This is a genomic window from Calditerrivibrio sp., from assembly GCF_049968475.1.
GTDB classification, from domain to species: Bacteria; Chrysiogenota; Deferribacteres; order Deferribacterales; family Calditerrivibrionaceae; genus Calditerrivibrio; species Calditerrivibrio nitroreducens_A.
In genome coordinates this window covers 1-230,686 of sequence record NZ_JBMFQS010000002.1, presented here as the reverse complement: position 1 = coordinate 230,686, position 230,686 = coordinate 1, and the positions used below count along the sequence as shown (strand labels likewise).

Sequence of the window (230,686 nt, the reverse complement as noted above, 5' to 3'; positions counted from 1 at the left end):
AAATTATGCTATAATACTTGTGAAAATGATTTCTTGAGGTTTTGAATGCTTATAGATCTCATATTAAAGTCTGGTAAAAGCGCCATTGATCTATGCCTTTATGTCCTGCTACCTGTTATGGTGGTGATGATGTCTTTTATGCATCTGATGGAGGAAAAGAGGGTCCTAAGTTTTATTTCAAGATTTTTTTATCCCATTTTAAAACTATTTGGTTTGCCTGGTCTTGGGATATTTGCAGCTTTGCAGATACTTCTTGTAAGTTTTGCTGCTCCTATTGCTACCCTTACTATAATGGAAAAGGAGAAGATATCCGAAAGGGAGATCGCTTCATCTCTTGCCATGATCTTTACCATGTCCCAAGCAAATGCTGTCTTTCCATTGATAGTTTATGGTTTGAACTTCAAGATTATCTTTATTACTTCTATCATCGGTGGCATTCTTGCATCATCCATTACCTTTTATATTTTTGGCAAACACCTCAGCTACGATAATATTCTACATAGAGAGGTTTTGGAGAAAAGATCTGATAAGTCTGTATTATCTATTTTGTTGGAAGGTGGGAATGAGGCGGTTAATCTGATTATTAGATCTATACCTCTTATACTGCTTGCTATATTTGTGGTGAATGTTTTAAAATCGATAAACTTTATCTTATTCTTGGAGGGTATATTTAAACCTTTCATAACAATTTTTGGGGTAAACCCTTCTGTTACTTTGCCTATTGTAACCAAATTTTTAGCTGGTGGTACAGCCATGATGGCGGTGACTATTGATCTAATCAAATCCGGGATTATGACTGCAAAGGATTTAAATCTAATAGCTGGTTTTATAATAAACCCTTTTGATATTGTGGGTGTTATGGTACTCTGTTCTGCAGGTGATACCACCAAAAAGGTTTTAAAGCAAGCTGCTTTGGGTGCTACGGTTGGGATTATATTTAAAGGTGTCCTTCATTATCTACTCTGTTCTTTGATATAGTGTTTAGATGGTATTAGGTTAAATAATATTTGACATTTTACCGAAATCTTGTTAAAGGATATTAAATTTTTTTAAGTGGGGTTGTGTTATGATATGGAACGAAGAATTCGAAACTCTTCCAAGGGAGGCTTTAGAAGCTCTTCAATTTAAAAGGCTAAAAACTACACTTGAAAGGGTATATGCTACAGTTCCTTTTTACAAGAAAAAATTTGATGAGGTGGGGTTTCATCCGGATAAATTAAAACAGCTGTCTGATTTAAAGTATGTTCCTTTTACCACTAAACAGGATCTCAGGGATAATTACCCTTTTGGTTTGTTTGCCGTTCCAAGGGATCAGGTGGTTAGGGTTCATGCTTCAAGTGGTACGACGGGAAAGCCAACCGTTGTTGGGTATACCAGAAGGGATATCACCACATGGGCGGAGCTTATGGCACGTACCTTTACTGCTGCAGGTGTTAAAAAAGGTGATATACTTCAAAATGCCTATGGATATGGACTATTTACCGGTGGTCTTGGAGCCCATTATGGTGCTGAGATGATTGGGGCTACAGTAATTCCTATATCTGGGGGTAATTCTAAGAGACAGGTAATGCTGATGAAAGATTTTGGATCGAATGCAATTTCGTGTACTCCCTCATATGCACTTAGTTTGTATGAAGCTGCTCTTGAAGAAGGAATAAATGTAAAGGAGCTTCCTTTGAGGGTTGGTATATTTGGTGCAGAGCCATGGACAAACGAAATGAGAAGGGAGATTGAGGAGAAATGGGGAATAGATGCCATAGATATTTATGGTTTGAGTGAAGTTATTGGGCCGGGTGTTTCGTTTGAGTGTATAGAAGCCAAATCTGGCTTGCATATAAATGAAGATCACTTTCTGGTGGAGGTTATAGATCCTGACACAGGTGAACCTTTACCCTATGGTGAAAAAGGGGAGATAGTTTTTACCAGTCTCACCAAAGAGGCTTTACCTGTCATTAGATATAGGACAAGAGATATATCAAGGATCATAAAGGAGCCATGTATCTGCGGTAGAACATTTGTCAGGATGGAAAAGGTTACCGGTAGAACAGATGACATGCTCATAATTAGAGGTGTAAACCTATTTCCATCCCAGATAGAATCTATCCTTATTGAAACCAAGGGGGTTTTGCCGCATTATCAAATTATTGTGGATAGAGTTAATAATCTTGATCAACTGGAGGTTTTAGTCGAGGTGAGTGAGGAGTTTTTCTCTGATGAAATAAAAGTACTCCAAAATCTTGAACAGACAATTGAGAAAAATATTAAAGACCTGATCGGCATTACCTGTAAGGTAAGACTCGTGGAGCCAAAAACTTTAGAAAGAAGCGAAGGGAAAGCTAAAAGAGTAATTGATAAAAGAAAACTATAATAGGGGGTATATATGAAGATTACTCAGATCTCTGTTTTTATCGAAAACAAATCGGGTAGGTTGTTTGAGATTTGTGATCTTTTGGGTAAAAATAATCTTAATATTAGAGCACTATCTTTGGCAGATACATCAGATTTTGGAATTTTAAGATTGATAGTGAATGATCCTGAAAAAGCTTTTACCCTTTTAAAACAGAATGGCTTTACGGTGGGGAAAACGGAGGTTATAGCCGTTGAAGTTCCTGATGTGCCTGGTGGCCTTGCTTCTGTATTGAATGTGTTGAGCGCCAATGATGTAAATGTTGAATATATGTACGCATTTGTGGAGAAAAGCTCAGATTTTGCTGTGATGATTTTTCGCTTTGATGAGGTTGATAGAGCTCTTGATGCTCTGGAGAAGAATGGAATTAAAACCATTGAGGGTGTTAGAATATATGGTATATAGAGGTGAATTATGAAAAAATTTTTTACAATCGCTTTTCTGCTTTGTGCTGGTTATCTTTTTGCTGAGATTAAGGTTGGTGCACTCCTAGCTTTGACAGGTCCGGCATCTATCCTTGGCCTGCCGGAGAAACAGACACTTGAGATGATGGTGGAAGAAATTAATAAAAATGGGGGGATAAATGGTCATAAGATCAACCTTATAGTCTATGATACCCAAAGTATTGATGATGAGGCAAGAAAGAAATTTATAAGGCTTGTTCAGAAGGATGAGGTGAAGATAGTTTTGGGACCGACCACGTCAGGGGAGAGTTTAGCCATAAAAGATCTTGCTTTGCAATATAAGATACCTGTCATTAGTATGGCCTCAAGTGATAGAATAGTTAACCCTATTAACAAGTATGTTTTTAAAGTAGCCCCTTCAGATGATCATGCGGTTCAGACTATTTATTCATATCTCTCAGCAAATAAAAAGGTGAAGGTGGCACTTTTAACGGTTCAAAATGGTTATGGTGATTCCGGAAGAGCATCTCTACTTAAAGAAGCTAAGAATTTTGGTATAGAGATTGTGGCTGATGAAAAATATCTTGATACAGATAAAGATATGACATCTCACCTTTCAAAAATAGCTGCCAAAAAGCCTGATGCTGTAATCTGCTGGGGGGTGGGACCTGCTCCTGCAATTATTGCAAAGAATTTCATGCAGCTAAAGATAAATGCTCAATTAGTAATGAGCCATGGTGTTGCATCAGCTAAGTTTATAGAATTGGCTAAGGATGCTGCAAACGGTATTATACTACCTGCCGGAAGGATGATCGTGGCGGATCAACTACCAGCAAACGATAAATATAAAGGAATTTTGTTGTCATATATCAAAGATTATGAAGGCAGATATAAAACCCCTGTTTCTACATTTGGGGGTCATGCTTATGATGCCATCCAGATAGTTCAACAATCTATAAAGATGGGGGGGGATGATTTAGCCTCAAATATCGAAAAGATAAGGGGTTATGTTGGGACTTATGGTACATTCAATTTTTCTGAAACAGATCATAATGGTCTTTCAAAGGATGCATTTGTTATGGTAAAAATTGACAATATGAAGTGGAAACTTTTAAAATAATTTTGTGATGGGGTAAATTGTGATGAGAAGGATGATCTTTAGCTTTTTAATGGTATTAATTTTTACAACAGTGGCATTGGCTGATATTAAACTTGGTGCTATTTTTTCAATTACTGGACCAGCCTCTTACCTTGGTTTGCCAGAAAAACAGACATTAGAAATGCTTGTGGAAGAGTTGAACAAGAAAAATGGTATAAATGGTGAGAAGATAGATCTTATTATCTATGATGATAAAGGGGAAGATGCCGAAGCAAGGAAAAAGTTTTTAAGATTGGTACAGAATGATAAAGTCATTGCTGTGATAGGTCCATCGAGGACCGGGACATCTCTGGCCATAAAAGAGCTTGCACAGGAAATGGGTATCCCTTTAATTTCTGTAGCTGCGAGCAAAACCATTGTATATCCTGTTCAAAAATATATCTTTAAAACTCCACAATCAGATGAACAGGCGGTGGAGAAGATATACGATTATCTGAAAAAAAATGGTAAGAAAAAGATTGCCATAATTACATCTCAGGATGGATTTGGAGATACCGGCAGAAATGCTCTTATTGCTGAAGCTAAAAATTATGAGCTTGAAGTAGTGGCGGACGAAAGATTTAAAGATACAGATAAAGATATGACCTCCCAACTTTCAAAAATTGCTGCCAAAAAACCTGATGCTGTAATCTGCTGGGGTGTGGGTCCTGCACCTGCGGTAATTGCTAAAAACTATAAACAGTTGAATATGAATATCCCACTTTTTATGTCTCATGGTGTTGCTTCCAAAAAATTTATAGAGCTTGCGGGTGCTGCTACCGATGGAATTTACCTACCAGCCGGCAGGTTAGTTGTGGTTGACAAATTGCCAGATAGTGATAAATATAAACCGATTTTAATGGCATATAAAAAGAGTTTTGAGGCTAAATTTAACTCTCCTGTTTCCCCTTTTGGAGGGTATGCTTATGATGCTTTTCATCTTTTCAAAATGGCAGTTGAAAAAGCAGGAAAAGATAAAGCTAAAATTGCTGATGCCCTTCAGAATATAAAAGGTTTTGTGGGGGTAACAGGTGTATTTAATATGTCAAAAGATGATCATAACGGTTTGGGTAAAGAGTCTTTTATGATGATTAGAATCAAAAATGGAGAATGGGAGATTGCTGAATAATGCAGTTTTTGTACTCAGGGATTACAAGTGGAAGTATATATGCACTTGTTGCCATAGGCTATAACATTATTTACAACACAACAGGTTTGATAAATTTTGCGCAGGGGGAATTTGTGGTTTTGGGTGGTATGCTTATGTATACCACCCTTACAATGTTTGGATTAAATATTTTTTCTGCCTTTTTGATAACATTTATTTTAATGTTTTTAGTAGGTATTCTTTTCGAAAGGGTTTTTTTAAGGTACGTTAGACTTAAAACGGAAATAAATCTTATCACTGTTACCATAGCCCTTGCCATTATATTAAGGGGTATAGCTATGGTGATCTGGGGTAGGGATTCCCTTGCAGTACCTTCATACGTAGAGGAAAAAACTGTTTTGCTTGTGGGGGGGAGTATCACCAGTCAGAGCTTAGTTGTTATTGTTGTATGTTTCTTTACCGCAATAGTATTATCAACATTTTTTAAATATACTAAATATGGTAAAGCTTTTAGAGCCTGCCATGATGATCAGGTTGCTTCCACTATATGTGGTATAGATGTAAATTTGATACGCATGTTGTCTTTTGCTATTGCAAGCTTTCTTGGGGCTCTGGCGGGTGCGATTGTTGCCCCCATTACATTTGTGACCTACACTGATGGAGTTATGTCAGGATTAAAAGGTTTTTCTGCAGCAATCCTTGGAGGATTGGGCAGTTTTTGGGGTGGTCTTTTTGGAGGTTTTTTGCTTGGTGTAATAGAGGGATTTTTTGCATTTATATTACCTTCAGGGTTTAAAGATGCCTTTGCTTTTATTATTCTACTATTAATTCTTTTTGTAAAACCATCTGGATTATTTGGTAAAAAGAAGGCTGTAAGAGTATGAAGAAATTAAATCTATTTTATTTAAGTTTTTTGGCTATTGTTATTGTTTTGTTTTATATTTTTGTGGATAATCAGTTTTATAAAAGTATTCTGATATATATAATGATAAATGCCATAAATGCATCGATGCTAAACATACTTTTTGGCTATACCGGCGTTATATCTTTAGGGCAGGCTGCTTTTTATGGAATAGGCGCCTATACCACAGGGATTTTAACGGTTCATTTCGGGTGTAACCCTATACTTACCATATTAATTGGTATTCTGATTGCTTCATTTGTTGCTTTTTTGGTTGGGTACCCCACTTTAAAACTTCATGGGCATTATCTGGCTATGGCTACACTCGGATTTGGAATGATTTTATACATATTTTTTAATGAGTTTAGTAACTATACCGGTGGCCCCTCAGGGCTTGTGGGGATCCCAAAATTGTCATTATTTGGTTTTAGTCTTGATAATGAGGATAAATTTTACGTTTTTATCTCTATCTATTTTTTCATTTTTTCTATCCTGCTTGAACTTTTTGATAAATCTTATATGTCTTATAAATTAAAGTTTATCAAAGAGTCTGAGTTTGCTTCCAAATCGTTTGGGGTAAATGTTTCAAGGGTTAAGCTTATTGTTTTTGTTTTGGTGGCGGCTGTTACCTCCCTTACGGGAAGTATCTTTGCTTTTTATTCAGGTTTTATCAGTCCTGTGTCGTTTAACCTTAAATATTCCATAGATATCTTTATAATGGCCACAGTGGGTGGTCTTGGAAGTATCGTTGGTGGTACACTTGGGGCAACTATGCTTACAGCTTTTCCGGAGCTTATAACAAATTTTGAAGATTATGAGATGATCATATACGGTACATTGTTACTGATTATCATAATGTTTTTTCCGCAGGGTATTGCGGGGATCTTTAAAAAATTCTGGGGAAGATATGTTAAGTCTTAGGGATATCTCCATAAGCTTTGGTGGTCTAAAAGCTCTTACTGATGTGACTTTTTCGATAGATGATGGAATAAATGCCCTTATAGGTCCCAATGGTGCTGGTAAAACTACACTTTTCAACGTTATATCAGGTTTTCTAAAGCCAGATAACGGTACAGTTGTGTTCAACAACAAAGACATTACATTTAGAGAGCCTTATGAAATTTTTAGTATGGGGATTTCGCGGACTTTTCAGAATCTAAATCTTATTAAAGATGCTACTTTGAGGGAAAATCTATATCTTGGTGTATTTGAGAAAGAGAAGCCATCATTTTTAAAAGATATTTTGCGATTGAACAAGAGATTATGGGAAAAGGTTAATAAAAAGATAGAAGATGTAATGGATCTTACGAATGTTTCTAAATGGCAGCATCTTAAGCCGGATTCTGCACCGTATGGTGTTTTGAAAAATTTTGAGCTTGCAAGGGCATTGATATCAAATCCCGATCTAATCTTATTGGATGAACCTGCTGCTGGGCTAAACAATGCCGAAAAGGAGAATTTAGGGTTAATTATAGACAAAATTGCAGGTATGGGTATAAGGATTCTAATGGTGGAGCATGACATGTCTTTTGTTTCAAGTCTCGCAAAGTATGTGGTCTGTCTAAACTTTGGTAAGGTAATTGCAATGGGTACCTATACCGAAATAAGGCAGAATAAAGAGGTAATAAAAGCTTATCTTGGTGATACAGATGCTTAAGGTGACTTCGCTTACGGTTAGATATGGTTCGATAGTGGCATTGAAAAATGTTTCTGTTCACATTAAAAAAGGTGAATTTGTGGCGCTTATCGGTTCAAATGGTGCCGGGAAAACTACATTGCTTAATGCCATATATGGTCTTGTCGTTTCTGAGGGGGACGTTGTTTTTAAAAATAATAATTTATCAAAAGTTGCTTCTCATAAGAGGATTGAAATGGGACTATCTCTCGTACCGGAGGGTAGAAGGGTATTTCCAAATATGACGGTATTTGAAAACCTCGAGTTGGGAGGCTTTAAGAAAGATAAGCAATTTATAAATAAAAAAATAGATGAGGTGGTCAATCTTTTTCCGGTTTTGAAGGAGCGGTTTAGGCAGCTTGCCGGAATGCTCTCCGGAGGAGAACAGCAGATGCTTGCCATCGCAAGAGCATTGATCTCTGATCCTGAACTTTTGCTGATGGATGAGCCCTCTATGGGTTTGGCACCTATGGTGATAAAAGAGGTGTATGAGAAACTTTCTATTTTGAAAAAGAATGGTCTTACAATCTTCCTCGTGGAGCAGAATGCCATGGCGGCATTAAAATATGCTGATAGAGGATATGTTTTGGAAAATGGTAAGATTGTATTACAGGGGAAAAGTAATGAGTTAATAAATGACAATGAGATAAAGCGTGCATATCTGGGTAAGGAATATAAAGAGAAATGGGAGAGGTAATATGAATTTCTGGCAAAAGGAAGAAGAAACGTTATCCGTGGACGAGATTAAGCAGATTCAATTGGAGCGACTTCAATCGGTTTTGAATCGAGTTTACGATAATGTAACTTTTTATAGGAAAAAATTTAAAGAAATGGGATTGGAGCCTGAATCGCTAAAATCTCTTGATGATATTGCAAAATTCCCCTTTACCTATAAAAGTGATTTAAGAGATAATTATCCTTATGGTATGTTTGCCGTTCCATTGAGGGATATTGTCAGAATTCATTCTTCTAGTGGTACCACCGGTAAGCCCACCGTTGTGGGATACACAAGAAATGATCTTGAAAATTGGAAAGATCTGGTGGCAAGAATTATGGTGGCAGGAGGGGTTACTGCAAATGACATTGTACATATAGCTTTTACTTATGGTCTTTTTACCGGTGGATTTGGTTTACATTATGCTGCAGAACATATCGGTGCCAGTGTTATTCCAGTATCCAGCGGAAATACAAAGAGACAGATCATGATCATGCAGGATTACCGAAGTTCTGTGCTTGTTTGCACACCTTCCTATGCGCTTCATATAGCAGAGACACTTGATAAATTGAATCTTACTAAAAATGACATACATCTTAAATATGCCCTTTTGGGGAGTGAACCATGGGGGGAAAAGATACGGGAAGAGGTGGAAAGAAGACTTGGTGTAATAGCAACAGATAATTACGGTCTTTCTGAAGTTATGGGGCCAGGTGTATCGGGAGAATGCCTATTTAAGAATGGCTTACATGTCAACGAAGATCATTTTTATGTGGAGATAATCGATCCTGAAACCTGTGAGCCACTACCTGAAGGTGAAAAAGGTGAACTCGTGATTACAACCCTCACAAGGGAAGCGATGCCACTTATAAGGTATAGAACGAGAGATATCACAAGGCTTTATAGAGATAAATGTCCCTGTGGAAGGACCCTCATCAAAATGGAAAAACCATCTGGTAGAACGGATGATATGATTATAGTAAACGGTGTGAATATATTCCCATCTCAGGTGGAAGAGGTGTTAAAAGAATTTGATCAGGCCACACCACATTATATGATATTTATAAAAAAGAAAGGGCGGCTTGACATGCTGGAAATAGATATAGAAATGACAGAAGCTTTATTTTTTGATGAGATGAAGAAGCAAAAGGCTATTCTGGAGCAGATTACAGAGAGAATGTTTAATGTTTTGGGAATCAAGCCAGCTATAAAGTTTGTGGAGCCTAAAACTATTGAGCGTTTTGAAGGGAAAGCCAAGAGGGTGATAGATCTAAGAAATGTTTGATTTAGAGAAGGTTGTTAATTTCTTTTTTGAAACTGGAAGCCTGCAAAAAATGCAGAGAAGTGGCAATATATTTTTAGGTACCGGCAATCAAACTGTGGCTTCCCATTCTTTTAGAGTTGCCATTATTGCATATGTACTTTCCAGGATATTGAAGGCTGATAGCTATAAGGTAGTTATTACAGCACTTTTTCATGATATTGAGGAAAGTAGAACCGGTGATTTAAACTATCTACAGCAGATGTATGTGAAATCAGAAGATGAAAAGGCACTAATAGATGTTATAAAGGATTTACCGGTTGAGGGGGAGATAAAGGATTTTATAAAGGAATATGAAGGGCTTAATACCTTGGAGTCTAAAATAGTAAAAGATGCCGATACACTTGAATTGATACTTTTTCTTAAAGAGGAATTGGATAAAGGGAATAATCAGGCAAAAAATTGGATAGATACAGCAAAGAGAAGATTGATAACTAATCTTGCCAAAGAGCTCTGTTTATATATAGAAAATGGACACTATTATGATTGGTGGTATAGTATAAGGAATGATTGGGAAAATGGAAGCAAAAAATGGTGAGGAGAGATACCCTGGGCTAATTGAGACATTTTTCTGTTGTTTGAGGCTTATCTTTTTTTCGGAAAAAGATCTCCTGAGAGTATATATTGATAAAAGATTGACCAATAATCTTATAACTATTTTTCTTTTAACTTTATTAATACCTTATAAATCTATTAATTCTGATAATTTATATGATTTAGGAAATACAGTTGGGGGAATCTTTTTTACTTTCTTTTTTATACTGTTTCTTTATCTGTTTATACCTAACAAAAATATTTCCTTTTTTTTGTTCTTGAAGCTCTTTTTACCACTTGAGTTGATAAATATATTTACACCAATAAGTTTTTTATTAAAAAGTGATCAGATATTATATTTTACAATAATTCTTATATCCTGGTATCTGTCACTTTCAGTATTTATTTACAGCCGTGTGACTGGAAGCAGTTACTTTAAAAGTACAGTGGTGGTTTTATTAAGCTTTGTAGTTAGTAATATAATGATATTATTAGAATAATTTTATTATATTCATATTTTAATTGACTAATATGTTTTAATTAGGTAAAATCTAATATATATATCTAAATTAAAGAAAAATTAAGTATTACTTAACATAAAAAGGAGGCAACATGAAAAGAAGGTTTGTTCAAATTGATGGCAACACCGCAGCGGCATATGTGGCTCACGCCACCAATGAAGTTATTGCTATATACCCTATTACTCCATCTTCTGTTATGGGGGAGATTGCTGATGAAAAGTCTGCCAAAGGGGAGAAAAATATCTGGGGTACTGTCCCAAAGGTTGTGGAGATGCAATCTGAGGGGGGGGCTGCTGGTGCAGTTCATGGTGCACTTGCATCCGGGGCATTGACTACGACTTTTACAGCCTCACAAGGGCTTTTATTGATGATACCTAACATGTTTAAAATAGCAGGGGAACTTACACCCACAGTATTTCATGTCAGCGCAAGGGCGGTTGCCACACATGCACTCTCGATTTTCGGTGATCATTCAGACGTTATGGCCTGCAGGCAAACAGGGTGGGCGATGTTGTGTTCCAGTAATCCCCAGGAAGTTATGGATTTTGCATTGATTGCTCAGGCAGCCACTCTTGAATCAAGGGTTCCTTTTCTGCATTTCTTTGACGGTTTTAGAACATCCCATGAGATCAGGACAACAGAAGAGCTTACGTTTGACGATATGAGGGCTATGCTGGATGATGAACTGATTGCTGCACATAAAAGAAGAGGGTTAAACCCTGAGCATCCTGTAGTGAAAGGTACAGCACAAAACCCTGATGTGTTTTTCCAGAGCCGGGAAGCCTGCAATAAATATTATGAGAAAGTACCTGCCATCACCAAAAAATATATGGACAAATTCTTTGACATCACCGGAAGAAGATACGATTTAGTCGAATATTTTGGAGATCCGCAGGCTGAAAAAGTCATCGTAATTATGGGTTCTGGGGCTGATGTGGTAAAAGAAACCGTTGAATATATGAATTCTAAAGGTGAAAAAGTTGGTGCTGTGGTTATCAAGTTGTATAGACCATTCCCATTGGATTCTTTCATCAATGCTTTACCAAAAACAGCTCTTAAGATAGCCGTCCTTGATAGGACGAAAGAGCCGGGTTCACTAGGGGAGCCTATGTATCTCGATGTCAGAACGGCAATTGGTGAGGCAATGCAGAAGAAGATGATCAGTTATCCTAAATACCCAACTATAGTTGGTGGTAGATATGGACTAGGTTCAAAAGATTTCACTCCAGCTATGGTAAAAGCAGTATTTGATAATCTTGATGCTGCAGAGCCTATCAATGGATTTTCTGTTGGTATAGAGGATGATGTTACATTTAAGAGTCTTAAATATGATAAAAATTGGTTAGTTCCTCAGGACGATGTGTTCAATGGAATGTTTTACGGACTCGGTTCTGATGGTACGGTTGGTGCTAATAAAAACTCTGCTAAGATCATCGGTGATCTTACAGGAAATAAGGTACAGGCTTACTTCGTTTACGATTCCAAGAAGTCTGGATCTATGACTATTTCCCACGTGAGATTTGGTAATAAGGATATAAAAAGTTCATATCTTATTCAGAAAGCAGATTTTATTGGTTGCCATAAATTCACTTTCCTTGAGCTCTATGATATATTAAAGCCTTTGAAAAAGGGTGGAGTATTCCTTTTGAATAGCCCATATGGTAAGGATGAAGTGTGGGATAAACTGCCAGTAGAAGTTCAGAAAGAACTCATAGAAAAAGAAGCCAAATTTTATGTGATCGATGCAGATAAGATTGCTGAAAAGATTGGGCTTGGTAATAGAACAAATACAATTCTTCAGACAGCTTTCTTTAAAATTTCTAATATTTTACCTTTTGATAAAGCTGTTGAAGCAATCAAATCAACAATCAAAAAGACTTACGGTAGATATGGCGATAAAGTGGTAAATATGAATATAGCTGCTGTAGATGCTGGAATTAATGAAGTATATGAAGTAAATTATCCAAAAACTGCCACAAGTAACATTAAGATGCATAAATACATTACCGACCCTACAGCTCCAGAAATTGTTAAGAATGCCATCAGCAAAATGGTTGCATTTGAAGGGGATGATGTGCCGGTGTCATGGCTTCCGGACGATGGGGTTTTCCCAACTGGTACAAGTAAATATGAAAAAAGAAATATAGCAAATTTTGTACCGGAGTGGGATCCAGAGATCTGTATTCAGTGTGGTATCTGTTCATTTGTTTGCCCACATGCCACAATAAGAATGAAAATTTATGAACCTGATGCACTAAAAAATGCTCCATCCACCTTCAAGTCTGCGGATGCAAAGGGGAAAGAGTTTGCCGGTATGAAATGTACCATTCAGGTTGCAGTTGAAGACTGTACCGGCTGTGGTGCCTGTGTGTATAACTGTCCAGCCAAGAGCAAGGCTGATCCCACTAGAAAAGCGATCAATATGGTTCCTCAGGTACCTTTGAGGGAGAAAGAGAGGGAGAATTTCAACTTCTTCTTATCCATACCAGAGCTTGATATTAAAAAGTATGATAAATCTACACTAAAGGGTAGCCAACTTGCTCCTCATATGTTTGAATTCTCTGGTGCATGTGCTGGTTGTGGTGAAACCCCATATATAAAACTTCTCTGCCAGCTTTTTGGGGATAGAACTATCATTGCAAATGCCACTGGTTGTTCTTCCATCTATGGTGGTAACTTACCCACTACCCCATATACCACAAGGTTTGACGGAAGGGGACCGGCCTGGGCAAATTCACTTTTTGAAGATAATGCAGAATTTGGTTTTGGAATGAGGCTTGCTGTGGATAAATTTAATCAGATGGCCACCGAGTATTTAAACGCACTAAAAGATAAAATAGGTGCCGGTCTTGTGGATGAGATACTCAATGCTTCCCAGAGAAATCAGATTGAAATTGAGGCCCAAAGGGAAAGAGTGGCTAAACTCAGGGAAATTTTAAAAGGTATCGAAAGTGTTGAGGCTAAAAAGCTTGATGAGATTGCTGATTACCTTGTTAAAAAGTCAATATGGATAGTTGGTGGCGATGGCTGGGCTTACGATATTGGCTATGGTGGGCTTGACCATGTAATTGCTCAATCTCAGGATGTTAATATTCTTATACTTGATACAGAAGTTTACTCAAATACAGGTGGTCAGGCTTCTAAATCAACCGCTACAGGTGCTTTTGCTAAGTTTGCCTTTGCAGGTAAAGAGGGTGACAAGAAAGATCTTGGTATGATTGCCATGACGTACGGAAATGTTTATGTTGCAAAAGTATCTCTTGCAAACCCTGCACAGTGTATAAAGGCTTTTGTGGAAGCTGAAGCTTACGATGGTCCTTCTATAATAATAGCATACTCCCATTGCATAGCTCATGGTATAGATATGTCAAAAGGTGTTGAGCAGCAGAAACTTGCAGTTCAGTCAGGTTACTGGAACCTCTACAGGTTTAACCCTATGCTTGCAAAAGAAGGGAAAAATCCTCTTATAATAGACAGCAAAGAGCCATCCGTTACAGTAGAGGAGTATATGAAAACAGAAACGAGATTTAAGACGATTATGCAGACATTCCCTGAAAGGGGTAAAGAATTGGCTGATCACGCAAATAGGGCTGCTAAAAGGAAATATAATATTTATAAACAAATTGCTGAAATCAAATGTAATGAGTAATATAATAGGGGGGGCTTAGCCCCCCTATTTTATTTTAAAGTAGATAACAAATCTGATTTAATTATAGATTTTATGATGATATAATGTACAGGGGATGGTTCATCCCCCTAAAACATTACTAAAGTTCGTATACTATTTTACCTGATTTTATTGTGATACAGTTTATACCTTTGAGTTTTTTACCAATAAATGGTGAATTTGATGATTTGGATCTGTTTAGATTTTCGTCGAAAATGTATTCTTTATCTTTATCTATAATGGCTAAATCTGCTATTTTACCTTCTGCCACCAAGCCTTTATCGGCCAATCCCAAAATTTTTGCGGGATTGTAAGAGGTATATTTTACAAAATCGTTTAGGGTTATAACTTCCTCTTCCACCAGTTTTAAAGTTAACGGGATGAGTGTTTGAAGTCCAATTATTCCGAATGCAGCAAGATCAAACTCCACAAATTTTTCATCCCTGTGGTGGGGTGCATGGTCAGTGGCAATACAATCAATTAGACCATCTTTAAATGCTTTTTTTATTGCATCTACATCCTCTTTTGTTCTAAGAGGAGGGTTCATTTTGTAGTTTGTGTCGTAGGATAAAAGCTCATCCTCTGTAAGGGAGAAATGATGTGGTGCCACTTCACATGTTACTCTATAACCTTTTTCTTTTGCAAATCTTATCAACTCGAGAGAACCTTTTGTACTGACATGGCAGAAATGGAAATGTGCCCCAGTAAGCTTTGATATGAGGATATCTCTGGCGATGATGATCTCTTCTGCTTCCGCCGGTATCCCTTTCAACCCTGTGATGGTGGAGATTTTTCCATCGTTTATGGCTCCTTTTGCAGCAAGGTTTATATCTTCAGAATGTGAGAGAACTATACCACCCACACCATTGATATACTCTGCAGCCCTTCTCATTACTTCAGAGTTCATTACAGGTTTACCATCATCGGAGAAGGCTATGGCTCCGGCAGCTTTCATCTCTCCTATTTCTGCAAGCTCTAAGCCTTCCAACCCCTTGGTAATGGCTCCTACAGGATAAAGATCTATTAGTCCTACTTTTTTTGCTTTATCTATCATATATGTTGTGATGTATGCGTTATCGTTTACAGGTTTTGTGTTGGCCATTGGAAGGGATGTGGTCACACCTCCAGCCACAGCAGCCCTACTTCCGGATTCTATATCCTCTTTGTATTCGAATCCTGGGTCTCTGAAATGGACATGCATATCAATAAGACCTGGTACTACTATTTTGCCTGTACAATCTATTGTTCTGTCAGCTTTTTCGGATATGGATCCTATCGATTTAATTCTATCATCTACAATGAGAATATCTGCTTTAATTGTTTTGTCAAAGTTTATTATTTCACAATTTTTTAATAGCAAAGACATATTATTCCCCCAATTTTGTATTTTGTTGCATTGCAAGAAGATACATAACTGCCATTCTCACGGCAACACCATTTTCCACCTGAGTAAGAATTACCGATCTGTCACAATCAGCCAGATAAGATGGAAGCTCCACACCTCTGTTTATTGGACCAGGGTGCATAATAATTGCATCTTTCTTGGTAAGTTCAAGTCTGTTTTTATTCAATCCAAATAATTTTGAATATTCTTTTAAAGATGGAAAAAGTGCTATCCCCTGCCTTTCTAATTGAATTCTGAGCATCATTACTACATCGCAATCTTCTAAGGCTTCCTCCATTGAATTACACACTTTACAGCCTAAAGGTAGGTAATCTCTTGGTATCATGGTTTTAGGTCCATAGAGTCTTAAATCTATTCCAAGTTTTTTCATCGCCCAAGCATTGGATCTTGCCACACGGCTATGCGTAATGTCTCCGATTATTGCCACTTTTAGCCCTTCCAAATTCCCTTTATGCTCTTTTATCGTATAAAGATCAAGAAGTGACTGGGTTGGATGTTCATTTGTACCATCACCGGCATTTATGACGTGTGCTTTAGTATTTTGGGCTATAAATCTTACCGATCCGGAGTAGTAGTGTCGCACCACAAACATATCCACACCCATAGATTCTATGTTTTTTACTGTATCGATAAGAGTTTCCCCTTTTGTGGTGCTACTTGCAGATGCAGTAAAGTTGATCACATCCGCCGATAATCTTTTGCCTGCAATTTCAAATGATGTTCTTGTTCTGGTGGATGGCTCAAAAAAGAGGTTTACTATGGTTTTCCCCTTCAATGCCGGGACCTTTTTAATCTCCCTTGAATTAATTTCTTTGAATTTTTCAGCTGTGTCAAGTATCTCAAGGATCTCTTCTTTTGTGACATCCACAAGCCCAGTAAGGTCTTTTCTATTCAACATATTACCCCCTTTTCTCTATGGTTACTGAATCCAAGCCGTCTATCTCATGCAGTTTTACGTTAATCTTTTCTTCAATATTCGTTGGAACATATTTTCCAACAAAGTCCGGCTGAATGGGTAGTTCCCTGTGTCCTCTATCTATCAGTGCTACAAAGATAATTTTTTTTGGTCTGCCGTAGTCGATAATCGCATCAAGAGCAGCCCGCACAGTTCTCCCGGTGAATATTACATCATCAATTAATATTATTGTTTTACCTTTCACATCAAAGTTTAGATCAGAGCCCAAAAGTTTTGGAAATTCTGAAATTTCTGTCAGGTCGTCCCGATAAAGGGTTATGTCTAAATACCCTATCATTGGTTTTAACGATTTAAATTTTTCAATTGTGGAGGCAATCCTATCCGCTAATATGGCTCCTCTTCGTTTAATCCCCACCAGGGCAAAATCGGCATCATCTTTGATCTTTTCGATAATCTGAAAGCTTAGTCTTACCAGTATGTTGTCAATTTCATGCTTGTTTAAAATCTCTTTTTCCACCATAAAACCTCCAAAAAAAAAGCCTCCCAGAAACTCTGGAAGGCATTAGTTTATTTTGATGAATTATTTTTTCCCATTTTTTACTCCTTTATAAAACTTCAATTTAATACCCCCTATTTTTTTCTATGTCAATAAAATTCTTGATAATTTTTAATTTGTGAATTAGAATACCAATTGTATGTAGATCTACAAGAAGGAGGACTATAATGAAAAAATATATTTTAGGTTTGTTCTTTTTAATGTTATCGGTTTTTAATATAACGGGATGTGTTCCTGTTGCTGTGGTGGCCGGGGCAGGTGTTACCTATAGTGTTACCGCGGATGCTGTTTCTGATTCCATAGATAGACCCAAAGAGATACTAATTGAGAAGTTTATCCAAACTATAAAAAAAGATGGTGCCCTTGTCATCTATTCCAGTATAGCTGAAGGTAGTGTGAGGGCGGAAAAAGGTTCTTACAAATACTATTTTGATGCTAAAGAGGTCAATGAGAAGATCACAAAATTTACAATAAGAGCCAGAAAGGGGTATAATACTATTCCTGACAAAGAAGAATCTATAAGAATTTATAATCTTTTTAAGAAGAGTTTATAGTGATTAGAAAGGCAAAAATCAGCGATGCTAAAAGAATTCAAGAGCTGGTAAATCATTTTGCTGATAAAGGTGAAATGCTGCACTTGAGTCTTGATCAAATATTTGAGAGGATTTTTGAATTTCTTGTGTATGAAGAAGATGGAAGAATTTTAGGCTGTTGTGCTCTTCATCCTACATTGGGTAACTTAGCAGAGATAAGATCCCTTGCGGTGGATGAATCTGCCCATGGTAAAGGAATTGGTAGGATCCTTGTGAATGAATGTTTGAAATTAGCAAAAGATATGGGATTTAAAGAGGTATTCGCCCTTACTTATAAACAGGAATTTTTTGAAAAGGTTGGGTTCAAAGTTGTGAAAAAGGAAAGCTTTCCGCGAAAGATCTGGTCAGATTGTCTGAAATGTCCAAAATTTCCGGATTGTGATGAAATTGGTATGATTATTACGTTGTAGAGGGGTTATGATTTTAGAAGAGATTTTACAGGAGTATGAAGATTTAAAAGAGAAACTTGTAAGATTTAAAAAAATAGTAAATGAAGAGCAGCTTAAGGAAAAATTATCCAATATAGAGAAACAAACTCATGATCCAGATTTCTGGAGCAATAAAGAATCTAAACATCTGCTCAAAGAGCAGTCGAATATCAAAAAATTTCTTGATGACTGGTATTATCTTGTGAGAAGGTTTGAGGATATGGATGTCTTACTCGAATTACAAGAAGAGGGAGAAAATGTTGCTTCAGAAATCGAAGAGAATTTTTCTGAACTAAAACAGATAGTAAACGATTTTGAATTAAAACTTATATTAAATGAGGAAAATGATATAAACAACGCAATTCTTACAATCCATTCTGGGGCTGGCGGTACAGAGGCAAACGACTGGGCTAATATGCTCTTGAGGATGTACATCAGGTGGGCGGAAAACAGAAAGTTTAAGTATGAGATGCTTGATTACCAGGCAGGTGATGAAGCAGGTATCAAATCTGCCACGCTCAACATAATTGGACCTTATGCCTATGGCTATCTGAAAGGGGAAACAGGTGTGCATAGACTTGTGAGGCTTTCACCTTTTGATGCAAACAATAAAAGACATACATCTTTTGCATCTGTGTTTGTGCTTCCAGAGATTGATGATGATGTGGATATAGTCATAAATGAATCGGATCTTAAAATAGATACTTTCAGGTCAGGTGGGGCTGGTGGTCAGCACGTAAATACAACAGACTCTGCAGTGAGAATTACTCATCTACCTACGGGTATTGTTGTTTCCTGTCAGAATGAGAGAAGTCAGCACAAAAACAAGGCGCATGCCCTTAAAATATTAAAATCGAAGCTTTACGAATTAGAGATGGAGAAGAAAAATAAAGAGAAGAATGAGCTTGAAAGTTCAAAAACTGAGATAAATTTTGGCAGTCAGATAAGATCCTATGTGTTGCATCCTTATAAAATGGTGAAGGATTTGAGAACCCGCCACGAAACTGGAAATCCTGATGCTGTGCTTGACGGTGACTTGGATGATTTTATAAGAAGTTATCTCTTTCACAAGGCGGGGATGCAGTCCCAGGGGGATAAAGAGTGAACAGAAATCTCAGAGGGACTTATGCGCTGGTGGATCTTAAAAGATATTTAAATAATCTAAATATTGCAAGAAAGCTTTCAAAATCGTATATTACTCCTGTTATTAAAGCAAATGGCTATGGACATGGTGCAATAGAGCTTGCAAGGTTTACCCTTGAGCATTCTGATATAAGAATATTCTGTGTTGCAACCTTTGAAGAAGGGGTTACATTAAGAGATGGTATAGGTGAAGCAGCGGAAATAATTGTCCTGGGATTTGTGGACGAGTATTTTTTCAATGAGTTGATTACGAATAATCTCCTGATAAATATATATGATGATGAGATTGCTTTTAGATTTAATAAATATCTCGAAAAAAAAGGGATGAAATATCCTGTAAGTATAAAAATAGATACAGGTATGAACAGGCTTGGTTTTGATGTTTCTATGAATTTCAGTGATTTTAATGAAAAATATCCAAATCTGATACCAAAGGTTTTGATGAGTCATCTTTCAAGTCCCGATAGCGATCTTGAGTATACATCCTGGCAGATAGATAGATTTTCATCAGTGGTGGAAAGGGCCAAAAAGATTTTTCCTCACATCAAAAGCTCATTATTTAATTCTTCAGCTTTGTTGTCTTTTGAAAACAGTTTTGATTATTCAAGGCCAGGAATTTTGACTTACGGTTTTGTTAAATCTGACTATGACATTGGTATAAAGCCGGTGATGAAGATATTTTCAAAGATAATACATGTAAAATATCTTGATAAAAATGAATCAGTTGGGTATAATAGAACTTACATTACAGGGAAAAAAACGATTCTTGGAGTTTTGCCTATTGGGTATGCTGATGGTTACAATAGACTATTATCAAACAAAGGGTTCGTTTATGTGGATGGGTATAAATGCCCCATAATAGGTAGGATCTGTATGGATATGACTATGATAGATATTAGCGATTTGCCGGAAGGGAAGTGGTATAAAGAGGTGGAGATTTTAGGGGATAATATCAGGGCAGACGAGATGGCAAAGATGTGTAACACCATATCTTATGAAATACTCACAAGTATTTCTTCAAGAATACCAAGAATTTACGAGGGAATAGATGAATAGGGTTTTATCCCTTATAGGTGCTCCAATATTGAATCTTGCCTTAGAATCCGGAAGGATCTTTTTGCTTTTAATAGATTCAATATTATGGATTTTTAGACCGCCTTTCAGATGGAAGCTTTTGATAAAACAGATGGAATTTATAGGTGCCAATTCCATTTCTGTAATAATTCTTACAGGGACTTTTACGGGGATGGTTTTTGCCTTCCAGAGCTATATAGGTTTTCACAAGTTTGGTGCTGAATATATGGTGGGTACTGTTGTGGGGCTGGGGATGGCAAGGGAGCTTGGACCTGTTTTAAGTGCCATCATGGTGGCTGCAAGGGCCGGTTCTGCCATTACCGCTGAAATTGGTACAATGAAAGTTACCGAGCAGATCGATGCATTGCATTCACTTGCGGTGGATCCTGTTCAGTATCTGGTGACCCCCAGGATATTGGCTGGACTTCTGGTTATGCCATTGTTAAACAGTATCGCCGTTTTTTGTGGAGTAGTGGGTGGGTATTTCGTGGGCGTTAAGATATTAGATATAAATAGAACACTCTATCTTCAATATATGTATCAGTATGTTGATTTAAGCGACCTTTACAATGGCATGATAAAGTCTGTAGTATTTGGGCTTATTTTAACATTGGTTGGTTGCTACAAAGGGATGGCGGTATCAGGTGGTGCTGAAGGTGTGGGTAGATCTACTACAGAATCTGTTGTGCTGTCATGTATTTTGATACTTGTTTTTGACTATATACTTACGGCGTTTATGTTTTGATGATATGGAAAATATAATCATAGAAATGAAAAATGTTCACAAAAGTTTTGGTAAACACCAGGTTCACAAAGGGATAAATATCAAAGTGCCACAGGGGGGGATTACGGTTATACTTGGTCCTTCTGGTACAGGTAAGTCTGTGTTGTTGAAAGAGATGATGGGGCTTTTGATGCCTGAAAAAGGTGAAGTAATCGTTGATGGTGTTGATATAACCAAAATATCCAAAGTGGAGCTGGTCAATATTAGAAAAAAATTTGGGATGCTTTTCCAGAATGCTGCTCTATTCGATTCAATGACAGTGTATGACAATGTTGCGTTCCCTTTGAGGGAACATACAAAGTTAAAAGAGAAGCAGATAAGAGAGATTGTTTTGGAAAAATTGAGACTGGTTGGTCTAAAGGATGTGGAAAATAAGATGCCTTCGGAGCTTTCTGGCGGGATGAGAAAAAGGGTGGGGCTTGCAAGAGCTATTGTGTTGGAGCCAAAGATCATTCTTTATGATGAGCCTACGACCGGTCTTGATCCCATTATGAGGGATGTGGTGGATGATCTCATATATAATACCCAGAAGCAGTTGAATATCACCTCTGTAGTTATATCCCACGATATAGACAGTGCCTTTAAAATAGCTGATTATATGGCAATGATTTACGATGGTGTAACTGTTTTGAATGATACAAAGGAGAATTTTAAAAATTCTGACAATCCTTATGTTAGGCAGTTTATAAATGGTTCGAAAGATGGACCTATAAAGATGTTTTAGGGGGATTTATGAAGTTAGGGCTCGAAGCAAAAGTCGGCTTTTTTGTTATCGTTTCGCTGATAGTTTTAGGGTATATGACCACAAAAGTGGGGGATTTTAACTTCGGGAAAGATAAAGGGTATTCCATAAAGGCTGTTTTAAATAATGCGTCTGGGCTCAATACAGATGCTCCGGTGAAGTTTAAGGGTGTGAATGTGGGTAAGGTTAAAAATATATCCCTTGAAGATGGTAAGGTCGTGGCAGAGATGTTAATTGAAGACAAATATAAGATTCCTGCAAAAGTGAGGGTAATTGTGAGATCCTCTGGCTTTTTGGGGGAGAAATACGCCGAACTTGAAGAACTACCAAATCAAACAGGAGAATATCTGGCTGCAGGATCTATTGTAAAGGATACAAAGGATGTAACAGATTTTGATCAATTGGGTAATAAATTGGGGGATATAGCAGACGATATAAAAGCTATTACAGCTTCCCTCAGGGATGTCCTTGCAACTAGTGAAGGGAAAGAGAATATGAAGGTCACCCTTGATAATATAAGACAGACCACAGATGTTTTGAAAAATATAATGGCATACAATGAAGCTCGAATTAATGCCGTTATCAAAAATATCGAAGCAATAACCGTGGTGGTAAAAAATATGGCTACCGATAATCAGGAGAATATTAATCAACTCCTTGCCAATTTAAAGGATGTTTCCCAGACGTTGAAAGAGCAAACACCACAGATAGCTGGAAAAGTAAACAGTATAACGGGTAATATAGACAACCTTGTGACGGGCTCTAAAGGTAATCTTGAGGATTCTATTAAAAATATAAAAACTGTTACCGCAAAGCTTGAAAAAACTGTTGATAATATCAATAGCATAACGGATAAAATCAATAAAGGTGAAGGGACAATAGGTAAACTTGTAAACGATAATCAGACGGTGGATAATATAAACGAAACGCTTAAAGGGGTTAGAAACCTATTTACTAAGATGGATGAATTTAAGTTTTATCTAAACTTTGAAGGGGAAAAATTGATGGATACAGGGGAGACAAAGGGGTATTTTAAACTAAAAATACAGCCAAAACCTGATAAGTACTATCTCCTGGGTCTTGCTTCAAATCCTGATGGGAAGTCCACCACTACCTATACTACATGGAGTGGTACATCACCATATGGATCCACAAGCAGTGGGGGTACTTATGTTGAAACAAAGAGAAAGGAAAATTCCATAACATTCATTGCCCAATATGCCAAAAGATTTATGGATATGGTGGACTTAAGGATAGGGCTTATGGAGTCTGAATTTGGGGTGGGTGCTGATTATTTCCCTTTTAACAAAGGAAAGAATGCTGAAAAATATAAGGATAAGTTTGTAGTGTCATTTGATGCTTATGATTTCAGTACTAAATCGTCCCCCAGGGATCCCCATCTAAAGGTAAAAGGGCAATACAATTTTACAAAAAATCTCTACGTTAATGCTGGTTATGATGATTTTCTTAATAAAGATACAAGATCAACCTTTGTGGGGGCGGGCCTAATATTTCTCGATGATGACCTTAAGTATCTATTGGGTAAGATACCGTCACTACCGGGTAATTAGATTATGATCAATATCGGAATCTCCCCTTGTCCAAACGATATATTCATCTTTGGCCCAATAATGCGGGGGATAATAAAAACCGATTTAAGCTTTGATTTTCGTCTTGATGACGTGGAAAATCTTAATAAATCTGCTATTGATGGTTTTTTTGATGTGGTAAAAGTATCCTATGGTGTTTTACCTCATATAATTTTTAAGTATAAAATTTTGACCTGTGGGGGGGCTTTGGGGCATAAGAATGGACCAATTGTAGTTTCAAAAAAATATGATTCCATTGAAGAATTAAAAGGTAAAAAAATAGCGGTTCCGGGGTTTAATACGACGGCTTTTCTGCTTTTTAAGACGTTTTTTGGTGAACTGTTCCATTTTGTTGAAATGAGATTTGATAAAATATTAGCTGCGATAGATTTAGGTATGGTGGATGCAGGTATTATAATACATGAGGGACGCTTCGTTTATCAAAATTTTGGTCTGACACTTCTTTCTGATCTTGGGGAATTGTGGGAAGAGAGATTTTCTTTGCCTATTCCTCTGGGGGCCATAGCAATAAAAAATGAAATTTTAGATTTATCTACCTGTATAAAGGGTTTAATTAAGGACTCCATCAAACATTCCTTTGAATACTTTGAGGATTCAAAAGAATTTTGTAAAAAATACTCACAGGAATTAGATGACAACGTTCTTGAAAATCACATCTCATACTTTGTGAATGAATATTCCATGGATATGTCAGATATAGCACCCACCATTGCCAGAGTTTTGAATCTTCCGGAGAATATTTTTATTTAGATGTATTATTGGCTTATTTGGTATACGATCTTTTATTGTGTAATCCATAGTATAATGGCAGAGCCTCAAATTTCAAAAAGGTATTATTGTAGATGGTGGTATCGTGGGTTTTATGTCTTGACTTCCATAATTCTTCTTTTTCCTTTATGGTATATTTATTTAAATATCAATGACATATATATCTTTAATCCGCCATTATGGGGTAAACTATTTCTTTATTTTATATCTGGTTTTGGAATTTTTTGGGGCTATCTAACTTCAAAAGAATATGATAATAAGACTTTTCTTGGGATAGAGCAGATTAAAAGATTTTTTAAAGAAAAAGCTTATATCTATACAGATAATGGTGTGTTAAAGACCGATGGTGTGCTTGGAATTATAAGACATCCATACTATTTTGCAGGTCTTTTGGTACTTTGGGGTAGAACTTTAAAGATAAAGGATTTAATTATAAATATAATCTTTACCTTTTATTTTATATTTGGAGCTCTTAATGAAGAAAGAAAGTTAATAGAATTGCATGGGGAAAAGTATATGGAATATAAAAGAAAAGTTCCAATGCTATTTCCTAATTTAAGATCTACTTTTAATAAGACTAAAAACAATTTATTTTAGTAGGGGCAGACCTATGTGTCTGTCTTTCTGATGCCCTAACACTATAAAAATGATAGATATTTGAATGCAAAAATCGAGTGATGGCAGTGAAAATATTTTCTTGCAAAAGATTGAAAAAGTGTGTAGAACTAACCTGCTATGTATAATAGCTAAAAATTTTAAGGATAAAACTATGATAACAAAAAATTCTGTAATTAAAATCTGCTACAGTGCGAGAAGTTTGGAAGGTGAGCTTCTGGATGCCACACCAGCTAATGAACCCCTCACATTTAACATCGGCAAGGGTGAGCTACCCGAAGAGATTGAAAAAAATCTTTTAGGGCTTAAAGAGGGAGACAAAAAAAAGGTCATTTTAACACCAGAAATGCTATTCGGTGATTGGATGGAGGAAAATGTTCTTACGATACCCAGGAGTCATATACCTGATGATGACGGACAGATACAGAAAAATAAGTTTATCGACCTAAGAGACAATGAAGGTAATATGTTTAGAGGGTTTGTGGTGGATATTACAGATGAAGGATATGTTATAGATTTTAATCACCCATTCGCGGGAAAAACTATAGAATACGATATCGAAATCATATCTGTAGAATGAAGAGAATAGATGTCAAAGTCCGATTAGAAAAAGATGCATCCCTTCCAGCATATGCCACAGATGGTGCGGCTGGAATGGATGTAAGGGCTATTGAGTCAGGTGTAATAAAGAAAAACGAAATCAAGCTTGTTAAAACAGGAATTTTTATGGAAATCCCCGAAGGGTACGAAGCCCAGGTCAGACCAAGAAGTGGTCTTGCTCTCAAACATGGAATCACAGTTTTGAATTCACCAGGCACCATTGATTCTGACTACAGGGGTGAAATCTGCCTTATACTTGCAAATTTTGGGAAAGAGGATTTTATTTTTCAGAAAGGTGATAGGCTTGCACAGATCGTTTTTTCCGAAGTTGTAAAGGCGGAATTTGTTCTGACAGATGAGCTTGGAAAGACTAAAAGAGATGAAGGGGGCTTTGGACACAGTGGAAGAAACTAAAGAGAAGATCTTTGTGTATGGGACGTTGAAAAAGGGAAAGCAGTTTAATTATCTATTGAGCAAAGCTAAATTTATTGGTGATGCTGAAACGGTAGAAAGGTACTCTTTATATTTTGACGGTATACCATATCTTGTAAAGTCTGATGAAGTTTCCTATGTGAAGGGTGAAGTTTACGATATTGATTCTGAAATGCTAAAAATGATAGATGCCTTTGAGGATCATCCAAATTACTATGTGAGGGAAAAGATTAAGGTAAAGCTAACAGGTGGGGATATTTTAAGCGTTTGGGCTTATTTTTTTCCGGAAAAGCGTGGAAAGCTCATAGAGACTGGTGAATATTGAATTGTTTTAAGTGTTTATAATTACGATAATCAAACATCAAACATATCATTGACATTATCATCTATTTTTAATACATTTCTTTTCATAAAATAAAGTTACCGGAGGTTGTTTTGGGTAGAATTTTTTCTATATCTATCAGTGAAAGAAAAGGGACTAAAAAAACAAATGTGGATAGTGCCTTTATTAGAGAAGATTTTGGAATAGAAGGGGATGCCCATGCAGGTTTTATCCATAGACAGATTAGTTTTCTTGCAAAAGAGAGCATCGAAAAGATGGTAAAACTTGGGTTGAATGTCAAAAGTGGTGACTTTGCAGAAAATATTACAACGGAAGGGATTGATCTCTGTAAGCTCAAGGTAGGTGATTCTATTTTAATAAATAATATAAATTTCGTTGTCTCCCAGATAGGTAAGATATGTCATCATCGTTGTGCTATCTATTATCAGGCAGGGGACTGTATAATGCCAAAAGAGGGGATATTTGCCGTAGTAAGAGGTAATGGTGAGGTCAAGGTGGGGGATCCCATTACTGTCAAGCCAAAAGAATTTCTGACTGTGGGTATTGTTACGTTAAGCGATAAAGGTAGTAGAGGGGAACGGGAAGATATTACCGGAAGAGAGATTGAAAAATATATCAAAACAAACTTTAAAACCTCTTTTATAAGAACTGAAATGATTCCGGATGAAAAAGATATTTTGGAAAACATACTGGTGGATTTCTGTGATTTGCAGAGATTCGACCTCATAATTACAAATGGTTCGACTGGGGTTTCACCAAGGGATATTGCCCCTGATGTAACTTTAAAGGTTATAGAAAAGAGATTACCTGGTTTTGAGGAAGCTATGCGGATGGAGAGTTTCAAAAAAACTCCAAGAGCACTTATTTCAAGAGCTATTTGTGGATTTAGAAGAGGTAGCTTGATAATTAATGTTCCGGGAAGTCCAAAGGGAGCAATTGAGAATCTTCAGGTAGTTTCTCCTGCAATAGAGCATACCATAGAGAAGATTCAGGGTAGTACCGTTGACTGTGCTGTGAACTAAGGTGTTTTCGATGAAACCTTTTTACGCTGCTATCGATGGGATAGATGGTTGTGGTAAAACTACTCAAATCAAAATGCTCTCAGATTACCTTGAGAGATTAAATATCCCTTTTTACGTTACCAAAGAGCCTGGCGGCACAGATATTGGTGGGATACTTCGGAAAATACTTATTTCAAAAGCTTATCATGTCGAGCCGGAGACGGAGCTTTTACTTTACTCAGCTGATAGGTTGGAGCATCAGAGGAAAGTGATCATACCCAATATGAAAAACGGTTACTCTGTTATTTCGGATAGATTTATATCTTCCACCTATGCTTATCAGGTGTTTGGAAGAGGCCTTGACCAAAGTTTGCTCGATTTTTTAAGGAATATATCGGTATCAATCTATCCGGATGTAACAATTATTATAGATATTGAACCGGCTGTGGCATTGGAAAGGGCTAAAAATAGGCTCAAAAAGCATGGTATGATGGAAAAGGAGGGGAAATTTGAGTCTCTTAACATCGATTTTTATGCAAAGGTCAGGGATGGTTTTCTGTGGTATGCTAATAATTTTAAGAATGTGGTTGTCCTGGATGGTAACAAAAGTATAGAAAGTCTCTTTGGTGATATAAAAAATAGAATAAACGAGTTTCTAAATGATATATGGGTTTGATAAATATATAAAGTATTTTGATGGAATCATTAAAAATAGGCGTTTTGCAAACGGATATATCTTTTATGGAGCCGAAGGGATAGGGAAAAAACTTTTTGCAAAAGAGGTTGCAAGGGTAGCTCTATGTAAAAAAGGTTCCTTTTTTAATGAAAATTGTGGCTGCGAATCCTGTATTTTAGTTAAAGCCAATAGCCATCCAGATTTGAATATCTACTCAAATGAGGGGGAGAGTAGCTTTGGTATTGATGAGATTCGTGAAATATCTGAAGGATCTTACATTTCTTCGTTTATGGGGGGGTATAAATTTTTTATATTAGACAATTTTCATCTATTGAAAAAAGAAGCGTGTAATGCTTTTTTAAAAACACTTGAAGAACCTGGTGAAAATACAGTTTTTTTCCTAATTACAAGTCAACTGGATAGAATAATACCAACTATTAAGTCAAGATGTATACATTTAAGATTTAATAGATTAGGCAATGATGATATAGTAAAGATCTTAAAAGAGTTGGGTTATAACGATGAAGTAATTGGTAACGTCCTTGATATATCTGATGGATCTGTATTGTTTGCTTTAAAACATATAAAATACCTATTCCCTGATGAATATGGTAGGGATAAAAAAGGTAAATTGAAGGGGATTAATGATAATTTCAACTGGGACGACATTATGGAACATGCATATAATCTTTTAAAAATGATTGAAAAGGATGATCTAAGATACTATATATTATTCCTGTTAGGAAGAGTAATAGAGATATATAAACAGAGGAAAGAGTATAAATACTTAATTCTTTTCGATAATCTTATGGAGATTTATAGAATGCTTGACTATAATGTAAACCTGCGTATACTAAGAGGGTATATTTTAACTAAAATTTATGGGGTTATAGGTGAAAAAATATAGAGCTACTGGTGTTGCTTTCAAAAAGGCTGGTAAAGTTTATGACTTTTTGACAAACGGTGTTGAATTAAAAGTGGGTGATTTTGCCATTGTTGAAACGGAAAAGGGGGAAGATATTGCAGTGGTGGTTTATCCTGATAGGGAGATAGAGGTTCCGGATGAACAGGTGATGAAAAATATACTGAGGAAGGCCACAGAGGAGGATTTAAAGAGGGCTTCGGACAACCGAAAGGATGAGCCGGAAGCTTTTAAAGAATGTAAAAAGCTCGTTAAAGAGCATGGGCTTCCTATGAAGTTGTTAAGGGCTGAATATACACTTGATAGAAAAAAGTTGACCTTTTATTTTACTGCAGATGGTAGAATAGATTTTAGACAGCTTGTGAAAGATCTGGCAAGGGTTTTCAAAACAAGAATCGAAATGAGACAGGTGGGTATCAGGGATGCCACTAAGATCCTGGGTGGTTTTGGAATATGTGGAAGAGACCTCTGCTGTGCGACTTTTTTGCGACATTTTGATAATATTTCAATAAAAATGGCAAAAGATCAGAATTTGTTGTTAAACCCTTCAAAAATCTCAGGTATCTGCGGGAGACTTATGTGTTGTCTTATGTATGAGAAGGATCTCTATGATGAGCAGGTGGCAGACGGAACAGAGTTTGTGGAGCTAAAAGATATTATAGATGATAATAGTGGAGGAAATATATGAATAAACCAACTTTTTACGTCACTACACCTATTTACTACGTAAATGACGTGCCTCATATCGGACATGCATATACCACAGTTGCCGCCGACGTAATCAGTAGATATAAGAGGCTATCTGGGTATGATGTTTTTTTCCTGACCGGTACTGATGAGCATGGCCAGAAGATAGAGATGGCGGCGGAAAAGCAAGGGATTACTCCAAAGCAGCTGGCGGATAAAGTGGTGGAAAGATTCAAAAATTTATGGATAAAACTGAATATTTCTTACGATAAATTCATAAGAACAACAGATGATTATCATAAAAAATCTGTGCAATACATTTTTAAAAAGATGATGGATAATGGGGATATCTATCAGGGGGAATATGAGGGATGGTACTGTACCCCCTGTGAAACCTATTGGACTGAAACGCAACTGCTTGATGGAAATTGCTGCCCTTCATGCCGAAGAGAGACGACGAAATTAAAAGAGCCGAGCTACTTTTTTAAAATGTCCAAATATCAGGATGCACTTTTAAAGCACATTGAGGAGAATCCGGAGTTTATAAAACCTGCATCCAGAAGAAATGAGATCATATCTTTTATAAAAGAGGGGCTACGGGATCTTTCCGTAAGTCGTGTTTCCTTTAAGTGGGGTATTCCGGTTCCCGATGATCCAAAACATGTGATATATGTATGGATCGATGCACTCACCAACTATATATCTGCCCTTGGGTATCCAAACGAAGACGATCTTTTTGGTAAATACTGGCCTGCAGATTTTCATATCGTGGGTAAAGATATATTACGTTTTCATACTGTTTACTGGCCCACCATGCTTATGAGTATTGGGGTACCTCTTCCAAAATCTGTTTTTGCACATGGGTGGTGGACTGTGGAAGGGCAGAAGATGTCAAAATCACTTGGTAATGCTATAGATCCTAGCTGGCTTGTGGATAAGTTTGGGGTTGATCAGATCAGATATTTTCTGATGAGGGAGGTGCCATTTGGTCTTGATGGTGATTTCTCTTTCAAGGCATTGATACACAGAATTAATGGGGATCTGTCAAACGATCTCGGCAATCTATTAAACCGCACACTTGGGATGCTGAATAGATATTTTGATGGAGTGGTTCAGCCGTATGTTGTGAGTGATACGGAGGATGATAGAATAGCAGATTTGATCGTCAGTGTTTTCAAAGATATGGATAGATATCTTCTGGATTTATCCTTTAATAAAGCTCTTGGATCTATTTGGGAACTTGTATCAGCACTAAATAAATATATCGATACTATGGCTCCCTGGAATCTTGCCAAAGATCCTTCCAAAAAAGATAGGCTTGGATCTGTGATTTATGTGGTACTGGATGGTATAAGAGCCCTCTCTCTTATGCTTTACCCATTTATGCCTGGTACTGCCCTTGAAATGAGAAGGCAGCTGAATACTAAAAGAGAGATTTTTAAATCAACCTTTGAAGAGCTGTGTAAGGTAAGAGTTTTAGAATCAGGACAAAAGATTGGGGAGGTGAAGCAGCTTTTCCCAAGAATTGATGAAGAAAATTTACAGCTTGAGATAAAAAAAGAGAATGAAGAAAGTAAACATTCGGAATTGGTGGACTACGATTATTTCTCAAAATTAGAACTCAGGGCTGGTAAGATATTGAATGCCGAGAAAGTGGAAAAATCTGAAAAACTTTTGAAATTGAAGGTGGATTTAGGAAGCGAACAGAGACAAATCATTGCAGGTATAGCAAAAAGTTATAATCCTAAAGATCTGGTTGGTAAGACCGTTGCCATTGTGGCTAATCTCAAACCCGCAAAGCTTATGGGGCTAACTTCGGAAGGGATGGTTCTGGCGGCCACCAGTGGTGATAGATATCACATATTAGAGTTGCCTGAAGATGTAAAGCCCGGGAGTGTTATTAAGTGATAATTGAAAAATTAGGCTCTGATAATTATAAACTTTTTCAGGATGAGCTAAAATTTATCAGAGAAAGTGGCCTCTTCTTCACGGACACTCATGCCCATCTTCATTTTGAAGAATTCAAAGATATAGATAGATTTGTGGAATCTGCACTGGAAAATGCTGTAAAACGAATAGTTACCATTGGTATAGATCTTGATGACTCTATCAAAGCAAAAGAAATTTCGGAAAAATACAAAAATATCTATTATACGTTGGGTTTTCATCCACATGATGCAAAAAAGTTTTCAAAAGATCTGCTTGTGGAGTTTCAAAAATATGTAACTGATAGAAAGATGCTGGCAGTGGGTGAGATAGGGCTTGATTTTTATCGGAATTTATCGGATATTGAGGTTCAGATCAAGGTTTTTGAGTATATGCTGGAATTTGCCAGGATAAACAGAAAACCTGTAATCATTCACAATAGAGATGCGTCAGATAAAGTTTCTGAAGTCATAGATTCTATCCTTGATGTGGATGAACGTATCGGTATTATACATTGCTTTAATGGTGATAAAAAATTTTTAAAATGGGCTTTAGATAAAGGCTTTTTTATATCCTATGCTGGTCCAATTACATTTAAAAAAGAGGATGAGCTAAGGGGTACTTTAAAATATGTTCCAATCGATAGGGTGTTTGTGGAGACCGATTGCCCTTACCTTACACCTTCACCTATGCGAGGAAAGATGAATGAACCTGCATATGTGGTTTTTAATGCTTATACTATTTCAAGAGTTAAAGATATCAGTTTATTTAAATTAGCAGAGGTGATAGAAAAAAGTTTTTTAAATCTTTTTGGTAAGGTGTATGAGTAAAATATTGCTTGTGGAAGATGACAAGTACAGCGCTGGTGGTATTATAGATCTTTTTACTTCTGAGGGATATGAGGTGGACCATGCTTTGAATGGCAAATCTGCATTTGAGCTTTTGAAAGACAATCAGTATAATCTTATCATTACTGATATAATGATGCCAGAGCTGGATGGAATAAAATTCTTGCACCGAATACGTTCTATCGGTATTGATACACCGGTTATAGTGATTACAGCATATGATACGACTGAAAACATAATGGCTGTCTATGATCTTGGTGCCGTTGAAATACTGGAAAAACCTTTTGATATAGACGATTTTTTGAAGTTGGTTCAGGATTTGCTAAAAGGTGAATGGAAAGAGTAATATTAATCTTTTGATGTTAATATGTTAATGAAGAATTTATTAATTTTTAATATATGTTTTAGATAAAATCTGCTTTTTTAGTTGTTTTTTGTTCGGATATTAATTACAATATAAAAAAAATGGGGGTTTATTATGATTGAGATTAAGAAAATTTTAGTTCCTACAGATTTTTCAGAAACATCAAGGTATGCTATGCAGTATGCCATTAATTTTGCAAAATCCTTCGGTGCTGAGCTTGAAATTGTACATGTTATTTTTGATGAAAGTCAGATTGTGGCGTTTTATTTACCTCAGGTTACCTTTCAGAATCTGGATCAGGAACTCGAAGAATCAGCAAAAAAACAGATGGAAGAGTTTATCGCTTCATTCCCTGAACTAAACGAGATCAGATATTCCACAAAAATGCTTAAAGGAACCGCATTTGTTGAGATAATAAGTGAAGCTAAGACATATGGTGCTGATATTATTATAATAGGTACCCACGGTAGAACAGGGATTGAACACGTATTGTTTGGTAGCACAGCCGAAAAGGTGGTGAGAAAGGCACCCTGTCCTGTATTCACAGTTAAACCTAAGAATTTTAATTTTAGATTGCCATAAGGAGTGATTATGCCACTTGTAAGAATAGAATTGTGGGCTGGAAAAAGTAAAGATCTAAAAGATGCCATTTCAAAAGATGTTACAGATGTTCTTGTGAAACATCTTGGATGTCCTTCAGAAGGTGTTACGATAGTTTTTGATGAGAGAGCAAAATCTGATTGGTATACGGCAGGTAAATCCCATGTTGAACTTCATCCGGATAAAAAATAGTTTTCAAGGGGGGGATTCCCCTCTTTTTTGTTGGAATAATATAAGATTTTTATGGATAAATTTTAAAAATTATAATATATATCATTAAGTAAGACACTAATAAAGAAATGTAAAGGGGTAGATGGCAAACGAAGGGATAATTATCCAGATAAGCAAGAGGCTTGATCTTTTTGTACCAGTTGCGGTCATCGGTATCATTTTAGTTATGATATTACCGGTGCATCCATTTTTGTTAGATATCTTTTTGACGTTGAGTATTAGTTTATCCGTGATGATTCTATTTGTATCTATATATGTTGAGGATACTCTTGATTTTTCTACATTTCCATCTGTTTTACTAATAGTGACATTATTCCGTCTTGCCCTGAATATAGCCACCACCAGAAGGATTCTGCTGTATGGTGCTGAAGGGGAGGATGCCGCAGGTTCTGTAATTATGGCATTTGGTCAGTTTGTGGTGGGTGGTGATTTTGTTGTGGGACTTATAATATTTATAATCCTGGTTATTATAAATTTTGTTGTTATTACAAAAGGTTCTGGTAGAGTAGCTGAAGTGGCTGCAAGGTTTACTCTGGATGCTATGCCAGGTAAACAGATGAGTATAGATGCCGACCTTAATGCGGGTATTATAGATGATAAAACCGCCAGGAGATTGAGGGAAGAGCTTCAGAAAAAAGCTGACTTTTATGGAGCAATGGATGGTGCCAGTAAATTTGTTAGAGGGGATGCTGTCGCTGGTCTTTTGATAACATTTATCAATATTATAGCAGGTCTTATCATAGGTGTTGTGAAATTTGGCATGCCTATTACTGAAGCATCAAAAAGGTTTACTATTCTTACAGTTGGGGATGGTCTTGTTAGCCAGATACCTGCTCTGATAGTTTCTACCGCTGCAGGTATAATTGTCACCAGATCGGGGGAGGATAAAGAGCTCAATTTGAATTTAGTTGACCAAATGTTCAAAAGTTATAAGGTACTTAGGCTTTCCGGTTATGTACTGCTATTTTTAGGGCTTATTCCGGGGTTGCCTAAGATCTCTTTTTTCATAATTGGTGGTTTGTTGATTGGAATAAGCTATACCGTAAAAAGTGCCAAAGTGGTGTCTGAAAAACAGGAAGAAAAAGCTGAAGATAAAGGTAAAGCTGAAGCCAATGAAGATGAAGATGTGAAAAGTTTGCTTGAAATGGATGTTATGGAGCTGGAGATCGGATTTAATCTCATATCCCTGGTGGATCCAGCCCAGGGGGGGACTTTGCTCAATAGAATAAAATCTGTAAGAAGACAGATAGCCCTTGAAATGGGTTTTATAGTTCCTCCCATCAGGATAAGGGATAATTTACAGCTTGAATCAAATAGTTATGTGATCTTAATAAAAGGTGTCAAGGTGGTCACCGGTAGTGTGATGATAGGGAAATATCTGGCTATGGCCGGGGATGGTGATTTGAACCAGATAAACGGTATCCCCACCAAAGAGCCTGCATTTGGTATAGATGCAAAATGGGTGGATGAAGAGGAGAAGGAGAGGGCTGTTCTGGAAGGTTTTACAGTAGTGGATCCTACCACGGTTATAGTTACTCATCTAACTGAAGTGATAAAATCAAATGCCCATGAGATTGTTGGTAGACAGGAGCTCATGGAGCTTCTGGATAAGGTAAAAGAGAAATCGGCAAAACTTGTGGATGATCTAATTCCTAATATACTTGATCTTGGCTCTGTACATAGGGTCATCCTGAATCTTTTAAAGGAAAGGGTTTCAATAAGGAACCTCCCTACAATTCTTGAAACACTTGCCACGTATGGTGTTCAGAATAAAGATGTGGATCTTTTGACGGAAAGGGTTAGATATGTTTTGAGAAGACAGATTACAGAGTCTATACTTGCTCCGGATGGTACGCTATATCTTTTTACTCTTAATTCTCAAATAGAGCAATTACTTGCCAAGAATATTCAGATGACTGAGGATGGTAGAGAGATCGTTTTAGATCCTAGTATTGCCCAGAAGATTTTAAGTGCCATTATAGGTAAAGTAGATGAGGTTACTTCTAAAGGGATTCCTGCAAATCTTGTCATCTCTCCACCGATTCGAATTGCATTTAGAAGGTTTGTGGAAAAATTTGTAAAAAATATAAATATTATATCTCATAATGAGATTGCTGATAATGTAAGGATTGAATCTTTGGGGTCGTTGGAGATTGAGCTATGAAGATAAAAAAGTATGAAGTTTACGATATGAAAGAGGCGTTGGCTCTCATAAAAAAGGAGTTGGGGCCTGATGCTGTTATTCTATCCACAAGAAAGATAAATAAGCCAAGCGGCTATGGGATCTTTTCTAAACCTATGATAGAGGTAACAGCTGCAGTTGATTACGATGCAAAGAAAGAATATAGGGCTCCTGTAAACAATAGATTTTCTGAGATAGAAAAAGAAAAATCTATAGATAATACTGATAAAATTGCAGAAATAATAAATAGCCTAGGGCTTAATAAATTTGAGTCCCTTGTTAATGATGTCCTTGATATAAAGAAACAGATTATGGAGATGAAATCGGTAATTTCGGAAAATGTGGTGGCGGATGTGGAGCCCCATTTAAAAGAGATATACCAGACTCTCACCAAAAATGGCGTAGATGAAATGATTGTTTATAAATTCCTAAAAAAGGTGGAAAATAGAGTCCCTGCCAATACAGGTAAGATGCAGACCAAGAATATCATAGTGCAACTTTTATCTGAGCTTATTCCGGTTGAGAAGGATTATTTTTCAAGTATCAGACAAAAGGTACTGGCTCTTGTGGGGCCAACAGGTGTGGGGAAAACCACCACTATTGCAAAAATTGCAGCAAATTTAGCATTAAAACTACAGAAAAAGGTCTGTTTGATTTCAGTGGATACCTTTAGAATAGGTGCTGTGGAGCAGCTTAAAACCTATTCAGAAATTATCGATGTTCCTCTTTATGTTGCTTCAAATCCTGCAGATCTTGAAGAGATTATTGCTGAAGTGAAGCATTACGATTACATACTACTGGACTCGATGGGTAGGAGCCAGTTTGATACAGAGCAGATTACAGATCTAAAAAAATTTATGGATGTTAGTCCATTGATCTCTGTTGCTTTAGTGATGTCTATGAGCAGCAACCATATTGAGCTTTATGATATATACGATAGATACTCTAAATTAATGCCAAATTTTGTGATTTTTACAAAGCTTGATGAAACGAGGTATTTTGGTCCACTTGTGAATATTCCTCTAATAAAAAAGATTCCGATTATGCTTCTTTCCACTGGGCAAAATGTTCCGGATGATATGGAGATACCAGATGGCAAAAAGATTGCTAAAATGGTATTAAACGAAATACCTATTCAGTGGAGAGATTAAATTATGGATCAGGCTCAAAATTTAAGGAAAATAGCATGGGGCGTTAAAAGAAGATCCACTTATATATCGATTTCCAGCGGGAAAGGTGGAGTTGGTAAAACGAACTTTGCAGTAAATATTTCCCATACACTTGCCAGGATGGGGAAAAAAGTGCTTCTTTTTGATGCGGATCTTGGTTTGGCCAATGTGGATATTTTACTTAATCTCAATGTGAAGACTAATATAAAGGATTTTTTAGAAGGAAATATTTCATCTGATAATCTCGTGGTGGATTCTGGTTATGGTTTTGATGTGGTACCTGCTTCCAGTGGGTTTGTAAACCTTACGAAACTCGATGAAGGGCAATACGATAAATTGATGGATCTTTTTGTAAAGTTTGATTCGAAATATGATTATATTATTTTTGACACAGGGGCTGGAATTGGGGAGAATGTTATAAAATTCTCTTCCGTATCCGATATGCTTGTGGTAATTACTCAGCCGGAGCCCACAGCCGTGACGGATGCATATGCATTCATAAAGGTCGTCAATAAAGAATTCAATATAACAAGGCCATATCTTGTGGTAAATAAGTCAAAAACAAAAGAGGATGGAATTAATATATATGAAAATTTAAAAAATGTACTTAAGAGATTTTTAGATATAGATCTCGAGTTGCTCGGGGTTATCAGGGATTGTAAAGAGGTGGCATTATCAGTGAGAGAACAAAAACCTATTGCGGAGACCAATCCAACTTCGATCTATATGAGGGATTTGATATTGGTGGGTAAAAAGATAGTTAATATGAATATCGAAAAGAATTACAATAATGAGTTATCAAGTGTATTCAGGAGGAGCTTATGAGAAGTATACATCAATACATATCTTTTCTTCTGGCTTCCATAATATTTTTATTCTCCTTTACAATTAAATTTATTTTTGATATAATTTCCATAAATTATTTTATAAGGGATTGTATTTCTTTTTTTGTTATATATTGGGTATGTAAGCTAATTCTATCAAAGGTGGAGATGGTCTTTGTGCTAACTAAGAAGGTGAGTGGTGAATGAGTCTGGCATTGTACCAAGGTAGTCTGGATAGAATAGAGCAGGAAGAGATTGTAAAAGAGTTTTTGCCCAAGATAAAAGTATGGGTTTTGAGAGTTAGCAACAGACTGCCGGCTAATGTGGATAGTGATGAGCTATATTCTGCTGCTTGTATGGGGCTGGTGGAGTCTTTGCAAAAATTCGATAAAGGTAGAAGCGTAGATTTTTACTCTTATGCAGAAAGGAGAATCAAAGGGGCTATTCTGGATGCCCTAAGGCAGATGGATTTTTTGCCAAGAAATGTTAGAACCAAATTAAAACAGTTCGAAGAAAAACTTCAGGAATTAACATTTAAATTAGGGAGAAAACCGAATACCGATGAAATTATGGAATATACAAATCTTTCCCAGGAGGATGTTTTTAATTTCCTCAATCTGATTGAAACAGGACAGTTGACAAGTCTTGATACCTCACTCGATGAGGATGGGGATATATCTCTTCTGGATACTATAAAGTCTTTTGTGGAAGGTCCTGAGGATTCCACCATAAAAGAGCAGCTGATAAACAAACTTGGGGAAATTATCGATTCCCTTCCTGATAAAGAGAAGCTAGTAATTACTTTGTATTATTATGAAGAACTTACAATGAAAGAGATTGGTGAGGTATTGAAGATTTCAGAGTCAAGGGTGTCTCAGATACACTCTGAGGCTGTTAAGAAGTTAAAGAGGAAACTTAAGGGGGTATTATGAGCATAAAGGTACTTGTTGTTGATGATTCCGCTTTCATGAGAAAAGCTATTGAAAATATGCTGAAAAAGGAGCCCAATATAGAGATTATTGGGTTTGCCAGAAATGGTGTTGAAGCCATAGATATGGTTCAAAAATTGAAACCTGACATTATAACACTGGATATTGAGATGCCCCAGATGGATGGCCTTACGGCGCTGAGAAAGATTCTTGAAATTGCCCCTATTCCTGTAATTATGGTTAGTTCCCTTACTACAGAAGGGGCTGAAGCCACGTTGAAAGCTCTGGAGATAGGTGCTGTGGACTTTATACCAAAAGATAAATCATTTGCCAGTCTTGGGATAATGAAGATAGAGGATCAGCTGATAGAAAAGATAAAGACTTTTGCTGGGAGAAGAATCATCGCAAAAGCACCACCATCAAGACCTGTTACACCTTCACCTGCACAGGCTCCGATTTCATCAGCTCCAAAAAGAACTGGTGTTTTCAATGGAAATAAAAAGGTGGTGGCCATCGGGACATCTACAGGTGGGCCACAGTCTCTGCAGAGGGTTATTCCTAAACTCACCAAAGATCTTAATCGACCTGTATTTGTCGTACAGCATATGCCACCAAATTTCACAAAATCCCTTGCCACAAGGCTTAATGCTATGAGTCAACTGGAGGTGATCGAGGTGGAAGGGAAAGAAAAAGTGGAGCCAAATGTTGTGTACATTGCAAAAGGTGGATTTCACCTAAAGATTAAAAAAGTTGGGACGAATTTTTATATAGAGACATCCACAGAGCCATCAAATGTATTGCACATACCGAGTGTGGATGTGATGACGGCTTCTGTTGCCGAAAATTATGGTGCGGATGCTCTGGGGGTTATCATGACAGGTATGGGTAGTGATGGGCTAAATGGATTGAAGAAACTTAAAGAAAGAGGTGGTGCAGTCATTGCTCAAGATAAAGACTCCTGTGTGGTTTACGGTATGCCCAGAGCAGTTGTGGAGGCTGGCATTGCGGATGAAGTAGTACCATTGGATGATATCGCTTCACAGATTATGAGGTATTGTAAATAGAGACCCTTTAGAGGAGATATATGGCAGATATTTTAAGTCAGGAAGAGATAGACGCTCTTTTGTCTACCGTAGCCGATACCGGGATAAAGGATGAAGTATTCTCTCCTGAGGTGGATTTTGTACCAAAGAAGATTTCTGTATATGATTTTAGAAGACCTGATAGGGTTTCAAAAGAGCAGATCCGGTCTATTAGAAACCTCCATGATAAATTTGCCAGAAATTTTAGCTCCTCATTATCAAACTTTTTAAGAACCATAACAGATGTCAATCTTGTGAGTGTGGATCAGATGACATATGGTGAATTTTTGATGTCTCTTCCCGATCCCACAAATTTTAATATAATAAGTCTGATACCTCTGGATGGCAGTGCCGTACTTGAAATAAACCCATCTCTTGTTTTTCCTATAGTGGATAAGCTTCTTGGGGGCCCTGGTCTTCCTATGTACAAAGTCAGGGAACTTACTGCCCTTGAGCAGCATATTATGGAGAGTGTGATATATCTTTTGTTAAAGGAACTTGAAGACACATGGAAACAGGTAATACCAAATATTAAATTCAGGAAAGAGATCACAGAAAATAGTCCACAAGTTGTGCAGATAGTTGCCCAGAATGAAGTCGTTGTCCTTGTGGTTTTTGAGGTGAAATTTTCTGATGTTTCAGGTATGATAAATCTTTGTCTTCCAGCTGTTGTTCTGGAGCCTATACTTGGTAAGATCAGTTCTCAGGATTGGCTGGTGGGGGCTAAGAAGGTTAAAGGGCTTGATTATCTGGATAGAATTCTTGATATATTAATGGAAGCGTATCTTCCATTGAAATTAGAAATAGGTCCCACAATCCTTACGGTTGGCGATATATTGGAACTTGTGGAAGGGGATACCATAGTTTTTGAACATAAAGCCGAGGAGGATGTTGCATTAAAAGTAAATAATTTGGAAAAGTTTGCAACGGAAATGGGGGTAATTGGTGTTAAGAAAGGTGCACTGATAAAAAATATACTTCAGGAGAGCGAAAGTGTTGAAGAAGTTACAAATGAACAACGAGATAAATAGTTTTGCCAACCTACTATCAGAGATTTTTTCCAATAGTTTTTCATCACTTTTGGGGAAAAGCTTCCAGTTTCATGTTGAATCCGTAGCTGAAGGGGAGCTAAACGATATTGCTCTGGAGTATATGGGACAAACACTTATAAATATTAAAGAAAGTTTGAATGGTATAGATGGTGGCATTTTGATAGATACATTGACTATTACAGGTTTTGCTGATCTTATGTTGATGGGTTCCGGGGAAGGTGTGCAGGAACTTAATGACGATCTAAAGGATGCAATCAAAGAGCTTATAAACCAAACGATATCCGCAATGAATATCCCTTTTAATGATGAATTTAAAAAGAAGGTGGCTTTTGGGGTGATATCTGTTGATACTCTGCTTGATACCTCAAGTTATGTTGGAAATATTTTAATATTCGATATGTCTGGTTCTTTTGATGGTAAAAATGTTAAATTTAAGGTATTTTTCTCTTCACAGCTTAAAAATTTAATTATGGCAGAGAATTCTGAAGATGATGATTTTGATTTTTCTCCTGAAGTTACTGCAGTGAATCCAATGCCAAAGCAGCAGAAAAGTTATGGAGGTAAAAATATTGATTTATTGTTAGATGTGGAGGTTCCGGTAAGCATCAGGATAGGGTCCACCAAGATGTTTTTAAAAGATATCGTAAGTTTAAGCCCTGGTAATATAGTGGAGCTTGATGAATACGCAGAAGAGCCTGTTGTGGTAATGGTCAATAATAAACCAATTGCTAAAGGGGAAGTGGTTATTGTGGATGGATATTTTGGGGTTAGGATAAAGGAGATTATAAGTAAAGAGGAAAGGATTAAAAAGCTAAGGGATAAATAAATTTGTGTTGACAATATATATATGCATCAGTTATAATCAATATGCATATGAGAAAGCAGGAGGCAATTAAATGGCTTACGAACATGTGATTATTACAGTAGATGATTCATCCACTATGCGCAGGATTATAAAGAATACCCTTCAAAAATTAGGTTTTTCAAATATTCTTGAGGCAGGTAATGGTATTGAGGGGCTGGATGTTTTGGCAAAAAATAAAGTTGATCTTGTAATAACTGACTGGAATATGCCCGAGATGGATGGTCTTACTTTTGTCAAATCGATTAGAGCCAAACCTGAATACAAAGAGTTACCTATTTTGATGGTAACCACTGAGGCCGCCAAAGAAGATATTCTTACTGCCTTGAGGAGTGGTGTAAACAATTATATAGTAAAACCATTTACACCTGAGACTTTGCAGGAGAAAGTATTCAAACTTTTGGGATTGTAATATGTATGAAGTCAAAGATCTCTCTGAATTAATTGAGATCGCTAAGAAGATTAATTCTGGCGAATATGAGTTAACTTCGATATCGATAGACCCTAATCATGAGTTGTTTGAAGTTGTTCAATTTTTCAATGAGTCGATCAAAAAGATTTCCACCGCCAGAGATGTTGTGGAGGATAGCTATGAAGATCTTCCTGTATTTGAAAAGGTGTTAAAAGATGTTGTTAAAGACACTAAATCTGCTTCCGAAAAGATCTTAAATCTCACAGATAGTATAAATTTTAACATAAGTGAAATAAAAGACAATATCTCTTTACTCAAAGAATCTTTAGAAAATGAAGAATTAAATAAAGCGTTAGGACTGGTGGATAGATTAGTTGATAAGGCTATAGAAGGACAGGATATAGCTTTTGATATGATATCTGCTCTTGAATTTCAGGACATTACAAAACAGAAGATAGACAAATTGCTGAAAGTGGTAAAGGATCTTGAGAAAAAATTAAGTGATTTGATAATAAAATTTGGTTTAAAACATAATAAAATAGATGTTGATACGTTAAACAGATTGGGTGAGAAAGATAGTATATTAAACGATCAGGATTTAGTAAATCAGCTTTTGAAAGAATTTGGTCTATAGGAGGCAGTTATGTCCCATAATGAAATGGACGATTTGATTCAGGATTTTATTTTGGAATCTTCTGAGATTATAGATCAGCTGGATCAGGATCTTGTGGAGTTGGAACATAGGAAAAATGATCTCGATTTACTTAATAAGATATTCAGGGCTGCCCATACCATAAAAGGATCATCTTCATTTTTAGGCTTCGACAAAATGAGTACCGTAACTCACCATGCGGAAGAAATTTTAAACAGGCTCCGAAAAGGTGAGATGGTTGTGGTTCCAGAGATAATGGATATCCTGCTTGAATTTGTGGATGTGATCAAAAGGATTCTTGAGGATATAAAAAATGGTAGTGATACTGTTAACATAGATCAAATAGTAAAAAAATTAAAGCTTGCCAATGAAGGGAAGGTTTCGGTGGCTTCTTCTGCTACTGCCGTAGAATCTGATAAAAAACAGCCTAAAGTGGAACAAAAGGATGAAGGGGAAGGAGCTCAACTTAAAAAAGCAACAAAAGCAATTGAACAGACGATCAGGGTTGATGTTTCAAGACTCGATTCCCTTATGAATTTAGTTGGGGAATTGGTACTTAGCAGAAACAGGATTGCCCAAATATCTTCAGAGCTTGAAAGGAAATTTGAAGGGGATTACCTTGTGGAGCAGCTTCTTGAGACCACTTCCCAGATCGGTTTGATTACTACCGAGCTTCAACTGGCCGTAATGAAAACCAGAATGGTACCTATAGGCAAGGTTTTTAATAAGTTCCCCAGAATGATTAGAGATCTCGCAAGAGATCTGAAAAAAGAGGTTGATCTCATAATTACTGGTGAGGATACCGAGCTTGATAAGTCTGTGGTGGAAGAGATCGGTGATCCTCTGGTGCATATGATAAGAAATGCTGTGGATCACGGTATAGAAAGTCCAGAGGAGAGAATTAAAAAGGGGAAACCTGCCAAGGGTAAAGTCCATCTGGCTGCTTATCATGAGGGTAACCACATAGTGATAGAGATTACCGATGATGGTAAAGGGATGGATCCTGAAAAGCTTAAGAAAAAAGCGATAGAAAAGAAGGTAATTACCCCTGAAGAAGCAAAGGGGATGAGCAAAGAAGAGGCCTTTGCTCTTATCTTCAAACCTGGATTTTCCACTGCGGAGAAAGTAACTGGTGTCTCTGGTCGTGGTGTGGGTATGGACGTGGTGAAGACCAATATAGAAAAGTTAAATGGTATTATTTCAATAGAATCTGAAATAGACAAAGGATCCGTCTTCAAATTGAAGTTGCCGCTTACTCTTGCCATAATTCAGGCTTTGCTAGTGGATGTGTCAGGCGAAGTTTTTGCTATTCCTCTTGTATCTGTTATTGAAACTGTAAGGATAAATGAAAATGAAATTCATAATTTTGAAGGTAGAGAGGTATTAAAACTAAGGGATTCTGTGCTTTCGCTTGTAAGACTTAACGATGTTTTTGGATTGGAAGGTTCTTTTTCTCAGGATATATATGTCGTTGTGGTGGCTCTTGCAGAAAAGAGGATTGGTCTTGTGGTGGATCGTCTTGTGGGGCAGGAGGAGATAGTTATAAAATCATTGGGTGAATATCTTAGTGGGAATGTTGGAATAGCCGGAGCAACAATAATGGGTGATGGTAAGGTTCGCCTTATTCTTGATGTTTCTGGGGTTATGGAGATTGCTACCAAAATGCCTAAAAAGATAAAAAAGGGTAAGTCACTAAAAAAGCCAAACGTTTCTTCTGGCAACATGGTGAATGTGCTTGTTGTGGATGATTCATCCACAGATCGAAAAATTATGAAAAGATTGTTATCTTCCTCAGGTTGGATCAATTGTGTGGAGGTCACAAATCCTCATGATGCTATTACTGCTACTCAAGACTTAAATATAGATCTGCTTATAACAGATGTCATGATGCCTGATATAGATGGGTTTGAGCTTGCAAGGATATTAAGGGAGAGAGGGTTTGATAAACCTATAATAGCTGTTTCTGGTAGAGGGGAGGCTGCGGCTGGTCAAAAGGCTAAAATATCAGGTATAAACGCATTTATGACCAAACCGATAAACCTGCAAGAGATGCTAAACAAGATAGATGAGTTGATAGGTGTTAATAGGTAGAATATCGCTTCTAACATTAGTTTTAGTAATCATTCTTGAGGCGGGAAGCTATTGTTATGTTTATGTCTACGAGGTGACAACTTCTGACAGAAGATTCCAAACTGCTTCAAAGCTTTCCCCAAACACATTTTTCCTAAGTAATGGTGGAAAAGATTTAATTAAAGAACTAAAGATTGTTAAGGTTTATGCCGATAATGATTTCAAGAAGGCATTAAAAGAATTTAAATTGGAAAATGAGAATGCTAATATACTATTACCTAAAAAAGCCCCTGATGATAGGTCTACTAATCCTTATATTTGGTGGAGGTGATCTTTTTGCAGCTCAAAGGGGTAAGTATTCGGTTTTAGCAGAAAAGGTAGATACAGGTATAAAAACAGAATTTATTGTCTTTAGTAAGTCTGATACAGATGCGCGGGAAGAGGTTAATCTCAATGGTTGGAAGGTTTTAAAAGTAACTAAGTTAAGCAAAGATTCAACAGATAACAATCCTGTTATTTCGAGTGAATATACTGATAAAACTGAAAAGATTTCCAATTCAGAAAAAAAAGATAGTTCTGCTAAAAAAATTACTAATTTGAAAAATTACAATAAAAAGAAGGGTTCTAATGTATCAAAAATCAAAACTTCATCCTTAAAAAAAACTACAAAATCAAGTAGTGAGAATAAATATTGTAATCAGGTTAATGTATATATCAATTCAAATCAATCTTTAAGTGATTCTGGTAAAATCGATTCCTTAGGATTAAAAACTGTTTTTGCTGAAAAATTGAATATCCCTGAAAACAGCATAAAAATAGATATTCGTAAGGTTAAACGATGAAAAGGGATATCTTCGATGATATAGAAGAGCTCAGTTTCAAAGACTTTGTGGAAATGGATATCTCCACATTTTATGACTATATTGGTCATATAATGGTGGACCTTAATTTTAGTTTTCACAGGTCGATAAGGGATGTGGGGGATTATAGGCGCATAGAAGTTTGGAAGCATACAAAAAATCTTGATGATTATGCACTTGTGTGGGTGGAGATAGTAAAACCCGGTAACGATGTTACAAGGGATGTTTCATACGATGTATTAAGAACAATGAATGATCTTAATATTTTAAAGCTGTTTTTCTTCACAAATGGTGGGATCGATGAATCAAGCCGTGATGTTTTGGATGACAAAGGGCATTTTATTTTTACGCCTGATAATATAATAGAAACCCTAATAGCCATAAAAAAGAAATCAGAGCTTGTGGTAAAACCCAAGATAAAAAGAAAAAAACCTAAGACACCTTCAGGGTTTGTGCTTATAAAAAATTTTTTAAAAGAGAATAAACCAAAAGAGATAAAAACAGTTGTTCCTATAAAACTAATTTCTGAATTTAGAGATAAGCTAATAGCTCAATTTGAACAGATTTTTGAGCTTATTAAAACTATAGAAGATATCAACAATATCGATTCAGAAATCAGAAAGAAGCTTAAGGCATATCAATTTGCACTTCTCACAGATCTTTTGAATGTTGCATCCCTCGAATTTGAAGATCCATTTGGATGGATGAAAGATGATTTTTTTTATATGATTCAGAATCTGGTGTTGTATATTGGGGCTCTTGTGGAGTATGAGCTTGAAGAGGATATGAATCATTATCTGGAAGAATTTAATAAAAGAAAAAATAATTTATATAAATTTGAAGAGATTATTGAGGAGATAAGAAAAAAGGATATAGAGCGTATTGAAATTGCTATCAAACAATTAAAGAAGTTGTCAAAGATTGTAATTATAGTATCGATTGTGGCACTGATCGTAGTTTTTTTTATGAAATAGATTCAAATACAGATTGAATTTTTTTTAGTATTATATTAAAATAATGCTTAATAAAAGATTGGAGTGTTGATGGACTGCGCTTTATTGTTGGATGTTGTTGATGCTATTATTATGGAAATAGATGAAGAATACAGAATTAAGTATATTAATAACCCTGTAAAAAATCTTACAGGTAAACCCAAGGAAAAATTGATAAATAAAAAATGTTTTAGCGTATTGTTTGGTTTTACCGAGCCATGTCCAAACTGTCAAATTGAAAATCTTAAAAGTGGTAAAATTGCATTAAATATAATTCATGATACTATTACCCATAGAGGGTTTCGGAAACTTTATTCGGCGAAATTTGAAAAGATTTCAAATGGTTCTTTTGTGGAAATCATTACGGATATCACTGAGAATAAAAAGTTAGTGGACACAATGGCACATCAGACTAAAGAGCTCAAAGCAAAAAATGTGATGCTTACCCTTCAAAAAAAGGAGATTGAAAAAAAACAGCATTTTATTGAAAAAGTTTTAAATAGTACAAATGAAGGGATTATGGTGGTAAATGAGAATTTCGATATAGTTTTATTAAATTATTTAACCAAGGAGATCTTTCAGGTTAAAGAATCTGATATAAAAGATAAGAAATGCTTTAATATATACGGCTTCGAAGAGCAGTGTCCCGATTGTCCATATAAAAATAGATCTGTGACAAAAAGTTCAAGAAAGGTGGATGGAAAAAGCCTTTCGATTTATTTTAATAAATTTGAAAATTTTATGGTGGAAAGTATAAGGGATGTTACTAAAGAGGTATATTTAATAGATGAAATCAAGAATCAGCAAAAAGAGCTTGAGGAGAAACAGAGGCAAATGGCTTTACTTAATGCTGATTTGCTGAAAATTAATGAGAAACTGCAGCAGGCTCAGAAGATTATAGATGATGAATTAAGGCAAGTGGGGGAGATTCAGGCAAGTCTTCTACCTGCTTCATTACCTATCATTGATGGCTATGAATTTGGTTCCCTTTATATCCCCGCCGAACATGCAGGGGGAGATTATTACGATTGTATTGAGATGAGTAATGGTTACTGGGGTTTTACGGTTGCAGACGTATCCGGGCATGGTACACCTGCTGCTGTTATAATGGCAATTACAAGAGCTATTATGAGATCTTATACGTATGACGTCATAAATGCAAGTGAAGCAATATCTATGGTGAATGAAATTTTGTGCAGTAATATATACACAAACGACTTTGTTACAATGCTATATGTTGTGTTAAATTCAGCCACAGGTGAATGTAATTTTGCCAGTGCCGGGCATAATCCGTTGCTTTTATTTGAAAAAAAGAATATGATGGTAAAAAAGGTTACATGTGGGGGTATGTTTTTAGGGGTATTCGATGATGTGGAATATGAGAGTGGATCTTTTGAGCTAAATGATGGTGATATAGCTTTTATGTATACAGATGGTCTGGTGGAGGCTATGAACCCGGAAGATGATTTATATGGGTATGATAGACTGATATCAAAATTGATAATGTTTAATGAGCTTAGTTGCCAGGAGATTATTGATAATATAATGGTTGATGTGAAAGACTTTTGTCGTGGAAGAAAGTTTAATGACGATATAACTATATTAGTAATTAAGAAAAAGGGGGCTTAAATGTTTGATGTAAAAGAAGTAGGTGGTACAAATGTAGTATATTTAAAAGGTGAGGTAAACGCCCAGTCTGGGGTGGAATTAAAGAATCATGTCCTTGAAATTTTTAAAAAGACAAACACTGTTGTTTTATCCTTTAAAGGTGTTATGTATATGAACAGTTCAGGGTTAAGAGAGGTCATAGATCTTCTTAAAAGAAGTAAGAAAGAAAATAAAAATTTAAGATTGTGTGATATGTCAAACGATATCAAAGAGATGTTTGCTTTTACTGGATTGGATAAGGTTTTTAAGATATATTCTGATGAATCTCAAGCGTTGAAAGGGTAGTAATATGGATGTTTTATTGGATAAAGAAAAGAAAGTTTTATCCATAAAGATGCCTCAGGATATTGATGTTAAAGATTTCAAATCCGCTAAAGAGCAGATTGATAAGTACCCTGACATTAGTGAAGTAAAACTTGATTTTAAGGACGTGCCATATCTCCAGAGCAAGCTTATTGCAGAGCTTATTGGAATTAAGAAGTATTCGATTAGCAAAGACATAAAGCTCACACTTACAAATGTCCAAGAAGGGGTTCAGCAGATTCTTGAGATATCAAATCTTCTGGATCATTTTACAATTAAAAGGGATTTTGGTAGCTACAGCCCACACGAATTAAGCTATCTACTTCTTGATCCTGAAATGAACGAGGCAGTTATAGAATATATTGCTTCAAATTTTAATGATAATTATGCTGAGCTTTTAGAGCAGTTTTTTGTTTCAGATGACCCCGTGCTTATTGAGTCTGCTATTTTGATAATAGGAAAATCCCACAATTATGGATATGTGGACAGGGTAAAGGGTTGTCTTGATAGTCCATATCCGAATGTGGTTCGATCTGCAATACTGGTTTTGGGCTGGTTTGGTGAGGATAGTTGCAAAAATAAAATATATGAATTTTTGAAGGATGAACATATCGATGTGGCGGAAGCCGCTGCTGCTACAATAGCGCTATTATCAGATGAAAATGATTCTATAGCAATTAAAGAATATCTCAGTAGTTCTGATGAAAGACTTAGAAAAATTGCTATTCAGGCTTTAAGCCTTATAAATGATGATTTTGCTTATAAGTTTTTAGTGGAACACCTCAAGGTTGAGAACAATGAGACGTTAAGGGTTCAGCTGGCAAAGGCTATATCATATTTTAACAAACCTGAAGTATCAGACATCCTATTGGATATGCTTAAAGAGGATTCATTGAAGATTCGTGAAGCGGCTGCGTCATCTCTGATAAGAATTAAAGCTACAGATAGAGTAGACCAGATAATGGCGCTTGTGGAGGATAAAGATGTGTGGGTGGCTTATTTTGCAGTAAAAGCTATAGGTGCACTTTGCAAAGAGAAGAGGTGCAGTGATCAACTGGAAAAGATATATTCAAAGGTGGATACACAGGTTAGAATTGCCATTATAGAATCTCTTGGGAATATAGGACAGGATGTGTCTGAATTTCTTTTTCAGCTTCTTGAGGATCCAAATGAAGACATAAGGAAAGAGGCCCTTAATTCTATATCTCGTATGAATAAAGATCTTGCAATTGAATCGGCTAATAATGCTTTAAAGGACAGTAGTTGGGTGGTGAGATTTAAGGCGATTGAAATACTCGAAGAGTTGAAGCCGGATGGTTTTAAAGATACACTGAAAAACCATGTTAAGACTGAAACGAATAGATATGTAAAAGAAAAAATATTTTCTATAGTGGGTGAGTTATGATCACTTCAGCTACTATAAAGATGAAGGATGAGGAATTTGCTGAGCTTGCAGATATAATCTATAAAAATGCAGGTATCACTTTTACAATCAATAAGAAATATCTCCTGGAGAATAGACTAACCAAAAGGCTCAACGAATTAAACTTTGCATCTTACAAAGATTATATCTACTTTTTAAAATATGATATCAAAAGACGTGATGAATTGAAGATACTGATGAACCTTGTCACCATCAATGAGACTTATTTCCTTCGGGAAAGGGCTCAAATGGATCATATGATTAAAAAAGTTATTCCCGAAATGGCTTCAAAAGGGAAGAGAAGCTTTAAAATATGGTCTGCAGCCTGCTCTTCAGGGGAGGAACCGTATTCAATAGCCATTCTTTTGAATGAAGAAGGGATGTACGGAAAATACAACATCGAAATTTATGCTACTGATATAAATACTGAAGTAATAGGGATAGCTGAAAGGGGTGTTTACCGTTCAGTTTCTTTTAGAGGGGTGCCACCATCTATTATTGATAAATATTTTACTAAAACGGGACTTGATTTTACATTAAAACCTGAGATCAAGAGCAAAGTAAAATTCTTTCATGCCAATCTTATGGAGAGCTTAGCTGCAAGTAAAATAGGGGTTACTGATTTTATATTCTGTAGAAACGTATTAATATACTTTGATGTTGAGGCAAAGAAAAAGGTAGTTGACATGTTTTACAAAACATTGAATCTTGGTGGTCATCTTTACCTCGGGCATTCTGAAACACTTAGTAAGATAGATGATAGATATAAAATGGTGAATTTTGGTACAGGTATAGCTTACGTAAAATAAATACTTTAGGAGCTTGTCATGGGGTAGGTCCTGTAGATCTTCAAAATGTCATAGGGAAGATCAGTTATGTGGAAAAGGTTCAGGATGTGCAGGATCGATCCATTGACAACAGGGTCGTGGTGGTTTCTCAGGAGTTCCAAAAGGAGGCAAATAAGAATCTGGAAGAGGTTGAGGATACAAAAAAATCTGAGATGGTTACAATAGATGATAAAGAGAAAAGAAGAGAGTTTGCGAATCATAAGAAAAAAAGAGATAGAAAAAATGATCATATGACTAAAGCTCCAGAGGAAGAGGAAGGTCAAATTATAGATATAAAGGGGTAGCTATGTCGATAGTAAAGTTGAAAATTATTTTTGACGACAATGTAGTAAGAGCATATGGGTATATGATTTCAAAAGATCCTTTAAAACTAAATGTAAGATTACCGTCTTCCCTTCCTTTTCATGAGGCTATAACGACACAGATAAATTTTTTTGAAGCTGGACAGAATAAAATATACGAGGTGAAACCGCTTAGATATACGGGTAATACTCTTGAACTTATGGTGATAAAGGAGTTGCCTGCTAAATCTGATCGTTCCCACTATAGAATAGGTTATAATGGTTACTTTAAAATAAAAAAGATCACGGGTGACCCAACTTCTTACTACCAGGAGGTAAAAAATATCAATGAAGGGATAAAAAATTCTCTTTCATACAAAATAAAAAGTGTTATTAGTAAAGAGATTCCCCAGATGCAGTATGTGTTGTGGTACCTTTTCGAACTTGACAACAAGATAGATGAGATCCTTGAGATTTTAAAAGAGGAAAAGAAGCTGAATGCTGATTATATGAAGGTGAAAACGATCGATATAAGTGGGGGTGGTTTTAGTTTTTTTTCTGAGAGTAAGGATTTTAATGTTGATGATATCTTTTTCGTAGATGGATTGATAGATGATGGATCAATAAAAATCAAGTTTGCCAGCATTTCCAGAGTTGTAAGCAGACATGAAACTAAAAAAGGGGTAATATGCGGTACAGTATTTGAGGAAATAGATAACGATATAAGAGAAAATATAGTGAAATATGTATTTGATAAAGATAGGGAAATGTTGAAGGAAGCAAAGAATCTATGAACTTTGCACCGATTTTGATTATACTATTTATATTGAATTTTTTAATGTTGATTTTAATAGGGTATCTTTTTTTGAAACTTAAGTCTCTGCAGAGAAAATTAGTGGATGTATCATATGACGATGTGAAGGTCATAACCGATACGTTGAAAGATCTGGTGGTGGAATCGGAGAAGGTATCTGAAAAATTGGATATATCAATAAAAGAAAAGGAAGCTTTGCTGGAGGATCTGGTTGATCTTATAGATGCAAAATTAAAACGATTGGAGCAGCTTAGTAGCACTAACACAGTTAATGTTTCTGATGCTAACAATGTAGAGGATAGCGTATCTTTAAGTTTTATTAATTCAAATTTAACCAATAAAACAAGTAATTTTGACCTTTCCGGTATGAGTTTGAAAGAAAAAGTTGTATTTTTGAGCCAGAATGGTGTGGCACCGGTTGACGTTGCAAAAAGGTTGGGGATCTCCGTAACAGAAGTCAACCTTGTGTTAAAACATGGTAGATGATTGACGGCGTCAAACTTCAGGATTTAATTAAATTTTCACTCGATCCAAATTCCATTGAGATAAAAGAAGGGGATAAGGTTTCGGTATCTATTGTAAAACCTTTAGACAATGGGATGTTTTTGGTGAATGTTAGGGGAAGGTTGCTAACGGCTAATTTTCAATCATTGCCGCAATTAAGTAGATTTACGGCAGAAGTTATAAAAACAGATCCTGTTCTGGAGTTGAGGCTTATTACAAAAGATGAGAAGATTGATGAAAATTTATTTAAAATAAAAGGGGAGGTTTTGAGATTCGACAAAAAAGCAGTTGTGGAGATTTTAGACAGATACGGTGTTAGAATAGATCCAAAAGATTTGACTTCTGAAGTGGTTAAAAAGGTTATAAGAGATAGCGGTATATTTTATGAACATAAGATTCTTAATGCAGAAAACTTTAAAGATGATGTTAAATATAATCTTTTTCAAAAAAATGATATGGAATCGGTTGGTCAGATAACAAAACTTCAGGTTATAACCATACTCGCAGGATTGGAAGCGTTTTTACCAATAAAAAGTGATGACTCTGATATGGAAGATCTGGAACTTATGGTGAAAAAAGGGAAGCAGATGTCAGTTATAATAAAAACCCACTTCAGTAAAATAGGTGATACGTTGATCTACATAAGGGATACAGGGTATGGTTTGGTGGATTGTGTGATTAAATCTGAAGTGGATATCTCAAAAGAAATTGGTGAGATGAAAATAGAGGGTGTAAGGGTAACATGGAAAAAGCTCGATAAGGAAGAGTTTGAAAAGGTAGACCCAATTAAAGATGCTGTTGGTAATATCGGCAGTATCGGGATTTTAGCTTAATAAAAAAGATATTGGTGGTTGTTATGTATGTTAACAATATAGAAATTTATGATAATGTGTATGGTGGTTATGGAATAGGCAGACTTCAGAATGGGAAGGTTGTTTTTGTTCCATTTGCAGTAAATGGAGATATTGTAAATATTAAGATAAAAGAGGAAAAGAAAAGCTTTTCCTATGGGGAATTGATTGAAGTAGTCAAATCTTCCCCCCACAGGGTTGATGGTTTTTGTAAGTATATAGGTGTTTGTGGAGGATGTTCCTACGGTTTTCTGGATGATAATTTTGAAATTGAGGTGAAAAAGAGGATTGTTGAGAATAGCTTTAGAAATATTTCCGATTTTAAAATCGATGAGTATATACACTCAAATAAAAGGGATTACAGAGTAAGATGCAGAATGAGATTGAAAAAGGGTGATCTATTCTATAAAAAGTTTAACTCCAATGAACTTGTACCTGTTGATGAATGCCCCATATTGAAGAAGGGTATTTTGGATAAAATAAAAGATATTGCGGCTATCTACTCTGATACAGATTGTGATATATCAATTATTGAAAATGAGAAAGAGGAAGAACTTATCTTTTTAGATTCAGATATAGATATAACAGATAGTAAATATAATATTAAATCAAAAATATGTCAAAAAGGGTTAAAGTCTATAGAGTTTAACATAAATAAACATACCATCCCGGCTGGATATAGGAGCTTTTTTCAGACAAATAGATATCTTTTTGAGTCTTTTCAGAGGAAGGTTGTTGAACTCTTAAGAGGATATGAAACAGTCCTTGAGTTTTATTGTGGAAGTGGTTTTTTTACCATTCCTCTATCAAAAGTGGTGAGAAGAATTGTGGCAATTGACCAAAATGATGAGGCACTCAGACTGTTAAAACAGCATGCCACTGGTAGAGCTGAACTATTAAATATAGATTTAAAAAAGGATATCAACAATATAAAAGGTCGTTTCGATGCTGTGCTGGTAAACCCTGATAGGGATGGACTTTCTAAAGGGGTATTAAAGTTGATCATGGATAAAAAACCCGAGAATATTGTCTATGTTTCCTGCAATCCCCAAACGATGTCAAGGGATATTAAACATTTTATAACTAAATATAAAATAAGTCAATTTACTATTGTTGATCAATTTTATAAAACTTACCATATAGAGTCTATTGCTGTGTTGACAAAGTTTTAGGAGTTTTTATGGATTATGTTGTAATAGGACTTATTGTTTTAAATTTACTTCTTTTAGTTTTTCTTTTCAAAAAGGTTCAGTTTATTGATCTTTCTGTTATTGGACAGAAGATAGATATGTTGGAAAGAAACAATTCTTTCATAAATAATATTGTTAAAGATGAGCTTACCCAGTCAAGGGGAGAGTTGAGGGAAATGATGCAGGAACAGAGGAGGGAGCTGTTTTATAATTTTCAACAATTTACAGAAGCATCAGCCCAAAAGATTGCAGATCTATCCATCGTTCAAAAGGAGCAACTTGAAAATTTTGATAAAACTCTTACGAGTTTTTTATCGAACATCAATGAAAATTTAGATGCAACAAAGTTGATGCTTGATAATAACCTAAAACAGCTAAGGGAAGAGATATCTGTAAGTCTTAAAGGGATCATTGATACCAATGCCAAAATAATAGGGGAACTTGGCCAGACCCAGAAACAGCAGCTGGAACAGTTGTCTTATAATATCTTACAGCTCACAGAAAATTTAAATGATAGGTTTGATAGATTGAAATTATCCGTTGATGATAGACTGGAGAAGATACGAGAGGACAACACAAAGCAGTTGGAGCAGATGAGGCAGACTGTTGATGAAAAATTGCAAGGTACCCTTGAAAAAAGGTTAGGGGAATCGTTTAGACTTGTAAGTGAACGGTTGGAACAGGTTTATAAAGGTTTGGGGGAGATGCAAACACTTGCAAGTGGTGTTGGAGATCTCAAAAAGGTTCTTTCAAATGTTAAATCAAGGGGGATATTAGGGGAGATACAGCTTGAGCAGATGTTGGAGCAGGTTTTAACGCCTGATCAGTACCTAAAGAATGTTTCTCCAAAAGGTAATAACGAAAATGTGGAGTTTGCCATTAAGTTGCCCAGTAAATCGGATAAAGATGATATTGTACTTTTACCGATAGATGCAAAATTTCCAATGGAAGATTACAATAGATTGATAGATGCTTTTGATGCAGGTAACCTATCAGATATAGAATCGGCATCAAAACTACTGGAACAAAGGATAAAAGGGGCGGCTAAGGATATATGCGAAAAATATATCAATCCCCCGGTTACTACAGATTTTGCTGTGATGTATCTACCTGTGGAGGGGTTATTTGCTGAGGTAGTAAGGAAACCAGGGCTTATCGATACGATTCAGAAAAATTACAAAGTGGTTATTGCTGGTCCCACTACTTTATGGGCTGTTTTAAATAGTCTACAAATGGGGTTTAGGACACTTGCAATAGAAAAAAGATCCAGTGAGGTATGGAATCTTTTAGCTGCAGTTAAAACCGAATGGTCTAGATATGGTGATGTATTGGATCAGGTAAAAAAGAAGCTGGAACAGGCAACAGATACGATAGATAAGGTAAGAACAAGATCAAACGTCGTGGGCAGAAAATTGAAAAGTATTGAGCAACTTCCGGATGAAGAAGCAAAAAAGATTTTAGAAATGGATGATATTATAGATGAATAAATGTTTCTTTGAATTTAGTTTTGAGAACTTTTTTAATTGAAAATTATCTATAAATATGCTATTTTTACACATTAAAATGGAGGTAGTATATGGACTGCATCTTTTGTAAGATTATTTCAGGGGAAATACCCTCTTCAAAAGTGTATGAGGATGAAGATTTTATAGCAATATTAGATATCAGGCCTGTAAATCTTGGACATACACTTGTTATACCCAAAAGACATTTTGTAAATATTTTTGATACTGATGAAGAAATTGCCCAAAAGATATATCCCATACTGATAAAGGTTTGTAAAGGGATAAAAGATGGGCTTACAGCTGATGGCATAAATATCATTCAAAACAATGAAAAGTATGCAGGACAGGAGGTTTTCCACTCGCATATCCACATAATACCCCGTTTCAGAGATGATAGTTTAAAATTTACTCCAAGGAGCCTTACTTATAAAGATGAAGATGAAAAAAATAGAATTGTATTAAAAATTAGAGAAAAAATAAAATAGGTGGTGTTGTGAAAAAGTTTGTTGTTATTATTATAATTGTTTTTGGTGTTTTTTTTGGTCTAAAATATGTCATCGGATTTAATATTAATGATTATTTTAAGAAGATTACCTCATCAAAAGAAGAGGTCGTTCTTGATAAAATATCTCCCCAACAGACTGTAACTATAAAACCTTCGGAACAGATCTTAAGTGTACAGGAATCTTTTGAGAAGGTTGCGGAAGCTACATTGCCATCAGTGGTAAATATATATACAGAGCAGAGGGTTAAGGTTAATCCAAGGTTCGATTTCCCTTTTGGTGACAACCCCCTTTTCAGGGATTTTTTCAGAGATTTCTTTGGTACTCCAAAACAGAGGGAATATAAGAGTACCAGTCTTGGTTCAGGGTTTATAATTACAGAAAATGGTTACATTGTGACCAACGATCATGTGATCAAAAATGCCGATTCGATAAGTGTTAAAATGTCTGATAAAAGAACTTTTAAGGCTACTCTTGTGGGCTCTGATCCAAAAACTGATGTGGCGGTTATAAAAATAGATGCCAAAGATCTCAAACCGCTTAAATTTGGAGATAGCTCTGCACTCAAGATTGGACAGTGGGCTATAGCTGTTGGAAACCCATTTGGTTTAAATGGTACCCTTACCGTTGGGGTAATAAGCGCAAAAGGGAGAAGTGGACTGGGAATTGAAACATATGAAGACTTTATCCAGACCGATGCCTCAATTAATCCAGGAAATTCCGGTGGGCCACTTTTGAATATCTATGGTGAAGTCATAGGGATCAATACCGCCATAATTGCTTCGGGACAGGGGATAGGCTTTGCAATTCCAGCTAACATGGCTAAACCGATTATAGAGCAGATCATAAATAAAGGTAAAGTTGAAAGAAGCTGGATGGGGGTTGGTATCCAGGATATGACACCGGAGCTGGCAAAGTCTATGGGGATTAAAATTGATCATGGCGTTGTAGTAAACAAAATATACTCAAAATCACCTGCGGAAAAGGCTGGCTTAAAAGAAGGTGATATAATAATAAAATGCAACAATGAGAGTATCACCACCTCATCAGAGCTTCAAAAAATTGTTATGAATTCAAAAGTTGGAGCTGAATTAAAGTTGACAATCATAAGGGATGGCAAGGAGATGACTGTAAAGGTTATCACAGAAAAGATGCCAGAGGAGGAATCTATCGCAAAAGATTCTCTTCAGCAGCTAAAGGATGAAAGATTGGGTATCACCGTAAGAAATTTAAATCAGGATGATCTGGAGAATTTTAATCATAAAAATGGAGTAATAATTGTTGAGGTGGAAAACGGCTCTCTGGCTGAAACTGTTGGACTTGCTGAGGGTGATCTCATCATATCTGTAAACAAAAGACCGGTGAAGAATATCAAGGAGTTTTCAGCAATACTGAAATCTTTTGCAAAGGGTTCCATCATTAATCTTATGGTGGAAAGGGAAGGGGATACGTTTTTTGTTGCCCTGAGGTTGAACTAAGGTTATTGTGTGGTTGGATTATTTAGTCCAACCACGATTGAATTTATACTATCAAACCTATTCTTATTATCTAATTTTCTTTTTATTAAATATACCTTAAATTTTTGTGATAATGCATGAAGATATAAGTTACGTTATCATTTTCAACTATAATCTTTAGAATAAATGGATTTTGTCTAAACGGGAATTCGAATCTTAAGTCAGCAATTTCATATATCGTTTTATTGGTTTCTTTTTTTATATTTACATAAGGATATTTCAGAAACCACTTGAAAATTTGCAGGTTTTCCTCCTTGTCTAAAATTTCGTAAAGATTCTTGTCAGGTTTTTTATAAATGAGCTTTTCATCAGGTTTATAAGATAGATACATCACATAATTATCCCCTTTATCCTCTATTATCTTCCAGAATATTGGTGAAAATGGAGCAGTAGTTACAATAATATTTTGATTGTTTCCTTTTAGTTTAAATTCATAAGTTGTTTTTATGAGTAATGTCATGACAGGATATGTGAATATCAATATAAAGGTAAAAACAATTGGGTATGATGAAAAAATGGTATTAACTCTTCTTTTTGTAGCGAAATATAATATTATAAGAATTATCAGATAAATTGGATCTATTATAAAAATTGCATTAAGCCCCACCCTTGAGTTGCTAAAAGGGAGAAAAACCTGTGTTCCGTAATTTGTAAAAACGTCTAACAATATATGGATTAAAATCAAGATGTAAAAATTTATAAGTAACTTATCATCAGAATATTTAATCATCTTCGATATCAGATATAGAATGTAAGCTAAAATAAACCCACCTAAAAATGAGTGTGTAAAACCTCTATGATGAAGCAGGTATAAAAAGGGATTTCCAGATATACCAATAAAATTGTCGATATCCGGGCTCATGCTTACAAGGCCGAAGATGATGGTTGTGGTTATACCTCTTTTTTTGGTAAGAAAATTTTTAGCAACGATTCCTGAACAAAAGTGAGTTACTGGATCCATATGATTTAAAGGGAGGGGGGTATCCCCCTCTTGTTTTTCTACTAATCTTTTGTAAATCCGATTGTTTTATAACCCTTTTTAGAATACAGTCTTAAAACGACGTATTTACCCTTTTCAATTTTACCATATATGCTATAGAATTCATCTTCATTATTTACTAACTGATTGTTAACGCTGAGAATTATCTCACCTTTTCTTACGCCTGCTCTGTAGATATTTGTACCCGGCTTTATATCAGCTACTTTTACCCCATAATCTAATTTAAGATTTCTCTTTTCATCGTCGGTGAGGGAAGTTACCACAATGGGCTGTGATTCGATATCTTCCTGAGTTAAATCTTTCCGTTCGGATAGTTTGACATTGAAAGTTCTTTTTTCAATTTTACCATCCACACTCACCCTCAGGATTTCAATGTTAACGATCTTGCCGGGTAGCTGATTCCCTATGTAGTTTATGACATCTTTTGGTGTTTTTATCGGTTTACCATCTATGGATGTGATGATATCGCCCACTTTTATTCCGGCAAGGTCAGCAGGTTCTCCCTGTATAACGCCATTTATTATCACACCATGATCTACGTTTAGATTCAACTCTTTTATCATTTCAGGTGATAATTCCTGAAGATTCTGGACACCCAATAACCCTCTTTTGACGATACCTTTTTTTAATTGTGGAAGAATATTTTTAAGTGTATTCACAGGTACTGCAAATCCAAGCCCCTGACCAGATGCAATAATTGCTGTATTTATTCCAATAACTTCACCTTTAAGATTCACCAGTGGACCACCTGAGTTCCCTGGGTTTATGGAAGCATCCGTTTGTAAAAAGTTATCATAAGGTCCTTCGCCTAAATCCCTACCTTTTGCGCTTATTATCCCTGCAGTGTAGGATGATTCAAGTCCGAAGGGGTTTCCTATCGCTATAACCCATTCACCAATTTCAAGACTATCGGAGTCACCTAATTTTAGAGGTTTTAAATCTCCATTTTCCACATCTATTTTAAGTAAAGCCAGATCGGTAAGTGGATCCCTTCCAACTTTTTTGGCTTTATACTCCTTACCGTTGTACAATTTTACATTTATTTCGTCAGCTTTTTCTATGACGTGATTGTTTGTAACTATATAGCCATCATTTGATATGATAAATCCAGAACCTAAAGCCATTGCTTTGTACTCCTGATATTGCTCAGGGGCGTTGAATAGATCAAAACCACCGAATGGGTTAATGCCGAAAGGGAAATTGAAATTTGGTATCTTTTTTTTGATGGTTTGGGTCGTGTTTATATTCACCACACTTTCTTTAGTAATTTTTACAACTTCGGTGAAATTTGGAAGATTTGTTGCCGCAAAAGCAAAACTACTGAAAAGCAATATTGAAATAACCATTAAGATTTTGATTTTTGAAATATACCTCATACTTTTTCCTCCATTATTGTTTTTTATCAGTAGCTACTATATATGATAAAAACTTTTCCATTTCTTCAAAAGGGATTGTACCTATTACCGTATATTGAATATTATCTATCTTTTTGGACAATAGGTAGTTCCCATATATCAAACTTTTAGTAGTTTGTACATCATTAAGGTTTTTTCTTATAAATAGTGAAAACTTATTCAGTCCATCATTAAATATATAATGAATTGTTCCATCTTCAAGCTTTTTTATCAGTTTACCCTGAAATCCTTTGTAAACGAGGGTATCTTTTTCGAGATTTGTCTCTTTTAGATCTTTTTTTGTTGGTTGTATATCAGGGATCTTTTCAGTATACCCGTATGAATACATCAATTTATGGTTGGTATCGTAGACTTCTCTTCTAACTATGAGATTGCCGGATGTATTTATTATTTGAGAAAATCTATCTTTTTTTATCGGTATTAGTTCGTATTGGGTAATTATTTTGTTGTCCTGCTTGAATCCTTCTTTTACCTTTATGTTGTAATAATCTTTTGATATAGCACTGATATCAATGAAAGGTTCCCTGATCATTCTGGCGATAAATTTTACTCTTGTATCTATATTGATATCATCTAAGGAGTTAAAATTAAGTGTTATATATGAGTTTTCATTTAAAGCGATTTTGACAAAAAAAGTTTCTGCATGGGCAAATGCGAATAGGGATAACAGAAAGAATATTGTCAAAAGATTTTTCATAAATAATGTTATTGCCCCTGACTATAAGCAATATTTACAACATAGGAATTTTGAGATTTTTCAAGGTGTTCAAAAACCATCCTCTCTTCTTCCTGCATGGCAAAATTGTTTTTACCATTCTGGGTGTATTTTGCAATTAATATTGCAGATAAAATTAGAATGAGGGTGGCTATCTTGTAAACAAGTTTTATGGATGCTCTTTTTTTGTATGTAGTTCTGGAGGAATTTATTTTATTCATGATACTTTTTGATAGATCTATATTTTTTTTGTGAGGGGTATTTAAAAAACTCTCTTTGATATTTGACTTTATTTTTGTAATATTTGAAAGATATATTTTACATTCTTCACATGAAGAAAGGTGGGAAAGAAGATCTAATTCATTCATATTATCGATTTCGTTGTCTAAGAAATCATTGATAAATTTATGATACTTTGTACAAACCATCCGCCAACCCCTGTTTGATTAATCTTTCTTTTATAATCTGGCGCGCGTTGAATAATCTGGATCTAACAGTTCCTATGGGTATTTGCAATATATCGGCGATCTCTTCATAGCTCATATCTTCCACTTCCCGTAATATTATGACGGTTCTCAGTTTAGAAGGTAGAGAGTCCACATATTTTCTTACGTATCTTCTTATCTCTTCTTCGAGTAATTCTTTTTCAGGATTTGTTTCATCTGTGATGGAATTAAAGAAGTAGTCATCTTCGTCCTGATCCTCGTTGTACATATCCACAAAACGTTTGTTTCTATCAATTTTCATCAAAGATTCATTTATGGCAATACGCTTTATCCATGGATAGAATTGGTCTTTGTTTCTCAAGTTTGGTAAACCTTCATAAGCTTTTAAAAAAGCTTCCTGGACTATATCCATTGCGAGATCTTCGTCCTTTACGATATTAAAGACCGTGGAAAAAAGTTGTTTCTGATATTTTAATATCAAAAATTCATAAACTTCAGTCTTACCCTTTAAAATTTCGTCCACAAGAATCTGATCATTCATATTCTTCTCCATTTCCATGACTGTATGATAGATTCTTTTTGAAAAAGTTCAAGATAATTTTATTTGAGACGATAATATTTTTAAAAATTTCTTTACAAAAAATTTTTTTTGTTATAACAAAATTATAGATTGATAGGGGTGATGTATGAGTAGGTTTTCTATTGAAAGGATGCTATTGTTTTTTCTTGTTGTAAATGGATTATTGGCAGTTTTGTTTGGTTTGTATAATATTTATCTTATCAGTTCACTTGAAAATCTACCTAAAGAACAGATTCCATCGGTAATTTCACAATTGAACGTCATCAATTATTTGGTAGTTGTTGGTGTTCCTGTAGGGCTTGTGATTACCTATTTTGTTATTTACAGAGCTTTCATCGTCAGAATGGAAAGTTTAAATGAAAAATTATCACTGATATCAAAGGGGGATTATTCTTTAAAGTTGGAAGATTGTCAAGGTATATTGGGCATGGTCGTTCATAATATTAATAACGTAGTTGATAAAAGTAGACATCTTTTAAAAACTACAAAGTTAAATGTGTCTGCATTGGGTAATGCCGCCGATGAATTGAAAAAATCCCAGAGTTATGTTCTATCTGAATTAAGAAATATACAGTATAACTCCAATAGTGTTTCTTCTGCCGCTGAGGAGCTTACGGCTACCAGTCACAGCATTGTTGATAACTGTCGTAGAACCCTTGATAGAACAATTGAGCTTTCAAAATACTCTGAAATAGGTATTTCAAATGCCACGAAGTTGAAAAATCAAATTAATGAGATATCAGAATCTATTATTTTGCTGAATAAGAATATATCTGATTTTATCAAAAGATATGAACAGATTGAGAAATTTACAGCCACCATCAATGATATAGCAGATCAAACAAACCTTCTTGCCTTAAATGCGGCTATAGAAGCTGCAAGGGCAGGGGAGTCTGGTAGAGGTTTTGCTGTTGTTGCGGATGAAGTGAGAAAACTTTCTCTCAAAACCACCGATTCCACAAAAGAGATAAAAACTGTTATATCTGGTTTGAATGCAGAGATGAGACAAATAGGTAAGATTATTAGCGAAAATGTTTCAAAAATTGATGCAGGGGTGGAGGTTACGGGGGAAACTATTGAAAATTTCGAGTATATGAACAATCATATAAAAGAAATTGTAGAGCTTGTTGATAATGTATTAAGATCTATGGAGGAAGAGAATCTGGCGGTGTCTGATATCTCCCAAAATATAACTGGTGTATCACAAAAGTTGGAAGGTCTTCTGCACTCTTCCGAAGAGTTTGTAAGAGCGGGAGATTCATTGAGATCTATATCCAATGAGATGGGAGATGAACTAAAAGAGATTAACGTGGGTAAATCTGATGAGCTAATATCCTGGAGTAAAGAGATTGAAACTGGTATTAAAAAATTTGACGATCAACACAAAGAACTCGTTAGATTGTTGAATAAATTTTATGCTGCAATTAATGAGGGGCGTTCTAAAACTGTATTGGGTGAGATATTAAATGAGCTTGCAAATTACACCGTATACCATTTTCAATCGGAAGAAGATGCTTTTAGGCTTTTCAATTTTCCTGAAAAGGATGAACATACAAGGATACACAAGGATTTAGTAAATCAGGTATTAAAAGTTATCAAGGATTTTGAATCAGGCAAGGATGTGGTAAGCGTAAATCTACTTCAATTCTTAAAAGAATGGGTTGTCAAACATATAATGGGAGACGATATGAAATATGCTAAATATTTCAAAGAAACAGGAGCAAATATAAGATAAGGGGGATCCCTTATCTTTTTATAAATGATGAGGGTATTTTTTTACCCTTTCCACAGCCAACTTTATCTTTTCAATTATCAGCTCATCAGAAACCTTTTTACGTGCTTCATCAAAGGATTCTTCATAGGTCTGATAATGAGGTGGAATAGAGTTGAGCACAATTGCAGCTATATCTAAAATACATATACTACAAGTACATACCGAATCATCCTGGTCAAGGTAATCCGCCAGAAGATCCCATACTCTTTTCTCATTGACATTTTTTAATTGTTCTATATCATACTGGTTGATTTTACTCATAAAACTCCCTATAATATTTTTGAAATCATTTTATACAATGGAGAGAAAAATGCAAGAGAAAATAGCTGTTATAGGTGGAGGTTCTTGGGGAACAGCCCTTGCCAATCTTTTGGCGGAAAACGGTTATGATGTTACTATTTTCGTAAGGGAACAGGAGATTGTGGAGTCAATAAATAAAAGAAATGTAAATATAGTATTCTTCCCGGATATAAAATTAAACAAAATGGTAAAAGCCAGACATTTCAGTGAGATTGATGAGAGTATAGACAATATAGTCTGGGTAGTGCCAACTCAATTCACCAGAAGTAGTATTAAAGAGTTTTATAATTTTATCAAAGGTAAAAATATAATAATTGCCACAAAAGGTATAGAGTTGGGTACCGGTCAACTTGTGGTGGATATTTTCAAAGAAAATCTTGATGCGAGATTTTCCATCCTATCCGGGCCTTCTTTTGCCAGAGAAGTCATACTGAAGAAACCCACCGCAGTTAGTGTTGCATCGATTTTTGACGATGATGCTATATTCTGGCAAAGGGTTCTGTCCAATAAATATTTCAGGGTTTATAGAACAAGGGATCTCAAAGGTCTTGAGCTTGGTGGGGCTTTGAAAAACGTAATAGCCATCGCTGTAGGGATATCTGATGGTTTATCCTTTGGAAACAATGCAAGGGCAGGGCTAATCACCAGAGGGCTTGCGGAGATTACCCGAATGGGTTTGAAGATGGGAGCTACACTTGAAACTTTTATGGGGTTGAGCGGCATGGGAGATCTTGTTTTAACATGTACAGGTGATCTTAGCAGGAATCGTCAGGTGGGGCTGGAAATAGCCAGCGGAAAGTCTATCACAGAGATTCAGAGTCACATGAAGATGGTGGCGGAAGGTGTATTCACTGCTAAAGCTGCCTATGAGCTTGCTATGGAAATGAACATAGATATGCCTATAGTTACTGAGGTTTATAAAATTATTTATGAAGGTAAAGATCCAAAAGAATCTGTGATAGATCTTATGAATAGACCATTGAAAGAGGAGAAAATTACGTTATGAGCGGGGGTTTTTACCACCCGCCCCTGTATCAATTTTCATTTGATGTATTTGCAGGACATGAACTGCATGATTGGTTGGATTCTGCTGATGAGCAGGATTTGTTTGCGTAATCTGTTTTATACCAACCGATTCCTTTTAGCTGGAAACTTGTTAGGGAGATAATTCTTTCGGCTGATGAGCCACACTTAACACACTTTTTCTCCTTTACATCATTAAAAGTTGGTTCTAATAGTTCAAAGATGTGATTGCATTTGGTGCATTTGTACTCATAAATGGGCATAAATCATACCTCCTTTAGATTGTATCTATGATTTAAGTAATATATATAAATTTATTGAAATGTAAAGAGCTTAGTTGTTTATCCTTGACAAAGTTTTTTTGTCAAAATAATATTATTAAAAACTTAAGAGGTGAGTGATGGAAATATCTTACTGTTTGAAAGCAAGGGCTAAAAGAAGACTTGAACCATTTAAACCAGAACAGACACTTCCATTTGGTCAGCTAAGAACTGATCATATGTTTATGATGGATTTTGATGGAAATGAGTGGTATGGTATAAAAATATGTCCATATCAGGATATAAACATAGCACCAGGGGCCATTGCTTTGCATTACGGTCAGGCTTATTTTGAAGGGGCAAAGGCTTTTATGCACCCAGATGGGGAAATATACACGTTTAGATTGGATAAGAATGCCGAAAGGGCAAACTTCTCTGCAGAGATTCTCTGTATGCCCAAAGTAGACGTGGAATTTCAGATAAAAGCCATACATGCCTTGATAGATGTGGATAGAAATTGGTTCCCAATTCAGGAGGGTGCATCTTTATACATAAGACCTTTTATGTTTGGAACTTCCGATTCTCTTGGGGTTCATCCAAGTGAGTCTTACAGGTATATGGTAATATTATCCCCAAGCGGTCCATATTATTCCACTGGTTTTACAAAGCCTATAAGACTTCTTATTACTCAGAAGTTTCATAGGGCTGTTTCTGGAGGTACTGGTGCAGCCAAGGCAGCAGGAAATTATGCCGCATCCCTCAGAGCAGGGCAGTTTGCAAAGAAATTCGGGGCAAGTCAGGTACTGTATCTTGATGCAAATAATAGATACATCGAAGAAGCTGGTGCAATGAATCATTTTCATATAACGAAAGATGGTACAGTTTTTATACCTGAATTTACTGATACAATTTTAAGGTCTATCACATCTCTTAGCATGATAGAATTACTGCCTTCCCTTGGTTTTAAGGTTGTCCAAAAAAGAATAGAATTAGATGAATTCATTGATGGCATTAAATCTGGTGATATTGTAGAAGCCGGAGGATTTGGTACAGCTGCAGTTGTATCCCCTGTGGGTGAGTATGTATTTGAAGATGGATCTGTTTTAAAAGTTGGAAACGGTGAAATAGGTGAGATGACAAAGAAGATTTACAAAGCCTATATAGATATTCAGTATGGTAGAAGCAAAGCACCTGATGGGTGGCTCAGAAAGGTAGAAAGAGTTTGTAAAGCATAAATGTGGATATTATTAAAGGAATGGAGTTTAAAGCTCCATTCCTTAGAGTAAACCCTGCAATTTTAAGAATTCATCTCTGTTTTGCCAATCCTCTTTTATCTTCACAAAGAGGTCCAGAAATATTTTCACCCCAAAAAATTTCTCCAATTCTATCCTTGCCTTTTGTCCTATTTTCTTGATTGAGGATCCTCTTTTTCCAAGTATTATCGCCTTCTGTGATCCCCTTTTTGTATAGATTGAAGCAGATATATACATCAGATTTTCTGATTTATCTTCAATCAATTCGCATTCCACAAACGTATCATATGGCACCTCATCTTTGAGTGTTTCAAAAATCTGCTCTCTGATAAATTCCGCTATCAGAAATTTTTCGCTAATGTCCACAATTTCATCCTGAGGATATATGGGATCACCATCTGGTAATAGCTCTTTTGTAACCTCAATAAGCTTGTCTATGTTTATATTTTTTAGTGAAGATATCGGTATTACCTGATCAAATTGGTAGTCATTAAATACATTCCGGGCAGTATCGTAAACTAACTTTTTTTCAAATACATCTATCTTTGTTATTACCAGGAACTTTTTTATTGGTTCATTTTTTATCAATTCGAGAATCTGTTTATATTCAGGACCTTTTTTTTCGCCTGGTTCCACAAGAAAATAGACAATATCAACCATTTTAATTGTTTCAAAAGCTTTTTCTACCATTAATCTATTAATGTTGTCCTTTGCATTGTGTATCCCTGGTGTGTCTATAAAGATGATCTGGGAATCATTTGAGTTATATATACCACGGATCTGTGTTCTTGTGGTATTTGGTTTACTTGAAATAATTGATACCTTTTCACCTAATATGGCATTCAAAAGAGTGGATTTACCTGCGTTTGGTCTTCCGATGATCCCTACAAAACCTGTTTTAAAGCTCAACTCTCCTCCTGCAACTTTATCAATTTTATTTTTTTAATCTTTCTACCATCTTTTTCCACAACTATAAATTTATATCCATTGTAGATATATTCTTCTCCCACATCAGGTATTTTATCTGCAAGATCGTAAAGAAGCCCACTAATTGTTTCGTATTGTTCCATATTTTCGGTTTTTTCGAAATTAAAATATTCGCAAAAATCATCAATATTAAGCCTACCTTTGACGATATACTGCGATTCTCCAATCTCCTTTATATCTTCCTCTTCCTCTTTATCATATTCATCCCTTATCTCACCTACAATCTCCTCAAGAATATCTTCAAGGGTGATAAGACCATCTATACTGCCATATTCATCCACCACAAGGGCAAGATGAATCCTATTTATCTGAAATTCTCTCAGTAGATCATCGATTCTTTTGGTGGATGGAACAAAATAAGGTTTCTTCAATATATTTTTTATATTCAATTTTTCAAGACCTTTGTTGATATATTTTATTATATCTTTGGAGTACAGAATCCCTATGACGTTGTCTTTATTTTCTTCGTATATTGGGATACGTGAGTATTCGGTTTTGGCTATGGTATCTATGATCTCATTTATCGATGTTGATATCTCTATCATTGTTACGTCGTTTAAGGGTACCATGATCTCTTTTACAGATGTTTCGCTAATTTCAAATATATTATGAAGCATCTCTTTCTTCTGGTTTTCTAATACACCTTCCTTTTCACCAATGGAGATCAAAAACTCCAATTCATCTTCGGTGATTTTTGGCCCTTCCTGCTCCACTTTACCGCCAAAAAATTTTATCAGGCCTTTTACGATCTTATTTAGCAACCATGAAAATGGGTAAAATAACCAGAAAAAGACCCTTAAAATATACATTGTGAAGATGCTGAATTTTTCTGCATTATGTTTTGCATATGTTTTCGGAAAGATTTCACCAAAGAAAATGATCAAAATGGTCATTATACCTGTTATAAGAGCTATTGAACTATTTTTAAAAACCTTATAGGCGAAGTCTGCTGCTATGACAGAGCTTAAGATATTAACGATATTATTACCGATAAGTAGCGTATAAAGAACTTTGTTTGGATGTAAAAGCCATAGTTCAAGTATTTTACCTTTTTCTCCCATCTCCTGAATCATATGTTTTACCTTTAGCTCACCTAAAGAAGTGAGAGCCGTTTCACTTGCGGAAAAGTATGCAGAAAAAACTAAACAAACAAAAATAGATACTAAATAGGCCGAGCCACTATCCACCTTTATCACCTCACAATATTAAGATAAATATAAGAAATGTGACCCCTGAGCCTAAGAGGCCACCCATTATAACTTCAGACATACTATGAACCTTCAATCTAACCCTTGATTCAGCCACAAGCACGCAAAGGAGGAATACCAGGAGAGATACAGCCACATCTTTTGTCAGGTATATTACAGATACCAGTATAGAAAATGCCACAGCAGAGTGACCGGAGGGCATCCCCCCATGAAGTGGTTCACCTCTTCCGATTAGAGATTTTATGATTACAACGAGGGCTATTGTGATGACCAGTGAGACTATTGCTATGTGATGGGGGAGATTTGGTAGTCTTTGAAGATTAAATGATAGAGCATTTTTTATTTTTTCAAATAGCACAAAGTAGCCCACGAATATTGCACCAAAAGCCGTTATCAAAACTGCTCCGGCACTGACGTCTTTCACTCTTTTTGCAACTTCAGATTTCTCTTTTATGAGGGCATCCACAAGGTATTCAATGGCTGTATTAAAAAGCTCAGCAGCAATAACAAGGGAGATGGTTATGGTTAAGATAATATATTCGAGAAACTTTAGATTGAAAAAGAGAGCCATAAAAAGGATTAAAATAGAGAATATGATGTGTATTTTTAAGTTTTTTTCCGTTTTGGTGGCATACAAAACTCCTTCAATAGCATATCCCAATGATTTCCACCAACTCTTAGTTTTCATACTAAATGGTTCTATCTACTTCCTCCTTATAGAATATAACACAATTTTATAAAAAAATCATCTATTTATTGAAAAATTTTTGAAAAAAGTTTTCCTGCAGTTCAAACATTTCCTTCTCATCCTCTTCAGAACTTTCATGATCATATCCCAAAAGATGTAAAAGTCCATGTATAAAAAGGAAAGCTATCTCCTCTTCAACTGTGCATTCATTTTCCACAGATTGAGACTTTACTTTATCATAAGAGATGACAATATCACCTAATATGTTTGATTTGATATCCTTACCATCGTTGATGGGGAAAGATAGTACATCGGTTGTGGAGTCTATTTTTCTATAAAGTCTGTTTATCTCCTTCATCTCCTCATCGTCGGTTATTACGAGGGAGATCTCGGCTGTGTTGAAGGGGAAGGATATCTTTTCATGCTTTAAAATTTCATATGATATATCCTGAAGCATATCAACGTTTAATGGGTAATCTTTTTCATTGTCTATGAGGAATATAATTTCCATAAATCACCTTTTTATTTATTTTCATATATTTCATAAGCTTTTATAATTTTTTGGACTATGGGGTTTCTCACCACATCCACCTTACCAAATTCCACGAATTCGATCCCCTTTATCCCCTTTAACACATCTCTAACTAAAACAAGACCAGATCTTTTATCATTAGGGAGGTCTATCTGGGTTATATCACCGGTAATAACAGCTTTAGAATTAAAGCCCAATCTTGTTAGAAACATTTTCATCTGCTCTATTGTCGTATTCTGCGCCTCATCAAGGATTATGAAAGCATCATCCAGAGTTCTTCCCCTCATAAAGGCAAGTGGAGCAAGCTCAATGACACCTTTTTCTATGAGGGCAGATACCCTTTCAAAATCAAGCATATGGTAAAGAGCATCATAAAGGGGTCTTAAATATGGGTTTATTTTGTCGGCAATATCCCCTGGTAAAAAACCAAGTCTTTCACCGGCTTCCACTGCTGGTCTTGTAAGGATTATTCTGTTTACCTTTTTGGTGAGATAAAAGTTTACAGCCATTGCAACGGCAAGATATGTTTTTCCCGTGCCAGCCGGACCGATTCCAAAAACTATATCGTTTTCTTTTATGGCCTCGATGTATTTCTTTTGGTTTTTAGTTTTTGCTGTGACCTCTTTTGCTCTACCTGATACTTTTACCTTTTCAGTTAAGACCTCTTTTATAACATTTGTGTCATCAGCTTTTGCCATCCCTATAGCGTAATCTATATCTGATTTTGTGATACTTTTCGACATTGCCATCTCTTTTATCTGTAGCAGGAGATTTACTGCTTTCTCAGCATCTTCATCATTTCCCATTACAGCTATTTCGTCGCTTCTGATGTATATATCTACCCCCATTTTAGCCATTATATTTCTGATATATTCATCATTTGGACCTGTAAGCTGTGGTATGATAGACTCATCAATGTAAATTTTTCTCTTCTGCATTTTTTAATTCCTCGTATATTTCAATGGCTTTTTTTAATTCCTCATCTTTACTATTTATTATTCCATCAAGTTTTAATATTGTCAATTGTTTAAATATTTTTTGGTAAATTTGGGAAGGAGGGATCCCCAATTTTCTTAGATCATTCCCATCTATTTCAGGCTTTATCCATCGTATCTCAGTGATATAATCCCTTATAATCTGTTCATATTTATAACCTAATATTGATGCTGTAAATAAAAGAAATTCTTCATTTAAACCTTCAAATAGATAGTATATGTCCGATCTTTTAAGGTGTGAAGATTTTTTTATCTTATTGGCAATATGTTTACTTTTGCCATAACCTTCTAAAAGCTTTTTTTTAGTCTCTCTACTTAGTTCAAATCTGTCGCATATTTTTTGAAAGTCATTATTTTTTAAATCGGAGAATAGTATTAGCAATCTCACGATATAAGGTTCCACTTTGGTATTGCATTGCACTGAATGCCATATGAGATATCTTTCGAAGTTTTCGAAAATACGTAATTTAAGATCGTCTAACTTGAATTTATCAATATAGAATTTCATAATTCCATAATTGGTCATCATCTTTATGGCATCAAGATAATTTGATTCGGATAAAATATATTTAGTTTCAAGAAATAGTCGATTCCCAGGAATCTTATCAAACAGCTTTAGATTGATGGCATTTTTTAATAGCTTATTTGTATGTGGACCGATTTCAAAATTGTATCTGACGGCAAATCTTATCGCCCGTAGCCCCCTTGATGGATCATCTATGAAGCTTAAATTGTGAAGTACCCTTATCTTTTTGTCGATAATATCCCTCTGCCCTCCATAGAAATCCAGAAGTAGACCAAACGTCTTTTCATTTATCTTTATCGCCATTGCATTTATGGTAAAATCCCTTCTAAAAAGGTCATTTTTTATGGATGAAATTTCAACTTCCGGTGCGGAAGCTGGCATATTGTAATATTCTGTTCTTGCGGTGGCAAAGTCCAGTTTGTTCCTATCTGGGAGTATTACAACTGCAGTTTTAAACTTATCATGGATAGCAACTCGACCATTATTTCTTCGGGCAAATTCTTGAGCCAGGATGGTGGCATCCAACTCCACCACAATATCAACGTCAAAATTTTCATATTTCATCAAGAGATCCCTCACAAATCCACCCACTACATAAGCATTTAGATCAAGCTCATCTGCAATTGCACCTATCTGTTTTAATAAATTGTAATAGTATTCTGGTAATCTATCTTTCAAAAGATCAGCCACGTTTCTGGATTTAAATAAGCCTGCAACTTCTGCTTTTTCATTGACAAATCTGGGCATCTTTACGATCTCTTCCCTCATCAGCCTGAGGAGATCGGTTCTTGTGATAACACCCACAAGGGTATCATTAATTTCTATAGGGACCATTTTTTGATTTTTTAAAAGCATTATATCTTTTATCTCATCAATCGGCGTGTCAGGTGAGGCAGTATCAAATTCTATCTGCATTATAGAATCCACAGGTTCATTCTGTAGTTCATGTTTCATACTATGCAGTATATCTCTTCTGAGAATTAAGCCAATGGTTTTACCGTTTTTAACTACCGGCATTACGTTTAAATTGTATTTCATGAATAGATCAAATGCATCTGCAATTTTTTCACCTGTTGATACATATTTAACAGGTGATGTCATAAGATCTCGTGCATATTTCATTGGGTAAATCTGTTCGTTTACTATATTTTTTAGTTTTGGAATGGCTTCGTTTAGTGTTATATCTTTTACAATTGCGCTACCTGCATAGGGATGCCCCCCACCACCAAAGTAGTATAATATCCTTGATATGTCTATCTTATCGGATTTACTTCTTCCAACTATTACAACTCTATCTCCGGTGCGCACCAGCAGGAAAATGGCATCAAAATTTTCCATTTCAATTAATTTGTGTGCCAGAAAAGCTATATCTCCAAAGAATTCATCTGTATTTGCATGTGTGATACCTATAAATAGTTTATCTATAATTAGAACTGTAGTATTTATGATAAGCTCATTAAGAAGTAGCACCTGCTCTTTGCTTAGTTCCCTCTTAACATATTCTGATACAAGGTTTAGATCTGCTCCATGTTCCAGAAGATACGCCGCCGCCAGTAGATCATCTGGTGTAGTTGTGTTAAATGACAAAAAGCCTGTATCTTCGTATATCCCCATCATGAGTAAAGTTGCTTCTTCTTTCGAAAGGTATACCCCATTTTTTTTTAATCTTTTGACTATGATTGATGTTGATGCTCCAATCTTTTCCAGGTATAATTCATCGGTGGCTATATCGATATTATCGGTTTGATGGTGGTCGAATATTATTATTTTATCAGATTTATCAATTAATTTAGATAGATATTTTAATCTGTTTTTTATTTTGCAATCAGTAATTATTAATAATTCTATATTTTCTTTAAATTCATCGATGAATTTCTCGGTGGCTTTTATATAGGGGATACCAAAATCATTTTCTTCCAGAAATCTGCCTACATTTCCCTCCAATGTATTACTAATAAAAATTTTATCACAACTGTAAAGCTTCATAGCGGCATAAGCACTTGAGAAGGCGTCAAAATCTGGATTGTGGTGTGTGATTACTATTTTCATCTATTTCTCATTTTGAATCTTGGATGGAATTGTTCCAATATGCTTCTCGCTTTATTATCAGTTATATGTGTATATATTTCAGTGGTTGAGATGTCAGAATGCCCCAAAAGAAGTTGTATGGTCCTTAAGTCAGCCCCGTTTGTTAGAAGGTGGGTGGCAAAGGAGTGTCTTAATGTATGAGGAGAAATATCTTTTGTTATCCCAGCTTTTTTACAATATTTTTTTATCATCATCCAGCAGTATACTCTGGTGAGGGGAGCAGAGTTTTTATTCAGAAAGAGAAAACCATTATCTTTTTCTTTGATAAAATATCGATGTCTTATTTCGAGGTACTGTTTTAATTCATCCTGTAAGGATTGATAGATAGGTAGAAAACGTTGTTTTGAACCTTTACCAACAACTGATACAATCCCCCTTTTAAAATCTATATCTGATGTCTTACATTTCACCAATTCACTTACCCTCATCCCTGTGGAATAGAAAGTTTTAAGAATAATATTATCTCTATAACCTATGGGGGTACTTTTGTCTGGTGCATTTATCAACGCTTCCACCTCTTCAAAATTGAGAAATTTTGGTAATTTTTCCCACTTTTTTGGTTTGCTAATGGATGCCACAGGGTTTTTATCAAATATCTTTTCCTGAATCAAAAAATCATAAAATGCGGATATACCAGAAATATTTCTCAGGATCGATTCTATGGAAAGCCCTTTTTTTCTAAGATGTGACATGTAGCTAACCATATCGGATGGTGTCAGATCGTAATTTTTAGTAAATCTGGTTAGTTCCATTATGTCTCTTTTGTAAGCTTCTATTGAGTTTTCAGAAAGGGAAAGGTCATACTTCATATAATTCTGGAATTTTTTGACTAATTCTGCTGTAATTTCCATAAAAACGGCAATATATTCTCCTGTAGTCTTTTATAATGTATAATGTATACCATGAAATTTTCCAATTATCAATAGTATCACCAAAAGATAAAAAATATCTTGAAAATAGATGAAAATTTAATATAGTTAGCTATGGCTAATAAAACGTTGAATTCTAATATCACATATAATGGGAAAGTGTATCACGTGCAAACCGAAATTGTTGGGGATAAGGTGTTGACTCAGATCTTTTTTAAAGGTAGAATTTTATTTTCTTATCGGTCGGATTTTGTGGATTTTCAAACTACAAATAAACAGCACAGGACAGCTGAAGCTGCTATATTAAAGGGTAAAGTAACCATAAATGATTAAATTTTTTAATGTCACTGTAAACTTTTATGGTGAAAAAAGGGCACTGGATAATGTCTCATTTGAGGTGAAAAAAGGTGAATTTGTCTACATAACCGGTGAGAGTGGCGCAGGTAAATCTACCTTATTGAGGCTTATTTATGCTGACTTGCTCCCAACTAAAGGGGTTGTGTTAGTTTCTAATAAAGATGTAAGCCACATAAGTAAGCATAGCATCCCTTACTTGAGAAGAAATATAGGTGTGGTTTTCCAAGATTATAAGCTATTAGAAGATAAGACTGTATATGAAAATGTTAAAATGGCTCTTGATATCTTCTATCTTAAAAAAAAGTCTGTGGAAAATCGAATATTGCCCTTATTGAGGAGGCTTGGAATATATAGTAGAAGGGAGACTCTGGTAAGGAAGCTTTCAGGTGGTGAAAAACAGAGGGTAGCAATAGCCAGGGCACTCATAAATGAGCCATCGATAATACTTGCAGATGAACCAACCGGTAATCTTGATAAAGAAAGGGCAGAAGATATTATTGAATTACTACATGACACTGTGGAGATGGGCGCCACCGTAATGATAGCTACCCATGATAAATATCTCATTGATAAGCATAGAGGTCGAATAATAGAATTAAAACAAGGACAGTTGGTAAATGACTCTGAAAAAGCAAGAAATACAGAAACTACTCATCTTAATTAATAGAGGTTTTTTACTTTTTAAATCGAATATGGCAATAAATATAACCTCTATAGTGACTATAATTACAGCCCTATACATATTTTTTGTGTTTTTCGTTTTAAGCTACTCAGTGGATAATTTCTTTGGTAAGCTCGTTAATGTTCAGAATATCAGAGGATACATAACAGATTCAGCCCCACAGGATAAAATTAATGCACTTATAAAAAGACTCAGTAGTTTGAAAAGTGTTGCTGAAGCTAAATTTTATAAAAGTAAAGATTCATATGAATATCTTAGAAAGTCTTATATGAGTGAAAAATATCTTGAGCTCTTACCGGAAGAATTCTTTCCATCCTTTGTTGAGGTTACCCTCAAAAGTAATTATCAGGAGATAAAGTTTATAAAGGAGATTGAAGGGGAGCTGATGAAATCTGATATAATAAGTACTACCTCGTTTGGAGAAAAATGGCTTTTGAATTTTTTGTCCATCAAAGTGGGGCTTAAAATATTTGTAATGATTCTTACTGGTTTGTTATCCATTTCCATCGGCTCTGTAATTTACAACACAATAAATTTGAAGTTATTTAAATTTAAAGAGGAGATCAAGATCTATAGCCTTGTGGGGGCCACCAGGAGTTTCATAATAACACCATTTGTTGTTGCTTCGGTATTAGAGATGACGGTCTCATTTTTAATAGCTTTTATTCTACAATATGTTACTTTTTACCTTATTAGACACTTTTTCCTTGATAAATTAGGGGTTGTTTTTCTTCAATCACCATCAATCTACGTTATATTCTCAATATTTTTTATAATGGCTTTTATATCTATTATTGCCTCAATTTTATCTGTATTTTCATTTCTGGATAAAAATCTTGGAGCAATTGGTGAATAAATTTTGGTTGATATTTATTCTCTTTTTTCCCTTAATGACCTTTTCCGCAGAAAATAAAAAGGAAATCATAGAATCCAGCAATGATTTGATGTTACTGAAAAAAGAGATTGAAAAAGAGAAAAGTGAAATAAAGAAAATAGATCAATCAAAAACTTCGGTGGGGTTAAAGTTAAAAGCGATAGAGAAAGAGATTGCTTTTAACGAAGCTGTACTTTCTGAAATCAATAAAAAATATTCAAAAGTCAAAGAAAATCAGCAATTGATAGGGGATAAAATATATATTTTAACACGTGATATTGAAGTTCTTATGAAAGAGGTAAGGAAAGGTAATATATATTTAGTTGATAACAGAGGGGTAATCAATTTAAAGTTGCTTATTTTCTCCAGAAGCTATCATGAGATGATAAAAAATCTTGAGATCATAGAAAAAGTAAACATTAAATTAAAAGATAAAATTTCTCAGATAGCAACCAAGAAGAAAGAGATTGAGGAACTAAATAAACAGTTTGATGAAAAATCAAAAGAATTGGAGAATCTTAAGAAAATTAAATGGGAGGTTTTAAAAGAACTTCAAAATCAAAAAGTCATTTATATGCAAACGCTTACGGTTTTAGATGTTGATAAAAAACATAAGGAATCCTATTATTTAATTCTTCAGTCAAGGTATGAGGATCTAAACAAAAGAGTTCTGGAGATAGAAAAGGAAAATAAAAATACCCATTTTAATCAAACTGCTATCGGTTTTGGAAAGTTAAAAGGATTGTTGGATTGGCCAGTTAAAGGGAAAATAGTGGAGGGTTTTGGTGTAAAATATGTGGAATCTCTAAAAACGGAGATATACAACAAAGGGGTTAAAATAGAGGTTAATGGGGATGGCTTTGTGAGATCTGTACATGATGGTGTTGTAAAATATGTAGATTGGATAAAAGGTTATGGAAATTTAGTAATTATTTCTCATCCTGATGATTTCTATACTATTTATGCCAATATAGATGATGTTTTGGTAAAAAATGGCCAGAGGGTTTCAAAAGGTGAAAAAATTGGTATAATTGATGTTGACATAAAAGAGGTTCAGCATTATCTTTACTTTGAAATTAGAAAAAATAACAACGCATTAAATCCTCAAGAATGGCTTAAAAAGGAGGCAACATGAAAAATAGATTTAGTAAGTCTTTTATAATATTAGGTATAGGGCTTATTTTAGTATTAGGTATTTTTGCTTTGTTAAAGACAAAATCTGTATATGCCCAGAAAGGCATAAGCAAATTTCAGTATCTTGAAATATTTTCGGATGCTCTTGACATAGTAGAGAGAAAATATGTGGAGCCTATTGACACTAAAAAGTTGATTCAGGGGGCAATTAAGGGTATGTTAAGTGAGCTTGATCCCCATTCTAATTATATGGATGAAAAAGCTTTTGAAAATTTTAAAACAGAGATAAAGGGTGAGTTTGGGGGGCTCGGAATTACGATTGGAATAAAAGACAAGATTTTGACGATTATTGCACCTATTGAGGACACACCAGCTTATAGAGCAGGTTTAAAAGCGGGAGATAAGATTATCAAAATAGATGGAAAGCCCACTTCAAATATAACAATTGATGAAGCTGTTAATAAATTAAGAGGTACACCAGGAACCTCTGTGACTATCACGATACTTAGAAGCTCTATGCCAAAACCTTTCGATGTTACTCTTGTAAGGGAAATTATTAAAGTTAAAACAGTCAAGTTTATGGAAAAAGATGATATAGGTTATCTAAGGCTCACCCAATTTAATGAATCCGCATCTTCTGAGCTATCAGAAGCACTTGATAAACTTAAAAAAGATGGTGTTAAAGGGTTAATTCTTGATCTCAGGAATAATCCAGGTGGGCTTTTGGATGAAGCTGTTAATGTGGCATCTATGTTTATAAAGCCTGGAAAAACAGTTGTTTTTACAAAAGAGAGAAATGAAAAAAATAACATGTATTTAAAATCTAAGAATATGAGAGTATCTGAATATGAACTTCCTATGGTCGTTTTAATCAATGGAGGTAGCGCCTCTGCATCTGAAATAGTATCCGGTGCTTTGCAGGATTATAAAAGGGCAGTGATAATGGGTACCACAAGCTTTGGAAAAGCTTCCGTGCAGACTACTTTTAATCTGAGTGATGGCTCTGCCATAAAGCTTACCACTGCAAAGTATTATACCCCCAGTGGTAGATCTATCCAGGGAGTAGGTATAAAGCCAGATATTGAGGTGAAATCTGGTGAAATTTTGTACAAAGAAGATAATATGAATATAAAAGAGAGTGACCTTGAGAATCACTTAATTGGTGATGAAGAAAAAAAGAATAGTATTAATAATCAAGCTTCAGATAATAAAACTATTAATGATAATATAACTCTTTCAGATCTTGATAAAATAGATTTTGATAAAGATCTCCAGTTAAAATATGCATATGATTTTTTGAAAGGTATTCTTATATATGGCAAAAAAACGAATTAATAAAATTAAATCAAATAAGATACCGCCTACCTTAGTGGTGGGCGGTATCTTTTTTTTGATTGTAGCTGTTATCTTTTTACTTATTGTGAATATAAAGGTGGACAGATTAAAAAAAGAATATGACAGAGTAAATGTAGATCAGGTTAAAACTAATAAAAAATTGAACATAGATATCAGTGAAAAATTAAAAATTTTTCTTTTTGATCATGAAATAAATAAAGATCGTTTAAAGTTTTTATCCGAGCAGAAGAATGGAAATAATATTTACTATAAATACAAAATGCTTCTCACAGACGCAGAGCTTCAGGCTATAAAACCTTCTCTTGCAAGCTTCTTCAGTTCAAATGGTTTTGCTTTTCATGATAATGATAAAAATATGATTTTTGAGAGGGATGGCATTGTTGTGGATATTGTTGTGGATATCCTTGAGATTTATGCTACGCCCAAAGAAAATGAGGTGGAAAAGAAAGAGATTGTAAAGGAACCCAAAGCTGATTTCAAGAAAGATGTTAGTATAAACAATAAAATTTTTAAAATAGAACCTAAGCACAGGCTGGCAATTATTTTAGATGATTCAGGCCAGAATTTAGAACTTGCCAAAAAGGTATTATCTATGAAGTATCCGGTTGTTTTATCTATTTTGCCTTATACCCAGTATGATAGGGAAACAGCAGATCTTGCAAGGAAATACAAAAAAGAGTTTTTTTTGCATCAACCAATGGAGCCGAAATCTTATCCTGATACCAATCCTGGAAAAGGGGCTATTCTTTTGAACATGCCCAAATCTGTTATAGAAATTACGATAAAAGAGAATATTGACAGATTGGGTGGGGTAGATGGTGTAAATAACCATATGGGATCTGCTTTTACAGAAAATGCGGATAAGATGAAGGAAGCTTTAGATGTCATTAAGGATTATACAAAGATTTTTGTTGATAGCCATACAACTGCTGACACTGTAGCTTATGAAGTTTGCAGAAAAACAGAAGGTCTAAAATGTGGAATTAGTAAAAGATTTATAGATAATAGTGCAGATAGAGATTATATAACAAACAAATTGTATGAAGCAGCGGGCTTCCTCAAATCGCAGGATGTTATAGTTATAGGTCATTTGAGGAATAATACTGTGGATGTTTTAGAGCATGTATTACCACAGCTCGAAAAAATGGGGGTAAGGATAGTTACGATAAGTGAGGTGGTAAACTAATGATCGTTTGTGGAATTGAAACTTCATGTGATGAAACCTCTGTTGCCATATATGATAGTAAAAGGAATAAATTTTACTCACTTGTTTCATCGCAGGTGGATATTCATAGTAAATTTGGCGGTGTGGTTCCAGAGATTGCTTCCAGAAACCATGCGTTAAATGTTATGCCACTATTTATAGATGTTTTGAAAATGGCAGGTGTGTCCAAAGAAGATATCAATCTGATAGGGGTTACAAAATCTCCAGGCTTGATAGGAGCCCTGTTTGTGGGGGTCTCATTTGCCAAAGGTCTGGCTTTTGGTCTCAAAAAACCGATTGTTGGGGTAAATCATCTTTTTGCACATATCGTATCTACAGAGATTGAAAACGATGTAAAGCCACCTTATCTTGGTGTGGTAATCTCAGGGGGGCATACACATATATATTTAGTGGATGAGTGCTATAACTTAAAGCTACTTTCTAAAACAATTGATGATGCAGTTGGAGAAACTTTTGATAAAATAGCTAAATTTGCAGGTTTACCATATCCTGGGGGACCCTTTATAGAGGAGCTGGCTAAAAAAGGGGATGAAGGTGCTGTACAATTACCTATAGGATTAAAAGGTGATAACGATTTTAGTTTCAGTGGATTAAAAACGCATGTGATAAATACCATTACATCCAATAAGTTTAAATTAGAAGATGTTGCGGCCTCCTTTCAAAGGGTGGTGGTGGATACACTGGCACTTAAAATAGATTATGCGTTGAAAAGGACAGGTGTAGATGTCGTTGTGGTGGCAGGTGGTGTTGCCTGCAATAATTATATTAGAGAGAATCTTCCTAAAAAACTTAATATGCATTGTTATTTCCCTTCGAAAAAATTGTGTACCGATAATGGTGATATGGTGGCTTATGCGGCTTATCTTTTGTATAGAAAGAGAAAATTTTTGTCAAAATTCGAGTCAGCTCTGGACATTGATGAATTTATAAAATGAAAGTATTAGATTTTTTAAAAAGCTATCCTTTAATTGGTGCTCCGCTGGCAGGTATCACAAACTATCCCTTCAGAAAATTAGTACGTCTTTTTTATAATGGTCTTATTTTTACTGAGATGGTTTCGGTGGAGGGTGTGAAAAGGGGTAACAGACAGACGTTGAAACTGATTGATGTTAAATCAGATGAAAACCCTGTTGGGATTCAGCTTTTTGGTGGCAATCCTGACTCTTTTTCGGAAGCTGTAAGGGTGATTGAAGATAATTTTGATTTCTTCTGCTTTGATATAAATATGGGTTGTCCTGTGAAAAAGGTTTTAAAATCAAAGGCAGGTGCTTATCTTTTGACTGATTTGAAAACTGCTATGGGGATAATTTCTGCCGTAAGAAAAGCTACCCGGAAGCCGCTTTTTGTAAAAACAAGGCTCGGTTGGGATGAAAAGAATCTGGTATACAAAGAAATATTGAAAATCTGTGAAGGGGAAGGGGTTGATATCCTTACGATTCATGGGAGGACAAAGTCCCAGCTCTATTCAGGTAAGGTAAATTACGATGCAATTGCGGAGATAAAATCGCTGTCTAAAATACCCATTATTGGAAATGGAGATGTGGTGGATCTAAAAACTTTTGCATTGATGAAAAACACGGGTGTTGATGCTGTTATGATAGGTAGGGGGATGATGAAATCTCCATGGATATTTAAGTCGTTGATGGATAACAAAGATCCTCTGGGTTACCTCAAGCCTGAGGAAACTAAGAATACACTGTTTTTTCTCCTTGATGAAGAAAAAAGATTTAGAAATGGTAAATATTTTCTGGCACCATTTAAAAAGTATGCCGTATGGTTTTCAAAAGGTTTTAAAAACAGTTCGGACTTCAGAGTGAAAATATATTCCACAGATGATGAGAATAAGATAAGAGAATTGATTGATGACTTTTATAAATAAAAAGTTGTTAATTTTATTGTAATAATCACCAAAGTGGCCAGGAAGAAAGAATTTAATGGTTTCATCAGGAGTATTAAGTCAATCTGAACAAATTAAAACGAAGTTGTTACATTTTTTTCTATATATTTTTCCATTGAGCCGAATTTTTTCTTGACATCTTTTGGGTTTATGCTATCTTAGCAATTATGAGAAGTTTAATAGTTTTTAGCAGAAATTGGTGGTGGACAACTTTTAGAATATGAAGGTTGTCCCCTGCCCATAGATTGGTGGCCGTGCGGTGGACAACCGCACGGCTTCTTAGTTTATAGTGTCGAAGCCGTGTTTGAAAAAACACGGCTTTTTTTATGCAAAAAAATCGGAGGTAAAGATGATATTCCCGGAAAAGGAACGATTTTTAGAGCTTTCAAAAAGCTTCAACAGAGTAACAGTCTATAGGGAGATAGCTGGAGATATTTTTACCCCAATATCCCTTTTGAGAAACTTTTCAAATGAGAAATACCTGTTTTTACTGGAAAGTGCAAATTTAGACAAGACATTTTCCAGATATTCATTCTTTGGGATTAACCCCACAAAGATTCTCAGATTTAAAGGGGGCAAGCTCCTGATGGAGTCAGGATCCAAGAAAAATGAAGTGGATATGAATCCCATAGACTTTCTCAATCATGAGATATCTACATTTAATGGATATGCGGATAATGTATTTGGTGATTTTTGTGGTGGATATGTGGGGTATTTTGGTTATGAGATGGCAAACTATTTTGGTTTTTTGAGAGAAAGATTGAAGGAAGATTCAAAGTCGGATCTTATGGCACTTATGCTGGTGGAGGAGTTTTTTGTTTTTGATAATCATTTTGGGAAGATGTATGCCGCTAAATCTGTAAGTACAAAGGGAGACCCTTCTAAAAATTACGAATTGGCTTTAAAAAGATTAAACGAAATGGCAAATATCATTTTAAGTTTTAATTTTGATAATTTTGATTCTGATAGTGAAGTTGAGATCGAAAAAGATTTTACTAAAGATCAATTTGTAGAAAAGGTAAAAATGATCAAAACTGATATTGAAAATGGGGAGCTTATACAATGTGTTCTTTCAAATAGGTATACCCTTAAAGGTAAGATAAATCCGGTAACGCTTTATAGAACTCTTAGAAATCTAAATCCTTCTCCTTATATGTTTTACCTGAAGTTTAACGATTATGTTCTTACTGGTTCTTCCCCTGAAATACATTTGAAAGTGGTTGGTAAAAAGGCAACTTTGAAACCTATCGCTGGAACCTATGCTATAGGTGATGACCTTGAAAAAATAAAAAAGGAATTATTGTGTGATCAAAAAGAGGTGGCGGAGCATTTGATGCTGCTCGATCTTGCCAGAAATGATCTTTATACCGGTTGCAATGACGTCAGGGTGGAGAAGAGTTTCCAGGCGGAAGTTTACTCTCATGTTGTTCATATAGTATCAGAGGTATCTGGAGTTATGAGGGATGGTGAGAATGCGTTACATCTTTTCATGAAAACATTCCCAGCAGGGACGGTAACAGGTGCCCCAAAGGTAAGAGCGATGGAACTTATCGATAAATATGAAAATAGTACCAGGGGATTTTACGCCGGATGCACCGGTTATATCTCCTTTAATGGGAACCTTGATACCTGTATAACGATAAGAAGTGCGCTTGTAAAAAAGAATGAAACGATCTTCAGAGCTGGGGCAGGGATTGTATATGATAGTGATCCAGAAAAAGAGTATCTGGAGGTGGAAAGAAAACTTGCGGCACTGAATGCTGCAATTAAAAGAATAAAAAGTCTGGAGGTGGGTAATGTATTTGTTAATTGATAATTATGATTCTTTTACATTCAATCTTAAGGCATTGTTTGAATCTGTGGGTGCAAAGGTACACGTTATAAAAAATGATGAATATATTGATGCCGAATCTTTTAAAGGAATTATCCTCTCTCCGGGTCCATCAAACCCTGCGAATTCAGGAACCACTTTAAAGTATTTACAGCTTTACACCGATAAGAAGCCTTTTTTTGGAGTTTGTTTAGGTATGCAGGCGATATGTTACTCTTTGGGGTATGATTTTAGAAAAGCTAAGAGAATAATGCATGGTAAGGTTGATAAAATTGTTATAAAGAACAAAGAAGTACTTTTTAAAGAATTTCCTGATGAGATTAATGCAGTCAGATACCACTCTCTTGTGATGGATATACCAGAAAAATATACAACATCTATCTCCACATCTGATGGGGAAGCCATGTCTTTTGAAATGCCTGAACGTATGCTGTTTGGGGTACAATTTCATCCGGAATCTTATCTTAGCGAATCTGGATCAATTTTGGTTAAAAATTTTATAGATTTTTGTGAGAAAAGATAGGAGGTATCAATGGAACTTGTGAAAAAGGTCAACAATGGTGGTATACTCTCATATGATGAAGCTTATCAGCTTTTTGAAAAGATGGTTACCAATGAGCTATCAGAAGCCCAGATAGCGTCTATATTGATATCTATGAAAAATAGAAAAGAGACATCTCAAGAGATTGCAGCAGCGGCAAATGTATTGATGAAAAAGATGGTGAAGTTTGAACACAATTTCAAAAATACCATTGACACATGCGGTACAGGTGGAGATGGTAAATCCACAATAAATATATCAACAGCGGTGGCGATTAACCTTGCTTCTATGGGGTATACGGTTATCAAGCATGGTAATGTTGCCCAATCTGGTAAAGTTGGATCAGCTGATATCCTTGATCTGCTTCATATCCCTTGCAGACTTGAGAAGACCGATGCGGAGAAATATTTTATTGATAATCGATTTGTTTTCCTTTTTGCGCCATTTTACCATCCTATTTTGAAAAATGTGGCAAAGATAAGAAAAGAGATCATGACATCCACCATATTTAATTTTTTGGGACCTTTGATGAATCCAGGAAATCCGGATTATCAGATTATTGGTATAAGTAAAAGGGAGATGCTTAAAACTTACACAGATGCAGCCTTGATGCTTGGCAAGAAAAATATTGTGATCTATTCTTCAGATGATGGTTTTGATGAAATCTCCACTTCTGATATCACAAAAGCATACATTATTGAAAATGGTAAAATCGATTACTTCTTTGTTGATCCTGCAGAATTCTTTAAGCCATTCCCTCTGCCGGTGGTGGAAGACAAGGAGGAAGCAGTTAATCTTTTTATGGAAGGGATAAAAGGTGAAAATGACGAAATTACAAAAATTTTTGCATTGAACACTGCAGTGGCACTTTTTATTATGGATAAAATAGATATAAAAGAACATTATCTTAAGGCATACGATAATATAAAATCTGGGAATGCTTACAGAAAAATTCAGCAGCTAAGAGGGGAAAATGAATAATAAACTATTGGAGATAGTAAACTACAAAAAAGAGTATATAAAGACACTACCCAGAATAGAGCTAAAAAGGGAGAAAACTATTCTGGATCCGAGAAAGTTTCTTTTAAACAATCCAATTATAGCTGAATTTAAAAAGGCTTCACCATCTGCGGGCATTATAAATAACGAGATGGATTTGGAAGAATGTGTGCTGGAGTATCAGCGATCCGGTGCAGGTATGGTGAGTGTTTTAACTGATGAAAAATTTTTTGGAGGTTCGTTTGAATATCTATCAAAAGCCTCTCAGGTCCTTTCGATACCGACTCTTTGTAAAGATTTTATCATATCTGAGATTCAAATAGATTATGCATATAGTTTTGGAGCAGATGCTGTTTTACTGATAGCGACGATATTGGATGATAACCTTTTGCATAAACTTGTCTCCTACGCAAAAAAGCTTTCTCTTAATATACTTCTGGAGATTCATACGGAATTGGAGTATGAAAGGGTGAAAGATTTAAAGGTGGAGATGATTGGTGTAAACTCAAGGAATCTTGATACATTTCAGATAGATAAAAATAATGCTGCCAGGATTATCAGTAAGGTTAAACATGATTTTGTGGTGGCAGAAAGTGGAATAGAGGACGAAAACGATTTAAAAATGTTTAAAAGAGCTGGAGCAAAGGGATTTCTGATAGGTACCTCTTTGATGAGGTCTAAAAATTTAACTGATACTTTCACAAAACTTTATAGAGGTTTGAAAGATGTTTGTTAAGGTTTGTGGTATAACCAGTAAAGAATATATTGATTGGGCTATTGAGCTTGGATTTGATGCAATAGGAGTTGTCTTTTATCCTAAGAGTAAACGATTTGTTGATAAAGTTAAAGGGATAGAGCTTGCGGATTACTCAAGAGGTAAAATAGCCACTGTGGCTGTTGGAATCAGCTATGACGAGATTAGAGATGTGAAGGGCTATTTCGATTATTATCAGATTTCTGAGTATAAGTTTGATAAAAAACTCATATATTCCATTGAGAATAGGCCAGACAAAGAGGCAGAACTTTATATTTTAGATAAAAGTAAAGGTGGCGGGGTCTTTTATGAGATACCTGAATGGTTTTATGAAATAAGAGATAAGACAATTATAGCTGGAGGGTTAACTCCAGAAAATGTGGTAGATGTAGTAAAAGCTTATTCCCCTTTTGGGGTGGATGTTTCAAGTGGAGTGGAAATTTCGCCTGGTATTAAAAGTAAAGAGTTAATGAGAGATTTTATAAAAAATTTGAAGTAATTGGAGGATCTATGAAAGGTTTTTTTGGTGAATTTGGAGGTCAGTTTGTAGCTGAGACGTTGATACCTGCTCTGGATCAGTTAGAAGAGGCTTTTGAAAGGTTTAAAAATGATGAATCATTTATCTCAGAACTAAATCATCTCCTCAATACCTACGCCGGTAGGCCAACACCTGTTTACTTTGCCAGGAATTTGTCAAATATGTATAGAACAAAGGTTTATTTAAAAAGAGAAGACCTTTTGCATACAGGTGCCCATAAAATCAATAATACCCTTGGGCAGGGGTTATTGGCCAAAAAAATAGGTAAAAAAAGGGTTATTGCCGAAACAGGAGCTGGACAACATGGGGTTGCAACGGCTACTGTTGCCGCATTGCTCGGACTTGAGTGTACCATATATATGGGGAAAATAGATGCGGAAAGACAGGAGATAAATGTTAGACGTATGAGACTGTTGGGTGCTGAAGTTAAAGTAGTGGATGAAGGTAGTAGAACATTGAAAGATGCCGTCAGTGCGGCTTTGAGGGATTGGATAAAAAATGTAGAAACTACACATTACGTTTTAGGTTCTGCCCTGGGTCCCCATCCATTCCCCATGATAGTTGCCTATTTCCAATCTGTGATAGGAATGGAAACGAGGAAATTTTTTGAAAAAGAAATAAAATCTTATCCTGACTACATAATTGCTTGTGTTGGGGGCGGGAGCAATTCCATAGGTATTTTTAAAGGTTTTTTGGATATTGAAAGTGTTAATCTTATTGGGGTTGAAGCTGGAGGTATGTCGAGTAGATTGGGTGAACATGCTATGTCTATAAACCACGGTAGATTGGGGATTTTTCAGGGTAGTTTGAGCTTTGTTGTACAGAGGGATGATGGTCAGATCGCGCCTGTTCATTCCATCTCCGCCGGTCTTGATTATGCTGGTATAGGACCAGAGCATGCCTATCTTCATTCCACAGGCAGGGTCAAATATCTATCTGTAAACGACGATGAGGCTATGAAGGGGTTTTATACCCTCACAAAATATGAAGGAATTTTGCCGGCTCTGGAATCAAGCCACGCTTTGGGTTATTTTATAAAAAATTATGAAGATTTTAAAAATAAAACTGTTGTTATCCTATTATCCGGAAGGGGAGACAAGGATATGGGAATAGTAGCAGAATATGAAAAGAATAGGGGGCTTTAATGAAAGGTGCATATATTCTGGCGGATTATCCATATAGGGATCTTTTTATTAGAGAGTTTGAATATCTATGCAGATCTAAAGTGGATTTTATCGAAGTAGGCTTACCTTTTAACGATCCGGTGGCAGATGGACCAATTATTGCAAAAGCTTCCAATGAAGTTGCTGAAAAAGGTTATAATATAGACGATATAGCAGATATTATACAATGTAATAATGGTAAAAAAATTTATATAATGACGTATTCAAATATCATTTATAATTATGGTTTAGAAAGGTTTTCCAAAAGATTTGAATCTATTTTAGACGGTGTGATTGTGGCGGATTTACCCAACATTGGCCATGAATTTTTTATAAAAAAAGGGTTTTCTATACCTATTATCCCTTTTGCAACACCTGAATCCAGAGAAAAAGATTTAAAAAAACTAAACGGTTTTAATGGTGGTTTTGTCTATTTCATAGGCATCAGAGGGATTACTGGAGGTGAAGTGGATTTTAGGAGTGAAAATATAAAGATAAAATATAATGAAATAAAAAGTTTTACAGATAAGAAAGTTATTATAGGTTTTGGTGTGAAAAGTGTAGATGATGTCTCTACAATTTTATCTTATGCAGATGGCTTTGTAATAGGCACTGAAATAGTAAAAAGACAGGATGATTTTGAGGAATTTAAAAGGTATGTGGATAAAATATACTTATAATGTTGTTATAACCAAATAAATATAGGAGTTTTGGTACCTTACCAGGCATTGGTCAATCTTTTTGGTTGATAATTTAGCGATATCTTGCTATAAATCTCAAAACAATAATCAAAGAGGTGGATATGCGTCTTTCTAACTATTTTGTACCTACTTTAAGGGAAACCCCTTCAGATGCCGAGGTTGTTAGCCACAAGTTGATGGTGAGAGCTGGAATGATAAGAAAAGTTGCTGCTGGTATCTATAATTATCTTCCCATGGGGTTAAGAGTAATAAGAAAAGTAGAAAATATTATCCGCAAATATATGAATGAGGCTGGTGCCATTGAGATATTGATGCCGGCTGTAGTTCCTGCTGAGTTATGGAAGGAAAGTGGTAGATGGAATGTTTATGGTAAGGAGCTATTAAGGTTCAAAGATAGACACGATAGAGATTTCTGTATGGGTCCCACTCACGAAGAGGTGGTTACCGATATAGTAAGAAACGAAATAAAATCTTACAAAGATCTCCCTATAAACCTATACCAGATACAGACAAAATTTAGAGATGAAGTAAGACCAAGATTTGGATTGATGAGGGGTAGGGAATTTATAATGAAAGATGCTTATTCCTTTGATGTGGACGACGAAGGGGCAGAGAAAAGCTATGGTTTAATGAGGGATGCGTATTGTAAAATTTTTGAGGCTTGTGGATTGAAATATAAGGTTGTGGAAGCGGATTCTGGCGCCATAGGTGGTAATTTTTCCCATGAATTTATGGTTACTGCTGAGACGGGTGAAGATTTTGTTATCAGTTGTGATAGCTGTGATTATGCTGCTAACGTTGAAAAAGCACCTGTTATAGACAATTTTGAAGAGGATGATGAAGTAGAAAAGCCTATCGAAAAGATTGTGACAAAAAATCAAAAAACGGTTGAAGAGGTAGCAAAATTTTTAAATGTCGAAACTAAAAAAGTTGTTAAAACGATGATTTTAAAAGCTGGGGATGATATCGTTGCGGTGATGATCAGAGGGGATCATGAGCTTAATCTTGCAAAAATTAAGAATTTTCTTAATGCACCGTTTGTGGAATTTGCAACTCCGGAAGAGATTGTTAAAGCCACCAATGGTCCTCTTGGTTTTTCAGGTCCCATAGGTATAAATCTGAAAATATATGCAGATAATGCAGTAAAAAAATTAAAAAATTTTGTCGTTGGTGGTAATGAAAAAGATATACATCTTGTAAACGTCAACCATACAAGAGATTTTAAGGTGACTGCCTTTTCAGATTTTATAAATGCCAAACCGGGTGATAAATGTCCAAAATGTGGTGGAACGTATGTTATTACCAAAGGGATTGAAGTGGGACATATTTTTAAGCTTGGTACAAAATATTCCAAAAGTATGAATGCCACGTACCTTGATAAAGATGGGAAACAGCAATATATCGTTATGGGATGTTACGGTATTGGTGTGGGTAGAACTGTAGCCGCAGCAATCGAACAGAATCATGATGAAAAAGGGATTATATGGCCTATACAGATAGCTCCGTTTGAAGTGGTGATAATACCTATAAATACAGATGATGAAGATGTTGTGAATCTATCGGAGACTCTTTATAAAAAATTGTTGAAAAAAAGTGTTGAATTGATAATAGACGATAGAAATGAAAGGGCAGGGGTTAAGTTTAACGATGCTGATTTAGTGGGGTATCCCATAAGAGTCAACATAGGTAAGAAAACCCTTGAAAAGGGTGAAGTGGAGATTGTCATCAGAAAAACAGGGGATAAGATAAACTGTAAAAAGGATGATGCATTGTCAGAGATCTTGAGAATCAGGGAAGAGCTATATAACAATAAGATATGAGCATGTAAAAAAGGTGGGATCCCCACCTTTTTTACTTAATAATTTATGTCTAAAAAATCTTTCTAATTAATTGGATATCCACCGAAAGCAGATACCCATATTAAGCTTTTTATTATACTCTGAAACTAAGTCAAGATCAAAGATTTCATAATTTTTATTAAAAAATTTGAGTTTTTTCATAAATGCTAATAATTCTTTTTTCCCCAACCACTGGGAATGGGTGGAAAAAATAAAAAAGTAAGGTTCATCTGTAAGTTGATTTGTTAATTCTATTAATTTTTCCAGGTCTTTTTTGAGGGACCATTCTCCATTAGGTCCCCGTCCAAATTCTGGAGGATCAAAAATAAATCCGCTGTACTTTTTACCCCTTTTGACCTCTTTGTTCATAAAAGTTATCATATCATCATTTATAAATCGTACACCGGAACTATTGAAGTTCATCTTATAATTCTCTTTTGCCCAATTAATTGCTGAAGAAGAACCATCCACGTGAGTTATTCTATTTAATCCGTTAACGGAAAATATTGTGGAAATACCTGTATATGCAAAGCCATTTAATATATTGAGTTCTTTTGTGCAATGATCCGACAGATCCCTTAAAAAGATCCAATTCTGGTACTGTTCCGGAAATATGCCCACCTGTCCTGATACCGAAAGTTTTAGTCTAACGACAGCATCAAGAACGGATATCGTCCATTCTTTGTATAGATTTTCGGGTATATCCCAACCAACCTCAGGTATAAAAGTGGCTGTTTTAGTGTGCCAGATTTCAGGATTAGATGGTTCTGTGGTTGAGGCGGGGGATGGTCTATCCAGAATATACGATCCAAATTGTTCCAATTTTCTACCATTACCAAAATCTAAAAGCTTATAGTCAAAATTAAGGGGGCTTACGCCCCCAATAGTATTATTAGTCGACATAAGTTAACTTAAAATTACCCATCTTATGAAATTCAAGATACTTGTAAATTTCTGCTTTCTTAGGTTCCACCCTTTCGTTCATATATTTAAAATAGTCTTCCGGTGTTGGGAGCTTTCCTAAAAGTGCAGCTATAGCAGCAAGCTCTGCAGATCCTAAGTAAACCCTTGCACCATCACCCATTCTGTCATCAAAATTTCTTGTGGATGTGGATATTACAGTCGATTTTGATCTAACCCTTGCTTGATTACCCATACACAGCGAGCAGCCAGGAATCTCTGTTCTTGCTCCTACATTTGAATAAATTGAATAGTATCCTTCTCTCATGAGTTGGGCTGCATCCATCTTTGTTGGTGGAGTTAGCCAGATCCTTGTGGGAGCCTCTTTCTCTTTTTCCCAAATTTTACCAGCAGCTCTGAAGTGCCCTATATTTGTCATACATGATCCGATGAATACTTCATCTATTTTGTCCCCTGCAACTTCAGATAAAAGTTTTACGTCATCAGGGTCGTTTGGACATGCAAGAATAGGCTCTTTTATCTCAGAAAGATCAATTTCTATCACTGCAGCGTATTCTGCATTTTCATCCCTTGTGAGAAGCTCAGGTTTTTCCAGCCATTTTTCACAGGCGGCAATCCTTCTCTTGAGTGTTTCGGCATCCTGATATCCTTCTGCAATCATCTCTTTCATAAGGGCGATGTTACTCTTTAGAAATTCTGCTACTGAGTTTTCAGAGAGCTTTATTGTGGCTGCTGCAGCAGATCTTTCGGCTGAGGCATCTGTAAGTTCAAATGCCTGTTCAACAGTAAGATCTGGTAAACCTTCCATTTCAAGTATTCTACCATTGAAAATATTTTTCTTACCTTTTTTTGCAACAGTAAGAAGACCCTGTTTAATAGCAACATAAGGTATTGCATTTACAACATCTCTTAGAGTAATGCCAGGATTTAATTTCCCTTTAAATTTCACCAATACAGACTCTGGCATGTCAAGTGGCATAAAACCGAGGGCTCCTGCAAAGGCAACGAGACCAGAACCTGCCGGGAAGGATATCCCTACTGGGAACCTTGTGTGGGAGTCACCACCTGTACCCACTGTATCTGGCAAAAGTAGTCTATTCAACCATGAGTGAATTACACCATCACCTGGCTTAAGAGACACACCACCCCTTGCTATTACAAATGATGGGAGAGTTTTATGCATTTTTACATCTGCAGGCTTAGGATAAGCAGCAGTATGACAGAAAGATTGCATAAAGAGATCTGACTGAAATCTAAGGCATGCAAGCTCTTTGAGTTCGTCTGCTGTCATAGGTCCAGTGGTATCCTGGGAGCCTACGGTGGTCATCTTTGGCTCACATGCAGTTCCTGGAAGAACCCCTGGCAAACCACAGGCTTTACCAACAATCTTTTGGGCAAGAGTATATCCCTGACCTGCTTTTGGAACAGGGTTTTGGGCTTTTACGAAGAGATCTGATTCACCAAGTCCCAAAAATGCTCTTGCTTTGTTTGTAAGAGCTCTACCAATGATGAGATTGAGTCTTCCTCCAGCTCTGAATTCATCCCTGATAGTTGCTGGTTTCAACTCAAATTTTGTGAGAACTTCACCATTTTCCTTTCTGATTTCCATCTTTACAGTATCTATTATAATTACATCGCCGGTTTTCATTTCTGTTACGTCGCACATGATCGGAAGACCGCCAGAATCTTGTGTGGTATTGAAAAAGATTGGGGCTATAAGTCCACCTATTACTATACCACCTCTTCTTTTATTTGGAACAAATGGGATATCTTCACCTATATGCCACATTAGAGAGTTGCAGGCTGATTTTCTTGAAGAACCTGTACCTACAACATCACCAACGAATGCCACCTGATAACCTTCTGATCTAAATTTTGCTATTTCCTGAATACCGCCTGGGAACCTTGTTTCCCCCATTGCAAGGGCGTGAAGTGGTATATCTGGTCTACTGAAGGCATGTTTTGCTGGGGAGAAATCGTCGGTATTAATTTCCCCATCTACTTTATACACTTTTAACTTAATCTCTTTTGGTAAATCTGGTCTTGATGTAAACCATTCGCCGTTTGCCCAGGATTCGATAACTTCTTTTGCGTATTGATTTGTTTTTGACAATTCGGCCACTTCGTCAAAAGCGCCATAAACAAGGATAACGTTTTTAAGTGCGTTTGCAGCTGATTTAGCTAGAGATGGATCTTTTAATGCTTCCACCAACGGAGCTACGTTGTAACCACCTATCATCGTGCCAAGCATGAAAATAGCATCTTCTTTTGAAACAACTGGAGATTTTACCTCACCTCTTACTACTTTTGCAAGCCAATTTGCTTTAACTTCTGCAGCTGGATCAACACCGGGGGAAACTCTATCTCTAAGGAGTGAAAGTAAAAAATCTTCCTTACCTTTTTCAGGATTTTCTAATGCCTTACATACCTCTGCGGTCATCTCTGGTGAAAGAGGTAAGGGTGGTATACCCATAGCTTTTCTTTCTTCCGCATGTTTTAGATACTGTTCAAATATTTCACTCATATTAATACCTCACTATTTTGTATTCTGTATACAATTTTATACAACTTAAATTCGAATTTGTCAAAAGAATTTTTAAAAATTAAAACACGCTTTGATAATAAATGATATTTTGGTTATTGAAATTTTTATTTTATTATGCAATAGGATTAATTGATATAATCTATTATAAAATTGGAATTTTTTGTTATTTTTTCTCTCGACAAAATTTTAATTTTATAATAAAATAACAACGTGTCAAAAATTCGATGAAAAATTTTATAAGGAGTGAGTTATGGCCACACCAGAATTTTACTATCAAGATCCTTTCCCTCTTGGACCAGATAAAACAGAGTATCGTCTACTGTCCAAAGATGGGGTAACCGTTGGCGAATTTGAAGGAAAGCCTATTTTGAAAATCGATCCTGAGGTTCTCACATACCTTACCAATCAAGCTTTTAGAGATGTGTCTTTCCTTTTAAGAAAAGAGCACAACGAAATGGTGGCAAAGATTCTTTCTGACCCTGAAGCATCACAGAACGATAAGGGTGTTGCCCTTGCATTTTTGAGAAATGCAGAAGTGTCAGCTAAATTTGAATTACCACTTTGTCAGGACACCGGTACTGCCACAGTGGTTGCAAAAAAAGGGCAGCAGGTATGGACTGGTGCAAATGACGCAGAATATATCAGTAAAGGGGTTTATAAGACATACACTGAAGAAAATCTGAGATATTCCCAAACAGTTGCACTTGATATGTATACCGAGAAAAATACCGGTACAAACCTCCCTGCTCAGATAGATATTTATGCCACTGAGGGTATGGAATACAAATTTTTATTTGTGGCTAAAGGTGGTGGAAGTGCTAATAAAACTTATCTATATCAGGAGACAAAAGCTCTGCTTACTCCGGAGAAGCTTGAAAAATTCTTAATAGAAAAGATGAAAACGATTGGTACAGCAGCTTGTCCCCCATACCACCTTGCCTTTGTAATTGGAGGTACAAGTGCTGAAGCATGTTTGAAGACGGTAAAACTTGCCTCAACGAAATATCTTGATGCTCTTCCCACAAAAGGGAATGAACATGGGCAGGCATTTAGAGATATAGAGCTGGAAGAAAAGCTTTTAAAAGCAGCTCAGCAGTTAGGAATTGGGGCTCAGTTTGGTGGCAAATATTTCTGTCATGATATTAGAGTGATAAGGCTCCCACGACATGGTGCATCCTGTCCTGTGGGAATGGGGGTTTCCTGCTCAGCTGATAGAAATATAAAGGCTAAAATAAATAAGGATGGGATATGGCTTGAGGAGTTGGATAGGAATCCTGGTAGGTTGATTCCAGAGCAATACAGAGGTAAGCATAGTCATGGTGTCAAAATAGATCTTAATAGACCAATGAAAGAGGTTTTAGCTGAGCTTTCGAAATATGAAGTGGCCACACCTCTATTGCTTACTGGTACACTTGTTGTTGCAAGAGATATTGCCCATGCCAAATTTAAGGAGCTTATAGATTCTGGTAAAGGAGTGCCTCAATATCTTAAGGATCATCCGGTGTATTATGCTGGACCAGCTAAAACTCCTACCGGTAAGCCATCTGGTTCTTTTGGACCTACCACGGCAGGCAGAATGGATTCATATGTGGACCTTTTACAGTCACACGGTGCCTCAATGATTATGATTGCAAAGGGTAATAGAAGTCAGCAGGTAACAGATGCATGTAAGAAATACGGTGGATTTTATCTTGGATCTATTGGTGGCCCAGCAGCAATACTTGCTGAGGAGAATATCAAAAAGGTTGAGTGTATCGATTTTCCAGAATTGGGTATGGAAGCTGTGTGGAAGATAGAAGTTGTGGACTTTCCTGCTTTTATCCTTGTGGATGATAAGGGGAATGATTTTTTCAAAAAATTAGGGCTTTAAAATAAAGGGGGCTTGTCCCCCTTATTTTTTGGAGATGAAATGAGTAAAATTATAGTTGCTCTGGATTTCAATGAATTTAAAGACGCTAAAGCAATTATAGATGATACTTTAGATTTATTGGAATATTATAAAGTTGGACTTGAAAGCTACATCTCTTGTGGAGAAAAATTGATTAATTATTTAAAAGAAAAAGAGAAAAAAATTTTTTTAGATTTAAAATTTCATGATATCCCAAATACTGTTTCTGCTGCTACCATAGCCTCTTTAAAATATGGGGTAGATATGCTCAATATGCATGCCCAGGGCGGGGTGGAGATGATGAAAACTACTGTAGATTCTGTATCTGAATATTGCTATAAGAATGGATTGAATAAGCCTATCTTAATCGCAGTGACACTCTTGACGTCCCTAGATAAAAATTACATGATGGATTATGGGATAGGGTTTAATTCGACTGAAGAATACGTATTACATCTTGCAAAAAAAGCAAAATTAGCTGGACTTGATGGTGTTGTTTCTTCACCTAAAGAGACTACAAAAATAAAAAATGAAATCGGCCCAGATTTTATAACAGTCACTCCAGGTATAAGGCCAGCATACGAACAAATTGGTGACCAGAAAAGGGTTATGACCCCCAAAGAAGCAAAAATGGTTGGGACAGATTTCATGGTTATTGGTAGGCCCATAACAAAAGTCAAAGATCCGAAAGGTGCAGTAATAAAAATTTTGGAGGAATTAAATGACTGAAGAGCAGATTTTAGACGTTTATAAAAGACATGGTGCATACCTACAGGGGCACTTTTTGCTATCTTCTGGATTACATAGCGATACATATCTTCAGACAGCACTTGTTATGCAGTATCCTGTGATTGCTGAATCTATTATTGGTGAGCTTGTAAAAAAAGTGTATGATATCAATTTTGATACGGTGGTAAGCCCAGCGATAGGAGGTATAAGGTTTGGGTATGAATTTGCAAGATTATTAAGGAAAAGAGCCATTTTTACAGAAAGGGAAAATAATGAGATGACCTTAAGAAGGGGCTTTTCCATAAAGCCAGGTGAAAAAGTCATGATTGCTGAAGATGTGGTTACCACCGGAAAATCAACAATGGAATGTGTCAAAGTTGCTCTGGATCATGGAGCGGAAGTTGTTGGTATTGTTTGTATGATAGATAGAAGTGGAGGGGAAGCAAATTTTCCATATCCTTTTTTCCCTCTCGTTAGAATTAAAGTGGGTACTTATGACCCTTCAGATTGTCCATTATGCAAGCAGGGTTTGCCCCTTGTGAAGCCGGGCAGCAGGAAGATAGTCTAACAGATAAAAAGGGTGGTATGTCAAACCACCCAATTACTTAAGTCTTTGGGAGTGAGATTTATACTGATTGGGGAGTAAACAGGGGCTTTTTCTATAATTCTATTACCTTTTGAAAGTTCAAAACTTATCTGAATATTTCTGTTTATAATTTTCTTATCGATCTCGAAAAGTAACTCTATGGATTCATCCACCCGGTAATCTTTCAACACGATCTTTGTTGAACTATTTTCCATCGATCTTTTGTTAAGATATACTTTTATTAAATCATCATTCAATTTAATATGCAATATGACATCCTCTTTTGAACCAACTAAAGGTTTAAAGTTTCCCAATATTATCATCAACAAAAAATTTCCCAAAAATCCCCATCTCATTCTCTGAAGATGGTTTGAATCGGAATGCATAGAGGACAGATCATACTTTATATCCACATCGCCAGCCCCAAGATATTCAAATATGGATGAAAGCTTGGCATCAAAATTTGAATAGACTTCACTTAAAGGTGGATTAATTTTTAATTTTTTATGAAATTTTTTTATGGGTATAAAAAGTTCGTTTGGGGGATCTATTGATAACTTTCTGTAAATATTAATGATATGTTTTCTGAATAGATAATCAAGGGTATCTGCCTGTTCGGTGTAATGGTCGTCCCCATACCACCAGAACCAATCGCTTCCCTGGGCAATATGTATCTCTTTTTCTATTTCATTCCTCTTTTCCAGAAAAATATTGTCTTTGTATTTGTTGTATGTTTCTATTGCTTTATAGAGTAATTCCCAGGCTTTATTTTTTTCAGGATGTCCCATCCAGGTGGAAAAATTGCCATATATCCATGAACCACTTGCCACATATTGTAATTCTTCAGCATCTATCTCATAATTGTATATTGCTTCTGAGTATGTAATTGTCTCAATCCATTCAGTTTCTGATATTTTTAAATATAAAAGATCAAAAAATTCCCTTGCATTGTTATGATAAAACTCCCAGGCGTTTTCTCCATCTAAGATGATCGATACGTGTGGTGAGAAGTTGCATTTTAAGAATATTTCCTTTAACCTACCCAGGAAATCATCAACAGCCTTTTCTGTGGGTAACCCGCTGTAGACAAACCCGAATAGATCACTCAGCTCTTTATCCCTGAAGAATATAAAAATATTTTGATCATCATTAGAATAATAATATTTTTTGTAGAGTTTATTTCTAAACTTATTATCTTTTAAATCTAAATTTAAACTTCTTGAAAGTATTTCTTCATCGGTTGCCATCCATAAGATTCCATGTTGACTGAGTATTTCAGCGGTTTTAGTGCTTACAGATCCTTCTGCAGGCCAGAAACCTTTTGGGACCTCCTCAAATATCTTTTTATACAAACTTTTTGCCTCTTTTACATGCCAATTAGCATCTTCCGTAAGCTGAATTGCATTGGGTGGTATGCTATTATCAGGTAGAGCCTCATAAAAAGAGGCTGGATCTAAAAGTAGAGGTAGAATAGGGTGATAGTATGGTGTGGTGGATATTTCGATTTTACCACGATTTTTAAGTGTCTTATAATATTCAAGGATATATCTAAATTTAGATTTTAAAATACTCAGTAATTGATCTTTTTCATCTTCTGTATAAAATCGATCTTTTAGGATAAGACTTTTTATAAAACTTGATTCATCTCTGATGAAGGTGCCGGTCCAGGAAAGAAGAAAGTGAACCTCCAGATCTAATAAATCTACTGAAGAATCTATTGATAAATCATCTTTTTTATATCTTAAGTAGAGCTCTCTATATCTGGAAGAGGGGGATATCATATTTTTTTCATTTGCCCAGAATAGAGCTTTTGTTAAAAATTTTTTGTCATTTTCAGAAAGATTGGCCACAGGTTGGGATATCTTATTTATTAAAATATCCTGTTCAAAATTTTTAGAAATATCAATTATCTGCTCTATAAGGGAGGGAACAAGATTAAATACAGCTTTTATATTGTAAATTTCATAGTATTTAGCCATTTCAATGTAATCTTTTATACCATGAAGAAATGCCCAGGGTAAATGGTATACACCAGCCTCATCGTCCTTGTAATAAGGCTGGTGCATATGCCACAAAAATGTTAGATATAGCTTTTTCATCTATTCTTCTGTCCAGGTAGTGATCTTTTGTTTATATTCCTCAATCAGCTCATTTTTAGCTTGTTCGTCGACGGCTTCTACATATAGATGTACATTAGCAGAATATTGATCTGGTATCATCAGCACATAACCTTTGTTTTTAAAATTTATTTTTACTCCATCGACATATGATGCCTCTTTATCCATAGCATCTTCACTCATTTTCCTCATTATATATCCTTTTTTGCTGAATGGACAGTTTATTATAAGATGGGCAAAGTGATATTCCGGGATCGATTTTGATACCTCAGATAACTTTTTGTTTGTTTTTGCAAGAAGTTCCATAACTTTTATGGAGTTAAACATTGCATCCGGGCTAAGCGTATACTGGGGAAAGGACAGCATCAAAGAAATAGACCCTATAAAATTGAATTCTTTTAAAAACTCTGCTTTAAGCCCTGTGGATCTTCCCCTTATTATATCGACATTTTTAGTTTTTCCATCTAATACAGTTGGAACCATTATTGGCAGGTATACCTTGACCTTTTCTGTAGCCACCATGTCAAGAAGTGAGATAATAATCAATGTTAATTTTTCTGGGGATATGATTTCACCATCATCACTAACCACCTGGAGTCTTTCACCATTCTGAAATATTGCAAAACCTATATTTGCTTTTAGCGTAAGTAATATCTTTTTAATCTCTTCCAGCTTATCCTGAACTACTTTAAAGTTTTTTGAAAGCTGTTTTTCATTCTGATATGCATTTAAAACCACTGCCTCAACTCCTAATTCCATTAGTATATTCGGAAGAATATGAGTTGTAGTGCCATTCATTAAATCTACCACCACTTTAAATTTGTTTCTTTTGAAAGAATCAACATCTATGTTATGTAATAGATGTTTTATGTATGATGATTCTATGTCGTGAACCTCAATAATTTTCCCTATGTCATCATAAGATGCCCGTCTAAAGTTTTCTCTAAAAAAAGTTCTTTCAATATTTTTTTCAAAGTTTGAATCTATGGGGAGACCATTTATATCTGAGAATTGTATTTCTGTGTATAGTGAATTTGTGAGGGATTGACGGAAAATAACACTGATGGCATTTTTGGATATTTTTTGAATATATTTAGTTACAGGGTTTGCAGTCATTCTTAGATCCACAGCATTTACACCTGTAGACAGAAGTCCTCCGAGGAAGGCTCTTTTAAGCATTCTGGATGCACTATGATAATCTCTGCTTAGTATAATTATAGAGTCTTTGGGTAAACTACTACCAAGGGCAGCACCAAGTTTTGCACAGAGCTCTGGTGATAATTCTACATTGGTCTGTGCTGAAACAATTCCACCTTCAAAGATCGATTTTTTCCACTTATCACCCCATATAAGGTTACTACTTAGGATCGAATCTTCTTCGATCTGTTTGTTTGGCCAAACCATGATATCCTTTTCAAAAACAACGTAGTTACCTATTTCTGTATTCTCCGCCACAATTCCACCAGATTGAATATGTACCCCTCTACCAACAATAACTCCATTGCATAATACAGCATTTTTTATTATACAATTTGCACCTATTTTGACATTATCCCATATGATGCTATTTTCTATCGTAGTGCTTCTACCAATTTCTACATTATTTCCAATGGAGCAATTTTTGATTTTAGCATCGGTATTTATTAGAACATTATCCCCTAAAACCACAAATCCATCAAGCTGTGCCCCTTCATAAAAGGAGTTTTCGCCTATAAATATACTATCATGCACATTTTTACCTTTAATTGGCAATTTTACCTTACCGTTAAAAATATCTAAAAAAACTTCTCTATATGAGTTGGGATTACCCACATCTCTCCAATAACCTCTGGCATTAAATCCAAAAAGCTCAATACCCTTATTCATCATTGATGGAAATAGATCTTTTGAAAAATCGAAATTACTCTTTTCGGGGATAAACTTCAGTACATCTTTTTTAAATACATATATTCCAGTGTTTATTGTGTCGCTGAAAACTTCCCCCCAACCCGGTTTTTCCAGAAATCTAACAATTTTTCCATCTTTATCGGTTATTACTACGCCAAACTGAAGAGGGTCTTCCACGGAAGTGAGGCATATTGTGGCCTGCCCACCTTTCGTGTAATGAAATCCTATCACCTCATTAAGATCAAAATCTGTTACAAGGTCACCGCTTATAACTATGAAATCATCATCCAGAAATCTTTCCCCCTGTTTCACCGCCCCAGCTGTACCATAATCGTCATCAGGTAAAATATAGTTTATATTTACACCAAATTTTTTTCCATCCCCGAAATGATTTTTGATTATATCTGGCATAAAATATAGAAGTATAACGATATCTGTGATACCAGCTTTTTTAATCGATTCAAGTATATACTCCATCATCGGTACATTCAAGACCGGAATCATTGGTTTTGGCAATGACGTAGTTAGAGGCTGAATTCTTGTACCAAACCCCCCAGCCATAATTACAGCTTTCATATATTCCTCCTTTATTTATTTACTCCCAGACGAATAGATTATCTTCAAACTCATTTAAGATAAACCTGTTTTTAGGGAAGATACCAAATGCAAATCTTATCTTCCCAGAGCAAGTCAACCTAACTTCTCGTGAGTATATAGATACCCCATCTTTACTTTCTTTAAAATCAAGTTCAATAAACTTTGGATCTTCAAATTCTATTTTTGGACAATTTGTATCTGAAATTACACAAACTTTTAAAAAATTTGGATCCAGATCGTCAGTGTAAACTTCTGCATAAAATTTTACCGTTGACCCCATATAAAGGTTATCTGAAATGATTTCGGCCTTCACTAATCTAAGCTTATGCCATTTGCTAGATATCTCATTTTTAAAATTCATAAACTCTCTTAGATTGGCAAAATTTTGTTCTGAAAGATCGTTACACAATTCATGTAAAGAGGTATAGTACTTTTCATGATATTCCATGACCATTCTGGATGTAGAAAACTCAGAGCATCCGATAAAGATAGAGTTTTTCATCATTTTTAACCATTCCCTTGGTAACCCGGATCTATCTTTTGTGTAGAATAAGGGTACTATTTCATTTTCTAATTTGTCGTACAATTCCTGCCCCTCCACAAAATCCTGGTATTTTGGATCACTATACTCTTCACCTGCACCTATCGACCATCCATTGTTGTTTTTATACCCTTCCACCCACCAACCATCCAGTATAGAAAAGTTTAAAGCGCCATTTATAGCAGCTTTCATACCACTTGTTCCACTTGCTTCCATAGGTCTTCGTGGATTATTCAACCAAACATCCACACCTCTTACAAGATATTTTGCCACCTGGATGTCATAATCTTCCACAAACACTATTTTATCTCTAAATTCTGGTTTTCTGGAAATATGATAGATCTTCTTTATTATCTCTTTCCCCTCTGTATCCTTAGGATGGGCTTTCCCTGCAATAATAATCTGAACAGGCATCTTTGGATTGTTTAAAATTTTATTTAATCTTTCTTCATCTGAAAATAAAAGGTAACCTCGCTTATACGTTGCAAATCTTCTGGCAAATCCTATAGTAAGAATTTCGGGATTTAAGATCTCATTTGCTTTAACTATTTCTGAATATGAACCACCCCTTTTGTTTATGGAATTTATGGTTCTTTTTCTAATAAATTCAACAAGTCTTGTTCTCAAGATATTTTTAGCTTCAAAAAGCTCAAGGTCAGGGATTTCATAAACGTTTGACCATACTGATTTTTGATATGGTCTCATATACCAATTTTCTCCGAGGTATCTATTAAAGAGAGTTTTAATTTCATCGGCAACCCATGTTTGCAGGTGTACCCCATTGGTAATATGCCCCACAGGGACAAATGGTTCACTGACATTTGGCCATAAGTTGTTGAAAATCCTTCTTGATACCTTACCATGGAGTTTACTCACACCATTTCTGAATATACTGCATTTAACTCCACATATTGCCATAGAAAATAGTTCAGATGAGTTATATGGGTTTACTTTTCCTATTTTGAGTACTTCATCGATAGATAATGGTGTTCCGTTATAAATTGGTCCCAGATGCTTATATATCGCATTGTTGTCAAATACATCAAATCCAGCTGGAACAGGTGTGTGGGTGGTAAAAAGTGTTGTGTACTTGACCATGTTTATAGCTTCGTATAAGTTTAGACCATCTTCCATCATGTAATCTTTGATCCTTTCAATAATCGCAAATGCTGGGTGTCCCTCATTAATATGAAATACAGTCGGTTTTATCCCCAGTTTTTTCAGGGCTCTTACCCCTCCAATACCTAAGACTATCTCCTGTTTTATCCTCATCTCTGGTTCACCGTCGTAAAGTTTACCAGTAATTATTTTGTTTTCCGGGATATTGTCATCGATATCTGTATCCAAAAGAATCAATCTTGAAAATCCAAGATGGACTAACCAGATTTTTGCCTTTATTAGAGAATTATAACTTGGGATCTCAATCATCAAAGGATCTCCATTTTCATCCTTGGCTTCCACGATCGGCATTTTATAAAATTCGTTATAAGGATAAGTCTCCAGTTGCCACCCATCAGAGTTTAAATATTGATGAAAATAGCCATTTCTATAAAGTAAACCAACGGCAATAAAAGGGATTCCGAGGTCACTTGCAGCTTTAAAATGATCACCAGACAGTATGCCAAGTCCTCCTGCGTATGATTGTATCGACTCGTGCATACCATATTCTGCAGAAAAGTATGCAATCTGCATATTACCATGTTTTTCTAAATCTCTGATGGTTTCAAACCATTTGGGTGTTTTTATGTATTCTATATAATCGTTCCATACGGAATCCAGCCTTGAAAGGAATACTTGATCCTTTTCCAGTTGTTGCAAGTCATGTTCAGATAACGAAAGAAGAATTTCTATAGGGTTGTGCAAGGTTTCTTGCCACAATTCCGGTTTTATCATTTTAAATAGATCTTTGGCATTATTGTTGTAGACCCACCATAGGTTGTAAGCCAATGATTCCAATGTTTTTAACCTTTCTGGGAAATTGATCTTGACGAAGAATTCTCTTTTTTTCATAATTTAACCCCACCATTTTTTTTAATTATAACAAAATAGTTATAAAAAGGCAAGTTTTTAAAAATTTCTAAATTAATTCTATTTTATGCCGATTATCAAATCAAGCTTGAAAAATAATAAATTTGATAATATAATTATATAAAAATATCAGGTGGTGTTTATGGCTGTTCAACAGTATGTTAGCTTTAACCTTGCTGCGGAAAAGTATGCTGTGGATATTATGTATATTGAAGAGATAATAAGAATGATGGAAATAACGCCTGTGCCAAGGGCTCCTGAATTTATCGAAGGGATAATAAACATTAGGGGTAAAGTTATTCCGGTGGTGGATCTAAAGAAAAAACTAAACATAGGTTCTTTTTCCCCCGATAATAACACCAGGATAATAATTGTAAATATCAGAAATAAAAAGGTAGGTTTCATAGTTGATAGTGTTAATGAAGTAATGAGAATAGATGAAAATTTAATCGATGATGCACCTGCTGTGACGCTGAGTATGGATAGATCTTATATAAAAGGCGTTGCCAAAACTAATCAAGGACTTATTATTGTAATTGACATAGACAAGGTATTTTCCTCTGGGGAAGAGAATCAGCTTTATGGATTTTGATGAATTTAGATTTAACGATTTTAAAACAGTTGAATAATATTTTAAAAAATAAGCTCCATTACTATAAAAATTTTAAATCATACCTTTTGCCTTTAAAGGATAAGCTACCAGACGAAATATCTCAAAAGATAGATAAGATTTTAGCTAAAGAAAACCCAGAAACTTCAGAGCTAGATGATGTTATAAATGATATCATATTGGAGATTTATAGTACCAAAAGGGGGAATTATAATAGATTAAAAGAGCCTCTTATTATAAAATTTAGCAATTTTGTAAAGACATTGGAGCAGATAAAAAAAATTGGGATTGAAACTGCTGAAGATATCATATTTCATTTCCCATACAAATACGATATTTTATCAAGTTCATCAGATGGTAAATGTGTATTAACCGGTACATTTGAAGACTCTAAAATAGTAAAAACAAAAAATGGTAAAAAGATTCTTGAAGCGGTTTTTAAAAGTGATGCTGGATATTTCTATGGTATATGGTTTAATTTTAATAATAGATATCCATTTTTATTATTAAAAAAAGGGGAAAATTACAATCTCTATGGGAAATTACAAAATTTTAATGGACTATCTGCAATAGTGCACCCTGAATTTTTGTCAACTGGGGAGATTGGGAAGATAAGACCAGTTTATTTTTTGCCGGAAAACGTTAAGGATAATATCTTCTTGTCACTTTTGAAAAAAGTTTTTATGGAGTATTCTGATAATATTTTAGAAACCTTACCATTGAGGCTTATCATTAAATACGGTTTTCTTGATCTGAAGAACTCTTTAAGATACATACACTTCCCTGACAATATAAATGAATTTAGAAAATATAATTTACTATCCCACAGAAGATTTGTTTACGAAGAGTTATTTTATCTGCAATTGGGGCTTTTTATCAGAAAGAATAGCTATGGTGAGGTGAGGGGGATAAAGTTCAATATCGATAAAGATATACTTCTAACTCTAAAACCATATATTCCTTTTAAACTTACAGATGCCCAAAAGAAAGCACTAAGAGATATTTTCAACGATATGAAATCATCCAAACAGATGAACAGACTTTTACAGGGGGATGTGGGGAGTGGTAAGACAGTAATCGCTTTTATATCTGGGGTATTGGCCGTAAAAAATGGATATCAGGTGGCGTTTATCTCACCCACCGAGATTCTTGCAGAACAACATTACAACAATTTTAAAAAACTTTTTAAGGAAGACTTCAGTTCCTGTTTACTCACCGGTTCTTTAAAACAAAAGGATAAAAAGTATCTAAAGACACTGATAGAAAGTGGAGATATCTCCTTCATTTTTGGTACCCATGCCATATTGCAGGAGGATACAATTTTTAAAAATCTTGGATTTGTGGTGATCGATGAGCAGCATAGATTCGGCGTTATGCAGAGGAAGATATTGATAGAAAAGGGGTATACACCGGATATTTTATTGATGAGTGCCACCCCCATTCCCAGAACGTTATCCCTTACTTTTTATGGGGATCTTGAGATCAGTATTATAGATCAATTACCACCAGGAAGAAAGCCTATAACAACTAAAGCGTTTAGACAGAAAGATATAGGAAAAGTTTTTGAGCTTGTTAATGATCAGATTGAAAAAGGTTTTTCAGCATATTTTGTGTATCCTTTGATAGATGAAAGAGATACTCTTGATTTAAAAGCTGCAACACAGGCTTACGAACAGGTGGCAGAATTTTTCGGCAGTGATAACGTTGGTATTTTACATGGAAGAATGAAGACAGAAGAGAAAAATTATTTGATGAATAGATTTAAGAATAGAGAGATAAAAATACTTGTTTCCACTACGGTGATTGAGGTGGGGGTGGATGTTTCACACGCGACGGTCATGGTTATTGAAAATGCTGAACGATTTGGATTATCTCAGTTACATCAGCTCAGAGGTAGAGTAGGTAGGGGAGGGGATCAATCATTTTGTTATCTCGTTTATTCCGATAAAATTTCTGAAGATGGTTTAAAGAGGATTAAGGCCATGGTAAATTACAATGATGGTTTTAAGCTATCCGAGATAGATCTTGAAATGCGGGGACCTGGTGACTTTTTTGGAACAAGGCAATCGGGATTACCGGATTTAAAATTTAGCAACATAATGAAGGATACAGATATTCTATTATCAGCCAGAGAAGATGCCTTTGAAATCTTAAGGGAAGATCCATATCTTAATAAACCAGAAAATCGAATTTTAAAAGAGATGTTAAAATTTAAATGGAAGGATGCATACGAACTTGTCAATATCGGTTAAAAAAAGGCGGTTTTAAAGCCGCCTTTTGATCATTTTTCTATCACAACCCACACGTAAAGATCACCATTTGTGGGATCTTTGAATTCATCTTTTATTACTGCGTCATTTATTATTTCTTCTGCCGATTGCCTGGATGTGGAAGAAAATTTGGATTTGTAATATGTGACGACATTATTGGAAGTGGATTGGGTTCTTTCAAGAGTTGATTCAGAATTGATTATCACTCTGATCTGTTTTGCAAGCTCTGCCAGAGCCATAGTTTTGGCCAGTCTTAATTGACCTGCATAACCATTTGGAGCAGCATTCTTTCTGGCTATACCAACGCCACCGAGATAACCATCATAGTTAGGTTCCCAAAACCAAACAGGCTTTCCATCTTTCAATGGATAGTTATTAGAATCTCTTTTCTTTTCCACCACTTTATTTGGGGATTCTTTATCTATTATAACTTCCTTAGGTTTTAATTCTTCTTTGGCAGGTTCCTTCTCTACCTTAGGAGTTGGTTTGTCCAATTTCTTTTCCACAAAATCTACCTGTGGTTTTGCTTCGCCTGTTTCTTTATCGAGCTCTTCAAATGCCTTTTTAGCTCTCTCCTGTTGCACCGAAGCAGGAGCCTGATTTACCTTTGTGGTGGTTTTTTCTGCCATACAGGATATTAAAAAAAGTGTGGCTATTATCAAAATGGTCATCTTTTTTTTCATTGAAACCTCCTGATATTCCTTTTCTTTGATTTTAATCTAACATCCATAAAAGTCAAATGAAAAAATTTAAAATAAAATATAACTATGTTATTTTATAAAGTTTATTTAATATATATTGACTTTCAAATATTTAAGTATTAGAAAAATCGATATTTTCCTAAAATTTTATGAGGTGTGATATGGGTAATTTTAAATTTACTAAAAAAGAGAAATACAATGTAGCCATAGCTGGAGCTACAGGTGCTGTGGGGGAAACTTTTCTTCAGATTCTTGAGGAAAGAAATTTTCCCATCAATGAATTAAGATTACTTGCTTCTGCAAGATCTGTGGGTAAAACTATAAAGTTTAAAGGAGAGGATTATAAAGTTCAGGAACTTACTCATGATTCCTTTAAAGGTATCGATATAGCTCTATTTTCTGCTGGAGCTTCCAGAAGTCTTGAGTTTGCTCCATCTGCTGTGAAGGCTGGGGCACTCGTGATAGATAATAGTTCCGCTTTTCGTATGGAAAAAGATATTCCTCTCGTCGTTCCAGAGGTAAACGCTGCGGCAGCTTTTGATAATAATGGGATTATTGCAAACCCAAATTGTACTACTATTATAATGGTTGTAGCTCTTAAGCCTCTTCATGACTATGGTAAAATAAAAAGAGTAGTTGTTTCTTCCTATCAATCATCATCCGGAGCTGGAGCACAGGCAATGGAGGAGCTTCTTGCCCAAACACGAGCCTGGGCTAAAGGAGAACCTATTAAAGTGGAGAAGTTTCAGCATCAGCTTCTGTTCAACGTAATCCCTCACATAGATAAGTTTACTGAAAACGGATATACAAAAGAAGAGATGAAGATGTTTAATGAAACAAGAAAAATTATGGGGGATGATACCATAAAAGTTACTGCTACATGTGTGAGAGTACCTGTTATATCTGCTCATTCTGAAGCTGTTACGATCGAAACGGAAAAGAAGATCACTGTCGAAAAAGCAAGAGAGCTTTTGTCTAAAGCTCCTGGTGTTCAGGTACTTGATAATCCAGAAAAAAATGAGTACCCAATGCCACTTTTTGTTGCTGGAAAAGATGATTGTTATGTAGGTAGAATTAGAGAAGACATTACCTGTGATAATGGACTGACTTTCTGGGTTGTGGGGGATCAGCTTAGAAAAGGTGCCGCATTAAATGCTATACAGATAGCTGAGCTTTTCATAAAATAAAAAAGGTGGGTTATCCCACCTTTTTTTATAGTCCTAATATATTATATCCGCTATCAACGTACAAGATATCCCCGGTAACTCCACTTCCTAAATCACTGCATAAAAATAAAGCGGCCTTCGCCACATCTTCCTGAGTTACATTCTTTTTCAAAGGAGCTTTCTCCTCTATCTGGGAAAGTATAGATTTAAAGCCAGAAATTCCACTTGCGGCTAATGTTTTTATGGGCCCAGCAGATATGGCATTTACCCTTACCCCTTTCGGCCCAAGATCATTTGCAAGATATCTTACTGAAGACTCAAGAGCAGCTTTTGCCACACCCATCACATTATAGTTTTGTACTACTTTTACAGAGCCATAATAAGTCATTGTAACAATAGATGCATTATCGCTTAATAACTCCTCATAAGCTTTGCATATTGCAACTAGAGAGTATGCACTTATATCAAGAGCAATTTTAAATCCTTCCCTTGGGGTATCCACAAATCTGCCCTTCAAAGCTTCTGCAGGAGCATAAGCCACTGAATGAACGATTATATCCACTTTCCCAAATAGTTCTTTTGCTTTTTGGGCAGAGGATAAGATATCTTCATCTTTTGAAACATCACACTGGATACAGAATTTACCCCCAAGTTCTTCTGAAATTGGCTCCACTCTTTTTTTCAATGCTTCACCGGCATAGGTAAAGCCTAAATTGGCACCGTTTTCTTTGAAGAGTTTAGAAATGGCATAGGCTATGGATTTGTCATTTGCAACGCCAAAGATTACAGCATTTTTTCCTTCTAAAAGTCTCATCTTACCTCCTAAAGGTATTTTATTAGATCTATGATGTTGTTTATACTATAAAAGTTTAAATCTTTCTCTTCTATTTTTCCAGGTGCAAATATATTTTTAATGTTTAGTTTTAAAGCTTCATTTATACGATTTTTAAGATTTGATACCTGTCTAACTTCTCCGGTAAGGCTTACTTCACCTATGAAGATGGAGGATTCTGGTAAAGGAGTATTTTTAAAAGCTGAAATAAGTGAAGCTGATATCGCAAGATCAGCAGCGGGTTCATTTATCTTTAGTCCTCCGGCAATGCTCAGATAGATATCATGATTTGCAATGTTTAAACCGCCACGTTTTTCTAAAATTGCAGCAATCATATTTAGTCTATTTAGATCAAAACCGTTTGCTATCCGCTTTGAAAAATTAAAAAATGTCGGGGTGACCAGAGATTCCACCTCCACGAGGAAAAATCTCGTTCCTTCCATTACACTGGTGAGAGCTCTGCCAGAGTAGTTTGAACTGGATATAAGAAGCTCTTTATAGGAAATTTCCTTCAATCCTTTGTCAGACATCTCAAAGAATCCCACTTCGTTTGTGGGGCCAAATCTGTTTTTCACAGATCGTAAGATTCTAATGCCTCTATTGTAATCACCTTCAAAGTATAATACTGTATCCACGAGATGTTCCAGCACTTTGGGGCCGGCAATGCTTCCTTCTTTCGTTACCTGACCTATTATAAATATTGTTGTACCAATGGTTTTAGCAATTTCCACAAGGTTGTGTGTTATATGTTTTATCTGACTTACCGTTCCAGCGGCCGAAGATATCTCTTCTGAATAAAATGTTTGGATGGAATCGATGATTGCATAGTCATAAAAATTAGATTTTAATATTTCCTGAATATTTTCAAAGCTGTTTGTGGAAACGATATCCAATTCAATATTGCCAATCCCTAATCTATCTGCTCTTATCTTTATCTGAGAATATGACTCCTCTCCAGAAAAGTATATGACCTTTTTTCTTTTGTTAGTTAGTATAGCTGAAATCTGAAGAATTATGGTGGATTTACCGATGCCAGGTTCACCACCTATGAGGATGACAGATCCTTTTACAATTCCCCCACCTAAAACCTGATCAAATTCTTTTATGCCTGTAATAAATCTATCCACTTCTATTCCACTAATGGATGATAGTTTTTTGATTGGTATATTTTTTGGCGTAGATTGGTTTTTGGTTTCTTTTGTATCTATAATCTCCTCAGTGAAACTATTCCAGCTTCCACATTCAGTACATTTTCCCACCCATTTAGGGGATATCGCACCACATTGGTTGCAAACAAAGTGGCTTTTAATCTTCGCCATCCCTTTCCTCTAAAAAATCGGTTATCTCAAGTGCCTTAGGATAATACTTTATTCTTAAGTGCTCATAAGCTAATTTTGTGGCTATTCTCCCTCTGGGTGTTTTTTTGATAAACCCTTTGAATATCAAATAAGGCTCTGTTACATCTTCCAGTGTATCCCTTTCTTCTGATAGGGTAGCAGACAGCGTATCAAGGCCAACCGGCCCACCATCATATTTTTCGATGATTGTATTTAAGTATGCTCTATCAGCTTTATCTAGACCTTGATCATCTATCTCAAGCCGTTCAAGCCCCAATTTGGCGATATCTATGCTTATATAGCCATTATTCATAACCTGTGCAAAGTCTCTTACTCTTCGTAAAATCCTATGGGCTATCCTTGGAGTTCCTCTACTTCTTTTGGCTATCTCTACTGCAGCAGACTCATCTATAGTACAGTTTAAAATAGCCGAACCACGTTTAATTATGGAAATTAATTCCTCTTCTGAATAGAAATCCAATTTAAAAACCATTCCAAAACGATCCCTCAATGGTGATGTCAGTAGTCCGATTCTTGTGGTGGCCCCCACAAGAGTAAACTTTGGCAGATCTATCTTTATCGTTCTGGCTGAAGGTCCTTGACCTATCACTATATCCAATTGAAAATCCTCCATTGCTGGATATAGAATCTCCTCAACGCTTGAGTGTAATCTATGGATTTCATCGATAAAAAGAACATCCCCTTCTGATATATTGGTGAGGATTGCCGCCAGATCCCCAGGTTTTTCAATTACAGGACCACTGGTGGATTTTATATTAACATTCATCTCATTGGATATAATATTCGCAAGGGTGGTTTTACCAAGCCCTGGTGGGCCGTAGAACAGAGTATGGTCTAAAGGTTCATTTCTGAGCTTTGCTGCTTCTACAAATATTTTCAGATTTTCAATAATCTTCTTCTGCCCTACATATTCCGTAAATCTTTTGGGTCTAATGTGATTGTTTGTTACATCTTCACCAAGTTTTTCTTTTGAAAAAATATCATTATTCATCTTTTGATTATTACCGATTTTTGTAAAAAAATCAACATACTTTAAAATTTCAAAAAATAAAATAGTTGAAAAATAGTAAAAAATGTATTAAACAGAAACAATGATGCGTATAAAGACAGGTTTTGAGATCTTAAATGATTTGTTGGGTAGGGGATACTTTAGTGTTATCTACGTTGAGCAAAATTTCCCTTTACCTTTCAAAAATAAGGCTGTAAGTAAGCAGATAGATGTGAAAACATCTGTGGAACTACTGCTTTCGGCTGCTGTGGTAGGTAATAACGTAGTTGGTATATACCATTCAAGCATATCTCCCAGATCCAATGTAGAATTGAAGGGTGGGGCTGTTTTTATCTCCACTATTTTGCCGATAGATCCAATGGTTCCGGTGGTATTTTGCCGTAGTATCTCGAATATATTTGAAAGGTTTAATACTGCATTAAAAGTTTCAGAAGAGTTTAAAATACCTGTGATGTTATGTATCAACGAAAATGCGATACATAATTTTTATGAAGTTGAATCTGTTGATCTATCATCAGAAAGGGTATCTGCCACAATTACATCAGATACTTTTAAAAAGATAAACACGAATCACACACTCGCTCAGTATAATAAAATATTTGAGTATCTTGAAAAGAGATTTGTCGATATATTTGAAGGGGATGGGTTGATATCTTTTGGTGATAGTGATGGAAAATTTCTCAAGTTTTATGTGCCTTTTGTTATGGATTCCATAATAGAAGGGAAAACTATTCAAATTGACAGTAGAGATCTCCATTTCTGGGAGAGTATAACAAAACTCAGAGAAATAGCTTTAGATTTTTATGACGTTTCCACTGAAAATCAGAGAATTGTAAAAAATTATTTCTGTCCAGGATGTCCCTTTTTATTGATTAAAAAGAACGTCGGTTTTGAGAATAAAATATTGGTTACCGATATAAATTGTCCAACCATAAGAAGAGTTTTTGGATTTAAGAATAGCACTCTAGATAATGTAATAGGGTTTACTTTAAATAAACCTTCTTCAAATATACTGTTCGTAGGTAATTTATCAAATCTAAAATCCAGCATGATCGATTATTTGAAAAACTTTGAATATTTCTTTCTTAATGACGGTTTGAAAAATAGCTTTGGTTTACCTTCAATTTCTAAACCATATAAATTTAAAGAGAAAAATGCTGTATTTCCATATAGTTGCGAAAATATTCAAAAAAGTTCAGTTTTAAAAGTCAATCCCAAAAAATGTGTTTGTATAAGAAAGAATGAAAAATTACATTGTGTTGAGGGGTCTTATTGCCCAGCATTGTTTGAGAATAATGGCACGATTTCTGTAAACGAAAATCTCTGTGTTGGTTGTAAATTATGTGAATTATACTGCCCTTACGGAGCCATAAAATGAATTATAAGATATTTTTCATTGGTCAAAATAGAGAATTGCTGAATCTCATCCTGAAGCTTTTTTTGATAACTGCTAAAGAAGCTGATTATGCGATAAAAGTGGAAAGCTCTCTTCCGGAAAATCTTTTTGAACCTATTTGTTATATAGTGTTTTTAAAAGGAAGCGAAAAAAACTCGTTTAATGAGATTGTTATGGATTTAGATGATATGTCTGTGGTAGAAAATAAAGATTTTTCACCTTCAAAGCTTATGATAAATAAGGATAAAAATGCCTTACATTACTGGTATATCTTTGGTAACCTATTTAGATCCATAGAAGACTTAAACCCCGCTTACGTCACTGGATATCTTCTGGAGCAGAAAAAAGAATTAGAGCTAAAATATTTTAGATCTGCCTAAAAATCCCTTTCACTAAAAACTATAGCACTGAATCGATACAGTTCTATTTCATCTTTTTTCCAGATATCTGGTGGTAATCCAGCTTTCATACATGTATAGGATATAAATTGATTTTTATCCCATCCTTGCTCGGTGGCCACCTGCGGTAGCAAAACCCCAGAATAGAATCCTTTTCTTACGTATAAACCATCTCTTCCAATTACTATATCTTCAAAATTTTCCAATCTTTCCATAGGTGTGAGAACAGAAATCTCAATTTCGATATCTTTTAATTCATCTTTTTCAAGTGGTGAAAATCTTGGATCATGAAATGCGGCTTGAATTGCCATATTAGAAACAACTTCATAAAGCTTTTTATCATTTCTAAATGTTCCTATACAACCCCTTAATTCACCGAATTTGTGTAGTGTAACAAAGCAGCCACATTTTATTGAAATCTCATTATAAAGACGATCATCCAATTTGTTTTTAATATCATCGAGTATCTTTTGTGTACTTTCTTTTTTATCAAAACTGTTTTCCAATGTTTTTCTGGCAGTAAATAGTAGAATTTTCTTGGCTTCTGAAGACAAATTGTACATACTCTACCTCCCTTTTATGTTATTATACATTGACACCATTGAAATGACAATACTAAATTGCAATAAAATAAATGGGTTAAAATTAATTACCAAGGAATAGTAATAAATTTTTTATTGCTATTTCTGATAAAAAGTATATATTATGTAAGTTTGACTTCGCATAGAATATGCGTTGCAATAAAGGAGAGAAATTATAATGAATGAATTAACAAAATTTAAAGAACTAGGGCTATCCGAAAATGTACTTAAAGCCCTTTCAAAAAAGGGTTTTGAAGAGCCTACACCTATCCAGGAATTGGTTATACCTAAATTATTACAGGGGGAAAGGGACATTGTAGGGCAGGCTCAAACAGGTACGGGGAAAACAGCAGCTTTTGGGTTGCCTTTAATCGAACTACTTGATGACAAATCACCATTCGTACAGGCGATAGTTTTAACACCCACAAGGGAGCTTGCCCTTCAGGTGGCGGAAGAGATGAATTCTCTAAAAGGGAAAAAAAGACTAAATATTGTTCCTATATATGGTGGCCAGTCTATGGAGCTGCAGCTAAGGAGACTCGAAAATGATGCCCATATAGTTGTTGGTACGCCGGGTAGAGTTATAGACCATATAAACAGAAAGACACTGCGATTAAATAAATTAAAATTTATGGTTTTGGATGAAGCAGATGAAATGCTAAATATGGGGTTTATTGAAGATATTGAAGAGATTATAAAACATACCAATGAAGATAAAAGAATGCTTCTCTTTTCTGCAACAATGCCCAAAGAGATTTTGAATATAGCTAAAAAATATATGAAAGATTATGAGGTTTTAGCTGTCAAAACAAAACAGCTTACCACAGAACTTACAGAGCAGATATATTTTCAAGTTAGAGAAGAGGACAAATTTGAAGCTCTTTGCAGAATAAGAGATATGGAAAAAGAATTTTATGGACTAATTTTCTGTAGAACGAAGGTTGATGTAGATACCGTTTGCAATAGACTCATTGATAGGGGTTACAATGCGGAAGCTCTTCACGGGGATATTTCTCAGTATCAGAGGGAGAGGATACTAAAACGGTTTAAGGCTAAGCAGATTAACATGCTTGTGGCTACGGATGTTGCTGCAAGAGGTATAGATATCAGTGACCTAACACATGTAATAAACTATTCTCTGCCTCAAGATCCAGAATCCTACGTACATCGTATTGGTAGGACAGGAAGGGCAGGGAAAGAAGGAACCGCTATCACATTTGTGACTCCAGAGGAATATCGTAAGTTGTTGTACATTATGAAAATTGCAAAAGCTGATATAAAGAAGAAAAAAGTGCCCTCTGTTAGTGAAGTAATTCAAGCCAAAAAAGAGAGGATAAAGGATGAAGTTTCAGATATTTTAAGCGATAATATGTCAAATGACTATTTTGAACTTGCCAATAAACTTCTTGAAGAATACGATCCTGTAAAAATTGTAGCAGCTTTGTTAAAGATGAATTACAGGGATGACTTTGAGGCTGGTAGCTATTCTGAAATTTCGGAAGTTTCAAATGTTGATAAAAAAGGTAAGGCAAGGCTATTTATTGCAATGGGTAAGCTCGAAAATATGACACCCAAAAAAATTGTGGACTTTATTGTTGATAAGACTGGTATAAAAGAATCAGATATAAAAGAGGTTAAAGTATTTGATAAATTTTCTTTCATAAGTGTACCTTATGAAGATGCAACCTATATTGTAAACATATTTAAAAAGCAGAATAGGGGTAAAAGACCTCTTGTGGAGATAGCAAAAGAAGCAAAAAGATAAAGTGATAGTTTAGATTAATTTATGAAATTAAAGTTAATATTACTTTTTTTAATTATTGCCGTATCTTTACCTGCAGAGGTGATCACTTTTTTACCTTCATATAGAAAGGTGGTCTTCCTCACTTTTGATGCGTGTGAGACTAAAACACCTTCATATTTCGATAAAAAGATACTAGATTTTCTGATAAAAAATAAAATACCTGCTACTTTTTTCATAAGTGGTAAATTTGCAAATAGAAATAGAGAGACATTATCAGAGATATCAAAATACAATTTTTTTTCAATTCAAAATCACTCTTATGATCACAATCTCCACATGGAAAAAATGACAGATGCTGATATTGAGATGGATCTAAATAAAACGTCTCAGTTGATTGCGGAGATAACCGGGAAGAAACCTAGCCTTTTTAGATTTCCGGGTGGGAATTATGACAATAGAAGTTTAAAATTAGTTGAAGATTTGGGTTACAGGGTGGTTCACTGGAGTTTTGAGTCTGGAGATCCTGATAAAAAAATGACTTCAGATCTAATCTTTGAAAAGGTAAAGAGAAATGTAAAACGTGGGTCTATTATGATTTTTCATATAAATGGTAGAGGCTGGCATACTTCAGAGGCATTACCACAGATAATAAACTATTTGAATAGTGAAGGGTACCATCTGGAATTGTTAGAAAATTTTTTAAAAAATGAAAAATTCAATTGAAGTTTTTGAAAATACATTTTATAATGAAATAAGCCAATAATACAAAGGAGGAAAAGCCGATGCAGCTATTTAAATTAACCGAAGATCAGCTTAGAAATAGTGCTACAACTTTGATTATCCAAAGAGCTGAGAATTATATAGGCAAATTCAACAACTGTAAGATAGAAGGTTCAGTCTTAAAAGGTACAATAAAAGGTAACCACGGCATATATAATGTGGAGTTAAAAATAGATACAGATCCTATTCAGTATAAGTGTGATTGTGATACCGCAAAAACTTCATTCTGCAAACATGCTGCAGCTCTTGGCCTTACATATATATACACTCCTTGGGTTTTTGAATTAGATCACATTCCTGATAGAACAAAAATATCATCTTTTGAAGAGCTCCAATACTATGTTAAAACAGTTAAATTAAAAGATTTATTAGAAGATTTAAGAGGGTGTTGTATTACTGTAGCTCAACTATCAGAGTTGCTCGGTATCTCCGTACAGCAGCTTTTGGCAATTGTTAAAGATGACCAGAGTAACAAACACCATATTCTTACCGATCCGATAAAGCTTTCGTGCATGTATCTATTGGAGAAAAGATTGCAATTTAAATAATATATAAAGCGGGTATAAAAACCCGCTTTTTTTCTGTGTTTTGCCTTTTATAAGATTAGTATCAAATGGAGGAAAATGTGCCCAAAAGAACAGATATCAACAAAATAATGATAATTGGATCAGGACCAATTGTAATTGGTCAGGCATGTGAATTTGATTATTCTGGTACTCAGGCTCTAAAAGCGTTAAAAGAGGAAGGTTATAAAGTGATTTTGATAAATTCAAATCCTGCTACAATTATGACTGACCCTGAATTTGCAGATGCAACTTATATAGAGCCACTAACGGTGGAATGTGCCGAAAAGATTATTGAAAAAGAAAGACCTGATGCTATCTTACCAACGGTTGGTGGTCAAACGGCTCTTAATCTGGCACTGGATCTTCATAAGCAGGGAGTCCTTGATAGATATAACGTTGAGCTCATAGGGGCTAAGGTTGATGCCATCAAAAAAGCAGAGGATAGAGAGCTTTTTAAAGCAGCCATGCATAAGATTGGTCTTGAGATGCCTAAAAGTGCTTATGTGAAATCTTTTGAAGAGGGCATGGATGCAATTGTTTACATCGGTTTTCCAGCTATCATAAGGCCATCTTTTACTTTAGGTGGTACAGGTGGTAATGTGGCCTACAATATGGAGGAATACAAACGTTATCTTGAATGGGGGCTTGAGGCGTCACCTGTGGGTGAAGTTCTTGTGGAGGAGTCAATAATAGGATGGAAAGAATATGAATTGGAAGTAATGAGGGATCTTAAAGACAATGTTGTGATAATATGTTCCATAGAAAATTTCGACCCTATGGGTGTTCATACAGGAGACAGTATTACCGTTGCTCCAGCCCAAACCCTTACAGACAAAGAGTATCAATATATGCGGGATGCTGCCATAAAAATAATGCGGGAAATAGGTGTGGATACTGGTGGTTCGAATGTCCAATTTGCCACAGATCCCAAAACTGGTAGGCAGGTTGTAATTGAGATGAATCCAAGAGTTTCAAGAAGTTCTGCACTTGCTTCAAAGGCCACTGGATTTCCTATTGCAAAAATTGCAGCAAAATTAGCCGTTGGTTATACACTCGATGAAATACCAAACGATATCACAAAGAAAACTCCAGCATCTTTTGAGCCTACAATAGATTATTGTGTGGTGAAATTTCCACGATTTACATTTGAAAAATTTCCAGGGACAGATGATACTTTGACCACACAGATGAAATCTGTGGGTGAAGTTATGGCCATAGGTAGAACATTTAAAGAAGCTCTGCAGAAGGCTATAAATTCTCTTGAAATTGGTAAAACCGGCTTTGATGAGATATTTGATAGAAATGACTATGGTAAACCGGAAGTTATTGATGAAATAATTTCATATCTGAAAAGACCCACGGACAAAAGGATGTGGTATATAGGTGAAGCTTTTAGGGCAGGTATGAGTATTGATGAGATTTATAACTATTCATACATTGATAGGTGGTTTTTAAATAATATTAAGCAGATTATAGATATGGAAGAGGAGATAAAGAGAAAAAAAATAGATACGCTGATGCCTGAAGAGTTACGTAAATACAAAGAATACGGCTTTTCGGATAATAGACTTGCAAAACTGATGAATTGCACTGAGGATGATATTGCTTTTAAGAGAAGAAGCTTGAATGTTATTCCGGTTTATAAAAGGGTTGATACATGTGCTGCAGAGTTTGAGTCGTTTACTCCATATCTTTATTCTACTTATGAAAAAGAGTGTGAGGCTGGCGTTACAGAAAGAAAAAAAGTTGTTATTTTAGGAGGTGGTCCAAACAGAATAGGGCAGGGGATAGAGTTTGATTATTGCTGTGTACATGCTTGTTATGCTCTTTCGGAAATAGGCTATGAAACGATTATGATAAATTGCAACCCTGAAACAGTCTCCACTGACTATGATACGTCAGATAGACTTTATTTTGAGCCCTTAACTAAGGAGCACGTATTAAATATAATAGATAAGGAAAAACCTGTTGGCGTGATAGTTCAATTTGGGGGCCAGACCCCTTTAAAACTCTCAGTTCCACTTGAAAAAGCAGGGGTTAGGATTCTAGGTACCTCACCAGATAGTATTGATATTGCCGAAGATAGGGAAAGATTTAAAAAATTGGTGGAAAAATTGGGTATTTTGCAGCCCAATAATGGAATAGCCAGAAATCCCGAAGAAGCTTTCAAAATTGCAGAAGAGATCGGTTATCCTGTGGTTGTACGTCCATCTTACGTGTTAGGTGGAAGGGCAATGGAGATAGTATATGATAGAGAATCTTTGGCCAACTATATGAAATTTGCGGTGGAAGCAAGTGAAAAGCACCCAGTATTGATAGATAAATTCCTCGATAATGCTATTGAATTGGATGTGGATGCCATTTCTGATGGTGAAACTGTTGTGGTGGCTGGTATAATGCAGCACATTGAAGAAGCCGGTATCCATTCAGGTGACTCAGCTTGTTCGATACCACCAAGAACTATTTCTGAAGATATCAAGGCAAAAGTTATAAAAATTACCAAACAATTAGCTTATGAACTTAAAGTATCTGGTTTAATGAATATTCAATTTGCTATAAAAGATAATGATATTTATATTCTCGAGGTTAATCCAAGGGCATCAAGAACGGTTCCTTTTGTTAGCAAAACAATAGGTGTACCCCTTGCAAAGCTTGCAGCTAAGGTTATGGTTGGGCAAAAGCTCAAAGATTTAGGATTCACCAATGAGGTAGATATACCATTTTTTACCGTAAAAGAGGCTGTTTTTCCATTCGTGAAGTTCCCCGGTACAGATCCTATTCTTGGGCCAGAAATGAAATCAACCGGTGAGGTTATGGGAATAGATGTCACTTTTGGTAAGGCATATTACAAAGCACAGATGGCTGCTGGTAATAAACTTCCAAGGTCCGGAAAGGTATTTATAAGTGTAAAAGATTCAGTTAAAAAAGATATTATTCCGATTGCAAAAGAATTTGACCGTCTTGGATTTAATATTGTTGCTACCGCTGGGACATACAATCTTTTAAGAGAAAATGGTATAAACGTTGAGTTTGTGAAAAAGGTTCAGGATGGTAGACCAAATATTGTAGATCTGATAAAAAATAGGGAGATCAAATTTGTTATAAACATTCCACATGGTAAAAAATCCAGATTGGATTCCACTTCCATCAGAAGGGCTATATTAAGTTACAACGTTCCTTATGTTACTACAATTGAAGCTGCGGAAGCATCCATATTAGGCATCAAAGATTATTTTAATGAAAATTTAAATGTGACATCATTGCAGAATTATTATATTCAGATAAGAAGGTAGCATATGATTGGAACTGTAGTTGAAAACATAAAGTTAAACGATAAATATTATTATATGATAATAAATAATAAAGATTTTGTTGAAAATGCTAAAGTGGGGCAGTTTTTGATGGTACAGTCGAAAGAATATGACTATATTAATGATCCCATATTGAGAAGGCCTTTTGGAGTATGTGATGTAGATTACGATTCAGGGGATTTTAGTATTCTATATATGATTGTTGGTAAAGGAACAATGCTACTTTCTACATTCAAAAAAGGTTCGAAAATTGAGTTTTCTTCACCTCTGGGTAATAGCTTTACAATTCAAAATAAAAAAAATGTTGCACTTGTGGGTGGTGGAATAGGTATTGCTCCGTTATATTTTCTTGCCAAGAGATTAAAAAATAATAACTGCAAAATAACCCTTTATTTTGGTGGGCAATCAGAAACCGACATTATTTTTCTTGATAAATTTGAAAAGTTTGTGGATGAAATTGTTGTAACCACCAATGATGGATCCAAAGGGTTGAAAGGTCTTGTCACAGAGCCATTTATAAAAAATATTGATTATTACGATTATGTATATAGTTGTGGACCCAAAAAAATGTTAGAGGCAGTATCAAAGATATGTATAAACTCAGGTAAGGCTGTGGAAGTATCTCTTGATGAAAGAATGGCATGTGGTCTTGGTGCCTGCCTTGGATGTATTGTATATGTAAGGGATAATGATGGGAATGAGATCCAAAAAAGATGTTGCGTGGAAGGACCAATATTTGATGGTTCAAAAGTAATTTGGGAATCAGTTTGTAGAGGTTGATATGATTGAAAGTTTAAAGATAAATTTGTGTGGAGTGGAATTTAAAAATCCAATCATTACAGCAAGTGGTACATTTGGTTATGGTCTTGAATACGCCAACCATATCGATTTGAACAAGTTGGGTGGAATATCTGTAAAAGGGATATCTCTAAAAGAGGTCAAAGGTAATCCTATGCCGAGGATTATGGAAACTTCGGCAGGTATGTTGAATGCTATTGGTCTTCAAAATGTTGGTGTTGAGAGGTTTATTAAAGAAAAATTACCTGCATTAAGAAAGTATGATACAAAAATAATTGTAAATTTCTGGGGCAAGACGCTCGAGGAGTATATCGAAGTGGCCAGGGTATTGGATGGGGAAGATGTTGATATGCTTGAGATGAACATCTCATGCCCCAATATAAAAGAGGGGGGTATAGCTTTTGGTACTGATCCTAAAATGACATATGAAGTAGTTTATAATTGCAAAAAAGTGATGAAAAATAAACCACTTATAGTAAAACTGTCACCAAATGTTACAAACATAAAGGTATTCGGTAAAGTTGCGGAAGAGGCCGGGGCAGATGCCATCTCCGCCATCAATACATTACTCGGCATGGCAATCAATATTAACACAAGAAAGCCATTTTTATCTAATATAACAGGAGGTTTGAGTGGCCCTGCCATAAAACCTGTAGCCATCAGAATGGTTTATGAGTTGTACAAAACTATAAAGATACCTATAGTAGGAATAGGTGGTATAATGAATTATAGAGATGTGATAGAGTTTTATTTAGCTGGTGCATCTGCAGTGCAGGTTGGTACGGCAAATTTTGTTGATCCTGAGATACCTATAAAAATAATTGATGAACTGGATAATTACTTAAAATGTAACAATATAAGAAATATATCAGAATTGACTGGAAAGGTTGAGATTTAAACAATGGCATAATATATTTTTTAGTAAATTAAAAAATAAATCTGACAGCAATTAATTTTTTATATGAAGAACTCTACAAGAAACGCCTACCATTTTAAGGGATAAAAACTCAAAGAATCTCATTGTTATTTTAAATTAGAGATTATTTGTTTTCTATAAAATAAACGTCCGATAAGATATATTATGTTAAGTTGAGTAGATTTATTTCTTATATGAATTGTGAAAATCCGGAATATCACTGGTATTTTCAGAGATCCTTTGTTATGGGTAGGATGAGATGACAAATTTATAAAATATCATTTTTATTTATAACTCAATGAAAAATGTTAGATTATAGCTTAAATGCCAGTAGATAAATATAATTGATTAAGAATTTCAGGATATTATTGCTATTTAACAATAACTTCAACTCTTCTATTTTTAGGTTCTGGTGTTTCATCAGGGGTTTGTATCAGGGGGTTATCTTCCCCTAATGAAGACAATTCAATTTCCATACCTGTCTCCACACCTTGAGATGTTAATATGTTTTTCACCGATTCAGCTCTTTTTAAACCAAGCATATAATTTGCTTCTTTTTCACCAACACTATCTGTGTGACCAATAATTTCTAACTCAGGATTTTCTCTGTTTTTTATTTCATTTATTATTTCTTTTATCATATTACTACTTTCTTCAGTTAGCTTATCACTTCCAGTTTCAAAATATAGTATAAATGTTTTAGGTCTTTGCGCTTCTGCTTTTAATAAATTACCAAAACGTTTTTCAAATTCCTTTTCATCAATTTTTATTGGATCAGCAATCTTATTATCTTTTATTTCAATTAAATATTTTTCTTTATCGATCAATTTTTCTGTTGTCTCATTTTTTACGATAACTTTTCCAATTTTACCATCATCATCTGCCAATAGACAAATTTTATCAGATTTATTTTCTTTTATAGATCCTAATGTAATAACAATAGCTGTGCTAATTGCAAATAATGTAAGAGGTGTCATTTATTCACCTCCACAACAAATTTAGTACCCTTTACACCGATGATAGCTGAGGGTGTTTTGATATTTACTTTATTTGAAGCTATCTTTGGTATTTTGCCAGAGTTGAAAAGTATTTTTCCAGTTTTTACTTCCCCTTTAAGTTCATAATTTGATTTTATGGGATTATAATCATAGGCTACTATAATATAAGTAGTATTTTCATCCAGAGTTATCATTGTATTATCTTTGAATAATATACTGCAATCTGAATTTTTACTTGTAACTATCTCATCTTTAACCTGTAATTTTGTCCCCAATTTAGCAGAAATATTTGTCCCATTTCTTAAAATGGAGACAGTACCTTTTAAAGATTTTATTTTACCAATTGATTCTGTTTCAGCAAAAAGGTTATTCAATGTAAGCAAGAAACCAATAATTATTAAAAATAACCTCATAACTAAACTCCTTTCAAAATCGGGGCGACTGGATTTGAACCAGCGACCACACCCACCCCAAGGGTGTACGCTACCAGGCTGCGCCACGCCCCGATATTTAAATATATAAAACAATTTTCAGAAATTATCAACATAAAAATGGTTACGGAGGCAGGTATATCTTCACTACTGCCTCCATGATTTATTTATCTGATTTTTTCGATTACAATCCTGTATTTATCGAATGTTTTTAATTCGTATTTATTTAAATTTTTTATTGCATTTGCCAGATATATCGATTTTTCAGGATATTCAACCAATACTTTGTCAACACCCTTATCAGTTACATTAAGCACCCAACTAATGTATTGTAAGTCATTTTTCAGCTCTAACAAATTATTCAAGTTTGTATTGCCAGCAAGTACCACTTCGATAGTTTTCTTATTTTGTCCCTTTATCTTTTCTACTACTGTTGAGATTAATTCATTAGAAACATTGGATGCAAGGTTTTCGAGCATGTTGTGAGTTGCATCTTCAGGTGTGGGGCCCTGCCCTCTTCCTGATACATACCCACTTGCTACGATGACTTTTTTACCATCCTTATCACCTATCAACCTATATGTTAACCGTCCGGTAACTACGTTAAAAGGTAAGGAAACTCCGTATCCAATATTTTTCCCCTGGTGTGCAGAAAGAGTTGTATCCACTTTACCAATTAATATAGCCCCGGATAAAAACTGATATGCAATATTTCTAAAAGCACCGAAATTGCTGGTTTTGAGTGCATTTTCTACCTCTGTAAGTGAGTATTTAGTTCCTAAAGATGCTACATCCACCACATCAAGACCCTGTAATGATAGTTCATTGATAACTTTTTCTGAAAGGGCTGTCGTTTCGTCAATATTTTTGTCTGGAAAGATTACAGGGATGTAAACGGCCACAGAAGTATTTTTAGCAAAAATACTTACTGCTTTTGCAGCTTCTGATGGGGACACATCAGCGGAAATTTTAACCCAATATACATCACCATCTTTTCCTTCATCAATTATTTTATACTTATCTACTACACCTTTAACCTCATTTTTTATCGCCTCATCCACAAGCTGAGAGTTTTGGATTACTGTTTCTACTTTCACCTGTACCCCAGCAGCTGCTTCCAATGCAGCCCATTTGGCTCTTGCAATAGCCTGAAATTTAGCTGAAGCAACATCTCCATTTACAATGTTGCCTTCCCCTGTGGCGGTAACTGTTTTGCTATGAACTAAGAATATAGGTAATAGCAAAAATAGTATAACAACTAATATTTTTTTCATTACACACCCCTTTTAGATGTTAAAAAGAGGGGGATAACCCCCCCTAAATATTTAGAACAATTTTTTAAAAGTACTTTGTCCTTCGAGTGGTGCTCTTTTTACAAGGGTTCCTATTTTAATTCTTTTTACATTTTCAGGTTTACCTTCTATTTTAACCCAAGCAGCATTTTCATCAACCTGATTTGAAACAACCATTTCCACATCTATTTTTGATTTTTGGCAGCTTGTTTTTTTAGTCATAAAGTCTGAAATTTCCATAAATTCGTATGCTTCCACTTTTTGGCCTGGTTGAATCCCATCGTTTTTACCAAGACTGATAAGAGCTATTTGCTTACCACCTCTTAGTTGGTTAACATAAGCTTTACTACCGAAAAGTTCGGAAAATTCTGGCTTTATATCATCAACAGATTCTCCAAAAGCTTTTTTAGCAGCGTTAACAATTAATTCAGGATTGAATGCAGGTTGTTCACCGGCTAGTTCTCTACCTTTAACCTTTTTACTGAGTATTAATTGACCTGTAGATGCGTCAATAAGCTGTACTGTCATCTCCGTATTGACATTCCAACCTACTGTAGTAGCATCTACAGCAGCTTTTGTTAAACTCAATGCCAGATTTACCCATGCATTGCCAGTGTTAGTATCTGTTTTGGTACGCTGAACATAGTGAGCTTTAATTAGATCAACTGTACCGGTTATAATATAATCTACACCAGAGATTTTACCAAATTTGACAACAGTATTTGGATCTGCCATATTCATCTGAAAACCTTGCTCCGCAAGTACCTTTCCTACCTGCTGTCTGGTGAATACCTGCACTCCACCTATATGCATAATTGCATCTTCCACCGCAGATTGGGCATACTGTCCTAAATTTGGGGCTATTTCACGATAAAATGTGTTTATATCTGCTGAATATTTATGATCCCTCTGTGATACTCCAGCATATCCTACCCCAGCGGCACCTGGTCCAACGACGACACCAGCAACTGCAGCAGATTTTGTAGTGGTTTGAGATTGTCCCTGTATTTGAGTATTTACCGCTTTCATATCCCCAAATCCGGTGTTGTTGGCAAAATCAACCACTGCCACCTTATACTTTTTCCCCTGATACTGAGGTTGACAAACTGTTGGGATCTGCACCTGCTCTTGATCAGCAGGTGTGATTTGTAGTGCACCTGGATCTACCTTTGGTGGTTGAGCACATGCAAAAAGAAAAAATACTGTGAATACTACAAGATACTTCAAACATTTCATAAATCCCTCCTTTTTTTATTGTCACATATTCTTTGTAATAGGATTATAACAGGAGAAAAATAAAGTTCAATAAAATTTTTAAATTTTCTTATTTTTTTCATCACTATTTTTTTAAAAATGCCATTACTTTTTTTAAGTCTTCCCATGCTGGTTTTTTCATGGACTGGTTTCTTAGTAAATAAGATGGATGAAAGGTGGGCATAACTTTTATACCGTTGTAATCCTGAAATTCTCCTCTAATTGTGCTGATTTTTTTATCTGTATTAAGAAGATATTTTGTGGCTGTGCTACCAAGAGTAATAATTACTTTTGGATTTACAATTTCTATCTGTTTTTTAATATACCCAATGCAGGCAAATGCCTCATCATCAAAAGGTGCCCTATTGTTTGGTGGACGACATTTTACTATATTGGCAATGTATACATCTTCTCTTTTGTAACCCATTGCTTCGATCATTTTTGTAAGAAGCTGCCCTGCCCTACCCACGAAAGGTCTTCCCTGCTTGTCTTCATCTTCCCCTGGACCTTCCCCAATAAACATAATTTCTGCGTCCAGATTTCCTTCTCCTGGTACTACGTTTGATCTTGTTTTTCCTAAAATGCATTTATAACAGGATGATACTTCTTCGATTACCTTTTGCATCTGCTCGAGCTTAGAACTGTTTTGAAGATTCAATGAAGAATGCAGTATCGATTTGTCAATAATTTCATACTTGACTCTATGATCACAATAAAAATAGTTTATACCTAATATATCCTTGTAAAAATTCTCTTTCTTGATCATCTTATTATTAAGTCAGAAATTATTTTTATTATTTTATCCGCTACTTTCTTTTTATCCATCTTATCGATTTTTATTTTATCTCCAGAATTGAAATATATATTGACTTCATTATCATTAGAATCAAAACCTATATCTTTTCTTGAGATATCATTTGCAACTATAAGATCAAGTTTCTTTTCTTTCATTTTATTAATTGCATTTTTCTCGACATTGTGAGATTCCGCAGCAAATCCTACGAAAATCTGATTATCTCTTTTAAATTTGGATGCTTCTTTTAGTATATCTTTATTTTTTACAAGTTTTAATGTAAGATTTTCAGAACTTTTCTTGATCTTTTCTTCACTATAGTTTTCTACTTTATAATCTGCTACAGCCGCTGCCATAATCAATATGTCAATATCATTTATTCTATTCATTACTTCCCAATACATTTCATCTGCAGATGAAACTTCTTTTTTATGAACAAAAGTTTTAAGAAGTGTAGGTCCAGAGATCAAGGTAACGTCAGCTCCATTTTCAAAAGCTGATTCTGCTATTGCAAAACCCATTTTACCACTTGATCTATTTGAAATAAACCTTACGGGGTCTATGTGTTCAATTGTGGGGCCAGCGGTAACGAGTACCCTTTTACCCTTTAACATGTCAGATTTTTTCAAAAATTGTTTACAGTACAGATAGATATCCTCTGGCTCCACCATTTTCCCTACCCCTTCGTCCTTACATGCTAAGATACCCGTGATAGGCTCTATAATATGAAAGCCATTTTCCTTTAATACTTCCAGATTTCTCTGAAATATTTTATTTTTATACATTTTACTATTCATAGCTGGAGCCACTACTATAGGCTTAGCACTGTCGTAAGCTAATATTGATGAGGTTAGTAGATTGTCAGCTATGCCATTTGCCATTTTACCAATTGTATTTGCAGAAGCTGGTGCAATGATAAAAATATCAGCCCATTCAGAAAGACTTATATGTTTGATATTTTCCGGCTCGATGTATATTTCAAAATCATCTGTATATACTCTATTACCGGTTAGTGATTCGAAAGTAAGTGGTGAGATGAATTTGGCAGCATTTTCCGTCATGATTACTTTTACATTGTGACCGTTAAGCAAAAAGTGTCTACAGAGCTGGGGGATTTTATAGGCCGCAATCCCTCCAGTGATACCAATAAGTATATTACTCATTTACTAAAACAGGCTTAATTTTTCTCTCAACAATTTCTACCAGAGCTATGGTTGTGGGTTTTTGATATTTATTGTCCTGCTGTGGAAGAGTATTTTCTTTCATATTAATTAGTTCTCTTGCCCTCTGGCTTGCCATTAAAACAAGCCTGAATCTACTTTTTACAAACTCATTTTTAATCCCTTTTTCAATATCCACAATAGCCATTTATTCCTCCATGTTAAAAATATCTTCTATCTTTTCTATATCTGAAGTCCTTAAATGTTCTGTGACATAAATGCTTTCAAGTTCTTTGTAAGAACTTGAAATATCTCTATTTACTATTATATAATCATAATCTTTGTAGTATGCAACCTCTTTTTTTGCGTTCATAAGTCTAATATTTATTTTTTCCTCCGATTCTGTTCTTCTATTATATAGACGATCTCTAAGATCTTTAATAGATGGAGCAATGATAAAAATATAGATCCCCATGTTGATCTTTGATTTCAACTGTCTTGCCCCCTGTGGATCGATGTCAAGTATGATATTTTTACCTTCTTTTAGATTCTCTTCTATGAATCTTCTTGATGTGCCATACAAGTTCCCATGCACTTCCGCCCACTCAATAAATTCATTATTATCAATCATCTCTTTGAATTTTTCAACAGTAATAAAAAAATAGTCTTTTCCATCTATCTCATCAAATCTGGGGGGTCTCGTTGTATAAGATACAGAATAAATAAGATCATCATATGCCTGTAATAATTTATTACATAAAGTAGTTTTACCAGCACCGCTTGGGGCACTTACAACAAAAAGCTTACCTTTTTTAAACATTTCAACTCCAGTAAAAATTATACTATATTCTGCACCTGCTCCCTTAGCTTGTCAACGATGTTTTTTCCTTCCACTACCATATTAATTATTTCTGTACTGCTACTTTTACTACCAATTGTATTAAACTCCCGGTATAACTCCTGACACATAAAATCTAATTTTTTACCAACGGGATACTCATTTTCAATGATCTTTTTAAAATGTAAAATATGTGATTTAATTCTTGTAACCTCTTCTTCTATATCTCCCCTCTCTGCATACATGGCTGCTTCCTGATATACCCTATTTTTATCAGGTTCATCCTTTAATAAAAGCTCAATTTTATTTTTTATCTTTTCAAACAAATCTTCTAAGATACGATCTTTTTTTTCTTCAATTGTATATATTATATAGTTTAGAGTATCGAGTTTTTGTAAAATATCTTTTTTAAGCATTTCACCTTCGAAACTTCTCATTTCATCAAGCTTATTAATAGCTTGTTCCACAGAAGATAATATATACTTTGAGATCTCCTCCTCAAGCTCATCATCTTCATAGAAGTTTAATACATCGTTAAAATGTAGTAGATGCTCTAATTTAATTGAATCATCGATATTATGTACTGATCTTATAGAGTGTAACATTTTTATTATTTCTGCAAGCAGCTCATTGTTAATTCTTGGTATTTTTGGTGTTTTATTGTATATAATATCTACGTTTAAGTCTATTTTCCCTCTATCAAGCTTATCTTTTAATAAATTTATGATCTTTATTTCTAGATGGTTGAATAGCTTTGGAAGTTTTATTTTGCTATCCATATATTTGCTATTTAGTGTTTTTATTTCTACCTTAATCATACATGGATCAAAATTTTCAACAACTTTTGCATATCCGGTCATACTTTTAATCATATGTTTTCCTGTAATATTATTATTGTTTTTTCAAATTTATTTTTATATAATATAATAAATAAAAAAGGAGGTCAATATGTTTCCAGTGTTTCTGTTTTTTCTCGTTTTAATTATTATAACACTTGCAAATATTTTTAAAATTTTAAAAGAGTATGAAAGGGGTGTCATCTTTAGACTTGGAAGGTATGTAGATGTAAGGGGGCCTGGACTAACACTCCTTATCCCCTATATTGAAAAAATGGTAAAGGTAAATCTTAGAACAGTGGTAATGGACGTTCCACCACAGGATGTTATTACAAAGGATAATATATCAATAAAAGTGAATGCGGTGGTGTATTTTAGAGTGATTAACCCTTCAAAAGCGGTGCTGGAAGTGGAAGACTATTACTATGCCACCAGTCAAATATCACAGACTACTCTTCGGAGCGTTGCAGGTCAGTTTGAGCTTGATGAAATACTGTCCCATAGGGATAAAATAAATCAGGAGCTTCAAAGTGTGATTGACAAACAGACCGATCCGTGGGGAATAAAAGTTAGTTCTGTAGAGATAAAACATATCGATTTACCTATTGAGATGCAGAGGGCGATGGCAAGGCAAGCCGAAGCAGAAAGGGAAAGAAGAGCTAAGATCATACATGCTGATGGTGAATTACAGTCTTCCGAAAAGCTTTCTCAGGCAAGTAAAATTATGGCAGAAAATCCACTTACAATTCAATTGAGATATTTACAGACATTAACGGAGATTGCTTCAGAAAAAAATTCAACAATAGTTTTCCCTCTTCCTATTGAATTACTCAGAGCTTTTGGGTTGAAAGTAGAAAGAGAGCAATAATATAATAGTTTGATGTTTTAGAAATATTATGGGGGGGATTCCCTCCCCCTTTTTTTTAATTTATTTTTTCCACCGCAATATCAACATTTTTGTTTTTTAAAATAAACTTAAGAATTAAAAAATATAAAACCAATATCCCCAGTGAACTGAAAGCTATAAAAATATCTTTGATTCCTAAATATTGTAGAATGGTAGCTAAGAATACGAGTATTACAGTGGGTATTAGATATGATATTACTGCTGATTTTTTTACGTTTGAGTTATCGATAGACACTTTTACAGTGTCACCTTCTTTAAGGTCTAAGTTGGTGTTTACTGTAAATATCTTTTCAGCTTTTTCGCCTGCCATACTGCAGGATGCGTGACACGATGCACAGGCAGAAAGCTGCTGCACAAGAATATCAACCTTTCCTCCACCATAAACTTTTATAACTTTACCAATATTTTCAAAGCGTTCTGACATATATTTTTTCTCCTAAGAAGTTATCTATGGCAAATCTGCTATTATACACTTTAAATACCAATGTAGGTTTTTTTTGCAATAAAATCAACTCTGTTCCGGGTAATATACCCATAGAACTTATTTTATTTAGTGCATCTTTATCTACAATTTCTATAGATTCTACTATGTATATATTATTTATCTTTCCATCTGTCAATCTCATTAGAATCCTCCCAAGATAAGTATATAATTTAAAACAATTCCAACCAAAAAAGCAAAAGGTACTATAAAAAGAAAAATTAGAATAGCATTTTTCGAACCTCTTTCCTTTATCATAACTGAGAATTGAGCAACACAAGGAACAAATAATGTAAGTATTACCACAGATACCACAGTTTGAACCGGTGTCATTGAATTTTGAAGATCGTAAAGTCCAGCTGCCCCAAAATCTCTTCTAAAAAAACCATACAGAAATATCTCCCCCATCTTTTCTGGCAAACCAGCCCATCTGGCGGGATAAGATAAGATAAAGGTGAGCAGATCAAAAATTTTAGTTATCTTACCAACCCAAATCAATACACTTATATATATAAATATTGGGATAACTTCAAGGGCATACCATTTTAGTCTTGAAAATGTTTTAATCAAAACATTTCCTAATATTGGCATTCTTAATGGTGGTATCTCCATAAAAAATGTTGCTGGTTTACCTTTTAAATATCTGTTTAATATTAACCCGGACAGTAAAAATATTATAACAATGGTGATAAACCATACCAATAAGTATTTAAAATTACCACCAAGTAGCCCTAAAATAACACCCAGTTGCGCTGCACAAGGTATGGTGAGGGCTAATAGAAATGTCACGATATATCTTTCCCTTACAGTTTCGAGTGTTCGGGTCACCACTGTAGCCATCGTCCCACAGCCAAGTCCAAGGACCATTGGAATTACCGATCTACCAGACAAACCTATCTTTTTTAAAAAATTGTCTAAGACCATTGATAGTCTTACAAGATAACCAGAATCTTCGAGAATTGAAAACATGAGAAAAAATGAGAAAACAACAGGAAGAACTATTGCAAAAGCATAACGAATTCCGAGTGTAATTACGCCGTATTCTCCTGCAAAGAGATCAAAAAATATGGTTTTCCCTAATAAAGAATCGAAAAATCTATTAACATATGGATTTATTATTCCTTCGAAAATGTCACCTTCTATAAAATCCACAAGTACTCCAGCCCCTACCCCACCTACAAATTTATAAAATCCGAAATACAATATTATAATGACACCTATTAATCCCCCAATTGGATGCATCGTGAAGTTATCTATTAAACTTTTGATAAAACCATCTTTGTCACCTGTTTTTATTATGACATTCTCTTCAACAATATTCATTGCATTTTCATGTAAAATTTTTGCATATTCAAGTCTGAAATTATTTTGTTTCTCATTCATTAGGATATCCTGAATTTGATTGAAATTCTTTTCATTCCGTATCATGTCCAGGCTATCTTCATCCCCTTGTAGTAATAATGCAGCTATTGTTCTGTTTGAAATTTTATGCTGATTAAACAATAGATTACAGATATTATCTATCTTTTTAGAGAGTTCTTCTGTATAATCAATTGAGATTCTTTGATAATTGTATCTCTTTTCACAAACACTAACTATTCTTGAAACCAGGTTTTCTATTCCAATCCCTTTTGTGGCAACTGTTGCAACCACAGGTATCCCAAGGTCATGTTCTAAATGGGGTAGATTTATTTCAAGCCCTCTATGCTTAAGTTCGTCAAACATATTCAATACCAATATTACTGGTAAACCAGCTTCTATCAATTGAAGTGTCAGCGGTAGCATTCTCTGGATATTCTTGGCATCAATAACATGTAGGACGACGTCCGGTGTTTCTTCTAAAAGCAATTTTTTAGTAACTTTTTCTTCCTCAGTTATCGTCATAAGATTGTAAAAACCAGGGGTATCGATAAACTCTATCTCGTGATGTTCTCCGATTTTCGTTCTACCTCTGGTGATATCCACCGTTGTGCCGGGATAATTTGATACAGACACATATTTACCAGAAAGCCTATAAAAAAGTGCACTTTTACCCACATTTGGATTACCAATAAGCAATACTTTAAAATGTCTAAGTCCAGTCATACCGTTCCTCTATGATTTTTATTTCCATTATATTATTAACAATTGGTGTGTTTGTCAAGAAAAAAAGTTAAAGAGATTTAACTTATGTCAAAAAAATAAAGGCGGGTTGCCCCGCCAATTATTAGATATTTTGTTTGATTGAAGCATCCACAACTGCATAAGCAGCAAGATAGACTATTTCGTGTACGTCACTACCCCTCTGGAGAACGTGTACAGAGTGTTTGAATCCCTGAAGAATAGGTCCTATAGCAGTTCCACTACCAACTCTGTAGAGTAATTTATAAGCTATGTTACCTGATTCAAGGTTAGGGAAGATTAATACATTTGCATCACCTTTTATTTCAGAAAATGGGAATGCCTCTTCAGCGATAGGTGCATAGGTGGCAGTGTCTGCCTGCATATCGCCATCTATTATGATATCAGGTCTTTTAGCTTTAACCAATTTGATTGCATCCTGAATTACTTTTACCCTTTCACATTTTACACTACCAAAGTTTGTAAAGTTTAACATAGCAATCTTTGGCTTTATGTCAAATTTTTCAACAGTGTCGGCGGATTGGAGGGCTATCTGTGCAAGCTGTTCAGCTGTTGGATCAAGATTTACAGTGGTATCAGCACACAGCAATAATCTGTCTTTGAATATCATGAAATAGGAACCAGAAACAGTTTTATAATCTTTTTCAAAAGGGATTGTTTCAAGTAGAGGTCTTACAGAATTACCGTAATCTCTGGAATATCCAGTTACGAGACAATCTGCTTCTCCATTTAAAATCATCATGGCACCATAGTAGTTCGTAATTTTTGTTAATAGTCTGTAAGCTTCTACTTCGGTTACCCCTTTTCTCTGTCTCATTTTGAATAGTTGTTGGGCATATTTATCAAGATTTGGAGATGATTGAGGACAGACAATCTCAATACCTTCAATATTTAAATTTGCTTTTTCGGCTATTTTTAAAATAGTATCTTTATCCCCAAGTAAAATAGGTGTTCCAAAGCCTTCTTCGATTACTTTTACAGCAGCTTTGATAATCTTTTCATACTCACCTTCCGGGAAAACAATCTTTTTAGGAGTAAATCTTGCTCTTTGTATAATATGTCTTGTGAATTCTCTTGCTACAGATAATCTTGCTTCAAGCTGATCTTTATATTTTTCCCAATTAGTAATAATTACCCTTGCTACTCCGCTATCTATGGCAGCTTTAGCTACTGCGGGAGCAACTGTGGTAAGAGCTCTCGGGTCAAAAGGTTTTGGTATAAGATATTCTCTGCCAAATTGAAGTTTTTTTACTCCGTAGGCTCTACATACAGATTCTGGGACATCCTGTTTTGCAAGATTGGCAAGTGCATACACTGCAGCAAGCTTCATCTCCTCATTTATCTGGGTGGCTCTAACATCAAGAGCCCCTCTAAAAATAAAGGGGAAACCCAGAACATTATTCACTTGATTTGGATAATCTGATCTACCTGTGGCAACTATCGCATCACCCCTTACCTCATAAACCTCTTCAGGTGTGATTTCAGGATCAGGGTTTGCCATGGCCATTATTATGGGATCTCTCGCCATAAGTTTTACCATGTTTTTAGTGACCGCACCTTTCACAGATAATCCTATGAATACATCAGCCCCATCCATAGCCTCTTCTAGAGTTCGCTTGTCCGTTTCAACAGCAAAGGCTTCTTTGTATTTATTCATCCCCTCTACTCTACCTTTGTAGATCACACCTTTTGTATCACAAAGAATAATATTCTCTCTTTTTACGCCAGCTTTTATGATTAAGTTTCCAGTTGCTATCGCAGAGGCACCTGCACCATTTATTACCACTTTTACTTGATCTATTTTTTTATTGACGATTTCTAATGCATTAATCAGAGCAGCAGTTGCAATAATGGCTGTACCGTGCTGGTCATCGTGAAAGACAGGAATTTTTAGCCTTTTTTTCAATTCCTCTTCTATATAGAAACAATCAGGGGCTTTAATATCCTCAAGATTAATTCCACCAAATGTTGGTTCCAGAAGCTCACAGGCTTTTATAATGTCATCAGGGTTTTTTGAGTTTAATTCTATATCAAAAACGTCCACATCGGCAAATCTTTTGAAAAGAACTCCCTTCCCTTCCATTACAGGTTTTCCAGCAAGAGCGCCAATATCACCAAGACCCAAAACAGCTGTGCCATTTGAGACAACAGCCACAAGATTACCTTTTGCGGTATATTCGTAAGCTAGCTCTGGGTTTTGTTCTATCTCAAGACACGGATGAGCTACGCCAGGAGAATAAGCTAACGATAAGTCTTTTTGGGTTAAGGTTGGTTTGGTGGGTATCACTTCAATTTTCCCTTTTCTTCCTGAAGAGTGATAAAGCAATGCTTCTTCTTTTGTTACTTTCTGTTTTACTCCCATTTTTTACCTCCTGATTTTTATGATATATAATTGCATAAAGTTAACAAAATGTAAAGAGAAAAATAAATTTAAATTAAATTTTATATCCCTATATTTGTAAATTAATTCAAGTCGTTAATTATATAAAAAAAATCTATATTAATTTTGAATTCTGCGTTCTATATGCAAAATATTTTCTATTGTATTTTGATAGTAAAATAGATAAAAGTAAATGTAATATAAAATATCTATTAAATAAAATTCTTATAATACTGAATTAATATTTTTAATCTCTGACTATATTAACAAATCTATTGGATTTATAGATATATCTTTAAAGCACGATAGTAATAAAATCAATAATAAAAACAAAAATTTTATTCTAAGTAATATAAAAATATCTAAATACTAATAATAAAAAATGATAGAATTCTTATTTGTTAAATTTATATAAACAGACTGATTATATTAAGTTAAAAATAGATTAAATTTTGCCCATTCATTATTTTTAAAATCCTCTTTTAATTTTAGATTTTTTTTGTATAATGCCTTTATGAGTGATAAAACAAAGTTTAGCATTGATGAGATATGGTATGCTCTCGAAAGTGGTGATATAGGTGTATGGTTTTGGGATAATTCCACAGGTAAGGTTTTATGGTCTGATCATGCCTATAGGATGTTGGGTTACTATCCAAATGAATTTGAAATGTCATACGAAAAATGGGTGGAGCTTTTACATCCGGAAGATATTGAGTATGTCCAATTATCTTTAGCCAAACAAATGGAAATAAAAAAATCTTTTACTATTGATTTTAGATTAATAGCTAAGGATGGTAGCTACAAATGGATCAGAGGTTCGGGAAAAGTCATTAAATATGCTGATGACGGTTCTATGTTGTATCTTATGGGAACACATATAGATATTACTGAGAAAAAAAATGCAGAAATACTACTCCAAGAAAAGCTTTATCTACTCGAAGAGGCAGAGAAGATTGCAAAAATTGGTTCATGGGAACTTGATATTAAAAATAACAAGCTGTTTTGGTCAAATGAAATTTATGATATTTTTGAAATAGATAAGCAGGAATTCGGAGCATCCTATGATGCCTTTATTTCGACTGTTCACCCTGATGATAGGGAAAAGGTTAATGATGCATATTGGGAATCTGTTAGAATGAAAAAGAGTTATCAGGTGGAACACAGACTTTTGATGTCTGATGGTAGAATTAAATACGTTATAGAAAGGGGGAAAACTTTTTACAATAAAGATGGAGAGCCTATAAGAAGCATAGGCACAGTTCAGGATATTACTGAAAAGGTTTTACTGGAGAAATCTGTAAAAGAGCAAGAGATAATTTTTAAATCAATATTTGATAGAGCACCCGTTGGTATCATATTTACCAATAAATTGGGAGATATCATTTTAATAAATGATTACCTTTTGGAGCTACTAGAACATAATTATCAGGATTTAAAAAATAAAAATATATCTGAAATTATATTTTCAGAAGATTACGAAAAAGAGCAAATTTTTATTCAGGGGATATTAAATAATGAAATAGATTACTATAGAATCGAAAATAGATACGTAAAAAGAGATGGATCGTTGATCTGGATGGATTCAAATAGATCATCCCTGAAAGATGAAGATGGTAATATAAAAAACTTAATAAGTGTTGTTGTCAACATAAATGATAAAAAAATTGCCGAGCAGGAGATTATCAAGGCAAAAGAGGAGGCAGAAAGAGCAAATCAGGCAAAATCTACTTTTCTTGCCAACATGTCTCATGAAATCAGAACTCCATTAAATGGCATAATAGGTATTTCCCAACTTCTCATAAAAGAAAATCTTCCTAAACATATGTTAGAGTATGTGAAACATCTAAATATGGCTTCACATCATCTCCTCGATATCATTAATGACATTCTGGATTTTTCCAGAATCGAAAGTGGTGAAATTAAGATTCTAAACGATATCTTTTCGTTGAAAGATACTATAGATGAAGTAATTAAAGTGCTTTATTATAGAGCTAAAGAAAAAAAAATCGAGTTTACCGTTTTTATAGATCCATTAATACCTGCAAAGATTATCGGTGACCCTTTAAGGGTTAAACAGATTCTAATAAACCTATTGGGAAACGCCATTAAGTTTACAGAAATCGGTTATGTTTCTCTGGATGTTTTTATAAAAAATTCAACAGAAAACTGTGTAGAAATTTTATTTGTAATTAAAGACACAGGTATAGGTATAAATGATGATAAAAAGCAAAAGCTATTTACTCCATTCTTTCAAGGGGATCAATCGGTAACAAAAAAATATGGCGGTACAGGACTTGGGTTGACCATAGTAAAAAGATTATTAGATGTGATGAATGGTAATATAAATTTCGTCTCAGAACCCGGTAAAGGCACAACTTTTTATGTTACTTTGAAGTTTGGGATTGATGACTCTTCTGGATTATTCTATAATGAAAAAATTACCAATCTAAATGTTCTCTTTATTTCTGATTTATCATTATTTTCTCAAAATATACTTAAAATTTTAGAATCTCTTAAATTTAAAGTAACAGTTTTTGATGAAACGTTCAGTTTTGAAAATAGTAAGATAGATATCGTATTTGCTGTTCATTCAACAAAAAATGAAGAGATTATCAATAATGTATTCAAACTGTTTGAATCAAGTAGGGCTATCATTATTACAAATCTAAGCAAACTAGAGGCCCAAAAGATATTTACAAAAAAGCCATTCATTATGGAAAAACCAGTCTTACCTTCTGATATATTCAATGCCGTAACAAAAATTTTATTTAAAGAAGATTTAGCTAAAGAAGAAAAATATTTAAAAAATTCTGATTTTCCAATTCAAGATTTACACGCTTTGATAGTGGAGGACAATGTAATCAATCAGATAGTATTACAAAATATGTTGAAACAGTTTAATATTTCATCTGATTTTGCCAATGATGGTCTTGAAGCAGTAAATTTGGCAAAAAAGAAAAAATACGATATTGTTTTTATGGATATTCAGATGCCAAACATGGATGGTTATGAGGCCACAAGGCAGATAAGAATGATACCCGATTATGTTGACATACCTATCATTGCCGTAAGTGCACATGCTTTTAAAGCTGATGCTGATAAATCAATTGAAGCAGGGATGAATGATCATCTCACCAAACCTGTTTCCATGAATGAGCTTTTTAAAACTATTTCAAAGTGGGTTAAATTAAAATATACCTTTTCAAATGAACCAAAGACAGATTCTGTTTCAGAGATTCCATTTTTAGATTTCCAGGATTTGAAGATGAGGGGAAGTGATCCAGAGAATATAAAATTTCTTGTCAATCTATTTGTCGAAGAAATAAATCGTGATATTCCAATCATCAAACAGTGTATACAAGAAAATGAAATAGAAAAGTTACAAAAGATTATCCACAAACATAAAGGGGCATCCGGCAATATCAGTCTTGTGGATATACATAAAAATCTTGTGGAAATAGATAAACTGCTCAAAGCAAAAACAGAACCTAAAATGATCAAAAATCTATTTGATAAATTTTTTGATCAAATAGACATATTGAATAGTTATAAAGAAACGTTGGAAGGTTCGAGAAAAGAGATCGTATCTTTTAAAAAAATCTCAAAAGATGATATTGAGGAATTAACAAAATTACTTTTGGATAATAATTTAAAAGCAATTGAGAAATATGAAGATATGAAATATGGCTTATCCTCGGTGGATGGTCTTTTGACAAATCAGCTGGGTTTAGCTATTTCAAATCTAAATTTTACAGAAGCTTTCATGATATTAGATGAACTTAAGAAAAAGGGTCTTTTATGAATAGTAATAATGAACATAAAGGTAAAATTTTAATTATTGATGATTCCGTTTCCAACATACAACTGATTAATGGAGTTTTAAAAGATGATTACGAAATTTTTTTCAGTACAAACGGGGTTAGTGGAATAAAAAAAGTTTATGAAACCTCTCCCGATCTAATATTACTGGATGTTGTAATGCCGGATATGGATGGATATGAAGTTTTAACAAAACTCAAATCAGATATATTAACAAGAGAAATTCCGGTTATTTTCATTACAGCACTCGATTCCGTAGAACAAGAGGTTAAAGGTCTTGAGGCTGGTGCAGTTGATTATATCACCAAACCGATTATAGGTGCAATTTTAAAAGCAAGAGTAGCTACTCATATTGAGCTGAAAAAGCAGAGGGATTACTTAAAAAAACTTGCAATGATAGATGGTCTTACAGGAATTGCCAACAAGAGAAGATTTAATGAATATTTAGAAAAATGGTATAAAATATCATTGAGAAAAAAAATGTATCTGTCTATATTCGTGATTGATATAGACTATTTTAAATTGTATAATGATACCTACGGTCATCTTGCGGGAGATGATTGTTTGAAATCTATTGCTTGTGCGATAAAAGATTCTCTAAAAAGACCTTATGATCTGGTGGCGAGATTTGGTGGAGAAGAATTTGCCTGTGTTATACCAGAAACATCTTATGATGATGCTTTAATGATCGCTGGTAGAATTAAAAGCAATATATCTAATCTAAGATTAGAGCATAAAGCATCTACCGTTTCACCTTATGTTACTGTAAGTATTGGTGGTGTATATGGAATACCAACTGAAATGGATGAACATTTTAAAATGCTCGAAAGAGCAGATGAAGCATTATACAAAGCAAAACAATTTGGAAGGAACCAGATTGTGATTGAAAAAATCTAATCTTTAAAAATCAAATATAGGGATAATTTATGTTGAGGATATTGTTAATATTATTAGTTTTTTTTAATATCTTATACGCCAGTGATAACCAGACTAACTTAATAGATGATCTATCATATTTAGAGTATATCGATAATATTACTAAAGTTTTAAAATCCAGGCACAACGTTCCGGAAGAATTCAGTAAATCGATACTATTATCTTTAAAAATCGATAATGCAACCATTGAAAAAATTACTACCCCGAAGGAAGCTTTAATATGGGGAAGATACAAAAAAATCTTTATCACCGAAAAACGATTATCCGATGCCAAACTGTTTTTTGAGGAACATAAAGATCTTTTAAATAAAATAGAAAAAGAGTTTAACGTTGATAAAGAGATAATAGTGGCTCTGGTGGCTATAGAATCAAATTTTGGTAAATATAAACCGGTACATAATGTGGGGGATGCGTTATTTACTCTTGCCAGAGGGTATCCTCCCAGAAGCTCATTTTTTACGAAAGAGCTAATAAGTTATATTTTACTGAGATATTTGGACAAAACCTATGACAACAATACATTAAAGGGCTCTTACGCTGGTGCCATTGGTCTGCCTCAGTTTATGCCATCAAGTATATTGAATTACGGTATTGATTATAACAGCGATTGTCGAGTGGATCTTGTGAATGATTGGCAGGATGTTTTCGCAAGTATAGCAAACTATCTAAAACTCAACGGCTGGATCTATAAAGATATAGTTGCTGAGCAGATTAGGCCTGAAGATATAAATTTATTTCTACCATATCTTAATCAATCCCAAATCATTGATTTAGAAAAATTAGGATACCTCCAATCAAAAAACAGAAAAGCCACAGTTAGAAAATTTGAGAATGAGAATGACTTTGAGCTTTGGTTAACATATAAAAATTATGATGTAATAAAAACTTACAACAGAAGTGATAACTATGCTCTTACAGCATATCTCATTTATAAAAGTTTACTTCAATGATGTCGTATTGCCCAGTTTTACTTGACATTGTCTATTATTTAAATATAATAACCCGTTAAACAAAAAACAGAAAATGGAGGAATGTTATGGCACAGATGAGAACATTAAAAAAACTTACAAAGTTAAAAAAAATTAGAGATCATGGATTCAGAGCGAGAAAATCCACAAAAGGTGGAAGGAATGTTTTAAAAAGAAGAAGAGCTAAAGGTAGGAAAAGATTGGCACTGTAGAAAAAAATGAGCGTTTCCCTAAAGAGGTAAGATTAAGGAAACAACTTGAGTTTAAATACCTATTTAAAAAAGGTAAAAAGATATATTTTAGATACTTTTGCATATTTTATATCAAAGGTTCAGGTAGAGTCGGTTTAGTAGTTGGTAAAAAAGTTAGTAAAAATTCAGCTGATAGAAACCTCATAAAGAGAAGGTTAAGGCATATATACAGGACTAACAAAGAGATTTTTAAAAATCTTGATTTAGTCATTCTTGCCCTACCTTCTTCTTTGAAGGCCACATATTGGGAATTGTTGGATGATATTACACAAAATGTTAAAAAAATTAATGATAGAGATGATTAATTTTTATCAGATAGCTATATCCCCATTCTTGGGCAATAATTGCAGATTTTATCCGTCTTGTTCTGCCTATGCAAAGGAAGCTATAGAGAAAAAAGGGGTTTTCAAAGGGATTTTATTATCCATCTGGCGTATACTAAGGTGCAACCCTTTTAATAAAGGTGGCATCGACCATGTTAAATAATATCACATATCGGAGGATATCTTAATGGACAAAAGAACAGTATTAGCTGTGGCGATAAGTATAATAATCTTACTTGCATATCAATTTTTCTTCGCACCAGCACCAATGCCTGTGGCTCAGGATAACTCTGCCACATTATCTAAAGAGAAAGACAATGTTGCTTCTAAATCTGAAGTGAAGACAATATCAAATATTACGACAAAAAGTAAATCTATTGAAGTTGAAAAAGTATCAAACGGTTTTGTGGAAATCTATTTTGATAAGCATTCAGGAAATATAAACAAGGTTTCAGTGGTAAAATATCGTGATAAAAAACTGCCGATTGTTACATTTAAAAATGATAATGATAACTACATGAAGGTCTTGGATGGATATGGTGATAATTATAGCATGGAGATAAAAGAGATTGATGGTAAAAAGATTGTAATTTTTTCTGCTCTTCAAAATAATATAGGGATAACTAAAACTTATACTATAGGGAAAGAAGGTTATCTAATAGATCTAAATTTAAAGGTTTCAAACAATTCTGATCAGACTATTAAACTTGATGGTAGTATAGATATCGGCCCAGGTTTTGGGGAAGGTTTCGAAAAAAGCAGTTACATATTTGAAGGCCCAATAATTTATAATGGGGAAAAGAGGGAAGAGGTAGCTCCAGGAAAGGTCAAGGATACTGTCAAGCTTGATGCTCCCAAATGGATAGGTTATACTACAAAGTATTATCTTTTTGCTGCAATTGATGGTAATCTTGAATTGGGCAAAATAGAAAAAATGGGTGAAAGCGCCATTGTAAAAGGTGTAAAACAGATTATTTTGAATCCCAAATCCACCTCCGATACTAAATTTAATATATACGTGGGGCCTAAGGAGTATGATCTTTTGAAAAGTTTCAACCTTGGATTGGAGAATAGTATAGATTTTGGCTGGTTTAAATTTCTTGCGGTACCCATGCTAAAATTTATGCTTTTTATCTATAGTTTTACTAAAAACTACGGTGTGGCTATAATCATTCTTACAATTATAGTCAAGCTTCTAACCTACCCTCTTACAATAAAAAGTATGACATCTATGAAGAAGATGCAACAGATTCAGCCTAAGTTAATGGAAATAAAAGAAAAATTCAAGAATGACCCCCAAAAGATGAATACTGCAATGATGGAGCTTTATAGGAAACATGGCGTGAATCCTATGGGGGGCTGTTTACCTATGATAATTCAAATACCTATATTTTTCGCACTCTATAAAGCACTTCTGGTATCTGTGGAATTGAAAGGTTCACCTTTTATATTCTGGATTACAGATCTATCTGATAAGGATCCATATTATATAACCCCTATTATAATGGGTATTACGATGTTTATCCAACAGAAGATGACCCCATCCACAATGGATCCAATGCAACAGAAGATATTTCTGATGATGCCTGTGATATTTACATTTCTATTTCTCAACTTCCCTTCTGGTCTTGTAATTTATTGGCTTACAAACAATATTCTTTCTATTATTCAACAGTACTATATTAATAAAAAGCTTACATGAGGTTTAAATATGAAGTATTATGAGATAGAATGTTACGATATAGATGAAGGGATTTCTAAGTTTCTCAATGAAAATAAAATTCCAAGAGAATTTATCACTTATGAAGTGATTGAGCAGGGATCAAAAGGTATCCTGGGTTTTGGAAAAAAACAATCAAAAGTAATGATAAAATTTGATGAATTTGAGTATGTAAAGAGAAGGACAAAAGTGATCCTTCATGAAATTCTTGAGAAATCAGGGTTTTCAGAATTTCAAGTTGAAATAATAGAAGATAAACCCAAATATATATTCAATATAATATCACCGGACTCAAAGCTACTTGTGGGTAAATTTGCCCAAACTCTTAATGCGCTTCAAGAATTGGTGGATAGACTGATAAATATTGAAAATTACCCTGAGGTGGAAATAGTTGTTGATGTGGAGGGTTATCGAGAAAGAGTTACAAAACACTTAGCTGAAAAAGCTTTAGCGGCAGCTGAAACGGTAAAAAAGACTGGAAAAGTTCAGAAACTTCCCCCTATGATAACAATTATAAGAAAAGATATCCATAAGATAGTAAACGATATTGAAGGGGTAAAGACAGAGAGTTCCGGTACGGGAGATATTAAAACAATTTTTATAGTTCCTGCAAAAAATAATAACCGCAAAAGGGGGAATAGATGATTAAATTTTTTACTTTCATAATACTGGCATATGTAGCTTATAAGCTTTTTACAAGAAGTAATAAAAATTCTGAAGTGGAAGCTAAATCTTCAGATCCTTCAAATAATCCTGTGGAGCTGGTAAAAGATCCAACATGCGGGACATTTGTGGAAAGAACAACGAATTTCAAAGTGAAGTACTATGACAATATCTACTACTTTTGTTCAGAAGATTGTAGACAAAAATTCATAGAAAAAATAAAATCTGAGGGGTAATTATTGTATGAAAATATTTCTTGACACTGCCAATATCGATGAAATAAAAAAAGCCGTTGATCTGGGGATAATAGATGGAGTAACCACAAATCCAACCCTTGTATCAAAAGAAAAAAAAGATTTTAAAAAGCTCGTTAAAGAGATTTGTGAAATTGTGAAGGCTCCGGTAAGTGCCGAGGTTATTTCGCTGGATGCTGAAGGGATGTATAAAGAGGGGCTTGAACTATCCTCCATAAGTGAACATGTGGTTGTTAAGATACCATTTACTCCAGAAGGGCTTGTGGCCACCCGCAAACTTACAGAAAAAGATGTGAATGTTAATATGACGTTAATTTTTTCATTAAATCAGGCTCTGCTCGCATGTAAATCAGGGGCAAGATATATTAGCCCTTTTGTTGGCAGGCTTGATGACATCGGACACAACGGTTTTGAGCTCGCTAAAAATTGTCAGGAAATGATCTTATCTTACGGGTTTGACTGTGAAGTGATAGCTGCAAGTATAAGACATCCACAACATGTAATCGAAACCATCAAGAATAATATCGATATAGCTACCCTACCCTTTTCTATACTCATTCAGATGATGAAACATCCACTCACAGATATAGGTATAGAAAAATTTTTAGAGGACTGGAAAAAGGCTAATAGTTAGAACTATCAATACAGGGTGGTTCAGTCCACCCTATTTTTTTAGAATCTGTTGTAATGAATCCTTTCGGGCTTGAATCTATCCACTTCAAACCCCTTTTTATCAGAATACCCAACCGCTATAACGGCCAGGGGTATTATATTTGGTGGTAGTTTGAAATATTCCATAAAATCCCTGACCCTTTCTTCGGTTGGGTAGATACCGCACCATACAGTTTGCAAATCCAATGCTGGCGCTGCTGTAAGAATATTCATTATCGCTGCAGAGCAATCCTGCACCCAATAACCTTTATATTTTTCAAGTGAAACATCTCCTAAAACAATTAGACCAATAGGTGCCTGATAAAGCATTTTGGCATATGGGTGCATATCAGCAATATCTTTCTTCACTTTTACATCATCCACAACTATAAAATGCCATGGCTGTTCATTCCCAGCGGAAGGAGCGCACATCGCCAGTTTTAATAATTCATCAATCTTCTCTTTCTCTACAGGTCTATCATAAAAAGAACGGATGCTTCTTCTCGTTTTTATAGCGGTGATTACATCCATAATTTTACCCCCTTAAAATTTAGTCTACTATAGATCTATCTTATTGTATACTTTTTTTGATATCCGACAGGATAGATTTTAATTCTTCTTTAATTTCTAAAAGTTTCTCTTCTGCTGTTTTTTCTTTAAGCTTTTTTTTGGCACCTTCAATTGTCAATTTTTCTTCATAAAGCAGGTATTTAATTTTATTTAATAAATCTATATGATTGGAAGTGTAATATCTCTGGTTTGAACTTAATTTTAAAGGTCTTAATTGATGAAACTCTTTTTCCCAGAATCTGACTATAGAAGGTTTGAGGCCTGTAATTTCACAGACCTCCCCTATCTTATAGTAAATCTTATTTTGCATTAACCTCTTCTTTTAAAAGCCTGCTTGGTTTAAAAGAAACCACCGTCCTTGCTTCAATAACTTTTTCTTCACCTGTTTTTGGATTTCTACCAATTCTTCTACCTCTAGTTTTAACCTCAAAACTACCAAAACCGGAGATTTTTACATTGTTTTTGCTGAGAATCTCATCTTTTATTTTACTGAAAACTGAATCCACAACCTTGTAGATATCCTTTTTTGAGATTCCCAGAGTTTCATAAATTATATCAACTATATCAGCTTTAGTCATAATTACCCCCTTTATTTACTGCTATATTAAGAAAAATATAATTGATTGTCAATACCTAAGATTTATCTACCCTGATTTTTTTATTGTTTAACTTAGTTTTGACCAAAAATTGAGATATTTCTGATTCAGAATTGAAATAAGTGATTTCTACTTTATAAACAGTAACTTCTTCCATTTTAGAAGTAACTATACCTTTTAGGGAATTCTCTCGTAAAAAAGATACAGCTTCATCTTTGCTATAGAAATACCCAAGAAAGTTTACAGGCTTATTACCAATATAAAGATCTGATTTTTCGGCATATTTATAAGCTTTGTAAACCACAAGTTTTATCTTTCCCTTCTCAGTACTAATATAAGAAAGATTTGTATCTTTTAGTGCTAATTTTATCTTTTCAATTTCCCCAGGGTAGCAATCTTCTATTACAAGGTTATATCTATACTGTTTTATATCATCTTTTTTCTGAGTAGATTTTGCTTCCGTTTTATTATCAGATTTTACATTTTTTGGAAAATTAGAGAGTTCAGAATTGTTAGCTAATCTATTTTTCTCTTCTTCAAATACTATTTCACCAATTGGTTTAAAATCACTTAATTCGTTGTATGATTCTACTTCTTTATGTATATTGTCTGTAGATTTCGGTTTTTGACCTTTTTCATTATGAGAAAGGGTTGTTTTTTTAGCAGCTATCTGTTTTTCTATAACTTTTGTCTGATAATAAAAATATACTAGAATTACTGAAGAAAGTAATAATACTGTACCTAAAACAACAGATAATACTAATATCAGTTTTTTACGATTGTTTTGCGTAGGTTTTTGTTCTTTTGGTTCTTCTTCAGATATTTCTATCGAATCATACTCTTCTTCTTTATATTCAATTTCACCGTGAGTTATTTGATAGATTTCTGAGAAGCTTTTATCTAAAAATCTTAGAAGATTTAATTTTATCATAATTAAATATAAAGGGAGGTTTCCCTCCCTTTTTTTACTCTTCCTCTTCCTCTTGTTGTACCTTTTTATTTTCAGCAATCACTTTTTCTGCAAGATAACTTGGTAGCTCCTCGTAATGGCTGAATTCTATAGTAAAAGTTCCTCTGCCACCGGTTATACTCCTTAAATCAGGAGCATATTTTAACACTTCTGCCATTGGCACCTGAGCCCTGATATGTTGACCATTGACCTGTGGTTCAACGTTTATGATTTTTCCTCTTCTGGAATTGAGATCACCAATGACTGCACCTGTGGTATCATCTGGTACAAAAACATCAAGATTCATAATAGGCTCTAATATTGTTGGTGAAGCAGCTGCAGCCACTTTTTTGAAAGCAAGGGAAGCTGCGATCTTAAAAGCCATTTCAGAGGAGTCTACGGAATGGTAAGATCCATCGTATAAAATAGCTTTAAAGTCTACAGTGGGGAATCCAGCCAGAACACCCTTCATACTTGCTTCCCTCAAACCTTTTTCTACAGCAGGGATATACTGTTTTGGTACAACCCCACCCACAATTCTATCTTCAAAAACAAATCCGGCACCCCTTTCAAGAGGTTGTAGCTCTATCCACACATCACCATATTGACCTCTACCACCAGACTGCTTTTTGTATTTCCCCTGCCCCTGGGCACTCTTTTTAATAGTTTCTTTATAGGGTACCTTAGGTGTTTTAAGCTCTACTTCCACGTTAAACTTTTTTTTCAATTTATCAACAATCACTTCAATATGCATCTGACCTGCACCACTTAAAAGCAGTTCATTTGTCTGTTCGTCTCTGGTTAACCTTATGCCGATATCCTCCTCCATAAGTCTGTGAAGACCAGAGCTCACCTTATCTTCGTCATCTTTAGATTTTGGAACAAGAGAAAAAGCTAATACAGGCTCCGGAATCTGCACCGGCTCAAAAACAACAGTTGATTTTTTATTTTTTGAAAGTGTATCAAAAGTTTCTGTGTATTTAAGCTTATTGACCATCCCTATTTGACCTGCTATCAACCTGTCAACCTTCACAAAGTTTTTCCCCTGCAAAAGGTAGAGTTGGTTTATTTTTTCAGTTTCATCCTTATTTATATTGTAAATTTCTGAATCGTTAGTTATTTCTCCAGAATAAACCCTGAAAATAGTTAATTTTCCTGCAAATGGGTCTATAAATGTTTTAAATACAAAAGCCCTAAATTCCGGATCAAGTGGATCCACAAATACTGTTTCGCCTGTCTTTTGATCAATCGCCTTTTTTCTTTCCCTTTCAATAGGTGATGGCAGATATTTGATTATAGCCTCCAGAAGCAATTTGCTTCCAATATTTTTAACTGCAGAACCTGGTATAACAGGGAAAAATCTTTTAGAAATGGTACCTTCTCTTATACCTTTTACTATCTCTTCTTCAGTAAATTCCTCTCCATCTAAATATTTCTCTATTAACGCATCATCGAGCTCGCTAATTGCCTCTATCAACTTTGTTCTATGAGATTCAGCCTCTGATAAAAGCTCTGCTGGTATCTCTTCTATTTTATAATTGGCTGTTGGTTCTTGAGGGTAAATATATGCTTTCATTTTAACAAGATCTATAATACCTCTAAAGCTCTCTTCCTGTCCAATTGGTAAGAATATTGGAAGTGGTCTTACTTTGAATGTTTTTTCTATATCGGCAAGAGCCCTAAAAAAGTCGGCTCTTTCTTTATCCATCTTATTTACGAAGATGATTTTAGCAAGATCGTATTCATCAGCGTACTTCCAGACCCTTTCAGTTTCCACTTTTACACCTGTAATAGCACTGGCCACGACAACGGCTCCACCAACTGCCGAAACAGCAGACTTGGTTTCATGAAGGAAATTTGCATAACCTGGAGTGTCCACAATATTTATTAGTGTATTATTCCACTCTATTGAGGTAATTTTCAGATTTATTGAGATCTTTCTTTCAATCTCAACGGGATCGAAATCCATCAAACTCGTCCCATTGTCTACACTACCGATTCGGTTGTTTACTTTGGCATTAAAAAGAATTGTGTCTACCAGACTTGTTTTACCCGCACCACCATGAGAAATAAATGCAACATTGCGGATATTTCTAATATCACTTACATTCATACAGGCCCCCTAACAAAAATTTTAGTTAATTTTAACAGATAAAATGAAAAATTCAAGGATTTTATTTAACAACGAGTCATAAGAAAGATATTTTGGGATTAAAAAGTGCCCAAAGGGGGACTCGAACCCCCACAGGTGTTACCCCACAGGATCCTGAATCCTGCGTGTCTACCAATTCCACCATTTGGGCAGCTAATATGTTTTCTTTATTTTCAATAACTTGTATCATTTTTATCCTTAAATGTCAAGAATAAATTCCCAAATGTAGCTTTAGCAATAAATTATATAGCATCATTAAACAACTAAAATATAACCTAGCTAAATTTTAACTTCAAATTAACAATTGTAAGAGATCTAAATTTATAGATTTTATTTGACAATGATAACTTATTCTATTATGATTAGAAAAAATACACAATGTGAGGTTTTTCTGATTCGTAGTTTTTTAAATAACAGCTTCTTGGGAGATCGTGTAATGAAATTTTTGATTTTAAAGCTTTTGGTGTTGTCAACAGTTCTTTTATTATTTCTTAATATCAATTTACTAATTGCTAAAGATTCAATAACCGTAGTAATTGACAGCAATTATCCACCATACAGTTATATGGACGAAAATGGAGATCTTGTTGGATTTAGTATCGATTTATGGAGAGAATTCGAAGAAAAAACAGGTATCAAGGTAAGAATTATCGGTAAAGATTGGAATATTGCCCAGAAAGAGATGGAAGAAGGTAAATATGATATTATAGATACATTATTTAAAAATCCAGTAAGGGAAAAGATATATACATTTTCAAAACCTTATGAAGATGTAGATACACACATCTTTTACCATAAAAATATCACTGGTATTGCTGAAAATAGCAATCTTAAAGGGTTTCAGATTGCAACCAAAAAAGGTGGAGCAACTGTTCAGTTTTTAAAAGGTAACGGTTTTCCTAATATTAAAGAATATGAATCCGATGAGGAAATGATTAAAGCTGCCAGCAAAGGTGAGGTGGTAGCCTTTGCGATTGGTAAAAATACAGGTTACTACTTTTTATATAAGTATAAGATTCAAAATAATTTTAAAATCGTACCAAAACCCCTCTTCTCAAATAAATTGTATAGAGCAGCTCTGAAGAAAAATGAGAATTTGATAAATATTATAAATACCGGAATGGACAAAATCAGTAATAAAGAGCTTGAAGATTTAAAGGAGAAATGGTTTGGGGTTTATCAGTTAAAAGAGTTTAATTATAAGATACTCGTTTATGCCATAATTTTGCTAACAATTGGACTTTTTATCTTATTTATAATAAATTTTTTTCTCAATAAAGTTATAAAGAATAGAAATAAACAATTAGAAATGGAGAGAATAAAGTTTTTAAGCATATTTGACAACGCGGATCATATGATAGCTCTTCTGGATAAAGATGGATATGTAATTGAAGCTAATAAAATTACCCTTGAAACAATGAAGATTACAAAAGATCAGATAAATATGATGCATCTTTCAACACTACCTCTTTTTGTCCATTCAAAACCTCTATCTGAAAAAATGAATTTAGGAATAGAGTATGTAAATCAAAATAGACATACAGCCAAAACAGATATTACAATAATTGATACAGATGGTAATGAAAAATCATTTTCTTTATCCCTGACACCAATACTTATGGATAATGATATCAGATATATAATAGCGGAAGGTAAAGATATCTCTGACTTTATAAAAATGACTAAGGAGCTTGAACAATACAAGGCATCGAAAAATCTCGAAATGCTCGTATCTGGGCTTGCGCACGATTTCAATAACTTATTGGCAGGCATAAGTAATTATTTAATAATCATAAAAGATAAAAATAAAGATCCCGAAATAGAACTTCTTTTAGAAAGAACCTTATCTGCCTACAAAAGGGCTGCAAACCTTGTAAAACAGATTTTATCATTCTCCAAAGGTATTCAACTTACTTATAGCGATGTGGATATAGCTGATTTGATAAGACAATCTTTAAACTTAAATACTGCCGGTAAAAACATTAAAACAAATTTAATAGATAATTTTAATAAAAATATAAAGTGTGATCCAAATTTAATTTCTGAAGTATTTGACAATATTATAATAAATGCCATACAATCCACTACAGACAATGGAAAATTAGATATCTTATTAGAACCTTATAAAATAGATGACATTGATTTTGCTTCAATAAAGATCAAAGATAACGGTTGTGGTATACCAAAAGATAAAATTGATAAGATTTTTCAACCACTCTACACTACAAAGTCCAAAGGCAGTGGATTAGGTCTCTACATGGTAAAATTGATAGTTGAAAAACATGGTGGTATGATTAAAGTAGAATCTGAGGAGGGTAAAGGGACAACCTTCCAGATTATACTACCAGCATGATTAATTAGTTATAAAAAGTATAAAAAAATATAATTAAAAAAGCCGCCCAAAGGCGGCTGAATATTAAAGATATTTGTACTTTTCTTGAAGTTTACGGACAAGCTTTTGCTGCTTTCTTTTTGCCTTGAGGATTTTTCTTCTTTTTACCTCGGTAGGCTTTTCGTAGTAAGCATGCTTTTTGATTTCCCTGACAAGCCCTTCCCTTTCTACTTTTTTCTTAAGTAATTTCAGGGCATGGTCAACATTTTCACCATCAACTTTTACTACAGCATTAATAGCCAACTTAAATCACCCCATTTTTATTTTATTTTTTCAAAGTTAAATCTGCAACATGGTCTATATCTTCAACAAAATAGACCTGAATTTTATTCATAACTTCTTTTGGTATTTCTGTCAAGTCTTTTTTGTTTTCAAATGGTAAGATTATTTTATTTATTCCAGAACGAACGGCTGCGAGGACCTTCTCTTTTATACCACCTACGGGTAGTATTTTCCCTCGCAGTATTATTTCACCAGTCATAGCATAGCTATTATCCACCGGAATACCTGAAAATATAGAAAGCAATGCAATTGTAATTGTAATGCCTGCAGATGGCCCGTCTTTTGGGACTGCTCCTTCAGGCACATGTATATGAATATCGTATTCCTTGAATTTATAAGAAGGTATCTGATATTTGTCGGATCTACTTTTAACAACACTCAACGCTATATTGACAGATTCCTTCATCACATCCCCAAGATGTCCGGTAATTATTAATTTTCCATTTCCTGGCAATAATGCCACTTCAATTTGTAAAATATCACCACCATATGGAGTCCAGGCCAGTCCGGTGGATACGCCAATCTCCTTATTTTGTTTGGCAGTATCAAAAAGATATTTATGAGGCCCTAAATATTTTTCCACTATTTTTTGATTTATATTGATACTTTCAATATTTTTTCTTAAAATCTCCCTGATACCTTTTCTAATGATTGAGGCAATCTCCCTTTCAAGGTTTCTTACACCTGCCTCTTTTGTGTAATGTCTTATGATATCCAGAATAGCACCATCGGTTATCTTGATCTTACCCTGGGCATTGTGTATCTTTAGCTGCTTTGGTATGATAAAATCCTTTGCAATATGCAACTTTTCAAGCTCAGTATACCCTGATATGTTTATAACCTCCATTCTATCCCTTAGAGGATGGGGGATGGTGTCCAATCTGTTTGCTGTGGTAATAAAGAATACTTTCGATAGATCGAGGTCTACTTCAAGATAATGATCCACAAAATTGATATTTTGCTCCGGATCAAGTGCTTCCAGAAGAGCAGATGCAGGATCTCCTCTGAAATCGCTACTTAATTTATCTATCTCATCAAGGAGAAATACAGGGTTCATGCTTCCAGCTTTTTTTATCCCATGCACTATCTTGCCTGGTAGTGCACCTATATACGTTCTTCTGTGGCCTCTTATCTCTGCTTCATCTCTCAAACCACCAAGACTAACCCTCACAAATTTTCTACCCAGTGATTCTGCTATAGATTTGGCAAGTGAGGTTTTTCCAACACCAGGAGGTCCAACAAAACAGATGATCGGACCTTTCAGGTCATTTGCCAGCTGTTTTACTGCAAGAAATTCAATTATCCTTTCTTTTACCTTTTCCAGACCAAAATGATCTCTATTTAAAATCTTTTCCGCTTCATAAAGATCATTTTTATCATCGGTATAAATACCCCACGGAATACTAACAAGCCAATCAAGATAATTCCTCGATACTGTACTTTCTGCACTCACCACAGGCATAGATCTTAGTTTCTTAAGCTCTTTTAGTGCTTTTTCTTTGATGGGTTGTGGCATAAGTGAATTATTTATTTTAGATTCGAGCTCATTGTATTCTGCGTAATAATCTTCATCTCTGCCAAGCTCTTTATTAATAACCTTCAATTGTTCATTTAAAAAATACTCTTTTTGATTTTTGAGCATCTGATTTTTTACCTGAGCTTTTATCTTTTCGTCTAATTTAAAAAGCTCCATTTCCAGTTGAAGATGCTCTATGATCTTTTCTATCTTGGATTCAATTGTTTCTGCTTCTAAGATTTCCTGAACATCTTCCATTTTGGTAAAACAGTGAATAGTAATTGTGTATACCTGTTTTTTGATATCTTCAAGTCCCAATATAGCCTTATAAAGCTCAGCTGGTACTCTATTTGTTGTTTTTACAAACTTTTTGAAAGTATCAAGTAAAGACTCAACCATGTAATGAAAAAGCTTGTTTTCCGAATAGCTATCTTCCACCTCTTCAACTTCCACAAATAGAGCATCCTTGGTGTTTATAAAATTTACAATCTTCCCCCTTTTGATACCCTCAAGAAGAACTTTATAAGATCCATCCTGCAGTCTTAATAATTGCAATACTTTGGCTATTACACCCACTTGATAGATATCTTCAAAAGTGGGATTTTCAATCTCAGAATTCTTTTGTAGAGATATGAAAACATTCTGGGATGAATCTTCAGCTATTTTAAATGCATTTATAGATTTTTCTCTACCAATATATACTGCATTCACAGTATAGGGAAGCAAAACAGCTTCCCTTAATGGTATCAATGGATATTGACGAATATCAGACATCTTTATTTAGGCAATATCTTTTTCTTTTTTATATATATAAAGAGGATCTGCTTTTTCCATCACAGTCTCCTCGGTAATAACGCATTCAACCACATCTTTCATCGAAGGGATCTTAAACATGATATCTGTCATTATCTCCTCAATTATAGCTCTTAACCCTCTTGCACCAGTTTTTCTCTCAATAGCTTTTTTTACAATACTTCTCAAAGCACCGTCGGTAAAGGTAAGCTCAACGTTGTCCATTCTAAAAAGCTCTTTGTATTGCTTAACTATAGAGTTCTTCGGCTCAACTAAAATCTTCACCAGTGCATCTTCGTCAAGATCGTCGAGAACAGCAACCACAGGTAGTCTTCCCACCAACTCCGGAATAAGACCATATTTTATAAGATCATCCGGCTGAACAAATTTCAATATATCAGATTTTGACATTTCATTGACAGATTTCCTATCTTCATTACTTTTAAAGCCTAATGATTTCTTACCAATTCTTTGTTTAATAATCTCTGTAAGCCCCTCAAAGGCTCCACCACATATAAAAAGTATATTCGTGGTATCCACCTGAATAAACTCCTGATTTGGGTGTTTTCTACCTCCCTGGGGTGGAACGTTTGCTATTGTGCCTTCGACGATTTTAAGCAATGCCTGCTGAACACCTTCTCCACTAACATCCCTTGTTATGGAAACATTTTCGGATTTTCTGGATATCTTATCTATCTCATCCAGGAATACTATACCCCTCTGGGCTTTCTCCACATCAAAATCAGCCGCCTGAAGTAGCCTTAAAATAATATGCTCCACATCCTCACCCACATATCCTGCTTCGGTAAGTGTGGTGGCATCAGAGATGGCAAATGGAACATTAAGGGTCTTGGCAAGAGTCCTCGCCAACAATGTCTTACCTGTCCCTGTGGCTCCTATTAGAAGTATGTTTGATTTTTCTATTTCTATATCATTCTTTGTTTTGTAAAAGATCCTTTTATAATGATTATACACCGCCACACTGAGGGTTTTTTTTGCGTCATCCTGTCCTATAACGTATTGATCCAAAACTTCTTTAATTTTATCAGGAGTTTTTAATTTAAGTTCTTTATCATCTTTTGATTCGGTAGTTGCTTCATCTTTTAGTATGTCATCGCATATTCTCACACATTCATCACATATATATACATCTACACCAGCAATAAGCTTGTTTACCTCATCTTGATGTCTGCCACAAAATGAGCAATACATACCATCTTTCTTTTTTTTCATAAGATACCTCATTTAATAACTATAATTCTAAAAAATAATCTTTTAGAATAATTTTTCAAGCTCTCTTTTCAATAACCTCATCAATTAGCCCATAAGCTTTAGCTTCTTCGGCACTCATGAAAAAGTCTCTATCACAGTCAGCATCTATCTGCTCAATAGGTTTGGATGTCCTTTCAGCTAATATCTCATTGATCTTGCTTTTGAGTCTCAATATCTCTTTGGCCTGAATCTCTATATCTTTGGCCTGCCCCTGAAAACCACCCAATGGCTGATGAATCATTATTCTCGTGTTTGGCAGGGCAAATCTTTTCCCTTTTGCACCACAAGCTAATAATACAGCCCCCATACTTGCCGCCTGACCTATGCATATAGTAGATACATCAGGCTTGATATAGTTCATCGTATCGAATATGGCAAGGCCACTTGTTATTACTCCACCAGGGCTGTTGATGTAAAGATATATGTCTTTTTTTGGATCTTCCGCCTCAAGAAAAAGCATCTGAGCAACAACACTGTTTGCCACCGTGTCATCTATGGCAGTTCCTAAAAAAATTATTCTATCTTTCAAAAGACGAGAATATATGTCGTAAACTCTTTCCCCTCTACCTGTTTGCTCTATAACGTAAGGGATGTAATAACTCATATTTTACCTCTATCTTATTTTAATTTTTCTCTCTCCCTGAGCTCTTTTAAAGTAATCTTTTTATCTGTTATATTGTTTACTGAGCAGAGAAAATCGTAAATCTTATCCACCAGTACATTGTTTTTTATAGTGTTTATCGTACCATTTTTTATAGCAAGATCTTTGTATTCTTCAGGTGTCATCTTTAATGCTTCTGCATACTCGGCAATCTTTTTGTCTAAATCTTCATCTGTGACTGTAATCTTCTCCTTTTCTGCGATAGCATTAAGAAGTATTGCACCTTTAGTTTGAAGTATAGCCTGCTCTTTATACTGATCCTTAATTTTATCAGGATCAAAATTCAATGTCTTGGGATCTATACCATATGCCCTGCAATAGTTTTTTATGGCTCTGTCGGCAAGATTTCTACTTTGTTCATCGATCATCGATTGAGGAAGATCAAATGGATTTTCTTCAACAAGTTTTTTTATCAGGATATCATAAAAATTTTCTTTATTTACAATCTCGGTCTCATCCATTATATCTTTTCTGATAGTTTCGATAAGCTTTTCAAGATTATCCACATTAGGATCGACCGTTGTGGCAAACTCATCATTTAAATCAGGTAATTTTTTATTTTTTATTTCATTAATCGTAACAGTAAAAGTAACCTCCTGGCCTGCAAGATCAGCAGCATGGTAATCTTCCGGGAAGGTGACAACTATATCTTTAGTTTCACCCTTTTTCATACCAATAATTCCGCTTTCAAATCCAGGTATAAAGGTGTTGCTACCTATTTCAAGCGTATGATTTTTTGCACTTCCACCCTCAAAAACTTCACCATTTTTCTTACCAATAAAATCTATAACAACCCTGTCCCCTTCTTTTACTTCAGCACCTTCAGGGGCGACTTCCCATACTGCATGTTGCTCTCTTAAATTTTCAAGCACTTCGTTTATATCATCTTCAGTAACAACCCTGATTTCCCTTTCAAAATCGAAACCTTTATAATTTTTTAAATCCACTGAAGGATAAACATCAATATAAACTTTAAAGGAGATGGGTTTATAATCCTCAAATACAACGTCTTTTACCATAGGTATATTAAGAGGAACAACCCCAGACTCTTTGATAGCCTTGCTAATTGCTTCATTGATGGTTTCTTCAAGAGCCTGAACACTTAATTTATGTTTAAATTCTTTTCTAACCATATCTTTTGGTGCCTTACCCACCCTAAAACCAGGGAGCTTTACTGTTGGCATAATCTTTGATAATTGTTTCTCAAATGCCTCAGTGTAAGTTTCATAAGGCAATTCGATTTCTAATAACTTCTGAGAATTTTCTGCGTCTGTTAAATTAAACTTCATTGTTTACCCCTTTTTTCGAATGTTTTTACCTGTATCATATTATCTAACAAGAATAGATTTTATAATTTGTTAATGGTATAAAGTCAAGAACTTTTTGATTTTTATGGATTTAATAAAAATAAAAAAAAGCGGGGAAAACCCCCGCTATTATTTTTCAATATTGATCTTGATTGCTTTAGGTTTGACCTCTTCCTGTTTGGGAAGCGTAATCTCTAGAACACCATTTTTGAAAGAAGCTTTTACATCCTCAATCTTAATAGGTTTCGGAATAGAAATGTGTCTAATAAACGATCCTGAAAAACGCTCTTTGTGGTAGTAGTTTTCCTTTTCATCCACTTTCTCCTCTTCCTTCTTACCTTTGATACTCAAGATACCATTTTCAAAGTGGACTTCTATATCATTTTCAGTGAAACCTGGTACATCAACCACGACCCTGAATGATTCATCATTTTCAGATAAATCAAGTTTTGGCATGAATGAAGTTGTGGCAAGATCTTTTGAAGAGAAGAATCTGCTAAAAATTTTGTTAATTTCATCCTGAAGGGTAGAAAGCTCATTTAAAGTAGATGGAAAAGATGGTTTGAACCTCTCCAACATATTACACCTCCTACCTTGTTATTTTCTGTATAAATTAATTTATAACTTTATAAAAAATTTTCAATTGCCATTTATACATTTTTGTAATTTAATGGTATATAATCACAAAAAGGCTCCTCTTTCATGTAAGATCCATCCACCGCATATGCCCTGGCTCTACACCCACCACATACACCTAAATATTTACACACTCCACATTTCCCTTCATAAGCCTTAAAATTTCTCAAATCTGCAAAAAGCTTAGAGTTATACCAAATATCCTTTAGCTTTTCTTTAAATACATTCCCTGCAGGAAATGGGAAATATGAGCAAGGATACACATCCCCTTCAGAATTTACAAAACATATCGTCTGTCCGGCAATGCAGCCTTTACCTCCACCTGTTGAAAATGTAAGACTACGCCTGTCAGTATCTCTTCCTTCCTGTTTACTTCTTTCATGCCAAATTCTATAATACTGAGGTGCACATGTAGGGCGGACAAGGATCTCATTTTCATCCCTTTCCATTTCGTAATGCCAGTTTAATATCTTTTCATAATCTTCCTTGCTAACAAGCTCATTCATTATCTCTTCCCCTCTACCAGTGGGGACAATTAAGAACATATACCATGCTGTTGCCCCTAAAGATTTTGCAAGCTTATATGTATTTTCTATATCCTGCTGATTCCTTTTGGTGAATGAGGAATTTATTATAAATTGTATGTTGTATTTTTTAAATAGAGATACTGCATTCATTACACCATCAAAAGCACCCGACTGACCTCTAAAATCATCATGAATCTCTTTTGTAGAGCCATCAAGACTTAATGAGACAATCTTTATCCCTGATTCTTTTATTTTTACACAAACCTCATCATTTACCAAAACACCATTTGTTGCCATGCACATACGAAAACCTTTTTCTGTGCCGTAGTTTGCAATGTCAAAAAGATCTTTTCTTAAAAGAGGTTCTCCTCCAGAAAGTACAATAACAGGTTTGGCAAACTCCGAAATATCATCCATCAACCTATAACATTTTTCTAGAGTAAATTTCCCTTCCGGAGAATGAATATCCGATGAAGACCTGCAATGTACACATTTAAGATTGCATTTAGAGGTAATTTCCCATGCCATCCATTTTAATTCCCACTTGTTTTCCATAGTATCTCCACAAATTTTTTTAAAATATGTAGCAAATAATTTAATAAAGCAATAGTTTTTTATCTTATCCCCATCCCAGTTATGTAATAGATAAAATATCCATCCACATTGAGAATATTAATACCAAATGCTTCAGGAAGCGGAACTTTTCCCATGTTTTTTAATGCTTCCACTGCTGCTCTGTCAAGCTGTGAGTAACCTGAACTACTCACAATGTTAATATTTGTAATAGTACCATCCTTAAGTATGGAGAACTTTATTCTTACAGTTCCCTGCTCTCCCCTCATAGCTGAATCCGTTGGGTACCGCCATACATTGTATAACCGCTGTTTAAATTTGTAGAAATATGATGTGTACTTCACCTCAAAACGGTTGAAATCCACCTCATCCTCTTTCTTCTGTTCTTTTTTTGCTATTTCATTTATAATATCTTTGGGATTTAAAATCTTTGATAACTGGTCTTTATTGAGAGATCTTTTTTCTTCGGAGGGTTTCTCTGTGGTTTTGATTGACTGATCCTGGGGCTTTATCTCTTTTACATCTTCTTTGGTGGGATTATGAGGTGTCTCTTTGGGTGTAATTTGGTGTTGTTCATCCTTTTTTTCTTCAACGACATTTTTTTGATCATTTTTCCCTAGCCCTTTTATTGGAGGAATTATTGGTGTTTCTTTTTTAGAAAAGCTATCAGGAATTATCTTGTTTGAAGGTTTTTGATAGGTGGGTTTTTTTAAGATACTGGGTTGTGGCTTTGGCAGAAACTTATCAGGTTGTTTTAATTGATTCTGATTTTTAGGTACTTTTTTTATAACATCAACATAGATAGGCTCTTTTTTTTGTTTGTCATCTTTTGATGGAAGCTTTATAGAATATAAAAAAATAAGGTGAACTACGAATGATATAACTAAAAAAAAATTTAATCTTTTCATAAACAATAAGAAAATAAACCTATTAAAAAGTTCAAAACGTGAAAAAAAAGGGGGTTAATGTCCCCCCATCTCCTGAGAAAGTTCTGTTAATACACCACTTACACTTTTGGGATGAACAAAAGCTATAAGCTTATTATGAGCCCCCATTTTGGGTTCATTATCTATCAATTGGCAACCCTGTGATTTTAACACTTCCAGGGCATTTTTTATATCCGAAACCTCATAAGCAATATGGTGCATACCTTCCCCTTTTTTCTCGATAAATTTTGCAATCGGACTTTCGGGACTGGTGGGCTCCAACAGCTCTATGTTTGATTCACCAACCCTAATAAAAGCTACCTTTACCTTCTGGGATTCAACTTCCTCAAAATGATAAGGGGAAACACCGATCGATTTATAAAACATTAATGCTTCATCAAGGGATTTTACGGCTATTCCTATATGATCTATCCTCTTTAACATAAAACCTCCTAACTTAAAAGTTTTGTTAAAAGTTCATTTACAATTTTTGGATTAGCTTTACCCTTGGTTTCTTTCATAATCTGCCCAACAAAGAAACCGATTAACTTTGTCTCACCATTTTTGTACCTTTCCACCTCTTTTGGTGAAGCTGATAAAACTTTTTTTACCACCTCTTCTAGGGCATTTTCATCAGCTATCTGTACAAGACCTTTTTCTTTTACCAGTTCCTTAGGAGATCTCTTTTCTTTTAAAATATCATCAAAAAGTAACTTTGCTATTTTAAGAGATATAACATTTTCGTCAACCAATGTAATAAGCTCACTCAAATGGGCGGGTGATATCCCAACTTCGTCTATCGAGCAGCCTTTTTCATTCATAACTCTCATAATCTCAGTTTGTATCCAATTGGATATCGCTTTGTAATTTTTTGTTAATTTTGAAGTTTCAAAGAAAAAATCCGATAATTTTTTAGAGGATACCAAAACTGATGCATCGTATTCCGGAAGATTGTAATCACTTATCAACATTGCCATGACTTTATCTGGCATGTCAGGTAGCGTCTTTTTTATTGAATCTATCATATCTTTTGTAACAACCACAGATACTAAATCCGGATCTGGAAAATACCTATAATCATGGGATTCTTCTTTGCTTCTCATTGAAATTGTTATCCCTTTATCCGGATCCCAGAGTCTTGTTTCCTGAACGATAATGTTGCCACTTTCTATTTCGCTTATCTGTCTTCTTATCTCGTAATCGATAGCTTTTTGAACATTTTTAAAGGAATTCATATTTTTTATTTCCACTTTAGTCCCAAATTCTCTTTGTCCCAAAGGCCTAACGGAAACATTTGCATCACATCTTAAAGAACCTTTTTCCATACTACAATCTGATACACCTGTATACTCAAGGATGAGTTTTAGCTTTTCCAGATATGCCTTTGCCTCCTCAGAGCTTCTCATATCTGGTTCACTAACGATCTCTATCAGTGGAGTACCTGTTCTATTGTAATCAACATAGCTGAAATTTGGATTGCCAAGATTTTCACCATGGATGAGCTTACCAGCGTCTTCTTCCATATGTATCCGGGTGATACCTATTCTTTTCACACCATTGTCAGTATCTATATCCACAAACCCATCCAAGCAGATCGGTAGTTCAAATTGTGAAATCTGATAGTTTTTCGGAAGATCCGGATAAAAATAGTTTTTTCTTGCAAATACAGACCTCTCCTGAATCTTGCAGTTTAGAGCAAGTCCAGCCTTTACGGTGTATTCCACCACCTTTTCATTTAGTACCGGCAAAACTCCAGGCATTCCCAGACATACAGGGCATACATTAGTATTTGGCTCTTCGCCAAAAGTATTTGGACATGAGCAGAATATTTTTGTGTTTGTATTTAATTGAACATGTACCTCCAATCCAATAACCGGTTCAAACCTCATATTAACTCCTCAATTTTTGCTTTTTTGTTATCCCAATATCCACTTTCTATTATTTTAACACCATCCATAGGTTTTGCACAAACAAAGCAGTATGCTTTAATCGGTTCATTTGCGGTTTCTGTATAAACAGTTATAATTTTTTTAATTTTATCGTTATATTGTGGCTCTAAAAACTCCAACAGCTGGCCAATATTGTATACATGTATAAGTTCACCAAAAACCTTATAACTACCCTTATCGTAAAATGTTGGATACCCTTTTCTAACACCAAGTGTACCAATTGTATAAGCAGGTTCGTTTTTTAATACAAATTTAGAAAAAAGTTGATAAAAGATGCCATCCGACTTCAAAGTACCATACAGGAATATCTTATCTATAAATATCGGTTTGAAAGGGTTGTCAGTCATAGCATACCTCTTTATTTTTTGAAACAATAAAGTAAAAAGGGTGATATGTCAATAGATACCCTTTTTCTGTTTTAAACTGTTCGTACAATTCACAAAAGGTTACGAAATTCCGTTTTGTCCACTGAACCTTTGCAACGCTGTTTACACCGGTGAGTTTCATATGTTTTAATACATCCCAGGGACTTTGAAAATAGAGACTTTCTTTTGTCTGATAATAAGTTATAATATTAAAATATCTACCTAATAAATCTAAATATTCGTTGAAAGTAAGATAATTCAGACCTACACCTGTAACTGCCTTTACCTCTTTAAGATTTTCCTCACCAAAGGTAGTAAAACATAAATAACCCTGAGGTTTTAGGCATTGATAAAGCTTCTGGATGAGTCGTTTAAAATCTTTTACCCATTGAAAAGTTGCGTTTGAAAAGATAATGTCAAATTTATAAGGTAGGTTAATCTCCTCTATATCACCTTCCAAAAAATCATATCCACCTTTGAATGAAATAAAATTATGTAAGTCATTTAAAAACAGTCTTTTATAATTGATCTTTTTTTGGATTAACCGAGTAAAAAGCCCAGTACCACATCCAACTTCCAAAACGTCATCAAACTTACAACCAACGTTCTTTTCAACCAATTCCATCAAGCTTTCTGCCATTTTTTTCTGAATTAAGGCGTTTTGGTCGTAAAATGGTGCTATCTTGTGAAAATTATTTTTAGACGTCAGCATCTATGATGTCATCCCATGATTCAAATTGATAAAAAGGGAAATGACCACCACTTACAAAGATCTGTTTAACCTCCCTTTGCCAGAAACTTATCTGATTAGATGGTGGAAATATCCTATCGTCTTCAGAAATTATAGCCTTTGTATAAATATTTTCCACTAAAATACCTGAATCAACTAAATTCTTAATGCTAATCAGCTCTGCTTTTGCCTTCTCGATATCGTACGAAAGATACTTATTTACTAGATCATAATTTTTCTCAAATACTCTTTTGTAAAACCTGTCAAGATTCTCATCAGACAGATTTTCCAGAGTACCATTAAAAATATTCACCGGTATTCCAAAAAAATCATCAATCGGTTTTAATGTCCCATTTATCGCAATTGCTTCGTTAAAGTATCTTTTATAACCCTTTAAAAGATCTGCTGCCGCAATTACTCCCAATGAAAAAGAGATTAAATACACTTTAAAATAACTTTCAATATCTTCAAAGAAAGATTCATCTATAGTGAAATCTCTATAATCATCGATAAAGAAAAGATCGTAATTGTTCATTTTTAAAAAATCAAAGAGTTCTTTATTCATCATGAAACCACTAAAAAATATGATAAGGTTTTCTTTTTTCCTTTTAACTCTTTCTATTTTCATAAGATACCTCTTTTTTTAATAATTCCACCAAATTATCTATATCTTCAGGAGAAATCAAGCTATTTAGCGAAAATCTTATTCTTGAACTACCATCAGGCACAGTGGGGGGTCTAATGGCCGGGGCTATAAAGCCATTACTTTTTAAAAAGTTGGAGATTTTCACTGTTGCTTCAGAATTACCAACGATATATGGTATTATGTAACTCTCACCTTTTGTATTAAAGGAGTTTTTCAAAAAACAATTTCTCATATAATTTGATATAAAGAAAAGCTTTTCTCTTCTATCCTGAAATTTATCCATATGTTTTAATACAAAAAAATTCCAGCATAAAACTACCGGAGGGAGAGCGGTGGTAAAAATAAGAGATCTTGAAAAGTTTGTAAGTAATTCACAAAATATCTCATTCGTAATAATTGCCCCACCAATGGATGAAAATGCTTTGCCAAAAGTAATGGCAAGGATATCAACATCCTTCAATACACACTGTTCGTATGATAACCCTCTGCCACCACCATATACACCAACGGAATGGGCTTCATCCACATACAAAAAGCAATCGTATCGTTTTTTTATATCCACCAGTTTTTTAATATCTGCCACATCCCCATCCATGCTAAAAAGCGACTCTGTCACTATAAACACATTTTCATACTGTTCACGGAACTTATTAAGATAGCTTTCTAATTCATCGTAATTTAGATGTTTGTATCTAAAATGTTTGGCATCTGATAGCCTCAACCCATCCACTATACTTGCATGGTTTAACTTATCTGAAAGGATGAGATCTTTTTTATCCGTCAAAGCCGACAACACACCTATATTCATGTGGTAACCGCTATTGTAAACTATGGTTTTATCCTTCTCAAAAAATTTAGATAGCTCTTTTTCCAGAGTACCATATATGTAATTATTACCTGACAACAATCTTGATGAAGCTGTTGAAAAACCAAGTTCATTGGGATCTAATTTAAAATTATCGTAAAAATCTGAAAGAAACTCTTTATCAACAGAAAGACCAAGATAGTCATTGGATGAAAAATTAACATACAGCTTACTATCATAATTGATAAATTTACCATCTTTTCCAGAGTAATTTTCCAGCTTCCTATAATTCCCTCTGGCCTTAACGGTATCGATTTTCTTAATTAATTTTTCAACCAAGCAAACCTCTCAAGTACTGTGTTGATAGTTTTTTTTGTTTTTAAAAAAATATTATCAATATCTTTCTTTTTCACCGTAATCGGCAATAGCCAGTATATTGTGTCCCCCAACGGTCTTAAAATAAGATTATTTTTTAGAGATTCTTTGTAAATCTGAAAACCTACCCTTTCTTTTTCCGGATAAGCCTTTCCCGTGTATGGATTTACGATATCAATGGCACCTATAAATCCTATATACCTCACATCCCCTACATATGGTTCATCTTTTAAGGAGCAAACCTTTTCATTAAAATAAATCATCCCTGATTTATATTTGGAAATAGGTTTTTTAATAAAATTTTCCAATGTACCAATAGCTGCTGAGCAGGATATGGGATTAGCCGTATAGCTGTGACCATGGAAAAATGTTTTATACGAAAAATAATCATCGTAAAAAGCTGAATATACATCTTCCGTAGTTACGGTAAGGGCAAGAGGTAGGTATCCACCTGTCAAACCTTTTGATAAACATATAATATCGGGAAAGATATCCACATGTTCAAATGCAAACATCTTCCCTGTTCTGCCAAAACCGGTTGCAACCTCATCGAAAATGAGCAATACTTCGTATTTATCACATAATTCTCTTATTTTTTTTAATACTTTGCCATTATAAACATTCATACCTGCGGCACATTGAATTAATGGTTCTATAATCATACCTGCAATATTATTGCTGTTCTCTTCCAAAACCTTTTCAAGCTCATCCATACACTCCGCATTGCATCCGGTATCTGCATTTAATGTCATTTTTTGTTTGTTAAATATACAGTTATAACATTTTGGTGATCTTATTTGATAAGAATTAAACATAAGTGGTTTATAAAGCTTATGATATAGATCTATACCCCCTACACTTACGGCACCAATAGTATCGCCATGGTAGCTATTTTCAAAAAAAACGAACTTTGTTTTTTCAACTCTCCCAATATTTTGCCAATACTGGAAGGCCATCTTTATGGCAACTTCTACAGCCGTTGAACCATTGTCAGAAAAGAAAAATCTGGACAGTTTTTCAGGTAAAAAACTTCTGAGCAATTCCACAACTCTTACTGCGTATGGATGAGTCATACCTGCAAAAATTACATGATCCAGAGAATTAAGCTGACTTCTAATCTTATGATTTATATGTTTGTTATTATGTCCAAAAATATTTGTCCACCATGAGGATACTGTATCATAGTAATAATTGTTGTCTATATCGTATAATTTTATCCCTTTACCTCTCGTTATTACGATATGATCCATTCCTTCATAATCTTTCATCTGTGTGAAAGGATGCCATATGTGCTCCCTATCTATTTTTAAAATATCATTTTTCTTCATGCCGCATCTCCTGATTTAGAAATATCATTTTTATGGCTTTTTATCAAGTGTTACTGTATAATTTTCTACCCACAAATCCAAAAAATTTTTCCTCATCAGTTATTTTTATGTCTATCTTTATGTAAGCTGTAATCTTTTTCATTTCATCATTCAATTTAACAAAATCTTTCTCAGTGGTGACTAAATAGTCTGCATCCGCTTTTCTTAGTAGATTAACCAGATTGTTGAAGTCTTTTATGGTATAGTTGTGATGATCAGAAAAACCTTTTTTATCTATTACATTCAATCCTTTTTTTCTAAGAAAATCGAAAAACTGTCTATTATTTGCTATACCTGAAAAAGCCACGAATCGAATATCTTTATCTATCAGTTCATCATTACCAAGAAACACCCCCTTCATTTCCACATCAGAAAAAAATACAGGCTTATTAACCAAAAATTTTTTAACCTTCTCAGGTACAACTTTTTCTCCACCTGTTTTGGTAAATAGAACAATATCTGCTCTTTTAATAGCTGAAGGCGGTTCTCTTAAATATCCAAATGGGAATACAAAACCTGTGGAAATTGGATTTTTATAATCTAAAAGAAGTAGGTCAAGATCCTTTCTCACATCCTTTCTATGGTATGCATCATCTAAAATTATTATATCAGGATTAAAAGTAGCATTTACAAACTCTACAACCGCTTTTCTATCTTTACCTGTTACGACGGAAGCTTTTTCCAGAATTTTTGCAATCATGTAAGGTTCATCAGCTGCATACGGTGGATGATAATATATCTTTTCACCATCGGAAATTACATTTATGGAATAACCTATTTTTCCTCTGTAACCTCTTGAAACAACAGAAACTTTTTTCCCAGAATCTAAAAAGTATCTTCCAAGTTTAATGACTACGGGGGTTTTTCCGGTACCCCCCATAGATATATTCCCTACAGATATGATCTTTGCCAATTAATTTCAACCATCCTGTTTTTTTTGGAGAAACTCCTTTATCCTATCAAAGATCTCTTCCGCTTCTTCCAGACCCCAGGCAACAGGTTTACTTCCGATAGCAACATACGGCAAAGGCAAGCGATTTTCCACGATGGTATTGACATCATCAATGTAATCCAGTACTTCTGGAGTTGAAATATCGATGTATTTAAGTTCAAATTTATCGGCACCTAAATAATTTGTAAGCAGTGCATCGACTTTGTTTGCCATTTCAAAATAAGGATCATCTTTCACCCCACAACCTGAGGGGAAATATGACGGTGCTCATCCAGATACAAAATCTGTACTTGTACCAAAAATCTTAATGATTAACTTTTCCATACTCTCTCCTAAAGCTTATTATCAGATTCACCATCACCATACATTGTAGGATAATTTCCGGTAAAACAAGCATCGCAAAAAGGTAAATTTTTTACACATTCATACATCCCTTTTAAAGATAGATACCCAAGAGAATCCGCAGTAATATACTTTTTTATCTCATCAATTGTATGGGTGGAAGCTATGAGCTCTTTTCTGGTCGGAGTATCTATACCATAAAAACAGGGGAATTTAGTAGGCGGAGAAGAGATCCTCATATGAACCTCTTTAGCCCCAGCCTCCCGAAGCATCTTAACAATCTTTCTGCTGGTGGTACCTCTAACTATTGAATCGTCCACCACCACCACCCTCTTACCTCTTATTATAGAGGGAACAGGATTCAGTTTGATTTTTACTCCGAAGTGTCTAATTGACTGGGATGGCTCAATAAAAGTTCTACCAACGTAATGATTTCTTATCAAACCATGCTCGTATGGTATTTTGCTTATTTCCGAATATCCAAGAGTAGCCACAACCCCTGAATCCGGTACCGGAATAACAATATCTGCATCCACTGGGTTTTCTATGGCAAGCCTTTTGCCAAACTCCTTTCTAATATCGTATACATATTTACCAAAGATCATCGAATCTGGACGAGCAAAATAGATATATTCAAAAATACAGGGTTTTGGTTCAACTTTTTCAAAAGGTTTCAAACTTTTGATACCATCATCGTCGATAATTACTAATTCACCCGGCTCCACTTCCCTGATGAACTCTGCCTCCACAAGATCCAGAGCCACCGTTTCACTTGCAAGAATATAACCACCCCTGATCTTCCCTAACACCAATGGTCTTACCCCCATAGGATCTCTTACACCTATCATCGAACTTTCTGTCATAAATATCAGAGAAAACGCACCTTTTAGAATGGATAATGAATCTATTATGGCATCTATCAAAGACTTTTTATTATTTTTAGCAATAAGGTGTATTATAATTTCACTGTCTGTGGTAGACATGAAAATCGATCCGGAATCAACCAATTCCTTTTTTATCTGGGAAGCGTTTACTATATTACCGTTGTGTACCAACGCTATTTTACCTTTATTTATTTCGGCAAAAATAGGCTGAGTATTGCTTAAATTATTTGCTCCTGTGGTGGAGTATCTGTTGTGTCCTATGGCTATGTCACCTTTTAGATCTTTTAATATCGAGTTTGAAAAGATATCCGCCACTAACCCCAAAGATTTATGTAGATAAAAATTGTGACGATCTGTGGAGCAGATACCTGCCCCTTCCTGACCCCTGTGTTGTAGTGAATACAAAGAAAGATAAACTAAATTTGCCGCATCCTTATCACCATAGACACCAGCAACACCACACTCTTCGTGAAATTTATCGAAAGTCATAAATTAACCATCACCCTTTTTATTAATGTTTTATATATGTATTTAGGAATATCTAAAGGAAGATTTATAATATTTTTTTTGTTATAGTTGACCACAATATTTCTTCCGGTGGTTTCACCTATTCTTGAGAATGGTAAGCTATAATACTTGAGTAGTTTCTCAACTTCCCTTGCATTGATCTTTTCCACTTCAAGGATAACCATCCCCTGTGATTCGCTAAATATGTAGAAGTCAGGCCTGATATCACCTTTTAAATTCACTTCGAATCCTATGTCATTTTTAAAAGTCATCTCCGAAAGTGCAACCACAAGACCACCTTCAGAAACATCGTGGGCGGCTTTGATTATCTTCTTTTTAGCTGCATCAACCATGAAGTCCACAAGATCTTTTTCGTAATATAAGTCTACTTCAGGAATCTTTCCCGCGACAGTATTATGTATAAAATTTAAATACTCGCTGCCACCTATTTCACCCCTATTAGAACCTACGAGATAAATGTAATTTTCAAGATTTTTAAACTCTGATGTTATAATATAGTCCACATCATCTATTACCCCGACGGCCACAACGGTGGGGGTTGGAAATATAGCCTTACCATCTGTCTCATTATAAAAGCTCACATTTCCGCTCACCACTGGTGTATTTAGTCTTTTACAAGCAGAAGCCATACCTTCTATAACATTTACAAATTGCCACATAATCTCAGGCTTTTCAGGATTACCAAAATTTAGACAATCAGTTATGGCAAGGGGTCTTGCACCACTCATTGCCACATTTCTACACGCCTCCACCACCGCTTGCATCCCCCCCATAAAACTATCCAAATAACAATATCTTCCATTACAATCTGAGGATATGGATATACATTTTTTAGAACCTTTAACCCTTATTACAGATGCGTCAGAACCTGGTAAAACTACGGTGTTTGTTTGAACCATGTGGTCGTACTGTTCATATATGTATTCTTTGGATGCGATGTTGGGACTTTCAAAAATTTTTATTAATACATCGTTGTAATTTTTAGGTTCTGGTATTGAGCTTATATCAAATTTTTTGAGTTCATCCACATAAGTTGGCTTTGTATAAGAACGATCATATATTGGAGCTTCATCTGATAATGGTGCAGCTTTGAGGCTGGCCACCTCTTCCCCATCCCAAAAAAGTCTTACGAAACCATCATCTGTAACTTCACCTATTACTTCTGCATCAAGATCCCATTTATCAAATATCTTTTTTATCTTTTTTTCAAAACCTTTTTTGGCCACTATAAGCATCCTTTCCTGAGATTCTGACAGCATAATCTCATAAGGATTCATTTCTTTTTCCCTTACGGGAACCCTGTCAAGATAAAGCTTCACACCGCTGCCAGCCCTTGAGGCCATTTCAAAGGAAGAACTGGTGAGACCAGCTGCTCCCATATCCTGGATACCCACGATATAGTCTTCCTGCATAAGTTCCAAACATGCTTCCAGAAGAAGTTTTTCTTTGAATGGGTCACCAATCTGAACATTCGGTCTTTTGGATGTGTCATCAGATGAGAATTCCTCACTGGCCATCGTTGCTCCATGTATACCATCTCTTCCGGTTTTCGCACCCACATATATTATGACATTGCCAACCCCTTCAGCTTTTGCATAAAATATTTTATCTTTTTTGACAATTCCTAAGGCAAAAGCATTGACCAGGGGATTTTTCTGATAAGATTCATGAAAGAATACTTCTCCACCAATGGTAGGAACACCAAAACAGTTCCCATATCCTGCTATCCCTGCCACAACACCTTCTAAGATATGTTTCGTTTCGTTGTTGTCCAATTTGCCAAAACGGAGTGAGTTCATCGCTGCAACTGGTCTTGCACCCATTGTAAAAACATCCCTCAAAATTCCTCCAACCCCAGTGGCAGCACCCTGGTAAGGCTCTATATAAGATGGATGATTATGACTTTCCACCTTAAAACATGCACATATATCACCATCTATTTCAATAATTCCAGCATTTTCCCCGGGTCCCTGGACAACCCATGGGGCAGATGTGGGAAATTTTTTAAGATGGATTTTGCTACTTTTATAACTACAATGTTCACTCCACATCGCAGAGATTATACCAAGCTCTATGTAATTCGGGATTCTACCTAAAATCTCTTTGGCTTTCTCAAATTCTTCAGGTTTCAATCCCATTTCTACCGCAACATCCACAGTAACCTTTGGGAATTTAAATTTATTGTAAACACTCATATAACACCTTTTTGAAGAAAGTTTTTTACCGAAGTAAAGATATGAATACCATCAACAGAACCAAGGATCTGCTCAGCTGCCCGCTCAGGATGAGGCATCATACCAAGAACGTTACCTTTTTTATTTACTATACCAGCAATATTATATGTGGAGCCATTTGGATTACTTTCATCATCCACGACGCCAGATTCAGAGCAGTATCTAAAAAGAATCTGATTATTATCCTTTAATTCTTCAAGCCCCTTTTCATCAATATAATAATTCCCTTCCGCATGAGCTATAGGTATTTTTAATACTTCACCTGTAGTATAATAGGAAGTAAAAGGTGAATTGATACACTCAACGGTGATATTAACATATTTACATATAAATTTTAAGTTCCGATTTCTGATAAGTGCCCCTGGCAGAAGCCCTGATTCAGTCAAAATCTGAAAACCGTTGCAAATACCTATGACAAGACCGCCATTTTCTGCAAAATCTACTATAGAATCCATGATGGGAGATTTACTTGCTATTGCCCCACATCTTAAGTAATCCCCAAAAGAAAAACCACCAGGTAAAACGATCAGATCATATTTTTTTAGTTTTTTATCTTTATGCCATATAAAAGATGTATCAAAACCAGCAATCTCTTTTAATACGTAAAAGCAGTCATAATCGCAATTTGACCCTGGAAAAACCACAACTCCTGCTTTCATCATTTTTCACTCACGTAGTTTATGGTATATTCTTCTATGATAGGATTTACGAGTAACCTTTCGGTGAGCTCTTTGATTTTGTCATCATACTTTCTTACTTTGTCGAATTCTATTTCAATCACTTTACCCACTCTAACATCTTTGACAAAGTCATATCCAAGTTTTGATAAAGATCCCAGTACAGCCTGTCCTTGAGGATCCAGCACAACATCTTTTAATCTAACAGTTACGATAGCTTTCATGCAATCTCTCCTGAAATTAGATAGTAATTATTCCTAAACTGATAAATAGTGATAATACTAAAATATGAAAAACATATCAAGCAAAACTTTAAGAAATAAAGTATGACAACTACATAATTTCCTTCGATTTTAGAAATCTATAAAGTGACCTTATGCCAAAACCACTACCACCCTCACCATAAACGGGATGATTATCCTCCATAAAGGCAGTACCGGCTATATCAAAATGAATCCATGGAGTATCTTCCACGAAATTTTCCAGAAATAAAGCCCCCATTATTGCACCAGCTTCAGTTCTCTTTTTAGATATATTTTGTAGATCTGCATTTTTGCTTTTCAGCCTTTCCCTGTAATTTTTGTGTAAAGGTAATCTTACTATATGCTCTCCATTTTCCCGGAAGTATCTGTAAACCTCTTCATAAATATTGTCATTATTGCTAAAACAACCTGCTATGTCAGATCCCAAAGCAACCACACAGGCACCGGTAAGTGTGGCCATGTCTATAATAAAATCAGGCTTATCTTTAACAGCAAAAGAAATGGCATCCGCCAGAATAAGCCGCCCTTCTGCATCGGTATTTAAAATTTCCACTGTTTTGCCACTGTATGATTTTACAATATCCCCAGGGCGATATGCAGTTTGGCCAATTGTATTCTCCGCTAATGGTATATAAAAAGTTGCATTTAATTTCAATCCACTTTCGGATACCACCTTCGCAAGTGCCAACATATTAGCCGCACCTGACATATCAGATTTCATAGTCTCAATACTACCAGTGGGTTTAAGATTGGTACCACCAGAATCAAAAGTAACTCCTTTACCAACAAAAGCATATTTTTTATTAGTACTTTCATCACCTAAATACTCGATCACCAAAAACCGTGGTCTATTTTCGCTTCCCTTTCCCACAGTATATAAAAGATTCATACCTAACTCTTTTATATTAAATTCATCAAAAATCTTTATTTTAAGATTCTTATTAAGTTCGTTTGTTGCAATTTCACAAAACCTCTGGGGTGTTAAATCATTGGGGGGCATATTTATCAGATCTCTTGCCAGAAAGATAGATTTGTATAATGCATTTATTTCACCTATCTTTTCTGAATTAAAATAATTTTTCAATTTAACTTTATCTTCTAAATAGACGGATAATTCTTTTCTCTCATCTCTTTTTGATTTATAGACATCAAAATTGTAGCAGGCAAAAAGCATCCCTTCTAAAAAAAGCTCTGTTTTATAAAAACTTTTAACATTATTTCTCCCTTCAATAGGGAATAAAAAGATAGAATCAATCCCATTCTTATCGATAAGTTTCATCACTTTATGTCCTAATTCTAAAAAGAATGAATTATTATCAATTTTTTCTGGTAAAGATACAATGAAGATATTCTCAAGTCGATTATTATTAAAAACAGAAAACTTCTTGACCTCCCCACCTTCAATTTGATCACTCTTTAGTATATTTTTAATGGCTTTATCTAGGTTTCTATTGATATTCACAGCATAACCTGCTTTCGTTAGTGGTATAATGTAGTTTTGAATCTTTTTACTTTTTTCAAAAATAATTTTAATCATAAATACCTCGTATTATTGTTTATCAATCTCCTTTAAAAGACCCAGGCTATCTTCCGCCAGAGCTGATTTTGGATATTTATCCAGCAGTTTTTTTAGATTTTCCTTTCCTTCCTTGAAGTTTTTTTGCTCTATCTTGTCCAGAGCAGTTTTAAATAGCTCAATCTCTTCATCAGACACCTCATCTTTTCCCGCCCAATATAGCTCATCCTTATTGACCTGCTCTGCCGCCTTTGCACCAGCCACAGATATTTTGCTGGACTCTTTGATACCTTTTATCTTTTCAAGGTTATTCAATTTAGCTTTTGATTTGCTCACAAGCTCTGCAGTTTCGGCAAAACTTAATACCGAAACACAAGATATCAAGATTACAAAAAAAAGATTCTTTTTAAACATAAATCACCTCATCTATTTAGTAATTTCAGATATCTTCTTTCTCCAGATATCAGCATTTTTTTTGTCCATCATCTTTTCATAGGTTGTTATAATGTTATAAATGTATAAATGACTTCCGGACATTTCATATGCTTTTTTATAATAATCTACCGCTTCGCTGTATTTTTTATTGTAAAAGAGGATATTGCCTGCATCATTGAAAAACTGTGGTGATTTATATCCAGCATTAACCAAAAGATTTACAATATGCAGAGCATCATCGAGGAGGGAATTTAAAAACAATCTATAAAGAGTATTTTCAGGTCTATATTCACTATTTTTAATATTTTGAAGCAATATACTGTCTCTTAATTTTATTATCTCAATATATGAGGAGATAAAATTCGAAGCAAAATTGTACGGGAGAGAAACGTTAAGCTTCTCCTGTTCAAATGTTGGTGGTTTATAAATTTCCCATCCCTTATCTGTAAAGATTATATTTAACCCTTTATTGTAATTGGATCTATAAAGATTTAAACCCTGTTTCCATGAATCCAAGAAATTGGCATTAATCAAAGTTGTTTCTAATGGTATATACAACCTACCATTGTAATCTATAAAATCTTCCTTTTTCATACCATAATTAACAATTTCACTGGCATTAATACCACTATCAAACATTAAGAATATGTGCCCCGGAATATCTATAAAAGCCGTTTTTATTCCCAGACTTTCAAAAAGTGAAGAAAGAAGAGCCACAAGGTCGTCACAATCTCCAGTCTTTCTCTTCAAAGTGTCTGTGGGATATTGAACATAATCTACCGTTTCAGCATTTCCTGAGATGGTAGAATAAGGGCTATTGGGATCCTGTTGATATTTTATTCCATAAGTCTTTAAAAACTCAAACACTCCAAGCCCAACGGAGATATTATTGTTAATACCTTTTTTGGGTATATTATTGATTATAATTCTACTTATATCTAAAATATTTGGATCTCTTGGGGTAATAAATGTGGAAAGTTTACGCTTATCATCCCAGACCAACGCATTTTTTTCAAAAAGGTTTAATACTGCGGTAGTTTTTGTTTCGTTTAGGCTTCCATCCACCACATATTTTAATTTAATCTCAGCCTGAATTTTTGTATTTTCAGTCAGTTCCAGAAGTTTATTGTTAAAAACAGCTCTTACTTTTGCAACAGCTATTTTACCGGAGTCTATATTATCTATATTATCCTCCGTTGGAAAGTCCATGAAACCTTTTACAAAAATCGAATATTTTAAGTTACTGATCTGCTTACCGGTATTGTTTTTTATGGATATTTCTAATACTGGATTATCAGCATATGACTTGTATTGATTTACAAACACATTGTATGCTTTTAAAATGGATACAACAATGGGCTCTTCTGTTTTCTCACTTAAATACTTAGCCTTTGCTTTAATTCTATGTTCGTCACTGTAAATATCCCTTTCGAATGATAAAAGCGCTCTTTCAAACTTATTGGACAATTTACTAAAAGCATCTTTAAGCGAATCTTTTTTCCCTTCCTCTTCGTTTATGTGGAATGATGAACCACCTTCTGAGAATGTGGAGTAATCTTTTTCCAAAAATACATCCACCAGTTTTATTTCGATATTACTGCTAAATAATATTAAATTATTACCCAGTTTACTTGGGAGTTGTTTTGTGTCTGATTTAAACATAATTAAGAGATCTGCCAAATTTTCTTTAGCTTTAGGGTAATAATAGGAAATATCACATATATCATGCTTTAATTCCACAAATTCAAACTTATGTTTTTTTATTAGTTTTCTAATCTCATCTGTTACATTGTTAAAATTGCAGCTTACTAAAGCTATTTTAGTTTCTTTATTTTCTTTTCCTATGATACCAAAAGTTTTCAAATCATCTATTACAGATTGACGATCAAGTGCATATATGAAGTAAATAGAAGAGCTTACATCATTCGATTTTCTTAAAATCTGATAAACCGCAGGAATATATTTAGAAGCATTCACAACAATCTTATTGTCAATCTCTTTCAACATCTGTTTGTCATAACTATCAGAAGAGAGGAATACATCTAAAAAATCTCTTAAAGCTTTCACTTGGAGTCTTTTAACCAGCAACAAATCCTGTTGTTCAGATTCCTGTAAAGATGGAACTTTTATGTCTGTTACGTTAATCAAAAAATTAGAATTTTTACCTTTTTTAATGTAATCATTTAAAATCTCTTTAAATTTTAATTCAGATTTTTCAATATAAGGTATACTCTTTTCGTAAGAAATATATTTACTATATAAATAAGCAAGAAATTCATAACTTTTAATATCTTCACCTTTAGCAATTGATTCCAATTTTCCCAGATTTTTTTTAATCTCTTCCTGATCAGCTTTTTCCAGAGCTTTAATAATTTCAGCTTTTATATCTTCTATTGTATTCAATTTTATTTCTTTTAGTGATAAATTTAGTGGTGTTATTTTAACTATATCAACATTACTATTTATTGATGTTAAAAAATCGAATAAATTTTTTGCTAAGGGATCTTCTATTTGTACTTCATCAAGAACTAACCTTGACTTACTTTCTAAATAAAATTTATTTTCATGAAATATAAAGCCTTTTTCTGCAATTTTACCACTTATGTAATTAACAGCTATATCATTATTTGCAAAAATATATTTTCCTTTGATAGTTCCCTCTTTTATTACCAATCCTGTTTTACAATTTTTTATAGAAACATTTTCGCCATGAACAATACCGTTTCTCTCAACCACAAGCCCATTTTCAAAATTAGAAATTTCCACCTCACTCAAAGAAACCCCACTATTTGAAACCACAAACTCACCACCACCTTCAATAACAAAATTATTTCCAATTAAGGCATTATCACCGGCATCTGAAACGATTAGTCGGTAATTAGACCCTTTAATGGTTATTGGGTCTTTTTTATTCCCATTGAGTCTAACAGAGCCGTTTATCTTTAATTCTGTATTATTATCAAACACTATCAAAACGCCAGACTCAATAGTTAATTCAATCCCTTTTGATATGAATAGATTCCCACGAACGATGTAAGGGCTTGCATCTTTATAAAATATAGAATTTTCTACTATACTGCCAGATATTTCCGTAGGACCTTTTTTAACATAGTAAAACTTGATTTCTGAGGGTTTGCTGAGATTTCCGGCCGTATCACGTGCAAAAACCCTGTAATAATAAGTTTTACCAATCACAGCTTTATCGTCAAAATACTCGTTTACTTGAGTGATACCTATATCAACAAAATCACCACTTTCACTTCTTTGGATGAAATAATCCTTGACATCATCCATTTTTTCCCAACTTAGTCTCACTTTATCTTTGAGTCCTTCAGCAACAAGAGAAGAAACCTCTTTAGGGGGTATTGAGTCTAATTCAATAGGAGAAAAAACTGGATATATTGATTCAAGCTTGGTTTTTGGGCTGAACAAAACTACCTTCATCAGTTTATTTTTTCCATTATCACCTTCATTAACGATGTATTTACCAACGTAGTTGCCAGGTTCTATTTCAGTAAGTGGTATATCTTTTGCGATATCTGGTATTTCAAATTTAGCCAAACACCCCGGCTCACCTTTCACTGCCACAAGTATCTCTGCACCAAGCTTAAATGGAGAGTCTTTGGCGTTTGTAATTACAGAAAAAATAACAGGGGGCTTTCTCACGACAGAAACCTTCGGTTCCGGAATAGTTTTGGCCATCTCTCTAAAAAGCTTATCCATTAGGGATATCTTTACAGTATCTCTTAAGACTAAAGCAGAAGATATTGCAGTGGAGATGGCACCCCATGGTGAAAGTGGTACTCCACCACTTCTTTCAGCAACAGAATCTTCTTTCTCCCAGACAATCTCCCCTTTCTCCGATGAAACTAATCTCGCTTTGACTTTTATCGATAAACTACCATAAAGACCAGCATAAACTTTTTCAATTCCCAAAACCTCAACATAAAAGAGTCCATCCACACCTAATTTATTTGCCAAAGTGATGTTGTCTAAGTCTGACCATTTTTTACCAGTTTCTTTTTCAATAATGGCAATCTTTTCGTCTACCTCATCCAGTTTTATGTTTTCAAATTTTTTTGAGCTTATGTGGTTATTAAAAGTAATTCTTAGCTCTTTTTTATCTTCATCCGTCCCTTCACCAGTAAAAGGTAACACCGCTACCGTTTTGGGTACATTATCCTTTTTAAATAGTCCAACAGCCGTATCTGTTATAGATTTAAGAGCATCAAGAGGATTAGCAGCATAGGATGAGTTAACCAATGATACTATGAATATTGCAGATAATATACTTAAAAGTAGCGTTTTTTTCATATGATCCACCAAATTTATTATCTAATTAACTATAGCATCCACATATTTCATTATCCTTTGCTCCAGTTCATCAGTTGGTAGTTTTTTTCTTTTCATTATCATAATGGCATCAACATACTTTTCAATTGATTCCGTGATATTATTATCTTTTTCAAGATCTTTTGCCTGTTTCAAATATTTACCTTCTGAATCTTTAAATATCTCTTTTGTTTCATCTTTAATTTTTGCTATAGCTTCATTTTGTGCTTTTTTCAAAAGTTCAGCATCGGTTGGAAGTTGGGCCACCTTAAATGGTATCTTAAACTCTCCTATTTCAACCCCCTCACTTGACTCATCTATAGCTTCTTTTTTTATGTCAGCTAAGCCTGTGTGAATCAATTTGCCGTTTACATCGACTATACGGTAGCTTACGCTCAAAACAGCCACTTTTTTAAAATATTTGACGTTATATTTTACATCTTCAAATACTGGTTTTTCAAGATACTTTGATGGTGCGGGGGGTATTTCCTGTGACTTCCCTTCTTTTTCCAATTTAACTGCTAATTTTTCCCAATCTTCATAAGCTGGATTTAGCACCATATCAACTCTTGTTTTTACCCTTACAGATTTTTTACCTTCCTGAATGGATGACTCCACTTTATAATCCAAAACATCTCCCAGTAGGAAGTAATCAGCACTTGCTATTTTTAAGCCGGAGGGTTTATTGACAGATTGAGATGCAAGATTCAACTCAAATTCTTTTAAAAGTACGTCAGTGGACTCCCTTTCGATTATTTTTAGATCATCTTTTAGCTCGTTATACAAGCTCAACATAATATTGGATGTGAAAAGCCCACCAGCTTCAGGGGCACTTTTTGGACTTTTAAAAGGTATTATAGCAAGGCTCTTTATAGCCCTTGATAATATCTTTTCTTCGAGCTTTTTCATATTTTCTTTTAAGTCTGGATAAGCTGGGTTCAGGTTAAACAGTAATTTGTAATATAAAAAGGTCAACCCTAATTTTTCTCCATCCTCAGCTTTTTTAGCTTTAAGGTAAAGATTGTCATAGTATCTGTTTAAATCTTTTTTTGGTATCTTTACCAAGCCTCTTTTTTCCACAGGTATTTTAAGCATTAAGTCAAATCCCTTTTTGAAATTGTCATATGCCTGCCATACAAAATCCTGCTGTGCATAGTCTATCCCAAGCTGAAAATAAAGCTCAGAAAACTCAGCAATGGCTTTATTATAAAGCTCTTTAACTCTATTTTCATCATCAGGATATTCCATAGCCATATTGTAATACTTTACTGCAAGATCCAGTTTTTTATTTTTTTTAGCTTCTTCTGCTTTTTTGAGGTAATAGTCGGCTGTATCTTTCTGTGAAGCTTCATCTTTTAAACTTGATATATTCTGGTAATCTTTGTCTATTTCATACACCTGGTTAATTAGAGGGTGTGCTTTTTTCCATTCTTCCTGTTCAACCAATTTTAATATTTCCGGATACATAGCACCAATTGCAGCATTCTTATATTCATTTGTCTTGATATCAAATATTGACTGGTCAAGATAAGAATTCTCTTTTAATAAACTTATGGCTTTGCTATACTCCTTATTCTTCAAAAACTGCTCAGCCTGAGCAAAAACGGACTCTTTTTTATTGATTGATAATTTTTTCTCATTTGCTATCTGTGCAGCAAGTTTGTTAACTTCTTCTGTATCTATATTGTATTCATAAAGTTTTTTTGTATCATCTTCAAATTTCATCACAAGTGGAATAGGTATTAAAGGCATTTTTGATTTAACAGAAGTTATATCGCTATTAATTTTTTTAAATTTACTATCAAATATTAATCTGCTTATTTTGTTATACTCCTGGCAATATTCTTTGTTTTCAGGGACTTTCTGACACAGATCTTTGTAGATTGAATAAGCTTCCTCCAGCCTGTTCTGGCTGACTAAATTTTTAGCATTCTCGAAACTCTCTTTAAAAGGATCTGGAGCACATGAAAAAATGAATAATAGCCCGGTTAAAAGTAATAATGTTCTAAAAATCATACTACACCTCCATAGAAAAATTATACTGCATTATTTTGGAAAAAACAACTTTTTTATTTTTTTTAAAATAATATTCTAATTTTGCATATTGACAAGGAAACTATTTTTTTGTAATCTTCCCAAACGTTGCCGGAGTGGTGGAATTGGTAGACGCGCCGGACTCAAAATCCGGTGGGCTAATCACCCGTGGGGGTTCGAGTCCCCCCTCCGGCATTTTATAGTTACTCATATAAGAAAAGTTATAATTCCTTTAGCTCTATTAATTCGTCTTTCTTTATAAATTCCAAAATCTCTCTTACAGATCTGAATGCGGAATCCCTATCTTTGGCTTCAACTGCTAAAAATAAAATTGGATCATTTTTATTCAGTGTGCCAAGAGAATGATAAATATGTAGTTTATTTAAATTATAGGTATTAAAAATTTCTTCAGTCTTTTTTTGTAAAATTTCTTGAGAATTATCATTTTTTAATGTCAATTCTATTTTAGAATAGTTTTCAAAATGTTTTCCAGGAAACTTGGCTTTGCCATGATGTATCAGAATTGTACCGGTGGAATCATCTAATTGATTGTAAAACTCTTCGTAAACCTTACTAATGGATATTCTACCATTTACAATATTTACTTTAACTTTTTCAAATCCCATTTTTTACTCCAACATCACATAAATCTTCTAAGTACATAAGGTAATATACCTCCATTGATGTAATATTCCACCTCCACTTCAGTATCGAGCCTTAAAGTCACTAAAAATTCTCTCTTTTCTCCATCTGGTTTTAATAATTCTATTCTTATATCTTTTCTGGGGGATAGATTTTCTAACCCAAAGATATTTACAATTTCATCCCCTTTAATCCCATGTTTTGGCCAACTTTCTCCATCTTTAAATTGTAATGGCAAAACACCCATACCTACCAGATTACTTTTGTGTATCCTTTCAAAGGATTCCGCTATAACAGCTTTTATACCCAAAAGTGATGTACCTTTTGCGGCCCAATCCCTTGAAGAACCGGTACCGTATTCTTTACCGGCAAATACAACTAAAGGGGTATTTTCGATCTGATATTTCATAGCAGCATCGAATATGAACATTTCTTCGTTTTCTGGATATTTTATCGTAAAAGAACCTTCTTTATTCACCATCTTATTTTTAATCCTTATATTACCAAAGGTACCCCTAATCATAACCTCATGATTACCCCTTCTGGATCCGTAAGAATTAAAATCTTCCTCCTTAACTTCTTTTGAAATAAGATATCTACCAGCAGGATAATCGGGATCAATCTCTCCAGCTGGTGATATATGATCTGTAGTTATAGAATCCCCAAGTAACAGTAGGATTCTTGCATTAGTAATATCAATAATTTTTCCAGGTTCTTTTACAAAATTATCAAAATATGGCGGTTTTTTTATATATGTAGATTTTTCCTGCCAATTGTAAGTTTTGTCAACTTTAATATTCATCCTCTGCCAGAAAAGATCACCATCAAAAATTTTTCCATAATCTCTTTTAAAATCAGATTTTGTGAATGTATCATTGATAATTTCATAGATCTCTTCTGAAGATGGCCAGATGTCTTTTAACATAACATTTTCGCCATAAGGAGTGTAACCCAAAGGTTCATTTTTAAAATCTATATCTATCTTTCCCGCAAGAGCATATGCTACTACTAACATAGGACTGGCTAAAAAATTAGATCTGACAAGCTGATGAATCCTTGCCTCAAAGTTTCTATTGCCGGAAAGAACGGCAGCTACATTTAAATTATTCTTTATGATAGCCTCTTCTATTTGAGGTAAAATCGGACCACTATTACCAATGCATGTAGTACAGCCATACGCCGTTATGTGAAATCCCAATGCCTCCAGATAAGGCATTAATCCAGATTTTTTTAAATAAGATTCCACCACTTTTGATCCTGGAGCAAAGGATGTTTTTACGTAAGGCTTTACTTTTAAACCTTTTTTAACAGCATTTTTGGCTAATAATCCAGCACCAATAATAACAAATGGATTTGATGTATTTGTGCAGGAAGTAATAGCTGCAATTACCACACTACCATCTTTAATTCTTACTGAGTTTTGATCGATTTCAATATTTACAAAATTATCAGCTTTTAAATTCTGCAAACTACTTTTTACCTGACTCAATGATATTCTATCCTGAGGTCTGGATGGGCCAGCGATTGAAGGTTCTATTGAATTTAAATCTATTTCTAAAACGTCTGTATATTCTACTTTTTCTTGACCTGTGTAGAAAATACCAGCCTTTTTGGCATATACCTCCAAAATATCCGCATATCTATCCCTATTTGTCATTCTCAAATATTCGATGGTCTTTCTGTCAATCGGAAATATCCCTAAAGTTGCACCAAATTCAGGAGTCATATTTGATATAGTAGCCCTATCGGGTATTGATAAAGTTTTTATCCCTGGGCCAAAATACTCAACAAATTTATCCACAACTCCATATTTTCTCAATTTTTCTGTGATGGTCAAAATTAAATCAGTAGCGGTAACACCTTCATTCAACTCCCCAATCATCTTTACACCAATAACTTCAGGAATTGGCATATAATATGGTTGTCCCAGCATAACTGCCTCAGCTTCGATCCCACCAACACCCCAACCCATTACACCTATGCCATTAACCATAGGTGTATGGGAATCAGTACCTATACAGGTGTCAGGATACAGAATTTTTTTATCTTTTCTATCATCTATACAAACTACTTTAGCTAAATATTCAAGATTTACCTGATGGCAAATTCCAGAATTGGGGGGTACCACTCTGAAATTATAAAATGATTTTTGTGCCCATTTTAGAAGTTTGTACCTCTCTTCATTTCTTTTGTATTCAAGAGCAACATTTTTTAATATGTTATCTTCAGTACCATAATAATCCACCTGAACGGAGTGATCCACAATAAGGTCAACGGGCACCAAAGGATTTATCTTTTCAGGATTTTTACCAAGCTCCACCATTGCATCCCTCATTGCTGCAAGATCAACCACTGCAGGCACACCTGTAAAATCCTGCATCAGAACTCTAACAGGTTTGTATGGAATTTCAATTGGAACAGGTTGTTTTTTACTCCAGCCGGCAATATTTTTCAAATCTTTTTCATTTACCTTACCATCCCCTATGTTCCTTAGAATATTTTCCACCAATATCTTTATGGAATACGGCATTTTTTTTATGTCAAACCCATCTTTTGAAAGCTTATTAATGTCGTAAAAAAAATACTCCCTCTCCTCAAATTCAAAACTGTTCAGGTATCTCTCTTTATCCATAAAAACCCCCATTGAACTTTTTTAACCATCCATATTCATTTTAATATGACAAAGTAATTTTGTAAACTAATATTTGCTTTTTTTTATAAGATCATTTATAGTAAAGATAATTATTTATAGAGGTGAATGATATGTTTGTAGGTCATATCTCTGATTTAGAACATGTTTTTTATAATGACAACAATATTAAAAACGTTGTAAAACAGGTAGCAATTGGTAAAAATGAAGGTTGGAAAGACTATGTTCTTAGGGTTTTTACTGTAAAGAATGGAGGATATACCCCCAGACACACCCACGATTGGCCTCACATAAATTACATTTTATCAGGTGAAGGTACTCTTTATCTCAATGGTGAATTACACAACGTAAAAACTGGATCTATAGCTTATATACCAAATAATGTAGAGCATCAATTTATGGCAGATAGGAATTCAGATATACAATTTATTTGCATAGTCCCAGAAAAAGGTGAATATTAAATAATATAAAAGGGAGATACAGAGATGAGGTATATTAAAATTATTTTGTTTTGTTTGATATCTATCAACGTTTTTGCTTCAAACATTAAAACAACTCTTGAAAAAAATCTTATCCAAAATTTTGAAAAAAGAGGTATTAAAGATCTCAACATTGAGGTAACTATAATTAAAGAGGTGGAGGATTTAAAAGGGTATTATCTCGTAAAAGCTGTAATAACTGATAAAAGGAATAATAAAAAAGTAGATCAATTTCTACTTACGAATGGCAATGTTTTGATTCCAGATCTAATAGACATATCTAAAAGTTATAGCATATTGAAAGATATGATTTTTTCTTATGATATAACAAATATCGATACCTCAAAGCTTACCTTATTTTATGGAAATAAAAATGCTAAAAATGTAATAGTTAAAGTTTCAGACTTCGAATGCCCTTTCTGCAGAAAAGCCAACGAATATTTAGAATCAAAGCTCAATTCAGTTAATAAAAAAGATATTGCCATATATATGCTTAATTACCCTCTTTCAATACATAAAAAAGCTATGCTCTATGCAAAGATCTTTGAAGCGGGGATGGCACTTGGTAAAAATTTTATGGATCAGCTATACTCTGGAAAATACGATAATATGGATGACAATAGAATAATAGAAACATTTGCAAATTTATCTGGTAAAAAAATGGAATTTGAAAAGCTTGTAAATTCAAAAGAGATCTCCGATAGAATAAATGCTCAAATGAAGTACGCAGAACAATTAGGGGTAAACTCCACCCCAATTATATTTATAAATGGTAGAAAAGTAGAAGGTTATAATACTCAATTAATAGATAAAGGTTTTACCCTATTAAAATAATGTTAGAGGTGTATTATGGCAATACAACCACTTGAGTTTGAAGTACCTATTTATGAATTGGAAAAAAAATTAGAAGAGCTTAAGTCTATTTCTGAAGTAGTAGACAAAGATATAGAAGATAAAATAGCAAAATTGGAAGAAAGAATCCAGAAAGTGAAAACTAACGTATACAGAAATCTTACACCTGCCCAGAAGGTACTTGTGGCAAGGCATCCAAATAGGCCATACACATTGGACTATATAGCAGCACTCTTTGAAGACTTCGTGGAATTACATGGTGATAGATTATACATGGATGATTCTGCTATAGTGGGGGGTATTGCAAAATTTGATGGTGAACCATGCGTAGTAATAGGTCATCAAAAAGGTAGAAATACCAAAGAAAACATTATGAGAAATTTTGGAATGCCTAACCCAGAGGGTTATCGGAAAGCCCAAAGATTGTTTAGAATGGCTGATAAATTCAAGAGACCTATTTTCACATTTGTGGATACACCCGGGGCATATCCGGGAATAGGAGCCGAAGAAAGGGGACAGGCTGAAGCTATTGCCAGAAATTTGTTTGAAATGGCTGGACTCAAGGTACCTATCATTACAGTTATCACCGGTGAAGGTGGCAGCGGTGGGGCACTTGCAATCGCAATGGGTAACAGGGTGTTAATGCTTGAACACTCGATCTATGCAGTTATTAGTCCAGAAGGTTGTGCATCTATTTTATGGAAAGATGCATCTTATTCCAAAAGAGCAGCAGAAGCCCTAAAACTGACCGCACAAGATCTAAAATCTCTCAATGTTATTGATGAAATAATTAAAGAACCTATTGGTGGTGCCCACAGAGATCATGAAGGGACGTTTAATAACGTAAAAAAATCTTTGAAAAAACATTTCAAAGAATTAAAACAATACTCACCGGATGAACTGTTTGAATCGAGGTATCAAAAATTTAGAAACATAGGTGTATTTGCGGAGTAGGAATTGCCATCTGAAATAATAAAATTACCTTCCGACATATCAAATAAAATTGCCGCCGGAGAGGTGGTGGAGCGCCCTTTTAATGTGGTAAAAGAACTCCTGGAAAATTCTATCGATGCTGGTGCTGATAAAATAGATATTGAGATTAATGATGGTGGACTGTCTCTTATAAAAGTAAGCGATAATGGCAGAGGTATTCTACCCGATGACCTTCCCAATACTATAGAGAGGTACGCCACAAGTAAAATAAAGAGATTTGAAGATATATATTCAATTAATAGCTATGGTTTTAGAGGGGAAGCCCTTGCAGCCATCAGCTCTGTTTCAGATTTTAAGATACATTCCAGAAGGGATTGCTATGATGGGTTTGTTCTCATAAAAAATTTCGGTGAAAACTTTGTTATAAAACCTTCCCCTATACCCTATGGCACGACTGTTGAAGTGGCAAATCTATTTCAAAAGATACCTGTCAGGAAAAAATTCTTAAAAAATTCAAATTCTGAATACAGAGAAATTCTAAAATTCATCAAATGCTTTGCTTCTATAAATTTTAACGTTACCTTAAAACTTATAAAAGATGGAGAAGTGGTGTTAGATCTTATAAAAGATAACTGTATGATCGATAGAGTAAAAAAGATTTTTAATGAAGCCCCCCTTTTCGAATTTAAAAATAGATATGGAACTCTAAATATTGAGGGGGTATTATCCACACCAGATAATCAAAAATTCAGAAAAGATTATATAATAACCTCTGTAAATAAAAGAATAATAAAAGATTTTGGGATTATGCAATCGATTATAAATGCCTACCATAGGTTGATACCAGAAAATAGATACCCTTTTGCATTTATAAACTTAAATATATCAGGTGAAGATCTGGACGTCAATGTTCACCCCACCAAGATGGCAGTTAAATTTTTTAATTCAAACGATATATTCTCATTTGTATACGATAGCATCAAGACAGAGCTGAATAGATTGACATTATCAAGTTCCTACGTTACTCAATCCAACCAAGAAGCTGATAAAAAAGATGAAATATATAAAACAACAAACCCAGAACTAAAATATAATATAGATTTGGAAAAGATCCTATCTTCAGAAAAAGAGATTTCTGTAAGCGAAAGTTATGCAAATTATTCTGATGCAGATAAAGAAATTAAAATAATTGGACAATTGTTTAAAACAGTTATTCTTTGTGAAATCAAAGATGAATTGGTTTTTATTGATCAGCATATTGCACATGAAAGGGTACTTTTCGAAAAATATAAAAACTTGAAAAACTCAATCCCATCAATAGTATTATATGAGCCAATTATAATGGATGTATCTTATGAAGACAGAGAGATTTTGTCCACAAATATGGAAATACTAAATAAATTTGGGTTTGAGATTGAGTTTTTTGGAAAAGATAGTCTTAAAATTTCATCTATTCCATCTTCTCTTTTAAAAAGAGATCCGGTGGAGGAGTTAAAGAATATTATTGAAGAGATAAATTCATTGAAGGTAGCAGAAAATGATAAGATCCCCCTCATCATGTCGTGTAAAAATGCCATTAAATCTGGCGATTACCTAACATATTTTGAAATGGAAGAATTGGTAACTAACCTTTTCAAGACATCAAACCCTTACACCTGCCCCCACGGAAGGCCTATTATATTTAAGATGAACAAAGAATCTATATATAAAAAGTTTCATAGATGAAGATACCCATAATTACCGGTTATACAGCTTCAGGAAAAACTGACATATCATTGAAATTAGCCGAAAAACTCGACATAGAAATAATCAGTGCAGATGCATTTCAGGTGTATAGATTTATGGATATAGGTACTGGAAAACCATCCAAAAATGAACTTGCTAAAATAAAACATCATCTAATAGATTGTTTGAACCCTGAAGAAGTATATTCAGCTGGAATATTTTTTGAAAAAACAGAAACTATCATAGAAGATATTCTAAAAAGGAATAAAATCCCCCTCGTAGTTGGTGGCACTGGTCTCTACGTTGAAGTATTGACAAAAGGGATTTTTAAATCCCCCAAAGTGGATAAAGAATTAAGACAACAAATTCTAAACGATATGGAGGATAAAGGTATTGATTATTTTTACCATCAACTTATTTTGAAAGATGCTGAATATGCCAAAAAGATATCAAAAAAAGATAAAAATAAGATTACCAGGGCATTTGAAATTATGGAAACTACAGGTATGACAGTAACTGAAGCCCATAGAAATTTCCATAGATATCCAAGATTTGATTATGAAATATTCATCATAGAAAAAGATAGAAAAGAGCTTTACAAAAGTATTGATGAAAGAGTTTTAAAGATGTTTCAAAAAGGCTGGGTAGATGAGGTTAATCACCTTTTAAACCTTGGTTATTCGCCAGAAAATCATTCATTTAAGGCAATAGGATATAGAGAAATTGCATCTTTTATCAAAAATGGATATCCATCAATAGAAAAACTTATTCAAGATATACAAACTAAAACTCGACAATTTGCCAAAAGACAATACACATGGTTTAGACATATGATGGGATTAAAAAAACTTTCCTCCGACTTTCAAACCAACGTTGATGAAATATTTAAAACAATAAAACTATTTTGGTAAATAAATCCAGAAGATCCTGGAGATCTCATTATCCAGATTTCTCACCCTATGACTTTTTGATGAATCAAAGTAAAAATATTGCCCGGATGAAAGTTCGTAAGATTTTTCGTCAATTATTAGTTCTACCCTACCCTGGAGAATATACCCCTGCTCCTCACCTTCATGCTTTAAAGATTGTGAATACCCACCTTCAGGAAAAAGCTCCACAATATACGTTTTCATTTTAAAACTTTTATTCTTATGTAGAAGATAAAGATTGAATTCGTTTTTTTTAGAGTATATTAATTCAGCATCGGAACTGAAATTAAAGACCTCTTTGTTGAAATCTGATTTTTGGTCAGATTCCTCGAAAAAATCTGCAATAGTCATATTAAAAAAAGAAACAATTTCTTTTAATGTAGAAAGAGACGGTATGGCTTTTTCATTTTCAAGCATTGAGACATAACTCTTAGTTTTACCAATGGCTTTAGCTAATTGCTCAAGGGTAATACCTTGAGACTTCCTCAAGTTCCTGATTTTTTTTGATATATACGATTTGTTCACTTCGATCAGAAAAAGGGGCCTTTTAAAAAGAAAGCCCCCTATAAATTATACTACTTAACTGAATCTTTAAATAACTTTCCAGGAGTAAATTTTGGTGCTTTTTTAGCTGGGATCTTAATCTCTTTCCCAGTTTGAGGATTTCTGCCGGTTCTAGCTTTTCTTTCGTAAACAGAAAAAGTACCGAATCCTACGAGAGTAACTTTGTCTCCACTTTTGAGCGCTTCAACTACTGCTTCTTCGAAAGCCTCAAGAGCCTTCTCAGCCTCTACTTTTTTAAGGCCAGCTTTTGCTGCAATTTTTTCAATCAAATCTTTTTTGTTCACTTTATACCTCCCATACATATTAGATTAATGGCTTATAATACATTTAAAAAAAAAATTCAAATACTTTTTTTGTTTAAAGAAGAAAATCTAAAATTCAAAGGTATGTCATTTAATATTTTGTAAACTAATATAAAACTTTATCCTTTTAACTTCTTTATAATTGTATCTATAGCACCTTTATTTTTTTTCATATAGTTAATCCCATTTTCCGACATCAAACCCCTTTTATCAGGGTTTGAAATAATGCTTTTAACAACTGAATAAAGCTCATCAGAATTATTCACAAGCTGAACGATCTCTTCTTTTTGTAATACCTCATAGAGTTCTGAAAAATTATAAACAAATTTACCGGCTATGGTGGGGACTCCTAAAGATATAGGCTCAAGAGGATTATGCCCACCCTTTGGTACCAGACTACCACCGATAAAAGATAGATGACCTAAAGAATAAAAAAGTAAAAGTTCTCCTAAAGTATCTACAATCAAAAGATCAAACTGTTGATTACTGTTTGGTTCCCATTTTGTCCTATGTATCGATTTTAATTTATATTTATCAGCAAGTTTTGAAATTTCTCTCGATCTTAAAGGGTCTCTTGGAGCTATAATTAAAAATAAGTTTTTAAATTCATCCTTCAATTTTGAAAATATCTTTAAAATAATCTCCTCTTCCCCTGCATGAGTACTACCACATACCCAAACAAACTTTCCAGATAACGTATCTTTTAATTTAGCAGATTTTTCATATATCCTCTCATCAATCTTCATATCAAACTTTATATTACCTGCAACCTCAATCTTTTCCTCATTTACCCCCAGTTGTTTGAATCTAAAAGCATCAGAATTATCTCTAACGAATAGTATTGCAAATCTATTCAACAAATTAAGAAATATAGGCTTTACAATAAGATATCTTTTTAAAGATTTTTCGGAAAGTCTTCCATTGACGAGGAATAGCTTTATTGCATGTTTATAGGAAAGATTTATGAGATTTGGCCAGATTTCTGTTTCAATGATAATTCCAATGGTGGGTTTTGTATTTATCAAAAAAATATCTACTAAAGGTGCAAAATCGTATGGTAGGTAAAAATGTTCTATACTTCCACCAAAATTTTTCTGCACCTGGGCTGATCCTGTTGGAGTTGTAGTGGTCACAAGTATATCGTAATCCGGATATGAGGATTGTAATCTTCTAATTAGAGGTGTAGCGGCATTTACTTCCCCCAGCGATAAAGCATGAATCCATACCCTTCTCTTAGGAGGCAATCTTTTTACGAACCCTAACCTTTCATTCCATCTTTTTAGGTATTCTATATTTTTAAAACCTTTGAAGATCAAGCTCAGAAACAAAAAAGGTAAAATTGCCAAAAATAACAGATTGTACAGGAATAGAAATATAATAATCATAACGTTATACCCTGGTTTAAATAGGCTCTTTTTTCAAATTATTATACAAATGTATGTATTCTCTCACCATGCTATCCACAGAAAACTCCGAATCAACAATCTTCATGCCGTTTTTACCAAAATCTTCTCTGAGTGATTTATTATTCAAAAGAGTTAAGAGTCTGCTATACAATCCTTTTTCATCACCTTTTTCTATGAGAAAACCGTTTATACCGTCCTTCACTATCTCAGGAATACCACCAACATTACTTGCAATAATAGGAACTCCTGCAGCCGAAGCTTGAATCAAAGAAATTCCTAAACCTTCCATATCGGCTGGATGGACCACAATATCGAGTAAACCTATCCACTTTTCAATATCTTCTCGAAAACCAGCAAAAATGAAATACACTGTTAAACCTAAATCTTTTATCATTTTTTTGAGTTTATTTTCAATTGCACCTTTCCCAAAAAAGATTACTTTAACGTTAGGGAACTCTTTGATTATCTCTGGCATTATATTGATAAGGTATCTATGCCCCTTACGTTCAATAAGCTGAGCTATTACACCTATTACTATATCAGAATTGGTTAAACCAAATTCAGCCAAAAATTTCTCTTTTGACTCTGTATCCCTAAATGGTGAAGGATCAATGACACTTCTGATGGTTTTTAATTTGGACTCATCTGTAATAACATTCGACAAAACTTTTTTAATACCATCAGAAATAGCCACAATGTAATCGTAAAAATAATACTTGAATTTAGCTAAAAATTTAATTTCTAGATTATCTACCCTTCTGGTACAAATCGAAGGTAAACCGTTTAATCTTGCAACCATTCCACCCCAGAAATCCACACCTTTTCTACTATGCACATGTACCAGATCTGGTTGCTCTCTTTTAATAATCTTATTTAATCTGAAGGGAAATGTAATATCCATATCACCTAAAAAGCCTATTTCATATACTTTTGAATAAATTGTAGCATATTTAGATATGGCACTTCCGGTGGGAGTTATAAGTATATTCTCAAAACCCTCTTTCTGCAAGCCTTCCAAAAGATACAATACCTGTTTAGCTCCACCATAAAGATTTCTTCCAGCTTCTATGTGTAAAATCTTCATATTCACAAATCAACCAATTTAGTAAATTCTTTATAAACCATTTCTGAAGTTATGGCATGCATACAATCAAATCTATTGTTACAGGTGGGATTTCTTTTGCAAGGGGAACAGGGAAGCCCTGCGTATAAAACTTTTGTTTTAGGATTGGCAGTTGTCAAATACGGAACCGTCGAGCCAAAAATAGCTATGGTGTTTTTTTCAAATGCAGTTCCCATATGTGTTAGCCCAGTATCCACACCTATGATTCCAACAGATAAATATATTATTGCCATTGCTTCATCAAGTTTTGTTTTTCCTGAAAAGTTTTTTACATTTTCATGTACAACCAATCTTTCAGCAGCATCATAATCATTTTTGCCACCTAAAATAATAATATCGTTATCCGGGTAATCTGATAATATCCTTTTTAAAAGTTCCTGCCAGTAGATTTCAATCCAGTGTTTTTGTGGTCTTGTGGTAAAGGGTGCTATCACAAAAAATTTATCCTTAACATTTGACATTAAATTCTGCTTAACATTATTTTTTGTCTCCTGGGGTACAGATAAAAACGGTTTTTTATCCGTAATTTCACATCCAAGTAACTCTGCAAGATATAAGTATTCAGAAGCAAAAAAACTTACATCCCCTCCCCTGGGATATACTTTATCCAAAAAAATCCAATTAAACTCCTTCTTACCAAGGCCTATCTTTTCCTTAGAACCAGATAAGAATGCCCAGATGGAACCTTTTAAAATACCATGTAAATCGATAGAGATATCAAACTGATATTTGTTCAACTTTCTAACAAACTGTAAAATTTCTATTATCAGGGTAACAAATTTTAATTTTTTAAATAACCATTTCCACCTATCTACCGGCAAAGAGATTATTTCGTCGATATAAACATTGCCGTATAAAATTGATGATAATGGGCTATTTACCAGCCAGTAAATTTTAACTTTACCAGATTCCTTCAAAGGTTTAAGCATAGTTGTGGCAAATACAATATCACCTATGGCAGATAATCTAATAAGTAAAATCTTTTTCATTTTATCATATCTACTAAATCGTTGTAAACTTTATCTACAGTAATAGCTGATATAGATTCTGCTGTAATATATCTGATATCTGAATCGTGACATGGTATAGGTCTATTTCCAATTAAAACCAATGTTTTGGATTCAGTGGCGGCGGCAACGTAAACAATACCTGTGTCATTACCCAAACAAACGTCACAATGTTTTATAATTGCAGCACTATCCATAACAGATTCTGGCATCAACGTTTTTAAATGTATCCTTAATACATCAGGTATTTTTTCATATATATTTTTCAAAATACCTTCTTCAGATTTACCACCTATAAAAATAACACCATATCCAGTTTCTAATAAACGAATTGCCAGTTGGGTAAAATTTTCCACACCCCAATCTTTATGCTTAACAGAAGCCCCAACCGCCACAACAATATTTTTATCAGGCAATCCATTAGTTATATCTTTATGTTTTTCAATCAATTCTATCGGTATTTTAAGACGCGGAACCAATCTTTTATCCGTAAAACCATGTTTAATTGATAGCTCTGTAGCCCATTCATAATTTGTAATACATGGCCCATCGTATTTTTTTATATAGGGCTTGCGATTTAAAAAAAACCGTTGAGGCCAGTTCCACCCAAAACCACCATAACCTATTCTTATCGGTATACCAGCCAAGAATGCAAGCAAACCGTACCTGATTCTATCTGAGAAAATAACTATTCTATCGAATTTTTTAGCTTTTACAATCTTCAGAAGTTTAAGAAATCCAGAGAAACCTCTATGTTCACCTTTGTTATCCTCTTTTCTCCATCTATCATAAATTATTATCTCTTCAATATACTCAACATTTCTTAGAATATCCATCGGTCTGCAGGTGGGCCTTGCAATGAGTACCACCCTGTTATTTCTACTTTGTTTTGCCACTGCTTCAATGTATGGTAGTCTAAATATCAAATCACCTATACCGAGATCATGCTGAAAAACAACCGTATAAGGCCTATTGTCCATAAATAACCTCTTTTTTCAAAAGTTTTTCATAATATCTCATGCCACCGGCCGCCAGTGTTATCAAAAATACATAATTTGTAATACCAGCTGCAGTACCAAACATTGAATCTGAAAGAGAGAAAAGAAACATCCCTGCAACAGTTAGACCACCTACCGTGGCAAAAAATCTCACATCTTCTGTTAGTTTTCTGTTCTTCATCCTTTTAAAAAAATACTGAAAAAGCATCATATAAAAAACAAGATATACAGCTAAACCCACAAGCCCCTGCTTGGCCATAATATTTATTATATCATTATGAAGATGGCCGTGGTTTAATAATTCTTTATTTACCTTTTTATTTTCGACATCTTTCTTTAATCTTTTATCAAATCCAACAAAACCTTGACCAAAGACTGGACTCTCGACAAATAATTTTAATCCGTATCTCCACATCTCTAATCTTGTACCAAAACTACCTAAGAACATATCAGCTTTTTGTTCTGTGTTCAGGTAAAGATTCATTTCCTCAATTGCTATGTTTATTTTATTTTTTATAAAGTCTGATGTAAAGTAAGACATTATAAATATAACACATAATAACAAAATTATAATAATTCTGTGTATATTTTTGATAAAATTGAATATGAATGTCAAAATGAAAATCAAAATAGGTAAGACCACCCAACCACCCCTTGTACCAGATGCAATGGAAACCCATAAAGACAGACTAAAAATAATAAATCCTAAGGCTATCTTATTCCATTTTGATAGTTTATTATTAAGATATATATATGATAAACCAATTAATCCCAACAAAAGTGCAAAGTTACCAAAAGGTATAGGATTAATAAAACTATGGGCTCTCGGCTCATTTAAAATTACAATTTTATAGTAAGATAGACAAGAAGCGTATACTAAGCAAACTATTAAAGCGATAAATATCAATCTTTTTGAAACACCATAAATTTCCAATAACAAAAAAGCAAACACTCCCAAAAACATCCTAAATGGTCTATCTAAATGATGTGGAACAAATCCAAAGAAAAGCATATTGAGAAAAAAAGCAGTTGGGAGTAAAAACATTAATATTATAAATACCTTGTCTTCTCTGTGCAATACTAGATCTTTTCTAAATGAAATCAAAACAAAAATACCCAGAATGGATAAAATTAATAGTGTCGTCATGGAAAAGTATTTGATATTTATAAAGCCAGATAACCCCAAAAATATCAACCAATTATGTATATGATATTTTTCCATGTAAATTTGAAAAAAACTTTTCATTTATACTCCTTAAATATTTTTAACTTACGAATATATATCAGATATATCTTAAAAAAATATGTTTTTTACTTTTAAACCAGCTACTTTGAGGTGTAACCATAAGTAAATATGGAAGAAAAAAGTAAAATATCTTCATAATAAAACAGTTTTTCTTGACCGATGTATAGAAAAATTGAGAATTAATTATACAGTTTGCAATGGCATATTTATCTTCAATACCATTTTTTAAACACTCAATATGATGTGTAATCATCTTGCCTTTTAAAAAAATATGCAATCTTCTATCTTTTAACCTAAAAAAAGAGCTTAATATTTTAGGGATATGGACAGGCATAAGTTCTCTTATATATGAGAATTTTAAACCTTTTTGGATTAAAAAATCTGCCACCCACTCTTCTGGATTTTTATCAAAATTAAAAAGATCTTTATAAAAGCCCTTTAAAAGATTGAAATTAAGTATTGCAAAATCTATACCTAAAGAGTAGGTTAAATTTCTCCATTCGCTACTACACCATGCAATATCTCTATTGTCCATAATATTTAGATACTTAGATATTAAAGAGTCATCTAACAACCATGTGTCAGCCTCTAGAATGACAAGGAATTCCGTATCTTCAGGTATATAGTTATATGATTCTAATATCAGTTGAGAGTTACCTTTTAAATGACCTGAGTTATTTTCATATTGGAGGACTTTGTCTGCATATTTGAATACAATCTCAGGTAATTCGTAACCATCACTTTTACCATTAAATGCGACTATAACAAATGCATTATTGAATTTTTTCCATAATTCTCTAATGACTTTTAGATTAGCCGATAAATCATTAATCCTATTATAAACCCTTATTAAAATTGCTAACCTCACCAGATTAACTCCAAAAAAGCATCCACAGTTAGAGTAATACCTATCGATTGTTTTTTATCAATCCCTTTAATCCTATATCTCTCCTATAGTGGCATTTATTAAAATTAATTTTAGAAACTTCTTTATAAACTTTATCAATTGCCGTTTTGAGATCAGCTGCTCGGGCGGTTACACATAATACTCTACCACCATCGGTTATAAATTCACCATTCTGAAATTTAGTCCCGGCATGAAATACCTTGACATCGCTGGATACAGATTCGAGACCTGTTATTTTAAATCCTTTTTCATACTCTTTGGGATAGCCCCCCGAGGCCATTACAACCCCAACAGAATATTCATCGTACCAAGTAATATCAAATTCATCAAGATCGCCATTAATAGCACAATCTATCAATTCAAAAAAGTCTGATTTCATTCTAAATAGTAATGGTTGCGTTTCCGGATCACCAAGTCTACAGTTAAACTCAAGAACCTTCGGCTCACCATTATCTATCATAAGCCCAGCATATATAAATCCTTTATAATCTATCTTTCTTTTCTGTAATTCATTGAGGAGAGGATACATAACTTTATTCATAACTTTTTCATAAACGCTTTGATCCACAATCGGAGCAGGTGAGTAAGCCCCCATACCACCGGTATTTGGACCTGTATCATTGTCGTAAACTGTTTTATGATCCTGGCTGGAAGCAAAAGGGAGAATATTATTACCATCAGTAATAGCTATAAATGAAGCCTCTTCACCTGTCAAAAACTCCTCAATTACAACCCTATTTCCAGCCTCACCAAATAATTTATCGATAAAGATCTCTTTCAATGCATTTTCAGCATCCTCAAAATTATGTGCAACGGTGACGCCTTTGCCTGCGGCAAGACCATCAGCTTTTATAACAATGGGTACCCCTTTCTCTTTCAAAAATTTTAAAGCCTCTTCAAAATTATCGAATTCTCTATGGTAAGCAGTGGGAATACCAGCAGAAACCATAATTTCTTTTGCAAAAGCCTTGCTCGCTTCAAGGAAAGCCCCATCTTTTTTTGGACCAAATATTTTTAATCCTCTTTTTTCAAAATAATCCGATACCCCTTTTGCAAGCGGCTCCTCTGGGCCAACAATTGTAAAATAGACATCATTTTCTTTAACAAAGTTTGCCAATCTTTCAAAATCTAAAGGTTTTATATCTACGTTCTCACATTTTTTTTCATTTGCAGTGCCACCATTTCCCGGTGCACAATATACCTTGCTAACCTTTGGACTTTCAGATAATTTCCAGGCAATTGCATGTTCCCTTCCACCACTTCCGATTACAAGAACTTTCATATATTCACCTTTATATTTTTAATGTTTGAAATGTCTTATCCCTGTAAAAACCATAGCAATGTCATGTTCATCACAAGCTTTTATGACTTCTTCATCTCTTATGGAACCACCGGGTTGAATAATAGCTTTAATACCCCTTTCCGCTGCCTCATCTATACTATCCCTAAAGGGAAAGAAAGCATCAGAAGCCATAGCAAGCCCATTTATAGGTTTTCTTGCCTTCAATGCAGCTATCTTACTTGAATCCACCCTACTCATCTGCCCGGCACCAATACCAATGGTCTGCCTATCATTCGCATAAACTATTGCATTTGATTTAACATGCTTTACTACCTTCCATGCAAAATCAAGGGCTTTGTATTCAAAATCTGTTGGTTTTCTCTTTGTGGGTACATGTAAACTTCTTATATCATCCAACTGGTGTAGATCCCTATCCTGAAGTAAAAAACCGCCTACTACTTTTTTAAGATCAAGTTCTGGATCCCTATATTTTGTAATTTCCCCCGTCTCTATTAATCTTAAATTTTTCTTTTCAGCCAGTATCTGAGTAGCTTCGTTATCAAAAGAGGGGGCAATAATAACCTCTAAAAATAGTTTTTTCATCTCTTCTGCAACAGATCTGTCTACTGTCCTATTCAACGCAACTATTCCACCAAAAGCACTGACGGGATCACACTCAAGAGCCAGTAGATAAGCCTCCAGTAGTTCTTTCCCTATGGCAACTCCACAAGGATTATTGTGTTTTACGATAACCACAGCAGGTTCATCAAACTCCTTTAGAAGTTCAAATGCAGAATTAATATCAACGATGTTATTAAATGACAGCTCCTTTCCTTGCAATTGTTTTGATCTGGATACAGATACCTCTTTTATGAGTGGATGTACATAAAATGCCGAACCCTGGTGAGGGTTTTCACCATATCTCATAATCTCTTTGAGTCTACCTGACACAGTTGCATACTCAGGAAATTTTACCCCAAGAAGTTTGTTAAAGTAATTAGAAATCATACTATCATAAAATGCTGTGAGAGAATAGGCTTTTCTGGCAAGATCTATCCTTGTATCGTATGATACACCACCTTTAACATTTATCTCATTTATAATTCTACTATAATCTTCTGGGTCTGTAACCACTGTAACAAATTTGAAATTTTTAGCTGCACTTCTAATCATCGAAGGGCCGCCTATATCTATATTTTCTATCGCTTCATCCAGACTGACGTTTTCTTTGGAAATAGTTTCTTCAAAAGGGTATAGATTCACCACAACCATATCTATGTCTTCTAAATTATGGCTGGCCATAGTTTCTCTATGATTTTTGTTATCTCTGATGTTTAAGATACCAGCATGAACTTTAGGATGTAACGTTTTTACCCTCCCATCAAGCATCTCTGGAAAACCTGTAAACGCGGAAATTTCTACAACTGAAATACTATTCTCTTTTAGTAATTTATAAGTACCTCCCGTGGAGAGAATTTCCACACCTTTGTCAACTAAAAATCTCGCAAAATCAACAAGGCCATCTTTTTTGGAAACACTTATTAGTGCCCTCTTTGGCATTATAATCATACTCGTACCTCCCTACAATTTATCCAATGTTCTTTATATCTTGAGATGCATTAATCGATACCTTTTTCTTTTCTAACAACATATCAAGAATGAGAAGCCCTACACCAATGGTAATTGAGATATCTGCCACATTAAAGGCAGGCCAATGATATTTTCCAACGTAAAAATCCAAAAAGTCTATAACCTTACCTACAGTAATGCGGTCTATTAGGTTCCCTACAGCCCCGGCAAAAATAAGTGAATATGCATATCGGCGTAATACAATAGTTTTCTCTTTTATTAAAAGGTATACAACGATTGCTATCGCAATAATTGTTACCCCAACAAAAAAAGCAACCCTATACTGATCACTCATCTTAGCCAGAAAACCAAAAGCAGCACCAGGGTTCAGGACATACGTAATGTTAAAAAAGCCATCAATGACAGCAACACTATCGTATAAATTAAAGCTACCTACAACCACTTTTTTTGTCCACTGATCGACGACAATTATAACTATAATTAAAAATATATTAAGACCCATCCTACAATCCAAAACTATAAATTTTCTACGCATTTTCTACACAAAGTTGGATGTTCTCTACTTTCACCAATAGTTTCTGAATGAACCCAACATCTTTCACATTTAGGTAGTTTTGATGCGGAAACTTTAACCTTAATATTACCATCATCAGAAGTATAAAGATCTGACGGTGAATTACCGATACTGTAAAGATACAACTCCGATACAATAAACACCTTTTCCAAACCTTCATCAATCTTGCAAATAGCTAAGTCGCTTTCATCGACATAAAGTTCTACTTTTGCATCCAGAGGATGTCCAACTATCTTTTCATTTCTTGCTATCTCAATTGCCTTATTTACCTCTTTTTTAATCTCTATAATTCTATCAATCTTTTTCAACAAATTATCATCAACTTTTATCACAGGAGGAAAAATTTCAAGAAAAACAAACTCTTTTTTACCTGTAAAGTTAGGCATGTATTCCCATATTTCATCAGCAGTAAATGATAGTATAGGTGACATAACAATGGCTATCTCTTTTAAAAGCTGAAACATTGCAGTCTGAGCAGATCTTCTTCGATAAGAATCAGCCTTATAAGAATAAACCCTATCTTTTATAATATCCAGATAAAAAGCAGATAGATCATTAATACAAAAATTAATTAGAGTATGATAAAAAATATGAAATTGATAGTTTTGATTTGCCCTGTATATACGATCTTTCACCAATTGCCATTTATACAAGATATACTTATCAAGCTCCATAAGTTTATCAAAGTGAACTGAGTCTTTATCCTGACTGAAATCGTAAAGGTTTCCCAATAGATATCTTGCCGTATTCCTTATTTTTCTGTAAGATTCCACCAATCTTTTAATAATATCTTCAGAAATTCTAACATCTTCAGTATAATCCTCAGCTGCCACCCACAATCTTAAAATCTCTGCTCCATACTTTTCAATAATTTCCTGAGGTCTCACAACATTACCCAGTGATTTTGACATCTTTCTACCTTTACCATCAACAACAAACCCGTGGGTGAGTACCTCTTTGTACGGCGCAACTCCTCTTGTACCAACAGATTCCAGCAATGAACTATGGAACCAACCTCTATGCTGATCACTACCTTCAAGATACATATGTGCAGATGGTTTCAATTCATCCCTTACTTCACAAACCGCTGCATGGCTTACACCAGAGTCAAACCACACATCAAGTATATCGGTCTCTTTTTTAATTTTTTCACTTCCACACTTTGGACACTTGAATCCTTTACCAAGAAAAAATTCCACATCATTGTCAAACCAGGCATCAGCACCACTTTTCATAAATGCATCTAATACTTTATTCTGTATTTCTTCATTTATTATTATCTCTCCACATTCTGTACATGAAAATACAGCTATGGGAACACCCCAACTCCTCTGCCTGGAAATACACCAATCCGGTCTATTTTCAATCATCGCTGTGATCCTATTTTCTCCCCAGGATGGTGTCCATCTTACCTTCTTTATTTCCGAAAGAGCTTTGGCTCTTAAATCATTTGCCTCCATTGAGATAAACCACTGCGGGGTTGCTCTGTATATTACCGGCTTTTTACATCTCCAGCAATGAGGATATGAATGCTGTATATTGCCAGCAAGTATTAAACTGCCATTATTATCAATGTGTTCTACGATTATCTTATTTGCTTTGTTTACATTAAGCCCCGCAAAAAGCTCCACATCTTTCTTAAAGTTTCCATGATCATCCACAGGGTTGTAAATTTCTAAACCATATTTCAAACCCACTTCGTAGTCTTCCTGACCGTGACCAGGAGCGGTATGTACTATTCCTGTACCCTGATCTAAAGTAACATGATCCCCAAGAATCATCAGTGATTCTCTATCATAAAATGGATGTTTGCATCTACCATTTTCAAATTCTACACCTGAAACCTGCTTAACTTCTTCATAACTATTTATACCGAATTGTCCCACAAGCTTACCCACCAACTCAGAAGCTATAATCAGCATATCACCCTGTTTAAGATTTTTATTACTGGTCTCAATTATTCTGATAATTGAATATTTAAACTCTGGATGAAAAGCCACCCCAAGATTTGCCGGTAGTGTCCACGGTGTCGTGGTCCATATAACAACGTAGAGATACCCCTGAACACCCAACTTAAATTTAGTTTCATCATAAACGGGGAATTTCACATATATGGAATATGATGTATGATCGTCGTACTCCACTTCAGCTTCCGCAAGAGCGGTTACACAATCGATACACCAGTAAACAGGTTTAGAACCTTTATAAATACCTCCATTGTTGAAAAATTTGTAAAGCTCTTTAAGCGTAATGGCTTCGTATTGATAATCCATAGTGATGTAAGGATTATCCCAATCACCAACCACACCTAATCTTTTAAACTCTTCTCTTTGTATGTCAATAAATTTCTCAGCATAGCTTCTGCACATTTTTCGAATTTCAGATTTTGGTATCTCATACTTTTTGTCACCAAGCTGTTTATCCACCTGGTGTTCAATCGGTAAACCGTGACAATCCCAACCCGGTACATAAGGTGTATAAAAACCTTCTGCATTTTTAATTTTAACAATAAAATCTTTCAATATCTTGTTTAGCGCATGACCGATATGTATATTACCATTGGCATAAGGAGGGCCGTCGTGTAAAACATATTTTTTATCAGGATTTCTAGCCTCAAGCATCTTTTTGTATAAACCCTTCTCTTCCCATTTTTTGATTCTTTTGGGCTCCTGTTCGCTTAGATTACCTTTCATAGGGTAATCAGTCTTCGGAAGATTTAAACTATTTTTATAGTCCATAATGTCTCCTTCATATCATTAAAACTCAAAATGCATTTTTAGCATCAAAGTAAGGAATTATCAAGTTTTTTTTGACTTAAATTGATATTTAAAAAGATTTATTAACTTATTTTTTTAAATTTAACTTATAACTTCTCTTATCTTCCGACAGAAGATTAGAAATTGCCAAAGCCACACCCCCATAAATTCCAGCATTGTTTTTGAGTGATGCAATATCAAGTTTAACAGATTGTTTAAATGCCGGGAAGATCATTTTTGAAAAGTGTTTCACAGTTTTTTTATAAAAAAGATCGCTATAGAATGAAAGTCCACCACCTATCTTTATACACTCTGGTGAAAAGATATTGGCAAGGCTTGAAAGACCTGTTGCAAGCTGATATGAAAAAATATCTATGGATATCTTTGCCAAAACATCTTTCTTTTGACTTTTCTTGAAAATATCATCCACTTTTTTTATCGATCCACCAGATACTTCATTGTAAGTTTGAATCAAACCATCCATCCCACAATAGGCCTCAAAACAACCCAATTTACCGCATCCACACCTTCTGCCATTAAAATTTATCGTTATGTGGCCGATTTCAGAAATCGTAGTTTTACCGGAAAGGATCTTACCATTATAAATTATGCCACCACCCACTCCGGTACCAAGAGTGATCATGATAAATGTCTTAAGTTTTGAACCCTCGATGAAAAAATATTCACCAAAAGCCGCCATATTTCCATCATTTTCCACAAAAATTTCAGCATTATTAAACACAGAAGAAAATGATTCTTTTACCTTTAACTTATTCAACAATTTTAGATTTGGGGCATATACCACAACATCATCCAAAAAATCGTAAACGCCCGGCACCCCAATTGTAATTGCATCGTATTTTTTGTCCCTTAAAAGAGAATCAAAATATTTGTAAATATCATCAAAAGATTCAGGTGTTTTAAAAAAACCGCTCTCCATCAGATCCACATCATCCTTTACAACAAAAGAACCATATTTTACATTTGTACCACCAATGTCAATGGATAATACTTTCATGTCTATACCACTTGAAGTTTTTTTCAAATTCTTCCCTCAATCCGGGATCAAAACCTTTTAATTTCCGCCATATACTTTTATCTTCCATGCAGAAGTATGTAAAAACTGTAGGCCAATTTTTATTTAATCGATTTAGTATAAACCTCAGCATTTCGATTCGCTTTGATTTAAAATACCTCATTTTCCCATCCAGACCTTTGATGAATCTACTGCTTAATAATTTAGTCTCTGGAAACTTAATCCTTATAATGTCAGCCAGTTCGGGAATAAATCTAAAAGTTGATATACTTATAAATTCTACTTTTTTTTCATCTACATTTTCAAATAAGTGATCCAATAAGTCGGCGTATAACTCTTCAAAATTATCCCAGTCAATCAAAGGATCAAAATGGAATGAGACTTTGTACCCATAATCAGATAAATCCTTTGCAGCTTTTATCCTTGCAAATACCGGTGAAGCAAAATGTTCCTCAGAATCAACGATCTCCTGAGGGTTTAAACTAAATGATACAACCACATTTTTTGGATTATGTCGAAATAGATTTGTTATGTTTGTGGACTTAGTTTTAAATTCAAATTGAATATTTTCACATTGATTAACTATCGGTATCAAAAAATCTGTCATACATAATATATTATCGATCGCAAGACTGTCCGAAAGCTCACCCGTACCAATTCTACATTTTCCTGATTTATCAACAGATAAAATACTTTCCCTGATCCCTTCCAGATCATCATACACTTTTATGAAATCGTGATTTAAATAAACTTGCAATATACAATAAGAGCAGTCAAAAGGGCAACCCTCCACAGCATCCACAACCATATAATTGCAACATCTATACTCCCTGGTGGCAGGGCATTGATGTACAAATCTATTTTTCTGGGATGTAATATAGATATTCTTTTTACTATTTTCAAAACAATCACTCCCATCAACCACTTCAAACTGCAAACCTTTCCGCTCAAAGATTTTATGAAAATTACCACCCAGGCAGGTTTTATCAAGATAAATCATACTCTTCCAGAATTTTAAATATGCTGTTAAATCTGTTTTTGTCGGAAACTTCCACTAAAGCTGCATCCAGATCACTTAAATCTTTGATTACAAAAGATATAAGTAATTCTGAAGTTTCAAAGTTTGTGATATTTTTTACTTCAATAATTTTAAATTGATTGACTGCTTCACGGAATCTATCTTCAAATTCATAGAACTTTTTATCTCTTTTTCTTGTTATCTCGTCCATCAATTCATCATAGTAGGTATCTACGTCTATAAAATAACCATAGTCCGATAAGAAATTGATAAAATTTCTAAAATCTCCTATAGATGGTGATTTTTGGATAATAAAATCTTTTAATATTTTTTTTAGATTATCTTTAAACTGAAAAATCTGCCTCACATATTTAAGAGGTAGCTTTTTATGACCAAAATACTCCTGTAATACAAAATCTAACATCAAAAATTTATTTAAATTATCAAAAGCAATTCTACCTTTTATTCCATACTTTGAAAAAACTTCCAGATCTTCAGGATCGATGGCAAACCTTCGACATATTTTCAAGATTCTTGCCAAATTGCCTAAGTTTAAATCGCTTATTCCATAAAAGTCTAAAGAAAACTGTAGGGCATCAAAAGCTTCCCAATCATCTTTTACAATAAAGTTTTCACTTTCCGAATCGAAATAGTTCAATTGAAAATTATGCCATAATACCGGTAAATATATATCAGAACGATCGTTTTTCTTGGAAAACCAATTGAATAATTCCCTGTCTATCTTTTTCATCTCTGCTGTTCAAACAATGCATCAACAAAAAGTTTCGCATCAAAAGGTTTCAGGTCATCCATCTTCTCACCAAAACCTATGAACTTCACAGGAATTCCAGTTTCATCCACAATACCAACAATTACTCCACCTTTAGCTGTTCCATCAAGTTTGGTAAGTACTATTCCGGTGACCCCCACATCCTCTTTAAACCTTTTAGCCTGCTCAATGGCATTTTGGCCACTGGTGGCATCAATGACCAGCAAAACCTCGTGGGGAGCATCTGCCACAGACTTACCTAATACTTTAACTATCTTTTTTAATTCATTCATAAGATTAAATTTATTATGCAACCTACCAGCGGTATCAGCAATTATGATATCAATCCCTCTGGCTTTGGCAGATTCCACAGCATCGTAAATAACAGCAGCAGAATCACTACCTTCAGATTGTTTTACCACAGGAACTCCAATCCTGTCACCCCAAACCTGAAGCTGATCTATAGCGGCAGCCCTGAATGTATCCCCTGCAGCAAGTAGCACAGAAAAACCATTATTTTTAAACATCCTCGCCAGCTTTGCTATCGTGGTCGTCTTCCCTGTGCCATTTACACCCACCACCAGGATTACAAAAGGTGATGTATCCAACTTTTTTAAGCTATTATCAACACTCAATATCTTTATCAATTCCTCTTTTATGGCATTCTTAAGCTCCACCGGGTCTTTCAGTATATTTCTGGAAACATCATTTTTCACCTTTTCAATGATTTTAAGCGTAGTATTGACCCCTATGTCCGCAGTAATAAAAAGCTCTTCCAACTCTTCCAAAAGATCATCGTCAATCTTCTTTCTCCCCAAAACAATCGCTTCTATACCACCCACAAGTTTGGAAGATGTTTTAGAAAGGCCTTCTTTCAAACGGTTTAGAAAACCTTTTTCATCTTCTTCCCGTTGTTCATCATTTTTTTTCTTTTTAAATATATCGAAAAATCCCATAAAAAACCCCTTTTTTAAAACTTTAGTAAAATTTTAAAAATTTTGCAATAATCGTTTTATATCCATACTTATCAAAATTAACTGTAACTCTTGCATTATCTCCACTACCCTCAATTTTAAAAATCTTTCCTTCCCCAAACCTTTCGTGATAGACCCTTCCATTTGCACTATCCCTAGAAAAAGCTGATTTTATTTCATCAATAAATGGTGATGGTTTTAAAAACTGAGCTTTACCATAAAAAAGCCTTCTATCAACATGAGTAATGTATAACCTTTCTTTAGATCTTGTTATACCCACATAGCAGAGTCTTCTCTCCTCCTCCATCTCCCATTCATTCTCCATCGCTCTATAAAGAGGGAATACCCCTTCCTCCAATCCGGTGAGAAATACGGTATCAAACTCCAGACCCTTTGCTGAATGAATCGTCATAAGCTTCACAAATCCACTTGTATCTTCGTCTATGCTTGTTTGGAGGGTTGTGGTTGCAAGGAAATCGGATAATGTCAATTTCCCCTGTTCTTCTTGTTGCACTGCTGCATTGACCAATTCATTTACGTTATCCATCCTTTTTTCAACTTCAAATTGATCCTCATACTGACTTAAAAATGTCTCATAATCAACTTCTTCAATAATATGCTTAATCATTTCAGATACCGAAAGATCTTCAAAACTATTAAAAATATTGAGAAAATCCTCCAATGATTTTTTTGCTTTTGCAGTCAATCCATCCGAAAACTCCCGAATTGCAGTCCAGATATCCACCCCATTATTGATTGAGAATTGGGATATTTTATCGATGGTGGCATCCCCTATTCCCCTATGGGGTATCTTAATAGCCCTCTTAAAAGACTGAATATCGTATGGATTTGAAAATAGTCTAAGATAAGAAAGGATATCCTTTATCTCTTTTCTACCATAAAAACCAATTCCTCCCATGACTTTAAAAGGGATCCCTTTTCTATTCAATTCCACCTCAAAATTCCTGGACTGTGCATTTGCCCTGTATAATATTGCAATCTCATCAGGGGGCAGATTGTTCCCTAAAAGTTCTGAAATCTTATTTGATACAAATAAGGCCTCTTCCATTTCATTTTCAAATCGATGTATAAAAACATCACCTTTTATATTTTTATACGGTTTAAGATCTTTGCCCCTTCTATATTTATTATTGCATATCAATCTATTGGCAGTATCGAGTATGCTAAAACCACTTCTGTAATTATCCACGAGCTTTATAATTCTGGCATTTGGAAAATAATGTTCAAAATTTAAAATATTCTTTATCTCTGCACCCCTCCAGCCATAGATAGATTGATCATCATCCCCTACAGCAGTTATGAAACCATCTTTATCAGCAATGTTAGTCAAAAATTCCATCTGAATGGCATTCGTATCCTGAAATTCATCCACAAGGAGATATCTAAAAAGTTGCCGATAAAAATATTTGATGTTAGGATTTCTTTTTAACAATCGTACAACGAGGGAAATCATATCGTCAAAATCAACTACGGCCATCTTTTTTAAGGTATCCTGATAGATTCTAAAGATTTCATTAAACTTATATTCTTCAAAAGAAATAGGCACTTCATCCACAAATTCTAGCGTATTTTTATAGTTACTTATAAGGCTTAGGTACATTTTAGGTGGATACTTTTTTGGATCTATATTGAGCTGTTTCAAAATTTCCCTGATTACAGCCACCCTGTCATCCTGGTCTATAACTGAAAAGTTTGACGGTAAACCCAATAGATCTGCATCTTTTCGCAACATCCTCAAAGCAACAGAATGAAAGGTTCCTATCCAGATACCCTTTCCAGATTTACCAACAAGATGCACAACCCTTCTCAGCATCTCATCAGCTGCTTTGTTAGTAAATGTTACAGCCAATATATTCTCGGGGGGTATACCGATCTCTTTCAGTAAATAGGCAATTTTATAGGTAATTACCCTTGTTTTCCCGGTCCCAGCACCAGCAATGACCAACAAAGGCCCATCGTTGTATAAAATTGCATCCTTCTGGATAGGGTTTAGGTCTTCATACAAAAAGCTACTCATCCTTATAACTTACAATTGTTTTTAAGTATGCATTTTCACTTAAATATAGATATAAGCGTCCTAGTACATCTTTTCTCTTGTCATCGCTTATATAATCCGACTCTTCTATATACTGCTTTAATTTCCTCTCAATATCCTTGATATCGTAATCAAGATCATCTAATATATCTAAAATATTCTGTGCTTCCAGAAGATTGGTAATCTCATAATTACCTTCATCATCAAATACCACAGAAAATTCTGTAGGATGTGTAAAAAGATTGTGCTGCATCCCCAAAATCTCCTGGTAAGCCCCCACCAGAAAAAATCCAAGAAAGTATTCCTCTTTGTTTATATCAACATCGTGAAGGAAAAGAGGTTTTCTGATGTCAAATGCTATTTCTCCATCACTATCGCAGGTAATATCCCACAAGCTGGCGGATCTTGTGGGCTTTTCGTTTAATCTATCAAGAGGAGTCACAGGAAATGTCTGCCCCAACCCCCAATAGTCAGGCAAACTTTGAAAAAATGAGCAATTTAAAAGGTATTTTTCCTGTATCATATTCTGTATGTTTAATATTTCGTCATATTTTTTGTGTTTTAGAAGATCAACGGCCTTTTTAATGATAAGATGAACCAATATTTCCGTATTGCTTCGATCTAAAAGATCTATATAACCCAGATCAAAAAGGGTCAGGAGAGATTCCATATGGTCTAAACTGTCATGCAGATACTCTATGGCATTTTTCTCATTCATTAAATTGTACAATTCGTAAAGTTCATCTATCAAAGGGGGATTTTTAGGCTTTAACTGAAGCTCCCTCTGATCATATTCCTGAGAAAATAGCTCCAATACAGGAGCCACAAGTACGGCATGCTTGGCAGCCACGAATCTACCAGCTTCCAGATAGATATCAGGATCTGGGACATGCTTATTGTGGGCAATAGTTTTAAGCAAGAATACCACGTCACTGGCATATTCCTCAAGGGTATAATGCCTCTGGGAAATCCCATCATGCTGAGCATACTCCACCGCAAGACCACCCCCAAGATCTATCGATTTTAAATTATGAGCCCCCATTTTATAAAGCTCGGCGTGAATATTTCCTGCTTCCCTCAATGCCTTTTTCAGTGGTGATATTTCACTTATCTGAGAACCTATATGAAAATGTATCATAGTGAAGTACTCAAGCATATTGCTATTTTTTAGCATATTCATAGCTTCGATAAGTTCAGACGAAGTAAGCCCAAATTTTGAATTTATACCTCCACTTTTAGCCCATATACCTATTCCAGAACTGTGGAGTCTTATTCTCAATCCGATCTTTGGGTAAGGTTTTCCCATCTCTTTTGCGACGGTTAATATAGTTTCGAGCTCATTTAATCCTTCAATTGTCAGTGTAATGTCGTGCCCCATCTTGGCAGCTATAAATCCAAGCGATATCATCTCCTTATCTTTAAATCCGTTTACCATAATTGGAGAACCAGGATTGTTATACGCCATAGCGATGATAAGTTCCGGTTTACTTCCAGCTTCAAGCCCATAAGGGATCCCCTTTGTCATCTCCATAAGTGGAATTACAAAATTTGGAAATTGATTTACTTTTAAAGGAAACAATGCATTAAATCCACCCTGATAGCCATACTCTTTCATCGATTTTTTAAAAGCTTTAAAAAGAAGATCTATCTGTTCCTTAATAAGATGGGGAAATCTTATAAGTAAAGGTCCCTTGTAACCTTCATCTCTTATATCTTTCACTATATCTATAATGGCTGGTTTCTTGCCGTAGTTTACCACAATCTTACCTTTTTCTATCTTAAAATCATCATCAGACCAGATTCTTATACCATAGTCCAACATAATTAACCTCCAGAGTTATAAATCGTGCAAATTTCAGATATTATATCAAAAAAATAAAATGTCTATTATTTTTTTATCAATCTTTGAATAATACCGTTTCTATCAGAATAATAACTCAAACATTAAGTCCATAAAAGAACTTATATATCTATCTCAATTAGAAGTTTAATTATTTTTCAATCTATTATAAAAAGCGATATTAAATTTCTATTGATTTATATTTAAAAAAATGTTTTAATAATTATATAAATATTTGTTGAGGAGTTAATATGGTTACTAAAAATACAGTGAAGCTTGTTCAATCTGTGGCGCATGTCTTACAACTTTTTGAAGTTTTTAGAACTGCTGACTTAAAAGAGGAATTTGGAGTTACAGAGCTTAGTAAGATTTTAGGTTTACACAAAAACAATGTATTTAGACTACTTGCCACATTAGAAGCAAGAGGGTATATAGAGCAAAATAAATCAACAGAAAATTATAGATTGGGGATAGAAATTTTTGATCTGGGACAGAAATATTTAAATAAATTAGGTTTATTAAAATTGGCAAGACCTTTTATGGAAAAAATTGTTTCTGAAATAAACGAATCTGTCTATATTGGTATTTTAAAAGATGGTGTAGTTGTTTATCTTGATATAGTTGAAGCAAATCAAAACATAAAGATAGTCCCCAGGGTTGGAAAAGATGTACCTGCTTACTGTACAGCTATTGGTAAAATACAGCTGGCGTATGCTTCAGAAGAAGAGCTCAACAAAATGTACATGGGGGCAAGGCTGAAAAAATATACAGACAAGACTATTACATCCCTTCCAGAACTTAAAAAGCATCTAAAGATAGTATCAGAAAATGACTATGCGTTAGATGATGAAGAATTTGAAGAATCAGTAAGGAATATTGGTGTTCCTATAAAAAATTATGAAGGGATTTCTGTAGCAGGTATCAGTGTAACTGGTCCTGTTTGTAGAATGAGTATGGATAGAATAGAAAAAGAGATATTACCAGTTTTAAAAAAATACTCCAGAGAAATATCCAAAAGATTAGGTTTTCAAGGATAAAAAAGAGAGGGGCTACCCCCTCTTTAACAAAACTACATAAATGTGTCTTCCCAAATAGCATTGGCCCAACTGTATTGATTATCTTTGTCTATTTTGCCTCTTTTTTCAGGAACACCTCCAGCCTTACCCACCTGAACAGTTAGTTTTTTTGTATCATCATACTCGTAAACAGTAGCAATCCAAATAGCCTCTTCGCTGCTCACCATACTGTAACAGGTATTCAACATAAAAGGTCTCGGTGGATTTTTCCCTTGTAATTTTGCCACAATCGCTTCAGCTACAACTTTACCCATGGAGTTTGCAATATATCCAGAGTGTGGTACAGTACCAAAACTACCTCTATTTGCACTATCTCCAATAACATACACATCTTTTATCAAAGTCGATTCCAGCGTCCAGCTATCTACCGGTGCCCATAACTTACCTTCAGGAATCAAACCAAATTTAAATGCAGAATCGTTGGCTTTTTGATCTGGGATAAAATTAATGAGATCAGCTTTAATATCACCCTTAGAAGTTTTAAGGACTTTATTTTTGGTGTCAATGTTTAAGACTTCCACATCAGGAGTATACTCAAGGATATCCTTGTAAAGCTCTGCAAAAGCAGCTTTAAAAAGCTTGCCTTTAGATACCACATCATCATTAGAATCGATTACAAAAATTTTACTGCCAGGTTTATGGGTTTTAAGATACCAAGCGATAAGACAAGATCTCTCATAAGGTCCAGGAGGGCATCTATATGGAGCTTTAGGTACCCTCAGAAGTACAGTGCTGCCTTTTGGAAGTTCCTTTAACATGTTAGCCAATTTTAGCGTCTGTTCACCTGCCTTCCATGCATGTGGTAAAACTTCCACCGCATCTTTTGTATAACCTATAGTTTCATCATACTTAAAGCCAATCCCCGGAGAAACTACCAGAATATCATAAGCTAAAAACCCATCTTTAAACAATAATTTTTTAGATGTTCCATCAATATTCTCTACCTCTTTTTTGATAAATTTTACGCCATACTTTTTTTGTAAAATATCATACTTGAATGTAATCTCTTTAATATTTGAAAGCCCCACTATTACATGATTACTCATTGGACAAGAGTAAAAAGTATCACTTTTGTCTATAAGTACCACATCGAGTTTTGGATCAAGCATCTTCAAATATTTTGCAGTAGTTGCTCCACCAAAACCACCACCAATTATTGCCACTCTTGTTTGTTTTTTGGGTAATAGCTCTTTCTTTTCATTTGAGGCAAAAACTGTTTTAGTTGAGAGAGTTAATCCTATCCCTAATGCCGTAGTAGTCTTTATAAAATCTCTTCTTTTCATAATTACCCCCTATTTCAAACCTGCAAAATAAGATGCAAGTGCTTTAATCTGTTTTTCATCAAAATTTTTAATCAGATCCATCTCCGGGACATCCCCCCTTTTCCCATCTTTGTACTCTTTAAGAGCTAATTCAAGATAAAAAGGGTGTTGACCTGCAATTCTTGGATTTACACCTTCCCCTTTCCCAGTTTTACCGTGACAATCGGCACATTCTTTTGACAATTTTTTACCTGCTTCAGCCAATTTTTTGTCAATCTTCACTTTTGTATTAACCCATTTCTGCTCGTAAAAATAATCAGCCACCAATTGAGATTTATCGTCAGTGTAGGCCTGTGCAATTTTTGTCATTACAGTACCGGTTCTTTTCCCGTCTCTGAATTCCAGCATTGTTTTGTAGAGATATTCATTTTGTTGGCCACCAATAGTTGGGATAGAATGACCTGGCGCAGCCCCATTTGTCCCATGACATCCAGCACACACCTTCGAAATTCTTCTGGCTTCATCCCTATCATAACTTTTTTTCTCAGCAAAAGCAAAAGAGCAGAGAATTAAAACAGCAAGTAAGTAGTAAAAAAACTTCATAATTCCTCCTTAACTTATATAATTTTTTTCTAAAAAAATAGCCAATGAGGGTGTAGCAAAAGGATAGTTTGAATGAAATTTTTTTGCAAATTCTACGAATTCATCAAAGTTTAAATTTAGATCTATATAACGACCAAGCATTTCACTCTCCTTTAAAAATAAACCGAAAGAAGAAGGTGTAGCGTCATCAAAAATATCCACCACATCATTATTTTTATTATACCATAAAATATTTTTGCTGTAAAATTTTTCTAATATATCCAGTAAAATTTTCTTTCCAATGTTTAGAAAATTTTTATCCTTTGTAATGGAAAAAATCTTATTCGTACTTGATAGAAAATATACATAATCCTCTAATACTGAATGCTTTAGTAGTTTACCCTGATATGATATACGATTTATTTCATCACCCGTATACATTGCATGAAATATTTTAAAATAACTGTCCACAGCCTTGTTGAAATAAAACTCGTCTGATGAAACTTCGTAAAAATCCAATAATGCATTAATCATAAGACAGTTCCATGAAAAGATAACTTTGTTATCGAAATTTGGTCTTTTCTTTATATTGGATCTCCTGTTTGAAATTTTTGAAAATATTGGCTGCAGTCTTTTAAAAGTATCTAAACTCAAGGAGTTGTTGATACGTATATGATTATTATTGAAATAACAATGCTCCGATAAAAGTTTTGCTTCATCAACGGTAAGATCATAAAAAGATTCCTCAGTCAAAGTATAAAAATACCCTTCCTTCTTATTTCCATTTTCATCATAACTATCAGCATCATAAGATGCACCAAATCCATACTCCGTATCAAAAAATTCTATACAAAAATCTGCCGTTTTTTTGGCAGTGAGTAAATATAATTCATTTTCAGTTTTTTCATACAGCTTTGAAAGAAAGGATATATTTAGTGCATTGTCATATAGCATCTTTTCAAAATGCGGGATATTCCAATCACCATCAACAGTATATCGGAAAAAACCACCATCGATCTGGTCATAGATACCTGATAAACATAATGCATCTGCCGTCTTTACCAAAAATTTCAGAACATCATTATCATCGATATGATACAATAGATACTCCATGACAGGTATATTTGGAAACTTTGTGCTCCCTTTTAGTCCCCCATTTTCATAATCAAAAAGGTCTTTAAAAGCATTAAAATCTGTTTCTCTATACTCTAAATTTTTACTGTCATAAAATTTTGCAATAAAATTTCGGTAGTTTTCCGTTGTTTTTTTTATATTTTCATTAGAATTTTTGTATAAATTACTAATGGAATCGAGTATTCTCATAAGAGATGGTATCCCGTATCCATCATCTTTTGGAAAATAAGTTCCTGCATAAAAAGGGGAACCATCCAGATCTGCAAAAACAGTTAAAGGCCAACCACCTTTACTACCGGTAATCTGTGCAAAAAATTGGTACTTTTTATCCAGGTCAGGATATTCCTCCCGATCGATCTTGATGGGTATAAAATTATCGTTTAAAAAAGCCGCTATACCCTCATCTGAAAATGACTCATCCGCCATCACATGACACCAGTGGCATGAAGAGTAACCGATACTTATAAAAAGTGGCTTATCTATTGAATCCCTGATTTTTAAGTAACTACCCCAACTGATCCATTTTACAGGATTATCGGAATGTTGGAGCAGATACTGACTGTTTTCATCCTTTAAACTATTTAAGACTTTTTTCATCTTAAAATATAAATATAATGATTTTAAAAATAAAGCAAGTAAAAAAAATTATATTGACAAACTGATTAAATATATTAATTTAAAATATGTTTGAAAAAAATAAAAATAAAAGTAAAACTTCAATAATATCAGTTGCAAGTGGTAAAGGTGGTGTTGGAAAAAGTAACTTTGCATTAAATTTAGCACTTACACTGTCGAGACTTGGGAAAAAAACATGTCTTTTAGATGCAGATTTATCTTTAGGTAATGCAGACCTACTACTGGGTTCTAAACCTACATATACTTTGGAGCACCTATTATCCGATGAAATATTTATCGATGACATTGTTTTTACCTCTGAGAAATATCCAAATTTTTATCTAATACCCGCAGGTAGTGGTGTTACAAAACTGGCCTCCCTTACAAATAAAGAAAGAAATTATTTGATAAAAAAGATCTCTAATTTTAAAGTCGATATAGAATATTTAATAATCGATTGTGCAGCCGGAGCATCTAACGACGTTTCTCGTTTTATAGAAATATCTAACACAATGGTACTAATGCTAATTCCAGAAGTAACATCTATAAAAGATGCATATAGTTTACTAAAGATTTTAAAAAGTAAAAATATAATAAAACCTGTACAGGTGGTCATAAATAGAGCCCAAAATAGATCACAGGTGGAGAATATATTCAAAAAATTTAAAGAAGCAGTTACTAATTTTTTAGGTTTAGATATTTCTCTATTAGGTCCAGTGCCGGAAGAACCTTTAGTTAGGGAGGCTGTTAATAAACAAACCCCAGTAATATATCTTTCGCCAAACGGCGTAACCACAAGAATTTTCAATGAATTTGCAAAGTTTTTTATAAAAAATAATGAAGCCAATATCAACTTCAACGAATTTTTCAATACAATATTCTCAGTTGAAGTATCAGACGATAAGAATCATACAGTTGAACAAAAAGAGGTACCCAAAGCCACCGATGAAGCTATTGCCCACAATAATAAAAATTCAAATGACATGAATACAGTAGAATTCACCAATAATGAGTCATTTTTTCTTGTAAACATAGAAAAATCGATCCAGAATCTCACAAAAGAGCTTAATCAATTAAACAAAATCTTTAATATTTTTGCTAGAAAGCAATATAAACCAAATATAGAAAAAAACTATTTCAATTCATTTGAGGTGGGAAAAGATCTTATATTTGTTTACAATGAAGATAGATTTTTCTCCACCAAAATAATTGGCTGGGATTTAGGTAAATATATCCTCGTTGAATCCTCACCACCAATTATAGAAATGTTAATAAAAGGAGAATGTAAGGTAAGGTACATGTTCGACGATAAACTGATTGAATTTTCCACAAAAGCATTTCAGCTTATCACAGAATACACCGATATCATAAAAATTTCATATCCAAAACAGTATAAAGAGTTTTCATTAAGAAACAACAAACGATATCCAATAAATAGGGAATGTAAAATTTATGTAAGAGACCTTCCACCTTATGATGGAACTGTCCTCGATATAAGCACTAATGGTCTATTATTACTTTCCAATAATCCACTTCATGTTGGGGAAACAATAAGGTTGAAATTCGTATTACCCAGCGGAAAAGAAATAGATGAACTTTTGGGGGTCGTAAAAAATTTAAGGGATTCTAACAAATATGGTATCTTAATACAAGAAAAAAAACCAATCTTAATAAAATATATCTCAGAATATATAGATTTGTATGAAAAAATATTGGGAGAAAAGTCCGAACAATCCCTAAAAACATCTCTTACGGGTAATCTTGAAACTGTAAATTTAAAAGAATTGATAAAACTTACAGCATTATCCAACAAAAATGCATTATTGGAAATTACATCAAAGGACTTAGAAGGGAAAATCTATTTCAGAAAAGGAAATGTGATCCACGCGGAATGTAATAATCTGAAAGGTGTTGATGCATTTTATGAAATGATAAATACTAACTCTGGTGAATTTACACTGTATGAATACAACGATTATATCGAACCAACAATTTCTGAAACTATAAATAAATTGATGGTTGATGCTGAATTTTTAGCTAATAAAAAATAAATGGAGGTTTTATGAAAAGATTTTCATTTTTTATCCTATTTATCTATATTGCGGTTTTGTTATATGGTTGTTCTACGGTATCTAATAGCTCTAATTTTAATTTAAACAAAAATGAAAAATTTTATGTAGCTAATTTTAAAAATAACACGGAAACCTATCTTGCCGGAGAAAGGGCTTCTAATATTACCAAATCACTACTTTTAGCAAAAGGTTTTAATATTGTAAATGCTTCAGAATCTTCAATCTCTGAAGAAAAATACGATTTTGAAAAGATTAAGCAAACGGCAAAAAAATCAGATGCTACTCTTTTAGTTTTCGGCGAAGTTAATGAATGGCGATATAAAACCGGCATCGATGGTGAACCAGCTGTTGGACTAACAATATCAATTTATGATATTGATAAAGGGGTAGTGGTGTGGACTGGAGTTGGAGCAAAATCCGGTTGGGGTCATGAATCTATAACAACCATCGCACAAAAATTGATAAATGATATTATCAATATGAAATGAATATCTTAAAGAAACAAAATTCAGATATAGCAATACTTTCTGTACTATTTGAAATAGTTGTTTTTAGCCTTATCTTTCTATCGATAGGTTTTCTATACAACAGGACAGATCCTCTATTAATCTCTTCTAAGATAAACTTCCTCTTGATTCTTATTTTAACCATCACGTTATTCTACGGGCTTTACGTAGGATTGATTTTTATAGTAATATTCACCACAGTAATGTATATATATTATAAACCATTCCCATTTCAATCATTTGCGGAAAACCTCATTACTACGTTAATTTGTGGAGAATTTCATTTTTACTATAGAAGAACGATAAGAAAATTAAATGAAGAAAAAAACTATTTACTTTCAAAATTCAATCAATTAAGAAACTCATTCTATCTATTAAAATTATCACACGATCAATTGGAAAAAAGCTTTCTTTTAAAACCTGTAAGTCTCAGATCAATTTTACTTGACATCAGGGATATGTCAATATGGGATGAAGAGGAAGCGATTGCAAAACTTTCAAATCTCATAGCTAAAAATTTTGGAGTAAAATCTGGAGGTTTTTTCTTAATTGATGGTGATAAATATATCCCAAAAGCATTTATAGGTGATCCGTTTGAGATAAATAGATTTAACGTTATGCTGAATAAAGCCCTTGAAGATAAGGATTCTGTTTTTTTATCTGAAGAATTTGAAAACATCAAAAATTATGAATATATTGCAGTAATTCCTGCATTAAATTGCGAAGATACTATTGTTGCCGTATTTATTATAAAAGATATTCAATTTCTTTCATACAATAGAGAAAATATGCTTACAATTTCAATTATAATGTCAATTTACGCAGATTATATAACCCAAAACAAGATTTTACAACAACTTAATCTGGCTACAGAACTATTGATATTTGAACCTGAATTTAACTATGAAATTCTGAGGCTTTATCATCTTAAAAACAGATTTAAAATAGACAGCACATATGTGATCTTCAAATACGATAAAGAACTAAATATTTCCAAAGAAGAGTTTTTTCTTTTTATCAAAGATAATATAAGGGCAGTAGATTTATCAACAAATCTCCAACAAGCCATTGTGGTTTTGTTACCAATGATTTCTTATTATGGTGCTAAATCTTTCCAGTTAAGAATTAATAATCTATTACAGCGAAAACTTAAAATTGATACTAATATAATAGAGGAAAGGATTATACCATTCTCAGATTATGACAAAGATATCAGTGTAATAAGAGACTATGCATAACAAATTAATATATTTTTCGGTTACTACTGAAAGCATTGGGGTAATTTTTCTAATTCAGAATACACTGTATGGATATCTCTTGTTCTATCTTATGCATGCAATTGCAAGCTTATTGCTATCTAACTTTTTGATAGTTTTTTTACCCAAAGATTACAAAAAAGATAAAAAACAACCATTAATATTAACTTTTCTTATCATATTTTCAACCTTTATAATAGGTTTTATCGCTTCAATTATTATTTACACGATAATTCTTAGAAAACAGGAGGATTATAAATTTGTTCCAATAGAAAACGTATCTCATAGGTCATTTTCCGAATTTCCAAAGATCAAGAGGGTATTTGGAGAATCTGCTGCCAGATCAATAATAGGTCCTAAAAACTACAAGATCAAGCTATTATCTATAATATCTACCATCAAAACAAAGGAAACTTTATCTGTAGTCCAGAATGGAATAGGCGACGAAAATGATGAAATTAGATTAACAAGTTTCAGTATTATCAACAAATTCACATCAAAAATAAACAATATAATAAAAAATAAAATAGAAGATTTTGAAAAAGCCACAGATAATAATCTCAAGTCTCAATTAGCAAAAGATATAGCCATTGGATATTGGGATTTAGTTTATTACGGTCTCTCAGACAAAGAATTAGAGAAATACGTCTACAGCATGATAGAACACTATACAAATATCAGCATTAGTTTAAATCCATCTGATCCTGAAATTATTTTTATCAAAGGAAAATTGAGTTTATTCCAAAATAACTTAAATGATGCAGAAAAATATTTAAATATGGCTTTACAGAATGGTTATCAGGAAGAGAAAATTTATCCATATTTAGCAGAATTATATTTTTATAAAAGAGATTATTTAAGAACAAAAGAAATAATCAATAAGATCGCCCTTATGCAAAGGTTAGACCCAAAATTGCAAACAGTAATAAATATGTGGATGGGATGATGGATCCATTTAAAAAATCTGAAGAAATTGACATCATGATCATAGCCGAAGGTACTTTTCCATATATAAAAGGTGGAGTGTCTACCTGGATCTATCAGCTCATTACTGGTCTTGAAGAATTTACTTTTGGAATTATATTTATTGGTAGTAGACCTGAAGATTATGGGGATTCGGCATATGAGATACCAAACAATTTAGTCTTTTTCGATAAATCCTTCATCTTTGATACTACATCATATCCAGAACCAAAAAAAATAAGAGGAAATAAAAATGATTTAAAAATCGTCAATGAACTTCATCAATGGCTAATAAACCATAAAGGAACTTTACCAGATAAAGCAAAAACGGTCGATTTCTATATTAAAGATATTACTGAAGAAAAATTTCTTTACAGTAAAATATTTTTCAACAGAATGGTAGAGATGTATTCACTAAAAGCGAATGATATCCCTTTCATTGACTATATCTGGACCATAAGAAATTCTCATGCTGCAATATGGAAATTAACAAAAATCGGAACAAAACTACCAAAAGTAAAACTATTCCATAGCCCATCAACCGGGTATGCTGGTTTTTTAGGATCAATACTAAAATATACTTACAACAATCCTTTTATACTGACAGAACATGGCATTTATACACGGGAAAGAAAGATAGATCTTCTTACGGCTGAATGGATTAAGTATCATAAACCTCTATTATTAAGAGAAGTTACAGAAGAAAACTATTTGAAAACAGTATGGATAAATTTTTTTGAGGGTTTGAGTTATTTTACGTACCATGCAGCAGATAAGATTATTTCACTTTTCAACGGAGCAAGAAACGTGCAGATAGAATATGGCGCAGATAAGATAAAAACTGAAGTAATTCCAAATGGTGTTGATGTGGATAGATTAAAAAAAATATCTAACATTAAAAGAGAAAAAAATATAATAACTCTGATAGGTAGAGTGGTACAAATCAAAGATATCAAAACATTTATCCGAAGCATCAGAATTTTATCAAACAAAATAACTGATGTAGAAGCTTGGATCGTAGGTCCAGAAGATGAAGATCCTGAATATGTCAAAGAATGTAAGGATATGGTGAAAACCCTGTCACTTGAAAATACAGTAAAATTTCTCGGTTTTCAAAAAGTGGATGATATTCTATCAAAAACAAAAATTTTAACTCTTACTTCGATAAGTGAAGGTATGCCACTTGTAATACTCGAAGCTTTTGCTGCCGGAGTCCCGGTGGTTGCTACTGATGTGGGTTCCTGTAGGGAACTGATCTATGGTGGCATGGATAACGAAGACATCAAATTAGGCCATGCAGGCGTCATTACTAAGATTGCAAACCCTTCTGAACTTGCTGATGCATATGAAAAATTATTATTAGATGAAGAAAAATGGAATAATTTCAGTAATGTAGCATTAAAAAGAGTAAATAGATATTATTCCCAGAAATTATTTTATGATAGTTACAGAAGGATATACTCTGAAATGATGGCTTATGGCTGGAATAGGATTTGAATTAAGGAAGATTTTAAAAGAGGACAGCCTTATTTCAATATTTAAGGTGTATGGATATTCTGCTGTATTGTCAGCAGGGTCATGGATTATATCCATATTAAGCATAATTGTTATAGGGATAGTCAATATAAAACTAACAAATAATTACAAAACTATCATACAATTCCAGGTAGTTATTACCTATCTTGTTGCATTTAGTTTAATTTATTCTGGTTTTTTTCAACTCTCTTTCACAAGATACATCTCAGATAAACTTTTTGAAAAGGATTATTACAGAATCTTACCAAACTATCTGGGAGTTTTAAGTATTACTATTGTTTTGGGTTTAATATTTACAGTAACTTTATCTGTTTATCTGTTCCCGGAGGTTTCAAACTTATTTAGAGTCACTTTTGTTTCATCCTTTATTGTTTTAAGCTGTATTTGGATATCAAACAGTTTACTGTTGGGTTTAAAAGAATACAAGAAAATAACATTTTATTTCTTTTTAGGATATCTAATCATTTTAATTTTATCAATATTCACCAGAGAAATAGGATTAGAAGGGTATATTGCTTCTTTCTTTATCGGAAACTCTTTTATATTTTTTGCCATGTTCTCTTTAATTTTAAAAAATTACAAATCCAACAGATTTCTTGAATTCGATTTTATTACAAACAAAAAGCATATATTTTATTGGAGTATAGCTTTTTCAGGGCTATTTTATAATTTAGCTATCTGGGCAGACAAATTTGTATTTTGGTTTAATAAAGAAACGAGTAATAATGTAATAGGCTTGCTGAGGGCATCAGTCCTTTATGATTTACCTATATTTCTGGCATATCTTTCAATAATCCCCGGCACTGCTATTTTTTTCTACAGACTTGAAGCAGATTTTGCTGAAAAATATGATATACTATTCGATGCGATAAGAACGGATGGTACCTATGAACAGATTATTAAATACAAAGATGAGATAAACGAAGTAATAAAAATGGCAATAAAAGAAACAATTATAGTTCAGGGGATCTTCAATATTTTGCTTTATATATTCTCTGATAAAATATTTGGATTTTTAAATCTCCCAATAACTTACACACCTCTATTTTTTATAGACCTCGTGGCCGTTCAGCTTCAACTCTGTCTGATGGTAGTATTATCGATTCTTTACTACATGAATAGAAGAAAGGAAAGTCTATGGGTAACAATAATTTTTTTATTAACAAACATAATATTGAGTCAACTAAGCATTAAAATGGGCTTTATGTATTACGGTTATGGATTTGGATTATCTTCCTTGATATCTTTTACTTTTTCTCTAATATTATTAAAAAGGAGTATTGATGAACTGGAATATGAAACCTATTGTCTTATTAATTAGTATAATCTTGTTGGGTACGGTAGAACTTAAAGCTAAAAATTTTGAATTAAATGGTTGTGGAATAGCCTTTTATTACAAAAAAGAACCATCAAAGGAGATGGTAAAATTTTATGATTATATTGTTGTAGATCCTGACAACATAAAACAGGTGAATAAAAAATTTATTGCATATCTATCTGTAGGGGAAGTAGAAAATTATAGAAAATATTACAACAAAATCGATAAAAAATGGATTTTGGGTGTAAATAAAAACTGGAACACTGAAATAGTAGACGTCAGAAATGAGAATTATCAAAATTTTTTGTTAGATATCATAGACAATATATCAAAAGAGGGATTTTCTGGAATTTTTCTGGATACATTGGATAGCTATCAATTTTTAAAAACTAAGAATAACATAGATTTTGAAAAATCACTATCGTCCTTCATTAAAAAAATCAGAAAAAAATACCCTAATTTATTAATTATTGCAAATAGAGGATTCGAGTTTATTGACGAAAACTTTAAAGGGGTAATCGATGCTGTTGTGGCTGAAGGACTTTTCACAGACTATGACTTTACAAATAAAAAATATACAAAACAAACTAAAGAAGGAACTGAATGGTTGAAAAATAGATTAAATCAAATAAAGTCTTACGGTATTGAGGTAATTGTAATAGATTATGCAGAAAAAAACAACAGAGAATCGAAAAGGGTTATTGCTAAAAAAATCTTAGAATCCGGCTTCATACCTTTTGTCTCAGACATAAATCTGGAATCTTTTGGGATATCAAAATGCGAGTATTATCCCCGAAAAATCATAACGATCTATAATGATGAAGCATCAAAAGACTATTCGAAAGTAAATGCCACCAGACTATTACCCGTTCCCTTAGAATATCTAGGATACTTCATAGAACATATCAATCCTGACAAAACCACTCTTCCAACTGATCTGGATCAATATGCTGGTGTTGTGGTATGGCCAGAAACTGACTTATTTAAATATGAAAGTAATTTTTATAATTGGATTGAAAAGGTGTTAGATTATGGTTTGCCTGTTTTATTTATCAATTTCTTTGGGTTTAATCTCACTGATGACAGAATAAAAAAGATAGGGCTAAAGATTTCTGAAAATAAAGATGACCCCCAAAGTGTACTTAAAATTGTTGATAAATCCGAAGATGTGAATTTTGAAGCAAATATTAACCCCTTTTATACACAATATCTTTATGAAACAGATGGGGAACCATTGCTTGTACTTGAAAATTCTAAAAAACAGAAACATATGCCAATTGCAATTACCAGATGGGGTGGTTATACTTTGAGCGAATCAACTATTGTGTCCATAACTGATGAATTATGGATCGTAAACCCATTTTCATTATTACACAAAGGGCTAAGACTACCTGTAATACCAGCTCCTGACGTAACAACTGAAAATGGTAGAAGAATATTTTTCAGCCATTTAGATGGGGATGGTTTCAAAGAAATAGCCGTATACGATAAAAAAAGATATGCAAGTGAAATTATAAGGGATGAAATATTTAAAAAATATGACCTACCATTTACGGTATCCATAATAGAAGCGGAGATTGCCCCTTATGGGATATATCCGAAAGAATCTCCAAAACTAGAAGAGATAGCCAGGTCGATATTCAAACTTGACAACGTTGAAATTGCAACCCACTCCTTCTCGCATCCATTGAAATGGAGAGATATTGAAATTAAAGAAAATACTCAGGCTTATAATCTTCAAATTAAAGATTATAGCTTTGATTTAAAAAGAGAAATAATAGGTTCAACAAAATATATCAATAAAAATCTTGCCCCCGACAACAAAAAAACGAAAGTCTTTCTATGGACTGGTGATTGTAATCCGTCGGAAGAAGCTGTAAAATTAACTTATGAAAACGGCTTACTAAATTTAAATGGTGGTGGTTCAACCATGACGGATATGGAGCCGTATTTAGGCAAAAACTATCCCATTGGTATAAAAAAAGGGGAATTATACCAGATATATGCTCCTAACCAGAATGAAAATGTTTACACCAATTTATGGCGTAGCGGGTTTTATAAATATAAAAATGTTATTCAAACATTTAAACTTACAGATGCCCCAAGACGTATAAAACCTATGAATGTATACTACCACTTCTATTCAGGAAGCAAAATATCTTCTTTTAAATCCCTAAAAGAGGTTTATGATTATGCAGTTTCACAAAAGATCACAGCAATGTTTGCCTCCGATTACATTTTAAGAGCACTGGATTTTTACGAAACAGTCCTAGGTAAAGATTTAACTGATGAATCATGGATAATAAAAACAAATGGGAATTTAAGAACATTAAAAATCCCGGCAAATTTTAATCTTTATCCAGAAATAAACAAAGACATATTAGGTTTCAATATGCACAATGATATGCTTTACATACACCTAACAGATCAAGATAAATTTCGTCTGAAACTTAATAATTATACTCCAGATAAACCATACATAAAAGAAACAAATGGTGTGGTAGTACGAAAAAAAGAGTATAATAAGCTCACCAAAATATTTATAAAGGGATATCAACCTATTGAGGTTATTTTGAAAAAAATGAATAGATGTAAGATAGAGTCGGATAAAAAATTTATAAAAACGATCACCGATAAAGATGAAGTTAGTTTTAAATTTAACGATAAAGAGGTGGAATTTGTCATCAACTGTTCCTAAAGGTAAGCCATTTATATCTTATATCCAAATTGTTTCCATCTTTTTCATATTTTCATTTGTTTTTTATCTGCTATTTCCTGGTGTTAAAGTTCGAGATATGGCTCTAAAAGAAAATAAGAATATAGATTTAGCAATAATATACTTAAATCAGATACGAATTGCATACCCATATGATATTGAAAACTGGGAAAAATTGTTATCTATGTATCTAAAAAAAGAGGATAAGAAACGAGCATATGAACTTATAATTGAGATGGAAAAATTCCCTGATAAAAATATACAGAACAAATCAATATACCTAAAATATTCTTTTTTAAAAAATGAATATCTCAGTACATTAAAAATAGAGTTAAAAGATGAACTTTTGAATTTACAGGAAAAACTGATCCAATTGTTTAGAATTGATAATGATAAATTAGAGCAATTATATGGTGATTACCTGGCTTTTGGGCTTCCACATATAGCTATCAAATTTGCTAAACAGCTATATTCAAACTATTATAATCAAAAAGATACAGTAAAAGCCAAGAAATGGTTACAGGAGTATTACAAACAGGCTCTTGCAACCTCAGATAGAGCCTCAATAGCTGAATATTATAATTTAGCTATAAAATTATTCCCAGAAAATCAATCTTTAAAAGAGAAATTGGCTGAATATTATCTCTCATTTCAGGATCTTGATAATGCAGCCCAAATCTATCTGGATCTATTAAAAAATATAGATGATAATGATAAAAAAATATACGTTTTAAAATTAGTTACTATCTATCAATGGCAGAAAAAATATGAAACAGCAGCAACAGTTTTAAAAGAACATGAAGCGCTGTTTATGAAAGACAATAATGATAAAAAGATGTTGTTAAAGCTATATCTATCCTTAGGCAAGCTCGATTACGCTAAAAATTTTGCATTAAAAATTTTGGGTGATGGAAATAATGGTAGATAAATTAAAGATTTATCTGATATTCTTGATTATTCTAATAACAGAATATTCATATGCAGCAAAAGTATCCTACTTAAAAAATATCAGATATAATGAATATGATAATTACACAAGAATTGTACTCGATTTAAGCAGATTAAACGAATTCACAAAGAATACAAAAAATGGTGTCCTAACAATTTTAATAAATAACACAGTAATGGAGAAATCTTTAAAAATACCAAAGATAAGAAACTTAAAAATAGTAAACACAAAAGATAGAAAATTAATATTAACCATAAAAATAAATGATGATCAAGAAAAAATTTTTAAACTCAATCAACCTGACAGAATAGTAGTGGATATAGAAAGAAAGGATAACAACACAATAGGTAACAAAAATAACAAAGCACCAGACAATGAGATCATTAAAACTACAACAAATAAAAAGGTATCCAAAAATATAGATTTCAAAAATAGCTCGACCAAAATCGATGAAGAACTATTAAAAATATCCCTATCCATATTTTTACAGTCAAACGATATAAAAAATGCCTACAAAATAACCAAATATGCCCTCAATATTTTCCCTGATAGTATTTACTGGCATGAACAGATGATAAAGATAGCTTACTGGAATGGAGAATTGGATGATGCCCACACCAGTATGCTGTACTTATTAAAAAATAAAAAGAATCTAAGCAGGGACTTTTACAAAAATCTGTATAGCCTGTCAGTGGTAACTGGTGATTACTATACCATTGTAAAACTATTAAAAGATGAGATTGAAAACGGTAACTACGAAAAGTTAAACGAATATATATACATTTCAACGGAGTTACTTGGTGATTTAGATGATACAGTAAAATTTATCAAGAAATTATATCAAAGAGCACCTCTAAATATAAAAATCACATTAACAAAACATCTACTGCGCATCAATTACAATCTAAAAAACCTTGATAATAGTATAGATATATTAGAAAATTACATCAAACAATCCTATCCATTGGATTCTGAAATTGCACAGATAGGCTCTAATCTATACTTTATAAAAAAAGAATACGACAAATCACTCAATATACTAAAAACTACAATGCCAAACATACCGGACAATGACACAGATTTTTGGCGTCAACTAAGTGATATAGCCCAATTTCTAAATGATAAAAATACCGCCCTTTTGGCATCTTTAAAACTATATAAAACAGGTTCTGCAACTGAAGTGGACTATGAAAGAATTGCGGATTATGCAGATGAAGCAGATCTAAAAGAGCAAATTCTAATGGATGCATGGTTAAAATTCAATAAGAACTATCATGCCTACCGATACTTAGACTTATTGATCAAAAGTAAAAAAAATAAAGAAGCAGAAGATTTTATTGAAAAAAATCTAAATAGATTGTCAGATTATACCCCTTTTATGCTGCTATCAATAAATTATTATCTATCAGTAAATAACTATAAAAATGTCAAGATGTTATACAAAACGTTGCTTGCTAGAATAGATTCCAACTATATTAAAGAATCATTTATCTGGTTTTTGATAGATTCAAAAGATTCTGAAGTGTCAAAATATATATCTAACTGGAGCGAATTAACAAATAAAATCCCATCATTGAATTTAGCGTATGCCTCATATTTTTCATCTGTACAAAAATACAAAATCTCACTTTATTATCTTAAAAAATATTTTAAATTCAAAGGGGAATCCCCTAAGTTACTTTTGCTTTATGCAGATATTTTACAAGCTTCTGGAAAAGATGAAGAGGCAAACAATATAAGATATAAAGCTTTTGTCAAATTCAACCATGAATTAAATATTAACACAGATAGTCTAAAAGATAAGGATAAAATTATAAGTTTGTTAAAATTTACCTTACATTACAAATCAGGGGAAGAATTTTTATCACTGTTACAAAAATATTCAACATTTCTGAATCCTCAGGATCGTTCTGAATTATTATTACTTTACACATTAAAAAACAACCAGCAGGAGTATACTGCATACTTGAAAAGAAAATACTCCTACTCACAACCATGGATCGATCTAAACGTAGCTTTGAACAGTTATGATCAAATAGAAATTTATGACATCCTATACAAAAATCTGGATTCTCTGCCAAATAGAGATAGTGTGGAATCGGCTAATATAGTAGGAGATAAAAAAATAGCAAATCAAATTGCGTTTGACAGCTTAGATGAAAATTACCCTTTTAATGCTCCAATTCTTTCCGAGCAGAGATCGGAAGATTCAGATCTTTATAAGCAATTCAGAGATTTGACAAACCAATATTCAGATATATTCACATATGAAAATAGTCTTGGTTCAAATTCAGATATAAGATTCTTCAGAAACAAAATCTATCTTAAAAACCATTTATATAAAGGGTTTTATTCAAATTTAGAATTTTCAAACCTTAAACCATCTTCTAGGAGTGATACTAAAATCAAAAACCTACCCAGTAATGTTAATAGTTTTAATTTAAAACTCAGCAAGGAAATAAATAATATTTCAAATTTTAATATATCATTTGGATTTAATGATGGATTGGAATATTACAATAACTTTGGAGCAGGTTTTGATTACTATATAAAAAACAACACTACAGTCAATGCTAATTTCAATTACCACAAAAACATGGAAGAGAATAGCTTTCTATTATTAGGAGGGATGAAAAATGAAATCTTAATTCAAATAAGACATAATATTACAAATAAACATTTAATTTCAGGATCTTATTCGTATAACAAATTTTATTCACAGGATAATAAATTTCTCGGTACATCCAACAATATTTATGGAGAATACGATTTTAAACTGAGGGAAGGTTACCCGGATATTCTTTGGAAAAATTTTGTATCATATGGAGAATACAGTGAATCCAGCATAAGCAATAATTCCTCAATTTTAAAGCTATCTCCATATGAAAATCCACGATTTCTTCCAGAAACATTTACAGAATTAGGGACAAGTCTCTCAGTTGGTGAAAGTAATGTATATGGCTATACAAGAGTAATAAGGCCGTTTGCATTATCGGGTATCTCCTACAACTCAAAATCAAACTTAAACTATAACTTTAGCCTCGGATTGGGGGGGCATATATTCAACCAGGATCATCTAAGTATAAAATTAAACTTATCAACAAATAGTAAAAATAATGCGGATGTTACAAAATCGTTAGATCTTATCTATAGGTTATTTTTCTAAATATAATAAATATCTACTCACCAATCAAGGAGCCTTTTTACCCCAGTAATCTTCTGTATTTCCGAAATATCCTGGGTAACCTCCACAATACCTTTATATTCACCCTTTTCGTTTACTACTGCATAATATTGGATAAAGAGGAATTTATTTTTATAAGGTATCCAGAAAAAGGCATGATTTTTTTCACCCTTTTTAAAGCTTTCGATTATTTTATTTACCACCTCCACACTTTCATGAGGATGAC

The 230,686-nt window shown here is 34.3% G+C and carries 214 protein-coding genes and 3 tRNA genes; 121 read left to right on the top strand and 96 right to left on the bottom strand.

From position 1 onward, the window contains the following. Positions 1 to 45 precede the first annotated feature (45 nt). The 12 genes from ACP5Q2_RS03765 (at position 46) to nifJ (ending at position 14,373) form a co-directional block, all read left to right on the top strand. Entirely contained in the window at positions 46 to 978 is a 933-nt protein-coding gene (locus ACP5Q2_RS03765) for a nucleoside recognition domain-containing protein (RefSeq protein WP_428097357.1), read from the top strand. A gap of 88 nt (positions 979 to 1,066) precedes the next feature. After that, positions 1,067 to 2,368 (top strand): phenylacetate--CoA ligase family protein, encoded by a 1,302-nt coding sequence (locus tag ACP5Q2_RS03760; protein WP_428097354.1) that lies wholly within the window; start codon positions 1,067 to 1,069, stop codon positions 2,366 to 2,368. Between the two features lie 12 nt (positions 2,369 to 2,380). Then, on the top strand, positions 2,381 to 2,812 hold the full coding sequence (locus ACP5Q2_RS03755; protein ID WP_428097352.1) for an ACT domain-containing protein: 432 nt from the start codon (positions 2,381 to 2,383) through the stop codon (positions 2,810 to 2,812). Positions 2,813 to 2,821: 9 nt separating this feature from the next. After that, positions 2,822 to 3,931 carry an ABC transporter substrate-binding protein gene (locus tag ACP5Q2_RS03750; RefSeq protein ID WP_428097349.1) on the top strand — a complete coding sequence of 370 codons (1,110 nt, stop codon included), beginning with the start codon at positions 2,822 to 2,824 and terminating at the stop codon, positions 3,929 to 3,931. Positions 3,932 to 3,953: 22 nt separating this feature from the next. Further along, positions 3,954 to 5,078, top strand: a complete 1,125-nt coding sequence (locus ACP5Q2_RS03745) for an ABC transporter substrate-binding protein (RefSeq protein ID WP_428097375.1) — start codon at positions 3,954 to 3,956, stop codon at positions 5,076 to 5,078. Next, the gene (locus tag ACP5Q2_RS03740) at positions 5,078 to 5,941 is read left to right on the top strand and encodes a branched-chain amino acid ABC transporter permease (protein WP_428097346.1); all 864 of its coding nucleotides are present in this window, start codon (positions 5,078 to 5,080) and stop codon (positions 5,939 to 5,941) included. Before ACP5Q2_RS03745 ends, ACP5Q2_RS03740 begins: the two co-directional genes overlap by 1 nt. Further along, a complete protein-coding gene (locus ACP5Q2_RS03735) occupies positions 5,938 to 6,879 on the top strand; it encodes a branched-chain amino acid ABC transporter permease (RefSeq protein WP_428097343.1) in 942 nt (313 codons plus the stop codon). Before ACP5Q2_RS03740 ends, ACP5Q2_RS03735 begins: the two co-directional genes overlap by 4 nt. Beyond that, positions 6,866 to 7,615 (top strand): ABC transporter ATP-binding protein, encoded by a 750-nt coding sequence (locus tag ACP5Q2_RS03730; protein WP_424605514.1) that lies wholly within the window; start codon positions 6,866 to 6,868, stop codon positions 7,613 to 7,615. The genes ACP5Q2_RS03735 and ACP5Q2_RS03730 overlap by 14 nt, the downstream gene beginning before the upstream one ends. Beyond that, the gene (locus tag ACP5Q2_RS03725; protein ID WP_424605515.1) at positions 7,608 to 8,330 is read left to right on the top strand and encodes an ABC transporter ATP-binding protein; all 723 of its coding nucleotides are present in this window, start codon (positions 7,608 to 7,610) and stop codon (positions 8,328 to 8,330) included. The genes ACP5Q2_RS03730 and ACP5Q2_RS03725 overlap by 8 nt, the downstream gene beginning before the upstream one ends. 1 nt (position 8,331) lies before the next feature. Then, complete coding sequence (locus ACP5Q2_RS03720) at positions 8,332 to 9,633, top strand: phenylacetate--CoA ligase family protein (protein ID WP_424605516.1); 1,302 nt, start codon at positions 8,332 to 8,334, stop codon at positions 9,631 to 9,633. Beyond that, positions 9,626 to 10,207, top strand: a complete 582-nt coding sequence (locus tag ACP5Q2_RS03715; RefSeq protein ID WP_424605517.1) for an HD domain-containing protein — start codon at positions 9,626 to 9,628, stop codon at positions 10,205 to 10,207. The genes ACP5Q2_RS03720 and ACP5Q2_RS03715 overlap by 8 nt, the downstream gene beginning before the upstream one ends. A 608-nt stretch (positions 10,208 to 10,815) precedes the next feature. Continuing rightward, positions 10,816 to 14,373, top strand: coding sequence for a pyruvate:ferredoxin (flavodoxin) oxidoreductase (nifJ, locus tag ACP5Q2_RS03710; protein ID WP_428097337.1), 3,558 nt, complete (start codon positions 10,816 to 10,818; stop codon positions 14,371 to 14,373). Between the two features lie 118 nt (positions 14,374 to 14,491). Here the strand turns inward: nifJ and ACP5Q2_RS03705 are convergent, their stop codons facing one another. From ACP5Q2_RS03705 to pyrR, 3 genes are read right to left on the bottom strand one after another with little or no spacing between them, the layout of a single operon-like run. Then, complete coding sequence (locus tag ACP5Q2_RS03705; RefSeq protein ID WP_424605519.1) at positions 14,492 to 15,757, bottom strand: dihydroorotase; 1,266 nt, start codon at positions 15,755 to 15,757, stop codon at positions 14,492 to 14,494. Position 15,758: 1 nt separating this feature from the next. Further along, positions 15,759 to 16,694, bottom strand: a complete 936-nt coding sequence (locus tag ACP5Q2_RS03700) for an aspartate carbamoyltransferase catalytic subunit (protein ID WP_424605520.1) — start codon at positions 16,692 to 16,694, stop codon at positions 15,759 to 15,761. 1 nt (position 16,695) lies between these two features. Continuing rightward, entirely contained in the window at positions 16,696 to 17,232 is a 537-nt protein-coding gene (pyrR, locus tag ACP5Q2_RS03695) for a bifunctional pyr operon transcriptional regulator/uracil phosphoribosyltransferase PyrR (RefSeq protein ID WP_424605521.1), read from the bottom strand. Between the two features lie 203 nt (positions 17,233 to 17,435). Between pyrR and ACP5Q2_RS03690 the strand changes: the two genes are divergently transcribed. The 47 genes from ACP5Q2_RS03690 to ACP5Q2_RS03460 all read left to right on the top strand — a co-directional run bounded on the left by ACP5Q2_RS03690 (position 17,436) and on the right by ACP5Q2_RS03460 (position 58,109). Beyond that, positions 17,436 to 17,822, top strand: coding sequence for a hypothetical protein (locus ACP5Q2_RS03690; RefSeq protein ID WP_424605522.1), 387 nt, complete (start codon positions 17,436 to 17,438; stop codon positions 17,820 to 17,822). Continuing rightward, on the top strand, positions 17,822 to 18,271 hold the full coding sequence (locus tag ACP5Q2_RS03685; protein WP_424605523.1) for an N-acetyltransferase: 450 nt from the start codon (positions 17,822 to 17,824) through the stop codon (positions 18,269 to 18,271). The genes ACP5Q2_RS03690 and ACP5Q2_RS03685 overlap by 1 nt, the downstream gene beginning before the upstream one ends. Positions 18,272 to 18,278: 7 nt before the next feature. Continuing rightward, a complete protein-coding gene (gene prfB, locus ACP5Q2_RS03680; RefSeq protein ID WP_424605524.1) occupies positions 18,279 to 19,394 on the top strand; it encodes a peptide chain release factor 2 in 1,116 nt (371 codons plus the stop codon). Beyond that, positions 19,391 to 20,488, top strand: a complete 1,098-nt coding sequence (gene alr / locus ACP5Q2_RS03675) for an alanine racemase (protein ID WP_428097331.1) — start codon at positions 19,391 to 19,393, stop codon at positions 20,486 to 20,488. Before prfB ends, alr begins: the two co-directional genes overlap by 4 nt. Further along, complete coding sequence (locus tag ACP5Q2_RS03670; protein ID WP_424605526.1) at positions 20,481 to 21,251, top strand: MlaE family ABC transporter permease; 771 nt, start codon at positions 20,481 to 20,483, stop codon at positions 21,249 to 21,251. The genes alr and ACP5Q2_RS03670 overlap by 8 nt, the downstream gene beginning before the upstream one ends. Before the next feature lie 4 nt (positions 21,252 to 21,255). Then, positions 21,256 to 22,014, top strand: a complete 759-nt coding sequence (locus ACP5Q2_RS03665) for an ABC transporter ATP-binding protein (protein WP_424605527.1) — start codon at positions 21,256 to 21,258, stop codon at positions 22,012 to 22,014. A gap of 8 nt (positions 22,015 to 22,022) precedes the next feature. Continuing rightward, positions 22,023 to 23,603 (top strand): MlaD family protein, encoded by a 1,581-nt coding sequence (locus tag ACP5Q2_RS03660; protein WP_428097326.1) that lies wholly within the window; start codon positions 22,023 to 22,025, stop codon positions 23,601 to 23,603. A 3-nt stretch (positions 23,604 to 23,606) separates the two neighbouring features. Beyond that, positions 23,607 to 24,392 carry a 1,4-dihydroxy-6-naphthoate synthase gene (locus ACP5Q2_RS03655; protein WP_424605529.1) on the top strand — a complete coding sequence of 262 codons (786 nt, stop codon included), beginning with the start codon at positions 23,607 to 23,609 and terminating at the stop codon, positions 24,390 to 24,392. Positions 24,393 to 24,446: 54 nt separating this feature from the next. Beyond that, a complete protein-coding gene (locus ACP5Q2_RS03650) occupies positions 24,447 to 25,007 on the top strand; it encodes a methyltransferase family protein (RefSeq protein ID WP_428097323.1) in 561 nt (186 codons plus the stop codon). 64 nt (positions 25,008 to 25,071) lie between these two features. Continuing rightward, entirely contained in the window at positions 25,072 to 25,605 is a 534-nt protein-coding gene (locus tag ACP5Q2_RS03645; RefSeq protein WP_428097320.1) for an FKBP-type peptidyl-prolyl cis-trans isomerase, read from the top strand. Continuing rightward, complete coding sequence (gene dut / locus ACP5Q2_RS03640) at positions 25,602 to 26,039, top strand: dUTP diphosphatase (RefSeq protein ID WP_428097317.1); 438 nt, start codon at positions 25,602 to 25,604, stop codon at positions 26,037 to 26,039. Before ACP5Q2_RS03645 ends, dut begins: the two co-directional genes overlap by 4 nt. Further along, complete coding sequence (locus ACP5Q2_RS03635; protein WP_424605640.1) at positions 26,026 to 26,382, top strand: gamma-glutamylcyclotransferase family protein; 357 nt, start codon at positions 26,026 to 26,028, stop codon at positions 26,380 to 26,382. The genes dut and ACP5Q2_RS03635 overlap by 14 nt, the downstream gene beginning before the upstream one ends. A 110-nt stretch (positions 26,383 to 26,492) precedes the next feature. Next, complete coding sequence (locus tag ACP5Q2_RS03630; protein ID WP_428097313.1) at positions 26,493 to 27,422, top strand: molybdenum cofactor synthesis domain-containing protein; 930 nt, start codon at positions 26,493 to 26,495, stop codon at positions 27,420 to 27,422. A 10-nt stretch (positions 27,423 to 27,432) separates the two neighbouring features. Continuing rightward, a complete protein-coding gene (gene tmk, locus ACP5Q2_RS03625) occupies positions 27,433 to 28,077 on the top strand; it encodes a dTMP kinase (protein WP_428097310.1) in 645 nt (214 codons plus the stop codon). Beyond that, positions 28,061 to 28,984 (top strand): hypothetical protein, encoded by a 924-nt coding sequence (locus ACP5Q2_RS03620; protein ID WP_428097307.1) that lies wholly within the window; start codon positions 28,061 to 28,063, stop codon positions 28,982 to 28,984. The genes tmk and ACP5Q2_RS03620 overlap by 17 nt, the downstream gene beginning before the upstream one ends. Further along, positions 28,971 to 29,687: a PSP1 domain-containing protein gene (locus ACP5Q2_RS03615; protein ID WP_424605536.1), complete on the top strand. Its 717-nt coding sequence runs from the start codon at positions 28,971 to 28,973 to the stop codon at positions 29,685 to 29,687. Before ACP5Q2_RS03620 ends, ACP5Q2_RS03615 begins: the two co-directional genes overlap by 14 nt. Continuing rightward, positions 29,684 to 31,594, top strand: a complete 1,911-nt coding sequence (metG, locus tag ACP5Q2_RS03610; RefSeq protein WP_428097304.1) for a methionine--tRNA ligase — start codon at positions 29,684 to 29,686, stop codon at positions 31,592 to 31,594. Before ACP5Q2_RS03615 ends, metG begins: the two co-directional genes overlap by 4 nt. Beyond that, a complete protein-coding gene (locus tag ACP5Q2_RS03605) occupies positions 31,591 to 32,442 on the top strand; it encodes a TatD family hydrolase (protein ID WP_424605538.1) in 852 nt (283 codons plus the stop codon). Before metG ends, ACP5Q2_RS03605 begins: the two co-directional genes overlap by 4 nt. After that, on the top strand, positions 32,435 to 32,806 hold the full coding sequence (locus tag ACP5Q2_RS03600; RefSeq protein WP_428097301.1) for a response regulator transcription factor: 372 nt from the start codon (positions 32,435 to 32,437) through the stop codon (positions 32,804 to 32,806). Before ACP5Q2_RS03605 ends, ACP5Q2_RS03600 begins: the two co-directional genes overlap by 8 nt. A 132-nt stretch (positions 32,807 to 32,938) precedes the next feature. Continuing rightward, a complete protein-coding gene (locus ACP5Q2_RS03595; protein WP_424605540.1) occupies positions 32,939 to 33,406 on the top strand; it encodes a universal stress protein in 468 nt (155 codons plus the stop codon). Positions 33,407 to 33,415: 9 nt separating this feature from the next. After that, positions 33,416 to 33,616 (top strand): tautomerase family protein, encoded by a 201-nt coding sequence (locus ACP5Q2_RS03590; RefSeq protein WP_424605541.1) that lies wholly within the window; start codon positions 33,416 to 33,418, stop codon positions 33,614 to 33,616. A gap of 121 nt (positions 33,617 to 33,737) precedes the next feature. Further along, positions 33,738 to 35,819 (top strand): flagellar biosynthesis protein FlhA, encoded by a 2,082-nt coding sequence (gene flhA, locus ACP5Q2_RS03585; RefSeq protein ID WP_428097298.1) that lies wholly within the window; start codon positions 33,738 to 33,740, stop codon positions 35,817 to 35,819. Next, positions 35,816 to 36,988, top strand: a complete 1,173-nt coding sequence (flhF, locus tag ACP5Q2_RS03580) for a flagellar biosynthesis protein FlhF (protein ID WP_424605543.1) — start codon at positions 35,816 to 35,818, stop codon at positions 36,986 to 36,988. Before flhA ends, flhF begins: the two co-directional genes overlap by 4 nt. Positions 36,989 to 36,991: 3 nt before the next feature. Further along, positions 36,992 to 37,831, top strand: a complete 840-nt coding sequence (locus ACP5Q2_RS03575; protein WP_424605544.1) for a MinD/ParA family protein — start codon at positions 36,992 to 36,994, stop codon at positions 37,829 to 37,831. After that, complete coding sequence (locus tag ACP5Q2_RS03570; protein WP_424605545.1) at positions 37,828 to 38,037, top strand: hypothetical protein; 210 nt, start codon at positions 37,828 to 37,830, stop codon at positions 38,035 to 38,037. The genes ACP5Q2_RS03575 and ACP5Q2_RS03570 overlap by 4 nt, the downstream gene beginning before the upstream one ends. Next, positions 38,034 to 38,762 carry a sigma-70 family RNA polymerase sigma factor gene (locus ACP5Q2_RS03565; protein ID WP_424605546.1) on the top strand — a complete coding sequence of 243 codons (729 nt, stop codon included), beginning with the start codon at positions 38,034 to 38,036 and terminating at the stop codon, positions 38,760 to 38,762. The genes ACP5Q2_RS03570 and ACP5Q2_RS03565 overlap by 4 nt, the downstream gene beginning before the upstream one ends. After that, complete coding sequence (locus ACP5Q2_RS03560) at positions 38,759 to 39,823, top strand: protein-glutamate methylesterase/protein-glutamine glutaminase (RefSeq protein ID WP_428097292.1); 1,065 nt, start codon at positions 38,759 to 38,761, stop codon at positions 39,821 to 39,823. Before ACP5Q2_RS03565 ends, ACP5Q2_RS03560 begins: the two co-directional genes overlap by 4 nt. Before the next feature lie 20 nt (positions 39,824 to 39,843). Continuing rightward, a complete protein-coding gene (gene fliM / locus ACP5Q2_RS03555; RefSeq protein ID WP_428097290.1) occupies positions 39,844 to 40,872 on the top strand; it encodes a flagellar motor switch protein FliM in 1,029 nt (342 codons plus the stop codon). Further along, positions 40,835 to 41,719, top strand: coding sequence for a flagellar motor switch protein FliN (fliN, locus tag ACP5Q2_RS03550; RefSeq protein ID WP_428097287.1), 885 nt, complete (start codon positions 40,835 to 40,837; stop codon positions 41,717 to 41,719). Before fliM ends, fliN begins: the two co-directional genes overlap by 38 nt. 70 nt (positions 41,720 to 41,789) lie before the next feature. Beyond that, entirely contained in the window at positions 41,790 to 42,167 is a 378-nt protein-coding gene (locus ACP5Q2_RS03545; RefSeq protein ID WP_428097285.1) for a response regulator, read from the top strand. 1 nt (position 42,168) lies between these two features. Next, positions 42,169 to 42,801: a protein phosphatase CheZ gene (locus ACP5Q2_RS03540; protein WP_428097282.1), complete on the top strand. Its 633-nt coding sequence runs from the start codon at positions 42,169 to 42,171 to the stop codon at positions 42,799 to 42,801. Positions 42,802 to 42,810: 9 nt separating this feature from the next. Then, entirely contained in the window at positions 42,811 to 44,910 is a 2,100-nt protein-coding gene (locus ACP5Q2_RS03535) for a hybrid sensor histidine kinase/response regulator (protein ID WP_428097279.1), read from the top strand. Next, positions 44,897 to 45,220 carry a hypothetical protein gene (locus ACP5Q2_RS03530; protein WP_424605553.1) on the top strand — a complete coding sequence of 108 codons (324 nt, stop codon included), beginning with the start codon at positions 44,897 to 44,899 and terminating at the stop codon, positions 45,218 to 45,220. Before ACP5Q2_RS03535 ends, ACP5Q2_RS03530 begins: the two co-directional genes overlap by 14 nt. Beyond that, on the top strand, positions 45,183 to 45,731 hold the full coding sequence (locus ACP5Q2_RS03525; RefSeq protein WP_428097276.1) for a hypothetical protein: 549 nt from the start codon (positions 45,183 to 45,185) through the stop codon (positions 45,729 to 45,731). The genes ACP5Q2_RS03530 and ACP5Q2_RS03525 overlap by 38 nt, the downstream gene beginning before the upstream one ends. Beyond that, positions 45,728 to 46,723 (top strand): hypothetical protein, encoded by a 996-nt coding sequence (locus tag ACP5Q2_RS03520; protein ID WP_428097273.1) that lies wholly within the window; start codon positions 45,728 to 45,730, stop codon positions 46,721 to 46,723. The genes ACP5Q2_RS03525 and ACP5Q2_RS03520 overlap by 4 nt, the downstream gene beginning before the upstream one ends. Positions 46,724 to 46,792: 69 nt before the next feature. Continuing rightward, entirely contained in the window at positions 46,793 to 48,370 is a 1,578-nt protein-coding gene (locus ACP5Q2_RS03515; RefSeq protein ID WP_428097271.1) for a SpoIIE family protein phosphatase, read from the top strand. Further along, positions 48,371 to 48,694 (top strand): STAS domain-containing protein, encoded by a 324-nt coding sequence (locus ACP5Q2_RS03510; RefSeq protein WP_428097268.1) that lies wholly within the window; start codon positions 48,371 to 48,373, stop codon positions 48,692 to 48,694. Between the two features lie 4 nt (positions 48,695 to 48,698). After that, positions 48,699 to 50,117: a HEAT repeat domain-containing protein gene (locus tag ACP5Q2_RS03505; protein ID WP_428097266.1), complete on the top strand. Its 1,419-nt coding sequence runs from the start codon at positions 48,699 to 48,701 to the stop codon at positions 50,115 to 50,117. Next, entirely contained in the window at positions 50,114 to 50,944 is an 831-nt protein-coding gene (locus tag ACP5Q2_RS03500; RefSeq protein WP_424605559.1) for a CheR family methyltransferase, read from the top strand. The genes ACP5Q2_RS03505 and ACP5Q2_RS03500 overlap by 4 nt, the downstream gene beginning before the upstream one ends. Positions 50,945 to 51,012: 68 nt before the next feature. Beyond that, the gene (locus ACP5Q2_RS03495) at positions 51,013 to 51,267 is read left to right on the top strand and encodes a hypothetical protein (RefSeq protein ID WP_424605560.1); all 255 of its coding nucleotides are present in this window, start codon (positions 51,013 to 51,015) and stop codon (positions 51,265 to 51,267) included. Between the two features lie 2 nt (positions 51,268 to 51,269). Then, a complete protein-coding gene (locus tag ACP5Q2_RS03490; protein WP_428097263.1) occupies positions 51,270 to 52,058 on the top strand; it encodes a PilZ domain-containing protein in 789 nt (262 codons plus the stop codon). 44 nt (positions 52,059 to 52,102) lie between these two features. Further along, complete coding sequence (locus ACP5Q2_RS03485; protein WP_428097260.1) at positions 52,103 to 52,564, top strand: hypothetical protein; 462 nt, start codon at positions 52,103 to 52,105, stop codon at positions 52,562 to 52,564. After that, on the top strand, positions 52,561 to 53,415 hold the full coding sequence (locus ACP5Q2_RS03480) for a hypothetical protein (RefSeq protein WP_428097257.1): 855 nt from the start codon (positions 52,561 to 52,563) through the stop codon (positions 53,413 to 53,415). Before ACP5Q2_RS03485 ends, ACP5Q2_RS03480 begins: the two co-directional genes overlap by 4 nt. Positions 53,416 to 53,438: 23 nt before the next feature. After that, entirely contained in the window at positions 53,439 to 54,605 is a 1,167-nt protein-coding gene (locus ACP5Q2_RS03475) for a class I SAM-dependent RNA methyltransferase (RefSeq protein WP_424605564.1), read from the top strand. Positions 54,606 to 54,613: 8 nt separating this feature from the next. After that, positions 54,614 to 56,110 (top strand): DNA recombination protein RmuC, encoded by a 1,497-nt coding sequence (locus ACP5Q2_RS03470; protein ID WP_428097253.1) that lies wholly within the window; start codon positions 54,614 to 54,616, stop codon positions 56,108 to 56,110. Between the two features lie 89 nt (positions 56,111 to 56,199). After that, complete coding sequence (locus tag ACP5Q2_RS03465) at positions 56,200 to 56,613, top strand: HIT family protein (RefSeq protein ID WP_428097251.1); 414 nt, start codon at positions 56,200 to 56,202, stop codon at positions 56,611 to 56,613. 8 nt (positions 56,614 to 56,621) lie between these two features. Then, a complete protein-coding gene (locus ACP5Q2_RS03460) occupies positions 56,622 to 58,109 on the top strand; it encodes a DegQ family serine endoprotease (RefSeq protein WP_428097249.1) in 1,488 nt (495 codons plus the stop codon). Between the two features lie 85 nt (positions 58,110 to 58,194). On the opposite strand, the gene ACP5Q2_RS03455 is transcribed toward ACP5Q2_RS03460, so the two are convergent. From ACP5Q2_RS03455 to ACP5Q2_RS03435, 5 genes are read right to left on the bottom strand one after another with little or no spacing between them, the layout of a single operon-like run. Then, complete coding sequence (locus tag ACP5Q2_RS03455; protein WP_428097247.1) at positions 58,195 to 59,109, bottom strand: metal-dependent hydrolase; 915 nt, start codon at positions 59,107 to 59,109, stop codon at positions 58,195 to 58,197. A gap of 41 nt (positions 59,110 to 59,150) precedes the next feature. Next, entirely contained in the window at positions 59,151 to 60,524 is a 1,374-nt protein-coding gene (locus tag ACP5Q2_RS03450; RefSeq protein ID WP_428097244.1) for a Do family serine endopeptidase, read from the bottom strand. A 13-nt stretch (positions 60,525 to 60,537) separates the two neighbouring features. Beyond that, entirely contained in the window at positions 60,538 to 61,260 is a 723-nt protein-coding gene (locus tag ACP5Q2_RS03445; RefSeq protein WP_428097242.1) for a hypothetical protein, read from the bottom strand. A gap of 8 nt (positions 61,261 to 61,268) precedes the next feature. After that, a complete protein-coding gene (locus ACP5Q2_RS03440; RefSeq protein ID WP_424605571.1) occupies positions 61,269 to 61,706 on the bottom strand; it encodes a hypothetical protein in 438 nt (145 codons plus the stop codon). After that, positions 61,684 to 62,265, bottom strand: coding sequence for an RNA polymerase sigma factor (locus ACP5Q2_RS03435; RefSeq protein ID WP_428097239.1), 582 nt, complete (start codon positions 62,263 to 62,265; stop codon positions 61,684 to 61,686). Before ACP5Q2_RS03435 ends, ACP5Q2_RS03440 begins: the two co-directional genes overlap by 23 nt. 145 nt (positions 62,266 to 62,410) lie before the next feature. Between ACP5Q2_RS03435 and ACP5Q2_RS03430 the strand changes: the two genes are divergently transcribed. Beyond that, on the top strand, positions 62,411 to 64,039 hold the full coding sequence (locus tag ACP5Q2_RS03430) for a bacteriohemerythrin (RefSeq protein ID WP_428097236.1): 1,629 nt from the start codon (positions 62,411 to 62,413) through the stop codon (positions 64,037 to 64,039). 18 nt (positions 64,040 to 64,057) lie between these two features. On the opposite strand, the gene ACP5Q2_RS03425 is transcribed toward ACP5Q2_RS03430, so the two are convergent. Further along, positions 64,058 to 64,339 (bottom strand): late competence development ComFB family protein, encoded by a 282-nt coding sequence (locus tag ACP5Q2_RS03425; RefSeq protein ID WP_424605574.1) that lies wholly within the window; start codon positions 64,337 to 64,339, stop codon positions 64,058 to 64,060. Between the two features lie 49 nt (positions 64,340 to 64,388). Between ACP5Q2_RS03425 and ACP5Q2_RS03420 the strand changes: the two genes are divergently transcribed. Continuing rightward, complete coding sequence (locus ACP5Q2_RS03420) at positions 64,389 to 65,384, top strand: NAD(P)H-dependent glycerol-3-phosphate dehydrogenase (RefSeq protein WP_428097233.1); 996 nt, start codon at positions 64,389 to 64,391, stop codon at positions 65,382 to 65,384. Positions 65,385 to 65,412: 28 nt separating this feature from the next. On the opposite strand, the gene ACP5Q2_RS03415 is transcribed toward ACP5Q2_RS03420, so the two are convergent. Further along, positions 65,413 to 65,664 carry an FmdB family zinc ribbon protein gene (locus ACP5Q2_RS03415; protein WP_424605576.1) on the bottom strand — a complete coding sequence of 84 codons (252 nt, stop codon included), beginning with the start codon at positions 65,662 to 65,664 and terminating at the stop codon, positions 65,413 to 65,415. Positions 65,665 to 65,801: 137 nt separating this feature from the next. Here ACP5Q2_RS03415 and ACP5Q2_RS03410 point away from each other — a divergent pair, with 137 nt between their 5' ends. Further along, on the top strand, positions 65,802 to 66,896 hold the full coding sequence (locus tag ACP5Q2_RS03410; RefSeq protein WP_424605577.1) for a branched-chain amino acid aminotransferase: 1,095 nt from the start codon (positions 65,802 to 65,804) through the stop codon (positions 66,894 to 66,896). A gap of 42 nt (positions 66,897 to 66,938) precedes the next feature. On the opposite strand, the gene era is transcribed toward ACP5Q2_RS03410, so the two are convergent. The 7 genes from era to xerA form a co-directional block, all read right to left on the bottom strand. Beyond that, the gene (gene era / locus ACP5Q2_RS03405) at positions 66,939 to 67,823 is read right to left on the bottom strand and encodes a GTPase Era (RefSeq protein ID WP_424605578.1); all 885 of its coding nucleotides are present in this window, start codon (positions 67,821 to 67,823) and stop codon (positions 66,939 to 66,941) included. Then, a complete protein-coding gene (locus ACP5Q2_RS03400) occupies positions 67,820 to 69,088 on the bottom strand; it encodes a hemolysin family protein (RefSeq protein ID WP_428097228.1) in 1,269 nt (422 codons plus the stop codon). The genes era and ACP5Q2_RS03400 overlap by 4 nt, the downstream gene beginning before the upstream one ends. Before the next feature lie 10 nt (positions 69,089 to 69,098). After that, positions 69,099 to 69,797 carry a diacylglycerol kinase gene (locus ACP5Q2_RS03395; protein ID WP_424605580.1) on the bottom strand — a complete coding sequence of 233 codons (699 nt, stop codon included), beginning with the start codon at positions 69,795 to 69,797 and terminating at the stop codon, positions 69,099 to 69,101. 61 nt (positions 69,798 to 69,858) lie between these two features. After that, positions 69,859 to 70,308: an rRNA maturation RNase YbeY gene (gene ybeY, locus ACP5Q2_RS03390; RefSeq protein ID WP_428097225.1), complete on the bottom strand. Its 450-nt coding sequence runs from the start codon at positions 70,306 to 70,308 to the stop codon at positions 69,859 to 69,861. Positions 70,309 to 70,319: 11 nt separating this feature from the next. Then, positions 70,320 to 71,267: a PhoH family protein gene (locus ACP5Q2_RS03385; protein ID WP_424605582.1), complete on the bottom strand. Its 948-nt coding sequence runs from the start codon at positions 71,265 to 71,267 to the stop codon at positions 70,320 to 70,322. Beyond that, the gene (locus ACP5Q2_RS03380) at positions 71,242 to 73,899 is read right to left on the bottom strand and encodes a CBS domain-containing protein (protein WP_428097222.1); all 2,658 of its coding nucleotides are present in this window, start codon (positions 73,897 to 73,899) and stop codon (positions 71,242 to 71,244) included. The genes ACP5Q2_RS03385 and ACP5Q2_RS03380 overlap by 26 nt, the downstream gene beginning before the upstream one ends. After that, entirely contained in the window at positions 73,896 to 74,789 is an 894-nt protein-coding gene (xerA, locus tag ACP5Q2_RS03375) for a site-specific tyrosine recombinase/integron integrase (RefSeq protein ID WP_424605584.1), read from the bottom strand. The genes ACP5Q2_RS03380 and xerA overlap by 4 nt, the downstream gene beginning before the upstream one ends. A gap of 132 nt (positions 74,790 to 74,921) precedes the next feature. On the opposite strand from xerA, the gene ACP5Q2_RS03370 reads away from it, so the two are divergent. The 16 genes from ACP5Q2_RS03370 to ACP5Q2_RS03295 all read left to right on the top strand — a co-directional run bounded on the left by ACP5Q2_RS03370 (position 74,922) and on the right by ACP5Q2_RS03295 (position 90,679). Beyond that, positions 74,922 to 75,140, top strand: coding sequence for a hypothetical protein (locus ACP5Q2_RS03370; RefSeq protein ID WP_424605585.1), 219 nt, complete (start codon positions 74,922 to 74,924; stop codon positions 75,138 to 75,140). Next, positions 75,133 to 75,828: a cell division ATP-binding protein FtsE gene (ftsE, locus tag ACP5Q2_RS03365; RefSeq protein WP_424605586.1), complete on the top strand. Its 696-nt coding sequence runs from the start codon at positions 75,133 to 75,135 to the stop codon at positions 75,826 to 75,828. Before ACP5Q2_RS03370 ends, ftsE begins: the two co-directional genes overlap by 8 nt. Positions 75,829 to 75,856: 28 nt before the next feature. Then, positions 75,857 to 76,702: a cell division protein FtsX gene (locus ACP5Q2_RS03360; RefSeq protein ID WP_424605587.1), complete on the top strand. Its 846-nt coding sequence runs from the start codon at positions 75,857 to 75,859 to the stop codon at positions 76,700 to 76,702. Next, positions 76,695 to 77,855, top strand: a complete 1,161-nt coding sequence (locus ACP5Q2_RS03355) for a murein hydrolase activator EnvC family protein (RefSeq protein WP_424605588.1) — start codon at positions 76,695 to 76,697, stop codon at positions 77,853 to 77,855. The genes ACP5Q2_RS03360 and ACP5Q2_RS03355 overlap by 8 nt, the downstream gene beginning before the upstream one ends. Beyond that, complete coding sequence (locus tag ACP5Q2_RS03350) at positions 77,852 to 79,189, top strand: S41 family peptidase (protein ID WP_428097216.1); 1,338 nt, start codon at positions 77,852 to 77,854, stop codon at positions 79,187 to 79,189. The genes ACP5Q2_RS03355 and ACP5Q2_RS03350 overlap by 4 nt, the downstream gene beginning before the upstream one ends. A gap of 55 nt (positions 79,190 to 79,244) precedes the next feature. Then, on the top strand, positions 79,245 to 80,396 hold the full coding sequence (locus ACP5Q2_RS03345) for a divergent polysaccharide deacetylase family protein (protein ID WP_428097214.1): 1,152 nt from the start codon (positions 79,245 to 79,247) through the stop codon (positions 80,394 to 80,396). After that, positions 80,396 to 81,370 (top strand): tRNA (adenosine(37)-N6)-threonylcarbamoyltransferase complex transferase subunit TsaD, encoded by a 975-nt coding sequence (tsaD, locus tag ACP5Q2_RS03340; protein ID WP_428097211.1) that lies wholly within the window; start codon positions 80,396 to 80,398, stop codon positions 81,368 to 81,370. Before ACP5Q2_RS03345 ends, tsaD begins: the two co-directional genes overlap by 1 nt. Next, the gene (locus ACP5Q2_RS03335) at positions 81,367 to 82,314 is read left to right on the top strand and encodes a tRNA dihydrouridine synthase (protein WP_428097208.1); all 948 of its coding nucleotides are present in this window, start codon (positions 81,367 to 81,369) and stop codon (positions 82,312 to 82,314) included. The genes tsaD and ACP5Q2_RS03335 overlap by 4 nt, the downstream gene beginning before the upstream one ends. 367 nt (positions 82,315 to 82,681) lie before the next feature. Continuing rightward, the gene (locus ACP5Q2_RS03330) at positions 82,682 to 84,145 is read left to right on the top strand and encodes an anthranilate synthase component I family protein (RefSeq protein WP_428097205.1); all 1,464 of its coding nucleotides are present in this window, start codon (positions 82,682 to 82,684) and stop codon (positions 84,143 to 84,145) included. Beyond that, entirely contained in the window at positions 84,129 to 84,686 is a 558-nt protein-coding gene (locus ACP5Q2_RS03325) for an anthranilate synthase component II (protein ID WP_424605594.1), read from the top strand. The genes ACP5Q2_RS03330 and ACP5Q2_RS03325 overlap by 17 nt, the downstream gene beginning before the upstream one ends. A 9-nt stretch (positions 84,687 to 84,695) precedes the next feature. Further along, positions 84,696 to 85,685 (top strand): anthranilate phosphoribosyltransferase, encoded by a 990-nt coding sequence (gene trpD / locus ACP5Q2_RS03320; protein ID WP_424605595.1) that lies wholly within the window; start codon positions 84,696 to 84,698, stop codon positions 85,683 to 85,685. Continuing rightward, positions 85,678 to 86,439 carry an indole-3-glycerol phosphate synthase TrpC gene (locus ACP5Q2_RS03315; protein ID WP_428097202.1) on the top strand — a complete coding sequence of 254 codons (762 nt, stop codon included), beginning with the start codon at positions 85,678 to 85,680 and terminating at the stop codon, positions 86,437 to 86,439. The genes trpD and ACP5Q2_RS03315 overlap by 8 nt, the downstream gene beginning before the upstream one ends. Then, positions 86,429 to 86,956: a phosphoribosylanthranilate isomerase gene (locus ACP5Q2_RS03310; RefSeq protein WP_428097199.1), complete on the top strand. Its 528-nt coding sequence runs from the start codon at positions 86,429 to 86,431 to the stop codon at positions 86,954 to 86,956. Before ACP5Q2_RS03315 ends, ACP5Q2_RS03310 begins: the two co-directional genes overlap by 11 nt. Positions 86,957 to 86,967: 11 nt before the next feature. Beyond that, on the top strand, positions 86,968 to 88,140 hold the full coding sequence (gene trpB / locus ACP5Q2_RS03305) for a tryptophan synthase subunit beta (RefSeq protein WP_428097196.1): 1,173 nt from the start codon (positions 86,968 to 86,970) through the stop codon (positions 88,138 to 88,140). Then, entirely contained in the window at positions 88,140 to 88,838 is a 699-nt protein-coding gene (gene trpA, locus ACP5Q2_RS03300; protein ID WP_424605599.1) for a tryptophan synthase subunit alpha, read from the top strand. Before trpB ends, trpA begins: the two co-directional genes overlap by 1 nt. Positions 88,839 to 88,960: 122 nt before the next feature. Next, positions 88,961 to 90,679: a proline--tRNA ligase gene (locus ACP5Q2_RS03295; RefSeq protein ID WP_428097193.1), complete on the top strand. Its 1,719-nt coding sequence runs from the start codon at positions 88,961 to 88,963 to the stop codon at positions 90,677 to 90,679. A 66-nt stretch (positions 90,680 to 90,745) separates the two neighbouring features. On the opposite strand, the gene ACP5Q2_RS03290 is transcribed toward ACP5Q2_RS03295, so the two are convergent. Next, positions 90,746 to 91,600 (bottom strand): class I SAM-dependent methyltransferase, encoded by an 855-nt coding sequence (locus ACP5Q2_RS03290; protein ID WP_424605601.1) that lies wholly within the window; start codon positions 91,598 to 91,600, stop codon positions 90,746 to 90,748. Next, positions 91,590 to 94,133, bottom strand: a complete 2,544-nt coding sequence (gene acnB, locus ACP5Q2_RS03285) for a bifunctional aconitate hydratase 2/2-methylisocitrate dehydratase (protein WP_428097372.1) — start codon at positions 94,131 to 94,133, stop codon at positions 91,590 to 91,592. Before acnB ends, ACP5Q2_RS03290 begins: the two co-directional genes overlap by 11 nt. Positions 94,134 to 94,413: 280 nt before the next feature. Between acnB and ACP5Q2_RS03280 the strand changes: the two genes are divergently transcribed. Genes ACP5Q2_RS03280 through pyrE form a run of 3 tightly spaced genes read left to right on the top strand, consistent with a single transcriptional unit; the run spans position 94,414 to position 97,348 of the window. Continuing rightward, the gene (locus ACP5Q2_RS03280) at positions 94,414 to 96,033 is read left to right on the top strand and encodes a fumarate hydratase (protein WP_428097190.1); all 1,620 of its coding nucleotides are present in this window, start codon (positions 94,414 to 94,416) and stop codon (positions 96,031 to 96,033) included. A 39-nt stretch (positions 96,034 to 96,072) separates the two neighbouring features. Beyond that, positions 96,073 to 96,780, top strand: coding sequence for an orotidine-5'-phosphate decarboxylase (pyrF, locus tag ACP5Q2_RS03275; RefSeq protein ID WP_424605603.1), 708 nt, complete (start codon positions 96,073 to 96,075; stop codon positions 96,778 to 96,780). Continuing rightward, positions 96,773 to 97,348 carry an orotate phosphoribosyltransferase gene (gene pyrE, locus ACP5Q2_RS03270; RefSeq protein ID WP_428097186.1) on the top strand — a complete coding sequence of 192 codons (576 nt, stop codon included), beginning with the start codon at positions 96,773 to 96,775 and terminating at the stop codon, positions 97,346 to 97,348. The genes pyrF and pyrE overlap by 8 nt, the downstream gene beginning before the upstream one ends. A gap of 20 nt (positions 97,349 to 97,368) precedes the next feature. Here pyrE and ACP5Q2_RS03265 read toward each other — a convergent pair whose 3' ends face one another. Genes ACP5Q2_RS03265 through glgP form a run of 3 tightly spaced genes read right to left on the bottom strand, consistent with a single transcriptional unit; the run spans position 97,369 to position 104,518 of the window. Next, positions 97,369 to 99,465: a glycoside hydrolase family 57 protein gene (locus tag ACP5Q2_RS03265; RefSeq protein ID WP_428097183.1), complete on the bottom strand. Its 2,097-nt coding sequence runs from the start codon at positions 99,463 to 99,465 to the stop codon at positions 97,369 to 97,371. Continuing rightward, the gene (locus tag ACP5Q2_RS03260) at positions 99,466 to 101,946 is read right to left on the bottom strand and encodes a sugar phosphate nucleotidyltransferase (RefSeq protein WP_428097180.1); all 2,481 of its coding nucleotides are present in this window, start codon (positions 101,944 to 101,946) and stop codon (positions 99,466 to 99,468) included. Between the two features lie 19 nt (positions 101,947 to 101,965). Beyond that, positions 101,966 to 104,518, bottom strand: coding sequence for an alpha-glucan family phosphorylase (gene glgP / locus ACP5Q2_RS03255; RefSeq protein ID WP_428097177.1), 2,553 nt, complete (start codon positions 104,516 to 104,518; stop codon positions 101,966 to 101,968). Between the two features lie 160 nt (positions 104,519 to 104,678). Here glgP and ACP5Q2_RS03250 point away from each other — a divergent pair, with 160 nt between their 5' ends. Together ACP5Q2_RS03250 and recG are read left to right on the top strand one after the other, a co-directional pair. Further along, a complete protein-coding gene (locus ACP5Q2_RS03250; protein ID WP_428097174.1) occupies positions 104,679 to 105,128 on the top strand; it encodes a chemotaxis protein CheW in 450 nt (149 codons plus the stop codon). Continuing rightward, complete coding sequence (gene recG / locus ACP5Q2_RS03245) at positions 105,128 to 107,398, top strand: ATP-dependent DNA helicase RecG (protein ID WP_428097171.1); 2,271 nt, start codon at positions 105,128 to 105,130, stop codon at positions 107,396 to 107,398. The genes ACP5Q2_RS03250 and recG overlap by 1 nt, the downstream gene beginning before the upstream one ends. Before the next feature lie 29 nt (positions 107,399 to 107,427). On the opposite strand, the gene ACP5Q2_RS03240 is transcribed toward recG, so the two are convergent. Further along, positions 107,428 to 108,099 carry an LPP20 family lipoprotein gene (locus tag ACP5Q2_RS03240; protein WP_424605610.1) on the bottom strand — a complete coding sequence of 224 codons (672 nt, stop codon included), beginning with the start codon at positions 108,097 to 108,099 and terminating at the stop codon, positions 107,428 to 107,430. Positions 108,100 to 108,278: 179 nt separating this feature from the next. On the opposite strand from ACP5Q2_RS03240, the gene ACP5Q2_RS03235 reads away from it, so the two are divergent. After that, entirely contained in the window at positions 108,279 to 109,304 is a 1,026-nt protein-coding gene (locus tag ACP5Q2_RS03235) for an aspartate-semialdehyde dehydrogenase (RefSeq protein WP_428097169.1), read from the top strand. A gap of 25 nt (positions 109,305 to 109,329) precedes the next feature. Here ACP5Q2_RS03235 and ACP5Q2_RS03230 read toward each other — a convergent pair whose 3' ends face one another. From ACP5Q2_RS03230 to ruvB, 3 genes are read right to left on the bottom strand one after another with little or no spacing between them, the layout of a single operon-like run. Next, positions 109,330 to 110,097 carry an enoyl-ACP reductase FabI gene (locus ACP5Q2_RS03230; RefSeq protein ID WP_424605612.1) on the bottom strand — a complete coding sequence of 256 codons (768 nt, stop codon included), beginning with the start codon at positions 110,095 to 110,097 and terminating at the stop codon, positions 109,330 to 109,332. Between the two features lie 8 nt (positions 110,098 to 110,105). Further along, a complete protein-coding gene (gene radA / locus ACP5Q2_RS03225; protein WP_428097165.1) occupies positions 110,106 to 111,434 on the bottom strand; it encodes a DNA repair protein RadA in 1,329 nt (442 codons plus the stop codon). After that, positions 111,421 to 112,464, bottom strand: a complete 1,044-nt coding sequence (gene ruvB, locus ACP5Q2_RS03220; protein WP_428097163.1) for a Holliday junction branch migration DNA helicase RuvB — start codon at positions 112,462 to 112,464, stop codon at positions 111,421 to 111,423. The genes radA and ruvB overlap by 14 nt, the downstream gene beginning before the upstream one ends. 100 nt (positions 112,465 to 112,564) lie before the next feature. On the opposite strand from ruvB, the gene ACP5Q2_RS03215 reads away from it, so the two are divergent. Further along, positions 112,565 to 113,860 carry a 4Fe-4S binding protein gene (locus ACP5Q2_RS03215; RefSeq protein WP_428097160.1) on the top strand — a complete coding sequence of 432 codons (1,296 nt, stop codon included), beginning with the start codon at positions 112,565 to 112,567 and terminating at the stop codon, positions 113,858 to 113,860. Then, a complete protein-coding gene (locus ACP5Q2_RS03210; RefSeq protein ID WP_424605616.1) occupies positions 113,857 to 114,258 on the top strand; it encodes a hypothetical protein in 402 nt (133 codons plus the stop codon). The genes ACP5Q2_RS03215 and ACP5Q2_RS03210 overlap by 4 nt, the downstream gene beginning before the upstream one ends. On the opposite strand, the gene amrA is transcribed toward ACP5Q2_RS03210, so the two are convergent. Then, entirely contained in the window at positions 114,255 to 114,839 is a 585-nt protein-coding gene (amrA, locus tag ACP5Q2_RS03205) for an AmmeMemoRadiSam system protein A (RefSeq protein ID WP_424605617.1), read from the bottom strand. The two genes, ACP5Q2_RS03210 and amrA, sit on opposite strands and share 4 nt — an antisense overlap. Positions 114,840 to 115,035: 196 nt before the next feature. Between amrA and ACP5Q2_RS03200 the strand changes: the two genes are divergently transcribed. The 6 genes from ACP5Q2_RS03200 to ACP5Q2_RS03175 all read left to right on the top strand — a co-directional run bounded on the left by ACP5Q2_RS03200 (position 115,036) and on the right by ACP5Q2_RS03175 (position 122,954). Continuing rightward, on the top strand, positions 115,036 to 116,622 hold the full coding sequence (locus ACP5Q2_RS03200; protein ID WP_424605618.1) for a DEAD/DEAH box helicase: 1,587 nt from the start codon (positions 115,036 to 115,038) through the stop codon (positions 116,620 to 116,622). A gap of 21 nt (positions 116,623 to 116,643) precedes the next feature. Next, on the top strand, positions 116,644 to 117,324 hold the full coding sequence (locus tag ACP5Q2_RS03195; RefSeq protein WP_424605619.1) for a polysaccharide deacetylase family protein: 681 nt from the start codon (positions 116,644 to 116,646) through the stop codon (positions 117,322 to 117,324). 59 nt (positions 117,325 to 117,383) lie between these two features. Then, positions 117,384 to 117,929 (top strand): SWIM zinc finger family protein, encoded by a 546-nt coding sequence (locus ACP5Q2_RS03190; protein WP_428097154.1) that lies wholly within the window; start codon positions 117,384 to 117,386, stop codon positions 117,927 to 117,929. Between the two features lie 77 nt (positions 117,930 to 118,006). Next, positions 118,007 to 121,240, top strand: coding sequence for a carbamoyl-phosphate synthase large subunit (carB, locus tag ACP5Q2_RS03185; protein WP_428097151.1), 3,234 nt, complete (start codon positions 118,007 to 118,009; stop codon positions 121,238 to 121,240). 3 nt (positions 121,241 to 121,243) lie between these two features. Next, positions 121,244 to 122,038, top strand: a complete 795-nt coding sequence (locus ACP5Q2_RS03180) for a dihydroorotate dehydrogenase electron transfer subunit (protein ID WP_428097147.1) — start codon at positions 121,244 to 121,246, stop codon at positions 122,036 to 122,038. A gap of 1 nt (position 122,039) precedes the next feature. After that, positions 122,040 to 122,954, top strand: coding sequence for a dihydroorotate dehydrogenase (locus tag ACP5Q2_RS03175; protein WP_424605623.1), 915 nt, complete (start codon positions 122,040 to 122,042; stop codon positions 122,952 to 122,954). Between the two features lie 389 nt (positions 122,955 to 123,343). Here ACP5Q2_RS03175 and ACP5Q2_RS03170 read toward each other — a convergent pair whose 3' ends face one another. The 10 genes from ACP5Q2_RS03170 to ACP5Q2_RS03125 form a co-directional block, all read right to left on the bottom strand. Beyond that, on the bottom strand, positions 123,344 to 123,949 hold the full coding sequence (locus ACP5Q2_RS03170) for an OmpA family protein (RefSeq protein WP_424605624.1): 606 nt from the start codon (positions 123,947 to 123,949) through the stop codon (positions 123,344 to 123,346). After that, the gene (locus ACP5Q2_RS03165; protein WP_424605625.1) at positions 123,946 to 124,383 is read right to left on the bottom strand and encodes a FecR family protein; all 438 of its coding nucleotides are present in this window, start codon (positions 124,381 to 124,383) and stop codon (positions 123,946 to 123,948) included. The genes ACP5Q2_RS03170 and ACP5Q2_RS03165 overlap by 4 nt, the downstream gene beginning before the upstream one ends. Before the next feature lie 19 nt (positions 124,384 to 124,402). Beyond that, positions 124,403 to 124,476 (bottom strand) — tRNA-Pro (locus tag ACP5Q2_RS03160). 92 nt (positions 124,477 to 124,568) lie between these two features. Beyond that, positions 124,569 to 125,675, bottom strand: coding sequence for a flagellar assembly protein T N-terminal domain-containing protein (locus tag ACP5Q2_RS03155; protein ID WP_428097143.1), 1,107 nt, complete (start codon positions 125,673 to 125,675; stop codon positions 124,569 to 124,571). Between the two features lie 51 nt (positions 125,676 to 125,726). Further along, the gene (locus ACP5Q2_RS03150) at positions 125,727 to 126,929 is read right to left on the bottom strand and encodes a CsgG/HfaB family protein (RefSeq protein ID WP_428097140.1); all 1,203 of its coding nucleotides are present in this window, start codon (positions 126,927 to 126,929) and stop codon (positions 125,727 to 125,729) included. Positions 126,930 to 127,032: 103 nt separating this feature from the next. Further along, positions 127,033 to 127,713 (bottom strand): uracil-DNA glycosylase, encoded by a 681-nt coding sequence (locus ACP5Q2_RS03145; RefSeq protein ID WP_424605628.1) that lies wholly within the window; start codon positions 127,711 to 127,713, stop codon positions 127,033 to 127,035. Further along, on the bottom strand, positions 127,710 to 128,903 hold the full coding sequence (coaBC, locus tag ACP5Q2_RS03140; RefSeq protein ID WP_428097137.1) for a bifunctional phosphopantothenoylcysteine decarboxylase/phosphopantothenate--cysteine ligase CoaBC: 1,194 nt from the start codon (positions 128,901 to 128,903) through the stop codon (positions 127,710 to 127,712). Before coaBC ends, ACP5Q2_RS03145 begins: the two co-directional genes overlap by 4 nt. Next, positions 128,896 to 129,108, bottom strand: coding sequence for a DNA-directed RNA polymerase subunit omega (rpoZ, locus tag ACP5Q2_RS03135; RefSeq protein WP_424605630.1), 213 nt, complete (start codon positions 129,106 to 129,108; stop codon positions 128,896 to 128,898). Before rpoZ ends, coaBC begins: the two co-directional genes overlap by 8 nt. Beyond that, entirely contained in the window at positions 129,109 to 129,720 is a 612-nt protein-coding gene (gmk, locus tag ACP5Q2_RS03130) for a guanylate kinase (protein ID WP_428097134.1), read from the bottom strand. It lies immediately after the preceding gene. A gap of 17 nt (positions 129,721 to 129,737) precedes the next feature. Further along, complete coding sequence (locus ACP5Q2_RS03125) at positions 129,738 to 130,610, bottom strand: YicC/YloC family endoribonuclease (protein ID WP_428097131.1); 873 nt, start codon at positions 130,608 to 130,610, stop codon at positions 129,738 to 129,740. Positions 130,611 to 130,686: 76 nt separating this feature from the next. On the opposite strand from ACP5Q2_RS03125, the gene ACP5Q2_RS03120 reads away from it, so the two are divergent. Then, on the top strand, positions 130,687 to 131,442 hold the full coding sequence (locus ACP5Q2_RS03120) for a slipin family protein (protein WP_424605633.1): 756 nt from the start codon (positions 130,687 to 130,689) through the stop codon (positions 131,440 to 131,442). 55 nt (positions 131,443 to 131,497) lie between these two features. Here ACP5Q2_RS03120 and ACP5Q2_RS03115 read toward each other — a convergent pair whose 3' ends face one another. From ACP5Q2_RS03115 to ACP5Q2_RS03100, 4 genes are all read right to left on the bottom strand, one after another. Continuing rightward, a complete protein-coding gene (locus tag ACP5Q2_RS03115) occupies positions 131,498 to 131,905 on the bottom strand; it encodes a SoxR reducing system RseC family protein (RefSeq protein WP_428097128.1) in 408 nt (135 codons plus the stop codon). Continuing rightward, entirely contained in the window at positions 131,889 to 132,107 is a 219-nt protein-coding gene (locus ACP5Q2_RS03110; RefSeq protein WP_428097125.1) for a FeoA family protein, read from the bottom strand. The genes ACP5Q2_RS03115 and ACP5Q2_RS03110 overlap by 17 nt, the downstream gene beginning before the upstream one ends. Beyond that, positions 132,107 to 134,047, bottom strand: coding sequence for a ferrous iron transport protein B (gene feoB / locus ACP5Q2_RS03105; protein ID WP_428097121.1), 1,941 nt, complete (start codon positions 134,045 to 134,047; stop codon positions 132,107 to 132,109). The genes ACP5Q2_RS03110 and feoB overlap by 1 nt, the downstream gene beginning before the upstream one ends. Positions 134,048 to 134,168: 121 nt before the next feature. Beyond that, positions 134,169 to 136,445: an NADP-dependent malic enzyme gene (locus tag ACP5Q2_RS03100; RefSeq protein ID WP_428097118.1), complete on the bottom strand. Its 2,277-nt coding sequence runs from the start codon at positions 136,443 to 136,445 to the stop codon at positions 134,169 to 134,171. Positions 136,446 to 136,977: 532 nt separating this feature from the next. Here ACP5Q2_RS03100 and ACP5Q2_RS03095 point away from each other — a divergent pair. The 10 genes from ACP5Q2_RS03095 to fsa all read left to right on the top strand — a co-directional run bounded on the left by ACP5Q2_RS03095 (position 136,978) and on the right by fsa (position 146,031). After that, complete coding sequence (locus ACP5Q2_RS03095; protein ID WP_428097115.1) at positions 136,978 to 140,265, top strand: PAS domain-containing protein; 3,288 nt, start codon at positions 136,978 to 136,980, stop codon at positions 140,263 to 140,265. After that, positions 140,262 to 141,179, top strand: a complete 918-nt coding sequence (locus ACP5Q2_RS03090) for a diguanylate cyclase (RefSeq protein ID WP_428097112.1) — start codon at positions 140,262 to 140,264, stop codon at positions 141,177 to 141,179. Before ACP5Q2_RS03095 ends, ACP5Q2_RS03090 begins: the two co-directional genes overlap by 4 nt. A 29-nt stretch (positions 141,180 to 141,208) precedes the next feature. Beyond that, the gene (locus ACP5Q2_RS03085; RefSeq protein ID WP_424605644.1) at positions 141,209 to 142,168 is read left to right on the top strand and encodes a lytic murein transglycosylase; all 960 of its coding nucleotides are present in this window, start codon (positions 141,209 to 141,211) and stop codon (positions 142,166 to 142,168) included. Positions 142,169 to 142,263: 95 nt separating this feature from the next. Further along, entirely contained in the window at positions 142,264 to 142,398 is a 135-nt protein-coding gene (gene rpmH / locus ACP5Q2_RS03080; protein ID WP_041724223.1) for a 50S ribosomal protein L34, read from the top strand. Then, positions 142,386 to 142,742 carry a ribonuclease P protein component gene (rnpA, locus tag ACP5Q2_RS03075; protein ID WP_428097368.1) on the top strand — a complete coding sequence of 119 codons (357 nt, stop codon included), beginning with the start codon at positions 142,386 to 142,388 and terminating at the stop codon, positions 142,740 to 142,742. Before rpmH ends, rnpA begins: the two co-directional genes overlap by 13 nt. Further along, on the top strand, positions 142,696 to 142,923 hold the full coding sequence (gene yidD, locus ACP5Q2_RS03070) for a membrane protein insertion efficiency factor YidD (RefSeq protein ID WP_428097109.1): 228 nt from the start codon (positions 142,696 to 142,698) through the stop codon (positions 142,921 to 142,923). The genes rnpA and yidD overlap by 47 nt, the downstream gene beginning before the upstream one ends. 24 nt (positions 142,924 to 142,947) lie before the next feature. After that, positions 142,948 to 144,462, top strand: coding sequence for a membrane protein insertase YidC (gene yidC / locus ACP5Q2_RS03065; protein ID WP_428097106.1), 1,515 nt, complete (start codon positions 142,948 to 142,950; stop codon positions 144,460 to 144,462). A 9-nt stretch (positions 144,463 to 144,471) separates the two neighbouring features. After that, complete coding sequence (locus ACP5Q2_RS03060) at positions 144,472 to 145,125, top strand: protein jag (protein WP_424605646.1); 654 nt, start codon at positions 144,472 to 144,474, stop codon at positions 145,123 to 145,125. Further along, entirely contained in the window at positions 145,122 to 145,379 is a 258-nt protein-coding gene (locus tag ACP5Q2_RS03055; RefSeq protein ID WP_424605647.1) for a YHS domain-containing protein, read from the top strand. Before ACP5Q2_RS03060 ends, ACP5Q2_RS03055 begins: the two co-directional genes overlap by 4 nt. Before the next feature lie 7 nt (positions 145,380 to 145,386). Further along, positions 145,387 to 146,031 carry a fructose-6-phosphate aldolase gene (fsa, locus tag ACP5Q2_RS03050; RefSeq protein ID WP_424605648.1) on the top strand — a complete coding sequence of 215 codons (645 nt, stop codon included), beginning with the start codon at positions 145,387 to 145,389 and terminating at the stop codon, positions 146,029 to 146,031. Between the two features lie 38 nt (positions 146,032 to 146,069). Here the strand turns inward: fsa and ACP5Q2_RS03045 are convergent, their stop codons facing one another. The 6 genes from ACP5Q2_RS03045 to ACP5Q2_RS03020 form a co-directional block, all read right to left on the bottom strand. Then, positions 146,070 to 146,579: a nitroreductase family protein gene (locus ACP5Q2_RS03045; protein WP_424605649.1), complete on the bottom strand. Its 510-nt coding sequence runs from the start codon at positions 146,577 to 146,579 to the stop codon at positions 146,070 to 146,072. 40 nt (positions 146,580 to 146,619) lie between these two features. Continuing rightward, positions 146,620 to 146,928 carry a MerR family transcriptional regulator gene (locus ACP5Q2_RS03040; protein ID WP_424605650.1) on the bottom strand — a complete coding sequence of 103 codons (309 nt, stop codon included), beginning with the start codon at positions 146,926 to 146,928 and terminating at the stop codon, positions 146,620 to 146,622. Beyond that, positions 146,918 to 147,196: an integration host factor subunit alpha gene (locus ACP5Q2_RS03035; protein WP_424605651.1), complete on the bottom strand. Its 279-nt coding sequence runs from the start codon at positions 147,194 to 147,196 to the stop codon at positions 146,918 to 146,920. Before ACP5Q2_RS03035 ends, ACP5Q2_RS03040 begins: the two co-directional genes overlap by 11 nt. A 55-nt stretch (positions 147,197 to 147,251) precedes the next feature. Continuing rightward, complete coding sequence (locus tag ACP5Q2_RS03030; protein ID WP_424605652.1) at positions 147,252 to 148,145, bottom strand: hypothetical protein; 894 nt, start codon at positions 148,143 to 148,145, stop codon at positions 147,252 to 147,254. A gap of 34 nt (positions 148,146 to 148,179) precedes the next feature. Next, the gene (gene fusA / locus ACP5Q2_RS03025; protein ID WP_428097098.1) at positions 148,180 to 150,276 is read right to left on the bottom strand and encodes an elongation factor G; all 2,097 of its coding nucleotides are present in this window, start codon (positions 150,274 to 150,276) and stop codon (positions 148,180 to 148,182) included. Positions 150,277 to 150,382: 106 nt separating this feature from the next. Next, positions 150,383 to 150,466 (bottom strand) — tRNA-Leu (locus ACP5Q2_RS03020). Positions 150,467 to 150,751: 285 nt separating this feature from the next. On the opposite strand from ACP5Q2_RS03020, the gene ACP5Q2_RS03015 reads away from it, so the two are divergent. Next, complete coding sequence (locus ACP5Q2_RS03015) at positions 150,752 to 152,668, top strand: transporter substrate-binding domain-containing protein (RefSeq protein WP_428097096.1); 1,917 nt, start codon at positions 150,752 to 150,754, stop codon at positions 152,666 to 152,668. 63 nt (positions 152,669 to 152,731) lie between these two features. On the opposite strand, the gene rpsU is transcribed toward ACP5Q2_RS03015, so the two are convergent. The 25 genes from rpsU to ACP5Q2_RS02890 form a co-directional block, all read right to left on the bottom strand. Then, positions 152,732 to 152,950, bottom strand: coding sequence for a 30S ribosomal protein S21 (gene rpsU, locus ACP5Q2_RS03010; RefSeq protein WP_428097093.1), 219 nt, complete (start codon positions 152,948 to 152,950; stop codon positions 152,732 to 152,734). A 22-nt stretch (positions 152,951 to 152,972) separates the two neighbouring features. Next, positions 152,973 to 155,279, bottom strand: coding sequence for an endopeptidase La (gene lon, locus ACP5Q2_RS03005; protein ID WP_428097090.1), 2,307 nt, complete (start codon positions 155,277 to 155,279; stop codon positions 152,973 to 152,975). A gap of 6 nt (positions 155,280 to 155,285) precedes the next feature. Further along, positions 155,286 to 156,530: an ATP-dependent Clp protease ATP-binding subunit ClpX gene (gene clpX, locus ACP5Q2_RS03000; RefSeq protein ID WP_424605657.1), complete on the bottom strand. Its 1,245-nt coding sequence runs from the start codon at positions 156,528 to 156,530 to the stop codon at positions 155,286 to 155,288. A gap of 55 nt (positions 156,531 to 156,585) precedes the next feature. Further along, positions 156,586 to 157,173: an ATP-dependent Clp endopeptidase proteolytic subunit ClpP gene (clpP, locus tag ACP5Q2_RS02995; RefSeq protein ID WP_424605658.1), complete on the bottom strand. Its 588-nt coding sequence runs from the start codon at positions 157,171 to 157,173 to the stop codon at positions 156,586 to 156,588. Positions 157,174 to 157,187: 14 nt separating this feature from the next. Then, positions 157,188 to 158,519 (bottom strand): trigger factor, encoded by a 1,332-nt coding sequence (tig, locus tag ACP5Q2_RS02990; protein ID WP_428097086.1) that lies wholly within the window; start codon positions 158,517 to 158,519, stop codon positions 157,188 to 157,190. Positions 158,520 to 158,666: 147 nt separating this feature from the next. Beyond that, a complete protein-coding gene (locus ACP5Q2_RS02985; protein WP_424605660.1) occupies positions 158,667 to 159,116 on the bottom strand; it encodes an Hsp20/alpha crystallin family protein in 450 nt (149 codons plus the stop codon). A 71-nt stretch (positions 159,117 to 159,187) separates the two neighbouring features. Further along, the gene (locus tag ACP5Q2_RS02980) at positions 159,188 to 160,255 is read right to left on the bottom strand and encodes a radical SAM protein (RefSeq protein ID WP_428097083.1); all 1,068 of its coding nucleotides are present in this window, start codon (positions 160,253 to 160,255) and stop codon (positions 159,188 to 159,190) included. Positions 160,256 to 160,314: 59 nt separating this feature from the next. After that, entirely contained in the window at positions 160,315 to 161,181 is an 867-nt protein-coding gene (locus ACP5Q2_RS02975) for an energy transducer TonB (protein WP_428097080.1), read from the bottom strand. A 54-nt stretch (positions 161,182 to 161,235) separates the two neighbouring features. Then, positions 161,236 to 161,643, bottom strand: coding sequence for a methylmalonyl-CoA epimerase (gene mce, locus ACP5Q2_RS02970; protein WP_424605663.1), 408 nt, complete (start codon positions 161,641 to 161,643; stop codon positions 161,236 to 161,238). An 8-nt stretch (positions 161,644 to 161,651) separates the two neighbouring features. Then, entirely contained in the window at positions 161,652 to 163,088 is a 1,437-nt protein-coding gene (gene gatB / locus ACP5Q2_RS02965; RefSeq protein WP_428097076.1) for an Asp-tRNA(Asn)/Glu-tRNA(Gln) amidotransferase subunit GatB, read from the bottom strand. After that, the gene (locus tag ACP5Q2_RS02960) at positions 163,085 to 163,495 is read right to left on the bottom strand and encodes a gamma-glutamylcyclotransferase family protein (protein WP_424605665.1); all 411 of its coding nucleotides are present in this window, start codon (positions 163,493 to 163,495) and stop codon (positions 163,085 to 163,087) included. Before ACP5Q2_RS02960 ends, gatB begins: the two co-directional genes overlap by 4 nt. Next, positions 163,488 to 164,225: a malonyl-ACP O-methyltransferase BioC gene (bioC, locus tag ACP5Q2_RS02955; RefSeq protein WP_428097073.1), complete on the bottom strand. Its 738-nt coding sequence runs from the start codon at positions 164,223 to 164,225 to the stop codon at positions 163,488 to 163,490. The genes ACP5Q2_RS02960 and bioC overlap by 8 nt, the downstream gene beginning before the upstream one ends. Continuing rightward, entirely contained in the window at positions 164,212 to 164,871 is a 660-nt protein-coding gene (locus ACP5Q2_RS02950) for a DUF452 family protein (RefSeq protein ID WP_428097070.1), read from the bottom strand. The genes bioC and ACP5Q2_RS02950 overlap by 14 nt, the downstream gene beginning before the upstream one ends. Continuing rightward, on the bottom strand, positions 164,852 to 166,033 hold the full coding sequence (locus ACP5Q2_RS02945) for an aminotransferase class I/II-fold pyridoxal phosphate-dependent enzyme (protein ID WP_428097067.1): 1,182 nt from the start codon (positions 166,031 to 166,033) through the stop codon (positions 164,852 to 164,854). Before ACP5Q2_RS02945 ends, ACP5Q2_RS02950 begins: the two co-directional genes overlap by 20 nt. After that, positions 166,018 to 167,397 (bottom strand): adenosylmethionine--8-amino-7-oxononanoate transaminase, encoded by a 1,380-nt coding sequence (gene bioA / locus ACP5Q2_RS02940; protein WP_428097064.1) that lies wholly within the window; start codon positions 167,395 to 167,397, stop codon positions 166,018 to 166,020. The genes ACP5Q2_RS02945 and bioA overlap by 16 nt, the downstream gene beginning before the upstream one ends. 43 nt (positions 167,398 to 167,440) lie before the next feature. Beyond that, positions 167,441 to 168,349 carry a tetraacyldisaccharide 4'-kinase gene (gene lpxK / locus ACP5Q2_RS02935; RefSeq protein WP_428097061.1) on the bottom strand — a complete coding sequence of 303 codons (909 nt, stop codon included), beginning with the start codon at positions 168,347 to 168,349 and terminating at the stop codon, positions 167,441 to 167,443. 6 nt (positions 168,350 to 168,355) lie between these two features. After that, on the bottom strand, positions 168,356 to 168,625 hold the full coding sequence (locus ACP5Q2_RS02930; RefSeq protein ID WP_424605671.1) for a hypothetical protein: 270 nt from the start codon (positions 168,623 to 168,625) through the stop codon (positions 168,356 to 168,358). A gap of 95 nt (positions 168,626 to 168,720) precedes the next feature. Then, the gene (gene purF / locus ACP5Q2_RS02925) at positions 168,721 to 170,103 is read right to left on the bottom strand and encodes an amidophosphoribosyltransferase (protein ID WP_428097058.1); all 1,383 of its coding nucleotides are present in this window, start codon (positions 170,101 to 170,103) and stop codon (positions 168,721 to 168,723) included. Next, the gene (purL, locus tag ACP5Q2_RS02920; protein ID WP_428097055.1) at positions 170,100 to 172,337 is read right to left on the bottom strand and encodes a phosphoribosylformylglycinamidine synthase subunit PurL; all 2,238 of its coding nucleotides are present in this window, start codon (positions 172,335 to 172,337) and stop codon (positions 170,100 to 170,102) included. The genes purF and purL overlap by 4 nt, the downstream gene beginning before the upstream one ends. Beyond that, the gene (gene purQ, locus ACP5Q2_RS02915; protein WP_424605749.1) at positions 172,334 to 173,035 is read right to left on the bottom strand and encodes a phosphoribosylformylglycinamidine synthase subunit PurQ; all 702 of its coding nucleotides are present in this window, start codon (positions 173,033 to 173,035) and stop codon (positions 172,334 to 172,336) included. The genes purL and purQ overlap by 4 nt, the downstream gene beginning before the upstream one ends. Then, a complete protein-coding gene (gene purS, locus ACP5Q2_RS02910) occupies positions 173,035 to 173,277 on the bottom strand; it encodes a phosphoribosylformylglycinamidine synthase subunit PurS (RefSeq protein WP_424605674.1) in 243 nt (80 codons plus the stop codon). The genes purQ and purS overlap by 1 nt, the downstream gene beginning before the upstream one ends. A gap of 109 nt (positions 173,278 to 173,386) precedes the next feature. Beyond that, a complete protein-coding gene (locus tag ACP5Q2_RS02905) occupies positions 173,387 to 174,853 on the bottom strand; it encodes a leucyl aminopeptidase family protein (protein ID WP_428097051.1) in 1,467 nt (488 codons plus the stop codon). A 12-nt stretch (positions 174,854 to 174,865) separates the two neighbouring features. After that, positions 174,866 to 175,246, bottom strand: a complete 381-nt coding sequence (locus ACP5Q2_RS02900) for a hypothetical protein (RefSeq protein ID WP_424605676.1) — start codon at positions 175,244 to 175,246, stop codon at positions 174,866 to 174,868. Between the two features lie 12 nt (positions 175,247 to 175,258). After that, complete coding sequence (locus ACP5Q2_RS02895) at positions 175,259 to 179,581, bottom strand: hypothetical protein (protein ID WP_428097047.1); 4,323 nt, start codon at positions 179,579 to 179,581, stop codon at positions 175,259 to 175,261. A 21-nt stretch (positions 179,582 to 179,602) separates the two neighbouring features. Beyond that, complete coding sequence (locus tag ACP5Q2_RS02890) at positions 179,603 to 181,615, bottom strand: hypothetical protein (protein ID WP_428097044.1); 2,013 nt, start codon at positions 181,613 to 181,615, stop codon at positions 179,603 to 179,605. A 128-nt stretch (positions 181,616 to 181,743) separates the two neighbouring features. Here ACP5Q2_RS02890 and ACP5Q2_RS02885 point away from each other — a divergent pair. After that, positions 181,744 to 181,828 (top strand) — tRNA-Leu (locus ACP5Q2_RS02885). A 26-nt stretch (positions 181,829 to 181,854) separates the two neighbouring features. Here the strand turns inward: ACP5Q2_RS02885 and ACP5Q2_RS02880 are convergent. Both ACP5Q2_RS02880 and acnA read right to left on the bottom strand, forming a co-directional pair. Beyond that, positions 181,855 to 182,259, bottom strand: a complete 405-nt coding sequence (locus ACP5Q2_RS02880) for a molybdenum cofactor biosynthesis protein MoaE (RefSeq protein ID WP_424605679.1) — start codon at positions 182,257 to 182,259, stop codon at positions 181,855 to 181,857. 14 nt (positions 182,260 to 182,273) lie between these two features. Next, complete coding sequence (gene acnA, locus ACP5Q2_RS02875) at positions 182,274 to 184,907, bottom strand: aconitate hydratase AcnA (RefSeq protein ID WP_428097041.1); 2,634 nt, start codon at positions 184,905 to 184,907, stop codon at positions 182,274 to 182,276. 131 nt (positions 184,908 to 185,038) lie between these two features. Between acnA and ACP5Q2_RS02870 the strand changes: the two genes are divergently transcribed. Genes ACP5Q2_RS02870 through miaA form a run of 5 tightly spaced genes read left to right on the top strand, consistent with a single transcriptional unit; the run spans position 185,039 to position 189,825 of the window. After that, entirely contained in the window at positions 185,039 to 185,386 is a 348-nt protein-coding gene (locus ACP5Q2_RS02870) for a cupin domain-containing protein (protein WP_424605681.1), read from the top strand. Between the two features lie 24 nt (positions 185,387 to 185,410). After that, positions 185,411 to 186,238, top strand: a complete 828-nt coding sequence (locus ACP5Q2_RS02865) for a DsbA family protein (protein WP_428097038.1) — start codon at positions 185,411 to 185,413, stop codon at positions 186,236 to 186,238. A 15-nt stretch (positions 186,239 to 186,253) separates the two neighbouring features. Further along, entirely contained in the window at positions 186,254 to 187,210 is a 957-nt protein-coding gene (locus ACP5Q2_RS02860) for an acetyl-CoA carboxylase carboxyltransferase subunit alpha (RefSeq protein WP_424605683.1), read from the top strand. A gap of 3 nt (positions 187,211 to 187,213) precedes the next feature. Continuing rightward, positions 187,214 to 188,914: a DNA mismatch repair endonuclease MutL gene (gene mutL / locus ACP5Q2_RS02855; protein WP_428097035.1), complete on the top strand. Its 1,701-nt coding sequence runs from the start codon at positions 187,214 to 187,216 to the stop codon at positions 188,912 to 188,914. Further along, positions 188,911 to 189,825 (top strand): tRNA (adenosine(37)-N6)-dimethylallyltransferase MiaA, encoded by a 915-nt coding sequence (gene miaA / locus ACP5Q2_RS02850; protein ID WP_428097033.1) that lies wholly within the window; start codon positions 188,911 to 188,913, stop codon positions 189,823 to 189,825. Before mutL ends, miaA begins: the two co-directional genes overlap by 4 nt. Here miaA and ACP5Q2_RS02845 read toward each other — a convergent pair. The 7 genes from ACP5Q2_RS02845 to ACP5Q2_RS02815 form a co-directional block, all read right to left on the bottom strand. Further along, on the bottom strand, positions 189,814 to 190,368 hold the full coding sequence (locus ACP5Q2_RS02845) for a helix-turn-helix domain-containing protein (RefSeq protein WP_424605686.1): 555 nt from the start codon (positions 190,366 to 190,368) through the stop codon (positions 189,814 to 189,816). The genes miaA and ACP5Q2_RS02845 overlap by 12 nt on opposite strands. A 50-nt stretch (positions 190,369 to 190,418) precedes the next feature. Continuing rightward, on the bottom strand, positions 190,419 to 190,691 hold the full coding sequence (locus tag ACP5Q2_RS02840; RefSeq protein ID WP_428097030.1) for an HU family DNA-binding protein: 273 nt from the start codon (positions 190,689 to 190,691) through the stop codon (positions 190,419 to 190,421). Between the two features lie 137 nt (positions 190,692 to 190,828). Further along, a complete protein-coding gene (waaA, locus tag ACP5Q2_RS02835; protein WP_428097027.1) occupies positions 190,829 to 192,094 on the bottom strand; it encodes a lipid IV(A) 3-deoxy-D-manno-octulosonic acid transferase in 1,266 nt (421 codons plus the stop codon). A 16-nt stretch (positions 192,095 to 192,110) separates the two neighbouring features. Continuing rightward, complete coding sequence (locus ACP5Q2_RS02830; RefSeq protein WP_424605689.1) at positions 192,111 to 193,199, bottom strand: glycosyltransferase family 4 protein; 1,089 nt, start codon at positions 193,197 to 193,199, stop codon at positions 192,111 to 192,113. 2 nt (positions 193,200 to 193,201) lie between these two features. Next, positions 193,202 to 194,227 (bottom strand): glycosyltransferase family 9 protein, encoded by a 1,026-nt coding sequence (locus ACP5Q2_RS02825; RefSeq protein ID WP_428097024.1) that lies wholly within the window; start codon positions 194,225 to 194,227, stop codon positions 193,202 to 193,204. After that, positions 194,224 to 195,225 carry a glycosyltransferase family 9 protein gene (locus ACP5Q2_RS02820; protein WP_428097022.1) on the bottom strand — a complete coding sequence of 334 codons (1,002 nt, stop codon included), beginning with the start codon at positions 195,223 to 195,225 and terminating at the stop codon, positions 194,224 to 194,226. The genes ACP5Q2_RS02825 and ACP5Q2_RS02820 overlap by 4 nt, the downstream gene beginning before the upstream one ends. Beyond that, positions 195,215 to 195,886, bottom strand: coding sequence for an O-antigen ligase family protein (locus tag ACP5Q2_RS02815; RefSeq protein ID WP_428097365.1), 672 nt, complete (start codon positions 195,884 to 195,886; stop codon positions 195,215 to 195,217). The genes ACP5Q2_RS02820 and ACP5Q2_RS02815 overlap by 11 nt, the downstream gene beginning before the upstream one ends. Between ACP5Q2_RS02815 and ACP5Q2_RS02810 the strand changes: the two genes are divergently transcribed. After that, positions 195,861 to 196,097 (top strand): hypothetical protein, encoded by a 237-nt coding sequence (locus tag ACP5Q2_RS02810; RefSeq protein ID WP_424605752.1) that lies wholly within the window; start codon positions 195,861 to 195,863, stop codon positions 196,095 to 196,097. The genes ACP5Q2_RS02815 and ACP5Q2_RS02810 overlap by 26 nt on opposite strands. Positions 196,098 to 196,526: 429 nt before the next feature. Here ACP5Q2_RS02810 and ACP5Q2_RS02805 read toward each other — a convergent pair whose 3' ends face one another. From ACP5Q2_RS02805 to speA, 11 genes are all read right to left on the bottom strand, one after another. Further along, on the bottom strand, positions 196,527 to 197,357 hold the full coding sequence (locus tag ACP5Q2_RS02805; RefSeq protein ID WP_428097019.1) for a glycosyltransferase family 2 protein: 831 nt from the start codon (positions 197,355 to 197,357) through the stop codon (positions 196,527 to 196,529). A 40-nt stretch (positions 197,358 to 197,397) separates the two neighbouring features. Then, positions 197,398 to 198,678 (bottom strand): phosphoribosylamine--glycine ligase, encoded by a 1,281-nt coding sequence (gene purD / locus ACP5Q2_RS02800; RefSeq protein ID WP_428097016.1) that lies wholly within the window; start codon positions 198,676 to 198,678, stop codon positions 197,398 to 197,400. Between the two features lie 18 nt (positions 198,679 to 198,696). Continuing rightward, positions 198,697 to 200,238, bottom strand: coding sequence for a bifunctional phosphoribosylaminoimidazolecarboxamide formyltransferase/IMP cyclohydrolase (gene purH / locus ACP5Q2_RS02795; protein ID WP_428097363.1), 1,542 nt, complete (start codon positions 200,236 to 200,238; stop codon positions 198,697 to 198,699). A gap of 28 nt (positions 200,239 to 200,266) precedes the next feature. After that, a complete protein-coding gene (gene lspA, locus ACP5Q2_RS02790) occupies positions 200,267 to 200,803 on the bottom strand; it encodes a signal peptidase II (protein ID WP_424605694.1) in 537 nt (178 codons plus the stop codon). Continuing rightward, complete coding sequence (gene ileS / locus ACP5Q2_RS02785) at positions 200,785 to 203,580, bottom strand: isoleucine--tRNA ligase (RefSeq protein ID WP_428097014.1); 2,796 nt, start codon at positions 203,578 to 203,580, stop codon at positions 200,785 to 200,787. Before ileS ends, lspA begins: the two co-directional genes overlap by 19 nt. Positions 203,581 to 203,686: 106 nt before the next feature. Next, on the bottom strand, positions 203,687 to 204,643 hold the full coding sequence (locus ACP5Q2_RS02780) for an ROK family protein (RefSeq protein ID WP_424605696.1): 957 nt from the start codon (positions 204,641 to 204,643) through the stop codon (positions 203,687 to 203,689). Next, complete coding sequence (locus ACP5Q2_RS02775) at positions 204,597 to 205,634, bottom strand: SPL family radical SAM protein (protein ID WP_428097010.1); 1,038 nt, start codon at positions 205,632 to 205,634, stop codon at positions 204,597 to 204,599. Before ACP5Q2_RS02775 ends, ACP5Q2_RS02780 begins: the two co-directional genes overlap by 47 nt. Further along, positions 205,621 to 206,403 carry a hypothetical protein gene (locus ACP5Q2_RS02770; RefSeq protein WP_424605698.1) on the bottom strand — a complete coding sequence of 261 codons (783 nt, stop codon included), beginning with the start codon at positions 206,401 to 206,403 and terminating at the stop codon, positions 205,621 to 205,623. The genes ACP5Q2_RS02775 and ACP5Q2_RS02770 overlap by 14 nt, the downstream gene beginning before the upstream one ends. Then, positions 206,400 to 207,377: a signal recognition particle-docking protein FtsY gene (gene ftsY / locus ACP5Q2_RS02765; protein WP_424605699.1), complete on the bottom strand. Its 978-nt coding sequence runs from the start codon at positions 207,375 to 207,377 to the stop codon at positions 206,400 to 206,402. Before ftsY ends, ACP5Q2_RS02770 begins: the two co-directional genes overlap by 4 nt. A 22-nt stretch (positions 207,378 to 207,399) precedes the next feature. Then, complete coding sequence (locus ACP5Q2_RS02760; protein WP_424605700.1) at positions 207,400 to 209,433, bottom strand: ATP-dependent helicase; 2,034 nt, start codon at positions 209,431 to 209,433, stop codon at positions 207,400 to 207,402. Next, positions 209,426 to 211,273 (bottom strand): biosynthetic arginine decarboxylase, encoded by a 1,848-nt coding sequence (speA, locus tag ACP5Q2_RS02755; RefSeq protein ID WP_428097005.1) that lies wholly within the window; start codon positions 211,271 to 211,273, stop codon positions 209,426 to 209,428. The genes ACP5Q2_RS02760 and speA overlap by 8 nt, the downstream gene beginning before the upstream one ends. A gap of 269 nt (positions 211,274 to 211,542) precedes the next feature. On the opposite strand from speA, the gene ACP5Q2_RS02750 reads away from it, so the two are divergent. Further along, a complete protein-coding gene (locus ACP5Q2_RS02750) occupies positions 211,543 to 212,328 on the top strand; it encodes an IclR family transcriptional regulator (RefSeq protein WP_424605702.1) in 786 nt (261 codons plus the stop codon). Positions 212,329 to 212,360: 32 nt separating this feature from the next. Here ACP5Q2_RS02750 and ACP5Q2_RS02745 read toward each other — a convergent pair whose 3' ends face one another. Genes ACP5Q2_RS02745 through ACP5Q2_RS02735 form a run of 3 tightly spaced genes read right to left on the bottom strand, consistent with a single transcriptional unit; the run spans position 212,361 to position 215,942 of the window. Then, a complete protein-coding gene (locus ACP5Q2_RS02745; RefSeq protein WP_428097002.1) occupies positions 212,361 to 213,650 on the bottom strand; it encodes an FCSD flavin-binding domain-containing protein in 1,290 nt (429 codons plus the stop codon). A gap of 9 nt (positions 213,651 to 213,659) precedes the next feature. After that, positions 213,660 to 214,232, bottom strand: a complete 573-nt coding sequence (locus tag ACP5Q2_RS02740; RefSeq protein WP_428096999.1) for a c-type cytochrome — start codon at positions 214,230 to 214,232, stop codon at positions 213,660 to 213,662. A gap of 9 nt (positions 214,233 to 214,241) precedes the next feature. Then, complete coding sequence (locus ACP5Q2_RS02735) at positions 214,242 to 215,942, bottom strand: thioredoxin domain-containing protein (protein ID WP_428096997.1); 1,701 nt, start codon at positions 215,940 to 215,942, stop codon at positions 214,242 to 214,244. 86 nt (positions 215,943 to 216,028) lie between these two features. Between ACP5Q2_RS02735 and ACP5Q2_RS02730 the strand changes: the two genes are divergently transcribed. From ACP5Q2_RS02730 to ACP5Q2_RS02690, 9 genes are all read left to right on the top strand, one after another. Continuing rightward, a complete protein-coding gene (locus tag ACP5Q2_RS02730; RefSeq protein WP_428096994.1) occupies positions 216,029 to 218,011 on the top strand; it encodes a P-loop NTPase in 1,983 nt (660 codons plus the stop codon). A gap of 11 nt (positions 218,012 to 218,022) precedes the next feature. Further along, positions 218,023 to 218,520, top strand: a complete 498-nt coding sequence (locus ACP5Q2_RS02725) for a hypothetical protein (protein WP_428096992.1) — start codon at positions 218,023 to 218,025, stop codon at positions 218,518 to 218,520. After that, the gene (locus ACP5Q2_RS02720; protein WP_428096989.1) at positions 218,517 to 219,776 is read left to right on the top strand and encodes a PelD GGDEF domain-containing protein; all 1,260 of its coding nucleotides are present in this window, start codon (positions 218,517 to 218,519) and stop codon (positions 219,774 to 219,776) included. The genes ACP5Q2_RS02725 and ACP5Q2_RS02720 overlap by 4 nt, the downstream gene beginning before the upstream one ends. Positions 219,777 to 219,867: 91 nt before the next feature. Further along, a complete protein-coding gene (locus ACP5Q2_RS02715; protein WP_428096987.1) occupies positions 219,868 to 220,740 on the top strand; it encodes a tetratricopeptide repeat protein in 873 nt (290 codons plus the stop codon). After that, positions 220,737 to 222,254, top strand: a complete 1,518-nt coding sequence (gene pelF / locus ACP5Q2_RS02710) for a GT4 family glycosyltransferase PelF (protein WP_428096984.1) — start codon at positions 220,737 to 220,739, stop codon at positions 222,252 to 222,254. The genes ACP5Q2_RS02715 and pelF overlap by 4 nt, the downstream gene beginning before the upstream one ends. Beyond that, on the top strand, positions 222,235 to 223,614 hold the full coding sequence (gene pelG / locus ACP5Q2_RS02705; protein ID WP_428096981.1) for an exopolysaccharide Pel transporter PelG: 1,380 nt from the start codon (positions 222,235 to 222,237) through the stop codon (positions 223,612 to 223,614). The genes pelF and pelG overlap by 20 nt, the downstream gene beginning before the upstream one ends. Beyond that, the gene (locus tag ACP5Q2_RS02700) at positions 223,577 to 226,309 is read left to right on the top strand and encodes an endo alpha-1,4 polygalactosaminidase (RefSeq protein ID WP_428096977.1); all 2,733 of its coding nucleotides are present in this window, start codon (positions 223,577 to 223,579) and stop codon (positions 226,307 to 226,309) included. The genes pelG and ACP5Q2_RS02700 overlap by 38 nt, the downstream gene beginning before the upstream one ends. A gap of 97 nt (positions 226,310 to 226,406) precedes the next feature. Beyond that, positions 226,407 to 227,255, top strand: a complete 849-nt coding sequence (locus tag ACP5Q2_RS02695) for a tetratricopeptide repeat protein (protein ID WP_428096974.1) — start codon at positions 226,407 to 226,409, stop codon at positions 227,253 to 227,255. After that, a complete protein-coding gene (locus ACP5Q2_RS02690; protein ID WP_428096972.1) occupies positions 227,245 to 230,442 on the top strand; it encodes a tetratricopeptide repeat protein in 3,198 nt (1,065 codons plus the stop codon). Before ACP5Q2_RS02695 ends, ACP5Q2_RS02690 begins: the two co-directional genes overlap by 11 nt. Before the next feature lie 17 nt (positions 230,443 to 230,459). On the opposite strand, the gene ACP5Q2_RS02685 is transcribed toward ACP5Q2_RS02690, so the two are convergent. Next, on the bottom strand, positions 230,460 to 230,686 hold a 227-nt coding region (locus ACP5Q2_RS02685; RefSeq protein ID WP_428096969.1), incomplete at its 5' end, for a PAS domain-containing protein.

What these genes read in the sequence shown, in the direction of transcription:
- ACP5Q2_RS03765 (WP_428097357.1), top strand. Translation starts at nt 46, where the DNA reads ATGCTTATAGATCTCATATTAAAGTCTGGTAAAAGCGCCATTGATCTA.
- ACP5Q2_RS03760 (WP_428097354.1), top strand. Translation starts at nt 1,067, where the DNA reads ATGATATGGAACGAAGAATTCGAAACTCTTCCAAGGGAGGCTTTAGAA.
- ACP5Q2_RS03755 (WP_428097352.1), top strand. Translation starts at nt 2,381, where the DNA reads ATGAAGATTACTCAGATCTCTGTTTTTATCGAAAACAAATCGGGTAGG.
- ACP5Q2_RS03750 (WP_428097349.1), top strand. Translation starts at nt 2,822, where the DNA reads ATGAAAAAATTTTTTACAATCGCTTTTCTGCTTTGTGCTGGTTATCTT.
- ACP5Q2_RS03745 (WP_428097375.1), top strand. Translation starts at nt 3,954, where the DNA reads ATGAGAAGGATGATCTTTAGCTTTTTAATGGTATTAATTTTTACAACA.
- ACP5Q2_RS03740 (WP_428097346.1), top strand. Translation starts at nt 5,078, where the DNA reads ATGCAGTTTTTGTACTCAGGGATTACAAGTGGAAGTATATATGCACTT.
- ACP5Q2_RS03735 (WP_428097343.1), top strand. Translation starts at nt 5,938, where the DNA reads ATGAAGAAATTAAATCTATTTTATTTAAGTTTTTTGGCTATTGTTATT.
- ACP5Q2_RS03730 (WP_424605514.1), top strand. Translation starts at nt 6,866, where the DNA reads ATGTTAAGTCTTAGGGATATCTCCATAAGCTTTGGTGGTCTAAAAGCT.
- ACP5Q2_RS03725 (WP_424605515.1), top strand. Translation starts at nt 7,608, where the DNA reads ATGCTTAAGGTGACTTCGCTTACGGTTAGATATGGTTCGATAGTGGCA.
- ACP5Q2_RS03720 (WP_424605516.1), top strand. Translation starts at nt 8,332, where the DNA reads ATGAATTTCTGGCAAAAGGAAGAAGAAACGTTATCCGTGGACGAGATT.
- ACP5Q2_RS03715 (WP_424605517.1), top strand. Translation starts at nt 9,626, where the DNA reads ATGTTTGATTTAGAGAAGGTTGTTAATTTCTTTTTTGAAACTGGAAGC.
- nifJ (WP_428097337.1), top strand. Translation starts at nt 10,816, where the DNA reads ATGAAAAGAAGGTTTGTTCAAATTGATGGCAACACCGCAGCGGCATAT.
- ACP5Q2_RS03705 (WP_424605519.1), bottom strand. Translation starts at nt 15,757, where the DNA reads ATGTCTTTGCTATTAAAAAATTGTGAAATAATAAACTTTGACAAAACA.
- ACP5Q2_RS03700 (WP_424605520.1), bottom strand. Translation starts at nt 16,694, where the DNA reads ATGTTGAATAGAAAAGACCTTACTGGGCTTGTGGATGTCACAAAAGAA.
- pyrR (WP_424605521.1), bottom strand. Translation starts at nt 17,232, where the DNA reads ATGGTGGAAAAAGAGATTTTAAACAAGCATGAAATTGACAACATACTG.
- ACP5Q2_RS03690 (WP_424605522.1), top strand. Translation starts at nt 17,436, where the DNA reads ATGAAAAAATATATTTTAGGTTTGTTCTTTTTAATGTTATCGGTTTTT.
- prfB (WP_424605524.1), top strand. Translation starts at nt 18,279, where the DNA reads ATGATTTTAGAAGAGATTTTACAGGAGTATGAAGATTTAAAAGAGAAA.
- ACP5Q2_RS03670 (WP_424605526.1), top strand. Translation starts at nt 20,481, where the DNA reads ATGAATAGGGTTTTATCCCTTATAGGTGCTCCAATATTGAATCTTGCC.
- ACP5Q2_RS03665 (WP_424605527.1), top strand. Translation starts at nt 21,256, where the DNA reads ATGGAAAATATAATCATAGAAATGAAAAATGTTCACAAAAGTTTTGGT.
- ACP5Q2_RS03660 (WP_428097326.1), top strand. Translation starts at nt 22,023, where the DNA reads ATGAAGTTAGGGCTCGAAGCAAAAGTCGGCTTTTTTGTTATCGTTTCG.
- ACP5Q2_RS03655 (WP_424605529.1), top strand. Translation starts at nt 23,607, where the DNA reads ATGATCAATATCGGAATCTCCCCTTGTCCAAACGATATATTCATCTTT.
- ACP5Q2_RS03650 (WP_428097323.1), top strand. Translation starts at nt 24,447, where the DNA reads ATGGCAGAGCCTCAAATTTCAAAAAGGTATTATTGTAGATGGTGGTAT.
- ACP5Q2_RS03645 (WP_428097320.1), top strand. Translation starts at nt 25,072, where the DNA reads ATGCAAAAATCGAGTGATGGCAGTGAAAATATTTTCTTGCAAAAGATT.
- dut (WP_428097317.1), top strand. Translation starts at nt 25,602, where the DNA reads ATGAAGAGAATAGATGTCAAAGTCCGATTAGAAAAAGATGCATCCCTT.
- tmk (WP_428097310.1), top strand. Translation starts at nt 27,433, where the DNA reads ATGAAACCTTTTTACGCTGCTATCGATGGGATAGATGGTTGTGGTAAA.
- ACP5Q2_RS03620 (WP_428097307.1), top strand. Translation starts at nt 28,061, where the DNA reads ATGATATATGGGTTTGATAAATATATAAAGTATTTTGATGGAATCATT.
- metG (WP_428097304.1), top strand. Translation starts at nt 29,684, where the DNA reads ATGAATAAACCAACTTTTTACGTCACTACACCTATTTACTACGTAAAT.
- ACP5Q2_RS03600 (WP_428097301.1), top strand. Translation starts at nt 32,435, where the DNA reads ATGAGTAAAATATTGCTTGTGGAAGATGACAAGTACAGCGCTGGTGGT.
- ACP5Q2_RS03595 (WP_424605540.1), top strand. Translation starts at nt 32,939, where the DNA reads ATGATTGAGATTAAGAAAATTTTAGTTCCTACAGATTTTTCAGAAACA.
- ACP5Q2_RS03590 (WP_424605541.1), top strand. Translation starts at nt 33,416, where the DNA reads ATGCCACTTGTAAGAATAGAATTGTGGGCTGGAAAAAGTAAAGATCTA.
- flhA (WP_428097298.1), top strand. Translation starts at nt 33,738, where the DNA reads ATGGCAAACGAAGGGATAATTATCCAGATAAGCAAGAGGCTTGATCTT.
- flhF (WP_424605543.1), top strand. Translation starts at nt 35,816, where the DNA reads ATGAAGATAAAAAAGTATGAAGTTTACGATATGAAAGAGGCGTTGGCT.
- ACP5Q2_RS03575 (WP_424605544.1), top strand. Translation starts at nt 36,992, where the DNA reads ATGGATCAGGCTCAAAATTTAAGGAAAATAGCATGGGGCGTTAAAAGA.
- ACP5Q2_RS03570 (WP_424605545.1), top strand. Translation starts at nt 37,828, where the DNA reads ATGAGAAGTATACATCAATACATATCTTTTCTTCTGGCTTCCATAATA.
- ACP5Q2_RS03565 (WP_424605546.1), top strand. Translation starts at nt 38,034, where the DNA reads ATGAGTCTGGCATTGTACCAAGGTAGTCTGGATAGAATAGAGCAGGAA.
- ACP5Q2_RS03560 (WP_428097292.1), top strand. Translation starts at nt 38,759, where the DNA reads ATGAGCATAAAGGTACTTGTTGTTGATGATTCCGCTTTCATGAGAAAA.
- fliM (WP_428097290.1), top strand. Translation starts at nt 39,844, where the DNA reads ATGGCAGATATTTTAAGTCAGGAAGAGATAGACGCTCTTTTGTCTACC.
- ACP5Q2_RS03545 (WP_428097285.1), top strand. Translation starts at nt 41,790, where the DNA reads ATGGCTTACGAACATGTGATTATTACAGTAGATGATTCATCCACTATG.
- ACP5Q2_RS03540 (WP_428097282.1), top strand. Translation starts at nt 42,169, where the DNA reads ATGTATGAAGTCAAAGATCTCTCTGAATTAATTGAGATCGCTAAGAAG.
- ACP5Q2_RS03535 (WP_428097279.1), top strand. Translation starts at nt 42,811, where the DNA reads ATGTCCCATAATGAAATGGACGATTTGATTCAGGATTTTATTTTGGAA.
- ACP5Q2_RS03525 (WP_428097276.1), top strand. Translation starts at nt 45,183, where the DNA reads ATGATAGGTCTACTAATCCTTATATTTGGTGGAGGTGATCTTTTTGCA.
- ACP5Q2_RS03520 (WP_428097273.1), top strand. Translation starts at nt 45,728, where the DNA reads ATGAAAAGGGATATCTTCGATGATATAGAAGAGCTCAGTTTCAAAGAC.
- ACP5Q2_RS03515 (WP_428097271.1), top strand. Translation starts at nt 46,793, where the DNA reads ATGGACTGCGCTTTATTGTTGGATGTTGTTGATGCTATTATTATGGAA.
- ACP5Q2_RS03510 (WP_428097268.1), top strand. Translation starts at nt 48,371, where the DNA reads ATGTTTGATGTAAAAGAAGTAGGTGGTACAAATGTAGTATATTTAAAA.
- ACP5Q2_RS03505 (WP_428097266.1), top strand. Translation starts at nt 48,699, where the DNA reads ATGGATGTTTTATTGGATAAAGAAAAGAAAGTTTTATCCATAAAGATG.
- ACP5Q2_RS03500 (WP_424605559.1), top strand. Translation starts at nt 50,114, where the DNA reads ATGATCACTTCAGCTACTATAAAGATGAAGGATGAGGAATTTGCTGAG.
- ACP5Q2_RS03490 (WP_428097263.1), top strand. Translation starts at nt 51,270, where the DNA reads ATGTCGATAGTAAAGTTGAAAATTATTTTTGACGACAATGTAGTAAGA.
- ACP5Q2_RS03485 (WP_428097260.1), top strand. Translation starts at nt 52,103, where the DNA reads ATGTTGATTTTAATAGGGTATCTTTTTTTGAAACTTAAGTCTCTGCAG.
- ACP5Q2_RS03480 (WP_428097257.1), top strand. Translation starts at nt 52,561, where the DNA reads ATGATTGACGGCGTCAAACTTCAGGATTTAATTAAATTTTCACTCGAT.
- ACP5Q2_RS03475 (WP_424605564.1), top strand. Translation starts at nt 53,439, where the DNA reads ATGTATGTTAACAATATAGAAATTTATGATAATGTGTATGGTGGTTAT.
- ACP5Q2_RS03470 (WP_428097253.1), top strand. Translation starts at nt 54,614, where the DNA reads ATGGATTATGTTGTAATAGGACTTATTGTTTTAAATTTACTTCTTTTA.
- ACP5Q2_RS03465 (WP_428097251.1), top strand. Translation starts at nt 56,200, where the DNA reads ATGGACTGCATCTTTTGTAAGATTATTTCAGGGGAAATACCCTCTTCA.
- ACP5Q2_RS03455 (WP_428097247.1), bottom strand. Translation starts at nt 59,109, where the DNA reads ATGGATCCAGTAACTCACTTTTGTTCAGGAATCGTTGCTAAAAATTTT.
- ACP5Q2_RS03450 (WP_428097244.1), bottom strand. Translation starts at nt 60,524, where the DNA reads ATGAGGTATATTTCAAAAATCAAAATCTTAATGGTTATTTCAATATTG.
- ACP5Q2_RS03445 (WP_428097242.1), bottom strand. Translation starts at nt 61,260, where the DNA reads ATGAAAAATCTTTTGACAATATTCTTTCTGTTATCCCTATTCGCATTT.
- ACP5Q2_RS03440 (WP_424605571.1), bottom strand. Translation starts at nt 61,706, where the DNA reads ATGGTTTGTACAAAGTATCATAAATTTATCAATGATTTCTTAGACAAC.
- ACP5Q2_RS03435 (WP_428097239.1), bottom strand. Translation starts at nt 62,265, where the DNA reads ATGAATGATCAGATTCTTGTGGACGAAATTTTAAAGGGTAAGACTGAA.
- ACP5Q2_RS03430 (WP_428097236.1), top strand. Translation starts at nt 62,411, where the DNA reads ATGAGTAGGTTTTCTATTGAAAGGATGCTATTGTTTTTTCTTGTTGTA.
- ACP5Q2_RS03425 (WP_424605574.1), bottom strand. Translation starts at nt 64,339, where the DNA reads ATGAGTAAAATCAACCAGTATGATATAGAACAATTAAAAAATGTCAAT.
- ACP5Q2_RS03420 (WP_428097233.1), top strand. Translation starts at nt 64,389, where the DNA reads ATGCAAGAGAAAATAGCTGTTATAGGTGGAGGTTCTTGGGGAACAGCC.
- ACP5Q2_RS03415 (WP_424605576.1), bottom strand. Translation starts at nt 65,664, where the DNA reads ATGCCCATTTATGAGTACAAATGCACCAAATGCAATCACATCTTTGAA.
- ACP5Q2_RS03410 (WP_424605577.1), top strand. Translation starts at nt 65,802, where the DNA reads ATGGAAATATCTTACTGTTTGAAAGCAAGGGCTAAAAGAAGACTTGAA.
- ACP5Q2_RS03395 (WP_424605580.1), bottom strand. Translation starts at nt 69,797, where the DNA reads ATGAAAACTAAGAGTTGGTGGAAATCATTGGGATATGCTATTGAAGGA.
- ybeY (WP_428097225.1), bottom strand. Translation starts at nt 70,308, where the DNA reads ATGGAAATTATATTCCTCATAGACAATGAAAAAGATTACCCATTAAAC.
- ACP5Q2_RS03385 (WP_424605582.1), bottom strand. Translation starts at nt 71,267, where the DNA reads ATGCAGAAGAGAAAAATTTACATTGATGAGTCTATCATACCACAGCTT.
- ACP5Q2_RS03380 (WP_428097222.1), bottom strand. Translation starts at nt 73,899, where the DNA reads ATGAAAATAGTAATCACACACCACAATCCAGATTTTGACGCCTTCTCA.
- xerA (WP_424605584.1), bottom strand. Translation starts at nt 74,789, where the DNA reads ATGGAAATTACAGCAGAATTAGTCAAAAAATTCCAGAATTATATGAAG.
- ACP5Q2_RS03370 (WP_424605585.1), top strand. Translation starts at nt 74,922, where the DNA reads ATGGCTAATAAAACGTTGAATTCTAATATCACATATAATGGGAAAGTG.
- ftsE (WP_424605586.1), top strand. Translation starts at nt 75,133, where the DNA reads ATGATTAAATTTTTTAATGTCACTGTAAACTTTTATGGTGAAAAAAGG.
- ACP5Q2_RS03360 (WP_424605587.1), top strand. Translation starts at nt 75,857, where the DNA reads ATGGCAATAAATATAACCTCTATAGTGACTATAATTACAGCCCTATAC.
- ACP5Q2_RS03350 (WP_428097216.1), top strand. Translation starts at nt 77,852, where the DNA reads ATGAAAAATAGATTTAGTAAGTCTTTTATAATATTAGGTATAGGGCTT.
- tsaD (WP_428097211.1), top strand. Translation starts at nt 80,396, where the DNA reads ATGATCGTTTGTGGAATTGAAACTTCATGTGATGAAACCTCTGTTGCC.
- ACP5Q2_RS03335 (WP_428097208.1), top strand. Translation starts at nt 81,367, where the DNA reads ATGAAAGTATTAGATTTTTTAAAAAGCTATCCTTTAATTGGTGCTCCG.
- ACP5Q2_RS03330 (WP_428097205.1), top strand. Translation starts at nt 82,682, where the DNA reads ATGATATTCCCGGAAAAGGAACGATTTTTAGAGCTTTCAAAAAGCTTC.
- ACP5Q2_RS03325 (WP_424605594.1), top strand. Translation starts at nt 84,129, where the DNA reads ATGTATTTGTTAATTGATAATTATGATTCTTTTACATTCAATCTTAAG.
- trpD (WP_424605595.1), top strand. Translation starts at nt 84,696, where the DNA reads ATGGAACTTGTGAAAAAGGTCAACAATGGTGGTATACTCTCATATGAT.
- ACP5Q2_RS03315 (WP_428097202.1), top strand. Translation starts at nt 85,678, where the DNA reads ATGAATAATAAACTATTGGAGATAGTAAACTACAAAAAAGAGTATATA.
- ACP5Q2_RS03310 (WP_428097199.1), top strand. Translation starts at nt 86,429, where the DNA reads ATGTTTGTTAAGGTTTGTGGTATAACCAGTAAAGAATATATTGATTGG.
- trpB (WP_428097196.1), top strand. Translation starts at nt 86,968, where the DNA reads ATGAAAGGTTTTTTTGGTGAATTTGGAGGTCAGTTTGTAGCTGAGACG.
- trpA (WP_424605599.1), top strand. Translation starts at nt 88,140, where the DNA reads ATGAAAGGTGCATATATTCTGGCGGATTATCCATATAGGGATCTTTTT.
- ACP5Q2_RS03295 (WP_428097193.1), top strand. Translation starts at nt 88,961, where the DNA reads ATGCGTCTTTCTAACTATTTTGTACCTACTTTAAGGGAAACCCCTTCA.
- ACP5Q2_RS03290 (WP_424605601.1), bottom strand. Translation starts at nt 91,600, where the DNA reads ATGTCGACTAATAATACTATTGGGGGCGTAAGCCCCCTTAATTTTGAC.
- ACP5Q2_RS03280 (WP_428097190.1), top strand. Translation starts at nt 94,414, where the DNA reads ATGGCCACACCAGAATTTTACTATCAAGATCCTTTCCCTCTTGGACCA.
- pyrF (WP_424605603.1), top strand. Translation starts at nt 96,073, where the DNA reads ATGAGTAAAATTATAGTTGCTCTGGATTTCAATGAATTTAAAGACGCT.
- pyrE (WP_428097186.1), top strand. Translation starts at nt 96,773, where the DNA reads ATGACTGAAGAGCAGATTTTAGACGTTTATAAAAGACATGGTGCATAC.
- ACP5Q2_RS03265 (WP_428097183.1), bottom strand. Translation starts at nt 99,465, where the DNA reads ATGAAAAAGCTATATCTAACATTTTTGTGGCATATGCACCAGCCTTAT.
- ACP5Q2_RS03260 (WP_428097180.1), bottom strand. Translation starts at nt 101,946, where the DNA reads ATGAAAGCTGTAATTATGGCTGGGGGGTTTGGTACAAGAATTCAGCCT.
- glgP (WP_428097177.1), bottom strand. Translation starts at nt 104,518, where the DNA reads ATGAAAAAAAGAGAATTCTTCGTCAAGATCAATTTCCCAGAAAGGTTA.
- ACP5Q2_RS03250 (WP_428097174.1), top strand. Translation starts at nt 104,679, where the DNA reads ATGGCTGTTCAACAGTATGTTAGCTTTAACCTTGCTGCGGAAAAGTAT.
- recG (WP_428097171.1), top strand. Translation starts at nt 105,128, where the DNA reads ATGAATTTAGATTTAACGATTTTAAAACAGTTGAATAATATTTTAAAA.
- ACP5Q2_RS03240 (WP_424605610.1), bottom strand. Translation starts at nt 108,099, where the DNA reads ATGAAAAAAAAGATGACCATTTTGATAATAGCCACACTTTTTTTAATA.
- ACP5Q2_RS03235 (WP_428097169.1), top strand. Translation starts at nt 108,279, where the DNA reads ATGGGTAATTTTAAATTTACTAAAAAAGAGAAATACAATGTAGCCATA.
- ACP5Q2_RS03230 (WP_424605612.1), bottom strand. Translation starts at nt 110,097, where the DNA reads ATGAGACTTTTAGAAGGAAAAAATGCTGTAATCTTTGGCGTTGCAAAT.
- radA (WP_428097165.1), bottom strand. Translation starts at nt 111,434, where the DNA reads ATGGCGAAGATTAAAAGCCACTTTGTTTGCAACCAATGTGGTGCGATA.
- ruvB (WP_428097163.1), bottom strand. Translation starts at nt 112,464, where the DNA reads ATGAATAATGATATTTTTTCAAAAGAAAAACTTGGTGAAGATGTAACA.
- ACP5Q2_RS03215 (WP_428097160.1), top strand. Translation starts at nt 112,565, where the DNA reads ATGATGCGTATAAAGACAGGTTTTGAGATCTTAAATGATTTGTTGGGT.
- ACP5Q2_RS03210 (WP_424605616.1), top strand. Translation starts at nt 113,857, where the DNA reads ATGAATTATAAGATATTTTTCATTGGTCAAAATAGAGAATTGCTGAAT.
- amrA (WP_424605617.1), bottom strand. Translation starts at nt 114,839, where the DNA reads ATGTACAATTTGTCTTCAGAAGCCAAGAAAATTCTACTATTTACTGCC.
- ACP5Q2_RS03200 (WP_424605618.1), top strand. Translation starts at nt 115,036, where the DNA reads ATGAATGAATTAACAAAATTTAAAGAACTAGGGCTATCCGAAAATGTA.
- ACP5Q2_RS03195 (WP_424605619.1), top strand. Translation starts at nt 116,644, where the DNA reads ATGAAATTAAAGTTAATATTACTTTTTTTAATTATTGCCGTATCTTTA.
- ACP5Q2_RS03190 (WP_428097154.1), top strand. Translation starts at nt 117,384, where the DNA reads ATGCAGCTATTTAAATTAACCGAAGATCAGCTTAGAAATAGTGCTACA.
- ACP5Q2_RS03180 (WP_428097147.1), top strand. Translation starts at nt 121,244, where the DNA reads ATGATTGGAACTGTAGTTGAAAACATAAAGTTAAACGATAAATATTAT.
- ACP5Q2_RS03175 (WP_424605623.1), top strand. Translation starts at nt 122,040, where the DNA reads ATGATTGAAAGTTTAAAGATAAATTTGTGTGGAGTGGAATTTAAAAAT.
- ACP5Q2_RS03170 (WP_424605624.1), bottom strand. Translation starts at nt 123,949, where the DNA reads ATGACACCTCTTACATTATTTGCAATTAGCACAGCTATTGTTATTACA.
- ACP5Q2_RS03165 (WP_424605625.1), bottom strand. Translation starts at nt 124,383, where the DNA reads ATGAGGTTATTTTTAATAATTATTGGTTTCTTGCTTACATTGAATAAC.
- ACP5Q2_RS03155 (WP_428097143.1), bottom strand. Translation starts at nt 125,675, where the DNA reads ATGAAAAAAATATTAGTTGTTATACTATTTTTGCTATTACCTATATTC.
- ACP5Q2_RS03150 (WP_428097140.1), bottom strand. Translation starts at nt 126,929, where the DNA reads ATGAAATGTTTGAAGTATCTTGTAGTATTCACAGTATTTTTTCTTTTT.
- ACP5Q2_RS03145 (WP_424605628.1), bottom strand. Translation starts at nt 127,713, where the DNA reads ATGATCAAGAAAGAGAATTTTTACAAGGATATATTAGGTATAAACTAT.
- coaBC (WP_428097137.1), bottom strand. Translation starts at nt 128,903, where the DNA reads ATGAGTAATATACTTATTGGTATCACTGGAGGGATTGCGGCCTATAAA.
- rpoZ (WP_424605630.1), bottom strand. Translation starts at nt 129,108, where the DNA reads ATGGCTATTGTGGATATTGAAAAAGGGATTAAAAATGAGTTTGTAAAA.
- gmk (WP_428097134.1), bottom strand. Translation starts at nt 129,720, where the DNA reads ATGTTTAAAAAAGGTAAGCTTTTTGTTGTAAGTGCCCCAAGCGGTGCT.
- ACP5Q2_RS03125 (WP_428097131.1), bottom strand. Translation starts at nt 130,610, where the DNA reads ATGATTAAAAGTATGACCGGATATGCAAAAGTTGTTGAAAATTTTGAT.
- ACP5Q2_RS03120 (WP_424605633.1), top strand. Translation starts at nt 130,687, where the DNA reads ATGTTTCCAGTGTTTCTGTTTTTTCTCGTTTTAATTATTATAACACTT.
- ACP5Q2_RS03115 (WP_428097128.1), bottom strand. Translation starts at nt 131,905, where the DNA reads ATGTCAGAACGCTTTGAAAATATTGGTAAAGTTATAAAAGTTTATGGT.
- ACP5Q2_RS03110 (WP_428097125.1), bottom strand. Translation starts at nt 132,107, where the DNA reads ATGAGATTGACAGATGGAAAGATAAATAATATATACATAGTAGAATCT.
- feoB (WP_428097121.1), bottom strand. Translation starts at nt 134,047, where the DNA reads ATGACTGGACTTAGACATTTTAAAGTATTGCTTATTGGTAATCCAAAT.
- ACP5Q2_RS03100 (WP_428097118.1), bottom strand. Translation starts at nt 136,445, where the DNA reads ATGGGAGTAAAACAGAAAGTAACAAAAGAAGAAGCATTGCTTTATCAC.
- ACP5Q2_RS03095 (WP_428097115.1), top strand. Translation starts at nt 136,978, where the DNA reads ATGAGTGATAAAACAAAGTTTAGCATTGATGAGATATGGTATGCTCTC.
- ACP5Q2_RS03090 (WP_428097112.1), top strand. Translation starts at nt 140,262, where the DNA reads ATGAATAGTAATAATGAACATAAAGGTAAAATTTTAATTATTGATGAT.
- ACP5Q2_RS03085 (WP_424605644.1), top strand. Translation starts at nt 141,209, where the DNA reads ATGTTGAGGATATTGTTAATATTATTAGTTTTTTTTAATATCTTATAC.
- rpmH (WP_041724223.1), top strand. Translation starts at nt 142,264, where the DNA reads ATGAGAACATTAAAAAAACTTACAAAGTTAAAAAAAATTAGAGATCAT.
- yidD (WP_428097109.1), top strand. Translation starts at nt 142,696, where the DNA reads ATGATATTACACAAAATGTTAAAAAAATTAATGATAGAGATGATTAAT.
- yidC (WP_428097106.1), top strand. Translation starts at nt 142,948, where the DNA reads ATGGACAAAAGAACAGTATTAGCTGTGGCGATAAGTATAATAATCTTA.
- ACP5Q2_RS03060 (WP_424605646.1), top strand. Translation starts at nt 144,472, where the DNA reads ATGAAGTATTATGAGATAGAATGTTACGATATAGATGAAGGGATTTCT.
- ACP5Q2_RS03055 (WP_424605647.1), top strand. Translation starts at nt 145,122, where the DNA reads ATGATTAAATTTTTTACTTTCATAATACTGGCATATGTAGCTTATAAG.
- fsa (WP_424605648.1), top strand. Translation starts at nt 145,387, where the DNA reads ATGAAAATATTTCTTGACACTGCCAATATCGATGAAATAAAAAAAGCC.
- ACP5Q2_RS03045 (WP_424605649.1), bottom strand. Translation starts at nt 146,579, where the DNA reads ATGGATGTAATCACCGCTATAAAAACGAGAAGAAGCATCCGTTCTTTT.
- ACP5Q2_RS03040 (WP_424605650.1), bottom strand. Translation starts at nt 146,928, where the DNA reads ATGCAAAATAAGATTTACTATAAGATAGGGGAGGTCTGTGAAATTACA.
- ACP5Q2_RS03035 (WP_424605651.1), bottom strand. Translation starts at nt 147,196, where the DNA reads ATGACTAAAGCTGATATAGTTGATATAATTTATGAAACTCTGGGAATC.
- ACP5Q2_RS03030 (WP_424605652.1), bottom strand. Translation starts at nt 148,145, where the DNA reads ATGATAAAATTAAATCTTCTAAGATTTTTAGATAAAAGCTTCTCAGAA.
- fusA (WP_428097098.1), bottom strand. Translation starts at nt 150,276, where the DNA reads ATGAATGTAAGTGATATTAGAAATATCCGCAATGTTGCATTTATTTCT.
- ACP5Q2_RS03015 (WP_428097096.1), top strand. Translation starts at nt 150,752, where the DNA reads ATGAAATTTTTGATTTTAAAGCTTTTGGTGTTGTCAACAGTTCTTTTA.
- lon (WP_428097090.1), bottom strand. Translation starts at nt 155,279, where the DNA reads ATGTCTGATATTCGTCAATATCCATTGATACCATTAAGGGAAGCTGTT.
- clpX (WP_424605657.1), bottom strand. Translation starts at nt 156,530, where the DNA reads ATGAAAAAAAAGAAAGATGGTATGTATTGCTCATTTTGTGGCAGACAT.
- clpP (WP_424605658.1), bottom strand. Translation starts at nt 157,173, where the DNA reads ATGAGTTATTACATCCCTTACGTTATAGAGCAAACAGGTAGAGGGGAA.
- tig (WP_428097086.1), bottom strand. Translation starts at nt 158,519, where the DNA reads ATGAAGTTTAATTTAACAGACGCAGAAAATTCTCAGAAGTTATTAGAA.
- ACP5Q2_RS02985 (WP_424605660.1), bottom strand. Translation starts at nt 159,116, where the DNA reads ATGTTGGAGAGGTTCAAACCATCTTTTCCATCTACTTTAAATGAGCTT.
- ACP5Q2_RS02980 (WP_428097083.1), bottom strand. Translation starts at nt 160,255, where the DNA reads ATGGAAAACAAGTGGGAATTAAAATGGATGGCATGGGAAATTACCTCT.
- ACP5Q2_RS02975 (WP_428097080.1), bottom strand. Translation starts at nt 161,181, where the DNA reads ATGAAAAGATTAAATTTTTTTTTAGTTATATCATTCGTAGTTCACCTT.
- mce (WP_424605663.1), bottom strand. Translation starts at nt 161,643, where the DNA reads ATGTTAAAGAGGATAGATCATATAGGAATAGCCGTAAAATCCCTTGAT.
- gatB (WP_428097076.1), bottom strand. Translation starts at nt 163,088, where the DNA reads ATGAGGTTTGAACCGGTTATTGGATTGGAGGTACATGTTCAATTAAAT.
- ACP5Q2_RS02960 (WP_424605665.1), bottom strand. Translation starts at nt 163,495, where the DNA reads ATGACTGACAACCCTTTCAAACCGATATTTATAGATAAGATATTCCTG.
- bioC (WP_428097073.1), bottom strand. Translation starts at nt 164,225, where the DNA reads ATGCTGACGTCTAAAAATAATTTTCACAAGATAGCACCATTTTACGAC.
- ACP5Q2_RS02950 (WP_428097070.1), bottom strand. Translation starts at nt 164,871, where the DNA reads ATGAAAATAGAAAGAGTTAAAAGGAAAAAAGAAAACCTTATCATATTT.
- bioA (WP_428097064.1), bottom strand. Translation starts at nt 167,397, where the DNA reads ATGAAGAAAAATGATATTTTAAAAATAGATAGGGAGCACATATGGCAT.
- purF (WP_428097058.1), bottom strand. Translation starts at nt 170,103, where the DNA reads ATGACTTTCGATAAATTTCACGAAGAGTGTGGTGTTGCTGGTGTCTAT.
- purL (WP_428097055.1), bottom strand. Translation starts at nt 172,337, where the DNA reads ATGAGTGTTTACAATAAATTTAAATTCCCAAAGGTTACTGTGGATGTT.
- purQ (WP_424605749.1), bottom strand. Translation starts at nt 173,035, where the DNA reads ATGAAAGCAGGAGTTGTGGTTTTTCCAGGGTCAAATTGCGATTATGAC.
- purS (WP_424605674.1), bottom strand. Translation starts at nt 173,277, where the DNA reads ATGAAAGCTATCGTAACTGTTAGATTAAAAGATGTTGTGCTGGATCCT.
- ACP5Q2_RS02905 (WP_428097051.1), bottom strand. Translation starts at nt 174,853, where the DNA reads ATGATTAAAATTATTTTTGAAAAAAGTAAAAAGATTCAAAACTACATT.
- ACP5Q2_RS02900 (WP_424605676.1), bottom strand. Translation starts at nt 175,246, where the DNA reads ATGTTTAAAAAGAATCTTTTTTTTGTAATCTTGATATCTTGTGTTTCG.
- ACP5Q2_RS02895 (WP_428097047.1), bottom strand. Translation starts at nt 179,581, where the DNA reads ATGAAAAAAACGCTACTTTTAAGTATATTATCTGCAATATTCATAGTA.
- ACP5Q2_RS02890 (WP_428097044.1), bottom strand. Translation starts at nt 181,615, where the DNA reads ATGATTTTTAGAACATTATTACTTTTAACCGGGCTATTATTCATTTTT.
- ACP5Q2_RS02880 (WP_424605679.1), bottom strand. Translation starts at nt 182,259, where the DNA reads ATGGGATTTGAAAAAGTTAAAGTAAATATTGTAAATGGTAGAATATCC.
- acnA (WP_428097041.1), bottom strand. Translation starts at nt 184,907, where the DNA reads ATGGATAAAGAGAGATACCTGAACAGTTTTGAATTTGAGGAGAGGGAG.
- ACP5Q2_RS02870 (WP_424605681.1), top strand. Translation starts at nt 185,039, where the DNA reads ATGTTTGTAGGTCATATCTCTGATTTAGAACATGTTTTTTATAATGAC.
- ACP5Q2_RS02865 (WP_428097038.1), top strand. Translation starts at nt 185,411, where the DNA reads ATGAGGTATATTAAAATTATTTTGTTTTGTTTGATATCTATCAACGTT.
- ACP5Q2_RS02860 (WP_424605683.1), top strand. Translation starts at nt 186,254, where the DNA reads ATGGCAATACAACCACTTGAGTTTGAAGTACCTATTTATGAATTGGAA.
- miaA (WP_428097033.1), top strand. Translation starts at nt 188,911, where the DNA reads ATGAAGATACCCATAATTACCGGTTATACAGCTTCAGGAAAAACTGAC.
- waaA (WP_428097027.1), bottom strand. Translation starts at nt 192,094, where the DNA reads ATGATTATTATATTTCTATTCCTGTACAATCTGTTATTTTTGGCAATT.
- ACP5Q2_RS02830 (WP_424605689.1), bottom strand. Translation starts at nt 193,199, where the DNA reads ATGAAGATTTTACACATAGAAGCTGGAAGAAATCTTTATGGTGGAGCT.
- ACP5Q2_RS02825 (WP_428097024.1), bottom strand. Translation starts at nt 194,227, where the DNA reads ATGAAAAAGATTTTACTTATTAGATTATCTGCCATAGGTGATATTGTA.
- ACP5Q2_RS02820 (WP_428097022.1), bottom strand. Translation starts at nt 195,225, where the DNA reads ATGGACAATAGGCCTTATACGGTTGTTTTTCAGCATGATCTCGGTATA.
- ACP5Q2_RS02810 (WP_424605752.1), top strand. Translation starts at nt 195,861, where the DNA reads ATGAAAATCAAAATAGGTAAGACCACCCAACCACCCCTTGTACCAGAT.
- purD (WP_428097016.1), bottom strand. Translation starts at nt 198,678, where the DNA reads ATGAAAGTTCTTGTAATCGGAAGTGGTGGAAGGGAACATGCAATTGCC.
- purH (WP_428097363.1), bottom strand. Translation starts at nt 200,238, where the DNA reads ATGCCAAAGAGGGCACTAATAAGTGTTTCCAAAAAAGATGGCCTTGTT.
- lspA (WP_424605694.1), bottom strand. Translation starts at nt 200,803, where the DNA reads ATGCGTAGAAAATTTATAGTTTTGGATTGTAGGATGGGTCTTAATATA.
- ileS (WP_428097014.1), bottom strand. Translation starts at nt 203,580, where the DNA reads ATGGACTATAAAAATAGTTTAAATCTTCCGAAGACTGATTACCCTATG.
- ACP5Q2_RS02775 (WP_428097010.1), bottom strand. Translation starts at nt 205,634, where the DNA reads ATGATTTATCTTGATAAAACCTGCCTGGGTGGTAATTTTCATAAAATC.
- ACP5Q2_RS02770 (WP_424605698.1), bottom strand. Translation starts at nt 206,403, where the DNA reads ATGAAAAAGATAGACAGGGAATTATTCAATTGGTTTTCCAAGAAAAAC.
- ftsY (WP_424605699.1), bottom strand. Translation starts at nt 207,377, where the DNA reads ATGGGATTTTTCGATATATTTAAAAAGAAAAAAAATGATGAACAACGG.
- ACP5Q2_RS02760 (WP_424605700.1), bottom strand. Translation starts at nt 209,433, where the DNA reads ATGAGTAGCTTTTTGTATGAAGACCTAAACCCTATCCAGAAGGATGCA.
- speA (WP_428097005.1), bottom strand. Translation starts at nt 211,273, where the DNA reads ATGTTGGACTATGGTATAAGAATCTGGTCTGATGATGATTTTAAGATA.
- ACP5Q2_RS02750 (WP_424605702.1), top strand. Translation starts at nt 211,543, where the DNA reads ATGGTTACTAAAAATACAGTGAAGCTTGTTCAATCTGTGGCGCATGTC.
- ACP5Q2_RS02745 (WP_428097002.1), bottom strand. Translation starts at nt 213,650, where the DNA reads ATGAAAAGAAGAGATTTTATAAAGACTACTACGGCATTAGGGATAGGA.
- ACP5Q2_RS02740 (WP_428096999.1), bottom strand. Translation starts at nt 214,232, where the DNA reads ATGAAGTTTTTTTACTACTTACTTGCTGTTTTAATTCTCTGCTCTTTT.
- ACP5Q2_RS02735 (WP_428096997.1), bottom strand. Translation starts at nt 215,942, where the DNA reads ATGAAAAAAGTCTTAAATAGTTTAAAGGATGAAAACAGTCAGTATCTG.
- ACP5Q2_RS02730 (WP_428096994.1), top strand. Translation starts at nt 216,029, where the DNA reads ATGTTTGAAAAAAATAAAAATAAAAGTAAAACTTCAATAATATCAGTT.
- ACP5Q2_RS02725 (WP_428096992.1), top strand. Translation starts at nt 218,023, where the DNA reads ATGAAAAGATTTTCATTTTTTATCCTATTTATCTATATTGCGGTTTTG.
- ACP5Q2_RS02720 (WP_428096989.1), top strand. Translation starts at nt 218,517, where the DNA reads ATGAATATCTTAAAGAAACAAAATTCAGATATAGCAATACTTTCTGTA.
- ACP5Q2_RS02715 (WP_428096987.1), top strand. Translation starts at nt 219,868, where the DNA reads ATGCATGCAATTGCAAGCTTATTGCTATCTAACTTTTTGATAGTTTTT.
- pelF (WP_428096984.1), top strand. Translation starts at nt 220,737, where the DNA reads ATGATGGATCCATTTAAAAAATCTGAAGAAATTGACATCATGATCATA.
- pelG (WP_428096981.1), top strand. Translation starts at nt 222,235, where the DNA reads ATGGCTGGAATAGGATTTGAATTAAGGAAGATTTTAAAAGAGGACAGC.
- ACP5Q2_RS02700 (WP_428096977.1), top strand. Translation starts at nt 223,577, where the DNA reads ATGAACTGGAATATGAAACCTATTGTCTTATTAATTAGTATAATCTTG.
- ACP5Q2_RS02695 (WP_428096974.1), top strand. Translation starts at nt 226,407, where the DNA reads ATGGCTCTAAAAGAAAATAAGAATATAGATTTAGCAATAATATACTTA.
- ACP5Q2_RS02690 (WP_428096972.1), top strand. Translation starts at nt 227,245, where the DNA reads ATGGTAGATAAATTAAAGATTTATCTGATATTCTTGATTATTCTAATA.